The sequence below is a fragment of the Geobacillus sp. PLS 41 genome (assembly GCF_056494105.1).
The window spans coordinates 1,265,852-1,496,537 of record NZ_CM151395.1; the positions used below are offsets into that span (position 1 = coordinate 1,265,852).

Annotated in this window: 205 protein-coding genes, 5 pseudogenes, 1 riboswitch and 6 other annotated features (1 of these 217 only partly in view); of the genes and pseudogenes, 182 read left to right on the forward strand and 28 right to left on the reverse strand. The window is 54.0% G+C overall.

What is annotated here, in order from left to right; genetic code table 11:
• Nucleotide 1: 1 nt before the first annotated feature.
• From murC to ccpA, 6 genes are all read left to right on the forward strand, one after another.
• Nucleotides 2-1,306, forward strand: coding sequence for a UDP-N-acetylmuramate--L-alanine ligase (gene murC / locus ACVX3G_RS06305; protein WP_011232289.1), 1,305 nt, complete (start codon nucleotides 2-4; stop codon nucleotides 1,304-1,306).
• 146 nt (nucleotides 1,307-1,452) lie between these two features.
• The gene (locus tag ACVX3G_RS06310; RefSeq protein ID WP_011232288.1) at nucleotides 1,453-1,866 is read left to right on the forward strand and encodes a DUF948 domain-containing protein; all 414 of its coding nucleotides are present in this window, start codon (nucleotides 1,453-1,455) and stop codon (nucleotides 1,864-1,866) included.
• Nucleotides 1,867-1,881: 15 nt separating this feature from the next.
• Nucleotides 1,882-2,277, forward strand: coding sequence for a hypothetical protein (locus tag ACVX3G_RS06315; RefSeq protein WP_011232287.1), 396 nt, complete (start codon nucleotides 1,882-1,884; stop codon nucleotides 2,275-2,277).
• 5 nt (nucleotides 2,278-2,282) lie between these two features.
• Nucleotides 2,283-2,612: a bacillithiol system redox-active protein YtxJ gene (ytxJ, locus tag ACVX3G_RS06320; RefSeq protein WP_011232286.1), complete on the forward strand. Its 330-nt coding sequence runs from the start codon at nucleotides 2,283-2,285 to the stop codon at nucleotides 2,610-2,612.
• A gap of 211 nt (nucleotides 2,613-2,823) precedes the next feature.
• A complete protein-coding gene (locus ACVX3G_RS06325) occupies nucleotides 2,824-3,906 on the forward strand; it encodes a bifunctional 3-deoxy-7-phosphoheptulonate synthase/chorismate mutase (RefSeq protein WP_025039243.1) in 1,083 nt (360 codons plus the stop codon).
• Between the two features lie 202 nt (nucleotides 3,907-4,108).
• On the forward strand, nucleotides 4,109-5,101 hold the full coding sequence (gene ccpA, locus ACVX3G_RS06330) for a catabolite control protein A (RefSeq protein ID WP_023633315.1): 993 nt from the start codon (nucleotides 4,109-4,111) through the stop codon (nucleotides 5,099-5,101).
• A gap of 163 nt (nucleotides 5,102-5,264) precedes the next feature.
• Here the strand turns inward: ccpA and ACVX3G_RS06335 are convergent, their stop codons facing one another.
• From ACVX3G_RS06335 to ACVX3G_RS06345, 3 genes are all read right to left on the reverse strand, one after another.
• Complete coding sequence (locus ACVX3G_RS06335) at nucleotides 5,265-6,434, reverse strand: acetoin utilization protein AcuC (protein ID WP_011232283.1); 1,170 nt, start codon at nucleotides 6,432-6,434, stop codon at nucleotides 5,265-5,267.
• The gene (locus tag ACVX3G_RS06340; RefSeq protein ID WP_021322104.1) at nucleotides 6,431-7,075 is read right to left on the reverse strand and encodes an acetoin utilization AcuB family protein; all 645 of its coding nucleotides are present in this window, start codon (nucleotides 7,073-7,075) and stop codon (nucleotides 6,431-6,433) included. Before ACVX3G_RS06340 ends, ACVX3G_RS06335 begins: the two co-directional genes overlap by 4 nt.
• Nucleotides 7,076-7,167: 92 nt before the next feature.
• Complete coding sequence (locus ACVX3G_RS06345) at nucleotides 7,168-7,800, reverse strand: GNAT family N-acetyltransferase (protein ID WP_011232281.1); 633 nt, start codon at nucleotides 7,798-7,800, stop codon at nucleotides 7,168-7,170.
• Between the two features lie 174 nt (nucleotides 7,801-7,974).
• On the opposite strand from ACVX3G_RS06345, the gene acsA reads away from it, so the two are divergent.
• The gene (acsA, locus tag ACVX3G_RS06350) at nucleotides 7,975-9,690 is read left to right on the forward strand and encodes an acetate--CoA ligase (RefSeq protein WP_011232280.1); all 1,716 of its coding nucleotides are present in this window, start codon (nucleotides 7,975-7,977) and stop codon (nucleotides 9,688-9,690) included.
• A 355-nt stretch (nucleotides 9,691-10,045) separates the two neighbouring features.
• On the opposite strand, the gene ACVX3G_RS06355 is transcribed toward acsA, so the two are convergent.
• Entirely contained in the window at nucleotides 10,046-12,796 is a 2,751-nt protein-coding gene (locus ACVX3G_RS06355; RefSeq protein ID WP_033845333.1) for a transglycosylase domain-containing protein, read from the reverse strand.
• 155 nt (nucleotides 12,797-12,951) lie between these two features.
• Nucleotides 12,952-13,176 (forward strand) — a binding site (T-box leader).
• 50 nt (nucleotides 13,177-13,226) lie between these two features.
• On the opposite strand from ACVX3G_RS06355, the gene tyrS reads away from it, so the two are divergent.
• Complete coding sequence (gene tyrS / locus ACVX3G_RS06360) at nucleotides 13,227-14,486, forward strand: tyrosine--tRNA ligase (protein WP_015375638.1); 1,260 nt, start codon at nucleotides 13,227-13,229, stop codon at nucleotides 14,484-14,486.
• 46 nt (nucleotides 14,487-14,532) lie between these two features.
• On the opposite strand, the gene rpsD is transcribed toward tyrS, so the two are convergent.
• Together rpsD and ACVX3G_RS06370 are read right to left on the reverse strand one after the other, a co-directional pair.
• A complete protein-coding gene (gene rpsD / locus ACVX3G_RS06365) occupies nucleotides 14,533-15,135 on the reverse strand; it encodes a 30S ribosomal protein S4 (protein WP_011232276.1) in 603 nt (200 codons plus the stop codon).
• 383 nt (nucleotides 15,136-15,518) lie between these two features.
• Nucleotides 15,519-16,883 (reverse strand): ISLre2 family transposase, encoded by a 1,365-nt coding sequence (locus tag ACVX3G_RS06370; RefSeq protein WP_014194571.1) that lies wholly within the window; start codon nucleotides 16,881-16,883, stop codon nucleotides 15,519-15,521.
• Between the two features lie 70 nt (nucleotides 16,884-16,953).
• Here ACVX3G_RS06370 and ACVX3G_RS06375 point away from each other — a divergent pair, with 70 nt between their 5' ends.
• Both ACVX3G_RS06375 and ACVX3G_RS06380 read left to right on the forward strand, forming a co-directional pair.
• A complete protein-coding gene (locus ACVX3G_RS06375) occupies nucleotides 16,954-17,214 on the forward strand; it encodes a hypothetical protein (protein ID WP_479454598.1) in 261 nt (86 codons plus the stop codon).
• Nucleotides 17,162-19,021, forward strand: coding sequence for a sensor domain-containing diguanylate cyclase (locus ACVX3G_RS06380; protein WP_479454599.1), 1,860 nt, complete (start codon nucleotides 17,162-17,164; stop codon nucleotides 19,019-19,021). The genes ACVX3G_RS06375 and ACVX3G_RS06380 overlap by 53 nt, the downstream gene beginning before the upstream one ends.
• 55 nt (nucleotides 19,022-19,076) lie before the next feature.
• Here ACVX3G_RS06380 and ACVX3G_RS06385 read toward each other — a convergent pair whose 3' ends face one another.
• On the reverse strand, nucleotides 19,077-19,553 hold the full coding sequence (locus ACVX3G_RS06385) for a GAF domain-containing protein (RefSeq protein WP_011232274.1): 477 nt from the start codon (nucleotides 19,551-19,553) through the stop codon (nucleotides 19,077-19,079).
• Between the two features lie 92 nt (nucleotides 19,554-19,645).
• A complete protein-coding gene (gene hisJ / locus ACVX3G_RS06390; RefSeq protein ID WP_011232273.1) occupies nucleotides 19,646-20,470 on the reverse strand; it encodes a histidinol-phosphatase HisJ in 825 nt (274 codons plus the stop codon).
• A gap of 195 nt (nucleotides 20,471-20,665) precedes the next feature.
• On the opposite strand from hisJ, the gene ezrA reads away from it, so the two are divergent.
• The 5 genes and pseudogenes from ezrA to mbcS all read left to right on the forward strand — a co-directional run bounded on the left by ezrA (nucleotide 20,666) and on the right by mbcS (nucleotide 27,119).
• Nucleotides 20,666-22,369: a septation ring formation regulator EzrA gene (ezrA, locus tag ACVX3G_RS06395; protein ID WP_011232272.1), complete on the forward strand. Its 1,704-nt coding sequence runs from the start codon at nucleotides 20,666-20,668 to the stop codon at nucleotides 22,367-22,369.
• Nucleotides 22,370-22,747: 378 nt separating this feature from the next.
• Nucleotides 22,748-23,894, forward strand: a pseudogene (locus ACVX3G_RS06400) (cysteine desulfurase family protein).
• A 4-nt stretch (nucleotides 23,895-23,898) separates the two neighbouring features.
• Nucleotides 23,899-25,104 (forward strand): tRNA uracil 4-sulfurtransferase ThiI, encoded by a 1,206-nt coding sequence (gene thiI, locus ACVX3G_RS06405; protein ID WP_033025998.1) that lies wholly within the window; start codon nucleotides 23,899-23,901, stop codon nucleotides 25,102-25,104.
• 81 nt (nucleotides 25,105-25,185) lie between these two features.
• Nucleotides 25,186-25,389 carry an alpha/beta-type small acid-soluble spore protein gene (locus ACVX3G_RS06410; RefSeq protein WP_011232268.1) on the forward strand — a complete coding sequence of 68 codons (204 nt, stop codon included), beginning with the start codon at nucleotides 25,186-25,188 and terminating at the stop codon, nucleotides 25,387-25,389.
• Between the two features lie 137 nt (nucleotides 25,390-25,526).
• Entirely contained in the window at nucleotides 25,527-27,119 is a 1,593-nt protein-coding gene (gene mbcS / locus ACVX3G_RS06415) for an acyl-CoA synthetase MbcS (protein ID WP_014196554.1), read from the forward strand.
• 163 nt (nucleotides 27,120-27,282) lie between these two features.
• On the opposite strand, the gene ACVX3G_RS06420 is transcribed toward mbcS, so the two are convergent.
• The gene (locus tag ACVX3G_RS06420) at nucleotides 27,283-28,086 is read right to left on the reverse strand and encodes an NAD kinase (RefSeq protein WP_011232266.1); all 804 of its coding nucleotides are present in this window, start codon (nucleotides 28,084-28,086) and stop codon (nucleotides 27,283-27,285) included.
• A 109-nt stretch (nucleotides 28,087-28,195) separates the two neighbouring features.
• Here ACVX3G_RS06420 and sppA point away from each other — a divergent pair, with 109 nt between their 5' ends.
• From sppA to ACVX3G_RS06540, 24 genes are all read left to right on the forward strand, one after another.
• Nucleotides 28,196-29,203 carry a signal peptide peptidase SppA gene (sppA, locus tag ACVX3G_RS06425; protein ID WP_014196553.1) on the forward strand — a complete coding sequence of 336 codons (1,008 nt, stop codon included), beginning with the start codon at nucleotides 28,196-28,198 and terminating at the stop codon, nucleotides 29,201-29,203.
• Between the two features lie 12 nt (nucleotides 29,204-29,215).
• Nucleotides 29,216-29,686 (forward strand): RDD family protein, encoded by a 471-nt coding sequence (locus tag ACVX3G_RS06430; RefSeq protein WP_013524344.1) that lies wholly within the window; start codon nucleotides 29,216-29,218, stop codon nucleotides 29,684-29,686.
• Nucleotides 29,687-29,795: 109 nt separating this feature from the next.
• Complete coding sequence (locus ACVX3G_RS06435; protein WP_014196552.1) at nucleotides 29,796-30,485, forward strand: DUF2953 domain-containing protein; 690 nt, start codon at nucleotides 29,796-29,798, stop codon at nucleotides 30,483-30,485.
• An 11-nt stretch (nucleotides 30,486-30,496) separates the two neighbouring features.
• A complete protein-coding gene (gene ytfJ / locus ACVX3G_RS06440) occupies nucleotides 30,497-30,961 on the forward strand; it encodes a GerW family sporulation protein (protein ID WP_013144472.1) in 465 nt (154 codons plus the stop codon).
• A gap of 124 nt (nucleotides 30,962-31,085) precedes the next feature.
• The gene (tpx, locus tag ACVX3G_RS06445; RefSeq protein ID WP_011232261.1) at nucleotides 31,086-31,586 is read left to right on the forward strand and encodes a thiol peroxidase; all 501 of its coding nucleotides are present in this window, start codon (nucleotides 31,086-31,088) and stop codon (nucleotides 31,584-31,586) included.
• 119 nt (nucleotides 31,587-31,705) lie between these two features.
• Nucleotides 31,706-32,695, forward strand: a complete 990-nt coding sequence (locus tag ACVX3G_RS06450; protein WP_014196551.1) for a class I SAM-dependent methyltransferase — start codon at nucleotides 31,706-31,708, stop codon at nucleotides 32,693-32,695.
• A gap of 378 nt (nucleotides 32,696-33,073) precedes the next feature.
• Nucleotides 33,074-34,264 carry an acetate kinase gene (locus ACVX3G_RS06455; RefSeq protein WP_011232259.1) on the forward strand — a complete coding sequence of 397 codons (1,191 nt, stop codon included), beginning with the start codon at nucleotides 33,074-33,076 and terminating at the stop codon, nucleotides 34,262-34,264.
• 232 nt (nucleotides 34,265-34,496) lie between these two features.
• On the forward strand, nucleotides 34,497-35,009 hold the full coding sequence (locus tag ACVX3G_RS06460; RefSeq protein WP_011232258.1) for a hypothetical protein: 513 nt from the start codon (nucleotides 34,497-34,499) through the stop codon (nucleotides 35,007-35,009).
• Nucleotides 35,010-35,145: 136 nt separating this feature from the next.
• Nucleotides 35,146-35,496: an SCP2 sterol-binding domain-containing protein gene (locus ACVX3G_RS06465; RefSeq protein WP_011232257.1), complete on the forward strand. Its 351-nt coding sequence runs from the start codon at nucleotides 35,146-35,148 to the stop codon at nucleotides 35,494-35,496.
• A 135-nt stretch (nucleotides 35,497-35,631) separates the two neighbouring features.
• Nucleotides 35,632-37,167 carry a long-chain-fatty-acid--CoA ligase gene (locus tag ACVX3G_RS06470; RefSeq protein WP_011232256.1) on the forward strand — a complete coding sequence of 512 codons (1,536 nt, stop codon included), beginning with the start codon at nucleotides 35,632-35,634 and terminating at the stop codon, nucleotides 37,165-37,167.
• Between the two features lie 20 nt (nucleotides 37,168-37,187).
• Nucleotides 37,188-38,330, forward strand: coding sequence for an acyl-CoA dehydrogenase family protein (locus tag ACVX3G_RS06475; protein WP_014196548.1), 1,143 nt, complete (start codon nucleotides 37,188-37,190; stop codon nucleotides 38,328-38,330).
• Nucleotides 38,327-39,541 carry an acyl-CoA dehydrogenase family protein gene (locus ACVX3G_RS06480; protein ID WP_011232254.1) on the forward strand — a complete coding sequence of 405 codons (1,215 nt, stop codon included), beginning with the start codon at nucleotides 38,327-38,329 and terminating at the stop codon, nucleotides 39,539-39,541. The genes ACVX3G_RS06475 and ACVX3G_RS06480 overlap by 4 nt, the downstream gene beginning before the upstream one ends.
• A 97-nt stretch (nucleotides 39,542-39,638) precedes the next feature.
• Nucleotides 39,639-40,430: an enoyl-CoA hydratase/isomerase family protein gene (locus ACVX3G_RS06485; protein ID WP_011232253.1), complete on the forward strand. Its 792-nt coding sequence runs from the start codon at nucleotides 39,639-39,641 to the stop codon at nucleotides 40,428-40,430.
• 15 nt (nucleotides 40,431-40,445) lie between these two features.
• Nucleotides 40,446-41,288 (forward strand): SDR family NAD(P)-dependent oxidoreductase, encoded by an 843-nt coding sequence (locus tag ACVX3G_RS06490; protein WP_011232252.1) that lies wholly within the window; start codon nucleotides 40,446-40,448, stop codon nucleotides 41,286-41,288.
• A gap of 114 nt (nucleotides 41,289-41,402) precedes the next feature.
• Nucleotides 41,403-42,545: a thiolase family protein gene (locus ACVX3G_RS06495; protein WP_011232251.1), complete on the forward strand. Its 1,143-nt coding sequence runs from the start codon at nucleotides 41,403-41,405 to the stop codon at nucleotides 42,543-42,545.
• A gap of 20 nt (nucleotides 42,546-42,565) precedes the next feature.
• Nucleotides 42,566-44,311 carry an ABC1 kinase family protein gene (locus ACVX3G_RS06500; protein WP_014196547.1) on the forward strand — a complete coding sequence of 582 codons (1,746 nt, stop codon included), beginning with the start codon at nucleotides 42,566-42,568 and terminating at the stop codon, nucleotides 44,309-44,311.
• A 16-nt stretch (nucleotides 44,312-44,327) separates the two neighbouring features.
• Nucleotides 44,328-44,654: a hypothetical protein gene (locus tag ACVX3G_RS06505; RefSeq protein ID WP_011232249.1), complete on the forward strand. Its 327-nt coding sequence runs from the start codon at nucleotides 44,328-44,330 to the stop codon at nucleotides 44,652-44,654.
• A gap of 27 nt (nucleotides 44,655-44,681) precedes the next feature.
• Entirely contained in the window at nucleotides 44,682-45,788 is a 1,107-nt protein-coding gene (locus ACVX3G_RS06510) for a Zn-dependent alcohol dehydrogenase (protein ID WP_011232248.1), read from the forward strand.
• 172 nt (nucleotides 45,789-45,960) lie between these two features.
• Complete coding sequence (locus ACVX3G_RS06515; RefSeq protein WP_025039285.1) at nucleotides 45,961-46,389, forward strand: hypothetical protein; 429 nt, start codon at nucleotides 45,961-45,963, stop codon at nucleotides 46,387-46,389.
• 58 nt (nucleotides 46,390-46,447) lie between these two features.
• Nucleotides 46,448-47,938, forward strand: a complete 1,491-nt coding sequence (locus tag ACVX3G_RS06520) for an aldehyde dehydrogenase family protein (protein WP_014196545.1) — start codon at nucleotides 46,448-46,450, stop codon at nucleotides 47,936-47,938.
• Nucleotides 47,939-48,049: 111 nt separating this feature from the next.
• Nucleotides 48,050-48,958 carry a R2-like ligand-binding oxidase gene (locus ACVX3G_RS06525; RefSeq protein WP_011232245.1) on the forward strand — a complete coding sequence of 303 codons (909 nt, stop codon included), beginning with the start codon at nucleotides 48,050-48,052 and terminating at the stop codon, nucleotides 48,956-48,958.
• Nucleotides 48,959-49,183: 225 nt separating this feature from the next.
• Nucleotides 49,184-49,789, forward strand: coding sequence for a DUF6230 family protein (locus ACVX3G_RS06530; RefSeq protein ID WP_011232244.1), 606 nt, complete (start codon nucleotides 49,184-49,186; stop codon nucleotides 49,787-49,789).
• Between the two features lie 217 nt (nucleotides 49,790-50,006).
• On the forward strand, nucleotides 50,007-51,149 hold the full coding sequence (locus tag ACVX3G_RS06535; RefSeq protein WP_020278084.1) for a DUF6114 domain-containing protein: 1,143 nt from the start codon (nucleotides 50,007-50,009) through the stop codon (nucleotides 51,147-51,149).
• Nucleotides 51,150-51,161: 12 nt separating this feature from the next.
• Nucleotides 51,162-52,310 carry a hypothetical protein gene (locus ACVX3G_RS06540; RefSeq protein WP_011232242.1) on the forward strand — a complete coding sequence of 383 codons (1,149 nt, stop codon included), beginning with the start codon at nucleotides 51,162-51,164 and terminating at the stop codon, nucleotides 52,308-52,310.
• Between the two features lie 204 nt (nucleotides 52,311-52,514).
• Here ACVX3G_RS06540 and ACVX3G_RS06545 read toward each other — a convergent pair whose 3' ends face one another.
• Nucleotides 52,515-54,017: a response regulator transcription factor gene (locus ACVX3G_RS06545; RefSeq protein WP_011232241.1), complete on the reverse strand. Its 1,503-nt coding sequence runs from the start codon at nucleotides 54,015-54,017 to the stop codon at nucleotides 52,515-52,517.
• A 307-nt stretch (nucleotides 54,018-54,324) separates the two neighbouring features.
• Between ACVX3G_RS06545 and ACVX3G_RS06550 the strand changes: the two genes are divergently transcribed.
• The 6 genes from ACVX3G_RS06550 to ACVX3G_RS06575 all read left to right on the forward strand — a co-directional run bounded on the left by ACVX3G_RS06550 (nucleotide 54,325) and on the right by ACVX3G_RS06575 (nucleotide 61,285).
• On the forward strand, nucleotides 54,325-54,858 hold the full coding sequence (locus ACVX3G_RS06550; protein ID WP_011232240.1) for a MogA/MoaB family molybdenum cofactor biosynthesis protein: 534 nt from the start codon (nucleotides 54,325-54,327) through the stop codon (nucleotides 54,856-54,858).
• Between the two features lie 628 nt (nucleotides 54,859-55,486).
• On the forward strand, nucleotides 55,487-56,548 hold the full coding sequence (locus ACVX3G_RS06555; protein ID WP_014196543.1) for a threonine aldolase family protein: 1,062 nt from the start codon (nucleotides 55,487-55,489) through the stop codon (nucleotides 56,546-56,548).
• Nucleotides 56,538-57,740, forward strand: coding sequence for an MFS transporter (locus tag ACVX3G_RS06560; RefSeq protein ID WP_011232237.1), 1,203 nt, complete (start codon nucleotides 56,538-56,540; stop codon nucleotides 57,738-57,740). Before ACVX3G_RS06555 ends, ACVX3G_RS06560 begins: the two co-directional genes overlap by 11 nt.
• A complete protein-coding gene (locus ACVX3G_RS06565) occupies nucleotides 57,737-58,966 on the forward strand; it encodes an ATP-grasp domain-containing protein (RefSeq protein ID WP_014196542.1) in 1,230 nt (409 codons plus the stop codon). Before ACVX3G_RS06560 ends, ACVX3G_RS06565 begins: the two co-directional genes overlap by 4 nt.
• Nucleotides 58,959-60,155 carry an ATP-grasp domain-containing protein gene (locus ACVX3G_RS06570; protein ID WP_011232235.1) on the forward strand — a complete coding sequence of 399 codons (1,197 nt, stop codon included), beginning with the start codon at nucleotides 58,959-58,961 and terminating at the stop codon, nucleotides 60,153-60,155. The genes ACVX3G_RS06565 and ACVX3G_RS06570 overlap by 8 nt, the downstream gene beginning before the upstream one ends.
• Nucleotides 60,156-60,193: 38 nt before the next feature.
• Nucleotides 60,194-61,285 carry an ArsR/SmtB family transcription factor gene (locus tag ACVX3G_RS06575; protein ID WP_020278087.1) on the forward strand — a complete coding sequence of 364 codons (1,092 nt, stop codon included), beginning with the start codon at nucleotides 60,194-60,196 and terminating at the stop codon, nucleotides 61,283-61,285.
• A 43-nt stretch (nucleotides 61,286-61,328) separates the two neighbouring features.
• Here ACVX3G_RS06575 and ACVX3G_RS06580 read toward each other — a convergent pair whose 3' ends face one another.
• Together ACVX3G_RS06580 and ACVX3G_RS06585 are read right to left on the reverse strand one after the other, a co-directional pair.
• A complete protein-coding gene (locus tag ACVX3G_RS06580) occupies nucleotides 61,329-62,987 on the reverse strand; it encodes an acetate--CoA ligase (protein ID WP_014196540.1) in 1,659 nt (552 codons plus the stop codon).
• Nucleotides 62,988-63,290: 303 nt separating this feature from the next.
• Nucleotides 63,291-63,641: a hypothetical protein gene (locus ACVX3G_RS06585; protein ID WP_014196539.1), complete on the reverse strand. Its 351-nt coding sequence runs from the start codon at nucleotides 63,639-63,641 to the stop codon at nucleotides 63,291-63,293.
• A gap of 180 nt (nucleotides 63,642-63,821) precedes the next feature.
• On the opposite strand from ACVX3G_RS06585, the gene ACVX3G_RS06590 reads away from it, so the two are divergent.
• Nucleotides 63,822-65,042, forward strand: a complete 1,221-nt coding sequence (locus ACVX3G_RS06590) for an argininosuccinate synthase (protein ID WP_014196538.1) — start codon at nucleotides 63,822-63,824, stop codon at nucleotides 65,040-65,042.
• Between the two features lie 62 nt (nucleotides 65,043-65,104).
• On the forward strand, nucleotides 65,105-66,484 hold the full coding sequence (argH, locus tag ACVX3G_RS06595) for an argininosuccinate lyase (RefSeq protein ID WP_025039129.1): 1,380 nt from the start codon (nucleotides 65,105-65,107) through the stop codon (nucleotides 66,482-66,484).
• 86 nt (nucleotides 66,485-66,570) lie between these two features.
• On the opposite strand, the gene ACVX3G_RS06600 is transcribed toward argH, so the two are convergent.
• Nucleotides 66,571-67,017, reverse strand: a complete 447-nt coding sequence (locus tag ACVX3G_RS06600; RefSeq protein ID WP_014196536.1) for a universal stress protein — start codon at nucleotides 67,015-67,017, stop codon at nucleotides 66,571-66,573.
• A gap of 112 nt (nucleotides 67,018-67,129) precedes the next feature.
• Here ACVX3G_RS06600 and ACVX3G_RS06605 point away from each other — a divergent pair, with 112 nt between their 5' ends.
• From ACVX3G_RS06605 to ald, 3 genes are all read left to right on the forward strand, one after another.
• Nucleotides 67,130-67,270 (forward strand): hypothetical protein, encoded by a 141-nt coding sequence (locus ACVX3G_RS06605; RefSeq protein ID WP_011232228.1) that lies wholly within the window; start codon nucleotides 67,130-67,132, stop codon nucleotides 67,268-67,270.
• A gap of 96 nt (nucleotides 67,271-67,366) precedes the next feature.
• Nucleotides 67,367-68,131: an SDR family oxidoreductase gene (locus ACVX3G_RS06610; RefSeq protein ID WP_013144502.1), complete on the forward strand. Its 765-nt coding sequence runs from the start codon at nucleotides 67,367-67,369 to the stop codon at nucleotides 68,129-68,131.
• Nucleotides 68,132-68,220: 89 nt separating this feature from the next.
• On the forward strand, nucleotides 68,221-69,339 hold the full coding sequence (ald, locus tag ACVX3G_RS06615) for an alanine dehydrogenase (RefSeq protein ID WP_025039130.1): 1,119 nt from the start codon (nucleotides 68,221-68,223) through the stop codon (nucleotides 69,337-69,339).
• A gap of 325 nt (nucleotides 69,340-69,664) precedes the next feature.
• On the opposite strand, the gene ACVX3G_RS06620 is transcribed toward ald, so the two are convergent.
• Nucleotides 69,665-70,759: a M24 family metallopeptidase gene (locus ACVX3G_RS06620; protein ID WP_025039131.1), complete on the reverse strand. Its 1,095-nt coding sequence runs from the start codon at nucleotides 70,757-70,759 to the stop codon at nucleotides 69,665-69,667.
• A gap of 139 nt (nucleotides 70,760-70,898) precedes the next feature.
• Between ACVX3G_RS06620 and ACVX3G_RS06625 the strand changes: the two genes are divergently transcribed.
• The gene (locus tag ACVX3G_RS06625) at nucleotides 70,899-71,579 is read left to right on the forward strand and encodes a metal-dependent hydrolase (RefSeq protein ID WP_021322125.1); all 681 of its coding nucleotides are present in this window, start codon (nucleotides 70,899-70,901) and stop codon (nucleotides 71,577-71,579) included.
• Nucleotides 71,580-71,695: 116 nt separating this feature from the next.
• Complete coding sequence (locus ACVX3G_RS06630; protein WP_011232223.1) at nucleotides 71,696-73,003, forward strand: CBS domain-containing protein; 1,308 nt, start codon at nucleotides 71,696-71,698, stop codon at nucleotides 73,001-73,003.
• Between the two features lie 84 nt (nucleotides 73,004-73,087).
• On the opposite strand, the gene ACVX3G_RS06635 is transcribed toward ACVX3G_RS06630, so the two are convergent.
• A complete protein-coding gene (locus ACVX3G_RS06635; RefSeq protein ID WP_011232222.1) occupies nucleotides 73,088-73,396 on the reverse strand; it encodes a YtpI family protein in 309 nt (102 codons plus the stop codon).
• Between the two features lie 100 nt (nucleotides 73,397-73,496).
• Here ACVX3G_RS06635 and ACVX3G_RS06640 point away from each other — a divergent pair, with 100 nt between their 5' ends.
• Nucleotides 73,497-74,444, forward strand: coding sequence for a DHH family phosphoesterase (locus tag ACVX3G_RS06640; protein ID WP_011232221.1), 948 nt, complete (start codon nucleotides 73,497-73,499; stop codon nucleotides 74,442-74,444).
• A gap of 152 nt (nucleotides 74,445-74,596) precedes the next feature.
• Here the strand turns inward: ACVX3G_RS06640 and ytrI are convergent, their stop codons facing one another.
• Together ytrI and ytrH are read right to left on the reverse strand one after the other, a co-directional pair.
• Complete coding sequence (ytrI, locus tag ACVX3G_RS06645) at nucleotides 74,597-75,100, reverse strand: sporulation membrane protein YtrI (protein ID WP_014196532.1); 504 nt, start codon at nucleotides 75,098-75,100, stop codon at nucleotides 74,597-74,599.
• Complete coding sequence (gene ytrH, locus ACVX3G_RS06650; protein WP_011232219.1) at nucleotides 75,097-75,438, reverse strand: sporulation membrane protein YtrH; 342 nt, start codon at nucleotides 75,436-75,438, stop codon at nucleotides 75,097-75,099. Before ytrH ends, ytrI begins: the two co-directional genes overlap by 4 nt.
• 115 nt (nucleotides 75,439-75,553) lie before the next feature.
• On the opposite strand from ytrH, the gene dnaE reads away from it, so the two are divergent.
• The 6 genes from dnaE to pyk all read left to right on the forward strand — a co-directional run bounded on the left by dnaE (nucleotide 75,554) and on the right by pyk (nucleotide 84,376).
• Complete coding sequence (dnaE, locus tag ACVX3G_RS06655; RefSeq protein WP_014196531.1) at nucleotides 75,554-78,829, forward strand: DNA polymerase III subunit alpha; 3,276 nt, start codon at nucleotides 75,554-75,556, stop codon at nucleotides 78,827-78,829.
• Nucleotides 78,830-78,888: 59 nt separating this feature from the next.
• A complete protein-coding gene (locus ACVX3G_RS06660) occupies nucleotides 78,889-79,572 on the forward strand; it encodes a FadR/GntR family transcriptional regulator (protein WP_014196530.1) in 684 nt (227 codons plus the stop codon).
• A gap of 39 nt (nucleotides 79,573-79,611) precedes the next feature.
• Complete coding sequence (gene accD, locus ACVX3G_RS06665; RefSeq protein ID WP_014196529.1) at nucleotides 79,612-80,484, forward strand: acetyl-CoA carboxylase, carboxyltransferase subunit beta; 873 nt, start codon at nucleotides 79,612-79,614, stop codon at nucleotides 80,482-80,484.
• Nucleotides 80,469-81,446, forward strand: coding sequence for an acetyl-CoA carboxylase carboxyl transferase subunit alpha (gene accA / locus ACVX3G_RS06670; protein WP_011232215.1), 978 nt, complete (start codon nucleotides 80,469-80,471; stop codon nucleotides 81,444-81,446). The genes accD and accA overlap by 16 nt, the downstream gene beginning before the upstream one ends.
• A 179-nt stretch (nucleotides 81,447-81,625) precedes the next feature.
• On the forward strand, nucleotides 81,626-82,585 hold the full coding sequence (gene pfkA / locus ACVX3G_RS06675; RefSeq protein ID WP_011232214.1) for a 6-phosphofructokinase: 960 nt from the start codon (nucleotides 81,626-81,628) through the stop codon (nucleotides 82,583-82,585).
• Between the two features lie 27 nt (nucleotides 82,586-82,612).
• Complete coding sequence (gene pyk, locus ACVX3G_RS06680) at nucleotides 82,613-84,376, forward strand: pyruvate kinase (protein ID WP_014196527.1); 1,764 nt, start codon at nucleotides 82,613-82,615, stop codon at nucleotides 84,374-84,376.
• Nucleotides 84,377-84,518: 142 nt separating this feature from the next.
• Here pyk and ytvI read toward each other — a convergent pair whose 3' ends face one another.
• The gene (gene ytvI / locus ACVX3G_RS06685; RefSeq protein WP_020278095.1) at nucleotides 84,519-85,637 is read right to left on the reverse strand and encodes a sporulation integral membrane protein YtvI; all 1,119 of its coding nucleotides are present in this window, start codon (nucleotides 85,635-85,637) and stop codon (nucleotides 84,519-84,521) included.
• A 93-nt stretch (nucleotides 85,638-85,730) separates the two neighbouring features.
• Here ytvI and ACVX3G_RS06690 point away from each other — a divergent pair, with 93 nt between their 5' ends.
• From ACVX3G_RS06690 to ACVX3G_RS06805, 24 genes and pseudogenes are all read left to right on the forward strand, one after another.
• Nucleotides 85,731-86,186, forward strand: a complete 456-nt coding sequence (locus ACVX3G_RS06690) for a DUF441 domain-containing protein (protein WP_011232211.1) — start codon at nucleotides 85,731-85,733, stop codon at nucleotides 86,184-86,186.
• A gap of 293 nt (nucleotides 86,187-86,479) precedes the next feature.
• Nucleotides 86,480-87,598, forward strand: a complete 1,119-nt coding sequence (citZ, locus tag ACVX3G_RS06695; protein WP_033012296.1) for a citrate synthase — start codon at nucleotides 86,480-86,482, stop codon at nucleotides 87,596-87,598.
• Nucleotides 87,599-87,670: 72 nt separating this feature from the next.
• Nucleotides 87,671-88,942, forward strand: coding sequence for an NADP-dependent isocitrate dehydrogenase (gene icd / locus ACVX3G_RS06700; protein ID WP_011232209.1), 1,272 nt, complete (start codon nucleotides 87,671-87,673; stop codon nucleotides 88,940-88,942).
• Nucleotides 88,943-88,968: 26 nt separating this feature from the next.
• Nucleotides 88,969-89,907, forward strand: a complete 939-nt coding sequence (gene mdh / locus ACVX3G_RS06705) for a malate dehydrogenase (protein ID WP_014196524.1) — start codon at nucleotides 88,969-88,971, stop codon at nucleotides 89,905-89,907.
• Nucleotides 89,908-89,991: 84 nt separating this feature from the next.
• Nucleotides 89,992-90,459 (forward strand): MaoC/PaaZ C-terminal domain-containing protein, encoded by a 468-nt coding sequence (locus tag ACVX3G_RS06710; RefSeq protein ID WP_011232207.1) that lies wholly within the window; start codon nucleotides 89,992-89,994, stop codon nucleotides 90,457-90,459.
• A 208-nt stretch (nucleotides 90,460-90,667) separates the two neighbouring features.
• Nucleotides 90,668-91,375, forward strand: coding sequence for a response regulator transcription factor (locus tag ACVX3G_RS06715; RefSeq protein WP_014196523.1), 708 nt, complete (start codon nucleotides 90,668-90,670; stop codon nucleotides 91,373-91,375).
• Nucleotides 91,368-93,116, forward strand: coding sequence for a two-component system histidine kinase PnpS (pnpS, locus tag ACVX3G_RS06720; RefSeq protein ID WP_014196522.1), 1,749 nt, complete (start codon nucleotides 91,368-91,370; stop codon nucleotides 93,114-93,116). Before ACVX3G_RS06715 ends, pnpS begins: the two co-directional genes overlap by 8 nt.
• Nucleotides 93,117-93,269: 153 nt before the next feature.
• The gene (gene polA, locus ACVX3G_RS06725) at nucleotides 93,270-95,906 is read left to right on the forward strand and encodes a DNA polymerase I (protein ID WP_020278097.1); all 2,637 of its coding nucleotides are present in this window, start codon (nucleotides 93,270-93,272) and stop codon (nucleotides 95,904-95,906) included.
• 465 nt (nucleotides 95,907-96,371) lie between these two features.
• The gene (mutM, locus tag ACVX3G_RS06730; protein WP_025039134.1) at nucleotides 96,372-97,196 is read left to right on the forward strand and encodes a DNA-formamidopyrimidine glycosylase; all 825 of its coding nucleotides are present in this window, start codon (nucleotides 96,372-96,374) and stop codon (nucleotides 97,194-97,196) included.
• A gap of 27 nt (nucleotides 97,197-97,223) precedes the next feature.
• Nucleotides 97,224-97,829, forward strand: coding sequence for a dephospho-CoA kinase (coaE, locus tag ACVX3G_RS06735; RefSeq protein WP_014196518.1), 606 nt, complete (start codon nucleotides 97,224-97,226; stop codon nucleotides 97,827-97,829).
• Between the two features lie 116 nt (nucleotides 97,830-97,945).
• Entirely contained in the window at nucleotides 97,946-98,974 is a 1,029-nt protein-coding gene (locus ACVX3G_RS06740; protein ID WP_014196517.1) for a glyceraldehyde-3-phosphate dehydrogenase, read from the forward strand.
• 314 nt (nucleotides 98,975-99,288) lie between these two features.
• A complete protein-coding gene (speD, locus tag ACVX3G_RS06745; protein WP_011232199.1) occupies nucleotides 99,289-99,663 on the forward strand; it encodes an adenosylmethionine decarboxylase in 375 nt (124 codons plus the stop codon).
• 123 nt (nucleotides 99,664-99,786) lie between these two features.
• Complete coding sequence (locus tag ACVX3G_RS06750) at nucleotides 99,787-100,185, forward strand: aminotransferase class IV (protein WP_014196515.1); 399 nt, start codon at nucleotides 99,787-99,789, stop codon at nucleotides 100,183-100,185.
• Nucleotides 100,186-100,252: 67 nt separating this feature from the next.
• Entirely contained in the window at nucleotides 100,253-100,714 is a 462-nt protein-coding gene (gene nrdR / locus ACVX3G_RS06755; RefSeq protein ID WP_013144522.1) for a transcriptional regulator NrdR, read from the forward strand.
• 104 nt (nucleotides 100,715-100,818) lie between these two features.
• Nucleotides 100,819-102,203 (forward strand): annotated as a pseudogene (locus tag ACVX3G_RS06760) (replication initiation and membrane attachment family protein).
• A gap of 11 nt (nucleotides 102,204-102,214) precedes the next feature.
• Entirely contained in the window at nucleotides 102,215-103,156 is a 942-nt protein-coding gene (dnaI, locus tag ACVX3G_RS06765; protein ID WP_013144524.1) for a primosomal protein DnaI, read from the forward strand.
• A gap of 333 nt (nucleotides 103,157-103,489) precedes the next feature.
• Nucleotides 103,490-104,366: pseudogene (gene ytxC / locus ACVX3G_RS06770) on the forward strand (putative sporulation protein YtxC).
• A 45-nt stretch (nucleotides 104,367-104,411) separates the two neighbouring features.
• Nucleotides 104,412-104,642: a binding site (T-box leader), on the forward strand.
• A gap of 59 nt (nucleotides 104,643-104,701) precedes the next feature.
• Nucleotides 104,702-106,660: a threonine--tRNA ligase gene (gene thrS, locus ACVX3G_RS06775; RefSeq protein WP_014196511.1), complete on the forward strand. Its 1,959-nt coding sequence runs from the start codon at nucleotides 104,702-104,704 to the stop codon at nucleotides 106,658-106,660.
• A 226-nt stretch (nucleotides 106,661-106,886) separates the two neighbouring features.
• Nucleotides 106,887-107,020, forward strand: a sequence feature (ribosomal protein L20 leader region).
• A 56-nt stretch (nucleotides 107,021-107,076) separates the two neighbouring features.
• Nucleotides 107,077-107,598: a translation initiation factor IF-3 gene (gene infC, locus ACVX3G_RS06780; RefSeq protein WP_074044349.1), complete on the forward strand. Its 522-nt coding sequence runs from the start codon at nucleotides 107,077-107,079 to the stop codon at nucleotides 107,596-107,598.
• 13 nt (nucleotides 107,599-107,611) lie between these two features.
• Entirely contained in the window at nucleotides 107,612-107,812 is a 201-nt protein-coding gene (gene rpmI, locus ACVX3G_RS06785) for a 50S ribosomal protein L35 (protein WP_011232191.1), read from the forward strand.
• Between the two features lie 25 nt (nucleotides 107,813-107,837).
• On the forward strand, nucleotides 107,838-108,197 hold the full coding sequence (rplT, locus tag ACVX3G_RS06790; protein ID WP_011232190.1) for a 50S ribosomal protein L20: 360 nt from the start codon (nucleotides 107,838-107,840) through the stop codon (nucleotides 108,195-108,197).
• A 57-nt stretch (nucleotides 108,198-108,254) separates the two neighbouring features.
• A complete protein-coding gene (locus ACVX3G_RS06795; protein ID WP_014196509.1) occupies nucleotides 108,255-108,506 on the forward strand; it encodes a DUF1294 domain-containing protein in 252 nt (83 codons plus the stop codon).
• Nucleotides 108,507-108,924: 418 nt separating this feature from the next.
• Nucleotides 108,925-109,410, forward strand: coding sequence for a dUTP diphosphatase (locus ACVX3G_RS06800; protein WP_025039320.1), 486 nt, complete (start codon nucleotides 108,925-108,927; stop codon nucleotides 109,408-109,410).
• 92 nt (nucleotides 109,411-109,502) lie between these two features.
• Complete coding sequence (locus ACVX3G_RS06805; RefSeq protein WP_011232187.1) at nucleotides 109,503-110,591, forward strand: M42 family metallopeptidase; 1,089 nt, start codon at nucleotides 109,503-109,505, stop codon at nucleotides 110,589-110,591.
• Nucleotides 110,592-110,619: 28 nt separating this feature from the next.
• Here ACVX3G_RS06805 and sspI read toward each other — a convergent pair whose 3' ends face one another.
• On the reverse strand, nucleotides 110,620-110,829 hold the full coding sequence (sspI, locus tag ACVX3G_RS06810) for a small acid-soluble spore protein SspI (RefSeq protein WP_013524294.1): 210 nt from the start codon (nucleotides 110,827-110,829) through the stop codon (nucleotides 110,620-110,622).
• 127 nt (nucleotides 110,830-110,956) lie between these two features.
• Between sspI and ACVX3G_RS06815 the strand changes: the two are divergent.
• The 6 genes and pseudogenes from ACVX3G_RS06815 (at nucleotide 110,957) to pheT (ending at nucleotide 117,378) form a co-directional block, all read left to right on the forward strand.
• A pseudogene (locus ACVX3G_RS06815) lies at nucleotides 110,957-111,700 on the forward strand (HI0074 family nucleotidyltransferase substrate-binding subunit).
• Nucleotides 111,701-111,828: 128 nt separating this feature from the next.
• Nucleotides 111,829-112,353, forward strand: a complete 525-nt coding sequence (msrA, locus tag ACVX3G_RS06820) for a peptide-methionine (S)-S-oxide reductase MsrA (RefSeq protein ID WP_013144533.1) — start codon at nucleotides 111,829-111,831, stop codon at nucleotides 112,351-112,353.
• Nucleotides 112,350-113,105 (forward strand): TrmH family RNA methyltransferase, encoded by a 756-nt coding sequence (locus tag ACVX3G_RS06825; protein ID WP_014196504.1) that lies wholly within the window; start codon nucleotides 112,350-112,352, stop codon nucleotides 113,103-113,105. The genes msrA and ACVX3G_RS06825 overlap by 4 nt, the downstream gene beginning before the upstream one ends.
• 40 nt (nucleotides 113,106-113,145) lie before the next feature.
• A complete protein-coding gene (locus tag ACVX3G_RS06830) occupies nucleotides 113,146-113,517 on the forward strand; it encodes a hypothetical protein (RefSeq protein WP_011232182.1) in 372 nt (123 codons plus the stop codon).
• A 55-nt stretch (nucleotides 113,518-113,572) separates the two neighbouring features.
• Nucleotides 113,573-113,808 (forward strand) — a binding site (T-box leader).
• Between the two features lie 99 nt (nucleotides 113,809-113,907).
• Entirely contained in the window at nucleotides 113,908-114,942 is a 1,035-nt protein-coding gene (pheS, locus tag ACVX3G_RS06835; RefSeq protein ID WP_014196503.1) for a phenylalanine--tRNA ligase subunit alpha, read from the forward strand.
• 21 nt (nucleotides 114,943-114,963) lie between these two features.
• The gene (gene pheT / locus ACVX3G_RS06840; protein ID WP_014196502.1) at nucleotides 114,964-117,378 is read left to right on the forward strand and encodes a phenylalanine--tRNA ligase subunit beta; all 2,415 of its coding nucleotides are present in this window, start codon (nucleotides 114,964-114,966) and stop codon (nucleotides 117,376-117,378) included.
• 303 nt (nucleotides 117,379-117,681) lie between these two features.
• On the opposite strand, the gene ACVX3G_RS06845 is transcribed toward pheT, so the two are convergent.
• Nucleotides 117,682-118,605 (reverse strand): helix-turn-helix transcriptional regulator, encoded by a 924-nt coding sequence (locus ACVX3G_RS06845; protein ID WP_033012297.1) that lies wholly within the window; start codon nucleotides 118,603-118,605, stop codon nucleotides 117,682-117,684.
• 136 nt (nucleotides 118,606-118,741) lie between these two features.
• Between ACVX3G_RS06845 and modA the strand changes: the two genes are divergently transcribed.
• The 3 genes from modA (at nucleotide 118,742) to crcB (ending at nucleotide 120,670) form a co-directional block, all read left to right on the forward strand.
• Nucleotides 118,742-119,533: a molybdate ABC transporter substrate-binding protein gene (modA, locus tag ACVX3G_RS06850; RefSeq protein ID WP_014196499.1), complete on the forward strand. Its 792-nt coding sequence runs from the start codon at nucleotides 118,742-118,744 to the stop codon at nucleotides 119,531-119,533.
• Nucleotides 119,534-119,683: 150 nt separating this feature from the next.
• Nucleotides 119,684-119,746, forward strand: a riboswitch (Fluoride riboswitch).
• A 184-nt stretch (nucleotides 119,747-119,930) separates the two neighbouring features.
• Entirely contained in the window at nucleotides 119,931-120,320 is a 390-nt protein-coding gene (locus tag ACVX3G_RS06855; protein ID WP_014196497.1) for a fluoride efflux transporter FluC, read from the forward strand.
• Entirely contained in the window at nucleotides 120,320-120,670 is a 351-nt protein-coding gene (gene crcB, locus ACVX3G_RS06860) for a fluoride efflux transporter CrcB (protein ID WP_011232176.1), read from the forward strand. The genes ACVX3G_RS06855 and crcB overlap by 1 nt, the downstream gene beginning before the upstream one ends.
• A 311-nt stretch (nucleotides 120,671-120,981) precedes the next feature.
• On the opposite strand, the gene ACVX3G_RS06865 is transcribed toward crcB, so the two are convergent.
• Nucleotides 120,982-122,262 (reverse strand): alkaline phosphatase, encoded by a 1,281-nt coding sequence (locus ACVX3G_RS06865; protein WP_014196496.1) that lies wholly within the window; start codon nucleotides 122,260-122,262, stop codon nucleotides 120,982-120,984.
• Between the two features lie 277 nt (nucleotides 122,263-122,539).
• Here ACVX3G_RS06865 and ACVX3G_RS06870 point away from each other — a divergent pair, with 277 nt between their 5' ends.
• The 3 genes from ACVX3G_RS06870 to ACVX3G_RS06880 all read left to right on the forward strand — a co-directional run bounded on the left by ACVX3G_RS06870 (nucleotide 122,540) and on the right by ACVX3G_RS06880 (nucleotide 127,065).
• Nucleotides 122,540-122,992 carry a MarR family winged helix-turn-helix transcriptional regulator gene (locus ACVX3G_RS06870; RefSeq protein WP_011232174.1) on the forward strand — a complete coding sequence of 151 codons (453 nt, stop codon included), beginning with the start codon at nucleotides 122,540-122,542 and terminating at the stop codon, nucleotides 122,990-122,992.
• Nucleotides 122,989-126,153, forward strand: coding sequence for an MMPL family transporter (locus tag ACVX3G_RS06875; protein ID WP_033012298.1), 3,165 nt, complete (start codon nucleotides 122,989-122,991; stop codon nucleotides 126,151-126,153). The genes ACVX3G_RS06870 and ACVX3G_RS06875 overlap by 4 nt, the downstream gene beginning before the upstream one ends.
• A gap of 246 nt (nucleotides 126,154-126,399) precedes the next feature.
• Nucleotides 126,400-127,065 carry a type 1 glutamine amidotransferase domain-containing protein gene (locus tag ACVX3G_RS06880; RefSeq protein WP_014196493.1) on the forward strand — a complete coding sequence of 222 codons (666 nt, stop codon included), beginning with the start codon at nucleotides 126,400-126,402 and terminating at the stop codon, nucleotides 127,063-127,065.
• 620 nt (nucleotides 127,066-127,685) lie between these two features.
• Here the strand turns inward: ACVX3G_RS06880 and rnhC are convergent.
• Complete coding sequence (gene rnhC / locus ACVX3G_RS06885) at nucleotides 127,686-128,615, reverse strand: ribonuclease HIII (protein WP_014196492.1); 930 nt, start codon at nucleotides 128,613-128,615, stop codon at nucleotides 127,686-127,688.
• A gap of 111 nt (nucleotides 128,616-128,726) precedes the next feature.
• On the opposite strand from rnhC, the gene zapA reads away from it, so the two are divergent.
• The 27 genes from zapA to uvrC all read left to right on the forward strand — a co-directional run bounded on the left by zapA (nucleotide 128,727) and on the right by uvrC (nucleotide 156,750).
• Nucleotides 128,727-129,002, forward strand: a complete 276-nt coding sequence (gene zapA, locus ACVX3G_RS06890) for a cell division protein ZapA (RefSeq protein ID WP_014196491.1) — start codon at nucleotides 128,727-128,729, stop codon at nucleotides 129,000-129,002.
• The gene (locus ACVX3G_RS06895) at nucleotides 128,995-129,534 is read left to right on the forward strand and encodes a CvpA family protein (RefSeq protein WP_014196490.1); all 540 of its coding nucleotides are present in this window, start codon (nucleotides 128,995-128,997) and stop codon (nucleotides 129,532-129,534) included. Before zapA ends, ACVX3G_RS06895 begins: the two co-directional genes overlap by 8 nt.
• Before the next feature lie 42 nt (nucleotides 129,535-129,576).
• Nucleotides 129,577-131,301 (forward strand): DNA polymerase/3'-5' exonuclease PolX, encoded by a 1,725-nt coding sequence (gene polX / locus ACVX3G_RS06900; RefSeq protein ID WP_033012299.1) that lies wholly within the window; start codon nucleotides 129,577-129,579, stop codon nucleotides 131,299-131,301.
• A 20-nt stretch (nucleotides 131,302-131,321) separates the two neighbouring features.
• On the forward strand, nucleotides 131,322-133,676 hold the full coding sequence (locus ACVX3G_RS06905; RefSeq protein ID WP_014196488.1) for an endonuclease MutS2: 2,355 nt from the start codon (nucleotides 131,322-131,324) through the stop codon (nucleotides 133,674-133,676).
• Between the two features lie 14 nt (nucleotides 133,677-133,690).
• Nucleotides 133,691-134,098 carry a DUF350 domain-containing protein gene (locus ACVX3G_RS06910; RefSeq protein ID WP_015375560.1) on the forward strand — a complete coding sequence of 136 codons (408 nt, stop codon included), beginning with the start codon at nucleotides 133,691-133,693 and terminating at the stop codon, nucleotides 134,096-134,098.
• Nucleotides 134,099-134,111: 13 nt separating this feature from the next.
• Nucleotides 134,112-134,276: a hypothetical protein gene (locus tag ACVX3G_RS06915; RefSeq protein ID WP_011232165.1), complete on the forward strand. Its 165-nt coding sequence runs from the start codon at nucleotides 134,112-134,114 to the stop codon at nucleotides 134,274-134,276.
• An 84-nt stretch (nucleotides 134,277-134,360) separates the two neighbouring features.
• Complete coding sequence (locus tag ACVX3G_RS06920; RefSeq protein WP_033012301.1) at nucleotides 134,361-136,061, forward strand: long-chain-fatty-acid--CoA ligase; 1,701 nt, start codon at nucleotides 134,361-134,363, stop codon at nucleotides 136,059-136,061.
• Nucleotides 136,062-136,125: 64 nt separating this feature from the next.
• Nucleotides 136,126-136,713 carry a TetR/AcrR family transcriptional regulator gene (locus tag ACVX3G_RS06925; protein WP_011232163.1) on the forward strand — a complete coding sequence of 196 codons (588 nt, stop codon included), beginning with the start codon at nucleotides 136,126-136,128 and terminating at the stop codon, nucleotides 136,711-136,713.
• A gap of 25 nt (nucleotides 136,714-136,738) precedes the next feature.
• Nucleotides 136,739-137,512, forward strand: a complete 774-nt coding sequence (locus ACVX3G_RS06930; RefSeq protein WP_011232162.1) for an enoyl-CoA hydratase — start codon at nucleotides 136,739-136,741, stop codon at nucleotides 137,510-137,512.
• A 65-nt stretch (nucleotides 137,513-137,577) separates the two neighbouring features.
• On the forward strand, nucleotides 137,578-138,354 hold the full coding sequence (locus ACVX3G_RS06935) for an electron transfer flavoprotein subunit beta/FixA family protein (RefSeq protein ID WP_033012308.1): 777 nt from the start codon (nucleotides 137,578-137,580) through the stop codon (nucleotides 138,352-138,354).
• A gap of 65 nt (nucleotides 138,355-138,419) precedes the next feature.
• Nucleotides 138,420-139,397: an electron transfer flavoprotein subunit alpha/FixB family protein gene (locus tag ACVX3G_RS06940; protein WP_011232160.1), complete on the forward strand. Its 978-nt coding sequence runs from the start codon at nucleotides 138,420-138,422 to the stop codon at nucleotides 139,395-139,397.
• 151 nt (nucleotides 139,398-139,548) lie between these two features.
• Nucleotides 139,549-139,863, forward strand: a complete 315-nt coding sequence (gene trxA / locus ACVX3G_RS06945; protein WP_014196485.1) for a thioredoxin — start codon at nucleotides 139,549-139,551, stop codon at nucleotides 139,861-139,863.
• 247 nt (nucleotides 139,864-140,110) lie between these two features.
• Nucleotides 140,111-141,109 (forward strand): sulfonate ABC transporter substrate-binding protein, encoded by a 999-nt coding sequence (locus tag ACVX3G_RS06950; protein WP_014196483.1) that lies wholly within the window; start codon nucleotides 140,111-140,113, stop codon nucleotides 141,107-141,109.
• Nucleotides 141,110-141,259: 150 nt separating this feature from the next.
• Complete coding sequence (gene ssuC, locus ACVX3G_RS06955) at nucleotides 141,260-142,045, forward strand: aliphatic sulfonate ABC transporter permease SsuC (protein WP_014196482.1); 786 nt, start codon at nucleotides 141,260-141,262, stop codon at nucleotides 142,043-142,045.
• Between the two features lie 34 nt (nucleotides 142,046-142,079).
• Nucleotides 142,080-142,862, forward strand: coding sequence for an ATP-binding cassette domain-containing protein (locus ACVX3G_RS06960; RefSeq protein WP_014196481.1), 783 nt, complete (start codon nucleotides 142,080-142,082; stop codon nucleotides 142,860-142,862).
• Nucleotides 142,863-142,865: 3 nt separating this feature from the next.
• On the forward strand, nucleotides 142,866-143,852 hold the full coding sequence (locus ACVX3G_RS06965) for an aliphatic sulfonate ABC transporter substrate-binding protein (protein ID WP_014196480.1): 987 nt from the start codon (nucleotides 142,866-142,868) through the stop codon (nucleotides 143,850-143,852).
• A 157-nt stretch (nucleotides 143,853-144,009) separates the two neighbouring features.
• The gene (ssuE, locus tag ACVX3G_RS06970) at nucleotides 144,010-144,552 is read left to right on the forward strand and encodes an NADPH-dependent FMN reductase (protein ID WP_014196479.1); all 543 of its coding nucleotides are present in this window, start codon (nucleotides 144,010-144,012) and stop codon (nucleotides 144,550-144,552) included.
• A 12-nt stretch (nucleotides 144,553-144,564) separates the two neighbouring features.
• Nucleotides 144,565-145,686, forward strand: coding sequence for an FMNH2-dependent alkanesulfonate monooxygenase (ssuD, locus tag ACVX3G_RS06975; RefSeq protein WP_020278119.1), 1,122 nt, complete (start codon nucleotides 144,565-144,567; stop codon nucleotides 145,684-145,686).
• 141 nt (nucleotides 145,687-145,827) lie between these two features.
• Nucleotides 145,828-147,033 carry a hypothetical protein gene (locus ACVX3G_RS06980; protein WP_020278120.1) on the forward strand — a complete coding sequence of 402 codons (1,206 nt, stop codon included), beginning with the start codon at nucleotides 145,828-145,830 and terminating at the stop codon, nucleotides 147,031-147,033.
• 307 nt (nucleotides 147,034-147,340) lie between these two features.
• Nucleotides 147,341-148,285 (forward strand): NAD-dependent epimerase/dehydratase family protein, encoded by a 945-nt coding sequence (locus tag ACVX3G_RS06985; RefSeq protein ID WP_020278121.1) that lies wholly within the window; start codon nucleotides 147,341-147,343, stop codon nucleotides 148,283-148,285.
• Entirely contained in the window at nucleotides 148,275-149,207 is a 933-nt protein-coding gene (locus tag ACVX3G_RS06990) for a lysylphosphatidylglycerol synthase transmembrane domain-containing protein (protein ID WP_020278122.1), read from the forward strand. The genes ACVX3G_RS06985 and ACVX3G_RS06990 overlap by 11 nt, the downstream gene beginning before the upstream one ends.
• Nucleotides 149,204-150,703: an alkaline phosphatase family protein gene (locus ACVX3G_RS06995; protein WP_020278123.1), complete on the forward strand. Its 1,500-nt coding sequence runs from the start codon at nucleotides 149,204-149,206 to the stop codon at nucleotides 150,701-150,703. Before ACVX3G_RS06990 ends, ACVX3G_RS06995 begins: the two co-directional genes overlap by 4 nt.
• A complete protein-coding gene (locus tag ACVX3G_RS07000; RefSeq protein ID WP_011232153.1) occupies nucleotides 150,660-151,421 on the forward strand; it encodes a glycosyltransferase family 2 protein in 762 nt (253 codons plus the stop codon). Before ACVX3G_RS06995 ends, ACVX3G_RS07000 begins: the two co-directional genes overlap by 44 nt.
• Nucleotides 151,422-151,764: 343 nt before the next feature.
• Nucleotides 151,765-152,526, forward strand: coding sequence for a hypothetical protein (locus ACVX3G_RS07005; protein ID WP_011232152.1), 762 nt, complete (start codon nucleotides 151,765-151,767; stop codon nucleotides 152,524-152,526).
• A 25-nt stretch (nucleotides 152,527-152,551) separates the two neighbouring features.
• The gene (locus ACVX3G_RS07010; RefSeq protein WP_014196469.1) at nucleotides 152,552-153,478 is read left to right on the forward strand and encodes an FTR1 family iron permease; all 927 of its coding nucleotides are present in this window, start codon (nucleotides 152,552-152,554) and stop codon (nucleotides 153,476-153,478) included.
• A 47-nt stretch (nucleotides 153,479-153,525) separates the two neighbouring features.
• Nucleotides 153,526-154,971 (forward strand): hypothetical protein, encoded by a 1,446-nt coding sequence (locus tag ACVX3G_RS07015; protein WP_011232150.1) that lies wholly within the window; start codon nucleotides 153,526-153,528, stop codon nucleotides 154,969-154,971.
• 6 nt (nucleotides 154,972-154,977) lie between these two features.
• Nucleotides 154,978-156,750, forward strand: a complete 1,773-nt coding sequence (uvrC, locus tag ACVX3G_RS07020) for an excinuclease ABC subunit UvrC (protein WP_011232149.1) — start codon at nucleotides 154,978-154,980, stop codon at nucleotides 156,748-156,750.
• Between the two features lie 48 nt (nucleotides 156,751-156,798).
• Here uvrC and ACVX3G_RS07025 read toward each other — a convergent pair whose 3' ends face one another.
• Complete coding sequence (locus ACVX3G_RS07025) at nucleotides 156,799-157,251, reverse strand: YslB family protein (RefSeq protein WP_013144566.1); 453 nt, start codon at nucleotides 157,249-157,251, stop codon at nucleotides 156,799-156,801.
• A 244-nt stretch (nucleotides 157,252-157,495) separates the two neighbouring features.
• On the opposite strand from ACVX3G_RS07025, the gene ACVX3G_RS07030 reads away from it, so the two are divergent.
• The 24 genes from ACVX3G_RS07030 (at nucleotide 157,496) to yihA (ending at nucleotide 184,976) form a co-directional block, all read left to right on the forward strand.
• The gene (locus ACVX3G_RS07030) at nucleotides 157,496-158,104 is read left to right on the forward strand and encodes a succinate dehydrogenase cytochrome b558 subunit (protein WP_011232147.1); all 609 of its coding nucleotides are present in this window, start codon (nucleotides 157,496-157,498) and stop codon (nucleotides 158,102-158,104) included.
• Nucleotides 158,105-158,273: 169 nt separating this feature from the next.
• Nucleotides 158,274-160,031 carry a succinate dehydrogenase flavoprotein subunit gene (gene sdhA / locus ACVX3G_RS07035; protein ID WP_011232146.1) on the forward strand — a complete coding sequence of 586 codons (1,758 nt, stop codon included), beginning with the start codon at nucleotides 158,274-158,276 and terminating at the stop codon, nucleotides 160,029-160,031.
• Between the two features lies 1 nt (nucleotide 160,032).
• Nucleotides 160,033-160,794, forward strand: a complete 762-nt coding sequence (gene sdhB, locus ACVX3G_RS07040) for a succinate dehydrogenase iron-sulfur subunit (protein WP_011232145.1) — start codon at nucleotides 160,033-160,035, stop codon at nucleotides 160,792-160,794.
• Nucleotides 160,795-161,027: 233 nt separating this feature from the next.
• A complete protein-coding gene (locus ACVX3G_RS07045) occupies nucleotides 161,028-161,252 on the forward strand; it encodes a helix-turn-helix domain-containing protein (protein WP_008881129.1) in 225 nt (74 codons plus the stop codon).
• 208 nt (nucleotides 161,253-161,460) lie between these two features.
• Nucleotides 161,461-161,904 (forward strand): MarR family winged helix-turn-helix transcriptional regulator, encoded by a 444-nt coding sequence (locus ACVX3G_RS07050; RefSeq protein WP_014196465.1) that lies wholly within the window; start codon nucleotides 161,461-161,463, stop codon nucleotides 161,902-161,904.
• A gap of 9 nt (nucleotides 161,905-161,913) precedes the next feature.
• Nucleotides 161,914-162,708 (forward strand): glutamate racemase, encoded by a 795-nt coding sequence (gene racE / locus ACVX3G_RS07055; RefSeq protein WP_011232143.1) that lies wholly within the window; start codon nucleotides 161,914-161,916, stop codon nucleotides 162,706-162,708.
• Nucleotides 162,709-162,813: 105 nt separating this feature from the next.
• Nucleotides 162,814-163,887: a GerMN domain-containing protein gene (locus ACVX3G_RS07060; protein ID WP_020278127.1), complete on the forward strand. Its 1,074-nt coding sequence runs from the start codon at nucleotides 162,814-162,816 to the stop codon at nucleotides 163,885-163,887.
• Nucleotides 163,888-164,038: 151 nt separating this feature from the next.
• The gene (gene rph / locus ACVX3G_RS07065; protein WP_011232141.1) at nucleotides 164,039-164,809 is read left to right on the forward strand and encodes a ribonuclease PH; all 771 of its coding nucleotides are present in this window, start codon (nucleotides 164,039-164,041) and stop codon (nucleotides 164,807-164,809) included.
• Nucleotides 164,806-165,420 carry an XTP/dITP diphosphatase gene (locus ACVX3G_RS07070; protein ID WP_025038958.1) on the forward strand — a complete coding sequence of 205 codons (615 nt, stop codon included), beginning with the start codon at nucleotides 164,806-164,808 and terminating at the stop codon, nucleotides 165,418-165,420. Before rph ends, ACVX3G_RS07070 begins: the two co-directional genes overlap by 4 nt.
• Entirely contained in the window at nucleotides 165,417-165,923 is a 507-nt protein-coding gene (locus tag ACVX3G_RS07075) for a metallophosphoesterase family protein (protein WP_020278130.1), read from the forward strand. Before ACVX3G_RS07070 ends, ACVX3G_RS07075 begins: the two co-directional genes overlap by 4 nt.
• A 512-nt stretch (nucleotides 165,924-166,435) precedes the next feature.
• Entirely contained in the window at nucleotides 166,436-167,335 is a 900-nt protein-coding gene (gene ilvE, locus ACVX3G_RS07080; RefSeq protein ID WP_011232138.1) for a branched-chain-amino-acid transaminase, read from the forward strand.
• 22 nt (nucleotides 167,336-167,357) lie between these two features.
• Nucleotides 167,358-167,624 (forward strand) — a binding site (T-box leader).
• 70 nt (nucleotides 167,625-167,694) lie between these two features.
• A complete protein-coding gene (gene ilvB, locus ACVX3G_RS07085; protein ID WP_033004993.1) occupies nucleotides 167,695-169,434 on the forward strand; it encodes an acetolactate synthase large subunit in 1,740 nt (579 codons plus the stop codon).
• On the forward strand, nucleotides 169,413-169,931 hold the full coding sequence (gene ilvN, locus ACVX3G_RS07090; protein WP_013144574.1) for an acetolactate synthase small subunit: 519 nt from the start codon (nucleotides 169,413-169,415) through the stop codon (nucleotides 169,929-169,931). The genes ilvB and ilvN overlap by 22 nt, the downstream gene beginning before the upstream one ends.
• A 121-nt stretch (nucleotides 169,932-170,052) precedes the next feature.
• A complete protein-coding gene (gene ilvC / locus ACVX3G_RS07095; protein WP_011232135.1) occupies nucleotides 170,053-171,078 on the forward strand; it encodes a ketol-acid reductoisomerase in 1,026 nt (341 codons plus the stop codon).
• Nucleotides 171,065-172,612: a 2-isopropylmalate synthase gene (locus ACVX3G_RS07100; RefSeq protein ID WP_011232134.1), complete on the forward strand. Its 1,548-nt coding sequence runs from the start codon at nucleotides 171,065-171,067 to the stop codon at nucleotides 172,610-172,612. Before ilvC ends, ACVX3G_RS07100 begins: the two co-directional genes overlap by 14 nt.
• A 16-nt stretch (nucleotides 172,613-172,628) precedes the next feature.
• On the forward strand, nucleotides 172,629-173,744 hold the full coding sequence (gene leuB / locus ACVX3G_RS07105; RefSeq protein WP_020278134.1) for a 3-isopropylmalate dehydrogenase: 1,116 nt from the start codon (nucleotides 172,629-172,631) through the stop codon (nucleotides 173,742-173,744).
• Between the two features lie 20 nt (nucleotides 173,745-173,764).
• Nucleotides 173,765-175,180 carry a 3-isopropylmalate dehydratase large subunit gene (leuC, locus tag ACVX3G_RS07110; RefSeq protein ID WP_020754257.1) on the forward strand — a complete coding sequence of 472 codons (1,416 nt, stop codon included), beginning with the start codon at nucleotides 173,765-173,767 and terminating at the stop codon, nucleotides 175,178-175,180.
• A gap of 96 nt (nucleotides 175,181-175,276) precedes the next feature.
• A complete protein-coding gene (gene leuD, locus ACVX3G_RS07115; RefSeq protein WP_011232131.1) occupies nucleotides 175,277-175,870 on the forward strand; it encodes a 3-isopropylmalate dehydratase small subunit in 594 nt (197 codons plus the stop codon).
• Nucleotides 175,871-176,074: 204 nt separating this feature from the next.
• Nucleotides 176,075-177,055 carry a tetratricopeptide repeat protein gene (locus ACVX3G_RS07120; protein ID WP_479454600.1) on the forward strand — a complete coding sequence of 327 codons (981 nt, stop codon included), beginning with the start codon at nucleotides 176,075-176,077 and terminating at the stop codon, nucleotides 177,053-177,055.
• Nucleotides 177,056-177,219: 164 nt separating this feature from the next.
• Entirely contained in the window at nucleotides 177,220-178,506 is a 1,287-nt protein-coding gene (gene tig, locus ACVX3G_RS07125; RefSeq protein ID WP_020278137.1) for a trigger factor, read from the forward strand.
• Between the two features lie 230 nt (nucleotides 178,507-178,736).
• Complete coding sequence (gene clpX, locus ACVX3G_RS07130; protein WP_011232128.1) at nucleotides 178,737-180,002, forward strand: ATP-dependent protease ATP-binding subunit ClpX; 1,266 nt, start codon at nucleotides 178,737-178,739, stop codon at nucleotides 180,000-180,002.
• A gap of 143 nt (nucleotides 180,003-180,145) precedes the next feature.
• Nucleotides 180,146-181,819, forward strand: coding sequence for an ATP-dependent protease LonB (gene lonB, locus ACVX3G_RS07135; RefSeq protein WP_014196454.1), 1,674 nt, complete (start codon nucleotides 180,146-180,148; stop codon nucleotides 181,817-181,819).
• 230 nt (nucleotides 181,820-182,049) lie between these two features.
• A complete protein-coding gene (lon, locus tag ACVX3G_RS07140) occupies nucleotides 182,050-184,392 on the forward strand; it encodes an endopeptidase La (RefSeq protein ID WP_014196453.1) in 2,343 nt (780 codons plus the stop codon).
• Nucleotides 184,389-184,976: a ribosome biogenesis GTP-binding protein YihA/YsxC gene (gene yihA / locus ACVX3G_RS07145; RefSeq protein WP_014196452.1), complete on the forward strand. Its 588-nt coding sequence runs from the start codon at nucleotides 184,389-184,391 to the stop codon at nucleotides 184,974-184,976. Before lon ends, yihA begins: the two co-directional genes overlap by 4 nt.
• 41 nt (nucleotides 184,977-185,017) lie before the next feature.
• On the opposite strand, the gene ACVX3G_RS07150 is transcribed toward yihA, so the two are convergent.
• A complete protein-coding gene (locus ACVX3G_RS07150) occupies nucleotides 185,018-185,503 on the reverse strand; it encodes a LiaI-LiaF-like domain-containing protein (protein WP_013144583.1) in 486 nt (161 codons plus the stop codon).
• A 166-nt stretch (nucleotides 185,504-185,669) separates the two neighbouring features.
• On the opposite strand from ACVX3G_RS07150, the gene hemA reads away from it, so the two are divergent.
• The 8 genes from hemA (at nucleotide 185,670) to ysxE (ending at nucleotide 194,106) form a co-directional block, all read left to right on the forward strand.
• The gene (gene hemA / locus ACVX3G_RS07155; RefSeq protein ID WP_011232123.1) at nucleotides 185,670-187,034 is read left to right on the forward strand and encodes a glutamyl-tRNA reductase; all 1,365 of its coding nucleotides are present in this window, start codon (nucleotides 185,670-185,672) and stop codon (nucleotides 187,032-187,034) included.
• 10 nt (nucleotides 187,035-187,044) lie between these two features.
• A complete protein-coding gene (gene ccsA, locus ACVX3G_RS07160) occupies nucleotides 187,045-187,863 on the forward strand; it encodes a cytochrome c biogenesis protein (protein WP_014196451.1) in 819 nt (272 codons plus the stop codon).
• A 15-nt stretch (nucleotides 187,864-187,878) separates the two neighbouring features.
• Nucleotides 187,879-188,808: a hydroxymethylbilane synthase gene (hemC, locus tag ACVX3G_RS07165; protein ID WP_014196450.1), complete on the forward strand. Its 930-nt coding sequence runs from the start codon at nucleotides 187,879-187,881 to the stop codon at nucleotides 188,806-188,808.
• Entirely contained in the window at nucleotides 188,808-189,578 is a 771-nt protein-coding gene (locus tag ACVX3G_RS07170; RefSeq protein ID WP_011232120.1) for a uroporphyrinogen-III synthase, read from the forward strand. Before hemC ends, ACVX3G_RS07170 begins: the two co-directional genes overlap by 1 nt.
• On the forward strand, nucleotides 189,579-190,553 hold the full coding sequence (gene hemB, locus ACVX3G_RS07175; RefSeq protein WP_020278140.1) for a porphobilinogen synthase: 975 nt from the start codon (nucleotides 189,579-189,581) through the stop codon (nucleotides 190,551-190,553). It begins immediately after the preceding gene.
• A gap of 16 nt (nucleotides 190,554-190,569) precedes the next feature.
• Nucleotides 190,570-191,859 carry a glutamate-1-semialdehyde 2,1-aminomutase gene (gene hemL / locus ACVX3G_RS07180; RefSeq protein WP_011232118.1) on the forward strand — a complete coding sequence of 430 codons (1,290 nt, stop codon included), beginning with the start codon at nucleotides 190,570-190,572 and terminating at the stop codon, nucleotides 191,857-191,859.
• A gap of 118 nt (nucleotides 191,860-191,977) precedes the next feature.
• Nucleotides 191,978-193,030, forward strand: a complete 1,053-nt coding sequence (gene spoVID / locus ACVX3G_RS07185) for a stage VI sporulation protein D (protein ID WP_020278141.1) — start codon at nucleotides 191,978-191,980, stop codon at nucleotides 193,028-193,030.
• Between the two features lie 44 nt (nucleotides 193,031-193,074).
• Nucleotides 193,075-194,106 (forward strand): spore coat protein YsxE, encoded by a 1,032-nt coding sequence (gene ysxE / locus ACVX3G_RS07190; protein WP_020278142.1) that lies wholly within the window; start codon nucleotides 193,075-193,077, stop codon nucleotides 194,104-194,106.
• Between the two features lie 38 nt (nucleotides 194,107-194,144).
• On the opposite strand, the gene ACVX3G_RS07195 is transcribed toward ysxE, so the two are convergent.
• Nucleotides 194,145-194,333 carry a hypothetical protein gene (locus ACVX3G_RS07195; RefSeq protein ID WP_011232115.1) on the reverse strand — a complete coding sequence of 63 codons (189 nt, stop codon included), beginning with the start codon at nucleotides 194,331-194,333 and terminating at the stop codon, nucleotides 194,145-194,147.
• A 139-nt stretch (nucleotides 194,334-194,472) separates the two neighbouring features.
• Nucleotides 194,473-194,708, forward strand: a binding site (T-box leader).
• 100 nt (nucleotides 194,709-194,808) lie between these two features.
• Here ACVX3G_RS07195 and ACVX3G_RS07200 point away from each other — a divergent pair.
• The 5 genes from ACVX3G_RS07200 to ltrA (ACVX3G_RS07220) all read left to right on the forward strand — a co-directional run bounded on the left by ACVX3G_RS07200 (nucleotide 194,809) and on the right by ltrA (ACVX3G_RS07220) (nucleotide 205,675).
• Nucleotides 194,809-197,451, forward strand: coding sequence for a valine--tRNA ligase (locus ACVX3G_RS07200; RefSeq protein WP_033012302.1), 2,643 nt, complete (start codon nucleotides 194,809-194,811; stop codon nucleotides 197,449-197,451).
• Between the two features lie 619 nt (nucleotides 197,452-198,070).
• Nucleotides 198,071-199,330, forward strand: a complete 1,260-nt coding sequence (ltrA, locus tag ACVX3G_RS07205; RefSeq protein ID WP_011230853.1) for a group II intron reverse transcriptase/maturase — start codon at nucleotides 198,071-198,073, stop codon at nucleotides 199,328-199,330.
• A 225-nt stretch (nucleotides 199,331-199,555) separates the two neighbouring features.
• Nucleotides 199,556-200,905: a bifunctional folylpolyglutamate synthase/dihydrofolate synthase gene (locus ACVX3G_RS07210; RefSeq protein WP_033845344.1), complete on the forward strand. Its 1,350-nt coding sequence runs from the start codon at nucleotides 199,556-199,558 to the stop codon at nucleotides 200,903-200,905.
• A gap of 29 nt (nucleotides 200,906-200,934) precedes the next feature.
• Nucleotides 200,935-203,817, forward strand: a complete 2,883-nt coding sequence (locus tag ACVX3G_RS07215) for a VWA domain-containing protein (RefSeq protein ID WP_033845345.1) — start codon at nucleotides 200,935-200,937, stop codon at nucleotides 203,815-203,817.
• Nucleotides 203,818-204,415: 598 nt separating this feature from the next.
• Complete coding sequence (gene ltrA, locus ACVX3G_RS07220) at nucleotides 204,416-205,675, forward strand: group II intron reverse transcriptase/maturase (protein WP_011230853.1); 1,260 nt, start codon at nucleotides 204,416-204,418, stop codon at nucleotides 205,673-205,675.
• A 95-nt stretch (nucleotides 205,676-205,770) separates the two neighbouring features.
• Here ltrA (ACVX3G_RS07220) and ACVX3G_RS07225 read toward each other — a convergent pair whose 3' ends face one another.
• From ACVX3G_RS07225 to ACVX3G_RS07235, 3 genes are read right to left on the reverse strand one after another with little or no spacing between them, the layout of a single operon-like run.
• A complete protein-coding gene (locus ACVX3G_RS07225; protein WP_025038970.1) occupies nucleotides 205,771-207,492 on the reverse strand; it encodes a hypothetical protein in 1,722 nt (573 codons plus the stop codon).
• Between the two features lie 11 nt (nucleotides 207,493-207,503).
• The gene (locus ACVX3G_RS07230) at nucleotides 207,504-208,073 is read right to left on the reverse strand and encodes a PilW family protein (RefSeq protein ID WP_021321852.1); all 570 of its coding nucleotides are present in this window, start codon (nucleotides 208,071-208,073) and stop codon (nucleotides 207,504-207,506) included.
• Nucleotides 208,057-208,689, reverse strand: a complete 633-nt coding sequence (locus ACVX3G_RS07235; protein WP_021321853.1) for a type IV pilus modification PilV family protein — start codon at nucleotides 208,687-208,689, stop codon at nucleotides 208,057-208,059. Before ACVX3G_RS07235 ends, ACVX3G_RS07230 begins: the two co-directional genes overlap by 17 nt.
• Nucleotides 208,690-208,804: 115 nt before the next feature.
• Here ACVX3G_RS07235 and ACVX3G_RS07240 point away from each other — a divergent pair, with 115 nt between their 5' ends.
• The 23 genes and pseudogenes from ACVX3G_RS07240 to ACVX3G_RS07350 all read left to right on the forward strand — a co-directional run.
• On the forward strand, nucleotides 208,805-210,256 hold the full coding sequence (locus ACVX3G_RS07240) for a hypothetical protein (RefSeq protein WP_011232108.1): 1,452 nt from the start codon (nucleotides 208,805-208,807) through the stop codon (nucleotides 210,254-210,256).
• 10 nt (nucleotides 210,257-210,266) lie between these two features.
• Nucleotides 210,267-211,037, forward strand: coding sequence for a PRC-barrel domain-containing protein (locus tag ACVX3G_RS07245; protein WP_011232107.1), 771 nt, complete (start codon nucleotides 210,267-210,269; stop codon nucleotides 211,035-211,037).
• Between the two features lie 17 nt (nucleotides 211,038-211,054).
• Entirely contained in the window at nucleotides 211,055-212,395 is a 1,341-nt protein-coding gene (locus ACVX3G_RS07250) for a VanW family protein (RefSeq protein ID WP_021321854.1), read from the forward strand.
• The gene (locus ACVX3G_RS07255) at nucleotides 212,392-214,056 is read left to right on the forward strand and encodes a GspE/PulE family protein (protein WP_011232105.1); all 1,665 of its coding nucleotides are present in this window, start codon (nucleotides 212,392-212,394) and stop codon (nucleotides 214,054-214,056) included. Before ACVX3G_RS07250 ends, ACVX3G_RS07255 begins: the two co-directional genes overlap by 4 nt.
• A gap of 12 nt (nucleotides 214,057-214,068) precedes the next feature.
• Nucleotides 214,069-215,124 (forward strand): type IV pilus twitching motility protein PilT, encoded by a 1,056-nt coding sequence (locus ACVX3G_RS07260; RefSeq protein WP_011232104.1) that lies wholly within the window; start codon nucleotides 214,069-214,071, stop codon nucleotides 215,122-215,124.
• Nucleotides 215,111-216,322, forward strand: a complete 1,212-nt coding sequence (locus ACVX3G_RS07265) for a type II secretion system F family protein (protein ID WP_479454601.1) — start codon at nucleotides 215,111-215,113, stop codon at nucleotides 216,320-216,322. Before ACVX3G_RS07260 ends, ACVX3G_RS07265 begins: the two co-directional genes overlap by 14 nt.
• A gap of 95 nt (nucleotides 216,323-216,417) precedes the next feature.
• Nucleotides 216,418-216,822: a prepilin-type N-terminal cleavage/methylation domain-containing protein gene (locus ACVX3G_RS07270; RefSeq protein WP_033845347.1), complete on the forward strand. Its 405-nt coding sequence runs from the start codon at nucleotides 216,418-216,420 to the stop codon at nucleotides 216,820-216,822.
• A 63-nt stretch (nucleotides 216,823-216,885) separates the two neighbouring features.
• Nucleotides 216,886-217,647, forward strand: coding sequence for a prepilin peptidase (locus tag ACVX3G_RS07275; protein WP_033845349.1), 762 nt, complete (start codon nucleotides 216,886-216,888; stop codon nucleotides 217,645-217,647).
• Between the two features lie 27 nt (nucleotides 217,648-217,674).
• On the forward strand, nucleotides 217,675-218,607 hold the full coding sequence (pilM, locus tag ACVX3G_RS07280; protein ID WP_033845350.1) for a type IV pilus biogenesis protein PilM: 933 nt from the start codon (nucleotides 217,675-217,677) through the stop codon (nucleotides 218,605-218,607).
• The gene (locus tag ACVX3G_RS07285) at nucleotides 218,597-219,172 is read left to right on the forward strand and encodes a hypothetical protein (protein ID WP_033845351.1); all 576 of its coding nucleotides are present in this window, start codon (nucleotides 218,597-218,599) and stop codon (nucleotides 219,170-219,172) included. Before pilM ends, ACVX3G_RS07285 begins: the two co-directional genes overlap by 11 nt.
• On the forward strand, nucleotides 219,169-219,876 hold the full coding sequence (locus tag ACVX3G_RS07290) for a hypothetical protein (protein WP_033010596.1): 708 nt from the start codon (nucleotides 219,169-219,171) through the stop codon (nucleotides 219,874-219,876). Before ACVX3G_RS07285 ends, ACVX3G_RS07290 begins: the two co-directional genes overlap by 4 nt.
• A 21-nt stretch (nucleotides 219,877-219,897) precedes the next feature.
• Complete coding sequence (locus ACVX3G_RS07295; RefSeq protein ID WP_033845352.1) at nucleotides 219,898-220,359, forward strand: type II secretion system protein; 462 nt, start codon at nucleotides 219,898-219,900, stop codon at nucleotides 220,357-220,359.
• Between the two features lie 116 nt (nucleotides 220,360-220,475).
• On the forward strand, nucleotides 220,476-221,591 hold the full coding sequence (locus tag ACVX3G_RS07300) for a hypothetical protein (protein WP_033845353.1): 1,116 nt from the start codon (nucleotides 220,476-220,478) through the stop codon (nucleotides 221,589-221,591).
• Nucleotides 221,592-222,137: 546 nt separating this feature from the next.
• Entirely contained in the window at nucleotides 222,138-223,502 is a 1,365-nt protein-coding gene (locus ACVX3G_RS07305) for an ISLre2 family transposase (RefSeq protein ID WP_014194571.1), read from the forward strand.
• Between the two features lie 241 nt (nucleotides 223,503-223,743).
• Nucleotides 223,744-224,319 carry a Maf family protein gene (locus ACVX3G_RS07310; protein WP_015375502.1) on the forward strand — a complete coding sequence of 192 codons (576 nt, stop codon included), beginning with the start codon at nucleotides 223,744-223,746 and terminating at the stop codon, nucleotides 224,317-224,319.
• A gap of 133 nt (nucleotides 224,320-224,452) precedes the next feature.
• The gene (gene radC, locus ACVX3G_RS07315) at nucleotides 224,453-225,133 is read left to right on the forward strand and encodes a RadC family protein (RefSeq protein WP_015375501.1); all 681 of its coding nucleotides are present in this window, start codon (nucleotides 224,453-224,455) and stop codon (nucleotides 225,131-225,133) included.
• Nucleotides 225,134-225,290: 157 nt separating this feature from the next.
• On the forward strand, nucleotides 225,291-226,313 hold the full coding sequence (locus ACVX3G_RS07320) for a rod shape-determining protein (protein ID WP_011232093.1): 1,023 nt from the start codon (nucleotides 225,291-225,293) through the stop codon (nucleotides 226,311-226,313).
• 19 nt (nucleotides 226,314-226,332) lie between these two features.
• On the forward strand, nucleotides 226,333-227,199 hold the full coding sequence (gene mreC, locus ACVX3G_RS07325) for a rod shape-determining protein MreC (RefSeq protein ID WP_020278405.1): 867 nt from the start codon (nucleotides 226,333-226,335) through the stop codon (nucleotides 227,197-227,199).
• Nucleotides 227,196-227,714 (forward strand): rod shape-determining protein MreD, encoded by a 519-nt coding sequence (mreD, locus tag ACVX3G_RS07330; RefSeq protein WP_011232091.1) that lies wholly within the window; start codon nucleotides 227,196-227,198, stop codon nucleotides 227,712-227,714. The genes mreC and mreD overlap by 4 nt, the downstream gene beginning before the upstream one ends.
• 40 nt (nucleotides 227,715-227,754) lie before the next feature.
• The gene (gene minC, locus ACVX3G_RS07335; RefSeq protein ID WP_013144614.1) at nucleotides 227,755-228,447 is read left to right on the forward strand and encodes a septum site-determining protein MinC; all 693 of its coding nucleotides are present in this window, start codon (nucleotides 227,755-227,757) and stop codon (nucleotides 228,445-228,447) included.
• A 2-nt stretch (nucleotides 228,448-228,449) separates the two neighbouring features.
• Nucleotides 228,450-229,256, forward strand: a complete 807-nt coding sequence (gene minD, locus ACVX3G_RS07340) for a septum site-determining protein MinD (RefSeq protein WP_014196423.1) — start codon at nucleotides 228,450-228,452, stop codon at nucleotides 229,254-229,256.
• Between the two features lie 259 nt (nucleotides 229,257-229,515).
• A pseudogene (locus tag ACVX3G_RS07345) lies at nucleotides 229,516-230,284 on the forward strand (peptidoglycan DD-metalloendopeptidase family protein).
• Nucleotides 230,277-230,686, forward strand: partial view of a site-2 protease family protein gene (locus ACVX3G_RS07350; RefSeq protein ID WP_021321861.1) — the 5' portion only. Its footprint extends 451 nt past the window's final position; the window shows 410 of its 861 coding nt (coding positions 1-410); it begins with the start codon at nucleotides 230,277-230,279; the stop codon falls past the right edge of the window. The pseudogene ACVX3G_RS07345 and the gene ACVX3G_RS07350 overlap by 8 nt, the downstream one beginning before the upstream one ends.

Sequence of the window (230,686 nt, forward strand, 5' to 3'; positions counted from 1 at the left end):
GATGACAGCTTACCATTTTGTAGGCATTAAAGGCACGGGGATGAGCGCGCTCGCGCAAGTGCTTCATGACCTTGGCTATACGGTGCAAGGGTCGGATGTAGAGAAATGGTTTTTCACGCAAAAGGCGCTTGAAGAGCGGGGAATCCCGGTGCTGCCTTTTTCGAAAGACAATATTCGTCCAGGTTATACGGTCATTGCCGGCAACGCATTTCCGGATACGCATGAGGAAATCGAGGCGGCCCGTCAGCTTGGTGTGCCTGTCATTCGTTACCATCGCTTTTTAGGCCAGCTGGCAGGCAAGTTTACGAGCATCGCGGTGACCGGTTCGCATGGAAAGACGACGACGACGGGGTTGCTTGCCCATGTGATGCAAGGAGCCCATCCAACGTCCTATTTGATCGGAGACGGCACGGGAAAAGGAGAGCCAGGGAGCAAATACTTTGTGTTTGAAGCGTGCGAATACCGCCGGCACTTCCTTTCCTACTTTCCAGATTATGCGATCATGACAAATATTGACTTTGATCACCCGGATTATTTTGCCAATGTCGACGATGTGTTTTCCGCTTTCCAGCAAATGGCGAATCAAGTGAAAAAAGCGATCGTCGCCTGCGGGGATGATCCGTATTTGCCGAACATTCAGGCGAAAGTGCCGATTTTGTTTTATGGATTCGGCGAAGAAAACGATTTTCAGGCGCGCAATATCGTCAAGACGACGGAAGGGATGGCGTTTGATGTGTTCGTGCGCAACACATTTTTCGCTTCGTTTGCCATTCCGCGCTTCGGCACTCATAACGTATTGAATGCTCTCGCCGTGATCGCCCTCTGCCACTACGAAGGGGTGGATGCGGGCACGATCGCCAAGCGGCTGCAAACGTTCCAAGGCGTGAAGCGCCGCTTCAGTGAAAAAACGGTCGGGCGCCAAGTGCTGATCGATGATTACGCGCATCATCCACGCGAAATTACGGCGACATTGGAGGCGGCAAGGCAAAAATATCCGGGGCGCGAAGTGGTGGCGATTTTTCAGCCGCATACGTATACGCGGACGCAGACGTTTTTGCGCGAGTTTGCCGAAAGTTTGCTGCAAGCGGACCACGTGTATTTGTGCGACATTTTCGGCTCGGCGCGCGAACATGAGGGCAAGCTGACGATCCGTGATTTGCAGGCGCAAATTCCGCGTTCCCAGCTGCTTGAGGAACAAAACGTAGCCGTGTTGAAGCAGCATCAAGACGCGGTGTTGGTGTTCATGGGCGCCGGCGACATTCAAAAGTTTCAACAAGCGTACGAACGGGCCGTTCTTTCCGCCTGACGGCCGACAGGGAACGGGCTGTGATGAAGATGGCCCGTTTTTTCCTGTTTCAAAAAGGAAGCCGTCTTTTCTATGTCGAAGTTTGAAAGCGGGAAAAGATGGGTACAAAGGGAATGAAACGTTCGAATGGGCAAGGAGGGAATCGGGTGGAATGGCTTTTGTATGGAAGCGTGGCGCTCATCGCGCTTGCTTTTTTGCTGCTTGTTGTTTACATAGCCAGGACGCTCATCGTTTTGCAGGAAACGCTGCGCCGGCTGACGGCGGCGATCGACCATGCCGATGAGCAAGTGCAAACGGTGGCGAAAGAAGTTCGTGAACTTCTCCATACGGCCAACGGCATCGCCAGCGATGTGCAAAAAAAAGTAGAAACGCTAAATGGCGCAATCGAAGCGGTCGGAGAGATCGGCGGCACGATTCGTTCGCTCAACCGCGCGCTTCGGCAGGCGGCTGCCGGTTTGTCGGCGCGGGCGGGCCTGGGGCAAGGAAAATGGGGCAAGGCGTTGCGCTGGACAAATGTTTTGCTCGATTTACGGGAAAAATGGAGAAAAAACAATCGTTAAAGGAGGGTGTATCGAATGGCGAAAAATAACGGTGGATTTTTGCTTGGCGCGCTGGTCGGCGGCATCGCCGGCGCGGCTGCTGCGTTGTTTTTGACGAGCGAAAAAGGGCGGAAATGGCTGGCCGAGTGGAGCAACGATGAAACGTGGGAGCCGGTGAAAACAACGGCTGTCGAATGGTTGGAAACGGCGAAAGAGAAAACGAAGGAAATCGCCAACTTCATCCCGTTGAAATCCACGACGGCGCCAGCCGGCGGGGAAAACGATGGAGAGGAAGCCAAGGAGGCGACGATTCCGATTCCGCCATCCGCCGGGCCAGCCGACCGGGAAACGCTGCAAAAGCTGCTTGAGGAAGCCGAGGCGGCGCTTGATGACGCCGAGCAAAGCATCACGTCGCGAAAAGAAACGGAGTGAAGGCGATGGGAATGGAGAAGCTGGAGACGATCGAACAGTTTGACCGCGTCATGAAGGAAACGGAGCGTTTTTTGTTCGTCAAGCATAGCCTCACCTGCCCGATCAGTCAAGCGGCGTTTGGCGAATGCGAGAAGTTCGCCGCAGACCATCCAGAGCTGGCGGTGTATTGCCTGTACGTCCAAGAGGCGCGGCCGCTCTCCAACTATATCGCCGAAACGACCGGGGTGAAACACGAGTCGCCGCAAGTGCTGCTGTTTGAAAACGGCCGCGTCGTCTGGCATGCGTCCCATTGGGCCATTACGTATGGCGCGCTCTCGGAGCATGTCGGCGCTTGACCGTCCGCCTTTACTGCGGGCGGTTTTTTGCACACTTTTTACTTTATCGCTTAAAAGCGTTTAATCAAAAAAGCATTTTTTTCGTGACAACGATAGCTCCATCGATTATAATAAACACTAATTAAACGACTTCGCTCTCCAAGACGGGGGCGCCGCTTGCCGGCAAGCGGCGAAAACAATGCACTACACTTGGCGAAAGGATGAGAAAAGCATGAGCAATGAGAGATTAGACGAACTGCGGGCGCGAGTCGATGAGATCAACTTGCAGCTGTTGAAACTGATCAATGAACGGGGGCGGCTCGTTCAGGAGATCGGAAAAATTAAAGAAGCGCAAGGGACGCACCGCTACGATCCGGTGCGCGAACGGAAAATGTTGGATCTCATTTCCGAGCATAACGATGGGCCGTTTGAAACATCGACGCTGCAGCACATTTTCAAGGAAATTTTTAAAGCAGCGCTCGAGCTGCAGGAAGACGACCACCGCAAGGCGCTCCTTGTCTCGCGGAAAAAGCATCCGGAAAACACGATTGTTGAAGTGAAAGGCGAGCGAATCGGCGACGGCAACCAATATTTCGTCATGGGCCCGTGCGCTGTGGAAAGCTATGAACAAGTCGCTGTGGTGGCGGAGGCCGTGAAAAAACAAGGGATCAAGCTGCTGCGCGGCGGCGCCTACAAACCGCGCACGTCGCCGTACGATTTCCAAGGGCTCGGCGTGGAAGGGCTGAAAATTTTGAAACGGATCGCCGATGAGTTTGATTTGGCGGTCATCAGTGAAATCGTCACCCCGGCGGACATTGAAATCGCCTTGGACTATATTGACGTCATCCAAATCGGCGCGCGCAACATGCAAAACTTTGAGCTGCTTAAGGCAGCCGGCCAAGTGAACAAGCCGATTTTGCTGAAGCGCGGCTTGGCGGCGACGATTGAAGAATTCATCAACGCCGCTGAGTACATCATGTCACAAGGAAACGGGCAGATCATTTTGTGCGAGCGCGGCATCCGTACGTACGAGCGGGCGACGCGCAACACGCTCGACATTTCGGCTGTGCCGATTTTGAAGAAAGAAACGCACTTGCCGGTGTTCGTCGATGTCACCCACTCAACGGGGCGGCGCGATCTGCTCATCCCGTGCGCCAAAGCGGCCTTGGCGATCGGCGCCGACGGCGTCATGGCCGAAGTGCATCCGGACCCGGCCGTCGCCTTGTCCGATTCCGCCCAGCAAATGGACATCGCCCAATTCAACGAGTTTATGGAAGAAGTGCGCGCGTTCCAACGTCAGTTTGTTCAGGCGTAAGACGATCCCCTCGGTTGTTGCCCGAGGGGATTTTTTGATGAGATGGCGAGTGTTGGGGCAAACTACCCGTGAACGGTTTGTGAACAAACCGGCAAAATGGTTGCGATTTCGTTGCGAGTTGGCGATAATGTATCGTATGATAGTTGTACATACATTCGGAATTTGACCGGTTATCGGATCGAGCGAAAAGGAGTGAAACAACATGACGGTAACGATTTATGATGTGGCGCGGGAGGCGAACGTCTCGATGGCGACCGTCTCGCGCGTCGTCAATGGCAACCCGAACGTCAAACCGTCGACGAGAAAAAAAGTGCTTGAGGCCATCGAACGGCTCGGCTACCGCCCGAACGCCGTGGCGCGGGGGCTCGCCAGCAAAAAAACGACGACGGTCGGAGTGATCATCCCGGATATTTCGAGCATTTTCTTCGCCGAACTGGCGCGCGGCATTGAGGACATCGCCACGATGTACAAGTACAACATCATTTTGAGCAACTCCGACCAAAACAAAGAAAAAGAGCTGCATTTGCTCAACACGATGCTCGCCAAGCAAGTGGACGGCCTGTTGTTTATGGGCGGGACGATCACCGATGAGCACGTCGCCGAATTTCAAAAGTCGTCGGTGCCGATCGTGCTTGCGGCGACGATGGGACCGAACGAGATTCCCTCGGTCAACATCGACTATGAGCAGGCGGCGTTTGAAGCCGTGACGTATTTGCTGGAAAAAGGAAACCGCCGCATTGTCTATGTGACCGGTCCGACCGATGACCCGATCAACCAGCGGAAGTTGGCGGGGTACCGACGCGCGCTTGAAGAACACGGCGCGCCGTATGAGGAAGAGCTCGTCATTGAGGGCGACAACTCGTACGACTCCGGCTTGGAGGCGTATGAGAAAATCACAGAGCTTGCCGAACGGCCGACGGCGGTGTTTGCTGGCACGGACGAAATGGCGCTCGGCATCATCCACAGCGCCCAAGACCACGGGGTGCGCGTGCCGGATGAACTGGAAGTCGTCGGTTTTGACAACACGCGATTGGCGACGATGGTGCGGCCGCGGCTGACGACCGTCGTGCAGCCGATGTACGACATCGGGGCGGTGGCGATGCGGCTCTTGACGAAGTATATGAACAAAGAGCCAGTGGACCACCATATCGTTGTCTTGCCGCACCGGCTTGAAGTGCGGGAGTCGACGAAATGAAAAAAGCTGGCCTCAACACGGGGGCCAGCTTCTTGCTTGCTTTGCTCCATTTCTTTTTTGACAGCTGCAATCGCCTTGCAGTCGGCCCGTTTTTCGGTGAAAACGGAAGTTGACTAGGAAAACAGGACGTAGAAATCCATTGTTTTCTTTAAATGAAAAAAAATCAAGTCCCCGCCCGGCGTTGACTGCGAATGAAATACAACGCCTTTTCCACCGTTTGCGCATTTTTTTCGCTGATCTCCGCCTTGCGCGGGATCGGGGGATACAAGTCATCCGGGTCGTCCCACTCAAGCGGAAGCGCGACGGGTGAAAGCGGTTGCCAACGTTCGCGCCACTCATCCGGCAGCGGGCCGGACACATCGGCTTGTCCCGTCATCTCGAGCCAAAGGAGCGCCCATGCCCGCGGCACGACGCGCCAGATGTCATAGCCGCCGCCGCCGACGGCGATCCAGCGTCCGCCGCAATATTCATGCGCGATTTCGTGCGCGAGTTTCGGAATGGCGCGGTAGGTTTTCATCGTCACCGACAAATGGGTGAGCGGATCGTAATAGTGGGCGTCGACGCCGTTTTGCGTCACGATGACGTCCGGGCGGAAAAAGTCGGCGATTTCCCGAAGCGCGGTCGTATAGGCGGCGATCCATGATTCGTCTTCCGTGAACGCATCAACGGGAATGTTGAACGAATAGCCGTAGCCCGCGCCTAAGCCGCGCTCGTTGACATTTCCGGTCCCTGGGAACAAATAGCGCCCCGTTTCATGAATGGAAAACGTGCAAACGTTCGGATCGTCGTAAAACGCCCATTGCACCCCGTCGCCGTGGTGGGCGTCCGTGTCGACGTACAACACGCGCAGTCCGTATTTCTCCCTGATGTATTGAATGGCGACCGCGCTGTCGTTGTAGACGCAAAAGCCGGATGCTTTGCCGCGGAAGCCGTGGTGCAGACCGCCGCCAAGGTTGAGCGCATGCTCGGCCGCTCCGGAAAGAACCGCGTCGACGGCGGTGAGGGTGCTGCCGACCAAAAGAGCGCTCGCTTCGTGCATGTTTGGGAAAATCGGCGTATCCTCGGTGCCAAGGCCGTAGTTTTGCGCCGCCGCTTCCGACAGCTCGCCGCGCCCGGCCGCTTTCACCGCCTCGATGTAGGAGCGGTCGTGAATGAGCGCCAGCTCGTCATCGGTCGCCATGCGCGGGGCGACGATCTGGCGGTCTTCGAGCGCGCCGAGCGTGCAAAGCAAGTCGTATGTCATTTTGACCCGCAGCTGGTTGAACGGATGGTCGTCATGAAATTTGTACTGAAGAAATTGCTCGCTATAGACGAATGCGCAGTTTCGGCTCATGACGTAACCCCCGGCAAGTTCGGCCATAGCACGTGATAGCCGGCGTTTTGCAAATCGCGGATCAATGGAAGCGGATTCATCGTCTGCACGCGGAAAACTAAAATTTTCTCATTCGGATCCGGAGCTGGATACACCAAGACGCTGGCGATGTTCACATGGCGCTCGCTGATGATGGCCGCCGCTTTGCTTAACATGCCGGTTTCGTTCGGCACTTTGATCTCGATTTGCGACCCCGGCTGGTGAACGCCGGTCAATTCAATGAACGTGCGGAGCAAATCCGTTTGCGTGATGATGCCGACGAGTTTCCTGTGATTGACGATCGGCAGACAGCCGATTCGGTGTTCGTAAAAGAGCGCCGCCACCTCCTCGACGAAATCGAGCGGATGGCCGACGATGAGGTCGGTTTTCATAATCGTGCTGACCGGTTTTTGCAAGTCTTCAAGATGTTCATGAAGATGGAAAATGGACGGGCTCGCGTCGCGCAAATCTTGGCTCGTCACAAGCCCCAGAAGACGTCCTTCCTCGTCGACGACCGGCAGATGGCGGATGCGGTGATGTCTTAGCAGCTGCAGCGCTTCGGCGATTGTATTGGTGGCGCGAAGCGTGATAACCGGTGCTTTCATCACTTGTTCGACAAGCATCGTTCTCCTCTCCCCTTTGTGCGTGGCATTTTATGCGCGCCGCCCGCAACCGGCAAGGCGGGCGCAAACGTCCGGACAGCTGAGAATTTCAGCTAGTACATATAGCGGTTCATAAACCGAAGCCGGTCGAACCGTTGAATCGATTCGGCGTCGACCCGTTTGCCAATGCGGACCATGAGGCAGTTCGCCGGATGGGAGCAAATTTCCGGGTCGTCGGTCGCATACCAGACGAGCCCGCCGGCGTTCATCATTTTCTCCATCACTTTTCGGTACTCCCATACGTTCAGCCCCGTGCCTTTTAGATCCCAATGCCAATAATACTCCGTTGTAATGATGATATAGTCTTCCATGGCGTCGTCCATCATCGAGACGATCAATAAATTTTTTCCGACGCCAAACCCGCGGAACTCCGGAATGACTTCAATGGCGCCAAGCTCGAGCAAATTTTCCATGTTCCCTTCCGACCAACGTTCGAGAGGATCAGGATACAAAAACGTCACATACCCGACAATCACCTCGCCGCGGCGGGCGATGATGATCCGCCCTTCCGGCAGCTTGGCGATTTCGATCAACGCTTTGTGTTGTTTGGCAGGCGGGCGGAAGGAAGTGAGGTCATGGTGGAATTCATAGCTGGCCAACGCTTCCGGCGTCACCGGCCCTTCGATGAGGAGCGTTCCTTTCGGGGTTTTCAGCTCTTTGGCGTTATACGTTTTTTTATGTTCCATTCGTCCACCACCTGAATTGGTCGTTCTGCTTCCATTATACATAAAAACGGCGCCGGCTGGTGCGGTTCAAAAAAATTTCAAAAAAGTGGGGACGAGGAATATTTTAAAAATTGAGAAATGGTTTTCAATCGATTATAATAGAAATGTAATCACTTACATAAGGGGGATCGGAGAATGAACACAGAACGGCTTCCTGTCATACAAGGGGACTACAATTTGAAAAACTACGAAGAAACATATAAACAGTTTCAATGGTCGGAAGTGGAGAAAGAGTTTTCTTGGCATGAAACGGGCCGAGTCAACATGGCGTATGAGGCGATCGACCGCCATGCTGAGTCGTTCCGTAAAAATAAAGTGGCGCTCTATTACCGCGACGCGGTGCGGAACGAGAAATATACGTTCAAAGAAATGAAAGAGATGTCCAATAAGGTGGCGAACGTCTTAAAACAGGCGGCGGACATTCAGAAGGGCGACCGTGTGTTCGTGTTCATGCCGCGTTCTCCGGAACTGTACTTTGCGGTGCTTGGGATCATTAAAACCGGCGCCATCGTCGGGCCGTTGTTTGAGGCGTTCATGGAAGGAGCGGTGCGCGACCGTCTTGAAGACAGCGGGGCGAAGGCGATCATTACGACGCCGGAGCTTCTGCCGCGCGTGCCGGTCGGCGATTTGCCGGAGTTGAAGTACGTCTTTTTGGTCGGCGACGGCATTGTCGAGGAAGGGCCGTACATCGATTTGAAAAAGCGGATGAATGAGGCAAGCAAGCATTTCGACATCGAATGGGTCGACCGCCAAGACGGCTTGATTTTGCATTACACATCCGGTTCGACCGGCAAGCCGAAAGGCGTTTTGCACGTCCATAACGCGATGATTCAGCACTATCAAACGGCGAAATGGGTGCTCGACTTAAAAGAAGACGACATTTACTGGTGCACGGCTGACCCGGGGTGGGTGACCGGGACGTCGTACGGCATCTTCGGCCCGTGGCTGTGCGGAGCGTCAAGCGTCATCGTCGGCGGCCGCTTCAGCCCGGATGCTTGGTATCAAACGATCCAAGATTTCGGCGTCACCGTCTGGTACAGCGCGCCGACGGCGTTCCGCATGCTGATGGGCGCCGGCGATGAAGTCGTGAAAAAATATGATTTAAGCTCGCTCCGCCACATTTTGAGCGTCGGCGAGCCGCTCAACCCGGAAGTCATCCGCTGGGGGATGAAAGTGTTCGGCCGCCGCATCCATGATACGTGGTGGATGACGGAAACAGGCGGGCATCTCATTTGCAACTACCCGTGCATGGAAATCAAGCCGGGATCGATGGGGAAACCGATTCCGGGCGTTGAGGCGGCGATCATTGATGACCAAGGAAACGTCTTGCCGCCGTACCGGATGGGCAACTTGGCCATCAAAAAAGGCTGGCCGTCGATGATGAAAACGATTTGGAACAACCCGCAAAAATATGAATCATACTTTATCGGCGACTGGTACGTATCCGGCGATTCGGCCTACATGGATGAAGACGGCTACTTCTGGTTCCAAGGCCGTGTTGACGATGTCATCAACACATCCGGCGAACGCGTTGGGCCGTTTGAAGTCGAAAGCAAGCTCGTCGAGCATCCGGCCGTTGCCGAAGCCGGCGTCATCGGAAAGCCGGATCCGGTGCGCGGGGAAATCATCAAAGCGTTCATCGCGCTTCGCGAAGGGTACGAGCCGTCCGAGGAGCTGAAAGAAGACATCCGCCAATTTGTGAAAAAAGGGCTTGCCGCTCATGCCGCGCCGCGTGAGATCGAGTTCCGCGACAAACTGCCGAAAACGCGGAGCGGGAAAATCATGCGCCGCGTCCTAAAGGCGTGGGAGCTCAACTTGCCGACCGGCGATTTGTCGACGATGGAAGACTGATGAGCGAAAAGCGTCTGGAACATCCGCTGTTCCAGGCGCTGTTGTTCTTTTCAGGCTGGGGCCGAAGCGGGGCGGCTGCAAAGACGGTGATGGAACGGAAAACGCGGCCAACAGCGTGATTTCTCCATTTGAAAAACTTGATACATGCCCGTTTCCTCTTCGCTTAAGAACCATCCATTTGGCGAAAATCGTTGTGCTTTCCCCATCTTCACCAAACAAGAAGGGGTGTCCCAACAAGGATCGGGACACCCTCTTTTCGATCACCATATATACGCGCCAACTCTTTATTCAAAACGAATGGCATCTTCTAAAGAAAGCCAATCAAAGAAAGACAATCTTTTGGGTCAGCTCCTTGTCACTCTACGTCACCCGACGGCGGGGGAGAAGACGGCTCGCCGCTCTTTTGACGACCGGAATTGGGCGGCGAGGCGGACGGCAGCGAAACGAGGTTCGACGGCGCCGATTCCTGTCCGGCGATGTCCACAGCAGTGACGCAGTACGCGGCGCCCGGCTGCAGCGGCGAAAACGAGGCTGCCTCGTCCGCTTTAACAGCGGCGGCGAGGCGTCGTTCCCCCGTTTCGTTCACTAGATAGACGCGGTAGCCGATGACATCCGGCTCGTTATGGCGATTCCAGACGAGCTTGCCCCCTGCAAGCCGAGCGGCGGGTGGAGCCGGTGGACGGCCGTTTTCCTTTAATGTGGAGACGAGCGATGCATCGCCCGCCTGCCCTTCGCCGTTGATCCCCCAATCGGCGAGAAGCTTCGGATTCACGATCACTTCGCGAGTGACAAACTCTTCCGGCGTCGTCTCAAGCGCCACATAGCGGCGTCCGCCGATGACGACGACCCGGCTTTCCATCACTTCCTCGCCGCTTCCTTCCCGCGGTGCAAACTTCGTATTGTACAGATCGTAGCGGACGAGCCCGGCTTTTTCGCACGCGGCCGACGGGCTGAAGCCGCTCGCGGCGCAGTAAGCGCGGCGGACGATGCCGCCTGGCATGAGAAACCGCTTCGGCGGAGCGATGAGCTTCGGGTTTTCTTGATAGGCAGCATTGATCAACCGCGCCCATAACAGCTGGGTGCGCTGGCTGTAGGAAAGCCCTTTGTAGCGGGACTCAAGCGGCGCCGGCCGGTCATAGCCGATCCAAACGCCGAACGTGACGTTCGGATTGACGGCGATAAACCACGAATCGCGCTTGTCTTGCGATGTGCCGGTTTTTCCCGCCCAATCGGCGGAAAAGGTCAAGTAGCGCGGCACCGACGAGGCCGTTCCGCCGTGAAGCACATCGCGCATCATATCGATCATCAAGTACGACGTTTGCGGCGAAAACACCGGGACGGGTTTGCTTTGATGTTTGTAAACGATCTTTCCGTTTTTGTCCACAATCTTCTCAATCATGTAAGCGTCCACGAACGATCCGTAATTGGCGAACGTCGCATAGGCGTTGACGTTTTCCTCGACCGTGACGCCAATGTGCGTCCCGCCGATCGCCAAAGCTGGATTGGCCTCTTCTTGTTTGGCGACGCTCGTGACCCCCATTTTATGCAAATAGTCGATCGGATGGCGGGATCGAATTCTCATATACGTCCGAACAGCCGGAATGTTGAACGATTGCTGCAAGGCATAGCGCGCCGTGACGAGCCCGTGCGTTTTTCCGTCCGCGTTTTTCGGTGTATACGAACCGATCGAAAGCGGCAAGTCGGGAATGATCGTCGCCGGCTGGATGACGCCCATCTCCATCGCCGGCGCGTATACTAAGAGCGGTTTCATCGTTGACCCGTTGGACCGGTGCGCCTGGGTGGCGTGGTTCAACTGCTCGCGCCCATAATCGCGGCCGCCGACGAAGCTGATGATTTTTCCCGTTTTGTTTTCGATGAGCATCGCCCCGACTTCGACCGGTTGGCGATGGGGGATCATTTTTCCTGTTTTCTTGTCTTTGGTGTAATACACATTGTCGCTTCCGTAATACGGGTAGCGGGCGGCGATGCGCTGCATTTGTTCATAAATCTTTTTGTCGATCGTCGTATAAATCCGATATCCGCCTTGGCGCAACGCTTTTTCCGCCTCGCCGAGGTAGCGGCGGAAACGAGCGGGGTCGCGCTTCACCTCTTCCGGCTTATAGCCGTCGCGCTTGGCGAACGTCTCGGCGAGCACCTCTTTCGCCCGCCGCTCAATCTCCATCGTCAAAAACGGATATTGTTCAAACGGCGACGGCTTCGGGGCGGCGAAATGCTTCGCCACATCATAGGAAAGCGCTTCCTTATACTGTTTTTCCGAGATGTAGCCGGCCCGTTTCATCCGGTACAGCACCGTTTTCATCCGTTTCAATCCCGCCGAGAGATCCGATTTGACGCTGCCGTCAGCGGCAAACGGGGTGTAGACGAACGGGTTTTGCGGCAGTCCGGCCAAAAACGCCGCTTGAGCGAGATTCAACTCTTTGGCGTTGACGCCAAAGACGCCTTGGGCCGCGGCTTGGATGCCGGCGATGTTGCGCCCTGAAGAATTGCGGCCGAACGGAACGACGTTTAAATACGCCTCTAAAATGTCTTCTTTGGAAAAAAATTTCTCCAGACGAAGTGAAAGCAGCATTTCTTTCGCCTTCCGCTCAAACGACACCTCGTTCGTCAACATCTGGTTTTTGACGAGCTGCTGCGTAAGCGTGCTCCCGCCGCTTTTGACCGGCGAGTTGGTCAGCTCTTGAAACACGGCGCGGATGACGGCCTTCGGAACGACGCCGTCGTGTTCATAAAAATGTTCGTCTTCGGTCGCGATGATCGCCTGCACGACGTATGGCGACACCTCGGAAAGAGGCACCGCCTCGCGGTCAAGGTCGGACCGGAACCGGCCTAAATATACGCCGTTGGCAAAGTACATGTGGCTCGTTTCGCCGTAATGGTAAATCTCCTTTTTCATCTCGTCGGGCGAGGGAACGGGCATATCTTTGACCAAAAAGGCAAAATAGCCGGCGCCGGCGCCGATGGCAAAGCAGACAAGGCAGAGTGCGGCGATGAGCAAAATTAAGATGACGTTCCAAACCACATCGTATGTAAGGGAAAAATAATGCCACGCTTTTTCAAGAGAAATGGAAAGTTGGTTTCGCTTCATGCCAGCCCCCCTATGCGGCAAGTCATTATATATCAGTATACCATAGGAAGGGGAGGCATTGTGGAATTTTGCTGATTTTTCGCTGTTTGTGCGAAAAGCGTTAGGGTTGACAGCGAGCGCATCGCTATGGTAATAAGAATGTATATATTTCATATGAGAAAGCGATGATGGGAACAAGTAGCGGCTGCCTCCCTGGTGCAGAGAGCTGGCGGACGGTGCGAGCCAGTCCACAGGCAGGCGTGAATTACCTCCCTGAGCAGCGATGGCGAACGTTTTTGGCACCTAGTAGCCATCCGCCGGCCGGCGCCGTTATCCAAATGAGTGAGAAAGCACCATGCTTTCTAAGTAGGGTGGTACCGCGACGAACACTCGCCCCTTCATCACGGGCGGGTGTTTTCTTTTGCATGACATTTATAGAGAGGTGAAGGACATGGATTTGCTTGCGGAATTGCAATGGCGCGGGCTCGTCAACCAAACGACGGATGAAGACGGGTTGCGCAAGCTGTTGAATGAGGAGCGGGTGACGCTCTACTGCGGGTTTGACCCGACGGCGGACAGTTTGCATATCGGCAACTTGGCCGCCATTTTGACGCTGCGCCGCTTCCAGCAGGCGGGGCACCGGCCGATCGCCCTAGTCGGCGGAGCGACGGGGTTGATCGGCGACCCGAGCGGGAAAAAAAGCGAGCGCACGCTCAATGCCAAAGAAACCGTCGAGGCATGGAGCGCGCGTATTAAAGAACAGCTCGGCCGCTTTTTAGATTTTGAAGCGGACGGCAATCCGGCGAAAATCAAAAACAACTACGACTGGATCGGGCCGCTGGATGTCATTACGTTTTTGCGCGACGTCGGCAAGCATTTCAGCGTCAACTACATGATGGCGAAAGAGTCGGTTCAATCGCGCATCGAGACGGGCATTTCATTTACCGAGTTCAGCTATATGATGCTGCAGGCATACGATTTTCTCCGCCTGTACGAGACGGAAGGATGCCGCCTGCAAATCGGCGGGAGCGACCAATGGGGCAACATCACGGCAGGGCTTGAGCTTATTCGCAAAACGAAAGGCGAGGCGCGGGCGTTTGGCTTGACGATCCCGCTTGTGACGAAAGCGGACGGCACGAAATTCGGGAAAACGGAAAGCGGCACGATTTGGCTCGACAAAGAGAAAACGTCGCCGTACGAGTTTTACCAGTTTTGGATCAACACCGATGACCGCGATGTGATCCGTTACTTGAAGTACTTTACGTTCCTGTCGAAAGAGGAAATCGAAGCGCTTGAACAAGAGCTTCGTGAGGCCCCAGAGAAGCGGGCGGCCCAAAAGGCGCTTGCTGAGGAAGTGACAAAGCTCGTGCACGGCGAAGAGGCGCTCAGGCAAGCGATTCGCATTTCTGAAGCGCTCTTTAGCGGCGACATTGCCAATTTGACAGCGGCGGAAATTGAGCAAGGGTTCAAAGATGTGCCGTCATTCGTTCATGAAGGAGGCGACGTTCCGCTTGTCGAGCTGCTCGTTTCTGCCGGCATTTCGCCATCGAAGCGACAAGCGCGCGAAGACATCCAAAACGGCGCCATTTACGTCAACGGCGAGCGCCTTCAAGACGTCGGCGCCATATTAACGGCTGAACACCGCCTTGAGGGGCGGTTTACGGTCATCCGCCGCGGGAAGAAAAAGTATTATTTGATTCGCTACGCCTAAGAAAAAAGATCCGAAATGCCGATGCATTTCGGATCTTTTTTGCGCCTTAACGCGAGTAGAACTCGACGATGAGCGCTTCGTTGATTTCCGCCGGCAGTTCGGAACGCTCCGGCAAGCGGGTGTACGTCCCTTCCATTTTTTCCGGATTGAACGTCAAGTAATCTGGAATGTAGTTGTTCGCTTCGAGCGCTTCTTTAATCACTTGCAAGTTGCGCGATTTTTCGCGAACGGCGATCGTTTGTCCCGGTTTGACGCGGTACGACGGGATGTTGACGCGGCTGCCGTCGACCAAAATGTGGCCGTGCGTCACGAGCTGGCGGGCTTGACGGCGCGTGCGGGCCAACCCTAAGCGATAGACGAGGTTGTCTAGGCGCGATTCTAACAAAATCATGAAGTTTTCGCCGTGTTTGCCCGGCATTTTGCCTGCTTCTTCAAACGTTTTGCGGAATTGGCGTTCGTTCACGCCGTACATATGGCGCAGCTTTTGTTTTTCTTGCAGCTGCAAGCCATATTCCGACAATTTCCGCCGTTGCCCCGGACCATGTTGGCCAGGCGGATACGGACGTTTTTGCAATTCTTTCCCCGTGCCGCTCAACGAGATGCCAAGGCGGCGGGAAATTTTCCACATTGGGCCAGTATAACGAGCCATTCGTTGCTCCTCCTTACGCTTTTATTCCCGTAAAATAAAAGCAGATGTGCGCCAACAATTATGGCCATTTTGTTTTCATGCATCCTCGCTCTCGCAGCTAAGAGTTACACGATGCACCTCGGCGGGTCGAGGAACAAAATGAACCATAAAGGTGGGCACAAAGGCTGCTATATTTTACACAAAGGCTATTATATGATTTTTAGAGGATAAAGTCAACATTTTGTTTCCCTTCGAGTCAGTCAAGACTTTGTGGAGAACATTTTTTCGGTTCACTACGGGTGTTGTCAATCACTAGTTAGCGAACCATTTTCAGGAATTGATATCGTAAGCGCTTTCGGACTCTCATCCCTCATCTTGAGGCGATGATACGATATTCCATTTTTTTACACCCAACCACCATCCCGGAGCGCCGACAACGCTTGATGGATCGGCGTCCCGGATGACCGCTGCAGACACGGTAGATTCTGACGCACCACATCTGCCCATAACCGTCCGGCCTTCCGTTTGGCCTGTTCGATCCGCTTGGACTTTGTTGAGGCCGAGACGGCCGACTGGGGCTCTTGCTCCTCCCACCGTCCCTTTCTCCACCCGATCCCGTCGATTCGGGCTGCCATCGCCCTCAGAAACGCCCGAAGCCCTTGGTCTTTCCAGCTGCGGCGGGATTTCACCCGATGCGCAAACCGGCTCATCACGCTCTCGGCGTGGCCCATCGGACGCATGCCGGTCGTCTCCACCCCTTGCTCCGACAGCCACTCCCGATAGTCCCGGATGCATCCCGGCATCGACTCGATCCGGCGGATCATGGCAGCCATCTGCTTCTCTTTCGCTTCGTCCTCCAACGTGCCGACCGCGCTGTTCAGCTCCACGAGAAGCCCCTCTTCGTCTTGTTTCGCCAGCTTCTTCCGCACCTCCCGCCAACGCGAATGGCCGGACAGACACTGACGCAACTCCCGCGCCACATGAAATCGATCCAGCTGAAAGCACGCCCGCTTCCCAAAATACTCCCGGCAGGCCGTGATCCACGACGCCGCGTCGCCGTTGATGATCAAAAGGTCCCGGCACGGATCATAGGCATATTCGTTCATCAGCCACTCTTCAAACCGTTCCCACACGTCTCCCTCCCCTTCATGGAGGTAGTGGCGCCGGTTCACGAGCTCAAGCTGCGAACCGTTTCGTTTCCATCCCTCGTGAATCGCCAGGATTTTCTCTTCTTTCGCCCGTTTCCCTTTCCCCTGGCGGGAAATGAACAGCCCATCCGCCTCCACAAACAGCACTCGGCCGTGCCGTTGGGAAACAGGGTGGTGCAGCGAGACAGGGGCCTCCAGCACCAGTTGGCGAATCGCCTCGTGGCTTAGGACCGCATACCCCACGATCGACTCCAACGTACGGGCCGCTTTGCGGTAGGAAGAGCACTCTACGGCCAACTCGACCGCCGTTTCCTCGAGGCAAGGGCTGATCGACTGCGCTCCATCAAAGCCCAGTTCGGCATCCAGCAAGAAGGTATACGCCCCCGCCTGCCGATCATAGTAGTAGTTCCGTCGAAACGTCACTTCTCCAAACAGCGTTTGGATCGTGGTCGGCCGTTTGTCTTTCAGCTGATACCGGCGCTTGTCCCGCGCTTCCGCCAGTTGTTGATCAATCTCCTCCAAAAGGGCCGCCAACAAGACAGCGAACACCTTTTGAAGAGTTCTGACTAATTGTTCCTCCAGCTCTTTTAATAAAGGCCATTCTGTGGTAAGATGTTTCATGGACTCTCTCCCTCCTGTTTTCGGTTGATGTTGACAATCACCATCATAGCAGGGAGAGAGTCCTTTTTGCATGACATTTGCTTTTTTCTACCGCGCTTCGCTTGGTGGCCCCGACGAGCGTCGCGAACAAAAGTTCGCAACCCTCGTCGGGGATCATTTCGGAATGTCACCCACAAATATTTTACTCACACTTTCCCTTCTTCTCTATTTGTATGATATAATAAAAGATGCAATTTTTAGAAAAAATTTGTCATCCCATTCTCTCATTTGGAATGATGATGCCGGTTTGGGTGGAAAAGGCGATGAACAAGGAAGAAATGAAGCGGTATGAATCATTTAAACAAAAATTTTTCCACTGGTTTTTAGCGTTTCAGGACGATGGGCCGTTTTCGGCGGCGGCGGGCGAGTTGCTCGCGCTGCTAAAAGAAGAGCTGGCGCTCGAGCAAGCCGTTTTTTATTTGTACGACCCGGTGCGGGCTGCCTTTTATCCGGAAGCGGCCGCGGTTGGGACGCCGGACGCTGGGCCGATCGCGGCTGATGGAGAGCGGAAAGTCGCTGTTGTCGATGCCGGTGGGCCGCATATGGCGGCCCGGCTCTTTTTCATGCTTTCCGATGAGACGCCGGCGATGGTCGAGCTGATGTATCGAAAAGATGGCGGTTTTGACGAGCGGTTGTTGTGGGAGATCCGGACGGATTTGGCGCGATTGTTTCGGAAACTTAGCGCGGTGCTGCAAGGAGAGGGCGAAGAGAAACGGTATGGACAGCTGCATCACTTTGCCGCAAAAATTCATTCCTCGATGCATATCGATGTTGTGCTTGAAGAAATTATCCGCACGCTGCAAAACGTCTATCCATCATTCACCTACCACCTTCTGTTGTCGCATGACAACCATCTGCGCGGAAATTTGCCAATTAAAACGCTTGTATTGGATGAAAGGGAAAAACAGACGGCGGCGTTGCGGGCGTTTTTGACTGGACAAGTGCAATGCGAGGAGATGGAGGCGCCGCCGCGCTCGGTGCTGTACGCCCCGATTAAAGGGGTGCAGGCGGTGTATGGGGTGATTGAAATTATCGCCCCATACGCTGCGCCATTTCCAAAACGAGAGATTCATTTTATTTCGCTGCTGGCGAGCACGGCTGGAAGCGCGCTTGAGAACGCCAAGTTGTATGAACAGTCGCGCCGGCTTGTCGCCGATTTGCAGCTGATCAACGACACAATGCGCCAATTGAACGCCCGGCCGCGGCTTCATGAAGCCATTGAGTACATGGTATCGCAAATCCAACAATCGTTCGGCGCGGATGAAGTCGGTTTTTTCTTGTTTGCCGACGGCAAGCGGGAGCTTTTGCCAGGCAGCACGCCGTTTTTTTTCGACCATCGGTCCGAGCCCTATATCGAATGGGTGGAAAAGCGGCGCCAAAGCGGAAATGACATTTTATTTGCCGGTGATGTATGCGTGTCCGCTTTCGGTTCGTTTCGTTCCATCATGGCGGCGCCGATGCAGCAAAACAAGGAAACGAAGGGACTGTGCATTGCGCTCGCCAGCGAGCCATACCGATTTACGTTTGAGATGTTTAAGCTCTTGGAATCCCTCGTTCAACATTCAACGCTGGCGTTTATGAACGCGATGCTGCGCGAAGAGCTCGAGAAGATGGTAGTCACCGATTATTTGACAAAGCTGCATACGCGCCGTTACTTGGACGAGGTGATCCAAACATCCATGGGATCCGATGCATCCGGGGCGCTCATTTTGTTTGACATTGACAACTTTAAGCAAATCAACGATGTGTACGGCCATCAAACGGGCGATGGGGTGCTCGTCCAAGTGGCTGAGACGGTGCGCGCCAACATTCGCGATGGCGATGTGGCGGCGCGTTGGGGCGGGGAAGAGCTGGCGGTGTATTTGCCGAAAGTGCCGCTGTCTGACTCCATTTCGATTGCCCGCCGCATCACAGAAAAAGTCAGAGAACAAACGATTCCGACGGTGACCGTTTCGTGCGGCGTGTCATGGTGGGAGCGCCAAGGCTGCGAGGATGCAAAACAGCTGTTCAAACGAGCCGACGCCGCGCTTTATATGGCAAAAGAGACGGGAAAAAACTGCATTTTTGTGCACGATGACTGTCATTTGTATAAGGTGTAAAAAAAAGGAATCCGAGCAAGCGGATTCCTTCTTCGCGCTTGGTGCGCTTTTTTCGTCAGGCGGAAATGAGCACGCTGGCAAACTGCTCCAAGTAGCGGCGGTCGATGTCATCGAAGCGGTTTTTCACCGGGCTGTCGATGTCAAGAACGCCGATGACTCGGTCGTCTTTGATGAGCGGCACGACGATTTCCGATTGAGACGCCGCATCGCAGGCGATATGGCCCGGGAATTGGTGAACGTCTGGAACGACCACCGTCCGCCGTTTGGCGGCCGCCGTGCCGCACACCCCTTTGCCGAACGGAATGCGCACGCATGCCGGCAAGCCTTGGAACGGGCCAAGCACAAGCTCCTCGCCGTCTGCGAGATAAAAACCGACCCAATTGATGTCGGTGAAAAACTGGTTGAGCAAGGCGGCTGCGTTCGCCAAGTTGGCGATGAAGTTGGGTTCCCCGGAAATGAGCGATTTCAGCTGTTCGATGACGAGCGCGTAATTTTCTTCGCGTGTTCCGTTGTAAGCCATGGGACGAAACATAGAACTAGCCTCCTTTTTCATCATGGTTGGAGCAGGACTCTGGCCTCAACATCCAGCAGGATGCAAGCAGGGAAATGGCTGATTCGCCTATTTTATGACGGCTGCGGGCGGTTGTCAACCGAAAGCGCCTCGCGGTCCATCCTCTCCCGTCCTTGGTGCAAGTCGGCGGCGCGATGGGCGTCGGATCCGTAGACGATTGGGATGCCCCGCCGCCGCGCCTCGGCGATCACGCCGCCCGGCGGATACGGCTCAAGGCAGAGCGGTTTGGCGGCGCCGGCGCCGTTGTAGTCCAATTCATAGCCGAACTGCTTGATGTCATCGAGAATGGCAACAATCCACTCATCCATTGGTTCCAAGCATGGGAAACGGCGTTGGAACTTGCGCACAAGCGTCATATGGCCGATGCGTCTCGGTTTGTAGCGGCCAAGCTCCGTGCGGATCGATTGCAGCACCGTTTCGTAGTAGGCGCGGTGGACGCGTTCGACCGATCCGAACAAGCGGACGATGTCGGCGAACATATCTTCGCTGTAATCAAGGCATACATATTGCCCTTCGTGGGCCAAAAAGTGAACCGATAAAATGCTGTCGTCAAGCAGCGGGCCGACCTCGTCGAGCAGGCGGGTTGTTTCTTCCTCAAAGCCAGGAATAAAATCGACTTCGAGCCCGACACGGATGGCAATGTCGTTTCGGTAGCGGGCTTTCACCTCAGCGACGGCGTGCAAATAGCGCTCAAGCTGGCTAAGCTTCATCGAACAGTCCTGGTTGGGCGTTGGATCGATAAACCGCTCAGGAAGCGGGGCATGCTCCGTAAAGGAAATGTCGGTATAGCCCAGTTCGATCGCGCGCTCTACATAGGCCTCAAGCGGATCTTGGCTTCCGTGCGGACAAAACGGCGTATGAATATGCCCGTCGCGCATGATCGATTTTCCTCCTTTCTTCCTTATGTATCATAGCAAAAATAGTGAAGATTCTTGTAAAAAAAATAAAAATTTTGGTCAAAAAATGTCGTTAACATGGTATCATAAAAACATTGAAAAACATATATTTTTGCCTTCTCCGCTATTTTCGTTTGTTCGATAGAAGTAGCTTGAATGCAAGGAGGGCATCAGCGGATGGGAATGGCATGGATCGTTCTGCTCCTCGGAGCGGGGGCAATCATATATAATCATGTGTACCGGAAGCGGATGTACCGGGAAATCGATCGGCTCGAGGAATGGAAAATCAACTTGATGAACCGGCCGGTGCCGGATGAGCTGGCGAAAGTGAAACAGCTGAATATGACAGGGGAGACGGAGCAGCTGTTTGAACGATGGCGCCAGCAATGGGACGACATTGTGGCAGTGAAGCTGCCGAATGTGGAAGAACAGCTGTTTGACGCGGAGCGGCTGCTTGACAAATACCGCTACCGGCAGGCGCGCCGGCTGCTTGGGCAGATCGCCGACGGATTGCGTCGTCTTGAGGAAGAAGTGCATGAAATCATTCATGAAGTGAATGAGTTGATCGGCAGCGAGGAACAAAGCCGGGCGGAGATCGAGGAGCTGCGTGCGGCTCACCGGGAAGCGAAAAAGGCGCTGCTTGCTTACCGTTATACGTTCGGTTCGGCTGCCGACTTGCTTGACGTCCGTTTAACGGAAGCGGAAAAGCAGTTTCAGCGGTTTGCCGAATTGACGGAAGCCGGCAACTATTTGGCGGCGCGCGATGTGGTTCTGACACTGAAGGAAGAGCTCGGCCGGCTCACAGCCATGATGGAAGAAATTCCCAAACTTCTTGGCGAATGCCAAACGTCGTTGCCAGCTCAGCTCGCTGAGTTGGCTGATGGCTATCGAGAGATGGAAGAGCGCGGATACATCCTTGACCATTTGCACATGGAGCGCACGCTTCAGGAAAAACGGGAAAAAATCGAGCAATGTCTGGCCATGATCCATGAGCTGCGCATCGAAGAAGCGAAGCAGATTGTCGCTGAGCTGAAAGAAGAGATCGACGCGCTCTACGATTTGCTCGAAAACGAAGTGCTCGCGCATCAATATGTGCAAACGGAAATGCCGCGCCTCAGCGGCATGCTTCAGGAGCTCGCCGCCGAGGCGAAGGAAACCGAGGCCGAGGCGCTGTTCGTCCAGCAAAGCTACCATTTGGCGCCAAGCGACCTCGAAAAGTACCGGAGCATCGAAAAGCAGCTGCACCAGTTGCAAAAGCGGTTTTTTCTCATTCAAGACCGCGTTGCCGAGGCGAAAACAGCGTATTCGCTCCTGAAAGAGGAGCTTGAGCAGCTTGTGTCCCAAATCGACCTCATGAAGGAAGAGCATGAACAGTTTCGAACGATGCTGCAGACGCTGCGCAAAGACGAATTGATCGCCCGCGAAAAGCTTGACGGCATGAGAAAAACATTGGCCGAGGCGCTCCGCCTTGTGCAAAAAAGCCGGCTGCCGGGGTTGCCTGAACCGTATGCGCTTGAATTGGCGGAAGCGAGACGCAGCTTGCAAGCCGTTGCCGCGCGTCTTGAAGAAAAGCCGCTTGACATGCCGGCGGTCGACCAAGCGTTGGAGGAGGCGAAAGCGGCTGTGGAACGGTTGTATGAGCGGACGGTGGAAATGATCGAACAGGCGACGCTGGCGGAGCGGACGATTCAATACGGCAACCGCTACCGCCGCCGCTATCCAGCGGTCCGCAAAGGGCTGGAAGAAGCCGAATTTTTATTTCGCCATTATGATTATGAGGAGGCGCTCCGGCAGGCGGTGGCGGCTGTTGAAGAAGTCGAGCCGGGCGCGTTTGACCGTGTGCAGAAATTATGGCAGGAGGATAACAGCCGCGAACAGTGATAAACCACCCGATCACGAGTATTGATTATCCATTATTTTACCTAAAAAACACAGAATCATATGGCTGAACACAAGCTTTTCTGCCTCTTCCCTCGAACAAGAACGCCGCCCGGAATATCTTGAATGAGGGGCTTCGTTTGCTGTCTTCGTAAGGCAGCCAAACCGTGGGACGCACGGGGATGGCTTGGCTGACAGCCTGCCGTGGGGCGGGTGTTCCCAAGAATCTCCCACCTCTAAGCGCAGGTGGGAGATTGTTCAATGGGTTTTTGGTGAATAATGTAAATGACGGTGTGTTTTCGTTGTCGATTGGCGCCTGTTTTGGTTAAGATGGACGATGTACAGCGATATTTTGCCGACAATGAGCGGAGGATGGAAGCGATGATTTATCTTGACAACAGTGCGACGACCAAACCATTTCCCGAGGTGATCGATTCGTTCGTCGCCGTCGCAACGAACTATTTTGCCAATCCGTCGTCGCTCCATGGGCTGGGCATGAAGGCGGAGCGGCTTTTGGCGCAGGCGCGTGAACAAATCGCCGCCATGCTGCGCGTTAAGCCGAACGAAATCGTTTTTACCTCCGGCGGAACGGAGGCGAACAATTTCGCCATCAAAGGGGTCGCCTGGCAATATCAGCGGCGCGGCCGGCATATCATTACGACGAAAATCGAGCATCCGTCTGTCGCTGAACCGTGCCGCCAGCTTGAGGAGCTTGGTTTTGAGGTGACGTACTTGCCGGTCGACCGCGAAGGAAGGGTATCGGTTGAGCAAGTGGAACGCGCGCTGCGCGACGATACGATTCTCGTGTCGGTCATGCACGTCAATAACGAAGTTGGCACGGTGCAGCCGATCGAAGAAATCGGCGCCCTCTTGTCCCGCTATCCGAAAACATTGTTTCACGTCGATCGGGTGCAAGGGATCAGCAAAGTGCCGCTCGACTTGAAGCAAGCCGGTGTCGATTTATGCACGATATCGGCGCATAAATTTCACGGATTGCGCGGCGCCGGCTTGCTTTACGTCCGTGAAGGCGTCCGCTTGGCGCCGTTGATTGCCGGCGGCGGGCAGGAGCGGCAGCTTCGGTCCGGAACGGAAAATGTCGCCGCCATCGTCGCGATGGCGAAGGCGCTTCGCTTGGCGCTCGAGCGCTACGAGCGGGACATCGGCCGGCTTCAAGCATTGAAAGACGAGTGGCTTGAAGCGCTCTTGGCGATTCCAGACATCGAGATCAACACGCCGCGCGATGGCGCCGCTCCTCATATCATCAACTTTTCGTTAAAGCGCGGCGTGAAGCCGGAAGTGTTTGTTCACGAACTGGAAAAAAGAGGAATCTACGTTTCGACGACGTCAGCCTGTTCATCGAAAAAAAAAGGCGCCGAGCAAGACGCTTTTGGCCATGGGGCTTGGTGAAGACCGAGCCGAGCGCGGCATTCGCATCAGCTTGTCGTTTGACAACAGCCGGGAAGAAATCGCGCCGGCGGTGGCAGCGATCAAGCAGGCGATCAAAACATTAAGCGAGGTAACGGAATAAGATGATGAACTATGACCGCATTTTGATCCGCTACGGAGAAATGACGACGAAAGGAAAAAATCGGAACATCTTCGTCCGGCGTCTTAAAAACAACATTGCCCGCAAACTGCAGGCGTTCGAGCGGATTCAGATTGAATATATGCGCGACCGAATGTACATTTTATTAAACGGCGAGCCGCATGAACCGATCATCGAAAAGCTGAAAACCGTTTTTGGCATTCATTCGTTCAGCCTGGCGATGAAGTGCGAAAACGATCTGGACGCCATTAAGGAAACGGCGCTCGCCGCCGTCCGCCAGCTCCCATACAAAGGAAAAACGTTTAAAGTGAGCGCCCGCCGCGTCGATAAGCAGTTTCCGTATCGAAGCGACGAGCTGAACTACGAGGTGGGGGCGCACATTTTGCGGCAGACGGACGGGCTTAGGGTCAACGTGCGCGAGCCGGATATTGACGTGCGCATTGAAGTGCGCCAAGACGGGACATATGTCACGTGCCGCGACATTTTCGGCGCCGGCGGCCTGCCGGTCGGAACGAGCGGCAAGGCGATGCTCATGCTCTCCGGCGGCATCGACAGCCCGGTTGCTGGTTATTTGGCGATGAAGCGCGGTTTGGAAATCGAGGCCGTCCACTTTTTCAGCCCGCCGTTTACAAGCGAACGGGCGAAGCAAAAAGTGATTGACCTCGTGCGCAAGTTGACGACATACGGCGGGAGAATCAAGCTTCACATCGTGCCGTTTACGGAAGTGCAGCAAGCCATTTATCAAGGAGTTCCGAACGAGTACTCGCTCATTTCCACTCGGCGGGCGATGCTTAGGATCACCGACGCGCTGCGCCGCCGCCAGCGGGCGTTGGCGATTGTCACAGGCGAAAGCCTCGGCCAAGTGGCGAGCCAGACGCTAGAAAGCATGTACGTGATCAATGAGGTGACCAACACTCCAATTTTGCGTCCGCTTGTTTCCATGGATAAGATGGAAATTATCGAGATTGCTAAACGAATCGATACTCACGATATTTCCATTCTTCCGTATGAAGACTGTTGCACCATTTTTACGCCAAGAGCGCCGAAAACGAAGCCGAAAAAAGAAAAAGTGCTCCATTATGAGAGCCAGCTCGACCTCGCTCCGCTTCTGGAAAAGGCAGTCAATGACACAGAAACGCTCGTCATTGATGAAGAAACAGGGCAGGGCGATGAGTTTGCCGAGCTGTTTTGAATCTCAAAATTTACCAAAAAGCATCGCTGCATATCGCCATCTGTTTTCACACATTCTATAGGTACAAGGAGGTGAAAACAGATGGCACGCAACAACAGCAATCAACTGCTTGTTCCGGGTGCGCAACAAGCGCTGGAGCAAATGAAATATGAGATCGCTCAAGAATTTGGCGTGAACTTAGGCGCTGACACGACTTCGCGCGCCAACGGTTCGGTCGGCGGCGAGATCACGAAACGTCTCGTAGCCATGGCGCAGCAACAATTGGGCGGCGCACGCCAATTCTAATTTCATAATGATGGCTTACGCGGCGGGGGCATTCCCCGCCGCTTTCATATGAGAAAAACGGTATTCAAAATAGAACGACTATTTTGTATAATAGAGATGCCGACCAAGGCGAAACAAGACAGAGGGGGAGAGGAACGATGAGGCGGGAAGACTTGATTGCTCCCGAGCGCTACAATTTAACATCGGAAATGGAACGGCATGCGGCCGCCGACCCGGACCGGATCGCGTTGAAATGGGAGAGCGAGCAAGGCGAAACGAAAGAGATTACATACGGCCGCTTGATGGCGCGCGCCAACCAAATTGGAAACGCTTTCTTATCACATGGGCTCGAAAAAGGCGATAAAGTGCTCGTCATGATGCCGCGCCTCATTGAAACATACGAAGTGTATATAGGGGCGCTCAAAGCCGGGCTTGTCGTCATCCCAAGCTCGGAGATGCTGCGGACAAAGGATTTGCAATATCGGCTCGTCCATAGCGAAGCGAAGGCGGTTGTCGCTTATGCGCCGTATACGGACGAATTTGCGCCGATTGACGGCATCGAACGTTTGACGAAGTTCGTCATCGGGGAACCCCGGGACGGATGGATTCCGCTTGAAGACGCCATGGCCAAAGAGAGCGAAACGCTTGAGGCGGCGGATACCTCGCGCGATGATATGGCGTTTTTGTCGTACACATCCGGCACGACCGGCAATCCGAAAGGGGTCGTCCATTGCCATGGTTGGGCGTACGCCCACTTGCGCACGGCTGCGAAAAACTGGCTGTGCATTGAAGAAGGAGACCTCGTTTGGGCGACGGCCGGACCGGGATGGCAAAAATGGATTTGGAGCCCGTTTTTATCGGTGCTCGGCTCGGGGGCGACCGGTTTCGTCTACTACGGCCGCTTTGAGCCGGAAACATATTTGCAGCTATTGGAAAAATACAACATCAATGTGCTGTGCTGCACGCCGACCGAGTATCGTTTGATGGCGAAAGTGCCGGACATCGGCCGCTATCATCTATCTCATTTGCACAGCGCCGTGTCCGCCGGAGAGCCGCTCAACCGCGAAGTGATCGACACGTTTGCCAAGCATTTCGGCGTCGAAGTGCGCGACGGCTACGGCCAGACAGAAAACACGCTGCTTGTCGGCGTCATGAAAGGAATGCCCATCAAGCCGGGTTCGATGGGGAAACCGACGCCAGGCAACCGCGTCGAAATTATCGATGAAAACGGCGAGCCGTGCCCGCCCGGACAAGTCGGCGACATCGCCGTCCATATCGAGACGCCGGCGCTGTTTAAGTATTATTACAAAGATCCGGAGCGGACAGCGATGCAGTTCCGCGGCGACTACTACATTACGGGAGACAAAGCGCGCAAAGACGAAGACGGCTATTTCTGGTTTGAAGGCCGCGGGGATGACATCATCATCAGCGCCGGCTATACGATCGGCCCGTTTGAAGTCGAAGACGCGCTTGTCAAGCACCCAGCCGTAAAAGAGTGCGCCGTCGTCGCCAGTCCGGATGAAGTGCGCGGCCATGTTGTCAAAGCGTTTGTCGTGCTGCGCGACGGGGTCGACAAAGACGATTCGTCTCTGATTCCGGCCCTGCAAGAACATGTGAAACAGTTGACGGCGCCGTACAAATACCCGCGCAAAATCGAGTTTGTCGACGATTTGCCGAAAACGGCGTCCGGAAAAATCCGCCGCGTCGAGCTGCGCGAGCGGGAAGCCCGCCTTGTCGGCCGGTCGTCGTAAGTAGAAAGAGCCGGTTGAGCTGGCCGTTGCCAGAAGCGGAGCGATGTCCGCGCGGCGACCAAACAAGAGGGTGTCTCGTTGCGAGACACCCTCTTGCCGCATGCGCGTCGAACGGATTCGCCATTTTAGATCCGGTGTTTCGCCGGGAGAACAGACACACGCTTCACAAAAAGACGCGTTTCACTTTATCCCAGAACGAATTGTCTTTTAGGCGCACCGTTTTGACCACCCGGTCGCTTAAACGAATGTCAATCCGCTCAATATGCTGGATGCTGAGCGCTTCATTGTCGAGGCCGATGATCGGAAAATGGCTTGTTTCTTCCGACATTTTCAGCGTCAACGTCCGCGAGCCGCTCAAAATGAACGGCGAGCCGAGCGTCCGATAGCGGTTGCTGTTGAGCGAGGCGAGTTCGCTCACTTGAAAGCACGGCAAGAGCGGATCGACGACCGCTCCGTGCACCGATTTATTGTAGCCGGTGCTGCCGGTCGGCGTCGAAACGATGATGCCGTCGCCGCGGAACGTCTCGAAATGCAAGTCGTCGATGAAAACGTCGATCGCCATCGTTTTAATGATTTGCGAGCGGATCGAACATTCGTTTAAGCAGAAAAACGAAGCCGCGCCGTCGATCGTCACTTCGATGATTGGGTAGCGCCGCACTTCGAGTTTCCAATTTTTCGCCGCTTCCACCATATGATCGATGTCGTCAATATGGAAATCGCAGTAAAACCCGCGCGCCGGCAAGACGGACACGCCGACGTACAAACGGTCAGGAAGAAATCCCGTCTGCCGCACCGCCTGCAAAAACGCGCCGTCATCCCCGATGCTGACGATGATGTTCGCTTCCCGATAGTCGTCGACGACAACAAACGGACCGCGCTCTGCCAGCTCAATGAGCGGCTTCACCCGTTCGATGAGCTTGTCGTCGCGCTTATAAAAAAAATAAAGACGGTTGCGTTCCATATCCATGTTTTGCGTCCTCCCGATGGCATCATCTAATCAATCGATGTACAATGAATATTGTACCACGTTTGCCAGGATTCTAAAAATATGGGCAGCCGATGCAGGGGGGAAGACGATGAATCGAAAACGATGGACCGCGTTGGCCATCGCCGCCGCCTTGTTTGTGATCTCGGTGCTTGTTCAAGCGGTTGGCGTTCTTTTGTCCGACAAGGCCGGCGGCTGGTCGGAAAGCTGGCTGGCGCTCATGGAGTCGCCATTTAGCGAAGAAGTCATCGCCGAGGGCGACCCGTTGAAAAAAATCGCTGTGTTGGAAGTGAACGGAGTTATTCAAGATGCGGGGGAAGCGGAGTCGCTTCTTTCCTCATCACAGTACAACCACCAAACGTTTTTGCAAATGATCAAACAGGCGAAAGAGGATCAAGACGTCAAAGCGATCATCTTGCGCATCAATTCGCCGGGCGGCGGTGTCGCGGAAAGCGCGGAAATTTACGATCAGCTGATGAAGCTGAAAAAGAAGACGAACAAGCCGATTTACGTATCGATGGGGGCCATGGCCGCCTCGGGCGGTTACTATATCGCTGCGGCCGGCGATAAAATTTTCGCCAGCCCGGAGACGATCACCGGCTCCATTGGCGTCATCATGCAAAGCGTCAACTATGAAGGGCTGGCAAAGAAGTACGGCGTGGAGCTTGTCACGATCAAAAGCGGGCCGTACAAAGACATCATGAATCCGGCGCGCAAAATGACCGAAGCGGAACGGGAGATTTTGCAGCGGCTGATCAATGATTCGTATGATGCGTTTGTTGATGTGGTAGCCAAAGGGAGAAAGCTGCCGGAAGACACGGTGCGCAAGCTGGCGGACGGCCGCATTTATGACGGGCGACAGGCGAAGGCGCTCCGCCTTGTCGACGAGTTCGGCTACTTGGATGACGCGATCGCTGCGCTCAAAAAAGAGCATCATTTAACCGGCGCTCAAGTCGTAAAATACGTGAACGATGCGCCGTGGAGCTCTCTCTTTGAGATGGTGTCGAACCGGATGAAGCCGGACAGCGAGGCGGCCGGGCTCATCCGCCTGTTGTCGCGCCCATCCTCGCCGCGGCTTATGTATTTATACGCCGAATAAAGGAGTGGAAACATGACGGACATGCAAATAACGGCGACGCTGGCGGATCATCTCCCGCCGGCAGAGCGCCCCCTCTGCTACGGCGGCTTTTGGCTTCGTTTTTGGGCGTATTGCCTTGATGTCATTGTTGTCTCAAGCCTCAACCGGCTCATCGTTTGGCCGCTTTTTCGCCTGTTCGATTGGCCGCTTGCGCAGGACGGTTTGTTCGCGCCAGCGGCGGTCGCGGCCGCCGTCGTCTTTTACGCCTATTTCGTGTTGATGACGAAAGCGTTTGGGCAGACGCTTGGCAAAATGGTGTTCGGCTTAAAAGTGGTCGATGAGCGCGGCGAGCCGCTCACCTGGCTGACCGTGTTGTTTCGCGAAGTCGTCGGCAAATTCATCGCGAAAAAATTGCTGTTCATCGGTTTTTTGTTTGTTGCGTTTTCCGAAAAGAAAAAAGGGATGCATGACCAGTTCGCGGATACGATCGTCGTCCGCGAGTAACAATTCGCCTGCATCAAGAACAGAACGTCAACCAATGTCCGCCTGCCGAAACGGCAGGTTTATTTTTTTTCCAGATGGCGACAATGTATGATGAAAGGGAGGGCGGACATTGAAAGCAGTCATCGCGGTCATCGCAACGGTTGTTCTTTTGCTTCTTCTCGTCGCCTGGATGAAAGTATCGGTGACGGTCGTGTTTCGCCATGTGAAAGACGACGATGAATGCAAAATCGTGGTGCGCACGCTGTTTGGCCTCCTCCGCTATACTGTCCGCATTCCGCTCATCAAGCTGGACATGGATCCGAATGCGCCGGGAGTGGCGTTTCTCCAGAAAAAAGGAGTGGAGGGAACGCGCGGGAAGGAGGAAAAGAAAGGGAAATTGACCCTAAAAAAAATCGCTGACCTGTTTCGACAGCTGAAACGGTTTCTCGAGCAAGTCGTCGACTTGCATGAAATTATGAAACAATTTTATCGCCACGTGACGATTACGAAATGGGAGTGGAAAACGAGAATCGGCACCGGCGACGCCGCGTCAACCGGCTTGCTCGTGGGGCTTGGCTGGTCGCTGAAATACATGATCATCGGCGCGGCGAGCCGCTATATGAACATGAAAACAACTCCGGCTGTCGCCATCGTTCCGGCCTACGATCGGGCCGCTTCGGAAACGGTGTTTTTATGTATGATTCAGTTTCGAATCGGGCATGCTATGGTAGCAGGATTGCGAGTGGTCAAACATTGGCGCGGACGGCGGCTGCCAAAGCGAAACCCATTGGCGGCCAAGCAGGCAAATGAAGGCTACTAGGAGGAATGACGATGACGAACCATCCGATTCAAGGGCTGATGACAACAGCGATGGAAAACTTAAAACAAATGATCGACGTCAATACGATTATCGGCGACCCGGTGGAGACGCCTGACGGCAGTGTCATTTTGACCGTTTCGAAAGTCGGGTTTGGCTTTGCCGCCGGCGGCAGCGAGTTTATGCTTGACGGTCAACAAAATGGCCACCAAGGGGCGCAAGCCGACGGGAACGGGCAGGCCCAAGGGAACGGACATCCGTTTGGCGGCGGCAGCGGCGGCGGCGTCTCGATTACGCCGATTGCGTTTCTCGTCGTCAACTCATCCGGGGTGAAGCTGCTCCATTTGGATGAAAGCACGCACTTATACGAAAAAATTCTCGATGTCGCGCCGCAGGCGTTTGAGAAGATTCAGGCGATGCTGAAGAAAAACAAGAAAGACGGCGCCGCAGGCCAAAAAGCAGACGACTTTGACATTTAGCCGGACCGTTGGCGTCCGGCCTTTTGTTTGTCTGCTGTCATGAACGGACAAAATCGTTGAAAAATTCCGTTCCGCGTTTTAGTATGGAAGTAGTACATATTTTTTCTAAAGGGGGAGAGAACCCATGGCCTATGTGACGTTTAAAGGGCAGCCGGTGACGCTTGTCGGCAACGAAGTGAAAGTCGGCGACAAAGCGCCGGATTTCACCGTGCTTGATCAAAACTTGCAGGAAGTGACGCTCGCGGATACGAAAGGGCACGTCCGCCTGATCAGCGTCGTTCCGTCGCTCGACACCGGAGTTTGCGACGCGCAAACGCGCCGGTTTAACGAGGAAGCGGCAAAGCTCGACAATGTGAAAGTGTTGACGATCAGCGTCGATTTGCCGTTTGCGCAAAAGCGGTGGTGCGGCGCCGCCGGCATTGAGAACGTTCAAGTGTTGTCCGACCATCGCGATGTTTCGTTCGGACAAGCATACGGCGTCTTGATCAAAGAACTGCGCCTGCTTGCCCGCGCCGTGTTTGTCATCGACAGCAATGACACAGTGACGTATGTCGAATACGTGCCGGAAGTGACGAACCATCCGAACTACGAAGCGGCGATTGAAGCGGCGAAAGCGGCGAAATAATGAAAAGGCCCCGACCCGTTCGGGGCCTTTTCGTTCCTATCGGCGCTTTTCTTGCGGCGCGAGGCGGACGGTCGTACAATATACAGAAGGGACGTTGGCAGAAAGGTGGGGACGTACAGATGATGACGCCAGTCGAACGGTTGTTCACGGTATTCGATGAAACGGCCCAACTTTTGCAAGAAGAATTGCAATGCACGTATTTAGAAGCCGTCGCGGAGACGGGGGAGAATTTGTTCCACGGCGACGTGCTGCAAAGCGAAGTGAGCGAGCTGAACGCGAAACGGCTGAAAAAGCAGTATCGCGAACTGATGCTGGAACGGTTTCAAAACGAAGAAATCCGCAAGGCGTTTCAGCTTGCGGTGTTAAAAGGGATGCGCAAGCATGTCCAGCCGCACCACCAAATGACTCCGGATGCGGTCAGTTTGTTTTTGGCGTATTTGGTCCGCGAGTTTACGCGCTCGCATTTGGCGCTTAAGATCCTCGACCCGGCCGTCGGCACGGCGAATTTATTGACGGCGGTGTTAAACGGCCTTCGAGGAAAACAGGCCAACAGCTACGGCAGCGATGTCGATGATCTGCTTGTCAAATTGGCGTACGTCAACGCGAACTTGCAAAAGCATCCGGTGCAGCTGTTTAACCAAGACAGCCTAAGGCCGCTGTTTGTTGAGCCGGTTGACGTCGTCGTCTGCGATCTGCCGGTCGGCTATTACCCGGATGACGACAATGCCGCCCGCTTCGCCTTAAAAGCGAAGGAAGGCCGGTCGTATGCCCATCATTTGTTCATCGAGCAAAGCTTGCGCTATACGAAAGAGGGCGGCTACTTGTTTTTCCTCATCCCGAATATGTTGTTCTCGAGCCCGCAGGCGGGGCAGCTGAACGAATTTTTAAAAGAGGCGGCCATTGTCCAAGGAGTCTTGCAGCTGCCGCTGTCGATGTTTAAAAACGATCAGGCGGCAAAAAGCGTGTTGATTTTGCAAAAGAAAGGGCCGAACGTCAAAAAGCCAAAACACGTGCTGCTTGTCGAGCTGCCGCGGTTTTCCAACAAATCGGCGATGCAGGCGATGATGGCGAAAATCGACGCCTGGATCACCGAGGAAAAAGAATGTTGACGAAAGGGTGTCCCAAACGCAACGGGACGCCCTTTTTGATCACCGTATAGGCCGTCAAGCCCCTTCACAAAACGAGAGGTTGCATCTTCCTCCCCTTGCGCTCACGCGTGGAAGTGGGGGTCTTCTCGGCTCAAGATGATAAATGTTGCTCTTTTCTTCATCGAAGAATCGCTGTTTTTCACCGACCTTTTCGGTCAGCTCCGTTTTCATTTTTCACAACATAAAAACTTTTTCTTGCAACCGGTTGCGAAACAAAGCCGCGCTTGAAACGCGAAAACGGGAGGCATACAATGAAAAAGGCATAGTGAAACAGCGCCCAATCGCGCACACTAACGGTAAGCGCGAGCGGATTTTGGCAAAAAAGGAGCTGTGTTTTCGATGGCGAAAGTGCTAGCCATTAATGCGGGAAGTTCCTCGTTGAAATTCCAGCTGTTTGAGATGCCGGCAGAAACGGTGTTGACCAAAGGGGTCGTCGAACGGATTGGCTTTGACGACGCGATTTTCACCATTGTCGTAAACGGTGAAAAACATCAAGAAGTGACGGCGATTCCGGATCATGCCGCGGCCGTTAAAATGCTGCTTGATAAGCTCATTCGCTACGGCATTATCCGTTCGTTTGACGAAATTGACGGCATCGGGCACCGCGTCGTCCACGGCGGGGAGAAGTTCAGTGATTCGGTGCTCATCACCGAGGACGTCATCAAGCAAATTGAAGAAGTGTCCGAGCTCGCCCCGCTCCATAACCCGGCCAACCTCGTCGGCATTCGGGCGTTTCAGGAAGTGCTGCCGGACGTGCCGGCCGTGGCGGTGTTTGACACGGCGTTCCACCAGACGATGCCGGAACAGTCGTTTTTATACAGCTTGCCATATGAGTATTACACGAAATTCGGCATCCGCAAGTACGGATTCCACGGCACGTCGCACAAATACGTCACCCAGCGGGCGGCGGAGCTTCTCGGCCGACCGATCGAACAGCTGCGCCTCATCTCGTGCCATTTAGGCAACGGGGCGAGCATCGCGGCGGTTGAGGGCGGCAAGTCGATCGACACGTCCATGGGCTTTACGCCATTAGCCGGCGTGGCGATGGGAACGCGCTCCGGCAACATCGACCCGGCGCTCATCCCGTACATTATGGAAAAAACGGGAATGACTGCGGATGAAGTGATTGAAGTGCTGAACAAAAAGAGCGGCATGCTCGGTCTGTCCGGCATCTCGAGCGATTTGCGCGACTTGGAAAAAGCGGCCGCCGAAGGAAATGAGCGCGCGGAACTGGCACTTGAAGTGTTTGCGAACCGCATTCATAAGTACATCGGCTCGTATGCGGCGCGCATGTGCGGAGTCGATGCCATCATCTTCACCGCCGGCATCGGCGAGAACAGCGAAGTCGTGCGGGCGAAAGTGTTGCGCGGCCTCGAGTTTATGGGAGTTTACTGGGATCCCATCCTAAACAAAGTGCGCGGCAAGGAAGCGTTCATCAGCTATCCGCACTCGCCGGTCAAAGTGCTCGTCATCCCGACCAATGAAGAGTTGATGATCGCCCGCGACGTCATGCGGTTGGCGAATTTGTAAGCGGATTGTAATAAAAAGAATCGTTGCAGCCATTTTGGCCAAAACGGCTGCCCCAAACAAACGGGGCAGCCATTTTTTTGTTTTGCCGCTTTGGTGCGCTTGATTCTTGTTTCAACAACTCCGGACGGAGATGTCTTGCGTTTTTCGTCTCCCCGGCAATCATCGGAATTGCCGGCGGCGTTGTTTCACGCCAAAATGAGAGTGCATACTCGGTTGAAGGGAGTGAACGGATATGGCATTGTTTCGTGATGATGCTCATGTGTATCGGGTGATTGGCGAGTTTATGCAAATTCCGTCGCGCCCAAGGACGGAATTTGAGCTGCGCAGCTGGTGGGAGCGGCATCCAGCGTATAAGGAATACGGCAACGAGGTGGAGCAAATCAATCGGATTGGAGAACAAATCCGCCGTTCCCGCGCCGCGTTCGTCTTTTATTTGACCGATCCGGAGGCGGTCATCAGCATCGATGCGAGGCGGCCGGAAACCGGTGAAAACTACGCCATTTATTTCGGGCAGGCAATCGATGCGCCTGATGTCGCCATCAAGACGACCGGCGATATCGCCCACCAATTTTGGGGCGGCAACATCAACGTTCCATTGGCGCTCATGACCGGAAAAATGAAGGCAAAAGGATCGAAAGCGAAGGCGTTGCAGCTGTTGCCGCGCATCGTGCCGGCGTTTCCGCTTTATCGGCGCTATTTGGAACTGATCGATGAGCGCGCGCTTCTCCATGCTTTAAAGGCGTAAAAACATCGGGGAGCGCCGCGAGGGAGGAAAGAAAGTTCCGACGATTTTCGGGATAGGACATGAAACGGAAACGCGATATAGTAAAAGTACAAAATGAAATTTCAGACAGTTCTAAATTTTTAAGGAGGCCATGAAGATGACGACGGTAAGAGACATTTTCCAACTGATCGATTCGCAATTGAGGGAAGACCCATCCCGCGCCGATGGGATTGTCGCGGTGTACCAGTTTAACTTAAGCGGGTCTGATGCGGGGGTGTACCAAGTCGTCCTTCGCCCAGACGCTGGATTTGTCATTGAAGGGGAGCAAGAAACGCCTGATTGCACGCTCAGCATGGACAGCGAGGATTTTAAAAAAATGGTGGACGGCGAGCTCAACGGAACGGAAGCGTTTATGAGCGGGCGGCTTCGCATTGACGGGGACATGGGGCTGGCGCTGCGGCTCCAAGAAGTGCTGTCCGCCTACAACAGCGCCAATCAAAACCAATAAGCACAACAAGAAAGCCGGCCGGCATGTTTTTCCGTGCATTGACAACAGCGCCGACCGTCAGAAGGAAGGAGACGAAAGGCGGCGGGCTTGGCCTTTTTCGCAGGCCCGCCTAATTTGGTTAAAGGAGACGGGGGAATGGATTTACGAACGGTTTGGACGAAAAATATCGAGCGGTTCGGTCCTTATCCGGCACTGATTTTTGAAGGAAACGAATATACGAACGTGGACTGCGACGCCCGTTCGTCCCAGCTGGCTCATGCGTTGATTGAACTTGGGGTCAAGCCGGGCGACCGCGTTGTTGTAACGATGCCGAACAGCCCGGAAGTAGTAGTCGCCTTCAGCGGCGTCTTGAAAGCAGGAGCGGTTGTCGTGCCGGTGTTGCCGCTGTTGCAGACGCAGGAGCTCCATTACATTTTTAAAGACTGCGAACCGAAAGTTGTGCTGACGGCGGAAATGCTGTGGGCGAAAGCGAAAGAGGCCGCCAATGGCTTGCCGGCGCCTCCGATGATGTTTACGATTGACGATCCTCATTCACCGCGCTCTCTGCGAACAAGAATGGAGCAAGCTCCTGCCAGCATGCCGCTGGCGGCAGTCACCGAAAATGCCCCTGCCGCCTTGCTTTACACATCGGGAACGACCGGCCATCCGAAAGGGGTCGTGCTGACGCACCGCAATTTGTATGCCAACGCGGAAGCAGCGGCCGAGATGGCGAAGCGGCTGCCTACCGAATATGACCGCGTCGGTCTTGGCGTGCTGCCGATCTCCCATGCGTTCGGTTTTACGATGATGAACGTCGCGCTGTTATTGGGCGACAAGATCGTCCTCCTGCCGTATTTCGAGCCGAAAAAAGTGCTGGAGACAATCGAACGGCATCGAGTGACGCATACGGCGATGGTGCCAGCGATGTTCCATGCGTTGTGCTATTGCCCCGAGGCGGACCGCTATGACACATCCAGTTTGGTCGCGTGCGTGTCCGGCTCGGCTTCGTTGCCGCCGTCGCTCGCTTGGCAGTTTCAACGCAAGTTCAATTGCCTGATTTTGGAGGGATACGGACTGTCCGAGGCGGCGCCGATTGTGACGGCGACCGATCCGACGAAGCCGATCAAGCCGGGGTCGGTCGGGCTTCCGTTGCCTGGCGTGCAAGTGGCTGTCGTCGATGAACACGGCAACCGCCTGCCGCCGAACGAAGTCGGAGAACTGATTGTTTCCGGCCCGAACGTTTTCCAAGGCTACTACGGAAAAGACGAAGAGACGCGCCAAGCGCTGCGCGACGGCTGGCTGTATACCGGCGATATGGCGCGCATCGATGAAGACGGGTACGTGTTTATCGTCGACCGGAAAAAAGATGTCATCATTCGCGGCGGATTCAACATTTATCCGCGCGATATCGAGGAACTGCTTATGTCCCATCCGGATGTGCTTGAAGCCGGCGTTGTCGGCGTCCCTTCGCCGAAAATGGGGGAAGAAGTCGCCGCATATGTCGTCGTCCGACGTGGGTCCCAAGTGACCGAAGAGGAGCTGATCGAGTTTTGCCAAAAGCGGGTGGCGAAATACAAAAGCCCGCGCTTTTTGAAAAAGGTCGGCTACCTGCCGAAAAACATCATCGGCAAAATCGACAAAAAGAAGCTGCGTGAATGGGCCAGCGAGTTTATTCCCGCTGTCCAATCATAATGGAAAAGGAGAGGGACAAGGTGATTTCGTTTCAACCGACTGAAGAAGAACAGGCGTTTTTTCAAGTCGCCCGCAGCCTTGCCGTCGAGAAAATTCGGCCGGCCGCGAGAGAATGTGAGAAACGCCGGACCGTTTCGGCTGACTTGAGTGACCGGGTGGATGAGCTCGGCTTGTCGGCGCTCGAGCTCCCGGAATCGTGGGGAGGCTTGGAACTGCCCCTTCTGTCGCAAGCGCTCATTTGGCAAGGGCTCAGCTATGGCGATTTAGGCGTCATTCAAGGGCTTCCGGGGGCGCAAGAGGCGTCTTCCCTCTTTCGTCTGTCTTCCGAGCACCGCGTGTGGCACCGGTACCGGGAGATGGCGAAAGGCGGATGGCCGACTGTCTCCTGGATCGACGAAGCGGAACAAAAAGAACCGCTGAAGGAAGCGATTCGCGTGCGCCGGCGCGGCAGCGGATATATTGTGGACGGGGTGTCGTCTCCAGTCCGCTTGGCGTCGAAAGCCGACTGGGCGGTCATCGCCGCTAGGGACGAAGAAGAGGAAACGGTATTGCTCGCCTTTGATGAGCGAGTATGGGAGATCGAAGAAGGAGACATAAGGCTTGGGCTGCTTGCTGCCGGCATCGCTCGCCTTCGGTTTGCGGAAGTGTACGCCGGTCCGGAACAACTCGTTGCCCGCGGACCGGAAGCGGACGCATTGCTCAACCGCGTGCGCGCCCGAAACCAAGTCATCGAAGCGGCGAAGGAAGTCGGCTTGATGGAGGCGGCGCTTGATTACACCATTGAATACACTGCGGGAAGAAAGGCGTTCGGACAAGAGATCGCCAAGTTCCAAGGGGTGTCATTTACGATCGCAGAGATGGCGTTCGAATGCCGCGGGGCGAAACTGCTTGTATGGCAAGCGGCCGCTGCGGTTGACCAAGGGGATGAACAGGCGGGCGGCTACGCCTGGAGGGCGTTGTCGCGGGCTCATCGTTCCCTGCGCTATGTCACCGATCAGGCCGTGCAAATGCTCGGCGGGCACGGGTACGTGCAAGAATATCCAGCCGAAAAATGGATGCGCGACGCCGAAGCGCAAGTGATGCTGTACGGCCGGGAAACGGACTGGCTCATCCGCCGCGGCGAACAGCTGCTGGGCAAACGGAAAGAGAGGGTGGCGCCATGATTTCCTTTGAATTCTCACCGCAGCAAAAACAAATCAAAGAACTCGTTCATTGGTTTGCTAAACATGAAGTGCGCCCGATCGCGCTGGAGGCCGACCGGCTCGGGCGGGTGCCGGACGAATGGCTGCAAAAAGTCAACAAAATGGGCATCCAGCTGAATGCGTCTTCGTTTGGCGGAGGGCGTCCGCCGTCTCATGCGGAAGGAAAGAAAGAGAAAAAAGAGCGCGAAGGCAACCGCGTGGCCGTCATCGCCGCTGAGGAGCTCGCGTGGGGATGCCCAGGCATCGCCCTTTCCCTTCCCGGCCCTGGCCTTGGCGGGCCGCCGATTCAATCGAGCGGCACGCCGGAGCAGAAACGGCGGTTTTTGTCCATTTTCACGAAGGAGGAGCCGCGCTGGGGAGCTTACGCCTTGACGGAACCGGAAGCCGGCTCGGACGCGTCCGGCATCCGCACGACGGCGAAAAAAGTGGACGGCGGCTATGTATTAAACGGGCAAAAAATTTTCATCACCAACGGCGCCCGCGCTTCTTGGGTCGTCGTGTTCGCCACGGTTGATCCGAAGTTGGGCCGCGCCGGGCACCGGGCGTTTGTCGTCGAAAAAGGGACGCCGGGATTTGTCGCGACCCGCACCGTCCATAAGATGGGTTTGCGCGCCAATGAAACGGCGGAGCTCTTGTTTGAAGACTGCTTTGTTCCTGATGAAAATTTGCTTGGCGGTGAAGAGTTGTATAGCGCAAATGCGAATAAACCGTCCGGTTTCCAAGTGGCGATGAAAACATTTGACAGCACGAGGCCGATCGTCGCGGCCATGGCCGTCGGCATCGCCCGCGCCGCCTATGAATATACGCTTGACATCGTTCGCAGCGAGTACCCGAAACAAGGACGGTTGTACTATGAAGCAGCCGCCCTGCTTGCCGAGGCGGAGCAAGAGATTGACGCTGCTCGCCTGTTGACGTGGGAAGCGGCGTGGAAAGCCGACATTGGCGAGCCGAATGCGATGGAAGCGGCCGTCTGCAAAGCAGTCGCCGGTAAAATGGCGCTTCATGTCTGCGCTATGTGCCTTGAACTGCTCGGTCCCGTTGGCCTTGGCGGACATTTGGTCGAGAAATTGTACCGCGATGTGAAAGTGTTTGATATTTTTGAAGGCACGCAGCAAATCCAGCGCCTTGTCACAGCAAGACGGTTGTATGCGCCATACGGCGTGCACGTATAGAAGAGCGAGGCGGCGACCCAAACATCTCCGCTCGCGGTGGAGAGCGATGATCATTTGTGAAGTTTGCCGGTTCGATTGAACGAAAGGGGGAATTCCGATGCCTTATGAAACGTTGCGCATAGAGCGGCGAAACAAAGGAGTCGCTTGGGTGATGATCCACAACCCGCCGGCGAACGCCATTAGCGAGCGATTAATGGAAGAATTGGAGAAAGCGGCCGATGAATTGGAAGCCGACCGCGGAGTGCGCGTTGTCGTCATCGCGTCGGCCCATCCGAAAACGTTTCTCGCCGGCGCTGATTTAAAGGACATGATTCAGCGAGGAACCCAGTTTGCCGGCAATGAAGCGGGCATCGCCGAACAAAGCGCCCGCATGCAGCGCTGTTTCGACCGCTTCGCGACGATGCCGAAGCCGGTCATCGCGGCCATCAACGGCTATGCGCTCGGCGGCGGCTGTGAATTGGCCCTGGCGTGCGATTTCCGCATCATGGGCGGCGGCAAAATCGGCCTGACAGAAGTCTCGCTCGGCCTCATTCCCGGCGCGGGCGGCACGCAGCGGTTGACGCGCCTCGTCGGGCGGGCGAAAGCGACGGAACTCATTTTTCTTGCCAGACGGCTTGACCCGCAAGAAGCGCTCGAACTCGGCCTTGTTCATCGCGTCACGCCCCCGGAGCGGTTGGAAGAAGAGGCGTCGGCGTTTGCCGAGCAACTGTCAGAAGGGGCCGTGCGGGCGATGGGGCTCGCCAAGCGGGCCATCTATGCGGCCGAAGGGCTTCCAGAAGACGGATTTGGCATCGAAGCGGCGTCATTTGCGGCAACGTTTAAGACAGGAGAGCCGGCGATTGGGCTGGCGGCGTTTTTCCAAAAGAAACAACCGCAATTTTTACGTTAAACGGAGGGATCACCGATGTCGTCATGGGCGGAACTGCTGAAAGGAAAAGTGGCGGTCGTCACCGGCGCCTCACGCGGCCTCGGGCGCGCGGATGCCTTGGCGCTTGCCGAAGCGGGAGCGGATGTCGTCATTACCGATATTTTGCTCGAATCGGATGAAGAAAGCAAACAGACGGCGCAAAAATATGGGCCGCTCTCACAAGTGATGCAGAGTACAAAAGTGGTGTACGCCGAAAAGACAGCGGAAGACATTCGCGCCATGGGGCGGCGGGCGCTGGCTCTCAAAATGGACGTCACCGACCGCGAGCAAGTGAAAGAAGTGTTTGCCCGCGTCAAGGAAGAGTTTGGTTCCATTGACATTCTCGTCAACAACGCCGGCACGCTCGACCACGTTTCGCAAATCGAAAAGCAAAACGATGAGTTTTGGGAGCGCGATTTGCGGGTGAACCTGACCGGCACGTACAACTGTACAAAAGCGGTATGGCCGTATATGAAAGAGCAAGGATGGGGGCGGATCATCAACATGTCGTCCGTCGCCGGGACGCTTGGCGGCTTTGGCCAAGCGAGCTATTCGGCCACGAAAGGAGCGGTGTTGAGCTTTACGAAAAGCATGGCGCTTGAGGGGGCGCGCTACGGCATCACCGTCAACGCCATCGTGCCGGGCATCATCAATACAGAAGCGTTCCGCATGGGCAATCCGAAAATGAACGAGCGGATGATCCAGCGCACGGCGTTCCGCCGCCCGGGCGAACCGGAAGACGTCGCCAACGCCATCGTGTTCCTTTGTTCCGATAAAGCGAAGTACATCACGGGGATTGGGTTGAATGTTTCAGGCGGCATCGAATTGTTTACGTTCTGATGAATAAGCGGCCCGCTTTGGAATGTGGCGATTTGAACATAGGAAGAGAGGCCTGCGGCGGCTCTAGCCGCGCAGGAAAACGGTTCGATTTTGATACGGAACAGGAGGAGCGGCATGAGGGAAGTGGTGATTGTTGACGCCGTGCGCACGGCGATCGGCAAGAAAAAAGGGGCGCTCTCAAGCGTCCATCCGGTCGATTTGCTTGTTCCGGTGCTGCGGGCGCTTGTCGACCGAAATGGGCTGGATGCCGGCCTGGTGGAAGATGTCATCGTCGGCTGTGTGACGATGACCGGAGAGCAAGGGGGCAACATCGCCCGCCAAGCGGTGCTCGCCGCCGGATTTCCGGTCGGAGTGCCGGCGTTTTCCTTAAACCGGATGTGCGGCTCGAGTCAGCAGGCCATCCATAACGCGGCGCAAGCGATTTTGGCTGGCGACATCGACATCGCCATCGCCGCCGGGGTCGAAAGCATGACGCGCGTTCCGATGGGAAGCGACATGGGGCGGTTCAGCCGCCAGCTGACAAGTCGGTACAACATCGTGCCGCAAGGGATTTCTGCGGAGATGATCGCGAAAAAATGGGGATTGTCGCGGGAAGAGCTTGATGCGTTTTCCTTGCAAAGCCATGAAAAAGCGGCGGCGGCAACCGACCGCGGGATGTTTGAGCGGGAAATCATTCCGCTTGACGTGCCGGGCGAGGAGGGGACGGTGTCCTTCACCCGCGACGAAGGGATTCGGCGCGACACCTCGCTCGAAAAGTTAGCAGCGTTAACGCCATCATTTCAGCCAAAAGGCGGTGTCATCACGGCCGGCAACTCAAGCCAAGTGAGCGACGGAGCGGCCGGCGTGCTGCTCATGTCGGCAGAAAAAGCCCGGCAGCTCGGTTTGCGACCGAGAGCCCGCATCGTCGCCCGCGCGGTCGTCGGCGAAGATCCGATTCTGATGCTCACGGGCGTCATCCCGGCCACGCGCCGCGTGCTCGAAAAAACGGGACTGCGCCTTGAGCAAATCGATGTCATCGAAATCAATGAAGCGTTCGCTTCGGTCGTCAAAGCATGGGAGCGGGAGCTCGAGCCGGATATGGCAAAAGTCAATCCGCGCGGCGGGGCGATCGCCCTCGGACACCCGCTCGGCGCGAGCGGCGCCCGGCTGATGACAACGCTGCTCCATGAGCTTGAGGACATGGACGGGAAATACGGATTGCAAGTGATGTGCATCGGCTTTGGCATGGCGACAGCCACGATCATCGAGCGGCTGTAAGCAGAAAGGAGGAAAGCGGGTTGCACGCATCACTCGAAACGGCCAAGCCAAAACCAGCGCGCGACTTTGCGGCCATTGGCGCTGCCATTGAAGAGGAGCTGGCTGCCATTACGGCGGGAAAACGGCGGCGGAAAATCATCGCTGTGCTTGTCAAAAACGGGCTTGGCATGGTGCTGGGCGACGCCATTGCCCGCAAGCTGCGAGGGAACGAGGGAGACAAACAATATTTGCACCATATCGGCCGGAGGCTGCGCCTAGCGTTTGAGGAGCTCGGCCCGACGTTCATCAAGCTCGGGCAGGTGCTTGTCACAAGGCAAGACTTATTGCCAGAGCCGATTACGCTTGAGCTGGAGAAATTGCTTGACCGGGTGCCGCCCATTGAGTTTGCCAAAATCGAATACATTTTGGAGCGGGAGCTGCCTGACGGCTTGGAGACGTTTGAATGGATTGAGGAGGAGCCGCTTGGCTCGGCGTCGCTCGCTCAAGTGTACAAAGCGAAACTTAAAGACGGGCCGGTTGTCGCGGTCAAAGTCGTGCGCCCGACGGTCGAAAAACTGTTTCAAACCGATATCGCCATCATTAAAAAAATGGCCGCCCGCCTGCAAAAGCGGCTGCCGCCTGAACTGCAGGCCGCCCTTGACCTCGGGGGGCTCGTGCAAGATTATTACAGCAGCGCCATGGATGAGCTGGACATGACGGAAGAAGCAAGAAAAATGCAAGAAATGAAGCAAAAGTACGAAAGGAGGGCTGAACATGTCACGGTTCCGCACGTGTATGAAGCGACGAAAAGCGTCTTGATCATGGAATACATTGACGGCTGGCTCATTAAAGACTTCCCTGTCGATTTTCTCACCTTCGAAGAGCGGGTCAACATCATGATCGATCTTGTCCATCATTACGTGCAAACGATGCTCGACGGCCATTATCATGCGGATGCCCACGGTTCCAACATTATGATTGACAAGCGGACGAAAAAGGCGGTCATCATCGACTGGGGGATGACCGGGCGGATGGACAGCGTGATGGCGCAAATTTTGATGCGTGTCATTTTGCACATCCAGCTCAACCAGGCGGAAGACGCCGCCGAAGTGTTTATGGAACTGATGTCGCCCACCATTTACACCGATGTTGTCAAATTGAAAGATGAACTGCGGACGTTGACGTTAAACTATGTGTCCGCCCATCAAGGGAGCAGCCGCTACAACTACGGCCGCCTCGTCCTTGAAGCGACGGCGATCGGGCTCCGCAACTACTGCAAAGTCCCGAACGGCTTGGCGCTTTGGGCGAAAGGATTTTCCGCCACCGAAGGGACGGCGCGCTGGATTTGCCCGGAAATTTCGTACGGCGAAGTCGTTGAGGCGTATGAAATTCCAATTTTAAAAAGCATCCTCGGAAAGCGCTTTAATTTTCGCGCCAACGCGAGTCTTGTCGCTGAAACGGCGGAAATGATCGCCACCTTCCCGCGCCGGTTCAACAAAGTGTTGGAGACGATGGCCGAAAACAAATGGCGCATGACCGTGCAAGTCCAAACCGACCCGGTGACGCGCAATACGCTCAACCAAATCGCCAACCGTTTGGCGCTTTCCCTCATCGCGTTTGCCATCATTATGGCCACCGGGTTTATTGTCGCCAGCATCCCAGGCGGAACGTTTCTCGGCATGGAGAAAACGACGATCGCCAACATCGGGTTGGCCGTTTCTGTCATCTTGGTCGTTTCCCTTGGCTGGCGGCTGTTCCGGACGCGCAAACAGCGGCCGCGATTTTAAAGAGGGAGGAAGGAACATGCGCGAGGAACAAGAAGAGCTGACGATGTCAAAGCGCATCGAAGCGTTTTACCGGCAAAGCGGCGGGCCGGGAAGCCCGACGATCCGGCGGTTGCTCGATAAGCATTTGCTGTATGGGAAAGACCACGGCCTGCCGGGGAAAAAGGAAGAGTTTGAGGATGTCATCCGCGATGTGTTTTTGCAAGACCATTCGACCCGGCCGCTCGTCATCGGCCTTTTCAAGCTGAAAGAAACGCTCAAGCAGGAATGGGACGCCTATTTGGATGCATTGCGGGGCCGCGGCATCCGTGAAGAGGAAGCGGATATGGCCGGCAAGCGGGCGTAATGGGCGGATGGAAAAGGAGGGAACGACATGGCAAAAGCCGCAGTATTGCACCGCTACGGGGAGCCGCTGTCAATCGAAGAACTGGATTTGGCAAGCCCCAAGCGCGGGGAGGTCAAAGTGAAAATGAAAGCGGCGGGCCTTTGCCATAGCGATTGGCATGTGGTTCAAGGGCAATTGCCGCTCCCGCTTCCCATTGTGCTCGGCCACGAAGGAGCGGGCATTGTCGAGGAAGTCGGGGAAGGGGTGACAAGTGTCAAACAAGGCGACCATGTGGTGCTCAATTGGGTGCCGTCATGCGGGACGTGCAGCTATTGCCGCACCGGGCGGCCCGATCTATGCGAGGAGGCGGCTCGGCTGATGGCGACCGGCACGCTGCCGGATGGGACGACGCGCTTTTCGCTGCATGGAAAACCCGTCTATCAATTTTTAACCGCCGGCGCGTTCAGCGAGTACACCATCGTGCCGGAGCAGGCAGCCATCCCGATTCGCCGTGATGTGCCGTTTGAGTTGGCGGCATTGATCAGCTGCAGCGTCATGACCGGGGTGGGCGCCGCCATTCATACAGCGCAAGTGCGCCCGGGCAGCACAGTCGCTGTGATTGGCGCCGGCGGCGTCGGCTTCAACATCATCCAAGGAGCGGCGCTCGCCGGGGCCAAACAAATTATCGCCGTCGACATTGTCGAGGAAAAATTGGCGATGACGAAAACGTTCGGGGCGACGCACACCGTAAACGCCCGCGAGGACGATGCCGTCAGCGCCGTGCTCGACTTGACCGACGGCATCGGCGTCGACTATGCGTTTGAAGCGATCGGCCGCCCGGAGACGATGGCCGACGCATACAACATGACGCGAAAAGCGGGAACGACGGTCATCGTCGGCATCGCCGCGCCGCATGAAGCGGTGGAGATCAACGCCTTTTCGCTGCCGTCCCAATCCAAAGCGTTGACCGGTTCTTGGCTTGGCCAAGGCAATCCGCCGATTGACTACCCGAAGCTGCTTGATTTGTACGCGGCGGGCAAGCTGAAGCTCGAACCGCTCATCAGCGCCGTCTATTCGCTCGATCAAATCAACGACGGATTCGCCGCCTTAAAGAGCGGGCAAAACATTCGCGGCATCATTCGCTTTGAAGAATGAGACGACAAGCCGCCCCGCGTGCGTTTGGGTGAACAAACAAGAGAAGCCGTTGGGCGGTCGGAAAGAGGGCGTTCCATCTGCCCTTGGACGAAAACGGGAAGGCCGGTGTTTGGGCGGGCAAACAAGGGGATCGAAAAAAACGTGGAACGATCGAGACGAGAGGGGGATTGACATGCCGGTGTTTCAAAGCGAGCAGGAGCTGTATGACGTTCTCGGCCGCTTTTTTGAACGCGTGGCCGAAACGGAAGAGTCAAAAGAATTGATTGCGGCGACGGAGCTAGGACCTGGATATGACGCGTTTGTCCAATACATTTTCCATAAGCCGGAAGCGAAAATTACGTGGACGCATGAAAATGGGAAATTGAAAATTGTCTGCGGCGAAACAGCGCTGCGCCCGGAGCTCATTTTTGAGCAGACGGCGGATGTCGGGCATAAGTTTTGGCTTGGGAAGCTCGACTTGCAGCAGGCGCTCGCCCGCCAGCAAATCAAAGTGCAAGGCCCGCTTGTGAACGCCTTGAAAGTATTGCCGCAGCTTGACGCCATTTACCCGGCGTACCGCGACTATTTGCAGGAAATCGGGCGGAGCGATTTATTGCCGTAGCTTGGTTTCAAGATCCGATCAATCGGGAACGTGGAGCGATGGAAAGGAGGAGATGACAATGATTTCGGCGCAAACGACGGAAGCCGATTTATGGATTGATGGAGAATGGCGGCCGGCTGCCAGCGGCGAACGGTTTGACGTCATCGACCCGGCGACGGGCGAAGTGACGGCCCGCGTCGCCAACGCTGGCGAGGACGATGTTGACGCGGCGGTCGCCATCGCCGAAGAGGCGTTTTCGGATCGGCGCTGGCTGGCCATTTCCCCGCTTGAGCGCGGACGCATCTTGCGCCGCATCGCTGAACTGATCCGCCAGCATCATTGCGAGCTGGCGCAGCTCATGACGCGGGAAAACGGCATGCCGATCAATCTAGCGTTGTTTATTGAAATTCCGCTCGCCGCCGACTGCTTCGACTTTTTCGCCTCGCTTGTCGTCAAGCCGCAAGGGGAGGTGCTGCCGTTTTCCGTCGCCGGCTCGGCGCCGGATTATATGGCGTGGACGATGAAGGAGCCGATCGGGGTGGCTGGGCTCATCACCCCGTGGAACTTTCCGCTTTTGATGCCGACGTGGAAAATCGCCCCAGCGCTGGCGGCGGGCTGTACGATGGTGGTAAAACCGGCGCCGGAAACGCCGCTGACGGCGTTGAAGCTTGCTGAGATTTGCCATGAGGCCGGCGTGCCGGAAGGCGTCATCAACGTCCTGCCTGGACTCGATGAGGCCGGAAAAGCGCTCGTCCGCCATCCGCGCGTGCCGAAAATCGCCTTTACCGGCGAAACGGAAACCGGGCGCCACATCTTGCAGGCGGCCGCTCCCCACATTAAGCGGGTGACGCTCGAGCTTGGCGGCAAGTCGCCGAACATCATCTTTGCCGATGCCGATCTCGAACAGGCGGCGAAAAGCGCGCTGTTTGGCGTGTTCTACAACTCCGGGCAAGTATGCCAAGCGGGAAGCCGCATTTTAGTGGAGCGGACGGTGTACGAACCGTTTGTCGAGCGGTTGGCTGAGCGGGCGAAAAAGCTGAAAGTCGGCCCCGGGACGAACCCGCGCAGCGACCTTGGCCCCGTCATCAGCCGGGAGCAATACGAGAAAGTGTTGCGCTACATTGAGATCGGCAAGCAGGAAGGAGCGCGGCTTGCGGCCGGGGGAAGGGCTTTGGACGGGGGTGGCGGCGGCTATTTCATCGAACCGACGGTGTTTGCCGATGTATCGCCATCGATGCGTATCGCCTGTGAAGAAATTTTCGGCCCGGTGGCGGCAGTCATTCCGTTTGCCGATGAGGAAGAAGCCGTCCGCATCGCCAACGGGACGATGTACGGCTTGGCGGCCGCCGTGTGGACGAACGACATCAAGCGGGCGCTCCGTCTTGCCCGGCGGGTGAAAAGCGGAACGGTGTGGCTCAACACGTACCAAGTGCTGTCACCGACCGCGCCGTTTGGCGGGTACAAGCAAAGCGGACTCGGGAGAGAGCTTGGTATGCAGGCGCTTGATGCTTATCTCGAGACGAAAACGGTTATTTGCGACTTGAATGACCGGCCGATGACGTTGTTTTAACAGGCGGGGAAGGCGCTCTTTTGTGGAGGGAACACGTGCCTCCTTTCAGAGGACATTCGGTGAAAGATGAACCGATTCCAGCGCAGCGGAACGATAGAAGGAGGGAATAGGATGGTCCATCATGACGGTTTTCAAACGGTGAAAGCGACGATCGATTGGGAACATCCGATGTTTAAGTTGTATGAAAAAGCGAAACGAAACGGGAAATGGAATCCGGCTGACATCGACTTCAGCCAAGATCAGAAAGATTTTGCCAGCTTGACGAGCGAAGAAAAAATTTCCGCGCTCCCGCTTGTCGCCGGTTTCTCCGCCGGCGAAGAGGCGGTGACGCTCGACATTTTGCCGATGGCGCACGCCCTCGCGCGCCAAGGGCGTCTGGAGGATGTCTTGTTTTTGACGACGTTTATGCACGACGAGGCGAAACACGTCGAGATGTTCTCCCGCTGGCAGCAAGCTGTCGGCATCGGACAAATGGACTTGTCCGTCTTCCATAACGACCATTACAAACGCATCTTTTACGAAGCGCTGCCGGAAGCGATGAACCGGCTGTATGCCGACGATTCGCCGGAAGCGGTCATCCGCGCCGCCACCGTCTACAACATGATCGTCGAAGGGACGCTCGCCGAATCAGGCTATTACACGTTCCGGCAAATTTACAAAAAAGCCGGGCTGTTCCCGGGCCTTTTGCAAGGAATCGATTACTTGAACATGGACGAAGGGCGGCACATTCAGTTCGGCATCTACACGATCCAGCGGATCGTCAACGAAGACGAGCGGTATTACGAACTGTTTATCCGATACATGGATGAATTATGGCCGCACGTCATCGGCTATGTCGACTACTTGACCGAGCTCGGCAAACGCCAGCAGCAGCTCGCCCGCACGTATGCGCTTGAGATCGACTATGATTTGCTTCGCCATTATGTCATCAAACAGTTCAACCTCCGCAAAAAGCAAATCAGCCGCACGAAGCGCGTCGATGTCGTTGAGGGGCTTGAAAAAACGGCTGCTGAGTCATGAACGAACGGGCGGGCTCTGCCCGCCTGCATGTAAAAAAGCGGGAAAGAAAATATTTTCACAAACACCTTTGTGGCTGAGCGTGAAAAGAGCTGCAAGGAGGCGCGGTGATGGCAGCATGACGGCAAGCTCTGCTGCTGCCTTCAAGGGGAGCAAGGTATTTATTTTGGGGGGAATAGGGATGAATCAAAGCTTGTCGGATGAAGGCACACAAAGGGGGAATGAAAAATGGGGAGCTTGTTTGCGGTCAATCCGAAACGATTTGCGATTGCGGGGGGAGCTGGGTTCCTCGCCGTCATCGCCTTGGTTGCCATGCTTCTTCTGTCGGGAACGGCGTTTGCGGCGTTTCCGCTTTCAGGAGTCGGGGGATTTACGATCAGCGCTGATAAAATTACGGGAACCGGGTTTAAACTGTATCCCGCCATCGGTGAAACCGAACAAAGAGGGGCTTGGGGACAGGCCGCCGTCGACTTGGCGTCGGCGAACATCACCAATTTGGTGCTGACGAAAAACATCAACACCGAATCGGCGCTTGGCGCTTACGGCATTAAAAGCATTGACGTTGTCGTCACTGGCGGCAATGTGAGCGGGCAAAATTTAAAATTGCGCGTCACCGGCATTCAAGCGGACAGCACATCATTTGCCGGCTTGGAAACGCAAGAGCATAAAACCGACAATCCGCTCAATGTCATCGATTTGAGCGCGCCAAGCTTGACTCTTGACAAACCGAGCTTGAACACGCATTACATGTCGGCTGGGTCGATCACGATTCCAAGCATGAAGCTGAAAGTGATCGCCAACATGAAAGACGGAAGCCGTGTCGGCGATTTTTAATTCGGTCTGATCATCATTTAGATGGGAGAGGTTCATCTCCTATTCCTCCCAAAATGAATCGGATGGTCTGGCATCTTGTTTCCTTCTGTCAAGGACTGCGTCAACCGTTGAGTCAGAGGGGTGACGAAAAGAGGAAGGGATGGCGGAGTGTTCAGCTTGCCCGCCGCCGTCACTCGCCAAATGGAAAGATGAAAAACGGATAAAGGGAGGCAAGACTATGAGAAAAACGTTCGAGATGGTGCAAATCGCGGTCATTGGTGCGCTCACGGGGGCGTTTATTGGCGGAATCGTGCTCCAAGGAGGGATGGATGGAGCGCTGTGGGGGGGATCGGCGCTGGCGGCTATTCTTGCGGCGCTCGTTTGGCCGCTTCTCGACCGCCCAACTGCTTTGATGCGAGCAAAATATGGAGCGGCGGCTTTTTTGCCCGGCATGCTTGTTGGCGGGAGTCAATGGCTGTCGATCGGGGTTGTTGGGGCAGCGGTGGGAGGGGCGGCGAGCAGCGTGCTGGCTGCTTTTTTTGTCTCGCGTCTCATCATGCGCCACGAAGAGCAGGGCCGTTATATTCGCACACGTTTTCATTATGTCTGGCTGTTTTCTGGCGGATCTCTCGCGACGTTTTTCGCTTTAAACGCCTTGTTTGTCGCTGAGAGGGCGGCGCCGTGGCAAACATGGGCGCGATCGATTCCGATGGCCGTTCAATCATCTATCGTTCTTGCCTTCGTGTTGCTTGGATATATGATTTGCATCGGCTGGAAAAAGAGAAAGACCGAGACATGGCGGCAAGCGCGGTCGGCTGCCCGTCGGGCGGGGGGAGCGCTGCTGGTTGGAGGGCTGCTGCTTATCGCCGCCGCTTCGATGTTCCATTACGACTTTTTGTCTGTTCACGATGCAGCCCGCTTTGTGGGGCCGCTGTTGTCGTATGCCTTAGGCTGGATACTGCCGTGCGCCGTCGGGTTTTTGTTTGCCGCCAACCGACATCGTCCTGTGTTAGGATCGGTGCTCGTAATGATTGGTGCAATATTCGTCTTGATCGTCGGCATCAGTGTGTTTCCGATGTTGCTGCTTCCCGGAAGCGGGCTCATGTGGGCTGGGCTGGTGACGGGGCTGGTCATGATCGTTTTGGCTATTTTAAGCATGATCAAACCGCAAAGCCATGTCACCATCGGTAGCTTTCTTATTCTCGCTTCCATTCTGTCTTTCGTTGGTGCGGCAGGAGGCTTGATCATCGGAGGAATCATCGGGCTTTTAGGAGGAGCGCTTGTAGTCGGATGGAGCGGGAAGCAGACAGAAAAACAAGAGGGCCATTCTTCACCCCCCGCCTCGCCGCTCCCGCCGCATTCGCCAACAATGACAGGGTAAAGGAGGAACTGAATGAAATCCTTCAAATGGCTGAAACCGTCGCTTCTTGCATTGATGCTTCTTCTCTGCCTGCCGCTTGGCGGTTCGCGTTCGCTCGCCGCAGGGGAGGAACAAGGATTTGTCATTCATGCTGATAAAGTCGTCGGCATCTTCGATTTGGGGGGCATCATTCTTGGGTCGCCGAAAGTGATCGTCGGCAAGCTTCCAATTGCCTTCATCCAAGCGGACATCAGCGGATTGTCAATGGAACGAGCCATCGACACGCCGCAAGGAACAATCGTGCTGTCGATTCGATCGGAAGGAACGGCGAGCGCTACTTGGATGAAGCTTGATGTGACGAAATTGAAGTTCGGGGGCCTTTGCTTGGATGGATTTCCGCTTAAGCAGTGTTTGAGGGACGTCACATTGGTGGCGACGAAGATGACGGCCTCCCGCCTCTCCATCCCTGGCATGTCGCTGTCGGCTTCATCTTCTGGCGCCGCTTTGGCGCCAGCGGAGCAAAGCGCGCTTGAACAAACCGATCTCGCGCAAGAAGCGGAACGGCTCGTCTGGCAGCTGGATGAACAAAAGCAAGGCGACAACAGCGCCGCCCGCATGGTCGAGACGCTGCAAGCAGACGTCCCGGCGTTGGCAAAGCGCGTCAAGGCTAGAGCAGCTGAATGGCAGGCGTTCGCCGAAAAGCTGGACGCTGTTTCGGCTTCCCTCCAACAGCTTGAGCAAGTCATGGCGGGCGGACGAACAGCTGAAAGCGTAGAAAGAGCACAATATGAAGAAATCACGGTTCGCCTGCAGGAGTGGAACGAAATGATCGATCAACAAACGGCTGCCCTTCGACAAGATATCGAGAAATGGAAAGAACAAGACGCTCTATGGAAGAACGCAGTTTCGTATGCAACAGAAACGTTGAAGCTTGGAGAACAATCAAAAGCGATGAATCTTCTTTCGGCTTTGCGTTCGTCGCTTGATAGCGTCAAACAACAACTTGACAAGCTGGAAACGGATGAAGCAGTTTGGCGCAAAACGGCGAACGAGCTTGAACAGCGGCTGAATGCAGTGGCTGAATGGTTGAAGTCCAAACCGGCTGCCGAAGCGAACAGCACGGATGGACGTTCTCAGCCCCCGCTTCCTTCGCCGGGAGCAGATGAGGAAGGAAAACGGTAAAGACATAGAAGGTTGGTAATGATAGAAAAGAAATGCTCTTCTTGAACTGCAAAACGATACAACGCTTTTTTCATCTCAAAGCGACAAGTTCGCGCAATGGTGGTTTTTTCACCGACCTTATAGGAAACGAGGGGCAAGGCGTTTGGCTCCTTGCCCTGTTGGTGTAGACCGATTTCAGCAAGAAGCGCTCATGCCGCCGCTGTGTTAAATGATTCCGTCGCGAATCGCTTTGACGATGGCTTCTGTCCTGTTTTTGGCGTTCATTTTTTGCAAAATGGCGGACACGTAATCGCGCACCGTGTATTCGCTCAAATGAAGCCGTTTCGCCGCTTCGTACGTCGATGCTCCTTCGGCGACGAGCTTCAGCACTTCGATTTCCCGCGGCGATAAATGCGGCGTCGGCTGAACGAGATCGGAACGCCCTCCGCTGCATTTGGCCAAAATCTCCCCCGCGCTTTGTCCGAATTTCATCACTGCCGTGTAAAGATCATTGGACAATTGAAAGGACGTCTTCGGCCCGCAATCCAAAATGGCGGCGCCGATAAGCCGATTTTCCGACGGCGCGTAAATGGGAGCGATGACGATCGATTCCAGTTGAAACTGCTTGACGTATTTCATCGGCAATCCTTGCGCCGCATGGCGGACATAAATGGGCGGCACGTTCGTCATCTGGCGGCCGAGCAGCTGCAGCCGTTGGATGTATTGCTTAATGAACGGAAGGCTGTCGATGTGTTCGTGAATGCTTTTGATGTCATGATTGTCCAGCTGATAGCCGTACAGTCCGAATCCGCTTTCATGAGTGCTTGAATAGGCGAACAGGGCACATCGTTCAAATGGCAAGTAAGCGACAAATCCGGTTGAAATGTACTCGATCGCTTCGTTCAGCGATTTGGCCCGCATAATCCATTGGTCAAACAACAAGACGGCGTCTTTCCAAAGCTGCTGCTCTTTTGTGCGGATGGCAGCCTTCCGGGCGGCATGAAACTGTTCGAGGGTGTGAAGAAGAAACGGGGTGACGAGCCGATCTTCCCCTTCCGCGCAAACGAGCAACAGATCGCCCCCCCATGGGAGCGGAATCAATCGCGTTCCACTCGCATCGATGCAGGAAAGAATACGTTCACATAAAGCGAAAATCGTTTCTCCATACATCGGTTCTTCTGTGAGCGCATCGGCCGCGCTTCCATGCCATTTGGCGACGATGAATCCGCCATCAGCTGTCCTTGCCAGCTGGGCGATCCATGCGATCGGCAGTTGCTTGGATGAAACGATTTGCGAAAGAAACTGCTCAAAATCGAATTCGGGGCAGCCAGACGCATTGACGGACTCAAGAAGTTTGGAAAAAACGTACTGAACGGCTTGATGAACGCGAAATTCTACAACACCGTCCGATTGGATGGCTTCGTGAACCGCGTTTTCCATCATCGATAAAATGGAGGTGAACTGGTTGGGCGACAGCTCGCCGTTTCGTTTTTCCCACTCGCGGCGAAATGACGCCAGCCATTCATCGATATCATTCATAGGATCAAGCCATTGCGAAGAGAACACGTCAACGGCAAGCCGCAAAGGATGGGCGGCAGCGTGCTGCTTGTCCTCTAGCTCGACGCATTTGTCCAGCCAAGCGGAGAAAATGTCGTCGCGGTGCTTCCGAATCATCTCCCATCCTTCTTTCAAAATGGCTTCTAATCGGATTGACAAGCGCAAGTCCATTCGTTTTCCCTCCTTAAGTTTTTTTCTTGTTTTTGTCCAACCGATATCATTGCTTCCGTTTCGGGTATCGATCGTTCCATACAATTGGGCGTCATGGGCGTCGGATGTTGGTTGATGCCGGGAGAGAAAAACGAGTGCAAAGATGTTGGGAACAAGAGAAACCGGTTGCGGAAAGTCCTATGATCATCGTGGTGATATATATTAATAATATTATAACAATTCTGCCTATTATGATACAAATGGTTTGCGAACCGTATTTGCGTTGTGTACGATAAGAGATAAAGAAACGAAAGGGGATCATAAACGGATGAGCACGACCGAACATAAACAAGAAGCCCCCAAAACCGTCCGTTGCAAAGTCATCACCGTCAGCGACACGAGAACGGAGGAAACCGACCAAAGCGGCCGGCTGATGATCGAGCTGCTCACGGAAGCCGGGCATGAGGTCGTCGGCTATGAGATCGTGAAAGACGAAGCGGACGCCATTCGCGAGGCAGTGCTTGACGGCTGCCGCCGCCTTGATGTTGATGCGGTGCTCACGAACGGCGGCACCGGCATCGCCAAGCGCGACGTGACGATCGAAACGGTCGGTGCGCTGCTTGAGAAAGAACTCGTCGGCTTTGGCGAGCTGTTCCGCTTCCTAAGCTACACCGAAGACATCGGCCCGGCCGCCATGCTGTCGCGCGCCGTCGCCGGCGTGGCAATGGACACCGCCGTCTTTTGCACTCCCGGCTCCACCGGCGCTGTGCGCCTCGCGATGACGAAGCTCATTTTGCCGGAGTTGGGGCATGTGGTGAGAGAGATTCGGAAGGATAGGGAGAAGCAGCGAAAGACGCTTTGACGAAAGGAGAGGATGAGCGGAAATGGGGGGGGCTGACCTAAAAGGTTGTTTTTTCTTAAACAAAACACAACACATCGTTTCTTCAAGATTGTTTTACGCCTACATATAGTTAAGAAAGGGTGTCCCGATCCTTTTGGGACACCCTCCTCTTTGTTTTTTTGTATATTTTACCAAATGGAAGAAAATCCCGATTCTGTTCACCCCTGATTTGCGCCACCAAGGACAATTGCTTGTCCCTAGCGGCTTTTTTGAGAAGATTGTGGGCAGCACAAATCAGCCCTTTTCACTCGTCAAGCCTTGATTGACTTTTCCCTTTCTTGATTGCGCAGGATGAACCGCTGGATTTTTCCGCTCGGCGTTTTCGGCAGTTCGGCGACAAATTCGACTTCGTGTCCTTATGCATCCTACGATTTAGCTTCTTTACAAAGACAGCAAATATTCATCTAATTACCATTTGTCCTCACGTGTAGAGGTTGGAGATTTTCTCAAAACCCCCTGTGTTTTGGTGAAGAGCCGAACACATCTTTTTTATTAATGTTGACAAAAAAATAAATTAATAGTAACATTAATTACGTAATTACGTAATTACGTAATTACGTAATTACGTAATTTTAGGGAGGTGCATTCGATGATTGATTTGAGAAGCGATACATTGACCTTGCCTACAGAGGAAATGAGAAATGTTATTGCCAATGCCTTGGTAGGTGATGATTGTTATGGAGAGGACAGCAGTGTTATTGAATTGGAAGAATATTGCAAACAATTGTTTCATGTGGAGGATGCTCTGTTTGTTCCGACAGGTACAATGGCTAATCAATTGGCTATAAAGTCACAAGTAACGGAAGGGAATGAAGTGATTACAGAAACAAACTATCATATAAACTTTTACGAAAGTGCTTCGATTGCCATGTTAAGTAGAGTCGTTTTGCATACATGCAGAACAGCCGATGGGATCCTAAGAGTCGAACATGTTGAGGAGTTAATTCATTCTAAACCTAGAGGTCCTTTTTACGCTCACCCTCAATTAGTTTCCATTGAGAACACCATTAATTATTATCAAGGGAAAATATTCCCTCTGAAAGTAATTGAGCAACTATATGGGTTTACGAGAGAGAAGAATATATCTTTACATATGGATGGAGCAAGGTTGTTTAATGCACACGTAGCAACGAACATTCCATTAAGGGACTATGCAAAATTTGTGGATTCACTTAGTGTATGTTTTGCAAAAGGACTTGGTGCTCCATTTGGGTCGATGCTTATGGGAAGAAAAGAAGTGATCAGCAAAGCTAGGATTTACAGAAAACAATTTGGAGCCGGGTTTCATCAAATAGGTATGTATGCAGCTGCGGCACTGCATGCTTTAAAACATCATATATCCCATTTGCGTACAGACCATCTGCTTACTAAAAAATTAGCAATGATGTTATCGAAAATAGATGGGCTGTATGTTGATCCTCATGCTGTTGAAACAAATATGATCTTTTTTCATGTGAATAACTTTCATATAAGTTCATTTGAGTTTGTCGATAGGTGCAAGAAAAAAGGCTTGCTTTTATTTCCTTGGTTACCTGATGAAGTAAGGATTGTGGTTAGTAGAAATGTTAATGAAAAAGATATAGATGAAGCAGCTAATATTATTGAAGCAGTATGCAAAGAGTTGACGAGAGGGGTCATGTATGTTTCTTAAGGTTAATGAGGGAATTTTGACGTTTGGCATCAGGGTTTTCAATTCCGTTGGTTTTTTTGTGTATGTTCCGTTGCTTTCTTTATGGCTAGTTAAAATGAAAGATCTGGATATTACGGAAACCAGTTTGGCAGTGGCGGCATTTACGTTTGTATCAAAGGCGGGTAATGTGCTGGTTGGGGGGGTTGTCAACAAGTTTGGGATCAAAAACAGTCTTATCGTTGGTCTATGGGGATCCGCTTTGTTGCTAACAATATTAACGATCATTCATTCTTATACATTGATATTCGTGATCGTGTTGCTATTGGGGATATCGATCTCGCTTTACAATGTAAGTTTGAAAACACATATTTCCTTATTAGAGGAAAATGAGAGGCTGCAGGCTTTTGCGTTATTAAACATCGCTGTCAACGTCGGTGCTTCTATTGGGCCTTTTCTAGGTGGATGGTTATTGGACTGGAATTCTTTTGGTATCATCATTGCGGCGATTGTTTGTTATGTTTTGGCCGGGGGGGTTTCGTTGCTATTACCTCGCATCACCATTGAGGATGCAGAGAAGGGAATCAATATCGTACAATTCGTTAAAAACAGCAGATCGGACCCGCATTTCTTTATCTTTATAAGATTTATTGCTTTTTCAGGGTTATTTTGGTTTTTGTACACACAACTATTTACAACTTTTCCTGTTGTCGTTTCTCAACATTTTTCTGGAAAAACGATAGGGTTGTTTTTTACGGTGAATGCGATGACGATTATTGTTCTTCAAGGTTTCTATCCAAAAATACAGCCGAAATGGAAAATGGAGTATTGGTACGCGCTGGCCTTAATGCTCATCACTGCATCTTATTTCTTGCTATGGATTTCACATCATTTTTGGATCATCTTTGTTAGCGTGATCTTGTTCAGCATGGCTGAAATCATTTGGGTTCCTACGATTGATCATCAGATTGTAGAAAAAAAGGGGATGTTAAGCTCTTCATGGGCCTTCGGAATATCAGGGGTGCTTTGGGGAATGTGGGAGTCTATCGGTGGATTCGTTGGTTTGAATTTATATCAGTACGTTGGACATCAAACCTTTTTCTATTTGACCATGATAGGCATTGTGATTTTTATTGGCTATATGTTTCAGCTGCCATATAGAAAAATGTCTTTCTTCACGAATAAAAATCAAGTAGAGAGAAAGGACTGGCGATGATGCACTTGTTATTTGTCGAGACGAATACAACAGGTACCGGTACGAAGGCGATGAAAATCGCTAAACAACTAGGTTATAAAATCCATTTTTGGACGATGGACTTAGAACAATACAACGCAATGACAGATGACCATCCGCTGAACTTCGCTGATCAAGTCGTCATCATCAATACGTATGATACGGATCGAATGAAAGAAGAACTGGCACGCTCTGAGGTGAAATTTGCCGGAATCCTCGCTTTTGATGATTATCACTTGATTCCAGTTGCTGAATTAGCGAGTTATTTGGGAGTGAGGAGTCACGATATCGAAGCATTGAAAAGGGCCCGTTATAAACATATAACGAGAACTTATCTAGAAAGTCAACATTTTAGAGAGTTTTTGCAACCTGCTTTCCATATCATCCATCATCCTGACGAAATCATAAATTTGGAGATCTCGTTTCCCTGTGTCATCAAACCTGTAGATGATAGTGGAAGTAATGGGGTGACGATTTGTCAAAATCGTCGTGATTTAGAACTGTCCCTGCGCCACGAATGGCAAAGACAGCGTAATGAACGCGGATATGAACTGGCAAGGAAATGGCTGATTGAAGAATGGATTGAAGGACAAGAATTTTCAGCCGAGATGTTATACACAGTTGATGGATGGAAATTAATATCCGTTACGAAAAAAGAAACGTACGGTCCTCATGCCGTTGAATGTGGACATGTAACGGGTCCGAAACTAAATCCTTTTTCCGGTTTAGAAGAAAGATGCAAAAAACTGCTGGACCTATTGGGATTAAACTATGGAGCGGCGCACATAGAATTTTTTGTTCGCGGAAACAACTTATATTTGGTTGAAGTCAATCCTAGACTGGCTGGTGACTGCATCCCCGAATTAGTAGAATTCGCTGCAGGGGTGGATATGGTTAGGCATGTTGTTTTACAATCAATCGGGACATATGAAGAGGTAACGATCACTAGACAACGCTATGCCGCCATTAAGTTTATCCTGCCTGTTGAGCAGGGGATATATCAAACGGTTAGGGGAATGGAGGAAGCGCAAAAAGTAGCTGGAGTAAAAAGAATAAGTATAGGGAAGTTGCCGTTTAAGGCGAATGGAATTAAAAGCAGCTACCAAAGGTTAGGGTTTGTCATGGCAGAAGGCGATAGTATGGAAAACGCGATCTCCTCGACACAAGAGGCGATGGATCGATTGGAATGGGGGATTGTACATGAATAAATACATTGTTATTTTAGGGGCAAGCCGTTATGGAGCGGAAGCAGCATTTCAATGTGGACTCAAACCCATTATTGTCGCGGATCGGTACTCAAGCATTGATAAGGAAATAGCGCAGTTGGCCGAAGTTGTATTTTATGTTCGTGACATTGCAGAGAAAACAGAGGTGTTTTGTACTGTTGAGAAAATCATGAGTTTATATCAAACAGTGGAGCTCGTCGTAAGCTTTACAGAATTAGGGCTAGAGACGGCTGCTTATATTAGTGAAAGGTTGCAATTGCCAACGAATTCGCTCGAAACGGTCGTGAATACGAGGAATAAAGGATTGATGCGCCAGATTTTGCGGAAGGATCCGGAATTACGATTAGACGTTGTGAGTGGCAAGGTATCTGTTCTTCCTAAACAGTTTCCATATTCAAGACCGGCCATCATCAAGCCGCTTGACGGATTTGGAAGCAAAGAGGTTGATTATATTTCCAATCAACAGGAGTGGGAAAAATGGTTAAAGAGAAATCAAGATCATCCTCACGAGTGGATCTTGGAGCCGTATATTAAAGGCCCGGAATATAGTGTGGAGACGGTATCTTGGAGAGGAACCCATTTCATTTTAGGAATAACCGAAAAACAAACAACCGGAAAACCTCACTTTATAGAGACTGGGCATATTGTGCCGGCGAGACTGGAACAACAGAAAGTCAAACGAATCGAACAAGTGGTGATGAAAGCGTTGCATTTGTTGAATGTCCAATATGGACCGGGGCATATTGAGATTAAATGGGATGTGGAAGAAGATAGACCAGTGGTGATTGAAATGCATACGAGACCGGGGGGGGATTTTATCCCTTATTTACATCAATTAGCGTCTGGTTTCAACCAGTATGAGTTAGGAATTTTATCTTATATGAACCAAATGCCGCCCGATGTAAAACCGATTTATAAAAAAGCAAGCCTTGTCAAGTTCTTTATGTTTCCAGAGGGCATGTTGCGACAAATCTCTCTTGACACAGAAGTCAATCGAGAATATATCCGAGATTGGGCCATCTACTATCAAGTAGGGGATCATATAAAGAAAACGGTGGACTCTTATACGCGCTCCGGTCATGTGATTGTTTGTTCGTCGACAGTTGAAGAATGCCAGCGGTTATGCGACAATTTTGTTGATCAGTTGAAGTATCAAATTGTTCATGAATAAAAACAGAAAGTATGGGATGTCGAATGGCTGTATACACAATGGAAGAAGTGAACCATTATTGTAAAGTAGAACTATCCACCTCTTCTTTATTTGAAATGATGGCGTGTTTAAGGAAGTGTTACATTTCATCGGGAAAAATGGATGGTGAACCTCATTTCCCGGTTGCTCGTTTTGAGCAGTTTTTTCGGGAACATGAATCGTTGCTGAAAAAATTTTACGGTCGGTATGAGTATGGGGCACAGCTCGCAGAATTTTTGGTCGATTTGCCTGCTCCTCATACCTTTTCTCAACTCATGGCATATATCGACCGTGTGTCCCAGTATGAGTTTTTGTATTATTTATTCGGTCGTTACTTGTCTGAAAAGGAGATCGAGATTTGTCTAACGCAAACCGCTTCCCCGTTTGATGAAATTCGCTCGAAAATCACGTCGTTGGGCGGATTTGTGAATGCCGAACAGCTTGAATTCGCGCAGAACTATGAGCAATATTTGCAGGAACTGACCTATCTTTGGGAACATTTTTATCAGCAATGCTACGTCCATATTGAGCCAATCCTGTCCCCTCTTTGGGATCAGGCGAATGAGCGATTGAGAGCGGAACTCAACCAGTCGGGGATTGAGAAAATGGTTCGAAAACTATTGTACGATTACCCAATCCCAGAACAGTTTCCGACGAAAGAGACGAAGTTGATCAAACTGTATCCCTCGTATTTTGTGTCACCGAAATTTATTTTGGTTTGGGGGCTCGGTGAACTTCATATTATTTATGATATAAGGCATTATATAAACGGGAAAGAGCTTTCCTTGAGCGGAAATCGGATGGAGATCCGATATGATGAGGAGCAGATTCAGTATGTTGCCGATATTGCCAAATCATTGTCTGAAATCGTTCGGATGAAAATATTGTCATTTATTGCGAATGAAGAAAACATGAAGTCGCAGGAGATGGCCGATCAGTTAAATATTACGGTTGCTACCGTTTCACGGCATTTAAATCTCCTGAAGCAATCCAATCTGATCATTGAGCGGAAAGAAAACGGTTATCACCTCTATGAGATCAACGAAAAGGAAGTGAAGAACTATTGCTCCGTTTTAAAGAAGATCTTGGGCATCGGAAACGATGAGCCATAACGGCCAAGAGGATGCTCCGTTGCCGGGGCATCCTCTTTATGGGTTAGGCTTTTTTCTGCTTTTCCCTTTCTTGATTGCGCAGGATGAACCGCTGGATTTTTCCGCTTGGCGTTTTCGGCAGTTCGGCGACAAATTCGACTTCGCGCGGGTATTCATGCTTGGATAAGCGCGTTTTGACGAACAAGGACAGCTCGTCGGCCAGCTCGTCCGACGGCGCAAAGCCTTCTCTGAGCACGACAAACGCTTTGACGATTTCCCCTTTGACGGGATCCGGCTTCCCGACGGCGGCTGCTTCGACGACAGCCGGATGCTCAAGGAGGCAGCTTTCGATTTCGAAAGGCCCGATGCGGTAGCCGGCGCTCGAGATGATGTCGTCCGCCCGTCCTTGGAACCAGAAATACCCGTCTTCGTCTTTTGTCGCCAAATCGCCGGTCAAAAACCACTTGCCGACGAGCCGCTCGGCGGTTTTTTCAGGGTCTTTCCAATACCCCTTAAAGACGTTCGGGATCGAGTCGGTGTTAAAGGCAATTTGTCCGACCTCGCCGTCGGCGACTGGGGTTCCATTCTCATCGAGCAGGGCCACGTCAAAGCCCGGCAGCGGCCATCCCATCGAGCCTGGCCGGATTTCCATCTCGGCGGCGTTGAAGTTTCCGATCAGCATCAACGTTTCCGACAAGCCATAATGGTCGTGGATCGTAACGCCCACGTGCTCTTGGAAAAAGCGGATGACTTCCGGATTGAGCGGTTCGCCCGCTGAGCTCATGGCGCGCACGTTCAGTTGATAGCGGCGAATGACGTCCGCGCCGGCCGCCGCCATCGCCCGATACGCGGTCGGGGCGTACGCGAAATTGGTCACCCGGTATTTTTCCATCAAGGAATAGCACGTTTCCGGCTTAAACGGCCCTTCGTAAAAGACGATCGGCACGCCAAAGGCCATCGGCGCAAAGGTGCAAAAGACGAGCCCGTACGCCCAGCCCGGATCCGCCCCGCCGAAAAAGACATCGTCATCGCGCAGGCCAATCGCATAGCGCATATACGGATAAATGTTGATGAGCACGTTGTGCGGCCACATGGCGCCTTTTGGCATCCCGGTCGAGCCGGACGTATACTGAATCGCGAGCAGATCGTCGACCGTCGTTTCTTCGATCGAGTGCTCAGTCGGTATCGATGAAAGCGTTTCCCAAAATGGCTGGTCTTGATCATGAGACGATCCGTCAATGACAAAAATGTGCTCCAATGTCGGCATGTTGTCCCGCGGCGGCAGTTTGGCGCGCTGTTCCTTGTTCGTCAAGAGGACTTTCGCCTCGGAATGATTGATGCGATATTCAATCGCCTGCGGGCCAAACGCGGTAAAGAGCGGCACATACACGGCGCCGACTTTCCAAGCCGCCAAAATGTAGACGACAAGGGCCGGGTTTTTCGGCATCAGCGCGCAGACGCGATCCCCTTTTTTCACGCCCAGCTTGCGGAACACGTTCGCCATTTGGTTCGACCAATCGCGCAATTGCCGATAGGTGATCGTTTTTTGCTCTCCTAAAGCGTTTTCATAAAACAGCGCAATGCGGTTCGGATCCTCGGCATACCGGTCGCATACTTCGTGGGCGGCGTTGAACCGGCTGCGCGGATCGCCGTCGTAGTGGGCGAATGCCTGATCCCAAGAAAACGATTGAATGATAGAAGCGGGTGATAGATGGTTGGCCATGTCTGATCCCTCCGTTGTGTGAAAAGGAGTCAAATCAATAATAATTGAAATAAAAATAAAATTCAATATATTTTTGGCGGATAATAAATGGAAATCGTTTGAGAAAGGGGATAGAATGAAAAAAGAGGAGCTCTCCAGCTTGAGTGCTCCTCTTCAATCGCCAAGAAAGCTTTCGTTTGCGACAGCGTATCCTTTGTCATCGCAACGGAATCCGCCGCATCAATCCTCGATCTTCTCGTCAAAATTGTTGCGGCCGCATGGTTTGTCTGCCGTCTTCAAAAAGGGGACAAGCGGCATCGGCGCTCATTTGTTATGGGGTGTTATGGTTTTTCGACCCGCTTTTTTCCGTGTCGGCGATGAAACGGATGGAGCAATGCGATACCAAATCCATAAATCGTTGACGATCGAAGCGAGCTCGGCGATGTCAGCATTGAGCTGGCACGAGCGCGCAAAATCCGCTTCTTGGCCGAGCGCGTCTTGTTTTTCGTTGATTTCCCGCTCCAGTTCGGCGATGCGGTCGGGGATCAAGCCGCGGATCGTTTCCCATTCCAGTAAAATCGCCTCTTGTTCGTTTGGGCTGTAGTCCTCCCAAGGCTTGTCCAGATGCGGCAGGCGGATGCCGAGCCGTTTGTCGTCGATGAAGATGCCGTTCATTCTTGCCGCCTCCTTTTTTTCTATTATACGAAACATTTCCGCATATCGGTGAGGAATTTTTATTCTTTTTGTTGAATAAGTATTGAAAAATCACGGGAAAGCTGATAAAGTGATAATGTATTAAATTTGAATATTTATTTATGTTTAAGTATATTTATGTGACAGGAGAGGAGAACGACCATGGCAAATCCGAAATTGGTGCTGGCATACTCTGGCGGTTTAGATACATCAGTCGCGATCAAGTGGCTCCAGGAGCGCGGATATGATGTGATCGCGTGCTGCTTGGACCTTGGCGAAGGGAAAGACCTCGATTTCGTGAAAGAAAAAGCGCTCAAAGTCGGCGCGATGAAATCGTACGTGATCGACGTCAAAGACGAGTTTGCGAACGAGTATGCACTCATCGCCTTGCAGGCGAACGCGTTGTACGAAGGGAAATATCCGCTCGTTTCGGCGCTGTCGCGTCCGCTCATCGCGAAAAAACTCGTTGAAATCGCCGAGCTTGAAGGCGCGGTGGCGGTGGCCCACGGCTGCACGGGGAAAGGGAACGACCAAGTGCGCTTTGAAGTGTCGATCAAAGCGCTCAATCCAGATTTGGACGTGATCGCCCCGGTGCGCGAGTGGAGCTGGTCGCGCGAGGAAGAAATCGAATACGCGAAACAGCACGGCATTCCAATTCCGGTTGACCTTGACAGCCCGTTTTCCATCGACCAAAACTTGTGGGGACGAAGCAACGAGTGCGGCATTTTGGAAGACCCATGGGCGGCGCCGCCGGAAGAGGCGTATGAGCTGACGGCTTCGCTTGAGAACGCGCCGGATGTGCCGGATGTCATCGAGATCGGCTTTGAACAAGGCGTGCCGGTGACGTTAAACGGGAAGGCGTATCCGCTTGCGCAATTGATTTTGGAGCTGAATGCGTTGGCCGGCAAGCATGGCGTCGGCCGCATCGACCACGTCGAAAACCGCCTTGTCGGCATCAAGTCGCGCGAAGTGTACGAATGCCCGGGGGCGATCACGCTCATTAAAGCGCATAAAGAGCTCGAAGACTTGACATTGGTGAGAGAAGTCGCCCATTTCAAACCGATCATCGAACAAAAAATCGCCGAAGTCATTTACAACGGTCTTTGGTTCTCACCGCTGAAAGACGCGTTGGTCGCGTTTTTGAAAGAAACGCAGAAAAACGTCACCGGCGTCGTGCGCGTGAAGCTGTTTAAAGGCCATGCGATCGTCGAAGGGCGCAAATCGCCGTTCTCGCTCTATGATGAAAAATTGGCAACATACACGTCCGAAGATGAATTTGACCATCAAGCGGCGGTCGGATTCATTTCGCTGTACGGCCTGCCGACGAAAGTCAACAGCATCGTGAACAAGCAAAACAAGGCGTCGGTGCCGACCGGCCAATGAAGGAAAATGAAGGGAACTTCATGAAAGGAAGGAGGAAGTCGCATTCCTCTGCGGCGAGATTCGTGAAAAAGCTTTGGGGCGGACGGTTTACGAAAACAGCGGAAGAATGGGTCGACGAGTTTGGCGCGTCGATCCCATTCGACCAAGAGCTCGTTGAAGAAGACATTGAAGGCAGCCTTGCCCATGTGACGATGCTTGGCGAATGCGGCATCCTGCCTGAAGGCGATGTAGAGCAGATCAAAGGCGGGCTCATCCGCCTGTTGGAAAAGGCGAAGCAAGGGGAGCTCGAATTTTCCATTGCCTACGAGGACATTCATTTAAACATTGAAAAAATGCTCATCGACGACATCGGACCGGTCGGCGGCAAGCTGCACACTGGACGGAGCCGGAACGACCAAGTGGCGACCGATATGCATCTATACTTGCGCAAGCGGGTTGAAGAGATTCTCGGCCTCATCCGCGGGCTGCAGCGGGCGCTTGTCGCTCAAGCCGAAAAGCATGTCGAAACGATCATGCCCGGATATACGCATTTGCAGCGGGCGCAACCGATTTCGTTCGCCCACCATCTGCTGGCTTATTTTTGGATGCTCGAGCGCGACTATGAGCGGTTTTCCGAGTCGCAAAAGCGCATCAACCGCTCGCCGCTCGGCGCCGGGGCGCTCGCCGGGACGACGTTTCCGATCGACCGGCATCGGACGGCGGAGCTTTTGGGCTTTGCCGATATTTACGAAAACAGCCTCGATGCGGTGAGCGACCGCGACTTCATCATCGAGTTTTTAAGCAACAGTTCAATGCTCATGATGCACCTGTCGCGGTTGGCCGAGGAGTTGATTCTTTGGTCAAGCCAAGAGTTCCAGTTCATTGAGCTGGATGATGCGTTTGCGACCGGCAGCAGCATCATGCCGCAAAAGAAAAACCCGGACATGGCCGAACTCATCCGCGGCAAAACCGGCCGCGTGTACGGCCACTTGATGGCGCTCCTCACGGTGATGAAAGGGCTGCCGCTTGCTTACAATAAAGATATGCAAGAAGATAAAGAAGGCATGTTTGATACAGTAAAGACGGTCATTGGGTCGCTGAAAATTTTCACCGGTATGATTGAGACGATGAACGTGCGCACGGACGTGATGGAGCGGGCGACGAAGCAGGACTTTTCCAACGCGACCGAGCTTGCCGATTACTTGGCGGCAAAAGGCATGCCGTTCCGCGAGGCGCATGAGGTCGTCGGCAAGCTCGTGCTGCTTTGCATTGAGAAAGGCGTCTTTTTGGCCGACTTGCCGCTTGACGTGTATAAGGAGGCGTCGCCGCTCTTTGACGCAGACATTTATGACGCCTTGAACCCGCGCACGGCCGTCAACCGCCGCAACAGCGCCGGCGGCACCGGTTTTGCCGAAGTGCGGGCGGCGCTTGAAAAAGCGAAAGAAAAGCTAAACACCCCGTAACGGCGGGGTGTTCTTTTTTGACCGTCACATGTTTTCGCATCGGACAAGGAAGTTTTTCGGTCCATCTGCTTCATGTGACGAAGACATTATTCTTTCGGCGTCCTTACAACGAGCACATCGCATTTCGCATGGCGGACGATGTTTTCGGAAACGCTGCCGATCAAGAGCCGTTCGACAGCGTTTAAACCGGTCGCCCCGCAAACGATGAGATCGGCTTTGTATTTCGGAGCGACGTCTTTGGCGATTTTCACTTTCGGCGAGCCGAATTCGACCGCGATGTCCACATCGTCGAGCCCGGCGGCGATGGCTTCGTTTTTATACCGTTCCAGAAGTTCGTTCGCATATTGCTCCGACCGTTCGGCGAGGGCGTAATCGTGCGCTTCAACGGTCGTAAAGCCGCGCAAGTCAATGATGTGGGTCAAAATGAGTTTCGCTCCGTTGCGCTTGGCGATTTGAACCGCTTTTTTGAACGCCCATTCCGCCTCCTTCGAGCCATCGACAGCGACGACGATCGTTTGGTAGGTCATGGTCATGTTCTCCCCTCCCTTTGGTGAAAAATGCTATCTCTATATATGGTATACCCATCGCCCTTTGACGAGAAACTAGGCCATATATTGAGATTTTGTGAACAGGGGAGGAAGAGCAATGGAAAAGCGGTATAACGACTGGCAGTACGATGAGGAGGAAGTGCGGACGATCACCGAGCAAATTACCGAGTCGTATGAAAGCGGCATTGTTGACGAGGATGAATCGTATTACGACCCGCGCCGCGAAGTCGGCGAATAGCCATAGCGCCTGCGCGTTATGGTTATTTTTTTGTATTCGCTCCGGTTTGTAGTAAAGTAAAAATGAGACAGCAAATCGCGACGAGGAGGGAGAAGGGTGCGGCACGCCTTGATTACGGCCGGAGCGAAAGGATTGGGGAGAAAAGTGACCGAGCTGCTGCTTGATAAAGGCTACTCGGTGACGGTGAACTACCGGAGCGATGAACAGGCGGTGCGCTCGCTTGCCGAGAAGTACCGCGGCGCCGCTGACCGCCTCCAGTTTGTGCAGGGAGATGTGACGGACAAAAACGATTTAGCGGCGCTTGTGGACGCCGCCATGGAGCGGTTTGGCCGCATTGACTGCCTCATCAACAATGCAGGGCCGTACATTTTTGAGCGGAAAAAGCTGGCCGATTATACGGAAGACGAATGGTACGAAATGATTGAAGGCAATTTGAGCTCGGTCTTCCATTTAGTGAGGCGGACGATCCCGATTATGCGAAAACAACGGTTTGGCCGCATCATTACGTACGGATTTCAAGGAGCGGCGGATGCCCCGGGCTGGGTGCACCGTTCGGCGTTCGGCGCGGCGAAAGTCGGGCTTGTATCGCTGACGAAAACGATCGCCCTGGAAGAGGCGGAATATGGCATTACCGCCAATATGGTGTGCCCAGGCAATATTGTCGGCGCCATGAAAGAGGCGGGGATCGCCGACGCCCGCGCCAGGCGGGATGCGGAAACGCCGGTCGGACGCCCGGGGACTGGCGAAGATATCGCCCGCGTGATCGCGTTTTTATGCGAGGACGACTCGGATTTCATCACCGGCGCCGTCATTGACGTCACCGGCGGAGCGAACGTCATTTACCGCCACCTTTTCCGTTGAGAACAGCGCCTCCTCCTTTTTTCGTTTGCTTTTGCGCGAAACGGGGCACAATAAAAGAAGAAGCGGGAAGGAAAAAGGAGGAAAAAGTGATGAAGATCGGCATTCCAAAAGAAATCAAAAACAATGAAAACCGCGTCGCCATCACTCCGGCAGGCGTGATGACGCTCGTCAAAGCGGGGCATGACGTGTATGTGGAGACGGAAGCCGGCGCTGGGTCGGGGTTTTCTGACGCTGAATATGAAAAAGCCGGGGCAGTGATCGTGACGAAAGCGGAAGATGCCTGGGCGGCGGAGATGGTGTTGAAAGTGAAAGAACCGCTGGCTGAGGAGTTCCGCTATTTTCGCCCCGGATTGATTTTGTTTACGTATTTGCATTTAGCCGCGGCCGAAGCGCTCACGAAAGCGCTCGTCGAGCAAAAAGTGGTCGGCATCGCTTACGAGACGGTGCAGCTTGCGAACGGCTCGCTGCCGCTGTTGACGCCGATGAGTGAAGTCGCCGGCCGCATGTCGGTGCAAGTCGGCGCCCAGTTTCTCGAGAAGCCGCACGGCGGGAAAGGCATTTTGCTTGGCGGCGTGCCCGGGGTGCGGCGCGGCAAAGTGACGATCATCGGCGGCGGCACAGCGGGGACGAACGCGGCGAAAATCGCGGTCGGCCTCGGGGCGGACGTGACGATTTTGGACATTAACGCCGAGCGGCTGCGCGAGCTCGATGATTTGTTCGGCGACCAAGTGACGACGTTGATGTCCAACTCGTATCATATCGCCGAGTGCGTGCGCGAATCCGATTTGGTCGTCGGCGCCGTCTTGATCCCGGGGGCGAAAGCGCCGAAGCTTGTGACGGAAGAGATGGTGCGCTCGATGACGCCAGGCTCGGTGTTGGTCGACGTCGCCATTGACCAAGGCGGCATTTTTGAAACGACCGACCGCGTCACGACGCACGACGATCCGACATACGTCAAGCACGGCGTCGTCCATTACGCCGTCGCGAACATGCCGGGCGCGGTGCCGCGCACGTCGACATTCGCGCTTACGAACGTCACGATCCCATACGCCTTGCAAATCGCCAACAAAGGCTACCGCGCCGCGTGCTTGGATAACCCGGCGCTGTTAAAAGGGATCAACACGCTCGACGGGCATATCGTGTACGAAGCGGTCGCGGCGGCGCACAACATGCCGTATACGGATGTTCATTCGTTGCTGCAGGGATGAAATCATGAAGATGGAGCCGCCTTGATGGCGATGAGAAAACAAAGCTGTCCGAATCGGCTTGGGGATCGGGCCGGTGGACAGCTTTTGCCAATGGCCTCTCTCGGTGAACTACCCACCACCTACGCTTCGCTTAGAGATGGGGGCTTCAAGCGACTTGTGTGTGTTCGCCGAACGGTAAGCCACACACAAGAACCCTTTACGCTTCCCTTCGTTCCGAAGGTGTCCGTTCTAGCCATATTCTATCCTATTCGTTGGCTGACGCCAACCGAGATTCATCTCCCACTTTCACTTCGTTTCAAAGTGGGAGACTTCTTTCGGAAAGATGTTAAACAATGATCAACTCCTTCGAAAACGACGTCAATACCTCAACCCCATGATCCGTGACCGCGACGTCGTCTTCAATGCGCACGCCGCCGATGGATGGGACGTAAATGCCTGGTTCGATTGTAAACACCATGCCGGGGGCGAGCGGTTCGTTGTTGGCGCCATGAAGCGATGGGTATTCGTGGATCTCGATCCCTAAGCCGTGCCCGACGCGGTGGGTGAAATAGTCTCCGTAGCCGGCTTGTTCGATGACGTTTCGGGCGGCGCGGTCGATCTTCTTCATCGCGGTTTGCGGGCGGCAGGCGTCGATCGCCGCCTGCTGGGCGCGCCGAACGGTATCGTAAATGAGCCGCTGTTCGTCGCTTGCCGTCTGACAGACGACGGTGCGGGTAATGTCGGAGCAATACCCATCGACGATGACGCCCAAATCGAACAGCACGAAATCGCCTGGTGCGACCGCCGCCGTTCCCGGCACGCCGTGCGGATCGGCTGATTTTGCGCCCGTGAGCACGGTCGTGGGAAACGACATCCCTTCAACGCCGAGTTTTTTCAGCTCATATTCAATAAGGGCGACAAGTTCGAGCTCTGTCACGCCCGGGCGGATGGCCGAGACGCCGATTTCGATCGCTTTGTCGGCCAGTTTTGCCGCCTGGCGCAACACCTTCATTTCCTGCTCATCCTTGATCAGGCGAAGCTGGCGCAGCTTTTCTTCGGCGTCGTGCCACTTGGCGTTTGGAAACAATGCCGAGAGACGCTCGAAACGGGCGAACGACAAATCGTTTTTCTCAACGGCAATCGAGACGGCCTTGATGCCGCGCGCTTCGAGATGGCGGCGGATCTCGTTCCACGGGTCAGTGCTGTCGTCGTAGCCGATCACCGTATACCCAAAGCCGCTCCGGCGGGCGCGCGGCGCTTCCATTTGCGGACAGACGAGCGCGGGCTCGCTGTCAGGGAAAACCAAAAGCGCCAGCAGCCGCTCGTGCGGGTCGCACCGAAATCCGCTCAAATAAAAGACGTTGGCGCTTGACGTGATGAAGGCGAATGAACTATGTTGTTGTTGAAGCCAAGAGGAAAATGCTTGCAGCCGTTGGTTCATCGTTCCCTTCCTTCCTTTTTTCGTGATCGTCCATTTTGAGCGTATCAAGAAACGGGCCGTTTGTAAATGGACAGGCGGGAAAAGAAGGGAATGGATGGGCGGCGGCGAATCATGTGTAGTGGAAAGGAGAGATGTGACGATGAAAATCAGCTACCATGGCCATTCGGTCGTCCGCATTGAGACGAACGGAAAAACGATTTTGATCGACCCGTTCATCACCGGCAATACGACGACCGATTTGAACGCGGCGGATGTGAAAGCGGATGTCATTTTGTTGACGCACGGGCACGGGGATCATGTCGGCGATACGGTTGAAATCGCCAAGCGGAACAACGCCCTTGTCGTGGCCACATTTGAGCTGGCGACGTATTTAAGCTGGCAAGGCGTCGAGACGTTTGGCATGAACATCGGCGGGGCGCGCGAATTTGACTTTGGCACGGTCAAGTTCACGCAGGCGTTCCACAGCTCCGGGTTTGTGACGGACGACAAGCAAATCATTTATTTAGGCATGCCGACCGGCATTTTGTTCACGGCCGAAGGCAAAACGATCTACCATGCCGGCGACACTGGGCTGTTTTCCGACATGAAGCTGATCGGCGAGCGCCATAACATCGATGTCGCCTTTTTGCCGATTGGGGACAGCTTCACGATGGGGCCGGAAGACGCGGCGGTCGCCGCCGAGTGGCTCGGGGCGAAACTCGTCGTGCCGATCCATTACAACACGTTCCCGCCGATCGCCCAAGACCCCGAGCGGTTCGTCTCGCTCCTCCCGCCGGGCGTCGGCCGCGCGTTGAAACCGGGGGAAAGCATCGAGCTGTAACAGAGGCGCCCTTCCCGCTTCGGGAAGGGCGCTTTCTGATGGCCGGCGCGACCGTTGAATCCCCGCCGCTGCGCCCTGTATAATGGAGGTAACAATGCGTAAAGGGTGAAGAACCGTTGGCGACAAAACACGAGCAAATTTTGGAATACATCCACCGGCTGCCGATCGGCGAGAAAATTTCTGTCCGGCAGATCGCCAAGGAAATGGGCGTAAGCGAAGGGACGGCGTACCGGGCGATCAAGGACGCCGAGAACAAAGGGTATGTGAGCACGATTGAACGCGTCGGCACGATCCGGATTGAGAAGAAACGGAAGGAAAACATTGAGAAGCTTACGTACGCCGAGGTTGTCAACATTGTGGACGGCCAAGTGCTTGGCGGACGTGAAGGGTTGCATAAGACGCTCAACCGTTTTGTCATCGGCGCAATGCAGCTGGAGGCGATGATGCGCTATACGGGCGCAGGGGATTTGCTTATCGTCGGCAACCGGACGAAGGCGCACGAGCTGGCGCTTCAGGCGGGGGCGGCCGTGCTCATCACCGGCGGGTTTGACACGGCCGACCACGTGAAAAAGCTCGCCGATGAGCGGCAGCTGCCGATCATTTCGACGAGCTATGACACGTTTACGGTCGCGACGATGATCAACCGGGCGATTTACGACCAGCTCATCAAAAAAGAAATTGTGTTGGTCGAGGATATTCTCATTCCGCTTGACAAAACAGCGTACTTGCGCGTCCATGATCCGATTGAGCGGTGGTATGCGTTGAACAAAGAGACGCGCCATAGCCGGTTCCCGGTCGTCGATGATGAGCTGAAAGTGCAAGGGGTTGTGACGGCAAAAGACGTGCTGGATGTCGACCGGCAGCTGCCGATCGAAAAGGTGATGACGAAGCAGCCGATTACGGTGAACGGAAAAACGTCAGTGGCGTTTGCTTCTCATATTATGGTATGGGAAGGAATTGAGCTTCTCCCGGTGGTGGATGACTATAACCGGCTGCAAGGGATCATCAGCCGCCAAGACGTGTTAAAAGCGCTGCAAATGGCGCAGCGCCAGCCGCAAGTCGGGGAGACGATCGATGATCTCATCACCGCCCAGTTTCGTGAGTCAGGCGACAAAGAAACGCTGTTTCGCTGCACGATCACGCCGCAGATGACGAACTATTTAGGGACGCTCTCGTACGGCGTGTTTACGACGATCGTCACCGAAGCGGCGGCGCGCATGCTTCGCGCGTACAAACGCGGCGATTTGGTGATGGAAAATATCACGATTTACTTCATCAAGCCGGTGCAAATCGACAGCACGGTCGACGTGCGGGCAAAGCTTTTAGAGCTCGGGCGCAAGTTCGGGAAAGTGGATGTCGAAGTGTATAACGAAGGCGATCTTGTCGGCAAAGCGATGATGATGTGCCAGCTGATCGACCGATAAACGGTAAAGGAAAAAAAGGATGTCCACTTCCTTATGGGAACATCCTTTTCCTTTATCGTTGACCGGCGCATACGCCAAACGGCATTACCCTTGTTTTGCCGCTTCCTTTGCCTCTTCGACCGCCTGCGGCAGATAGCAGCGGTAGGCGCGGTAGCCGGCCCAAACGCTCCCGAAGCCTAAGGCGATAAAAATGGCGCAGATGATATAGGTCACGGTTGTCTGATACAAAAACAATTGGTTGATCCCGAACAAGGCAACGAACAGTCCAAGCGCCATGCTCGATTTCGCTGAGAGAAAGCGGCGTTCCATCGGGCGCTGGGAGCGGACGTAGCGGATTTTATAATAGACGTAAAACGAAAAGGAAAATATAATGAAAATAACCAAGGCTGGCATGGTTGGGTCCCTCCGTTGTTCATTTCTTTTTTCATTGTACATAGAAGCAGGGAAAAATGCCAGCGGTTGAATATGACAGGTGACTAAAGGGGAAGAACGAATGAAACCGGTTCATCAACAAATTCTTGATGCGATTCGTGAATTTGACACGATCATCATCCACCGCCATGTTCGCCCGGACCCGGACGCGTACGGGTCGCAAGGCGGGTTGGCGGCGTTGCTTCGGGCGTCGTTTCCGGAAAAACGAGTGTATGCGGTGGGGACCGATGACCCATCGTTATCATTTTTACGACAAATGGATGTCATTGACGATGCCGTTTATGAACAGGCGCTTGTGATCGTCTGCGATACAGCCAATGAGGAGCGGATTTGCGACAGCCGCTATCGGCTCGGGCGAAAGCTCATTAAAATTGACCATCACCCGAACGACACGCCGTATGGCGACATTATGTGGGTCGATACCGCCGCCAGTTCGACAAGCGAGATGATTTATGAGTTTTATTTGGCGGGGAAAGAGGAAGGGTTGACGATGACCGCTGAGGCGGCGCGTCTCATTTACGCCGGCATTGTCGGCGATACGGGCCGCTTTTTGTTTCCGCGCACAAGTGAAAAAACGTTCCGCTACGCTGGGGAGCTCATTTCGTACGGTTTTTCGCTGACGGAATTGTACGACGGATTGTATCGGACGAGCTTGCCGCTCGCCCGCTTAAGCGGTTATGTGTTGTCGAACTTTATGATCGAGGAAGGGGTGGCGGCTGTGAAAATGCCGCGGGCGCTGCTTGGGGAATACGGCGTCACCCCGCTTGAGGCGTCGCAACTCGTCAGTTTGCTCGGCAATATTGACGGCATTGTCGCCTGGGTGTTTTTCATTGAGGAAGAACGGGAAATCCGCGTCCGCTTCCGTTCCAAAGGGCCGGTCATCAATGTGGTCGCCAAACGCTACGGCGGCGGCGGCCATCCGCTCGCAGCCGGTGCGTCCATTGCTTCTTGGGAGGAAGCGGATCGCGTGATTGAAGACGTAAAAGCGGTTTGCCGGGCTGAGCGGTGACGGAAACGGGTGGTTTTAAAAAGTTGTTGTTTCAAATGAAGCGTCATGTTGATAGGAGAAGGCGTCCCGAAGGCTTTCGGGACACCCTCTTTTCCCGCAAGACGCGCTTGTTTGGCACTCCACCGCGGCGGAATGGGGCGGCAAGGCGCGCTCTACGGAAGCGGCGTCAGTTTCACTTCGACGGCCAACAAGGTAAAGATCGTGAGTGTGTGAAGTTCAAGCCGGTATGTCTTCTCGTGGATCGTATACGTTTTGTTTTCAATTGCCCGCTCAATCAGTTCGCGGCTGTTGTACACCGTTTCGATGTCTTTCGCAATCAAATGGGACAAATCTTCTTTGACGCTGTCTTCAATGCGAAACGTCGTGTATGAATCAAGTTTATATTGCTCGGCGTTGGCGAGATGGACGGAAACGTCCTGCACGGTCAGCTTTTTTTTCATTTCCTTATTGTAATGAATATAGTCTTCCTGCCAAATGCGAATTTCGTTTTGCAAATCGGCGATCTGTTCGTTGAGCTCATTGACGTGTTGCACTTGTTTTTCCTGCAAGACGCCGAAAATATACAAAAAGACAAACCAACTGATGAGCGCTCCGATCGCCGCGCCGGCGAAAAAGCGCTGCCATGACGGGTATTGGTAATACGGAGGAATTCTCATGGCGAAATGTGCTCCTGCGTCAGCCACGTGATGATCGCCACTCCGGTCTGTGCTCCGCCCATGGCGGACAAAATGAGCAAAAATTGCCGCACGATGTCTTTCGTTTCCCCTAAAAACAGCCCTCGCTCAACGACGTAAAACGTGTCAAACGTCCCGCCGATGGCGGCGACGACCGCCCAAATGCGCAAATCGCCGGCAAATCGGTACATGGCCGTCAGCGGCTGGCCGCCGCTCAAAAACGCGCCGAGCGCGCCGATGATGGCGCCGCCAAGCAGCACGCCGACGGCGATAAAATAGCTTTGAATAAACGCCGGCAAGAAGGCCGCTTTTTCGTTCATGCGTTTCCCCGCCCTTTCTTTCTCTCTTATCTATGTATATCAATAGGGTGGACGGAGTATGTAGCCGAAAGAAAAGTTTTCGCCCGTCAAGCGCACGGATGAGGGAGGGATGGTCATGATGTTCGTCCACTTGCATGTGTTGAGCGGATACAGTTTGTTTCAAAGTGCAGCGGCGGTGGAGGCGCTTGCAGCGAGGGCGAAACAGCTCGGCTATCAAGCGCTCGCGCTCACGGACCGGAATGTGTTGTATGGCGCTATTCCGTTTTACCGGGAATGCAAGCAGAACGGCATTCGCCCGATTATCGGCGTGACGGCTGATGTCGCTCTTTCTGGGGAGGAAGCGTTCCCGCTCGTGCTGTTGGCCGCCAATGAAGAGGGGTATCGCCATTTGCTTGAAATCAGCACCATGATACAAATGGGGGAAACAAAGCATATGGAGGAAGCCGCTCTTGTACGCTTAAGCGGCGGCATCATCGCCATCACTCCCGGAAGCGAGGGACGCGTCGAGTCGCTTGTGGCCGCCGGCGAATGGGAGCGGGCGAAAGAGGCGCTTGGCCGCTATCATCAGCTGTTTCCAGGACGGCTGTATGTCGCCGTTCAGCGCGGCGAGCAAACGCGAGCCCCATATGAAGCCGGGTTGTTGCAGCTGGTGGAGGAAACCGGCGTCCCGATCGTGGCGACGAACGACGTCCGTTACGTGGAGCGCAGCGATGCCGTGGCGTGGCGTTGCTTGCAGGCCATCGGCCGCGGCGCGCTGCTCGCTGACATTGAGGACGATAACGGCCGCTATTTGGCGGGGCCAGAGGAGATGGCGCGCCGGTTTGCGGACTTGCCGGAGGCGCTCGAGAACAGCCTGGCGATCGCCGATCAATGCGAGCTGCAAATCGAGTTTGGCGGCTGGCGGCTGCCGGCGTATCCCGTTCCGGACGGAGAGACGGCCGACAGTTATTTGCGCCGCTTATCGGAACAAGGGCTCGCCCGACGCGTGCCGTCGGCCGATGAGCGCTACTGGCGTCGGCTTTCGCATGAGCTGGATGTGATTCAGTCGCTTCATTTCAGCGACTATTTTTTGATCGTCGCCGATGTGCTCGCCTACGCCCGCCGGCGCGGCATCTTAACCGGCCCGGGCCGCGGTTCGGCGGCCGGGTCGCTTGTCGCCTACGCATTGTCGATCACCGATGTCGATCCGATCAAGTATGGGCTTTTGTTTGAACGGTTTTTAAATCCGGAGCGGGCGTCGGTGCCGGATATTGACTTGGATTTTCCTGATGACCGGCGCGAAGAAGTGATTCGCTATGTGGCGGATAAATACGGGCGCGACCGCGTTGCGCAAATCATTACGTTCGGTACGTTCGGCGCCAAAGCGGCGCTGCGCGAGACGGCCAAAGCGCTTGGCGTCCCTGGGCGGGAGGCGGAACAGGTCGCGGCGCTGCTGCCGAGCAAACAAAGTGTGACGCTCCGCCAATGGCATGCCGAGTCCGCCGCTTTTCGGCGCGCGGTGGCAGCGGTTCCGCAAGGGAGAGAGTGGCTGGCTGTTGCGCAAAAACTGGAAGGGCTGCCGCGCCATACGTCGATCCACGCTGCTGGTGTCATCATCAGCCCGGAGCCGCTCGTTCGCTTCGTGCCGCTGCAGCCAAGCCATGGCGAATGGCCGCTGACGCAATACGCGATGGGGGCGCTTGAAGCGCTTGGATTGCTGAAAATTGATTTTCTCGGTTTGCGCACGCTCACGTTGATCGAGCAGATCGTGCGTTTGATCGAGCGGCAGACAGGAAAGCCGTTTGACATCCGCACGTTGCCGCTCAATGATGAAAAAACGTACGCGCTGCTTGGCGCTGGAGATACAAACGGCATTTTTCAGCTGGAATCAAGCGGGATGAAGCGCGTGCTCGCCGAGCTGCGGCCGTCGCAATTGGAAGATGTCGTCGCCGTCAATGCCTTGTATCGGCCAGGGCCGATGCAAATGATCCCCGTTTACATCCGGCGCAAGCGCGGGGAAGAGCCGGTGTCCTATGCCCATCCTGATCTTGAGACGATTTTGGCGCCCACATACGGGGTGTTGATCTACCAGGAGCAAATTATGCAAATCGCCGCCCGGCTTGCCGGATTTTCGCTCGGACAAGCGGACGTGCTTCGCCGGGCGGTGGCGAAAAAAGAGAAAGCGCTGCTTGCTGAGCAGCGTCAGGCGTTTGTCGCCGGCTGCGTGGCGAACGGCTATCCGAAAGCAGTCGCCGAGGAACTGTACCGACACATCGTCCGCTTTGCCGATTACGGCTTCAACCGAAGCCACGCGGTCAGCTATGCGATGTTGTCGTATGCGATGGCGTATATGAAAGCTCATTACCCGCTTTGTTTTTATGCGGTCATGCTCACCAATGCTTCCGGCGACCGAGAAAAAGCGGCGGTATACTATTGGGAGGCGACGCGAAAAGGGATCAACGTCCTTTTGCCGTCGGTCAACAAAAGCGGTTTTCGCTCTTCCGTGGAGGGGAGCGCCATTCGCCTTGGGCTCGCGATGGTGAAGCAAGTCGGCTCGGCGGCGAAGCTGATTGTCGAGGAGCGGAAAGCGAACGGACCGTTTGCCGACTTCTTTGATTTCGCTGCTCGCCTGCTGCCAAAAGGGCTCGGGCGCCCGGCGCTCGAGGCGCTCATTTCCGTTGGGGCGTTTGACGAGTTCGGTGCAGATCGGGCTTCGCTTCTTGCCAGCATTGACATTGCGATCGAACATGCGCAATGGGTTCAGGCGCTGCAAGCCGGAGGGCTGTCGTTAAAACCGAAATATGCTGCCGCACATTCGTGGCCTTTGTCCGAACGGCGGCGGCGGGAAGCGGAGTTTCTTGGCTTCGCCGTCACCCCGCATCCGGCGGCGGTGTGCCGCCCGTTGCTGCAAGCGGCGGGGGCGGTGTGTGTTGCCGATGTACAAGGTCCGTCAACTGTAGTCGGGGGAGCGGTCGTCCGCATACGGAAAACGAGAACAAAGCAGGGTGAAGAAATGGCGTTTTTCACCGTCGGCGATGAGAGCGGGGAATTGGAGGCGGTGGCGTTTCCGAACGTTTACCGCCGCGCGGCGGACATATTGAAAGAAGGGCAGTTTGTATTGCTTGCCGGAACGATTGAGGTGCGCGGCGGACGGCGTCAGCTCATCATCCGCCGGGCCGAACGCTTGACGGCGTCGGCGTTGTATATCGACGCCAGCCGCCAAGACAAGGCGCGTCTTGCCGCGCTGAAGCCGCTGTTGGAACGACACCAAGGCCGCACTCCGGTGTATTTGTACGATGAAGCGAAGCGAAAGCTTCTCCGTCTTCCCGAGCGGTATGCGGCCGATCTCACCGCCCCGCTTGTCGATGAACTGCTTTCCTTGTTCAGCTTCGGACGCGTGGTCGTCAAGTAAATCGCTCTTTACTATTTCATTATTTTGTTATATCGTATAACCATTAGGTGGTCAGACCAGTGGATGAAGCGAAGGAGAGGGGTCATTGTATCAAAGAGGAGAACGTGTATGCCGAGACGTTAAAACATATCCGCCGCATGATGGCGGAAGACAACTTAGCCCCTGGCGACAAGCTGCCGTCGGAGCGCGAGCTGGCCGAACGGCTCGGCGTCGGGCGTTCATCGGTGCGCGAGGCGTTGCGGGCGCTTGAATTTCTCGGCTTGATTGAAACGCGGCGCGGCGAGGGGAGGTATAGGCGTGAGGTCGGCAGCCACCAGCTGATCGACCTGTTGGCGATGTTTTTGTTGGAAAACGAACGGGCGAAGGCCGATTTGGCGGAAACAAAATGGCTCATCGAGCGCCTGTTGCTTGCCCTTGCGTGTCGGCGCCGGAGCGCGGAGGACGTAGACGAGTTGAAAAAAATCGTTCGTCAAAAACCGATTGATTTCGCGCGGTTTTTCGAGACGGTGGTGGAAGCAGCTGGCAATGTTTTGCTCGCCCGCATTTGGCGGGTGCTGTCGGGGTTTGCCGCTTCATTTGCGCCCGAGCCGCCCCTTGCCGACGCCGGTTATGAACAGTTGCTTGCCGCTTTGGAAAGGCAAGATCCGGCGGAGACTGTCGCCGTTTGGGAGGCGCAACGGCCTTCGCCGTTGTCGAAACAGGCCGGACATCGTTTGACAAACAATGATGTCCATTTTCGATAAAGTAGTAGAGAGGCGAAAACGCAAAGGAGGGGCTCCCTCGTGTGGAAAGACTTGTTTGTGAAAAAGAAAAAGTATGCACCGCTGCCTTCAGAACAAGCGAGGCATGAAGTGCCGGAAGGCGTGATGACGAAATGTCCGCAATGCAAGAAAATTATGTATACAAAAGAGTTGATCAAAAATTTGCGCGTTTGCCTAAGCTGCGGCTACCATCATCCGATGCCGGCGCGTGAACGGATTGCAAGCCTTCTTGATGACGGCAGCTTCCGCGAGTATGACGCCGATATGATCTCGGTCAATCCGCTCGGCTTTCCGGGCTACATCGAAAAACTGGAAGAAGACCGGCGCAAGTCAGGGCTGAACGAGGCGGTCGTCACCGGCGAAGGGGCGCTTGACGGCCATCCGCTCGTCATTGCTGTCATGGATTCATCGTTTCGCATGGGCAGCATGGGCTCGGTCGTCGGCGAAAAAATCACCCGCGCCGTCGAACGGGCGCACAAACAGCAGATGCCGTTTCTCATTTTCACCGCTTCCGGCGGCGCCCGCATGCAGGAAGGGGTGTTGAGCCTCATGCAAATGGCGAAAACAAGCGCGGCGCTCAAACGGTTCAGCAACGACGGCGGCTTGTTCATCTCCGTCATGACCCACCCGACGACCGGCGGTGTATCGGCGAGTTTCGCCTCGCTTGGGGATTATAACTTTGCCGAGCCGGGGGCGCTCATTGGTTTTGCCGGCCGCCGCGTCATCGAGCAGACGGTGCGCGAAGAGCTGCCGAACGATTTCCAGACGGCGGAGTTTTTGCTGAAGCACGGGCAGCTTGATGCCGTCATTCACCGCCACGAGCTGAAAGAAACGCTTGCGGTCGTCTTGGATCTTCATCAAAAAGGAGGGGAAGAGGGATGGTGGCGGAATTAGAATTCGAAAAGCCGCTTGTCGAGCTGCGCCGCAAAATTCAAGAGTTGAAAGAGTTCATGAAAACGGCGGACGTCGATTTATCGGCGGAAATCGAAAAGCTTGAGGCGCGCCTCGCCAAGCTGGAAAACGAGATTTATGCGAATTTGACGCCGTGGGACCGCGTGCAAATCGCCCGCCACCCGCAGCGGCCGACGACGCTCGATTACATCGAGCGGTTGTTTACGAACTTTCTTGAGTGCCACGGCGACCGCTGCTTTGGCGATGACGAGGCGATCGTCGGCGGCATCGCCAAATACGACGGACTCCCCGTGACGGTCATCGGTCATCAGCGCGGCAAAGATACGAAAGAAAACTTGCGCCGCAACTTTGGCATGCCGCATCCGGAAGGATACCGGAAGGCGTTGCGGCTCATGAAGCAGGCAGAAAAGTTTTCGCGGCCGATCATCTGCTTTATCGACACGAAAGGCGCCTACCCGGGCAAAGCGGCCGAAGAGCGCGGGCAAAGCGAGGCGATCGCCCGCAACTTGTTTGAAATGGCTGGGCTCACGGTGCCTGTCGTCTGCATCGTCATCGGAGAGGGCGGAAGCGGCGGGGCGCTTGCCCTTGGCGTCGGCAATCATATCCATATGCTTGAAAACTCGACGTACTCGGTCATCTCGCCGGAAGGGGCGGCGGCGATTTTGTGGAAAGACGCCTCATTGGCGCAGCGGGCGGCGGAAACGATGAAAATCACCGCTCATGACTTAAAGGCGCTCGGCGTCATCGATGAAATCATTCCAGAAGTCAAAGGCGGCGCTCATCGCAACGCCGACGAGCAGGCAAAAGAAATTGACCGCGTGCTGCGCCGTTCGCTCAAACAGCTGTTGGCGCTTGACGGCGAAGAGCTCGTCCGGCAGCGCTATGAAAAATTTAAACAAATGGGCCAAGTGTCGTTTTTGCCGGAAACGATTCGGGCAAGATAAGGAAAAAGCTGTCTCCGTCGTGGGACAGCTTTGTTCTATCGTGAAAAAATCCACTTTTGTAAGCCGTTTCAGCGATCGCTTCTATATTGTGTTCCGCTGTTGTTCATGGTACATTAGGGATGTTCAAGAAGACGTATGAGGTCGGACGTGTGCAATTCGATGCAAACGAGGTGGAAATGATGAAACGGATTGGTGTGTTGACAAGCGGCGGCGACTCGCCGGGCATGAATGCGGCCATTCGCGCTGTCGTCCGCAAAGCGATTTACCATGGGGTGGAAGTGTACGGAATCTACCACGGGTATGCCGGGTTGATCGCCGGCAATATCAAAAAACTGGAAGTCGGGGACGTCGGGGACATCATCCATCGCGGCGGCACCATCCTTTATACCGCGCGCTGCCCGGAGTTTAAGACGGAAGAAGGACAGAAAAAGGGGATCGAGCAGCTGAAAAAGCACGGCATTGAAGGGCTGGTCGTCATCGGCGGCGACGGGTCGTATCAAGGGGCGAAAAAATTGACGGAGCACGGCTTCCCGTGCGTCGGCGTGCCCGGGACGATCGACAACGACATTCCAGGCACCGATTTTACGATCGGTTTTGACACCGCGCTCAATACGGTCATTGACGCCATTGACAAAATCCGCGACACGGCGACGTCGCATGAGCGGACGTACGTCGTCGAAGTGATGGGCCGCCATGCCGGCGATATTGCGCTATGGTCGGGGCTTGCCGGAGGGGCGGAGACGATTTTGATTCCGGAAGCGGACTACGACATGGACGACATCATCGCTCGCTTGAAGCGCGGCCATGAACGCGGCAAAAAACACAGCATCATCATCGTCGCCGAGGGAGTCGGCAGCGGCGTCGACTTCGGCCGGCAAATTCAAGAGGCGACCGGCTTTGAGACGCGCGTGACGGTGCTTGGCCACGTGCAGCGCGGCGGATCGCCGACGGCGTTTGACCGCGTGTTAGCGAGCCGCCTCGGCGCCCGTGCGGTCGAGCTGCTCCTTGAAGGCAAAGGCGGCCGCTGCGTTGGCATTCAAAACAACCAAATCGTTGACCATGACATTGCCGAAGCGTTGGCGAAAACACATACGGTCGATCAGCGGATGTATACATTGTCGAAAGAGCTGTCGATTTAATTCCCGAGGGGAAAGGAAGAAGAAGTGATGAAGCGGAAAACGAAAATCGTCTGTACGATCGGGCCGGCAAGCGAGAGCGTAGACAAGCTCGTGCAATTGATCGAAGCGGGGATGAACGTGGCGCGCCTCAACTTTTCGCACGGAGATCATGAGGAACACGGGCGGCGCATCGCCAACATTCGCGAGGCGGCGAGGCGGACGGGCCAAACGGTCGCCATTTTGCTCGATACGAAAGGCCCGGAAATCCGCACGCACAATATGGAGAACGGCGCCGTCGAACTGAAGGAAGGGGCAAAGCTCATCATTTCGATGAGCGAAGTGCTCGGCACGCCGGAAAAAATTTCTGTCACCTATCCGGGGCTGATCGATGATGTGTCCGTTGGTTCGAAAATTTTGCTGGACGACGGGTTGATCGGCCTTGAAGTCAACGCGGTCGACAAGCAAGCTGGAGAAATTGTCACGACCGTCTTAAACAGCGGTGTGCTCAAAAACAAAAAAGGGGTCAATGTCCCCGGCGTGCGTGTCAATTTGCCGGGCATCACCGAGAAGGACCGAGCCGATATTTTATTTGGCATCCGCCAAGGCATCGACTTCATCGCCGCCTCGTTTGTGCGACGGGCGTCTGATGTGCTCGAAATCCGCGAGCTGCTCGAGGCGAATGACGCCTTACATATCCAAATTATCGCGAAAATTGAAAATGAAGAAGGCGTCGCCAACATCGATGAAATTTTGGAAGCCGCCGATGGCCTCATGGTGGCGCGCGGCGACCTTGGCGTTGAGATTCCGGCTGAGGAAGTGCCTCTCATTCAAAAAATGCTCATTAAAAAGTGCAACATGCTTGGCAAACCGGTCATCACGGCGACGCAAATGCTCGACTCGATGCAGCGCAATCCGCGGCCGACGCGGGCTGAGGCGAGCGATGTCGCCAACGCCATTTTTGACGGCACCGACGCCGTCATGCTTTCCGGAGAAACCGCAGCCGGCCAGTATCCGGTCGAAGCGGTAAGGACGATGCACCAAATCGCGCTCCGCACCGAGCAGGCGTTGGAGCATCGCGACATTTTGTCCCAGCGCACGAAAGAGAGCCGAACGACGATCACCGATGCCATCGGCCAATCGGTCGCCCACACAGCGCTCAATTTGGATGTCGCGGCGATCGTGACGCCGACGGTGAGCGGAAAAACGCCGCAGATGGTGGCGAAATACCGCCCGAAAGCCCCGATCATCGCGGTGACATCAAACGAAGCGGTCTCGCGGCGGCTGGCGCTCATTTGGGGCGTGTATACGAAAGAAGCACCGCATGTCAATACAACCGATGAAATGCTCGATGTGGCGGTCGACGCAGCAGTGCGCTCCGGCTTGGTGAAGCACGGCGACTTGGTCGTCATCACGGCCGGCGTGCCGGTCGGCGAAACGGGATCGACGAACTTAATGAAAGTGCACGTCATCAGCGACTTGCTTGCCAAAGGGCAAGGCATCGGCCGCAAGTCGGCATTCGGCAAGGCGGTCGTCGCCAAAACGGCAGAAGAGGCGTGCCGAAAAATGGTAGAGGGCGGCATTTTAGTCACCATCAGCACCGATGCCGATATGATGCCGGCGATCGAAAAAGCGGCGGCGATCATCACCGAGGAAGGCGGGTTGACGAGCCATGCGGCGGTCGTCGGCTTAAGCCTTGGCATTCCGGTCGTCGTCGGGGTGGAAAATGCCACAAGCTTGTTTAAAGATGGGCAAGAGATCACGGTCGATGGCGGCTTTGGCGCCGTCTACCGCGGCCATGCGAGCGTGTTGTAACGGACGTTGCAGCAAAACAGGGTGTCCCAAAAGCAGCGGGACACCCTTTCGCATCGTCCTATATACCCATTAAACATCTTTGTGAAACGAAAGATTGTATTCCTATTATAGAAAGCCGAGCTTTTGAGACAGCTCCCTTCGATTACGTGGCCGGCTTGCCGATAATAAAGCGCCAAAGATCACGAAAAACATTGGCGCTATGGAGCGTGCGGATGATGACAAGCGCGACGGGGCCGGCAATCAAGCCGAGAAAGCCGAGCAGTTTGAAGCCGACGAACAAGGCGATGAGCGTCGCGAGCGGATCGAGGCCGATCGTTGAAGAAAGCACTTTCGGCTCCATGATTTGCCGTTGGACGAGGACGACGACATACAGCACGCCCAATCCGATGGCAAACGGAATGTCGCCGCTAGCCATGGTGTAAATGATCCAAGGAACAAATACAATCCCCGTTCCCAAATATGGCAAAAGATCGACGAACCCGATGATCAATGCGATCGTAATGGCGTAATCGACGCGCAAAATAAGCAAGCCGATCAACACGATGACCGTCGTAATCGAAATGAGCGTCGCCTGCGCTTTGATAAAGCCAAACAGCGCCCGCTTTAAATCAAGAAACACCGTTTTTCCGCTTGTGCGGGCTTTCGTCGGCAGCCATTGCTGCGCCATGCGCATCAGACGGTGCCAGTCTTTGCTGATGAAAAACGTCGCCAACAGCGAAAAAATAAACACGGTCGCGGCATTCGGCAGCCAGGCGAGAAGCTGCGGAATGTTTTGCAGGATGCTCTGGACAAATTCACCAACCGTCGTCCCAATTTTTTTTCCGACGGCTTGAATGTTTTGCATAATCGTATCCTGTTGGGTGGCGCTTAAACTTTTAAACATCCCGGCCAAATCTTTGTAAATCGGGATGATTTGGTCGGCGACGAACGTCTCCATGTACGTGATCAATGCTTGAAATTTTTCCGGCACGACGCGGGCTAAATATTGCGTTCCCGAAACGATTTCGGCAACAAGAAGCGTGACCAAGCCGGCGACCGCGGCAAACAACATGATGAGCGTGACGCTGACCGCGAGCCAGCGCGGCATTTTCGCTTTCCGCTCCAAAGCATCGACGAGCGGGTTGATGATCATCGCGATGAAAAAGGCGATGATGAACGGATACGTCACCGTCGCGATGTAGTACATAGCGATGGCGCCGAGCGCGACAGCGGCGATGACAAGAAAAAAGCGCAAAAAGCGATCAACATAAACTCGGGACAATGTTTCACCTCCAACGACGTTCCATATTGATATATTACACGTTTTCTTACGGGGAAGCAAAAAGACAAGTTTCATAGGAAAGGACGGACGACCGTGAACGAACCGGTGTTGTTTTTATTGTTGTTGCTTGCGCTCGGCTTTCTTGCGAAAAACAAGTCGCTTATTGTCGCCATCGTTGTGCTGTTGGCCATCAAACTTGTCGGCTTGGATCAAAAAGTGCTGCCGATCATTCAGTCCAAAGGGATCAACTGGGGAGTGACGGTCATTACGATCGCCGTGCTCGCTCCCATCGCTTCTGGGGAGATCGGCTTTCGGCAGCTTGTCGGCTCTCTGCAGTCGTTGTCGGCCTGGGTGGCGCTCGCATCTGGCATTTTTGTCGCCTTGATCGCCAAAAATGGAGTAACGCTCCTTGCCAATGACCCGCATATGACCGCCGCGCTTGCATTCGGCACCATCCTCGCGGTTTCGCTGTTTCATGGGGTGGCGGTTGGTCCATTGATCGGCGCTGGCATTGCCTATACGGTCATCAAAATGGTAGAATATTTTTGATCATCAGGCGGTGTGTGGGATCCTCCGTTTTGAGATGAATCGATTTCCATTTTATTCCTGATCATCATTTCTTTTGACGTGTGACAGCTGACAAAAGTCTGATAATTGTTTATAATAATAAACGTGAGTGAGTTTTCGGCCAAGCATTGTGCAGCTGTTGCGACGGGGCGGTTGTCGTCGGCGTCATGTAAGCACTTTCGCGCGCGCGTTTGTTTTTGCCTCCATTTCGAGCAAGCGCTCATCGGCCATCGGTCGTTATGGCCGGAACTTATGAAGAGAAGGGGAGATTGAACATGACAGTAACCCGTGGGTTAGAGGGAGTTGTGGCCACAACTTCAAGCATCAGTTCGATCATCGATGACACGTTGACGTATGTCGGTTATGACATTGACGATTTAGCCGAAAACGCTTCCTTCGAAGAAGTCGTTTATTTGCTTTGGCATCGCGAACTGCCGACGAAAGAGCAGCTTGAGGAATTAAAGAAACAGTTGGCGGAAAACGCTGAAATTCCAAATGAAATCATTGAACACTTCAAGCTGTATCCGATTGACAAGGTGCATCCGATGGCGGCTTTGCGCACCGCGGTATCGCTTCTCGGCTTGTATGACGAAGAGGCGGATGTGATGACGAAAGAGGCGAATTATCGGAAAGCCATTCGCCTGCAGGCGAAAATCCCGACGATTGTCACCGCCTTCGCCCGCGTGCGCAAAGGGTTGGAACCGGTTGCGCCGCGCAAAGATTTGAGCTTTGCTGCCAATTTCTTGTACATGCTGACCGGCAAAGAACCAGACGACATCGCCACGGAAGCGTTCAACAAGGCGCTCGTGCTGCATGCCGACCACGAGTTGAACGCGTCGACGTTCACGGCGCGCGTCTGCGTAGCCACGCTGTCCGATATTTATTCCGGCATCACGGCGGCGATCGGAGCCTTGAAAGGGCCGCTTCACGGCGGGGCGAACGAAGCGGTGATGAAAATGTTGACGGAAATCGGCACGGTCGACAACGTCGAGCCATACATCCGCAGAAAGCTCGCCAACAAAGAAAAAATTATGGGCTTTGGCCATCGCGTTTACCGAAAAGGCGACCCGCGCGCCAAACATTTGAAAAAAATGTCGGAAAAACTGACGAAGCTCGTCGGCGAGCCGCATTGGTATGAAATGTCGACAAAGATTGAAGAAATCGTCACATTGGAAAAAGCGCTGCCGCCGAACGTTGACTTTTATTCCGCCTCGGTTTACCATTGTTTAGGAATCGATCATGATTTGTTTACGCCGATTTTTGCCGTCAGCCGCACCTCGGGATGGTTGGCTCACATCTTGGAACAATACGACAACAACCGTCTCATCCGTCCGCGCGCTGAGTACACCGGCCCAGGCAAGCGGGCGTACGTGCCGATCGACGAGCGCGGCTAAAACAAGTGGACAAGGCGGTGAAGGCGCGCCTTCACGCCTTTTTATAAAAAAACTGCATTGGGGGTTTTGCTCGTGACGCAAGGAGAAAAAATTACAGTCCAAAATGGTGTGCTCAACGTTCCGAACAACCCGATCATTCCGTTCATCGAGGGGGATGGAACCGGCCCGGACATTTGGGCGGCCGCTTCGCGCGTGCTCGAAGCAGCGGTGGAAAAAGCGTACAAAGGTGAGAAAAAAATCGTCTGGAAGGAAGTGCTCGCTGGTGAAAAAGCGTACAAGCTGACGGGCAGCTGGCTTCCGGATGAAACGCTTGAGACGATCCGCGAATACATAATCGCCATTAAAGGGCCGTTGACGACGCCGGTCGGCGGCGGCATCCGCTCGCTGAACGTAGCGCTCCGCCAAGAGCTCGACCTGTTTGTCTGCTTGCGCCCGGTTCGCTACTTCCCAGGCGTTCCGTCGCCGGTGAAACGCCCGGAAGACACCGATATGGTCATTTTCCGGGAAAACACGGAAGACATCTACGCTGGCATTGAATATGCCAAAGGCACGCCGGAAGTGAAAAAAGTCATCGACTTTTTGCAAAACGAAATGGGCGTGCGCAAAATCCGCTTCCCGGAAACGTCCGGCATCGGCATTAAACCGATTTCCGAACAAGGGACGAAACGGCTTGTGCGCGCGGCGATCAACTACGCGATCGAACACGGCCGCAAGTCGGTGACGCTCGTTCATAAAGGAAACATTATGAAATTCACCGAAGGCGCGTTTAAAAACTGGGGTTATGAATTGGCGGAGGAAGAATTCGCCGACAAAGTGTTCACGTGGGCGCAATACGACCGAATCGTTGAAACGGAAGGCAAGGAAGCGGCGAACAAAGCGCTTGCTGATGCGGAAGCGTCCGGCAAAATCATTATCAAAGATGTCATCGCCGACATCTTCCTGCAACAAATTTTGACGCGTCCGCGCGAATTTGACGTCATCGCGACGATGAACTTAAACGGCGACTACATTTCCGACGCGCTGGCCGCTCAAGTCGGCGGCATCGGCATCGCGCCGGGGGCCAACATCAACTACGAAACCGGCCACGCGATTTTCGAAGCGACGCACGGCACGGCGCCGAAATACGCAGGGCTTGACAAAGTCAACCCGTCGTCCGTCATTCTCTCGGGCGTCATGATGTTTGAGCATCTTGGTTGGAACGAAGCAGCGAAATTGATCATCAAAGCGATGGAGAAAACCATCGCCGCGAAAATCGTCACGTATGACTTCGCCCGCCTGATGGAAGGGGCGACGGAAGTGAAATGCTCCGAATTTGCTGATGCGCTCATCCGCAATATGGACTAACCTTTGAAGGAAAGGGATGGCAAACGATGGCGATGAAACGGAAAAAAATCTCGGTGATCGGCGCCGGATTCACGGGGGCGACGACGGCGTTCCTTTTGGCGCAAAAAGAGCTCGGCGACGTCGTGTTGGTCGATATTCCGCAGCTTGAGAACCCAACGAAAGGGAAGGCGCTCGATATGCTCGAGGCAAGCCCGGTGCTCGGCTTTGACGCGAATATCATCGGCACATCGGATTACGCTGACACAGCCGATTCCGACATCGTCGTCATCACAGCAGGCATCGCCCGCAAGCCGGGCATGAGCCGCGACGATTTGGTGACGACGAACCAAAAAATTATGAAGCAAGTGACGAAGGAAGTCGTCAAGTACTCGCCGAACTGCTACATCATCGTCTTGACGAACCCGGTCGATGCGATGACGTATACGGTCTTTAAGGAATCCGGATTCCCGAAAAACCGCGTCATCGGCCAGTCGGGAGTCTTGGATACGGCGCGCTTCCGCACGTTCGTCGCCGAGGAGCTGAACATTTCGGTAAAAGATGTCACTGGGTTTGTTTTAGGCGGCCATGGCGATGACATGGTGCCGCTCGTCCGCTACTCGTACGCCGGCGGCATTCCGCTCGAAAAACTCATTCCGAAAGATCGTTTGGACGCCATCGTTGAGCGGACGCGCAAAGGCGGCGGTGAAATCGTCAACCTGCTCGGCAACGGCAGCGCCTACTACGCACCGGCCGCCTCGCTTGTCGAAATGGTCGAAGCGATTTTGAAAGACCAGCGCCGCATTTTGCCGGCGATCGCCTACCTTGAAGGCGAATACGGCTATGAAGGCATTTATTTGGGCGTGCTGACGATCCTCGGCGGCAACGGCATCGAGAAAGTGATCGAGCTCGAGCTGACCGAAGAGGAAAAAGCGGCGCTCGCCAAATCCGTCGAATCCGTTAAAAATGTCATGCGCATGCTGGAATAGCGGCGAGGCAAAAATTCGGGCATTGCCCCGGATTTTTGCCCACAGTCAATGAAAGCGCTTTCTAGACAACGAAGGGGTGGGAACATGTTGAAAAAACGAAAGCTCGGGAGACGGATCGGGGAAATTCAAGCGGGGGAAAAGCTCGTGTTCCAAGCCGCCATCGAAGACAAAGACTTGCTTCTTTATCTTGGGCTGACGGATGATGCCAATCCGCTCTATATCCAGCATGATTATGCTTCACAGACGCCGTTTGGAAAACCGGTCGTGCCGCCGGTCATGTTGACGGGGATGATCACTTCCGCGGTCTCCAAATATTTGCCGGGCCCGGGCAGCTACATTACGCGGCAGGATCTTCGCTTTCTCCGCCCAGTTTATCATTATGAAACGCTCGAATTTTTGCTCGAAGTCGCCGATGTCGATGAGGCGGGCCATTGCGTGACGTTGTCCGTCATGGCGACGCGCGGTGCGGAGACGGTGCTTGACGGAACGCTGTCTGTCTGCCCGCCGCATACGTTGCCGCGCCTAGACGGGCGGGTGCTCGAGAACTTTTGACCTCATGTTGAAAGCAGTCCCCCACTTCGAAACAAAGGGGGAGTTTCATGCCGCTTTCCGCCAAAGGAAGCCAGCCAAACGCGAGGGGCAGTTTTCCGAGGGCAACCTGTCCGCAGGAAAACGCCCTTTTTTCTTTTTTTTGTCCGAATCAAGGCGTCAATTGTGGTATCATAAAGGCAGAAACCATTGGACGGGATGGAGGAGCGGCATGGGACGAAAAATTTTAGTTGTCGATGACGAACAGCCGATTGTGACTCTGTTGTCGTACAATTTGGAGAAAGCCGGATTTCACGTCGTGACCGCTCACGATGGCGAAGAGGCGCTCGTGAAAGTAGCGTCCGAGCAGCCGGCGCTCATTATTTTGGACTTGATGCTGCCGAAGCTTGACGGCGTTGATGTGTGCAAGCGGCTTCGCCAGCAGCAAATCATGACGCCGATTTTAATGTTGACGGCTCGCGATGATGAATTTGACAAAGTGCTTGGTCTTGAGCTTGGCGCCGACGACTATATGACAAAGCCGTTCAGCCCGCGCGAAGTCATTGCCCGCGTCAAGGCGATTTTGCGCCGCACGGAGATCGTTCAGCCGGCGGCTGAATCGAGCGAGCGGCTTGTTGTTGGCGATCTGGAAATTTTTCCGGAACGCTATGAAGCAACGATCGACGGCAAGCCGCTTGAGCTGACGCCGAAAGAGTTTGAGTTGCTCCTTTATTTGGCTCGCCATAAAGGGCGGGTGTTGACGCGCGACCAGCTGCTCAGCGCCGTGTGGAACTACGAGTTTGCCGGCGATACACGCATTGTCGACGTCCATATCAGCCACTTGCGCGAGAAGATCGAAACCGATACGAAAAAACCGATGTACATTAAAACGGTGCGCGGCCTTGGCTACAAGTTGGAGGAACCGAAGCGGCATGAATAGCTTCCGCACCCGCCTTTTGTTTTGGCTCGTGACGCTCATCGCCACGGTGTTGATCGCCCTCGGGCTTTTGCTCGGGCAATTGCTGAAAGATTTTTACGCCGAGACGATGAACAAACGGATGGAAAAAGAGGCCCAAGCGCTTGCGATTTTGCTTGAAAATGAACCGCTCGAGCAAATCCGCGCCGATTTGCAGGAAATGGGGAATGAGCTGTCGTCCCGCATCACCGTGCTCGATAAAGAAGAACGGGTGCGGTTTGACAGCGGTCGCGTCGCAGCGATCAGCGACAAAGACCATGAGCGCATCGTCCGCGCGATTTTGCGCAAAAAGCAGTTTCCCCGCTTTTCCGTGATTGAAAAAACAAACGACGTCTATTACTACATCGTCCCGTACGAGCGCGGTGAACGGAGCGGGTACGTCGTTTTAAGCACACCGACGAGCTCACTCCAAAAAGTAAACGAGCAAATTTGGGGCGTGCTCACGAGCAGCCTCGGGATGGCGCTCGTTGTCATCATCGCCCTCGTCTGGAAAATCGCCAATCAATATATGAAGCCGATTGAAGAAGCGACGAAAGTGGCGTTTGAGCTGGAAAAAGGCAATTACGCCGCCCGTGTGCCCGATGGTGAATATAACGAGGCCGGGATGCTTGTGCGCTCGATCAACCGGCTGGCCCGCCATTTGCAGGAGATGAGCAGGGCGCGGGAAATTCAGACCGATCGGCTTCACACGCTCATTGAAAACGTCGGCAGCGGTCTGTTGTTTATTGACCACCGCGGACATATTTCTCTCATCAATCGGGCGTTCCAGACTCAGTTTCATCTCGATCCGTCGGATTGTTTGTACCGTCCGTACGCCGATGTGCTGCCGCACCGCGACATCGTCCGGTTTATCGATGATATTTTCATCACCGAGACGACGATGCGCCGGCATATGCGGCTGACGATTGGCATCGAGCGGAAACATTTCGATGTATACGGGGCTCCCATCATTGGCACGAACGCCGAATGGAAAGGGATTGTCGTCGTGTTTCACGACATTACGGAGCTGAAGCGTCTTGAGCAAATCCGCAAAGACTTTGTCGCCAACGTTTCGCACGAATTGAAAACGCCGGTGACGTCCATCAAAGGATTCGCCGAAACGCTATTGGATGGCGCTATGAAGGATGAAGCGGCGCTCGAACATTTTTTGACCATCATCTTAAAAGAAAGCGAACGGCTGCAAACGCTCGTTGAGGAACTGTTGGACTTGTCGAAAATCGAGCAGCACGGATTTCAGCTGCAACTCGAAGACGTGGATATCGCTCAAGTCATCGCCGAAGCGGCTGCTGTGTTTCGCCAAAAAGCGGCGGAAAAACAAATTGATTTGCATATCGAATCGCCATCCGGGCTTGTCATCCGTGGTGACAGAAATCGGATGAAGCAAATTTTGCTGAACTTGCTCGCCAACGCCATCACGTATACGCCGGAGCACGGACGGGTCGCTGTCGAGGCGGAAGAGACGAAGAAAGAAGTGCTGATCCATGTGAAAGACACCGGAATCGGCATTGAGGAAAAAGAAATCCCGCGCATTTTTGAGCGTTTTTACCGCGTCGACAAGGCGCGCAGCCGCGATTCCGGCGGAACGGGGTTGGGCCTGGCGATTGTGAAACATTTGGTTGAGGCTCACCATGGATATATTACCGTAGCGAGCAAAGTGGGGCGCGGCACCGTGTTCACGATCCATTTTCCAAAGCCGGGGCGGTAGCCGGCTTCTTTTTATCATCTCCAACTGAGAAGCCTGCCATTTTTCAGCGTGAGCGTAAGCACGGGATGAATCGGCGCCTCCCATCATGGTGGGAGAGCGTTCAAGGCAAGCCGCAGGCATGGTACAATAGGACAAGGAAGCATCCGAGGAGGGATGAGATTGAAAAAAAAGCTTGTTTTAATCGACGGCAGCAGCGTGGCGTACCGCGCCTTTTTCGCCTTGCCGCTTTTGCATAACGACAAAGGCATCCATACGAACGCCGTCTACGGGTTTACGATGATGTTGAATAAAATTTTGGCGGAAGAAGAGCCAACTCATATGCTTGTCGCGTTTGACGCCGGGAAAACGACGTTCCGGCATGAAGCGTTTCAAGAGTATAAAGGTGGGCGCCAGCAGACGCCACCGGAGCTGTCGGAGCAGTTTCCGCTGTTGCGCGAGCTGCTGAGGGCGTATCGCATCCCCGCCTATGAACTCGAGAACTACGAAGCGGACGATATTATCGGAACGCTTGCCGCCCGCGCTGAGCAGGAAGGGTTTGAGGTGAAAGTCATTTCCGGCGACCGCGATCTGACCCAGCTCGCCTCCCCCCATGTGACGGTGGACATTACGAAAAAAGGGATTACCGATATCGAACCGTACACGCCGGAGACGGTCCGCGAAAAATACGGCTTAACTCCGGAACAAATCGTTGATTTGAAAGGATTGATGGGCGACAAATCGGACAACATTCCCGGAGTGCCGGGCATCGGGGAAAAGACGGCGGTCAAGCTGCTCAAGCAATTCGGCACGGTCGAAAACGTGCTTGCCTCCATTGACGAGATCAAAGGCGAAAAGTTGAAAGAAACGCTGCGCCAACACCGGGAGATGGCGCTGTTAAGCAAAAAGCTCGCCGCCATTCGCCGCGACGCCCCGGTCGAGCTCTCGCTTGATGACATCGTCTATCAAGGGGAAGACCGGGAGAAAGTGGTCGCTTTATTTAAAGAGCTTGGGTTTCAATCGTTTTTAGAGAAAATGGAATCGCCGTCATCAGAAGAGGAAAAACCGCTTGCCAAGATGGCATTTACGCTTGCTGACCGCGTGACGGAGGAGATGCTTGCCGACAAGGCGGCGCTTGTCGTTGAAGTGGTCGAGGAAAATTATCATGATGCGCCGATCGTCGGCATCGCTGTGGTCAACGAACATGGACGGTTTTTCCTGCGCCCGGAGACGGCGCTTGCCGATCCGCAGTTTGTCGCCTGGCTTGGTGATGAAACGAAGAAAAAAAGCATGTTTGACTCAAAGCGCGCGGCAGTCGCCTTGAAATGGAAAGGAATTGAGCTATGCGGCGTTTCCTTTGATTTATTGCTGGCCGCCTATTTGCTTGATCCGGCGCAAGGTGTTGATGATGTGGCTGCCGCAGCAAAAATGAAGCAATACGAAGCGGTGCGCCCGGATGAAGCGGTGTATGGCAAAGGGGCGAAGCGGGCCGTGCCGGATGAGCCAGTGCTCGCCGAGCATCTCGTCCGCAAGGCGGCGGCGATTTGGGCGCTCGAACGGCCGTTTTTGGATGAGCTGCGCCGCAACGAACAAGATCGGTTGCTCGTCGAGCTCGAGCAGCCGTTGTCTTCGATTTTGGCGGAAATGGAATTTGCCGGAGTGAAAGTGGATACGAAGCGGCTCGAACAGATGGGCGAAGAGCTCGCCGAGCAGCTGCGCACGGTCGAGCAGCGCATTTATGAGCTCGCCGGCCAAGAATTCAACATCAATTCACCGAAACAGCTCGGCGTCATTTTATTTGAAAAACTGCAGCTGCCCGTCTTGAAAAAAACGAAAACCGGCTACTCCACTTCGGCGGATGTGCTTGAAAAACTTGCGCCTTATCACGAGATCGTGGAAAACATTTTGCATTACCGCCAGCTTGGCAAGTTGCAGTCGACGTATATTGAAGGATTGCTGAAAGTCGTGCGACCCGATACAAAGAAGGTGCATACGATTTTCAATCAGGCGTTGACGCAAACCGGACGGCTCAGCTCGACGGAGCCGAACTTGCAAAACATTCCGATTCGGCTTGAGGAAGGACGGAAAATCCGCCAAGCGTTCGTGCCGTCGGAGTCTGATTGGCTCATTTTCGCTGCCGACTACTCGCAAATTGAGTTGCGCGTCCTCGCCCATATTGCGGAAGATGACAATTTAATGGAAGCGTTCCGCCGCGATTTGGATATCCATACGAAAACAGCGATGGACATTTTCCAAGTGAGCGAGGACGAAGTGACGCCCAACATGCGCCGTCAGGCGAAGGCGGTCAACTTTGGGATCGTTTACGGGATCAGTGATTACGGCTTGGCGCAAAACTTAAATATTTCACGCAAAGAGGCCGCTGAATTCATCGAGCGCTACTTCGAAAGCTTCCCTGGCGTGAAGCGGTATATGGAAAACATTGTGCAAGAAGCAAAACAGAAAGGGTATGTGACGACGCTGCTGCATCGGCGCCGCTATTTGCCGGATATCACGAGCCGCAACTTCAACGTCCGCAGCTTTGCTGAACGGATGGCGATGAACACGCCGATTCAAGGGAGCGCCGCTGACATTATTAAAAAGGCGATGATCGATCTGAACGCCAGACTGAAGGAAGAGCGGCTGCAAGCGCGCCTTTTGCTACAGGTGCATGACGAGCTCATTTTGGAGGCGCCGAAAGAAGAGATGGAGCGGCTGTGCCGGCTCGTTCCGGAAGTGATGGAGCAAGCGGTCACACTTCGCGTGCCGCTCAAAGTCGATTACCATTATGGCTCGACGTGGTATGACGCGAAATAAAAAGGAGTCTTGGTGTGGATCGCCGGCACCCCTAAAAGGCCGGTGATTTAAGGGGAAATACTGCTCTCCAACAGTGTTTCTCAAATTGAAAAACCTTGCAACACCATCACTTCATTCCTTGTGATTTCTCATAAATCAAGCGAATCCATTGTTTTTCATCAGCCTTCTAAGAAGGCCTGTGATGGAATGAAAAAGCAGTTTCACAACGACTCTTCTCCAGTTGAGAAGCCTTGGGACATCGAGTCGTCCTTCTCAACCAACATGACCGATTTTGCGAAAATCAGCGTTTCTCACCGGCCTTCTAGGCAGAATCTTTCGGTGCGACGATTCTCGGCTGCAACTCGATGAATTGGAGCGAAACAGCTGCCGCCCCATGGAGAATCTTTCTCTCGGCGGATGAACCGGCGTCAATGCGAAAGCGTCGGCGGGAACGATGCAGGAAAACGGAGGAAAGGGGGGATCGCCATGCCGGAATTGCCGGAGGTGGAAACGATCCGTCGTACGCTTTTGCCGCTTATTGTCGGAAAAACGATTGAGGATGTGCGCATCTTTTGGCCGAACATCATCCGCCATCCGCGAGACCCCGAGGAGTTTGCGGCAAGAATGATCGGACAGACGGTGCGTGGTTTGGAACGGAGAGGGAAGTTTTTGAAATTCCTGCTCGACCGCGATGCACTCATTTCCCATTTGCGCATGGAAGGGCGCTACGCCGTTGCTTCTGCCCTCGAGCCGCTCGAACCGCATACGCACGTCGTGTTTTGCTTCACGGACGGCAGCGAACTCCGTTACCGCGACGTGCGCAAGTTCGGAACGATGCACGTTTATGCCAAAGAAGAAGCTGACCGTCGGCCGCCGCTTGCTGAGCTTGGGCCGGAGCCGCTTTCCCCGGCGTTTTCCCCAGCTGTATTGGCGGAGCGGGCGGTGAAAACGAAACGGTCGGTCAAAGCGTTGCTCCTTGATCAGACGGTCGTGGCTGGGTTTGGCAATATTTATGTCGACGAATCGCTGTTTCGCGCCGGCATTCTTCCCGGCCGGCCGGCCGCCTCTCTCTCCAGCAAAGAGATCGAGCGCCTGCATGAGGAAATGGTGGCGACGATCGGCGAGGCGGTCATGAAAGGGGGAAGCACGGTGCGCACGTACGTGAACACGCAAGGGGAAGCGGGTGCGTTTCAGCATAGCTTGTTCGTCTACGGACGCAAAGGAGAGCCATGCAAACGATGCGGCACGCCGATTGAAAAAACGGTCGTCGCCGGCCGCGGCACGCATTATTGCCCGCGCTGCCAGCGCTAGGCGGCGTGTAAAAAGGAGAGAGGTTCCATGACGTTGACGATCGGATTGACCGGCGGGATCGCCAGCGGCAAAAGCACGGTGAGCGCGATGATGCGCGAGCTCGGCCTTCCGGTCATTGATGCTGACGAAGCGGCGCGCGCCGTCGTCCGACCGGGGGAAGACGCCTACCGTCAGATTGTCGCCGCCTTCGGTCCGGGCATTTTGCAGACAAATGGAGAGATCGATCGGGCGAAACTCGGGGCGATCGTGTTCAACGACGAAGAAGAACGGAAAAAGCTAAACGCCATCGTTCACCCGGCGGTGCGTCAGAAAATGCTCGCGGAGAAAGAAGCGCTCGTCCGTTCCGGGGCGAAAACGGTCGTATTGGACATTCCGCTTTTATTTGAAAGCGGATTGACATCCTGGGTCGATAAAGTACTTGTCGTGTATGTTGACGATGACATCCAGCTTCGCCGGCTGATGGAGCGGAACGGGTTCACTGAGGAAGAAGCGCGCGCCCGCATTCGCGCTCAATGGCCGCTGGCGGAAAAAATGAAGCGGGCCGACGCGGTCATCAACAATAACGGAACGAGGGAAGAGACACGCCGTCAGCTGTTGGCTATTTTGAAACAATGGGACGCCTTGGAAAAATAGGCGTCTTTTTTGTTCGCTTTCAGTCATTTTGTTCTCCACATTTCCTAAAAATATGATATACTATTTATACAAATATAAGAAAATAGTATAACATATATGAGAGGAGAACAAAGTGAATGAAGGCGAAAGTGGCGATTAACGGTTTCGGACGAATCGGACGGATGGTGTTCCGGCGCGCCATCAATTCCTCTGACCTCGACATTGTGGCGGTGAACGCCAGCTATCCGCCGGAAACGTTAGCCCATTTAGTGAAATATGACTCAAACCACGGCAAATTTGACGGTGAGGTCATCGCCTTGGAAGACGGCCTGCTCGTCAACGGCAAAAAAGTGAGGCTGTTAAACTCGCGCGACCCGAAACAGCTGCCGTGGAAAGAGCTTGATATCGATATTGTGATTGAAGCGACCGGAAAATTCAACGACCGCGAAAAGGCGAGCCTTCACCTTGAGGCAGGGGCGAAGCGCGTCATTTTAACCGCCCCGGGCAAAAATGAAGATGTGACGATCGTTGTTGGCGTCAACGAGCATATGCTTGACATCGACCGCCATTTCATCATTTCGAACGCCTCGTGTACGACAAACTGTTTGGCTCCGGTCGTCAAAGTGCTCGATGAAGCGTTTGGGATTGAAAACGGCCTGATGACGACGGTTCACGCGTATACGAACGACCAAAAAAACATCGATAACCCGCATAAAGATTTGCGCCGCGCCCGCTCATGCGCGCAGTCGATCATCCCGACGACAACGGGAGCGGCGAAAGCGCTTGGCCTAGTGCTGCCGCATTTAAAAGGGAAGCTTCATGGCATGGCGCTCCGCGTCCCGACGCCGAACGTCTCGCTCGTCGACTTGGTCGTCGACTTGAAGCGCGATGTGACGGTTGATGAGGTGAACGAGGCGCTGATCCGCGCTGCCGACGGCCCATTGAAAGGCATCTTGGATTTCACGATGGAGCCGCTTGTCTCGATCGATTTCAATACGAATCCGCATTCTGCGATTATCGACGGCCTGTCGACGATGGTGATGGAAGGGCGAAAAGTGAAAGTGCTCGCTTGGTATGACAATGAATGGGGCTATTCGTGCCGCGTCGTTGATTTAGCCCATCTTGTCGCGGCCAAAATGAATGAGCGTCTCAGCGTCAATGCGTAACAGCGGTTCGATGTGAAGCGCGCCGCCTGCGCTATGGCTTTTGCGATCCGCACAAACGGATCGGGCCACGGTGCGGGCGTGGGCGCTTTTTCTCTTTTTTATGCAAAAAAATTAAAAAAGCCTGTTGCAAAAACCCCCTAAACAAAGTATACTATGTCTCGTGAACTTCTTAACGGCAAGGGTAATGTGACTACTTAAAGGGTTAGGACCTCTTAGGACTAACTTTCCCCCGTGGTAGTTATACATGCCATTTTGCAACTCACCTTCTGTTTTTTTATTAGTTTGAGAAAATTGGTTAAAGGGGGATTCTTTTCATGGACACGATGGGTCGTCACGTTATCTCGGAACTTTGGGGATGCGACTTTGACAAACTGAATGATATTGATTTTATTGAAAAAACGTTCGTTGACGCCGCGTTAAAGTCGGGAGCGGAGATTCGCGAAGTGGCGTTCCATAAATTCGCTCCGCAAGGCGTAAGCGGGGTCGTCATTATTTCGGAATCGCATTTGACGATTCACACGTTTCCCGAACACGGCTATGCGAGCATTGATGTGTATACATGCGGCCATTTAGACCCGACGATTGCCGCCGATTACATTGCCGAAATGCTGGGCGCGCAAACGCGGGAAACGATTGAACTTCCGCGCGGCATGCGCCCGATCGAAGTGAAAAAGGCGCAGGCGCTGTAATTGGATAATGATAAACCGAAAGGAGCGTAAGCGAAACGCTCCTTTTTTTGCGCCCTCGGCGGTACAACAGCGGCGAAAATCATGGTATGATGGAAGAAAAAGAATGACTAGGGAGACGTGGCAATGAGCATGTGGAAAACACTCAAATACGCCTTCACAAACCATTGTGAAACGCGGGAAAATCATGAAGATGAAGAGCTAAGAAGCCATTATTACAAAGCGACGAACCGCGCCGTCATCGATGCGGTCAAGGAGCTGCTCTCGTCGCTGCCCGGCGCCGAGCTCGTTTCTGTTTCCGAAGAGCGCGGCGAAATTTGTGCGCAAACAAAGCGCGGCAAAAAGTTGTTCATCGTCGCTACCGTCATTTCCGTGCGGCCGTTTGAAACGGCGGTCGACTTTTCCGCGACGACGGAGACGAAGCTATTGCCGTTTGATTTTGGGCATAGCCGGGCGGTCATTCTCGATTTGTATCGGAAGCTCGACGCCCGCCTGCCCTATATCGGTTCCGGACTGAACAGCTAACTATATCTTGTCTGCTTTCGTCCATTCCGGTATGATAGAAAATAAGAAGATCAACGGAGTGGATGTTATGCGATGTCCTTCATGCCATCATCAAGGCACGCGCGTGCTTGACTCGCGCCCGGTTGAAGAGGGTCGTTCGATCCGCCGCCGGCGGGAGTGCGAACAGTGCCATTATCGGTTTACGACGTTTGAGCGGATCGAGGAGCCGCCGCTGATTGTTGTGAAAAAAGAGGGAACGCGCGAAGAATTCAGCCGGGAGAAAATTTTGCGCGGCTTGATCAAAGCGTGCGAGAAGCGGCCGGTGGCGCTCGAGGAGCTTGAAAAAGTGACGCAGGAAATTGAGCGCGAACTGCGCAATCAAGGCGTCTCGGAAGTGAAAAGCGAAACGATCGGCGAAATGGTGATGGAGCGCCTGTCACACATCGATGAGGTCGCCTATGTCCGCTTCGCTTCCGTCTATCGGCAGTTTAAAGATATTAATGTGTTCATTGAAGAACTGAAAGAGCTGATCAAAAAAGGGCAACGGTAAAAAGGGCTTTGGCGTTAGGCGGCAAGCCCTTTTTTCAACGTCTTTTCGGCAGGAAAGGGGAGAGCCGGTTTGAAACGAATACGGCGGAATGGAAGGTCGGAGCGATGCAGCACCATTGGAAAGAGCTGATTGCTGTCGACCGTTATACCGTGCAAAGCCGTGGGGTGTTGCAAGAGGTGGACCGTAAAGTGCTGACGCTGCTTTACCAGCCGCTCATCGGCTGCCGGGCGTTGGCGCTTTATATGACGCTTTGGGGGAGCTTGAGCTGCTTGACGGCCAGGAAGCGACCCATCATCGGCTTATGGCGCTCATGCAGTGCGGACTGCCGGACATTTACAGCGAACGGTTGAAACTCGAAGGAATCGGGCTGCTCGACACATACGTCCACGCTCCAGAGGCGGATGAACCGAAGCTGTTTCTTTATGAGCTGCGTCCGCCGCTGGCGCCAGACCAGTTTTTCCGCGACGAGATGTTGAGCGTTTTTTTGCACCGGCAAGTCGGCCGCCACTTGTTTATCCAGCTGAGCAACTTTTTTGCCCGTCCTTCCATTGATGAAACGAAATTCACCCAGGTGACGCGGTCGTTTTCCGACGTGTTTTCGGCCGTGCCCGCTGAACAAATCGTCGCCGGCCTCAGCGAAGAAGCCGGGCCCGAGCTGCTTGAAGGGAAGGATCACATCAGGCGGGATGAGGCGTCGTATGTGCTCGATGATGATGTATTCGACTTTGAGCTGTTTTTTGCCGGCCTGTCCAAGCAGCTTGTGCCGCGCCGGGCTGTGACAGCGAAAGTGAAGGAAGCGATTAAAAAGCTGGCGTTTTTATACGGCATTCCGCCGCTTGAGATGCAAAAACTGGTCCTTGGCGTCATCGATCCGGCCTATCATATCGATATTGACGCGTTGCGCCGGGCGGCGCGCGAATGGTATGAGCTCGAACATGGCGGTGTCGAGCCGCGCCTCGTCGAACGAGTGCAGCCGCTCGCCTACCGGACGATGGAAAACATCGAACCGCGCACAAAAGAGGAGCAACTAATGAAACAGCTGGAAACAATTTCCCCGCGCCAGCTGCTGAAAGAGATTTCAGGCGGCGCTGAGCCGTCGCTTGCTGATTTGCAGTTGATCGAAGACATTATGTTCCAGCAGCAGCTGCTCCCCGGAGTTGTCAACGTGCTCATTTATTATGTCATGCTCCGGACGAATATGAAGCTGTCGAAAAAATACGTAGAAAAAATCGCCAGCCATTGGGCGCGCAAAAAGGTGAAAACCGTGAAGGAAGCAATGGAACTGGCGAAAGAAGAGGCGAAAACATACCAAAACTGGGCGAACGAAAAGGAAAAAGGGACGCGGACGGTGCGCAAAGTCGTGCGCACGGAAATCGTCCCGGACTGGCTGAACATGGATTACAGCCAGCCGGATGATGATGATTTTGACGTCGAACAGGCGCGCAAAGAGCTTGAGGAACGGCTGAAAAAATACCGTGATGAATCATAGAGGGAAAAGCCATGGAACGAGTAAACCACCTGTTGCAGCGGTTGCTTGGCAATCAACGGTTTAAACAACGCTACGAACAAATGAAACGCTACATTTTGGAGCATCCGGACGTGCAGCCGTTTTTGCGGGCGCACGAACGGCAATTGTCGGCCGATGCGGTTGACCGCAGCTTGATGAAGCTGTATGAGTTCATCGAGCAGCACGGGAATTGCCGCCAATGTCCGGGCCTTGAGCGATGCAACAACATGCTGCCGGGGTACCATCCAAATTTGGTGGTCAACGGTGGAAGGATCGACGTTGAGTACGACCGCTGCCCCAAAAAAGTGCAGCATGACGAGCGAAAACGGCAAGAGTCGCTCATTCAAAGCATGTTCATGCCGCGCGAAATCTTGCGTGCTTCGCTCTCTGACGTCGATCTCAATGACGATGGGCGGATCAAAGCGATCCGATTTGCCGAGCGGTTTGTGGCGGAATACGAGCCAGGGAAAAAAATGAAAGGCTTGTATTTGCACGGATCGTTTGGGGTGGGCAAAACGTATTTGCTCGCCGCGATCGCCAACGAGCTGGCGAAGCGAAACGTTTCGTCGCTGATCGTCTACGTGCCCGAGCTGTTTCGTGAGATGAAACATTCGCTTCAAGACCAGACGATGAACGAAAAGCTTGATTATATCAAAAAAGTGCCGGTGCTGATGCTCGATGACCTTGGGGCGGAGGCGATGTCAAGCTGGGTGCGCGATGATGTATTTGGCCCGATCTTGCAATACCGGATGTTTGAAAACTTGCCGACGTTTTTCACGTCGAACTTTGATATGCAGCAGCTCGCCCATCATTTGACGTATTCGCAGCGCGGCGAAGAAGAGAAGGTGAAGGCGGCGCGCATTATGGAGCGAATCCGCTATTTGGCCTATCCGATTGAAATCACTGGACCGAACCGCCGTGAGCAAAATATATAAAGGCGATTTGAAACGTTGCCGTTTGCACAGGCATGTTGATTAACCCATAAAAACTAGTTGAGCAGGTTCTGTTTCTAGCTTTTCTGCCGTAGTCGGCAAGCGGTTCGTTTGCCGACTGGGGCTGACCCAAAAGGGTAATTTCCCTTAAACAAAACACAACATATTTGTTTTATGCCTGTATACGGTAATAAGAAAGGGTGTCCCGATCCTTTTGGGGCACCCTCTCCTCGAACAATGAACGCCGCTAAGCTTTGTGGTTTTTTAGTCTAAACAGCCCGTTGTCCCCATATATATAAACCAAGCATTCCTTTCGGGCTAAAGGGGGGACAGCGGGTGATCGAAATCCATTTTGACGAGGCAAGCGAAGCGGAAAAAATTGGTTGGGCTGCTAGATCACCGGCAACCGGATGACGGTCCGCTGTTTCATGCCGCTTATGACGGGAACAAAACCGTGGCGGTTTACATACAGGGCGAGGAGAAGCGTGTGCTTGAGGAGCATATCATCCCAGCGATGACGGCGTTTATGCAGGAGGTGATGGAAGACCGGCTGCTGCTATCCATCATTGCCAATGTTTTTTATTTCCGCGACGTCGAAGAACAGCAGCAAATTTTGGCCCTCGCTCATTCGTTTTTGGACGGCGAGCGGAGCGATTACCGGAAAAGCGCGGCGTTTGCCGCCTCGCGCACCGTGATGTTGCGCGACGCTTTTGCCTCCTTTTTGCGCGACGGCTTGTCATTTTCGTTTTCTTCGTTCGTTACGTTCCGGTTAAAGCCGTATATGGAGCGCCTCCAACATTATGTCGAGCTGGCGATTGATGAATACAAGCTGGAGCAGGAGTATCAAAATTTTGTGCAAATGCTGCGCGACTGCCTGGCTGGCCGGACGCCGCAATGGCCGCGCCTGTATTTGGTGCACGATCCGCCGCACTTCGTATTTTACGACAGCGAGCGGCGGGAGCTGTCGGCGGCGGAAGTGAGACAGTTGATCGACCGCCATCTCGTCTTCAGCCAGCCGATGTATATTGATGCATCGGTGCTCGCTCCGCTTGTCTCGCTCGCTCCGGCGGAAATTGAGCTGTACACCGATCATCCGGATGACGGCATGGTGCAGACACTGCAAAACGTGTTTCAAGAACGGCTGATCGTCTGCCGCCGCGCCGATTTTTCCCGCTTGTTTGCCGCCAACGCTGGAAATGGGGGAGAAGCTTGATTTTTCCTGCTGTTTTCGCTATAATGTCGTCATGAATATGGATGAATACAAGCGATGACGAGGACATGGGTGCATTTTTACGGTTTCCAGAGAGGGAAGGCAGCGGCTGGAACCTTCCTAACACGAAAAATGCGCTTACCCCCTCAGAGCTGCGGCAGCGAACGCAACGCCCAGTAGTTGCCGCCGGTGGACGACCGTTATTCTTGTTGAGCCATGGCATGGCGAGGCGTTGCCATGGGAAGAAGGGTGGAACCACGATGAAAACTCGTCCCTTTAGGAGGGAGGAGTTTTTTTATTTTTCCATTTTCATCATCATGACAAAGGAGTGATTGCCAATGCCAGACGTCATTCGCATCACGTTCCCAGATGGGGCGGAAAAGGAGTTTCCGAAGGGGACGACGACGGAAGACATCGCTGCCTCGATCAGCCCGGGGCTGAAGAAAAAAGCGATCGCCGGCAAACTGAACGGCCGGTTCGTTGATTTGCGCACGCCGCTTCACGAAGATGGCGAGCTTGTCATCATTACCCAAGACATGCCGGAGGCGCTTGACATTTTGCGCCATAGCACCGCCCACTTAATGGCGCAGGCGATCAAGCGGCTGTATGGCAACGTCAAGCTCGGCGTCGGTCCGGTCATTGAAAACGGCTTTTACTATGATATCGACATGGAGCATAAGCTGACGCCAGACGACCTCCCGAAAATCGAAGCGGAAATGCGCAAGATTGTCAAAGAAAATTTGGACATCGTCCGCAAAGAAGTGAGCCGCGAAGAAGCCATCCGGCTGTATGAAGAAATCGGCGATGAGTTGAAGCTCGAGTTGATCGCCGATATTCCGGAAGGCGAGCCGATTTCGATTTATGAGCAAGGCGAGTTTTTCGACCTTTGCCGCGGCGTGCACGTGCCGTCGACTGGAAAAATCAAAGAGTTCAAGCTGCTCAGCATCTCGGGGGCCTACTGGCGCGGCGACAGCAACAACAAAATGCTGCAGCGCATCTACGGCACGGCCTTTTTCAAAAAGGAAGACTTGGATCGTTATTTGCGCCTGCTTGAAGAAGCGAAAGAGCGCGATCACCGCAAATTAGGCAAAGAGCTTGAGCTGTTTACGACATCGCAACAAGTCGGACAAGGCTTGCCGCTATGGCTGCCGAAAGGAGCGACGATCCGCCGCATTATCGAACGGTACATCGTCGACAAAGAAGTGGCGCTCGGATACGATCATGTCTACACACCGGTGCTCGGCAGCGTCGAGCTGTACAAGACATCGGGCCATTGGGACCATTACAAAGAAAACATGTTCCCGCCGATGGAGATGGACAACGAAGAACTTGTGCTTCGTCCGATGAACTGCCCGCACCATATGATGATTTACAAAAGCAAGCTGCACAGCTACCGCGAGCTGCCGATCCGCATCGCCGAGCTCGGCACGATGCACCGCTATGAAATGTCTGGAGCGCTTACCGGCCTGCAGCGCGTCCGCGGCATGACGCTCAACGACGCCCACATTTTCGTGCGCCCGGACCAAATCAAAGACGAGTTCAAGCGCGTCGTCAACTTGATTTTGGAAGTCTATAAGGATTTCGGCATTGAGGAATACTCGTTCCGCTTGTCTTACCGCGATCCGCATGACAAAGAAAAATATTACGATGACGATGAAATGTGGGAAAAAGCCCAACGCATGCTGCGGGAAGCCATGGACGAGCTCGGCCTCGACTACTACGAAGCGGAAGGGGAAGCGGCGTTTTACGGGCCGAAGCTCGATGTGCAAGTGCGCACGGCGCTTGGCAAAGACGAGACGCTCTCGACGGTGCAGCTTGACTTCCTGTTGCCCGAGCGCTTTGATTTGACGTACATTGGCGAGGATGGGAAGCCGCATCGTCCGGTCGTCATCCATCGCGGCGTCGTCTCGACGATGGAGCGGTTTGTCGCGTTCCTCATCGAGGAGTATAAAGGTGCGTTTCCGACATGGCTCGCCCCGGTTCAAGTCAAAGTGATCCCCGTGTCGCCGGAGGCGCACCTCGATTACGCGTATGACGTGCAGCGGACGTTGAAAGAACGCGGCTTCCGCGTCGAAGTCGACGAGCGCGACGAAAAAATCGGCTATAAAATCCGCGAAGCGCAAATGCAAAAAATCCCGTACATGCTCGTTGTCGGCGATAAAGAAGTGTCTGAGCGAGCGGTCAACGTCCGCCGCTATGGCGAAAAAGAAAGCCAGACGATGGGGCTTGACGAGTTTATGGCCTTGCTCGCTGACGATGTGCGGGAAAAACGGACAAGATTAGGGAAAGCGCAATAAACCGTTGACAGGCGACATAAACGTTCAAGCGCCACAAGGAAGCAACGGTGGCGATGGCCCATGTCATGGGCGGTTTTTCAAAGAAATGGCGGCGTGAACAAGATTTTCTCTTGCCAATTGAATGTTGATCCGCTATAATAAAAGGCGTTGTGTTTATCAAGATCCGCTCCTTGACATGCCATCGCCAAGGTGGTATAGTGTATAAAGTGGAATGATGGCTTGTTTGTAACAAAAGCAGAAGCACCCCGCTTCTCACCTGACCGACGCCAAGACGGCTGTTGGCAGGTTGTTACGGTTCGTCAATGCGAGTGTAAGGACGTACTGCGCGGGTGCTTTGTGCATCTGCGCTTTTTTTTGGCTGGAAGTGGGGCTCTGCTGGCAAACAAGCCAGTCGGAAAAAACCTTGGAGGTGGCTCATTATTAGCAAAGATTTTATTATCAACGAACAAATTCGTGCCCGTGAAGTGCGCTTGATCGACCAAAACGGCGAACAGCTTGGCATCAAGTCGAAGCAGGAGGCGCTTGAGATTGCGGCAAGACGCAACTTGGATCTTGTGCTTGTCGCGCCGAACGCCAAACCGCCCGTTTGCCGCATCATGGACTACGGCAAATTTCGCTTCGAGCAGCAGAAGAAAGAGAAAGAAGCGCGCAAAAAACAAAAAGTGATCAACGTCAAAGAGGTGCGCCTCAGCCCGACGATCGAGGAGCATGACTTCAACACGAAGCTGCGCAATGCGCGCAAGTTTTTGGAAAAAGGCGATAAAGTGAAGGCGACGATCCGCTTTAAAGGTCGGGCGATCACCCATAAAGAAATTGGGCAGCGCGTCCTTGACCGCTTCTCGGAAGCGTGCGCCGACATTGCCGTTGTCGAAACGGCGCCGAAAATGGACGGGCGCAACATGTTTTTAGTGCTCGCACCGAAAAACGACAACAAGTAAGGAGGAACCTGCGATGCCAAAAATGAAAACTCACCGCGGCTCGGCGAAACGGTTCAAAAAAACGGCCAGCGGCAAATTAAAACGCGGCCACGCGTACACGAGCCACTTGTTTGCCAATAAAACGAAAAAACAAAAGCGTCATCTCCGCAAAGCGACGCTTGTCTCGCCTGGCGATTTCAAACGCATCCGCCAAATGCTTGACAACTTGAAATAACGACCGACTATAGGAGGGAACGATTATGCCACGCGTAAAAGGTGGACCAGTGACGCGCAGACGTCGCAAAAAAGTGTTAAAACTCGCAAAAGGCTATTTCGGCGCGAAACACGCATTATATAGAGTCGCGAACCAACAAGTGATGAAATCGCTCATGTATGCGTATCGCGACCGCCGTCAACGGAAGCGCGACTTCCGCAAACTGTGGATTGTCCGCATCAACGCAGCGGCTCGCCAAAATGGCTTGTCCTACAGCCGTTTGATGCACGGCTTGAAGCTGGCCGGCGTGGAAGTGAACCGGAAAATGCTCGCCGACTTGGCGGTGAACGACCAAGCCGCGTTCGCCCAACTCGCCGACTTGGCGAAAGCGAATTTGAATAAATAACAACGATGGCCATCCTTGATCAGGGTGGCCATTTTCTTATCAAGGAAAGGGATCGATATGGTACAATACGGGATAGCGATCAATCTTCTCGCTTTTTTCGTGATGGGGGTCGACAAATACAAGGCGAAGCGCCGCCGCTTTCGCACCGCCGAGCGGACGCTTTGGCTGCTGGCGTTTGCGGGCGGGGCCATCGGTGCGGCAGCTGGAATGTACACGTTTCGCCATAAAACGCGCCATCGGGCTTTTGGCTATGGCTTGCCGCTGTTGGCAGCGGTGGAGCTGTTTCTCTATTGGCGATGGATGAGGTAGAAAGGGGAGGAGAGAGTCAACTACTCCCACTTAGCTAACGCTTGAAGTGGGGGCTTGCAACTCCCCAGAAGTGCAAACGGACTTCGTCCTCCTTCCTTGACTTGGGGTTGCATCAGGGGGCAGGTTGACGACTACCCAACGACGCAGGTCATGCCTGCATCGTTACCGATTCTCTCGGTGTGTCTGTTGGCAGTACTTGGCTTCCACACACAACAGACGGACCTACGCTCGATGTTTTACGGTTACAACGTTTCCTGTAACCAACTCCATACATCGAGTAGCAGTTATTGGAGTGCCTTTATTGAACGGTTTTCTCCACGCCTTTATTATATCATACACAAAAGAAAGGGGGAACGCGCATTCCTCTCCCACTTACTCCCTTTGGTCGTTGAAGTGGGAGTCTCCTGCGCGAAATAGGATGAATTGGCCTTTGCTTTACGATATGCAGCGCATGTTGGATGAGCGGATTGAAACAGAGCACGGCCTTATGCATGAGGACTTGTTCAATCGGAAAATGCTTGCGTTTCTCGTCGAACTTGGGGAGCTGGCCAATGAGACGCGCTGTTTTAAATTTTGGAGCGTGAAACCGTCGGCGCCGGCGGAACGGGTGCTGGAGGAATATGTCGACGGTTTGCATTTTTTGCTGTCGCTCGGGCTGGATTGCGGGCTGTTTTATGAAAGCCGGGAGCTTCCGGCTGTCGAGCGGCCGCTTGTTGAGCAGTTTTTGGCCATCTTTCGCGCCGCCGAGCGGTTCGGGGAGACGAGAGCGCGAGGGGAATATGATGCGCTGTTTGCGGAGTATTGGCGGCTTGGCGTGGCGCTCGGTTTTTCTTCCGACGACATCGAGGCGGCGTATCGGCGGAAAAATGAAGTGAACCACAAGCGGCAAAACGAGCGCTACTGATCTTTTTTCGGGTGGCGAATGATTCATTTTGCCAATCGTCAGCCTTTTCAAGTATAATAAAAAAGTGGACAAAACCGGAAAGGGGTGCCAAGATGGCGAAGTTGGACGAAACGTTGACGATGCTGAAAGCGCTGACCGATGCGAAAGGCGTCCCGGGCAATGAGCGGGAAGCGCGCGATGTGATGAAGACATACATAGCTCCGTATGCGGATGAAGTGACAACGGATGGCCTCGGCAGCTTGATCGCCAAAAAAGAAGGGAAATCGGGCGGGCCGAAAGTGATGATCGCCGGCCATTTGGATGAAGTCGGCTTTATGGTGACGCAAATCGACGACAAAGGATTCATCCGCTTCCAAACGCTCGGCGGCTGGTGGAGCCAAGTGATGCTCGCCCAGCGCGTGACGATCGTGACGAAAAAAGGCGACATCACCGGCGTCATCGGTTCGAAGCCGCCGCACATTCTGCCGCCGGAGGCGCGCAAAAAACCGGTGGAAATCAAAGATATGTTCATCGACATCGGCGCGACAAGCCGCGAGGAAGCGATGGAGTGGGGCGTCCGCCCGGGCGATATGATCGTGCCGTATTTTGAATTTACGGTATTGAACAATGAAAAAATGCTGCTCGCGAAAGCATGGGACAACCGGATCGGCTGTGCGGTCGCCATCGATGTGCTCAAGCAGCTGAAAGGCGTCGACCATCCAAACACGGTATACGGCGTCGGCACGGTGCAGGAAGAAGTCGGCTTGCGCGGCGCGCGCACGGCCGCCCAATTCATTCAGCCAGATATCGCGTTTGCTGTTGACGTCGGCATTGCCGGCGACACGCCGGGGGTGTCGGAAAAAGAAGCGATGGGCAAACTCGGCGCCGGCCCGCACATCGTCTTGTACGACGCAACGATGGTGTCGCACCGCGGCTTGCGCGAATTTGTCATCGAAGTGGCGGAAGAGCTCAACATTCCGTACCATTTTGATGCCATGCCAGGCGGCGGTACGGACGCGGGAGCGATTCACTTAACCGGCATCGGCGTTCCGTCGCTCACGATTGCCATCCCGACGCGCTACATCCACTCGCACGCCGCCATTTTGCACCGCGACGACTACGAAAACACGGTCAAGCTGCTTGTTGAGGTGATCAAACGGCTTGACGCCGACAAAGTGAAACAACTGACGTTTGACGAATAAAAACACCGGCCGATTCGGCCGGTGTTCGTCATTGTTTAACCGCCTGCTCGAGTGTTGTGAGCATCATGTCTTTTTGCTGCTCATTGGCATGCGTCCAAATGGCTTCAAAGAGGACACCGAGGCCGGGCAAATATTTTTCCTCGCCTCGTTGGATCGCATCTTCGATCGTATGTTCCAGCTGCTCTTTCGAGTTGTTGGCGACGTTGTGCATAATGGCTTCCCGCAAGTTCAAATCCATTTGTCTCACCTCGTTGGCCGTATTGTACACCGTTATCGTTTGCCAATGGCGGCGGATTTATACATGGAGCGGCTCTCGTATATGGTATAATAGAGGAAAAACTAGACCGAAATGAGTGATGGCGACGATGGACGAGAAACCGCTCTATGGATTGGAACGAACGGTATTTCGCCAACTGCTCCATCTATTTTCCCGTTATGCTGATGTCATTGAAAAAGTCATTTTGTTCGGCTCAAGAGCACGAGGCGATTACAAGGAAGGATCGGATATCGATTTGGCGATCCAATTTCGAAAACCGTGAGGCCCGCTGTACCTCCTGCAATCGGACTTGGATGAACTTCCGATCATTTATCCGATCGATGTTGTTGATTACAATCAAATTCACAACGAACAGCTAAAAATGAATATTGACCAAGAAGGAAAGACGATTTTTCAAACGAACGAGCACGGGAAGGTGATGGTCACAATGAGCCGGCTGATGGATCGATTTTACGATTTCGAACGGGCGCTCTCCAAACTCCGGCAAAGTGCCGCAAGAGACGCCCAAACGGATGACCTTGTTGTTGATGCGACCATTCAACGCTTTGAATTCACGTACGAACTAGCATGGAAATGGATGAAACTTTATTTGGAGCATCAGGGATACGCTGAAGTGACGAGTCCGAGGAAAACGATTCGCGAGGCGTTTCGGGAAGGGTTGATTCAAGACGGAGAGACATGGCTTCGCATGCTCGAAGACCGCAACCGGACGTCCCATACGTATGATGAAGAAACTGCCATGGACATGTATGAACGCATTCGCACCCACTATATCCCGCTGTTTGACCGCTTGCTTGACGAAATGAAACAACGGCTTGACTCGGCGACATGAGCGGCCGGCGTGCGGAACGGAACGCGCTTGGCTTTGTGAAGGAACTTGACTTTGGTCGTGAAAGATGACAACGGCACACATTTTGCTATAATCAAAGGAAGAAACTTGACGCATGAGGTGACGACACAATGGAGAAAGCGACATTCGCCGGCGGCTGCTTTTGGTGCATGGTGACGCCGTTTGAGGAGCTCGATGGCATTTACGGCATCGTCTCCGGCTATACAGGGGGACATGTGGAAAATCCAACATACGAGCAAGTGAAAACCGGCACGACCGGCCACTACGAAGCGGTGCAAATCACCTTCGACCCGGACGTCTTTCCGTATGAGCGGCTCTTGGAGCTGTATTGGTGCCAAATCGACCCGACCGATGACGGCGGCCAGTTTCACGACCGCGGGCCGCAATACCGGACGGCGATTTTTTACCATAACGAAAAACAGCGCCAGCTTGCCGAGCAGTCAAAGCGGGCGCTCGAGGAAAGCGGGCGCTTCTCCAAGCCGATCGTGACGAAAATTTTGCCGGCCACCACGTTTTATCCGGCGGAAGAGTACCATCAAAACTATCATAAGAAAAATCCGGAACATTACAAGCAAGATCGAGCCGCCTCGGGGCGTGACGAATTTATCGCCAAACATTGGGGGACGAAGCGGTGAAGCGGATCGAATCGCCGAAAAATGCGCGCGTCAAACAATGGAAAAAGCTGCTGACCAAAAAAGGGCGCGATGAGACCGGATTGTTTTTGCTTGAAGGGTTTCATCTTGTCGAAGAGGCCATAAAAAGCAACGCGCCCCTTGTCGAGCTGATCGTTGATGAGCGGACGGCCGTCCCGCCCGGCTGGAACGTCACAGGTGTCCCGGTTACGATCGTGACCGAAGCGGTGATGAGGGCGATCAGCAGCACGGAGACGCCGCAAGGCATCGCCGCGGTGTGCCGACAGCTGTCGACCGAGCTTGAAGGCGTGAAGACCGCCTTGCTCATTGACGCCGTGCAAGACCCGGGCAATCTCGGGACGATGATTCGCACCGCCGATGCCGCCGGGATCGATGCTGTCATCCTTGGCGAAGGGTGCGCCGATGTGTACAATCCGAAAGTGGTGCGGGCGACGCAAGGGTCGCTGTTTCATCTTCCGGTTGTCAAAGGCGATCTGGCACAATGGATCGCGCGTTTCAAGGAGCAGGGCATTCCGGTGTACGGCACCGCCTTGGAGAACGCCGTCGATTACCGCACCGTTCCACAATCGTCTTCGTTCGCCTTGCTCGTCGGCAATGAAGGAAGCGGCGTCCGACCCGACCTGCTGCGCCTAACGACAGAGAACGTGTACATCCCGATTTACGGCCGCGCCGAGTCGCTGAACGTCGCCGTTGCGGCCGGAATTTTGCTTTATTCCTTGCAGGCGGTGCGGTAAAATAGAATCGAAAATCAATAGGACAAGGGAGCGGAGACAGATGGATGGCGAACTGCGGGCGTTATTGAACGCTGTGCTCGAGCGTCTTGATGTTCAAGGGGCCTACATCGAACAAATGCGCATGGATATCGTCAAGCTGCAAGGAAGCGTGAAACAACTCGAAGACAAAGTCGATCGCCTTCAAAGTGATGTGGACGCCATGAAAAAAGACATGGACGCCATGAAAAAAGACATGGATGCCATGAAAAAAGACATGGATGCCATGAAAAAGGACATGTTGGGGGTCAAAAAAGATGTCGCCGCGCTCAAGGAAGGGCAAGTGCGGCAGGAAAAAATTATGGAGCGCCTTGCCATCCGCTCGATTGAACAGGAAGCGGAAATCGATGAGCTGCGCAAAGAAATTTCGGCCTGACCTTGCCTTTGCCCACTCATTTGCGTATAATGAATAGCGACAATTTCCCATACGGACAACAACGATGACGGAGAAAAGTAGCTTGCTGTTCGCCATCCAGGGAGAAAACGCCATAGACTGGGAGCGTTTTTATGGCCGACGCAAGTGAAGTTCACCTCCTGAGTTGACACCGGGACCATCCCGACGAGGGATGTAAAGGTGTTCCGGCTTTCGGCCGTTATCGCAATGAAGTGAACAGCACGCTTATGCTGTTAACAAGGGTGGTACCGCGAGCAACAACTCGTCCCTTACCGGGGCGGGTTTTTTTTATCATCTTAAACCGAGAAGCCCCCCGCTTCTACGCGTGAGCGTAAGTGGGAGGGCGTTCAACTGAAATGAGGAGGGATTGATGTGAAAGAACGGCTGTACGAGCTGAAACGCCAGGCGCTCGAACAAATCGGCCAAGCCCGCGACTTAAAAGCGCTGAACGACGTGCGCGTCGCCTATTTAGGCAAAAAAGGGCCGATCACCGAAGTGCTGCGCGGCATGGGGGCATTGCCGCCGGAAGAGCGCCCGAAAATCGGCGCGCTTGCCAATGAAGTGAGAACGGCGATCCAGCAGGCGCTGGAAGCGAAACAAGCGAAACTGGAACAGGAGGAAGTGGAGCGGAAGCTGGCTGCCGAGGCGATTGATGTGACGCTGCCGGGCCGGCCTGTGAGTCTTGGCAACCCGCATCCGCTGACGCGTGTCATTGAAGAAATTGAAGACTTGTTTATCGGCATGGGCTATACGGTCGCCGAAGGGCCGGAAGTGGAGACCGACTATTACAACTTTGAGGCGCTCAACTTGCCGAAAGGACATCCGGCCCGCGATATGCAAGATTCGTTTTACATCACGGAAGAGATTTTGCTTCGCACCCATACGTCGCCGATGCAGGCGCGGACGATGGAAAAGCACCGCGGGCGCGGCCCAGTGAAAATCATTTGCCCGGGCAAAGTGTATCGCCGCGACACCGATGATGCGACGCATTCGCACCAGTTTACGCAAATTGAAGGATTGGTTGTTGACCGGAACATCCGGATGAGCGATTTGAAAGGGACGCTGCGCGAATTTGCCCGCAAGCTGTTCGGGGAAGGGCGCGACATTCGCTTCCGGCCGAGCTTTTTCCCGTTCACGGAACCATCGGTCGAAGTCGATGTGTCCTGCTTCCGCTGCGAAGGGCGGGGCTGTGGCGTCTGCAAAGGCACCGGTTGGATCGAAATTTTAGGAGCCGGCATGGTGCATCCGAACGTGCTTGAGATGGCCGGTTTTGATTCGAAAACGTACACCGGCTTTGCGTTCGGCATGGGGCCGGAGCGGATCGCGATGCTGAAGTATGGCATTGATGACATCCGCCATTTCTATCAAAACGATCTACGTTTCTTGCGGCAATTTTTGCGTGTGTAACAGAAAAAGGAGGAGTTGGGAATGCTCGTTTCTTACCGTTGGCTAGGGGAATACGTCGATTTGACGGGCATCACCGCCAAAGAGCTCGCGGAGCGGATTACGAAAAGCGGCATTGAAGTCGAGCGGGTCGAAGCGCTTGACCGGGGAATGAAAGGAGTCGTCATCGGTCATGTGCTCGAGTGCGAGCCGCACCCGAACGCGGATAAACTGCGGAAATGCCTTGTCGACTTGGGAGAGGACGAACCCGTGCAAATCATTTGCGGCGCCCCGAACGTCGCCAAAGGGCAAAAAGTCGCCGTCGCCAAAGTCGGGGCGGTGCTGCCGGGCAATTTCAAAATCAAACGGGCGAAGCTGCGCGGGGAAGAATCGAACGGTATGATTTGTTCGCTCCAAGAGCTTGGCGTCGAAACGAAAGTCGTGCCGAAAGAATACGCGGACGGCATTTTCGTCTTTCCAAGCGACGCGCCGATCGGCGCCGATGCCATCGAGTGGCTCGGCTTGCATGACGAAGTGCTTGAACTGTCCTTGACGCCCAACCGCGCCGATTGTTTAAGCATGATCGGCGTCGCCTATGAAGTCGCCGCCATTCTCGGCCGCGATGTAAAACTGCCGGAAGCGGCGGTCAAGGAAAACAGCGAACATGTCCATGAATACATTTCCGTGCGCGTTGAGGCGCCGGAAGACAATCCGCTGTACGCCGGGCGGATTGTGAAAAACGTCCGGATCGGCCCGTCGCCTCTTTGGATGCAAGCGCGTTTGATGGCGGCCGGCATTCGCCCGCACAACAACGTCGTCGACATTACGAACTACATTTTGCTTGAGTACGGCCAGCCGCTTCATGCGTTTGACTACGACCGCCTCGGTTCGAAGGAGATTGTCGTCCGCCGTGCAAAAGCGGGCGAAACGATCATCACCCTTGATGATGTCGAGCGGAAGCTGACGGAAGAACATCTCGTCATCACCAACGGCCGCGAGCCGGTCGCCTTAGCCGGCGTGATGGGCGGGGCGAATTCGGAAGTGCGCGACGACACGACGACCGTGTTCATTGAAGCGGCGTACTTTACAAGCCCGGTCATCCGCCAAGCGGTGAAAGACCACGGGCTGCGCAGCGAGGCGAGCACCCGATTTGAAAAAGGGATCGATCCAGCGCGGACGAAAGAAGCGCTCGAGCGCGCCGCGGCGTTGATGTCGGAATACGCCGGCGGCGAGGTCGTCGGCGGCATCGTCGAAGCGAGCGTGTGGCGCCAAGACTCAGTGGTGGTGACGGTCACGCTCGAACGCATCAACGGCGTCCTCGGCACGGCAATGTCGAAAGAGGAAGTGGCCGCGATTCTTTCGAACTTGCAATTTCCGTTTACGGAAGACAACGGAACGTTCACGATCCACGTCCCGTCGCGTCGGCGCGACATTGCAATTGAAGAAGATATCATTGAAGAAGTCGCCCGTTTGTACGGCTACGACCGCCTGCCGGCGACGCTGCCGGTGGCCGAGGCGAAACCGGGCGGACTCACGCCGTACCAGGCGAAGCGCCGCCGCGTCCGCCGCTATTTGGAAGGAGCCGGCTTGTTCCAAGCGATCACGTATTCGTTGACGAGCCCGGACAAAGCGACGCGCTTTGCGCTTGAGACGGCCGAACCGATCCGCTTGGCGCTGCCGATGAGCGAAGAGCGGAGCGTTCTTCGACAAAGCTTGATTCCGCATCTGCTCGAAGCGGCGAGCTACAACCGCGCCCGCCAAGTCGAGAACGTCGCCTTGTACGAAATCGGCTCTGTCTACTTGTCCAAAGGAGAACACGTCCAACCGGCGGAAAACGAGCGGCTTGCCGGCGTTCTCACCGGCTTATGGCACGCCCATTTGTGGCAAGGCGAGAAAAAAGCGGCTGATTTTTACGTCGCCAAAGGCGTTCTTGACGGGTTGTTCGACTTGCTTGGGATGTCCAAGCGCATCGCGTACCGCCCGGCGAAACGCGCCGATTTGCATCCCGGACGGACGGCGGACATTGTGTTTGACGGCCGGGTCATCGGCTTTGTCGGCCAGCTCCATCCAGCCGTGCAAAAAGAGTACGATTTAAAAGAAACGTACGTCTTCGAGCTCGCCTTGGCCGAGCTGTTGAACGCCGAAAGTGAAGCGATCCGCTACGAGCCGATTCCGCGATTCCCGTCCGTCGTGCGCGACATTGCCTTGGTCGTCGACGAAAACGTCGAAGCTGGCGCCCTCAAGCAAGCGATCGAAGAAGCCGGGAAACCGCTTGTCAAAGACGTCTCCCTCTTTGACGTCTACAAAGGCGACCGCCTGCCGGACGGGAAAAAATCGCTCGCCTTCTCGCTCCGCTACTACGATCCGGAGCGGACGCTCACGGATGAAGAAGTCGCCGCCGTCCACGAGCGGGTGCTCGCCGCGGTCGAGAAACAATTTGGCGCGGTGCTGCGCGGGTAAAACGAAAAGCTGTTCCAAAAAGCGACTCGCTTTTGGAACAGCTTTTTTTGGATGGATGGCATAGAATCGGAGCAAGGAAATAGGATTTGGAAGGTTCCGCTGAATCATCGCCTGATGTCCAAAACATGCATATAGATGCCATTTGAAGCTTTAAGATTCGTCGCTTTTCCTAAGCATTGGATCGACTGCCAAGACGTGATGGAGGCAAGCCTTGGCAGTCGAAAAAATGGACAAGCGGCTTTTCCGTTAAGGAGATGGTAAACGTTTTCGTTGCGTCGATACAGATGCGGTTGTGCTGCCCTGTCAGCCGCGTTCGGCGATGATTTGCCCGGTTTGCGACACATCGTATCCGCCAAGCGCTTCGAGTTCGGTGCGGAACGAATCGGAGCGAAGCACGTTCAAGACGGCGGCGATGAGCGGTTCGTTCTCCCGCGTCCGCAGCATGACGACATCATACTGCTCTTTCATCAGCGGAATGAACTCGACGCCGGCCATTCGCGCCACTTTTTCCGTGCCGATGCCGACATCAGCGAGACCCGCCGCCACCGCGGAGGCGACGCTCAAATGGCTTGTCTCCTCACGCTCATAGCCGCGAATAGCGGACGGTGACAGCCCATGCAGGCGCAGCTGTTCATCCAAGAGCACACGCACCCCCGCTCCTTTTTCCCGGTTGACGATCACGACGTCGCTCCTTCCTAAGTCGCTCCACGTTTGAATGCCGCGCGGATTGCCTTTTTGCACGTAAAACCCGATCGGCCTGCGCATCAAGTTCACCATGATGTACGCATGGCCTGTCAACAGCTTTTCAACATAGGGACGGTTGTACTCACCCGTTTGCCCGTCAAACAAATGCACGCTGACGATGTCACATTGCCCTTTGTATAGAGCGATCAATCCGTTGAGGCTGCTCGTATAGGTGCGAAGCGATTGATAAGGGCCGCCTTTCTCGAGATGGACGCCAAGCAAATCGAGTGCCATATCTTGACCGCTGATGATGGTGGGGCGAAAAGCGGTTTCGGTCGGCCGTGAAACGGCGGGGGAAACGGTGCTTGCCTCCCCTTTTTGCCCGGCGATGTACCGCTTGAGATCATCCGCGGTGATCCGCATTTGCCGCCCAACGCGAAAGGCGGGCAGCTTCCCTTTTTTCACTAAATCATACACCGTTAGTTTTGACACCTTTAATAAGGAAGCGATTTCTTCAATCGTGTATGACTGCGGCTCCGGCATCATGCAATCCTCCTTTCTTCCATTGTAGCGCAAAGAAAGGGAGGTGAAAAAATTTTTTCTTTCATAACTATTTATCATTATTTATAATTAGATATCATTACATATAAAAATCTAAATGGAGATAAGGGGGATGTAGATGCGAAAAATGGCATGGCTTGTCGCGGTGGTCTTGTTGTTCGGCTTGTATGGCTGCGACAGCGGTTCGAAAGAGGGGGCTGGGCAAACGAAATCGGCGGACAAAGTGGAGCTCACTATCTCCGCCGCGGCCAGTCTGCAAGAAGCGCTGGAAGAAGCGAAAACGGCGTTTGAACGAAAGCACCCGAACATCCGCATCCAATATAATTTTGGCGCGTCGGGCGCCTTGCAAAAACAAATTTCCGAAGGGGCGCCGGTCGATCTCTTTTTCTCCGCGGCTGCCGAGCCATTTGAGGAACTGAAAAAGGAAGGGCTGATCGATTCCAAACACGAAAAAACCGTGCTCGCCAACGAGCTGGTGCTCATCGTTCCGAAACAAGGAGAAGAGGCGATTCAGTCGCTCGATGACATCACCCGCGCCAAACGGATCGCCATCGGCATCCCCGAATCGGTGCCGGCCGGTATGTACGCGAAACAAACATTGGAGAAGGCGGGGCTGTGGGAGCAGGTGAAAGCGAAGCTTGTTTACGCGAAAGACGTTCGTCAAGTGCTGACGTACGTGGAAACCGGCAACGTCGACGCCGGATTTGTGTACCGGACGGACGCGCTCGCCTCGGAGAACGTCAATATCGTCGCTGCAGTGCCAAGCGGCATGCACGACCCGATCGTCTATCCGCTTGGTGTCGTCAAGACGAGCAAACATCTCAAGGAGGCGCAACAGTTTTACTCGTATTTGACAAGCGGTCCAGCGCTGCAAATGTTCGAAGAGCACGGATTTCGCCGCGCCCGCTAGAAGACTGGTGGGCGAGTAAAAATACCGCTGAATCCTGTCTTTTCTCAACTAGAGAAGCCTAGCACAATCAGCCTTCTTTTTTGGCAAAATGCCGCCTGTTTGCTGTCCTTCACATGGGAAGGGGACATATGGTAAAATAACAAACAAGAAAACGTTATAGGCGATGGAGTTCGCCATAACCGCCGGCTTCCGGCTGATGACTCCTGCTGCAAATGAAAGCGGCAGGAGTCTGTTTATTTTACGAAGGAGCCGTGGCCGCGAAGCGCACCCTAGGTCTGTAAGATATCCACAAAACTGAAAAAGGATGTAAGAGATTTTGTCGAAAAATATTTTTTGGACACCCCTGAGGGGCCGAAAAGCCTTGATAAATCAACATTTCTAGAGGGAGGGATGGTTATTGGTCTATCTCGCTGTCGGCATCGCCGGCATGATCGGCACGCTTGTCCGCTATGGCCTCGGTTTGGTTGTTCCCGCCGCCGCCGTCGGCGGCTTTCCGCTCGGGACGCTTTTCATCAACTGGACAGGCTCGTTTTTGCTCAGCTGGTTCACCGTGATGTTCACCCGCCGCCCCGCGTGGCCGCCATGGCTGAAAACAGCCGTAACGACCGGGTTCGTCGGTTCGTATACGACGTTTTCGACGCTTAGCGTTGAATGTGTGGAATTGATGGAACAAGGGCGCTTTGGCATGGCGGCCGTTTATATCGCTGCCAGCCTGTTTGGCGGGTTGCTCGCCTCATGGGCTGGATATGCCGCCGCTCAACCGGAACGGAAGGAAGGGATTGGATAATGTACGCACCGCTGTTTGTGGCGATCGGCGGTTTTTTCGGCGCCATGGCCCGCTATCTCGTCAGCCGCTGGGCGGCTCGGCGTTCGCCGCGTTTTCCGCTCGGGACGCTCATTGTCAACTTGCTTGGGTCCTTCTTGCTCGGCTGGCTCGCCGGAAGCGGCGCCGCCGATGCCGCAAAACTGCTTGTTGGCACGGGCTTTATGGGCGCGTTCACCACGTTTTCGACCTTAAAATGGGAAAGCGTGCAAATGATGCAGCAACGCCAATGGGCGAAGGTTGTCGTTTATTTGGCGGCTACGTATTTGTGTGGCGTTTGGCTCGCGTGGCTTGGCTATCACGTGGGGCGGTGACCGCAGCGCCGAAAAACAAGCATTGTTTCTTAATTAGTTGATTGTGAAAAAGAACGTTCTTGGCTTGCTTTTAGAGGGCTGGTGATTGAATGAAAAATGTGAATCAACAACAGTGTTTTTCAATTTGATAAGCCTTGTAAAATCTGTTTTTCTCTTTGATCAAAAATGACCGATTTGCAGGAATGATTGTTTTTTCATCGCCCTTCTAGGCAATCAGTATGGATGAATGGATAGAAAAATCTTCCCCGCAAACGATTCGTTCGCGGGGAAACGGAGATCGATGAAGGACAACGTTCGAAACACGGATGGCGTTATCTTCTGCTTTTTCCAAACAATAATTGTTCGAGAATGTCATGAATGCGCGTATTTTCATAAATGCCGGTGAATCGCTCCGCTCCCGGGCCCATGGCAGTCAGCGGCACATCGGCGGCGGTGTGGCCTGTTGTCGTCCAGTCGAGGGCGAACGTTTGCGTAGAGCGGGCAATTGGAAACGGACCGTCTTCGCCGGAGATCGTTTTGCCGTCTCCCGACTCATCCGTGCCGCCCGGCGTTTCGATCGTCAAGCCGCCGCATTCATGGTCAGCGAGCACGAGGACGAGCGTATCCCGATGGCGCTTGGCGTACTGTTTCGCTACGGCGACCGCTTCGTCAAGCTGCTGGCCCGCTTTGATCATGAGCGATCCGTTGTTTTCATGGCTCATTTCATCAATGGCTTCTTCTTCGACAACGAGGAAAAAGCCCTTTTTATTTTGCGACAGCACGTCAAGCGCTTTTTTTGTCATATCGGGCAGCGGCACAACGGGATTGTACACATCTCCTTCTCCTTCGGGGCGCTGCTGGAACATTTCTTCGTTGGCAAACAGTCCAAGCAGCTTGCGGCCGGACGCTTGTTTCAGCTCATCGGCGGTGCGGACGTACGTGTAGCCGAGCTGCTTGGCGCGTTCAACCAAGTTTCCTTGCGTGCCTTTGCTTGCTTCTTCCGGATCTTCGGCTGGATGGTCGGGGTAATAGCCAGGATTTCCAGCAGGATACCAGTAATCTTCCCCGCCGCCCAAAATGACATCCACTTTCGTTTGTTCGATGTATTGCTTGGCGATGTCGCTTTGGGCAGAGCGATTGGCGGTGTGGGCGGCAAACGCAGCCGGCGTGGCGTCCGTCACTTGGGCGGTCGTGACAAGCCCTGTTGCCTTGCCGGCTTTTTTTGCTTGTTCCAAAATCGTTTCCACTGGTTTTCCTTGCAGATCAACAGAGATGGCGCCGTTGTACGTTTTCACGCCTGAGGCGATCGCGGTCGCCGCCGCAGCGGAGTCGGTGATGAATGACTTCGAGTCGGCGGAGTTCGTATGGACAAGCCCGCTGTATGGCATATCGTCCATCTCCAATTCTCCAGCGATCCCTTTTGTGGCAAGGCGAATGGCGTTGCGATGCGCTGTGCCCATGCCGTCGCCGACAAAAAGGACGACATTTTTCACCTCAGACGGCTTCGATTGTTTCGCTGGGGCGGCCCATGCATCTTGTCCGGCTTGATGCAGCGCCAGTCCGGCGCTCAGCACGGCGATGAGCAAAGCCGTGCGGCGTTTCGATTGGAACATCGTTCTCCTCTCCCTTTTCAGATGATTTTGTCATCTTTATCGTACAAGCTGGATGTTAAGTGTTCGTGAATGCCATGTAATCGTTTTGAAAACATTTCCTTATTATTCGAATGGGGCGACAGAATGGGTTCTCTTTTGCCAACATTCCTCGTTGACTTTTTCTTTTTTCCTTGGTATCGTTACTAATAGTTCAACAGTTGAACTAAATGGACAAATGCCGCCGTGCAAGAGAGCATCTGGTTGATTGTGCAATCATGAAACAAACGGAGGTGAATCAATGCCGGGACGAAACATCGATGAGTGGATTGACCGCTATTTGTCCGTGTCGTTTCTCGTGATGAAACGCGGAGCGGCGCTTGTCAAAGGCAGTCTTTGCGAAGAGATGACGCACGATCAATATTATTTGCTTCGCTACATCCGCAGGCGGGGGGCGTGCACGTCAACGGAGCTCGCTGCGATGTTTGGCGTGAACAAAAGCGCGGTGACGGCGATGACAAATCGCCTCGTCGACAAAGGCTGGCTACGCCGCGACCGTGACGAGAACGACCGGCGCGTCATCGTCTTATCGCTGACGGAGCAGGGGGAAGCATGGGTAGAGGAAATGGACCGCAGCGTCTATCGGCTCGTCGAAGAAGTGATCGCCCGCTTTCCAGAGGAGGAGATCGAAACGTTCATCCGTACGTATGAACGGTTGGCCCGCGTGCTGCAGGAGGTGGAAGAAGCGAAATGAGGGCGATGATCAAAGGAAGATGGTTTGTGCTTGCGGCGTGGATCATCATGGCGGCGGTGCTTGTGATGACCGCGCCGAACATGGGCGAGCTTGTCAGGGAAAAAGGGCAGCTGAGCGTGCCGGACGGCTACTCATCGTCATTGGCGGCAAAATTGATCAAAGAGGCAAACGGCCAGGAAAACAAACAAAATGAACGATCCGCGGTGCTTGTCTTTTACCAAAAAGGCGGGCTGACGGCGGACGATAAAAAAGAGATTGAACGGGCGGTAAACGCGCTCGAAAAGAAAAAAGAGGAACTTCATGTCACGAACATCGTCTCGCCGTTTGCCAGCCGGGAGTTGGAAAAAGAACTCATCTCCAAAGATGGAACGACGATGCTCATTTCCGTCAGCATCGACCCGGCCGGGCGGACGGCGAAGCAATTGACCGACGCCCTGTATAAAGCGGTCGATGGCGTCAAGGTCGAGCATTATTTCACCGGCGGCTGGATGATCGATGAAGATGTCGTGACGAGCTCGCAGGAAGGCGTGAAGAAAACGGAAGGGATCACGGTCGTCTTTATTTTAATTGTGTTGCTCGCCGTGTTCCGCTCGCCGGTGGCGCCGCTCATTCCGCTGCTCGCGGTCGGGGCGACGTATGTCGTCTCGCAGTCGGTCGTTGCGTTTTTAGTAGATAAAGTGAATTTCCCGCTGTCGACGTTCACGCAAACGTTTTTAGTCGCGGTGTTGTTTGGCATTGGGACCGACTATTGCATTTTGTTGCTGAGCCGGTTTAAAGAAGAACTGGCGAAACGCGGCGATCGGGTGGAAGCGATCGTCGCCACGTACCGGACGGCTGGGAAAACGGTGGCCGCAAGCGGCATTGCCGTCATGATCGGCTTTGCGGCGATCGGTTTGTCGACGTTTAAGCTGTACCAATCGGCGGCGGCCGTCGCCGTTGGGGTAGCGGTGCTGCTTTTGGCGCTCGTGACGCTTGTGCCGTTTTTCATGGCCGTGCTTGGCGAGAAGCTGTTTTGGCCGGTGCGGGGGAAGCTCGAGCATGGGCAAAGCCGGCTTTGGCTCGCGGCTGGCCGATTTGCGTTCGCCCGTCCGCTTTTGGCGCTGGCGATTGTCGCCGTCGTGACCGTGCCGGTGTTGGCGACGTATGATGGCAAACTGTCGTTTGATTCCATGGAAGAGATCGGCGATCATTATCGTTCCGTCAAAGCGTTTGACATCATTGCCGATCATTTCAATCCGGGAGATGCCATGCCGACGCAGGTGGTATTGAAAAGCAAAGAGCCGCTTGATTCGGAAGAAGGGCTGGCGTTGATTGAGAAAATGAGCCGTGAGATCGAAAAAGTTGATGGCGTGGCGAGCGTCCGCTCGGCGACGCGTCCGACGGGAGAGCCGATTCAGGAGCTGTATGTCACCGAACAGGCGAAACAGCTGAAAAGCGGCCTTGGCGCCGGCAAAGAGGGCATTGAGAAAATCGGCTCCGGCCTTGAGGCGGCAAGCCAAAAGTTGTCCTCGTCCGCTCCGCAGCTGAAGCAGGCGTCATCCGGCGTCGGCCAGCTCGTCTCCGGAACGGAGCGGCTTGAAGACGGCCTGCGCCAGCTGCAAACCGGTCTCAGTCAAATTGAACAAGGGGTGCGCCGGGGAGCAATGGGCGCCGGTGAGCTGAAAAACGGCTTAGTGACGCTTCGCGACAATGCAAAAAAGCTGCAGGAAGGCGCCACGCAGCTGCTTGACGGCTACAAGCAGGCGGAACAAGGACTGTCGGCGCTAAGCGGCCAGTACCGGCAAATCGAAGCGGGATTAAAAGCTGTCGCCGCTCAGCTTGCCGCCGTGCAGACGATGCTCGGGCAAGTCGAACAGTCGCATCCGGAACTCCGTCAAGATGGGCAATACCAACAAGCAAAAATGACGGTTGCCGCCTTGTCCGGCCAGACGAAACAAATGGCGGACGGCCTCACGCAATTGAACGGGGCGCTTGAGCAGGCGCGCGCCGGTTTGGCGAAAGCGAACGAATCGTTCGCCCAACTCGCGGCTGGTCAAGCGGCGGTCAACGGCGGCTTGGATCAAGTCATTGCCGGGCTTAGTGAGCTCGAAGCCGGATTGACGAAAGCGGCCGACGGCCAGAAACAGGCGGTTGACAAATTGCCGCAATTCTCCCGAGGGCTTGAGCAAGTGAACGGCGGCCAGCGCCAATTGCTTGAGCATTTCTCCGCGCTTGGCGGCCAGCTCGGCCAGCTTGTAAATGGCTTGGACCAAAGCGCGTCCGGCCTTCAAAAAGTGGCGGACGGCCTCGGAACGGCGGAAACGTATTTAGCCGATTTGTCATCGGCCCCGGAGAAAGAAATGGCCGGCTGGCACATGCCGAAAGAGGCGCGCGAAAGCAAAGACTTTGCGCAGGCGAAAGACGCGTATATGTCGAAAGACCGCCACATCGTGACGTTCGACGTCGTTTTAAAAGAAAATCCGTATTCAACATCGGCGCTCGGCCGCATCGATGACATTCGCGCCGCGGCCGAACGGGCAGTGAAAGGAACGAAGTGGGAAGACGCGACGATCGCTGTCGGCGGCGTCACCAGCACGTACGCCGATTTGCAGGCGATTTCGAACGCCGACTATCGGCATACCGCGGTGCTTATGCTCATTGGCATCGCCATCGTGTTGGCGGTGCTGCTCCGTTCGCTGATCATGCCGCTTTATTTGATCTTGTCGCTCGTGTTGACGTATTACACGTCGATGGCCGTCACCGAGCTCATTTTCGTCAACGGCCTTGGCTATGCCGGCTTGAACTGGGCGGTGTCGTTCTTCGCCTTTGTGCTGCTTTTGGCGCTCGGCATCGACTACAGCATCTTCCTGATGGATCGGTTCAACGAATACCGCGGCCGGCCGGTGAAGGAAGCGATGCTGTCGGCGATGGGCCATATGGGGACGGTCATCATCTCGGCCGCCGTCATTTTAGGCGGAACGTTCGCCGCGATGTATCCGTCCGGCGTCTTGTCGCTTTTGCAAATTGCGACGATTGTGCTGACAGGGCTCCTGCTTTACGCCCTCGTCGTCCTGCCGCTTTTCGTCCCGGTCATGGTCCGCACGTTCGGCCGCGCGAACTGGTGGCCGTTTCGGCAACCGGTGAGTGAAGCGGACGGACTGGAACAACAAAAAATTAGTTGAGAAGGCGGGCCATCGCCGCTTCCCGAGATCTAGGAAGCGGCGTTCTTTTTTTAGGGAGAACGGAAAGGATGTCGTCCTTCTAATCGAGAGAATATATGTTCTATTCGTGTTGCTTGATCATCTTCCAGTGATTCATTCCCCTCAATCATGATTCTATTTCACGAGCATATTTTTTCCGTTTTTGCCCAATGTAAAGGTATGATGAGTGATAGAGAACATTCCAGAACCTAAAGGAGGAATGACGCCATGACGAAACGAGTGCTCATGGTGGTGACGAACCATACGACGATCACCGACGACCATAAAACCGGGCTTTGGCTTGAAGAGTTTGCCGTGCCGTATTTGGTGTTTAAAGAAAAAGGGTATGACGTGAAAGTGGCGAGCATTCAAGGCGGTGATGTGCCGCTTGACCCGCGCAGCATCAATGAAAAAGACCCGTCTTGGGCGGAGGCGGAAGCAGTGCTGAAGAACACAACACGTTTAAGCAAGGACGATGCACACGGGTTTGACGCCATTTTCCTTCCCGGTGGACACGGGACGATGTTCGATTTTCCCGACAATGAAACGCTGCAATACGTCTTGCAGCAGTTTGCCGAAGACGGGCGCATCATCGCCGCTGTCTGCCACGGTCCGTCAGGGCTGGTGAACGCCACATACAAAGACGGTACGCCGATTGTGAAAGGAAAAACGATCACGTCGTTTACAGACGAAGAAGAACGCGAAGTCGGGCTTGACGTCCATATGCCGTTTTTGTTGGAGTCCACCTTGCGCCTGCGCGGGGCGAATTTCGTCCGCGGCGAGAAGTGGACCGATTTCTCGGTGCGCGACGGCAACTTGATCACTGGGCAAAACCCGCAATCAAGCCGAAGCACGGCGGAGAAAGTCGTCGCCGCGCTGGAAGAACTGGCGTGAGCGATATCAGCTGAACTTGTGACAAGACGCTGCTTTTTTGGCGCGTCTTGTTTTTTTGGCACGATTTTCTGGCCGTTGTCCGGAAATGAATCCCGGTCAGTCAAGAGTTTGTGGAGAACTCTTTTCGGTTCACCACGTATGTTGTCGCCCACCAGTTAGCAAACCATTTTTATGTATTGATATCGTAAGCGTTTTTGGACTTTCATCTGTCATGGTAAGGTAGTGAAGCTGCAATCGATTTTTTACACCAAAACAAAATTCCGAAGAACTGACAGTGCTTAATGGGGCGGCATCCCGGACGACTGATGAAGATAAGGGATATTTTGACGTACCGTATCGGGATTACAATTCATTCACGTTCTGCTGGAATGGATTATTTTGTACGAGCAACGGAAAAATCGAAGGCCATCGATGGCGCGGCAGAATAGGCCGTCTAATGATCCCGGCTCACTAGGCTGGGTGGGGACAGCCTTTTGGTTGTTTGCGGATGAAAAGCCATTTTCTTCATAACGTAAAACGAAACATGTGGAAAGGATGGGAAACGGTGTCGTTCAGTTACTACGGGTCGACCTGTGCAACGGAGCCAACGCTGCCGTTTCCCATGGATGTGATTGAAACAATTACCGGTGCTTGGCGATGTCAAGCGCCTTTTTCGTATTGGCAAAATGAAGCTTGGCGCACGTCTCGAGCATCTCTTCCCCTCGCTCGCGGATGATCCGGGCCGCGGCTTCGTCAACGATGGCGCCGGCGCCTTTCGGGAGCAAAAGGCCGACGGTGCGGGATAATCGCTCCATCTCTTCTAAAAACACATAGCGGGCGATGATCGAGGCGGCGGCGACTGATACGTGGACACTTTCCGCCTTGGGAAGGCAGTGCACCCGCTCGCGGATAATGCGATCTTCATCGGAAAGGTAACGGAAATACGAATCCCGTTTTAAAAATTCGTCGATGATGATTGCTTCTGGTTCGGCGGGCGCGATGGCGTCAACGAGTTTCACGAGCGTCCGGTTGTGAAGGAGCGCTTTCATTTTCGTCTGCGGCATGCCGCTTCGCTGCCAGCGGTTGTATTCGGCATTGTCCAACACGGTGACCGCATGCGGCACGGTTTCCATGATGGCGGGGGCGATCCGTTTGATTGCCTCATCGTTCAATTGTTTCGAATCTTTCACGCCAAGCGCCGCGATTTTGGCGATATGCGGCCGATCCACGTAGGCGGCGGCGACGACGATCGGGCCGAAATAATCGCCGGTGCCGACTTCATCGGAACCGATGGCGGAAAGAGACCCGAGTTGATGAGCTGCCAAAGCGGACGGCTGGTGGTCAGCTGTTTCGTTTGAGGCGCTCGCCCCTGATATCCATTTCGCTGCTTCTTGCTCCGCCGCTTTCCCTTGAAACAGCACTTTGCCTGAGCGGTAGGCGGTGATCACGACATCCGGGCGTTTGACGGCAAACAACGCTCCAGCCGGAAGCCGGTCGGACAAGGCGCCTTCATAGTGGGCGCGCAAAGCGTCAAGCAGCTGTTGGTCGGCTTGAATCACATAGTTTGACAACGTTCGATCGCTCCTTTATCTTCTCTATCGTTGCTGTGTGTCGCTTCTTTCCATTATACCAGCGTTCATGATATGATAAACAGTAGGATTTGGCGAAATGGGGGAGAAAGCTTGACAGAACAGCCAAAAACGCGAGTGAGCGTCCGCATCTATGGACAAGACTACACGATCGTCGGCGCGGAAAGCCCGGCCCACATCCGGCTCGTGGCGGCGTTCGTTGATGATAAAATGCATGAATTCAGCGAGAAAAATCCGCTCCTTGATGTGCCGAAGCTGGCCGTGTTGACAGCCGTCAACATCGCCAGTGAGTATCTCAAACTGAAAGAACAATATCAACGGCTGGCGGAACAGCTGAAACAGGAAAAGGACGGGAAACAGGATGATTGATGTCGTGCTGCTGTTTGTCCTGTTGATGGGGGCGATGATCGGGCTGAAGCGCGGCTTTATCCTTCAATTCATTCATATGGCCGGGTTTCTGATCGCCTTTTTCGTCGCCTATCGCTATTATGAACGGTTTGTGCCGACATTGCGCCTTTGGATTCCGTATCCGACGTTCGGAGACCCGGAGACGATGAAGCTGCTGTTTCAGAGCACGCATTTGGACGATGCCTATTATCGGGCGATTTCCTTTGCGCTTTTGTTTTTTGCTGTGAAAATCGTCCTGCAAATCATCGGCTCGATGCTTGATTTCGTCGCCCAGTTGCCGCTCTTGCGAAGCGTCAACCGTCTGGCGGGGGCGGCGCTCGGGTTTGCGGAAGTGTATTTGCTCGTCTTTTTGCTGTTGTATATCGGGGCGCTCGTGCCGATTGACAGCGTGCAGGAGCAGCTGCAGCGTTCGCTTATGGCGACCGTGATTGTGAAACATACGCCGGTGTTGTCGGACATGCTTAATCATTGGTGGATTCATGGCCGCGTCTGACCGGGCGCGGCCGCGGTTTTGCGGGAAAGGGAGGAAATGGGGATGAGCGTCCATAAAAAAGAGGTCATCCGCCTGCTTGAAACGATCGCACTGTATATGGAGATCAAAGGAGAAAATCCATTTAAGGTCAACGCCTTCCGCAAAGCGGCGAACGCCTTGGAAACGGATGAGCGGAGCCTCGCGGAAATCGGCGACTTCACCGCCATTCCCGGCATCGGCAAAAGCACAGCGGCGATCATCACCGAGTTTGTCGAAACCGGTTCATCATCGGTGCTCGAGGAATTAAAGCGCGATATTCCGGAAACGCTTCTTTCCTTGCTTAAGATCCCGGGGCTTGGCGGCAAAAAAATCGCCAAGCTGCATCAAGAGCTTGGCATTGTCGATATGGATGGATTGAAAGAAGCGTGTCTGGCGGGAAAAGTGCGGGAGCTTCCCGGTTTCGGCGCGAAAACGGAGGAAAAGTTGTTGGCGGCGATTGAGGAGGCGGGCAAACGCCCTGAGCGGCTGCCGCTCGCTCGGGTGCTCGCCGCCGCGGCGGATGTGGAACGCCAGCTTTCTTGTTTGGATAGCGTCATCCGCTTCTCGCGGGCCGGCAGTTTGCGTCGCGTAAACGAAACGGTGAAAGATTTGGATTATGTCATCGCCACCGACCGTCCGGCTGCGGTGCGCGACGGGCTTCTTCGTTTTGAGCGTGTCCGTGAGGTCATCGCTGCTGGGGAGACAAAAGTGTCGCTTCTGCTTCGCTATGACGACGATGTGGCCGTCGACTTCCGGCTGGTCAGTGGGGCGCAGTTTGCGACCGCGCTCCATCATTTCACCGGATCGAAGGAGCATAACGTGCGCATGCGCCAGCTCGCCAAAGAGCGCGGGGAGAAAATCAGCGAATACGGCGTGGAAGACGAAGCGACCGGCAAGGTGAAAACGTTCCCGGATGAAGCGGCGTTTTACGCCCATTTCGGGCTGCCGCACATTCCCCCGGAGCTGCGTGAAGACGGCACGGAAATCGAGCGCTATTCGGACCGATATCCGCTTGTCCGCCTTGAAGACATTCAAGGCGATTTGCATATGCATTCGGCATGGAGCGACGGGGCGTGTTCGCTTGAGGAGCTCGTTGAGGCGTGCCGCCGCCGCGGCTATCGGTATATGGCCATCACCGACCATTCGCAATTTTTGAAAGTCGCCAACGGTTTGACGCCGGATCGATTGCGGCGCCAGCGCGAGGAAATCGAACGGCTGAACGCGCGCTATTCGGATTTTACCATCCTCGCCGGCATTGAGATGGATATTTTGCCGGACGGGACGCTCGATTACGATGATGACGTGCTCAAGGAGCTGGATTTTGTCATCGCCGCCATTCACTCTGCGTTCAAACAGCCGCGCGAGGCGATCATGAAGCGGCTCGAGGCGGCGCTTCGCAATCCGTACGTCGATGTTATCGCCCATCCGACCGGAAGGCTCATCGGCCAGCGCGGCGGTTATGACGTCGATCTCGAGCGGCTCATGGAACTCGCGGCCGAGACGAACACGGTGCTTGAGTTAAACGCCAACCCGAGCCGTCTCGATTTGTCGGCAGCTTACGTGAAAAAAGCCGAGGAAGCGGGGGCGTATATTGCCATTAACACGGACGCCCACCATTTGGACATGCTTGATGATATGGCTATTGGCGTGGCGACGGCAAGGAAAGGCTGGATCAAGAACGAAACGGTCATCAACACATGGCCGCTTGACAAGCTGCGGCAGTTTTTGCGCGACAAACGAACGAAATGAATGAGCTGGGGGTCAGATACGTGCAACGAAAAGTGCTTCACACCTTGGAGTTCGATAAAGTGAAAGAGCAGTTGGCTGAGCATGCGTCCTCGCCGCTCGGTTTGGAAAAAATCGAGGCGCTCATGCCGTCATCCGATTTGGAGGAGGTGGCCGCTTGGCTTGAGGAAACGGATGAAGCGGCCGCTGTTTTGCGACTTGCTGGCTATGCGCCGCTTGACGGAGTTGTCAACATTCGCCCTCATTTGAAACGGGCGGCGATCGGCGGCGTGCTCAGTCCGCAAGAACTCGTGGAAACGGCATCCACCTTGACCGCAAGCCGGCAGATGAAACGGCTGATTATGGATCTGCATGAAGAGCAGGGGGGATTGGATCGTCTGTCCATTTATGCCGATGAGCTCGTGGAGGTGCCGGCGCTTGAGCATGACATTCGCCGCTCGATCGACGATCATGGCGAGGTATTGGATGCCGCAAGCGACCGCCTCCGTTCGCTCCGCGGGCAAATTCGGTCAGTGGAAACGCGCATCCGCGAGAAGCTTGAGAGCATCATTCGCTCGCCGTCGGCGCAAAAGCGGCTGTCGGACGCCATCATTACGATCCGCAACGACCGCTATGTCATTCCGGTGAAACAAGAGTATCGCAGTGCCTATGGCGGCATCGTCCACGACCAGTCGGCGTCCGGGGCGACGCTGTTTATCGAGCCGCAGGCGGTCGTCGAGTTGAACAACGCACTCCGCGAAGCGCGGGCGAAAGAAAAGCAAGAAATCGAACGCATTTTGCGCGAACTGTCGGCAAAAGTCGCTGAGCAGGCTGAACCGCTTGCGCGGGCGGTTGAGTCGCTTGCGGCGCTCGATTTTGCGTTTGCCAAGGCGAAATACGCCCGCCGGCTGCAAGCCGCGAAGCCAGCGGTCAATAACCGAGGCTATCTTCGCTTTGTGCAGGCCCGCCATCCGCTGCTTGATCAAGAAAAGGCGGTGCCGAATGACATTGAACTCGGCGGCGATTATACGACGATCGTCATAACAGGCCCAAACACCGGCGGGAAAACGGTGACGTTGAAAACGGTCGGCTTGTTGACATTAATGGCGCAAGCGGGGCTGTTTATCCCGGCGGCCGACGGATCGGAAGCGGCGGTGTTCCGCGCAGTGTACGCGGATATCGGCGACGAGCAGTCGATCGAACAAAGCTTGAGCACGTTCTCGTCCCATATGGTCAATATTGTCGACATTTTGCGCCATGTCGATGGCCAAAGCCTTGTGCTGTTTGATGAGCTCGGAGCGGGCACCGACCCGCAGGAAGGGGCGGCGCTTGCCATCGCCATCTTGGATGAAGTGCACGGGCGCGGGGCGCGGACGGTGGCGACGACGCATTATCCCGAATTGAAAGCGTACGGCTACAACCGCCCCGGGGTGGTGAACGCGAGCGTTGAATTTGACACCGAAACGCTCCGTCCGACGTATAAACTATTGATCGGCATTCCCGGCCGCAGCAACGCCTTTGATATTTCGCGCCGCCTTGGGCTTGATGAACGCATCATCGAGCGGGCGAAAGCGCAAGTGAGCGCGGAAAGCCATAACGTCGAAAACATGATCGCGTCGCTTGAACGGAGCAAAAAGCAAGCGGAGGAAGAGGAAGCGCGGGCGCGCGCGGCGCTGGAGGAGGCTGAGCGTCTGCGCGCCGAATGGGAACAAAAATGGGAAGAGCTCGAAGAAGAAAAAGCGGAGCGGCTGGCGGAAGCAACGCAAAAAGCAGCCGACATCATCCGCGCCGCGGAACGCGAAGCCGAGCGGATCATTCAAGAGCTGCGCCGCTTGCAAAAAGAAAAGCAGGCGGAAGTGAAAGAGCATGAGCTCGTCGAGGCGAAAAAGCGGCTCGCTGCCGCTATGCCGAAAGTGGAGAAGCGGAAAAAGGCGAAAAAGGCTGCTTCACGCCATGTGTTCCAGCCGGGTGATGAAGTGAAGGTGACGAGCCTCAACCAAAAAGGCTATTTGATCGAAAAAGTGTCGGACGACGAATGGCAAGTGCAGCTCGGCATTTTAAAAATGAAAATCCGTGAACGCGATTTGGAGTATATCGGCAGCGCGCCGGCGAAAGAAGTGACGCCGATTGCGACCGTGAAAGGCAAGGACGCCCATGTGAGCCTCGAGCTTGACTTGCGCGGCGAACGGTACGAAGACGCTCTCCTTCGGCTTGAGAAGTACTTGGATGATGCTGTGCTCGCCGGCTATGCGCGCGTTTCGATCATCCACGGCAAAGGGACGGGCGCGCTCCGCCAAGGAGTACAGCAGTTTTTAAAGCAGCATCGGGCGGTGAAAAGCTTCCGGTTCGGAGAGGCGAATGAAGGCGGCACCGGGGTGACGATCGTGGAACTGAAATGATGGGGGCGATGGCAATGGCGTCGTTTTGGGAGCACGACATGGTGAAAACGGCGGCCAATTTCAGCGTCGCCGTGTTGTGCATCGTCGTCTTTTTAGCCGTATTTGAATTGGTGACGAAGTACAAAAACTGGGAAGAGATTCGCAAAGGCAATGTGGCGGTGGCGATGGCAACCGGCGGGAAAATTTTCGGCATCGCCAACATTTTTCGCTATGCACTCGCCCGCCATGAGTCGCTGCCGTCGATGATTGGCTGGGGGCTGTACGGGTTTTTGCTTCTGCTCGCCGCGTACTTTATTTACGAATTTTTGACGCCGAAATTCAATATTGATGACGAAATTGCCAATGACAACCGGGCCGTCGGCTTGATTTCCATGGTGATTTCCGTCGGCTTGTCGTTTGTCATCGGCGAAGGCATTCAGTAAAGGGGAACAACGAATGAACGCAGTAGTGAAATGGTTGTTGATTGCGGTCGGGCTGTTTTTGATCGCCGGCATCGTCTATATGGCCGTGCGCAACCGATCGGTCGATGTGCTGGCGAAAATCTTGTTTGTCATCTGCGCGTGCTTTTTCTTCGTTGGTTTGGTGTACTGGTTTTGGTAACGCTCGGTTCAAGCCCGGCGTTCTTTTTTTTTTGATGAAAAATTAGAAAAAGTAAAATAAAATAGAAGCAAGGGGGGATTGCATATGGAAAAACCGTGGCTCGCTCACTACCCGCCGGAGATTCCGCATACGCTCGACTATCCAAAGAAAACGCTTTCCGACTATTTGCGGGAGACGGCGGAACAATTCGGAGACCATGAGGCGATCGACTTTTTCGGAAAGACGATGACGTTTCGCGAGCTGTACGAGCAAGCATTGACATTCGCGCATTATTTGCGGACGATCGGATTGAAAAAAGGGGATCGGGTGGCGATTATGCTGCCGAACTGCCCGCAGGCGGTCATCAGCTACTACGGGACGCTCCTAGCCGGCGGCATCGTCGTGCAGACGAACCCGCTTTACACCGAGTATGAGCTTGAATACCAGCTGAACGACAGCGGCGCCTCGGTGCTCGTGACGATGGATCTTCTGTATCCAAAGGCGGAAAAGGTGAAAGGGAGGACGCCGGTCAAACATTGGATTGTCACGAGAATGCAAGAGTATTTGCCCACGGTGAAGAAATGGCTGTATCCGCTTGTGCAGCGGAAGCAAAACATGCCCATCGTCCGCATCGAGGAAAGCGAAACCGTTCATATGTTCCGCACGATCGTCAGTCAGAAGGAAACCGCTCCGATCGGGGTGGACATCGATCCGGTGGAAGATGTGGCGCTGCTGCAATATACAGGCGGCACGACGGGACATCCGAAAGCGGCCATGTTGACGCATCGCAACTTGATCGCCAATACGCTCATGTGCGCCCATTGGGTGTATAAATGCGAAAAAGGAAAAGAAACGGTGCTCGGTGTGCTTCCGTTTTTCCACGTGTACGGCATGACGACGGTGATGAATTTGTCCGTGATGATGGCGAGTAAAATGGTGTTGCTCCCGCGCTTTGATGTCAAGCAAACATTAAAAGCAATCGAGCGCACCCGGCCGACGATGTTCCCAGGCGCGCCGACGATGTACATCGCTTTGTTGAACCATCCGGATTTGCCGAAATATGATTTATCCTCGATCAACGTCTGCATCAGCGGCTCCGCTCCGCTGCCGGTCGAGGTGCAGGAGCAGTTTGAACGGGCGACGGGCGGAAAGTTGATTGAAGGCTATGGGTTAACCGAGGCGTCCCCTGTCACCCACAGCAACTTCCTTTGGGACGGGGAGCGGGTGAAAGGAAGCATCGGCGTTCCGTGGCCGGATACGGACGCGAAAATCATTTCCTTGGAAACGGGTGAGGAAGCAAAGCCGGGAGAGCGTGGAGAACTCGTCGTGCGCGGGCCGCAAGTGATGAAAGGCTACTGGAATCGTCCGGAAGAGACCGAGCAAGTGCTGCGCGACGGATGGCTGTATACAGGTGACATTGGATATATGGATGAGCGTGGGTATTTTTATATCGTCGACCGCAAGAAAGATGTCATTATCGCCGGCGGTTACAACATTTACCCGCGCGAAGTCGAAGAAGCGCTGTACGAGCACCCGAAAGTGCAGGAAGCGGCCGTGATCGGCGTTCCGGATCCGTACCGCGGCGAGACGGTGAAAGCGTTCGTCGTGTTAAAGCCGGGGGAGATGTGCAGCGAACAGGAGCTTGACGCGTTTATGCGCCAGCGCCTGGCTGCTTACAAAGTGCCGCGCATCTACGAGTTCCGCAGCGAATTGCCGAAGACGGCGGTCGGCAAAATTTTGCGCCGCGTGTTGGTGGAAGAGGAGAAAAAGAAGCTTGACAAATCGGCAGAATTGCCCGTAAAATGAAAATATGAATGATGGTTCATTCATTTGGCGGATGGAAAGTGAGATGAGAAAAGGAGAATCCATATTGCGGAGGGAAAAGCCGAAATTTAAGCAAATCATTGACGCTGCCGTCGTCGTCATCGCCGAGCACGGCTACCATCAAGCACAGGTGTCGAAAATCGCCAAGCAGGCCGGTGTCGCCGACGGCACGATCTACCTTTATTTTAAAAACAAAGAGGATATTTTAATTTCGCTTTTTCAGGAAAAGATGGGGGCGTTCATCGAGAAAATTGAACAAGAGACAGAAGGAATTTCAAGCCCCCTAGAGAAATTGTATGTATTGGTGAAAACTCATTTTTCCGCCCTCGCCGCTGATCCGCATATGGCGGTCGTGACGCAGCTTGAGCTGCGCCAGTCGAACAAAGAGCTGCGCCATCGCATCAATGAGGTGCTGAAAGGATATTTGCGGCTCATCGACCGCATCATCATGGAGGGGATGGAAAAAGGGGAGTTTCGCCAAGATTTAGACGTCCGGCTCACTCGGCAAATGATCTTTGGCACCCTGGATGAAACGGTGACGACGTGGGTGATGAACGAGCAAAAGTATGACTTGGCCGCCCTCGCCGATCCGGTGTACGAACTGCTCGTCAAAGGGTGCGCCGCCGGACGTTAGGAAAGGCAGAAAGGGGAGAGGCTTCATGGACTTTTTTCGTTTGGCGAAAGAGGAGTTCGTCGCCGTCGTGACGTTTTCGCGGCCGCCGGCGAACGCCCTTTCATCAGCGGTTTTGAAAGAGCTTTCAACCGTGTTGGACGAGCTCGAGACCGACCCGGACGTGCGCGTCGTGTTGCTTCATGGCGAAGGAAGATTTTTCTCAGCCGGCGCCGATATTAAAGAATTCACGTCCATCGCTTCCGTCGAGGAGGCATCCGGCTTGTCGCGCAACGGCCAACTCGTGATGGAGCGGATCGAACGCTTTTCCAAACCAGTCATTGCGGCAATTCACGGCGCCGCATTAGGCGGTGGGTTGGAGCTGGCTATGAGCTGCCACATTCGTGTGGTGGCGGAAAACGCCAAACTCGGCCTTCCGGAGCTGCAGCTTGGCATCATCCCTGGATTTGCTGGCACGCAGCGGCTTGTGCGCTACGTCGGCTTTGGCAAAGCGGCGGAAATGATGTGGACGAGCGAGCCGATCACCGGACTCGAAGCGGTTGAATGGGGGCTTGCCAACAAGGCGGTGCCGGAAGAGCGGCTTCTTGATGAAGCAAAAGCGTTGGCGAAAAAGATCGCCGCCAAAAGTCCGCTTTCCGTCCGTGCGACGATTGAACTGCTCAACGCCGCGAAGGAAAAATCGTTTGCCGAGGCAGTGCGCGAGGAAGCGGAATGGTTTGGCCGCGTGTTTGTATCCGAGGATGCAAAAGAAGGCGTGCAGGCGTTTTTGGAAAAACGGCCGCCTGTCTTTAAAGGGAAATGATCCCTGTAAATATCTGAATGTTGGAACATGAAACAATGTTCGACCAAACCGAGGAGGGGAACGACATGAACATTTTTGTGTTGATGAAACGGACGTTTGACACAGAGGAAAAAATTTCCATCGTCAACAGCAAGATCAACGAGGAAGGTGCAGAATTCATCATCAACCCGTACGACGAATACGCCATTGAAGAAGCGATTCAAGTGCGCGACAAACACGGCGGCGAAGTGACGGTCGTCACCGTCGGCAGCGAGGAAGCGGAAAAAGAGCTGCGCACGGCGCTCGCCATGGGCTGCGATAAAGCGGTGCTCATCAACATTGACGATGATGTCGAAGAACAAGACCAATATACGACGGCGAAAGTGCTCGCTGAATACTTAAAAGACAAAAACCCGGACTTGATTTTAGCCGGCAACGTCGCCATTGACGGCGGTTCCGGGCAAGTCGGCCCGCGCGTTGCGGAATTGCTCGGCATTCCGTATGTGACGACGATCACGAAGCTCGACATTGCCGACGGCGGCAAAGTGACCGTTGTGCGCGACGTCGAGGGGGATGAGGAAATCATCGAAACGTCGCTGCCGCTCCTTGTCACCGCTCAACAAGGGCTGAATGAACCGCGCTATCCGTCGTTGCCTGGGATCATGAAAGCGAAAAAGAAACCGCTTGAGGAGCTGGAGCTTGACGATTTGGACCTCGAGGAAGATGATGTTGAAGCGAAAACAAAAACGATCGAAGTGTTCTTGCCGCCGAAGCGCGAAGCGGGCAAAATTTTGCAAGGCGAGATCGCCGATCAAGTGAAGGAACTCGTTCAGCTGCTCCGCTCCGAAGCGAAAGTGGTATAAGCGGAAACCGCTGTCGGCGTTCGGATGAAGCACAACGGGGAATCAAAGGATAGGGGGACTGAAACATGGCACGTAAAGTATTGACCTTAGCAGAAGTGCGGGATGGATCGCTGCGGAACGTTTCGTTTGAAGCCATTGCAGCGGCCAAAACGATCGCCGAAGGCGGGGAAGTCGTCTCGGTGCTCGTCGGCGACCAAGTGCAGGCGCATGCGAACGAACTCATTTACCGCGGTGCGGACCGCGTCGTCGTCATCGAACATCCGAATTTGAAATTTTATACATCAGATGGCTATTCGCAAGCGTTAAAAGCCGTGATTGACAAAGAGCAGCCGGAAGGCATCGTCTTCGGCCATACGGCGCTCGGCAAAGACTTGTCGCCGAAATTGGCCATCAAGCTCGACGCCGGCCTCGTTTCCGACGTCGTCGCCGTCGAAGAGGCAGGCGGCAACATCGTCTTTACCCGTCCGATCTACTCCGGCAAAGCGTTTGAAAAGAAAATCGTGACAAGCGGCATCATCTTTGCGACGGTGCGTCCGAACAACATCGCGCCTCTTGAGCGCGACGAGTCGCGCACAGGCAGCGTGGAAGCGCTCGCCGTCGAGATTAAAGACTTGCGCGCAATTGTCAAAGAAGTCGTCCGCAAAACGGCGGAAGGCGTCGACTTGACCGAGGCGAAAGTGATCGTCGCCGGCGGCCGCGGCGTCAAAAGCGCCGAAGGCTTCAAGCCGCTCAAAGAGCTCGCCGAAGTGTTGGGCGGCGCGGTCGGCGCTTCGCGCGGGGCGTGCGATGCCGGCTATTGCGACTACTCGCTGCAAATCGGGCAAACGGGGAAAGTCGTCACGCCGGACCTTTACATCGCTTGCGGCATTTCAGGCGCCATCCAGCATTTAGCGGGGATGTCCAACTCGAAAGTCATCGTCGCCATTAACAAAGACCCGGAAGCCAACATCTTTAAAGTCGCGGACTACGGCATTGTCGGCGATTTGTTCGAAGTCGTTCCGCTCCTCACCGAAGAGTTCAAAAAACTGAAAGTGCATTCGTAATGAACAACACGGGCGGCTGCAGCCGTCCGTTTTTTGATGGATAAATTCCGCGGCAAAAGCGAATAGTAGAAACGAAGCAAAACATTCGCGCCGACATGCATTCCATGGTATACTTTGCTTGCAGCATTCAAGAAGATGGGAGGGAATCCATATGGCGATTGTCAACGCCACTGACCAAACGTTCGCCGCAGAAACGAAAGACGGCCTCACGCTCGTTGACTTTTGGGCGCCATGGTGCGGACCGTGCCGCATGATCGCTCCGGTGCTGGAAGAGCTTGACCGCGAAATGGGCGACAAAGTGAAAATCGTCAAAGTGAATGTCGATGAAAACCAGGAAACAGCGTCGAAGTTCGGCGTCATGAGCATCCCGACGCTGCTCGTGTTCAAAAACGGCGAACTTGTCGATAAAGCGATCGGCTATCAGCCGAAAGAGGCGCTTGCTCAGCTTGTCGGCAAACATGTGTAGTGATGGCATAGGAAAAATCCAGAGGCCTCTTCCTCTGGATTTTTATTTTTTGTTGAAAAATGGTTGACAGATGGCAGATAATTCTTTATATTTATAACCAACAATTCCTAGTGGTTAAGTTTGTTTTACACCTATTATTCATACTTTTCCTGTCTATTTAGTCATAATTAAGAAGGAGATCAAGAATGACGATCACGTACGTGTGTGAAAGCATTGCAAGAAATGAGCAAAGGAGGAAAAAGCGATCATGAAAAACAAAGTATTCTGGAAAACATTGGGCGGAATGTTAGCAGTCACTTTATGGCTGGCGATGGCATCTGGATGCGGAATACATAACGAGCCTGCGAACGCCAAATCATCGTCATCCTCTCCGCCATCTAGCAAAGTCATCCGCATCGGCTATCAAAAATACGGGACACTCAACATGTTAAAAGCGCGTGGTGACTTGGAAAAACGGCTGAAAAAATTAGGCTACACCGTACAATGGGCGTTATTTCCGGGAGGTCCTCAACTGTTGGAAGCGATGAATGCCGGAAGCCTCGATTTTGGCCATACCGGTGAAGCGCCGCCGGTATTTGCTCAAGCGGCTGGTACACCGCTCTTGTATGTAGCGACGTCACCTCCCAATCCTGTGTCCGAGGCCATTTTAGTCAAAAAGGACTCGTCCATTCAGACAGTGGCGGATTTGAAAGGGAAAAAGGTGGCGTTAAACAAAGGATCGAATGTCCATTATTTGCTTGTGCAGGTGCTCAAAAAAGCGGGATTGACACTTTCTGACATTCAGCCGGTCTATTTGCCACCAGCCGATGCTCGCGCTGCATTTGAGCAGGGGAGCGTTGATGCGTGGGCCATTTGGGACCCGTTTTACGCCGCCGCTGAAAAGGGAGGAAAGGCTCGAGTGCTCGCTGACGGCCAAGGATTGGTAGCGAACCGTGAGTTTTTCTTCGCTTCGCGTTCGTTTGCGCAAAATCATGCCGATGTCGTGCATGTCATCTTAGAGGAGCTGAAGAAAGTCGACCAGTGGGCAAACCGCGATCCGAAAGGAGTGGCAAAGTTTTTGGCGCCGGAACTCGGCATTGATGAAGCGGCGCTTGAAGTCGCATCCAAACGCCGGACATATGGCTTGGAACCGATCACAAACGAGGTCATCACCCAGCAGCAAACGATTGCAGATCAATTTCGCCAGCTAGGGTTGTTGCCAAAGAAAATCGATGTAAACGAAGCGGTTTGGCGTGAAGCCAAATGAAGCGGAGACGGAATGGGAAGGGAAAACGGGGGGTGATTCGTGACAAAAAGTCATCGGCTGGCTTCGTTCGCAGCGTCATCCGTCAACAAGGACGCAGGACGGCGGCAGCTTGGATGAGAAACCACACTAGGAATGCGGAGGGGGAACGCGATGAAATCGTCGAGATGGACAGAATGGACTTGGGGGAAGGCGGTGCCATGGGTGTTGCCTGTTGCTCTGCTTGTGGCATGGCAAGCGGCTGTAGAAGCTGGTTGGTTGTCTTCGCGGGTGCTGCCGGCACCGACCGATGTGATCGCTGCTGCTTGGAATCTCGCATCAAAAGGAGAGCTATGGCAGCATTTGTCCATTAGTTTCTGGCGAGCTCTGACTGGATTTGCGATCGGGGGATCAATCGGATTTCTGCTCGGCTTGCTCAACGGGGTGTTTCGTCCGGCGGAACGTTGGTTGGATACATCGATTCAGATGATTCGAAATATTCCGCATTTAGCGATGATTCCACTCGTCATTTTATGGTTTGGCATCGGGGAGGAGGCGAAAGTATTTCTTGTTGCGCTAGGTGTGCTGTTTCCGATGTATGTCAACACATTGCATGGCATCCGCAATGTCGATGCTGGTTTGCTTGAAATGGGGCGCGTCTATGGACTTGGACCATGGCAGCTTTTTTGGCGCATTTGGCTGCCGGGCGCGTTATCGTCGATTTTGGTCGGGCTGCGCTATGCGCTGGGCATTATGTGGTTGACGCTCATCGTCGCGGAAACGATCGCTGCTGACCGCGGCATCGGGTATTTGGCCATGAATGCACGTGAATTTATGCAAACAGATGTCGTTGTGTTCAGTATTTTGCTTTACGCGCTGTTTGGCAAGCTCGCAGACAGCATTGCCCGTTTTTTGGAAAAACGTTGGCTTCGCTGGAATGTCAACTATCAAAATCGGTAACTGACATAAACGGAGTGGGAAAGGAGAGCGAGAGATGGAAACAGGACGAGGAGCAGAGCTCGTATTTGCGCAAGTGGCCAAACAGTTTGGCGATCAACAAGTGTTGCGCCGCATTGATTTAACGGTCAAACCGGGGGAGTTTATCGCCATTATTGGTCGCAGCGGCTGCGGAAAAAGCACACTATTGCGCTTGGCTGCTGGATTGGAGACGCCGACTTCCGGCATGATTCAGCTGGATGGACAGTTGCTTCATGGGTTGAATACAGCAGCTCGCGTCATGTTTCAAGACGCTCGTCTGTTGCCATGGCGGCGCGTCATCGACAATGTCGGCCTCGGCTTGAAAGGTGACTGGAAAGAACAAGCAATCACAGTGCTCGAACAAGTCGGTTTGGCAGACCGCGCGAATGATTGGCCATCGGTGTTATCCGGCGGCCAGCGTCAACGGGTGGCGCTCGCCCGCGCATTGATCAGCCGTCCACAGTTGTTATTGCTTGATGAACCGCTCGGTGCGCTTGACGCGTTAACGAGAATTGAAATGCAGCGGCTGATCGAACGATTATGGAGGGAACAACGCTTTACGGCTTTGTTGGTCACGCATGATGTTGATGAAGCAGTGATGTTGGCGGACCGCGTCGTGCTCATTGAGGACGGGGAATGCGCGCTTGATTTGCCTGTGCGCTTGCCGCGGCCGCGTCAGCGCGGCGATGCGGCGTTTGCTGATTTGGTCGATACGATTTTGCGCCGCATTTTAAGCGCAGAATCTGATGAGAAAGTCATCGCCGCGTCTTCGATGAGTGAAAAAAGGAGGGCGCTATAGACAGTGAAAAGAAGGCTCCTTTTGTTTTCGGTGTTGAGTGCATTCCTGTTGTTGGCAGCTTGCGGCCAAGAACGTTCTGCTTCCTTGTCTTCTCCTAAACAGTCGGCATCGACGGATTCTTGGCCGAAAGAATTGCACGTTGGCTTTCAAAAATCATCATTTTCTCTCTTTTTGAAAGAGAAGGGGTACTTGGAAAAACAATTGCAAAAGCATGGCGTTCAAGTAAAATGGTTTGAATTCCAATCCGGTCCCCCCCTTCTTGAAGCGTTGAATGCAGGACAGATTGACATCGGCTATGTCGGAGGAGCGCCCGCTGTGTTGGCGCAGGCCAATCCGGATTCACAGTTGGTGTATCTTGCCTATGAACCGGAAGTCGCGCGGGCGATCATCGTGCCGAAAACATCGTCGATTCATACGGTGGCGGATTTGAAGGGCAAAAAAGTGGCTTTCGGCAAAGGGTCAAGCGCCCATTATACGTTATTGACGGCGTTGGAGACAGCTGGATTGACACTCAACGACATTACCCCCGTGTATTTGCAACCGTCTGAAGCGCGAACTGCGTTTGAGCGAGGTGATGTTGACGCTTGGGTCATTTGGGATCCGTTCTTGGCTGATGCCGAAGTGAACGGCGGGGCGCGCATTTTGATTGATGCGAAAGGACTTCCAAAACAATATGGATTTATCGTGGGGCGGAATGAGTATGTGAAACAGTATGCCAATGTAGCTCAGACTGTCATTGCACAGCTGAACAAAGTCCATCAAGAAATTCACTCTTCTCCAGATGAAGCCGCCAAACTATTGGCCAAAGAAACGAAAATTGGCGAAGAAATTTGGAAACGGACGTTGAGCCGAAGAGGATATGGTGTGTTTCCGCTGACGAAGGAGGTGATCGACGCCCAGCAGCGCATTGCAGATCGTTTTTATGAAGCCGGGTTGATCTCAAAACGGGTCAAAGCGAAAGATGCTGTGGTCGTCATAAAGGAACAATAAAGTAATCCAGTAACATTAACAGTTCATGAATACAAGCCGTTCTACTGAACATGACGGGGCGTTGTAAAAGCCGGATCCCCTTGAACAACGCCCGCCAAAGGGGCAAAAGGGATGTCAAGGACGACGGGGGCAAAAAAAGAATGTGGGAGGGAAACAAATGACAACGGTGGCCATTATTTCTGGAAGCCCGTCGCACACCTCGAAAACGAATCGGGTGGCTGAATGGGTGAGCGAGCAATTGCAACAGCTCGGCCACACGGTGCATTTCATCCGATTGCGCGATTTGCCGGCTGAAGATCTGCTTTATGCTCATTCATCGAGTGAGCCGATCGCCGAAACACATGATTGGATCCGCCAGTCGAGAGCGGTCATTGCGTTAAGTCCAGTGTATAAAGGGAGTTACACCGGCATTTTAAAAGCGTATTTGGATTTGCTTCCGGAAAAGGCGTTTGCAGGGAAGCTGGTTGTGCCGATTGTCACGGGGGGAACCATTGCTCATCTGTTGGCTCTCGAATACGCGCTCAAACCGATTTTCTCCATTTTGGGCGCGCGGGAAATCTTGCATGGCGTCTTTATTTTGGATTGGACGTTGGGGCATGATGACGAAGGTCGCCTTGTGCTTTCTGACGATTTGTTGTCGCGGATGGAAGAGGTCTTTCAATCCATTTCCTGTGCAACCGAAAAAACCGTGATTGGATAAGGAGGAAAAAAGATGGAGTTGCTTTGGTTTATCCCTTCTCATGGCGACGGCCGATATTTAGGGACGACAAAAGGTGGTCGCTCCCCAGAATACAGCTATTTCAAACAAGTCGCCCAAGCAGCCGACCGCTTAGGATATACGGGCGTGCTCATTCCAACCGGCAAATCGTGCGAAGATCCTTGGCTGCTCGCTTCGGCATTGGCGGCTGAAACCGACCGTTTGCGCTTTCTTGTCGCTGTCCGTCCCGGATTGATGACGCCGACGTTGGCTGCCCGCATGGCTTCCACATTCGATCGGATTTCCGATGGCCGGCTGCTCGTGAATGTCGTCGCCGGTGGCGATCCCGTTGAGCTGGCAGGGGATGGGTTGTTTTTGTCCCATGACGAAAGATATGAGGCAACGGACGAGTTTTTGACGATTTGGCGTCGATTGCTTGCAGGAGAAGAAGTGACGTTGAGTGGAAAACATGTGTCGGTCAAGGGAGCCAAACTGCTATTTCCAGCGGTGCAAAAGCCGTATCCGCCCATCTTTTTTGGCGGATCGTCGGATGCCGGCCAACGGGTTGCGGCGCGCCATGCGGATGTGTATTTAACCTGGGGCGAGCCTCCTGAACAGGTGAAAGACAAAATCGAACGGGTAAGGGAGCTTGCTCGTCAAGAAGGCAGAAAAATCGAATTTGGCGTTCGTCTCCATATTATCGTTCGTGAGACGGAAAAAGAAGCATGGGAAGCGGCAGAGCGATTGATTCGCTATGTCGATGACCGGACGATTGAAGAGGCGCAACGGGTATTTGCTCGTTACGATTCGGTGGGACAGCAACGGATGCGACAGCTGCACGGCGGAAAGCGGGATTCGTTGGAGATCAGTCCAAATCTATGGGCTGGGGTAGGATTGGTGCGCGGGGGTGCGGGCACGGCTCTCGTCGGCGATCCGGAAACCGTGGCCGAGCGTCTTCGCGAGTATGAGCAGCTGGGCATCCGCTACTTCATTTTGTCCGGCTACCCGCATCTGGAAGAGGCGTATCGAGTGGCGGAGCTGTTATTCCCGTTGTTGCACTTGAACACTCCTTCCTCTTCCTCCATTCAGGGAGAGGTTGTGGGCCACGAATTTTTCCCTAATGTGATTAAAGTTTGATTGATTGCGAAAGAGAGGACCGGCAACGAGGGAGTCCTCTCTTTTTCATCATGTGTTGACATTGAAATTCATTTTCTCTTATAATCTTATTGTATTGATATTGATTATCATTTTTTGGATGTGTGAACGGGGGGATACATAATGTCATTGAAATGGAAGTGGCTCGCCGTGTTTGCCGCCGCGGCGTTGGCGCTTGGCGCGTGCGGCCAGAGCAAACAGACGGCGGGAACAGAAAAAGAAAGCAGCAACCAAACGGCTGTGGAAAAACAAGAAAAGCCGAAAGAGGAAGAGAAGACGGAGAACGAGAAGGAAGAAGCGGAAGTCGATTATGCGGGAGCGTTCAGCGAAGCGCTCGCGGAGCTTGAGAAGGCGAAGCAAGGCGGGGCGGTCGACTTCGGCAAAGTGGAGAGCATCTACAAAGAAAAGCTGCAGCCGCTTGTACAAAAACGTGACGCGGAATTTGAAGATACGCTTGACCAACATATTACCAACGCACTGGCCGCCGGCAAAGACGGGTCGCTTGAGCCGTTGGTTGTCAAGCAAATTTTTGACAAGCTGATGCAAAAAGTGTTTTACACGACGATCAAGCATGAGTTTACCGAAGCAGAAGAACATTGGGCCAATAAGGAAGAAGTAAAGGAAGAGCTTGAGGAAGCCAAAACCTTTTACGCGATTTTGCAGTCGACCGTGGAAAAGCGCGATGCGGCTTACGGAACGAAGTTGGTTGACGCGATCAACGGGGCGTTTGCCCAAATGGAGCAAGCGGTCCAAAACGATGATGCGCTCTCATTTGCCCTCGGCAAGCAAGTCGTGGACAAAACATTGATGAAAACATTCTATTTAGCGAGCGGAGCGCTGCCGCACGGCTATGCGGCGAAGGCGGCGGCTGCGGCCAAGGAAAACGCCGAAGAAGCCAAAGTGGAGCAGGCGGAAGGCTGGGCGTTTTATCAGTCCGTCTATCCGTATATGAAACGGCATGCCGCGGAGGAGGCGGACTACATTTTGAAACAGTTTGACCTGCAAACCGATGTCAAAACGCTCGATCCGAAAGCGGTGAACCATGCGTTCGTGCGCGGATGGGCGAAAGTGGCGCTTCACGAATATGAAGAAAGCAAAGAAAATTGGGGGCAAGACAAGTCGGTGATCACCGCCTTAGAAGGCGCGCTCTTTATTAACATGATCGAACAGGATATCAAAACGCTGCTTGGCGACAAAGCATACACCGACTTGAACGAACAGGCGACACGTTACCTAGAGGCGGCAAAGGCAAAAAACAAAGCTGAGGGTGACAAATGGCTGCCGCAAATTGAAGCCGCCCTGCAACAAGTGATTGAAAAAGCGAAATAACCTAGCAAACAAGGGGATGACCCAAAAGGGTAATTTTCCTTAACAAAGCACAACATATTGTTTCTTAATGATTGTTTTATACCTATAAAAGGGTGTCCCGATCCTTTTGGGACACCCTCTTGTATGACGAAGGAGGCAGCGGATTTGATGTCGGCAGAGTGCTCGATGGTGGATGTCAGGCAGCTTGTGTGCCTTCAGGGCAGCCGTCTGTCCGGAAACGTTTGGTTTTTTTCATGGCGCCGCGACTTTTCCGAGCGGCTGTGGTAAGATGCTGATGGATAGTCCATTTTGTAATGGGGTGAAACCGTTGAAAATTGTTGTCACTGGAGGAGCCGGATTTATTGGCAGTCATTTGGCCGCTCGTCTGCATGAACAAGGTCATGAAGTGGCAGCGATCGATTGTTTTCATCCGTACTATCCTGTTGAGCGGAAGGAGCGGCAGTTTCACGCGCTCACCGGCGGCCGGGTGCCGCTTGTCCGCTTGGATTTGCTTGATGGGGAGCGAACGAAAAGGTGGCTGGCCGAGTTTCGCCCCGATGTCGTCTACCATTTGGCGGCGCTGCCGGGCGTGCCGTATTCGTTGGCGCATCCGCTCGCTTACATCGATTATGACATTAAGGCGACGGTGAACGTTTTGGCGGCGGCGGGGGAAGCGGGGGTGGCGCATGTGCTGTTTGCCTCATCGTCATCGGTGTACGGCGACCGCGGCAATGTCCCACTCCGGGAAGAGATGGCTGACGGCCGCGTCGTTTCGCCGTATGCGGCGGCGAAATACGGAGCGGAATCGTTTTGTCATGCCTATGCCCATTTGTATGGCTACCAAATGACGATTTTTCGCTATTTCACCGTTTACGGGCCGTGGGGTCGTCCGGATATGGCGATCGGCACGTTTTTGCGCCGATTGCTGGCGGGCGAGGAGATTGTCGTATATGGCAAAGGAACGGCGCGTGATTATACGTACATCGATGATATTGTGGAGGGCATGATCGCAGCACTTCACCGCAGCGGTGGGCGAAGCGAAGTGTTCAACTTGGGCGCCGGGGCGCCCGTCACCATGGAGCAGCTGCTCGCTGAGTTGCGGAAGCACTTTCCCGATCTGAAAATCGTGCACGCGCCGGAGCGGAAAGGCGATGTGAAAGCGACATGGGCGGACATCACGAAGGCGGAGCGGGCGTTTGGTTACAAGCCGAAGGTGGCGTTTGCCGAAGGGCTCGCCCGCACGGTGGCGTGGGCGCGCGAATATGAGCGGTAAACCGGCGGCTAAAGCGGCGTTGCAAGCAGCTGGGCTCGCGCTTCTTTTCTTTTCCGCTTGGTTGACATACCGCTGCTTTGACGGCCGGCAGATGCTCCATCATCTATCCAGGCTAGTCAGCCGCCCGATCGAGATGGCTGCCGCTGCTTTCGTATATGGCTTGTCGTTTTGGCTGCGGGCGTGGGCGTGGAAGCGATATGTCGGAAAGCCAATCGCCTTCTCTGTTTATTGGCGTGCCGTGCTGCTTAGTTTGTTTGTTAACCATCTAGCCCCAGTGAAAATCGGTGATGCTGTGCGTATGGCTTTGCTTGCCCGCCAGCCCGGTGTTTCAGCCAGCGAGGCCATTGAATCGGTGGCGGTGATGCGGCTCCTTGATATGGCGGTGCTTGGTGGATTGACTGTCATCGGGATGTATGCGTATATGCATTACATTCCCCACATTTCTCTCTTGGCAGCGGCCGTTGCGGCCGGGTTCGTGCTGACCGTGATCGTGTTTCGCCGTCCGCTCCGCCTCGATCGGTTATGGCGGCGATGGCGGAGCGTATTTCACGGCTGGAGCGGCGCGGCGATGGTCGGGGCGGTGGCGGCGAGCTGGCTGTGCGAGGCGGCAGTCATAGGTGTGATCGCCAAAGCGGTCGGTATACCGCTTTCTTTTGGACAGGCGGTGTGGGCAAACAGCGCGACCGTTTCCGGACAAATTGCCCAAATCGCTCCCGGTGGACTCGGAACGTATGAGGCGGTGATGGGGTTTGCCTTAACTACGGTTGGTGCACCGTGGGATGTGGCGTATATGGCCGCGGTGTTGACACATGCCTTTAAATTTCTGTTTTCTTACGCCGCTGGTGCCGCGGTATTGTGGTTTTGGCGGTCCGACTGGCAGGCGGTGCGGAGCGTATGGAGAAAGGAAAGGGAGAGGCGATGAAAGAAGCATCACGATTCGAAAAAATCGCGGCGCGCTGCTGGAATTTGCTGAATGAAGGAAAGCCGTTCACGCCGATTTTTGTCGTGGGAACGATGAGCATCTACCATGCCGCTGATCTTATGGGCGGCCATGCATGGACATGGCTGATTGGCCTGACGGCGGTGCTGCCGTTGTTTGTTGTCTATTATGTGTACGATTATCCACTGTTTTTGCGCAATTATTTATGGATCCCTTATGTCGTGTTTCTCATCGTTTGGTCGTTCGCTGATGCGTCGTTGTTGTTGTTGGCGTCGGGGCTTTACTTTTTCTTTACCGTCTTTTTTTGGGGGACGCTGTATTACCATTTGCGCATCGGCACGTCGTGGTGGAATTTCACCCGCTTTTGGAAGCTGGTGCTGAAAAACAGCGATTCGACCAGCGGCAACGCCCAAGAGCAGCTGCCAAAATGTTTTCTTCTTTTGTCCGTATGGGAATACGCTTCGCAGCAGATCGATCAAGGAGCGGCTTTGGCGCCGCTGTGCGGGGCGCTTTGGCTGTTTGCCGCTGGGGTGTGGCTGTTTTCATGGATTTTGCATCGGAATTTGTTCGACTGGCAGCCGGAGATCATTCCGACTTATACGAACAATGTGCCGAGTCCCACCGCGCCGGTCAGTGACAAAGTGTATGTCATCGTGATTGATGGGATGCGCAAAGACCGGTTTGAAGCGGCCAACGCCCCGTTTTTAAAGCGGCTGCGCGCGCAAGGGACGGAATTTGCGCAAATGGAAACCGTCTATCCGGCGCGCACGGTCGTCTGCTTCACCTCGATGCTGACGGGGACGTATCCGTTTGAGCACGGCATTCGCTCGAATATGGTATGGAAGCTCGGAGCGAAAGTGGAAACGATCTTCGACTCGCTCCGCAAAGTAGGGAAAACAGGCCGCTTGCTTGGCATCGCTCATTTGGTCGATTCGTTCGGCGACGATGTCGAAACGGTGACGGCTGTCATGCCGAACGACCTCGCCGACCGTTATATCATCGAGCGGGCGAAACGCATTGTGGAAGAGCAGCACCCGGACTTGCTTGTCGTGCAATTGATCGCCACCGACCAGACCGGCCATAGCCGCGGTGTGCTGTATGACGAGTATATCGAAAAAATTGAAGAAGCCGACGCGTTGATCGCGGAGTTTGTCGGCTGGCTTGAGGAACGGGGCGAGCTCGAGCGCGCGACATTGATTGTCTGCGCCGACCATGGCCAAGCGGATGGCATCGGCGGCCACGGCCACCTCGATGAAGGGGAGCGGTATGTGCCGTTTTTTCTATACGGCCCGGCGATTGAGGCAGGAAAACGAGTCGATGAGAAAAAAAGCCTCGTTTCGCTGGCGCCGACGATCGCCTATTTGCTCGGCGCGCCGTATCCGAGCCATAGCCGTGGTCCGGTTTTGATCGAGGCGATGAGAAAGGAGGAGAGCGATGAAGAAGCAGCGCGTCATCGTCTTTTTGCCGGCGCACAATGAAGAAGAAGCGATTGGAGATGTCATCCGCCGCATTCCGCGTCATTTTCATCCCGATGTAGAGGTCAGCGTCTTGGTCATTGATGATGGATCGACGGACCGAACGGCCGAAGTAGCGAAAGAAGCGGGGGCCGATATCATTTGCCGCCTGCCGGAAAACCGCGGCCTCGGTGCGGCGGTGCGGCGAGGGCTTGAAGAGTGTGTCCGTCTTGGCGCGGATATCGGCGTGATGATCGATGCTGACAACGAATATCCGCCGGAACAAATTCCTGACCTTTTAGCGCCGATTTTCACCGGTGAAGCGGACTATACGATCGGCTCGCGCTTCCTTGGCACGATTCGCGGCATGAAATGGCATCGCCGCCTTGGGAATTATTTGTTCACTTGGCTGCAGTCGCTTCTTCTAGGACAGCGGCTGTATGACGGACAGTCGGGGATGCGCGCCTTTTCGCGCCACGCGATGGAGGAGGCGGAAATCATCCACGATTACAACTACGCCCAAGTGCTGACGCTCAACTTGGTGCGCAAAGGGTTTCGCTTGAAAGAAGTGCCGATCCGCTATCAAGTGCGGACGACGGGCCGTTCGTTCATCAAATTCACCGCCTATATGACCGCGGTCATCCCGGCCATCTGGAAGGAAATGCGCCGCCCGGTGAAAAAGGTGGCCGTCGATCGAGAAGGGCATGGGCGCTCCCAAGAGCGGGCGCGCCATTGCTCGTAAGGCAGTTCGCGCTTAGAAGGCAGGCGAAAAACTGCATTCACGCGCCAATCGGCGGCATTTTCATCAGAAAAGAAAGCTGATTCTGCGAAGTTTCTCTAATTGAGAAATAGATGGAATCAGCAGTATTTTGCACTAAATCATCAGCCTTTTAGAAGGCGGGTGATGTCATAAGACATGCGGATCTACTTCTCAACTTGAGGAATCCTGTTTTTCTCTCTAATCGCGAACGATGGATTGAGGAAGATGATCGTTTTTTCACCAGCCTTTTCGACGATGGATGATTTTTTATTGACAATAAGTATGATAATGATTATCATTGATCTTGATGGAGGGAGAAGGGAACGTGAAATCGTTTCGTTTCTTTTTTTACATAGCAGTGATCATTATTCTCAATCTCATTCCGCTGAAAGCGTTCGCCTATTCGTATGGAGACCCGAACAAAGAGGCGGTTGCTGAGGCGTATAAAGAGATGAAAGAAAAGTTGAACGAGCAGCCGCCGAACTTTGCTGCAGCGAAGGAAATTTTCGAAACCGTAAAAGAAGAAATCGACATGCATATGGGACCTGAGCCGTCCAAGGCGGTGCTTGCGGCCATCGAAGCGAAGGACCGTCAAACGGTGATCAAGGACATGGAAAACATTTTAGTGCTCAATATCGCTCGCCGTTTGGACAATATTGAGGCAAACTTTGATCAGTACGACACGAGCAAGCGGCTGTTGGCGAAGGCGTTTGCGACGTATGAAGCGCTGTCGCCGGTCATCCAAGGGAAAGACCCTGCACTTGATAAACAGCTGCGCACCGAGTTTGACAAGGCGCTTCAGTCGCTTGGCAACCCGGGGCTGTTCGGTGTCGGCGAGAAAAAATCGGATATCAACGTGTTTAAGAAAAGCAAAGAGACGATTTTAACAACGCTGCAGAAGCAATTCGGCCTGAAAAGCCTAAAAGTCGGCCATTTTTCGGAAAACGCTGCAGAAAAGCCGGATGCAGTGCAAAAGAAAGAGTGGACCGATTTGTCTAAAGTAAAAAACTGGATTCCGCTCGTTGTCATCGTTATTGTGGTTCTCGGCGCGGCTCTCATTTATGTGCGGCGTCGGAAACGGGCTTAGTCCAAATATAAGGGGAGGCGGAGACATGGAAGTCCAAGCGCTGCTCATTACGTTTCGTGAAGCGCTGGAAGCGCTGCTGATCGTCGGCATCATTACATCGTATTTGAAACGTGTCGATCACCGCGAATACACGAAGTACGTATGGCTTGGTGCTGGTTTGGCCGTGTTGGCGAGCATCGGGGCGGCCATTTTGTTTCAAGTCGTGTTCACGGGATTTGCCGCGATGGGCAGTGAAATCTACTTAAAAATCGGCATCATGATCGTCTCCGCGTTGCTCTTGACGCAGATGGTGTTTTGGATGGCCGAGCATAGCCGGGACATGAAACAAAACGTTGAAGGGAAAATGGACCAGTTTATTACCGCCGGCAATGTCGCCGGCATGGTCATTCACTCGTTTTTAGTCGTGCTGCGCGAAGGAGTGGAAACCGTTTTTTTCTTCGCTGCCATCACGCACGGCAACATCGGCGCGGCCATACAAGGCTGGGGAGCGGCGACAGGCATTGCCATTGCCGCTTTGGTCAGCTACTTCTTCTTTAAAGGAACGATGCGCATTCCGCTGAAAGCATTCTTTAAAGTAACCGGAGCTTTTATCGTCTTGATCGCCGCTGGCCTGCTCGTGCAAGCCATTTCGATGATGCAGGACATTGGGCTCATCGGCAGCGTCATGCCGCATGTATATGATTTGACATGGCTGCTTCCAGAACATCCGATTGACTACGAACATTACGTGCGCGATCATGGCGTCGCCCCCGTCTTTTCCGGCGAAGTCGGCGTCTTTTTAAAAGCGTTGTTTGGCTATTCAGCGATGCCGTCGCTTGAAGAAGTGATCGCCTATATCGGCTACTTCGCCGTCGTGTATTTGCTGGTGACGAGCCGCCGCGGTCAAAAGAGCGCTGTGGTCGAGAAACCGGCGATTGCCGCTTTGGAGGAAAAAGCAAAAAACGTCATGTAACGTACAAGGCCGCTGCGCCTTGTACTTTTTCTTTGGAGGGGAACACGGTGAACAAACGGTTCGGCGACCGCTTTTGGATTGGCTTTGGTGTCGGAACGGCCTCTTTGTTGGTTGGCGCCTGTTTGTATTGGGCGAGCCCGTATGCGGCCACATGGGATGAAGTCGATTTTGCCTTGGCGCTTAGGCGCTATGATGTGTTAGCCATGCAGCCGCATTTCCCAGGCTATCCGTATTTCGTCCTCGGGGGCATGGCGGTGCACGCTTTCATTGCCAATCCGGCCAAAGCGCTTTCGATCTTGAATGTGCTCGTGTTGTTTTCCGCCGCCTTTCCCATCGTTTTGCTGCTTGCTCGGCATATGCCGCGTCCAGCGGCGTTATGGGCGGCGCTTTCGGTGCTTTCTTCAAGCTATGTGCTTCTTGCCTCCGCCCGACCGATGTCAGACGGTGCGGCGCTCGGCGTGCTTTGGTGGTACATCTGGGCCGTGGAATGGGCGCGGCGGCGAATGGCATGGACCGCGCAGCTGCTGCCGATGGCGTTATTCAGCATCCTCATGGGGGGTCGCCTATCGTACATCCCCTTTGCCTCGGCGTTATTGTTGCTTTGGCATGAAGACTGGAAAACGCACCGCCGCCTCGGCCGCGTGGCGGCATCGCTGTTGGCGGCGGCCGCCTTTCAATTTGTTTGGGTGGCAGCGGTCGCGGCGACGGAAGGCGGCCTTTGGCCGTTTTTCAAGCTTGGCTTTGCGTTTGTTGTCGGTCATTTCAGCGACTGGGGGGGAACGGCGGCGGCGAGCCCTCTTCCATTTTGGGAGCGGGTGTGCCGCTTTGTCCTTGACAACTTTCTTTGGACCGGCATGGCCAGCCGAAATGCTTGGCTGCTGGCTGCCTATGCAGTGGTCGGCGCCATCGCCTGGCGCGCGGGGCGGTTGGGGCTTCCGCGCCCGCTTGTCGTTTCCGCGTTGCTGTATGCTTTGTGGGCGCTTTTCGGACAAAACATTGACAAGCCGCGTCATCTCCTTCCGCTCGTTCACATTGCGCTCGTTTTCGTGTGGGGGCGGCTGCTGGCCGCGCCCCGGACATGGCGGTTTGTTCTTGCCGCGGCAGTGGTGATGCTGCAGTCTACAATCGGCATCGGGCTGTTGCGCGAGCAGGCAAAGACGCCGCCAGCAGTGTATCAGCTTGCGGACGATTTGCGTGACAAACGGCAGCCGTTTGTGGTATATACGTGGGAAGAGACGCGCGTCCTAGACTATTTGAACGTGCCCTTTCCACATAAAGACGTGCTCCATTTTTCCTTCTTTTTGCAAGACAAAGAAAACTACCGCCATGCTGCGATATATATGACCAATCACGTTGTCCAAGGGTTCGAGGCTCAAGGGATCGATGTTTCCTGCCATGTGCGCAAAATGAAAACGTATCGTTCCAGTTTGCTTGCTGATCCGGTGTATGGGACGATTACGCTGTACGAATGGGTTGATGGAGCAGTGAGGTGATGGCCAATGAACGAGCGGCTGAAAGAAAAATTGGCTGTGCTGCCGGAGCAGCCGGGCTGCTATTTGATGAAAGACAAACACGGAACGGTCATTTACGTCGGCAAAGCGAAGTCGCTGAAAGCGCGCGTCCGCTCGTATTTTACCGGGACGCATGACGGCAAGACGCAGCGGCTTGTTGAGGAGATCGCTGATTTCGAATACATCGTCACCTCGTCAAACGCCGAGGCGCTCATTTTGGAGATGAATTTGATCAAAAAGCATGATCCGAAATACAACGTCATGCTGAAAGATGATAAAAGCTACCCGTTTATTAAAATCACCGCAGAAAAGCATCCGCGCCTGCTTATCACCCGCAAAGTGAAAAAAGACGGCGGCAAATATTTCGGCCCGTATCCAAACGTGCAGGCGGCGAACGAAACGAAAAAGCTGCTCGACCGCTTATATCCGCTCCGCAAATGTTCGACGCTGCCTTCGCGCGCCTGTTTGTATTACCATATGGGCCAATGCCTCGCCCCGTGCGTCCACCCGGTGTCGGACGAACAAAATAAGGCGATGGTTGAACAAATCGTCCGCTTTTTAAACGGCGGGTATGAAGACGTGAAGCGGGAGTTGGCCGAGAAAATGCACGAGGCGGCGGAAACGCTCGAGTTTGAACGGGCGAAAGAATACCGCGATCAAATCGCGGCGATTGAGATGACGATGGAAAAGCAAAAAATGATGCTCAACGACTTCATCGACCGCGATGTATTCGGCTATGCGTACGACAAAGGCTGGATGTGCGTGCAAGTGTTTTTCCTTCGCCAAGGGAAGCTGATTGAGCGCGACGTGTCGATCTTCCCGCTTTACCAAGACCCGGATGAGGAAATGCTTACGTTTTTGGGTCAGTTTTATGCGAAAGCGCATCATTTGAAGCCAAAAGAAGTCGTCCTCCCGTCCGACATTGACGGCGAGCTCGCCCGCGAATTGCTCGGCGTTGCCGTCGTCCAGCCGAAAAAAGGGAAGAAAAAAGAGCTTGTTGAGCTGGCGAGCAAAAACGCGGCCATTGCTCTGAAAGAAAAATTTTATTTCATCGAGCGGGACGAAGAACGGACGATCAAAGCAGTCGAACGTCTCGGAGAGCGTCTTGGCATTCCGGCGCCGCGCCGCATCGAGGCGTTTGACAACTCGAACATTTACGGGGCCGATCCGGTCTCGGCGCTCGTCGTTTTCCTCGATGGCAAGCCGGCGAAAAAAGAATACCGGAAATATAAGGTGAAAACGGTCGCAGGCCCGAACGATTATGAAACGATGCGCGAAGTCGTGCGCCGCCGCTATACGCGCGTGTTGAAAGAAGGATTGCCGCTTCCCGATTTGATCATCATCGACGGCGGCAAAGGCCACTTGTCGGCGGTGCGGGATGTGCTCGAAAACGAACTTGGACTGGATGTGCCGCTGGCTGGATTGGCGAAAGACGAAAAACATCGCACATCAGAGCTTTTGGCCGGCGACCCGCCGGATGTCGTGCCGCTTGACCGGCAAAGCCAAGAGTTTTATTTATTGCAGCGCATCCAGGATGAAGTGCATCGGTTTGCCGTTATGTTTCACCGAAAGACGCGGCAGAAAACGATGTTCCATTCCGTGCTTGATGACATCCCCGGCGTCGGGGAAAAGCGGAAAAAAGCACTCTTGAATTATTTCGGCTCTGTGAAAAAGATGAAAGAGGCGACGGTGGAAGAGTTGCAGCGGGCGAACATTCCGCGAGCGGTGGCGGAGAAAATCTATGAAAAACTGCATGAATAATGGCTGAACGGGCGCCCGTTTTGCGAGCGGGCGCCCGTTGCCTACATTTCATTCGATCGCCTGCTTCCGATCCCATTTCACCAAAATGCGCGCTTTGCCGTCCCGCTTTGGCGGCAGTTCGACCGCTTCGGTGACGAACCGCTTTTGTTGTTCGATTTGCTGGGCGAGAAATCCAGCCTCAAGCTGGAACGAGCAGCTGCCATACAAGGAAAAGCGGGCGGCGATGATGGGGCCTGACAGCTCGATATATAGTTCGTCGTTTCGCTCTTCGCCGGTTGATAGCTCCCCCCAGCCCGCCCGTTCAAAAAATACGGCGACGTCATCGAGCGTTCCGAGCGGGTAGCGCCGTGCCAGCTGTTTGCCGGCCCAGTACAGCAGCGAAGCGGCATCTTTGCCAAGCAGCTCGGGAAGAAGCGAATGGCGAAGCAGCTCAGCCCCGAATGCGGAAAGCGCAATCGACCCAAACATTTGATATTGATCCTCTAATGGTGGCTGTTTCATCGTTTTCCCCTCTTTCTATCCATTTCCCCATTATAGCTGAATTGCTGCCGGAGTGCATCCTCTTTCCTAAGGTGGCGCAACTATGAGAATGTTTGAACATTTTGTGGCAGTGTTTTCTTGACGCTTGTACAATGTGGGAGTACAATGAATGTGACAAAGCGAATAAGGGAATGGAAGGCGTTTTCGTTTCCGCATGGCGAGCGAGAGGGACATATTTTTTATTCAATTGAAGGGGGTTTACATAATGGCAGGGAATCGCGAGTTTTACTATCGCCGGCTCCATTCGCTGCTGGGGGTTGTTCCCGTCGGCATCTTTTTAGTGCAGCACTTGGTCGTCAACCATTTTGCGACCCGTGGGCCGGAAGCGTTTAACCGGGCGGCGGCGTTTATGGAAAACTTGCCGTTCCGCTATTTTCTTGAAATTTTTGTTATTTTCCTTCCATTGTTGTTCCACGCTGTATACGGCATTTATATCGCGTTTACAGCCAAATTCAACACTCGCCAGTACGGCTATTTTCGCAACTGGATGTTCATGCTTCAGCGGATCACCGGCATCATTACATTGATTTTTGTCGTCTGGCATGTGTATGAAACGCGGGTGCAAGCCGCATTCGGCGCCGAAGTGAACTACGATATGATGGCCAACATTGTCGACAATCCGTTTATGCTCGGATTTTATATTGTTGGAATCTTGTCCACGGTCTTTCACTTCGCCAACGGCTTATGGTCGTTCTGCGTCAGCTGGGGGTTGACGGTGTCCCCTCGTTCGCAGCAAGTATTTACGTACATTACGATGATCATTTTCATCGCGCTTTCCATTGTCGGCATTCGCGCCATCTTAGCGTTTGCGTAAGACAAGCGTTCCATTCTTAGGGAATGATTCGACGATGAACTGCTGCGTTGGCTCGTGACAGATCGCGTCTTAGCCGTTCGCCGAACGATCGCTTGGTCGATGGCGGGCCGGCAAGGCAAAACGTGCGGCATGCAAGCAAAAGCAGCAATCTATTAGGGAGTGAGTAGCTATGAAAAAAGGGAAAATCATCGTTGTTGGCGGTGGGCTGGCCGGTTTGATGGCCACGATTAAAATCGCCGAAGCAGGAGTGCCTGTCGAACTGTTTTCGCTCGTTCCGGTAAAGCGTTCTCACTCCGTCTGTGCCCAAGGCGGCATTAACGGAGCGGTCAACACGAAAGGGGAAGGCGACTCGCCGTGGGAGCATTTTGACGACACCGTCTATGGCGGGGACTTCTTGGCGAACCAGCCTCCGGTCAAAGCGATGTGTGAAGCGGCGCCGGGGATTATTTACATGCTCGATCGGATGGGCGTCATGTTCAACCGGACGCCGGAAGGGTTGCTTGATTTCCGTCGTTTCGGGGGGACGCAGCATCACCGGACCGCCTATGCTGGAGCCACGACTGGCCAACAAATTTTGTATGCACTTGATGAACAGGTGCGCCGCCATGAAGTGGCCGGGCTCGTCACGAAGTACGAGCATTGGGAGTTTTTAGGCGTCGTTTTGGATGACGAGCAAATCTGCCGCGGCATCGTCGCACAAGATTTGCGGTCCATGGAAATCAAAGCGTTTCCAGCCGATGCCGTCATTTTGGCGACCGGCGGCCCGGGGATCATTTTTGGGAAATCGACGAACTCGGTCATCAACACTGGTTCAGCGGCTTCGATCGCCTATCAGCAAGGCGTTTACTACGCGAACGGCGAGTTCATCCAAATTCACCCGACCGCCATTCCGGGCGATGACAAGCTCCGCCTTATGAGCGAATCGGCGCGCGGGGAAGGCGGACGCATTTGGACGTATAAAGACGGGAAACCGTGGTACTTCCTTGAGGAAAAATATCCGGCTTACGGAAACTTGGTGCCGCGCGACATCGCCGCACGGGAAATTTTCCACGTCTGCGTCGATTTGAAGCTCGGCATCAACGGCGAAAACATGGTGTATTTGGATTTGTCACATAAAGATCCGAAAGAGTTGGATGTTAAGCTCGGCGGCATTATCGAAATTTACGAGAAGTTCATGGGCGAAGACCCGCGCAAAGTGCCGATGAAGGTGTTCCCGGCCGTTCACTACTCGATGGGCGGCTTATGGGTCGACTATGACCAAATGACGAACATCAAAGGGTTGTTTGCTGCCGGCGAGTGCGACTATTCGATTCACGGCGCGAACCGCCTCGGGGCAAACTCGCTTCTGTCGGCGATTTACGGCGGAATGGTCGCCGGCCCGAACGCCGTCCGCTACATCCGCGGCCTCGAGAAATCGGCGGATGCGATGCCGTCGACGTTATACGACAGCTATGTGAAACGGGAGCAGGAAAAATGGGAGAACATTTTGGCGATGGACGGCACGGAAAACGCCTATGTGCTGCATAAAGAGCTCGGTGAATGGATGACGGCGAACGTGACGATCGTCCGCTACAACGACCGGTTGCTGAAGACGGATGAGAAAATTCAAGAGCTGATGGAGCGGTACAAAAACATCAGCGTCACCGACACGTCGAGATGGAGCAACCAAGGAGCGACGTTTATCCGCCAGCTGTACAACATGCTGCAGCTCGCCCGCGTCATTACGCTTGGCGCTTACCATCGCAATGAAAGCCGTGGGGCGCACTACAAGCCGGAGTTTCCGGAGCGCAATGACGAAGAGTGGCTGAAAACGACGATGGCCCGCTACACGCCAGATGGTCCGGCGTTCCATTATGAAGACGTTGACGTCTCGTTGATTAAACCGCGCAAGCGCGACTACAGCAAAAAGAAAGAGGAAGTGAAGTAAGATGAGCGAGAACAAAACGGTTCGTTTGATCATCACGCGCCAAGATCGTCCGGATTCCGCGCCGTATGAAGAAGAGTTTGTCATTCCGTACCGCCCGAACATGAACGTCATTTCGGCGCTCATGGAAATTCGTCGCAATCCAGTCAACGCCAAAGGGGAAAAAACGACGCCGGTCGCTTGGGAAATGAACTGTCTGGAAGAAGTATGCGGAGCCTGTTCGATGGTCATTAACGGCAAACCGCGCCAGGCGTGCGCCGCGCTCATTGACAAACTCGAGCAGCCGATCCGCCTTGAGCCGATGCGCACATTCCCTGTCATCCGCGACTTGGTCATCGATCGGAGCCGGATGTTTGACGCGTTGAAGCGAGTGAAAGCATGGATTCCGATCGACGGAACGTACGACTTGGGTCCGGGGCCGCGCATGCCAGAGCGGAAGCGGCAATGGGCGTACGAGCTGTCAAAATGCATGACATGCGGCGTCTGCCTCGAAGCGTGCCCGAACGTCAACAGCAAGTCGAACTTTATCGGCCCGGCGCCGCTGTCGCAAGTGCGGCTGTTTAACGCCCACCCGACCGGGGCGATGCATAAAGCCGAACGGCTGCGGGCGATTATGGGCGACGGCGGACTGGCCAACTGCGGCAACTCGCAAAACTGCGTGCAATCGTGCCCGAAGGGCATTCCGTTGACGACATCGATCGCGGCGTTAAACCGCGAAACGACGATTCAAATGTTCCGCGATTTCTTTGGCAGCGACGAAGTGTAGCGGCAGAATCAAAATCCCCTTCATTCGAATAGACATGAGGGGGATTTTTTGTTTTTCTGGACAAGCGGCAGCCAACCGTCTCCGGCGAACCGAAAGATGAAGAAAAAAAAGACCCATTTTTCTATTAGATAAGCAAATTTTCGTCACCGCCGCTCTTGCTCTCACATACGATATGGCGAGGAAATACCCATCCGGCAGTTCGGGCCCATTGAGAGCAAGGAGGGTTACAACCGTTGAAGGACAAATCGTTTCAATCGAAGCCGCTTTTGACAAAAAGAGAAAAAGAAGTCTTCGAATTGCTCGTGCAAGACAAGACGACGAAAGAGATCGCCAAAGAGCTGTTTATCAGCGAGAAAACGGTCCGCAACCATATTTCGAATGCGATGCAAAAGCTTGGGGTCAAGGGGCGCTCGCAAGCTGTCATTGAATTGCTTCGAATGGGCGAACTTGAACTATAAACGATGCCGGCTTTCCTTGTTGGACAGCCGGCTGTTATGTTCCCTTGCGGCCGGACGAGGCTTGGCGCCCGTCCGGCCTTCGTCCGCGGCGGCCGCCGCATTTTTTTGTTGATTATCTTTGCCGGTGTTGTAAAATGAAAAGTAAGAATAGCTGTCGGCGCAAGCCGCCGTTTGAGGCTGGCCGCGGAAACGATCAAGGAGAGATGGTATGCCGTCTGCGATGAATGAAAGAACGGTCGCCGAGTTGGAAAAATTGCTTCGCTATATCGCCGCAAATTTGAAACAGCGCGGCCGTGAAATTTTAACCAACTATCCGATCACCCCACCGCAATTTGTCGCCCTGCAGTGGCTGCTTGAAGAAGGGGACTTGACGGTCGGCGAGTTATCGAACAAAATGTATTTGGCGTGCAGCACGACGACCGACTTGGTCGACCGCATGGAGCGGAACGGACTTGTCGCCAGAGTCCGCGATGAACACGACCGCCGCGTCGTCCGCATTCGCCTTCTTGAAAAAGGGGAGCGCATTATCGAAGAAGTGATTGAGAAACGCCAGCGCGATCTAGCGAGCGTGCTTGAAAGCTTTTCAGACGAGGAAATCGTCGTCTTTGAGCGTTGTTTGCGCAAATTGCATCAAGAAATGACGAAAGAATGAGGCGATCACTTGGAAAGAGCAATTGGTGTCATTGACTCAGGAGTCGGCGGTTTGACCGTCGCCAAAGAAATTATGAGGCAGCTGCCGAAAGAACAAATTATTTACTTAGGCGACACCGCCCGTTGCCCGTACGGGCCGCGGCCGGTGGAAGAAGTCCGTCGATTTACGTGGCAAATGATTGATTACTTGCGGCAATATCCCTTGAAAATGCTTGTTATCGCCTGCAACACCGCGACGGCGGTCGCGCTTGACGACGTGCGGGCGAAGCTTGACATTCCTGTGCTTGGCGTTATTCATCCCGGCGCTCGCGCCGCCCTGAAAGCGACTAGGCGCGGGCACATCGGCGTCATCGGCACGATTGGCACGATCCGAAGCCGGGCGTATGAAAAGGCGCTTCAATCAATCAATCCGCGCGTCCAAGTCGAGAGCTTGGCCTGTCCGAAATTCGTTCCGCTGGTGGAAAGCGGCGACTTTGAAGGGCAGGAGGCGATGGCGATCGTCGCCGAATCTCTCGCTCCGCTCCGACCGCTGCCGATCGATGTGCTGATTTTAGGCTGCACGCATTATCCGTTGCTCGCGCCGCTCATTCGCACGTATATGGGCAAACGCGTGAAGCTCATTTGCTCAGGCGGTGAGACAGCTCGTGAAGTGAGCGCGATTTTGCATCACAGCCAGCTCCTTTACACCGGCGAGCGCGAACCGGAGCATTTGTTTTTCACGACTGGGCCGAAAGAGCTGTTTGAAAAGATTTCCGGGAAGTGGTTTGGCAAGCCGATCGGCACGGTCGAAGCGATTCGGCTGTAACCAACAAATCCTTTAGCGTCCATGCGCTAAAGGATTTTTTTTATTCTATTTTGGAAAACGGCTCGTATACATAGTAGTACAAACTACGAGTAGGAGGGAACGTCAATGAAACGGACGACTCACATATGGGCGGCGCCGCTGCTCGCCTCGCTGTTGTTGCTTGGCGGCTGCGGTTTGTTTGGGCGAGATGAGGCGGTGAAGGAGATTGATCCGCCGCAAGAGACGAGTTATGTCAAAGACGGCCAAGCGCTTCAGGAAGCGACGGAAAGCCAAAAGGAAGGGAAGGAGAAAGCGAAGGCCACCGAGACGGTGAAAAGAGAGCTGTACTTGATTGACAAAAACGGCTTTGTCGTGCCGCAAACAGTGGAATTGCCGAAAACGCAGGCCGTGGCGAAACAAGTACTCGAATATTTGGTTGAAGACGGACCTGTGTCAGAAATGTTGCCGAACGGCTTCCGCGCGGTCATTCCGGCCGGAACGACGGTGCTTGGCACAAAATTGGAAAAAGACGGAACGTTGATCGCCGACTTTTCTCCGGAATTTAAAAACTATAAGCCGGAGGACGAAAAACGAATTTTGCAGTCCATTACGTGGACGTTGACGCAATTTGACAATATCAAGCGCGTCAAAATCCGCATCAACGGTTACGATCAAAACGTGATGCCGGTCAATAAAACACCGATTCAAGATGGGGTAAGCCGCGCCGACGGCATCAATATGGAAGCGAGCGGCGTGCCAGACATTACGAATACGCATCCAGTCACCGTTTATTTTGTCGCCCAACAAGGGAACAGCACATACTATGTGCCGGTGACACGGCGTGTGTCCAATAAGGAGAAAGATGATATTGCCGCGGCCGTCAACGAACTGATTCAAGGACCAGAGCAAGGGAGCGGGCTTGTCGGCGTCTTTCAGCCGGACGCGAAGCTTGTCGATGCCCCGAAATATGAGGATGGCAAAGTGACGCTCAACTTTAACGAAGGCATTTATGGAAGCAACAAGAAAAATGTCATTTCCGACGTCGTGTTGAATTCCCTCGTTTTGTCGCTCACTGAGCAAAAAGGAGTCGAAAGCGTGGCGATCACAGTCAATGGCAAAGCCAATCTTGTCACGGAAGACGGCAAGCCGCTCACCAAACCGGTCGCTCGGCCGCAAAACGTCAATACCGGGACATTTTAACCGGTTGGTGCTGACAGGCTGGAAACGAATAGGACGTTATGGTATAACAAAGAGGTGGAAACGTATTCCGCCTCTTTCTTTTTTTCGCTAGGTGGAAAGAAATGCGGCGTCTGGCATTCCGTTGAAGATGGAGAAAAGGAGGACTCAGTTGATGAGAGCGGACGGACGAAGCAGTTGCGAGCTGCGCCCTGTACATATACACCCGCATTACATGAAGCACGCTGAAGGGTCGGTGCTCATTGAAGTCGGCGACACGAAAGTCATTTGCACGGCGACGGTCGAAGAGAAAGTGCCGTCGTTTATGCGCGGCGGCGGCAAAGGATGGATTACGGCCGAATATGGGATGCTGCCGCGGGCGACAGAGCAGCGGAATGTGAGGGAAGCGAGCAAAGGAAAAGTGTCGGGGCGGACGATGGAAATTCAGCGCTTAATCGGCCGTGCGCTTCGCTCGGTTGTTGATCTTGAACAGCTTGGTGAGCGGACCATTTGGATCGATTGCGACGTCATTCAGGCGGATGGCGGAACGCGGACGGCGTCGATCACCGGTGCGTATGTGGCGCTTGTGTTGGCGCTTGCCAAACTGGTGGAAGAAGGGAGGCTCGAGGCGCTTCCGATCCGCGATTTTCTCGCCGCTACCTCGGTCGGCATCGATCCGGAGCATGGGGTGATTCTTGATTTAGATTACAACGAGGATGCGCGGGCGAAAGTGGATATGAACGTCGTCATGACCGGAGCCGGTCAATTTGTTGAGATTCAAGGGACCGGAGAGGAAGCGGTTTTTTCACGCGCCGAGCTCGATGAATTGCTTGAAGCGGCGCAAATAGGCATCGAGCAGCTCATCGCCGTTCAGCGCCGCGCATTGGGCGAGTGGGCGGCGCGCATCGGCGAAAAAAAAGAAGCGGCAGAGGAGGACACAGAGTGAAGGAGATTGTCATCGCGACCAAAAACGCTGGCAAAGTGCGCGAGTTCGCCGCTTTGTTTGCCAAGCGGGGCGTCGAAGTGAAATCGTTGCTTGACTTTCCGGACGCTCCGGATGTCGCAGAAACGGGAAGCACGTTTGCGGAAAATGCCGTGCTCAAAGCAGAAGCGGCGTCGCGGCGTCTAAAGCGGCCGGTGATCGCCGATGATTCCGGGCTCGTGGTCGATGCGCTCGGCGGCCGGCCGGGCGTTCATTCGGCCCGTTATGCCGGGGAAGATAAAAACGATGCACGCAACATCGCCAAGCTGCTTCGCGAGCTTGACGGGGTGCCGATGGAGCAGCGCACGGCTCGTTTTCATTGCGCGCTCGCCGTCGCGATCCCAGGGCGGCCGACCGCCGTTGTCGAAGCGACATGCGATGGTTATATCGCCGAAGTGCCGCGTGGGGAGGGGGGCTTTGGCTATGATCCAATCTTTTACCTTCCGGAGCGGGGAAAAACGATGGCGGAGCTTGCGCCGGAGGAAAAAAATCAAATCAGTCATCGCGCCAAGGCGCTGACGAAGCTCGATGAGCAGTGGGAGGAGATCGTCGGTGGAAAGGGGCGGACGGAATGAAGGCGGTGATTGTGAGCGACAGCCATGGGCTGACTGCCGAACTTGCTGAAATTGTCAACCGTCATCGCCATGAAGCGGATTTGTTTATCCATTGCGGTGACTCGGAGTTGGAGGTGGGGGCGGACGAGATCGCCCCGTTTGCCGTCGTGCGCGGCAACTGCGATTTCGCCGCGTTTCCTGCTGAGCGCATCGAAGAGGCAGGCGGCGTTCGGTTGTTTGTCACCCACGGCCATTTATACGGGGTGAAAACGTCGCTTTTGCGTTTATCCTATCGCGCACAAGAAACAGGGGCTCACGTCGTTTGTTTCGGCCACTCGCATTTGGCCGGTGCTGAACAAATCGATGGGTTGCTGTTCATCAATCCCGGCAGCATCGCCTTGCCGCGGGGAAGAAAAGAAAAAACGTACGCGGTGCTGACGGTCGACAGCGGACGGGCGCACGTCCAGTTTTATGAAGTGGATGGACAGCCTATTCTCAAAATGGAACAAACGTTTTCTATCTAAGCCGGCAAAACCGCCGGCTTTTTCACGGTAAGCAAGGCCGCTTCAACAGGTTCGCTTTCAAAATGGAAGTGCCATATAGCGTGTTTGGAAAGGGGGCCTGTGTTTGGGCCGCCTTTTTTCGTTTTGGGGAGATGAAGTGGAAAAAGGCGCATCGTTTTGATTCGTCATTTTCATGTCCGAGTGAGAAGCGAACGTTGCTTACGGATCTTTTCTATCAGAAAAATGAGCGCGCCTTGAGCCCGTTATGTTCATATCGAATGAGGAGCGAACTGCGCTCAAGGGCGTTTTCTATGAGCCGCCAAGAAAGAAAAAATTTTTTGAATCGGCAAAACCTTGATTCTATCATAATGTAAGCGCATTCAAATAGTTTGACCAATCGGAATTTTCGAAAAACGTTATTGACGGCACAAAGGTTTCGGATTATTATAATTTTCAAATAAGAGAAACGACTCAATACAATGATCAAGCCGTTCAAAGCAACTGCTGACTGATCAAGGAAGAGGGGAACCGAAGTGGGCGAACAATGGATCTTTTTAAACGGAGAATTTGTGACAAAAGAAAACGCCAAAATTTCCGTGTATGACCATGGATTTTTGTATGGCGACGGGGTATTTGAAGGCATTCGCGTCTATAGCGGCAACGTATTCCGCCTCGAAGAACATATAGATCGGCTATACAATTCAGCGAAGTCGATTTTGCTCGACATTCCGTACACGAAGGAAGAAATGATTGGCCACGTGCTCGAAACGATCCGCCGCAACGGCTATCAAGATGCATACATCCGCCTGGTCGTTTCGCGCGGGGTCGGCGATTTAGGACTGGATCCGTACAAATGCAAAACGCCGCAAATCGTGATTATCGTCGAGCCGCTCGCGCTCTTCCCGAAACATTTATATGAAACCGGCATCGAAGTGGTGACAGTGGCGACGCGCCGCAACCGCTCTGATGTGCTGAGCCCGAAAGTCAAATCGCTCAACTACCTAAACAATGTGCTTGTCAAAATCGAGGCGCATTTGGCGAACGTAAGCGAAGCGCTGATCTTAAACGATCAAGGCTATGTCGCGGAAGGTTCGGGAGACAATGTTTTCATCATCAAAAACGGCGTCATTTACACACCGCCTGGGTATGTCGGGGCGCTTGAAGGCATTACGCGTCAAGCGATCATCGAAATCGCGGAGGATCTCGGCTATACGGTGAAAGAGGAGCCGTTTACCCGCCATGATGTCTATGTCGCGGATGAAGTGTTTTTGACGGGGACGGCGGCCGAAGTCATTTCGGTCATTAAAGTCGATGGCCGGACGATCGGCGACGGGACGCCGGGACCGCATACCAAGCGGTTGCTTGAAGAATTTCGCCGCCGCGTGGTCGTCGAAGGAGTAAAGGTGTATCCGACGAACGCCAATGTCGGTTGATCGTCCATGACAAGTGGATAGCGAAAAAGCGTTGACGAGGATAAGTAGTCAGCGGGGTCAACATCCACAGAGAGCCGGGGGAGCTGCGAACCGGTGATGTTGCCGCTTGATGAACTCACCTCTGAGCGCCAGCCTGAACGCCGGACGGCTAGTAGGGCTGGACGAGTGGAGACGCGCGCTTCACTCGTTACCAAAATGAGCGGCCGGCTTCGGCTGGCCGCTCCTGAGGCGGCCGTCACGGCCGTGAAGAAGGGTGGTACCGCGGAAAGGAAACCTTTTCGCCCCTTTGGCTGGAAATGACAGCCATCGTGGGCGGAAAGGTTTTTTATATGGATGACAAATCACAGGGAGGATCGACGATGACAAAAATGAAAGTCGAGGAACAAGAAAAAGCGAGGACGAAGGCGAGAATGAGCGGGTCGCTGATGCTCATTGAAGCGCTCAAGGAAGAAAAAGTCGAAGTCATCTTCGGCTATCCGGGGGGGGCGGTGCTCCCGCTGTATGACGAGTTGTATAAAGCCGGCGTGTTCCACGTGCTGACGCGGCATGAGCAAGGGGCCATCCATGCGGCGGAAGGATATGCGCGCATTTCTGGAAAACCGGGGGTCGTCATCGCCACCTCCGGCCCGGGAGCGACCAACATCGTCACCGGGTTGACCGACGCGATGATGGATTCGCTGCCGCTCGTCGTCTTTACCGGGCAAGTGGCGACAAGCGTCATCGGTTCGGATGCGTTTCAGGAGGCGGACGTTGTCGGCATTACGATGCCGATTACGAAACACAACTACCAAGTGCGCGACATCAGCGAGCTGCCGAGAATCATTAAAGAGGCGTTTCACATCGCGACGACCGGGCGCCCCGGACCGGTGTTGATCGATATTCCAAAAGACATTACGACGGCCGAAGGGGAGTTTGATTACGATCAAGACGTTCATTTGCCTGGCTATCAGCCGACGACGCAGCCGAACCATTGGCAAATCCGCCGGCTTGTCGAGGCGGTCAGCCAATCAAAGCGGCCGGTCATTTTAGCCGGCGCTGGCGTCTTGCACGCCAATGCGTCCAATGAATTGCGGCAATACGCCGAACAGCAAAACATTCCGGTCATTCATACGCTCCTTGGCCTTGGCGGTTTCCCGGCAGACCATCCGCTTTTCTTGGGGATGGCGGGCATGCACGGGACGTACACGGCGAACATGGCGCTCTATGAGTGCGATTTGCTTATCAACATCGGCGCCCGTTTTGACGACCGGGTCACCGGCAACTTGAAATACTTCGCGCCAAAGGCGACTGTCGCTCATATCGACATCGACCCGGCGGAAATCGGCAAAAACGTGCCGACCAAAATTCCGATTGTCAGCGACGCCAAAGCGGCGCTGCAGGAACTGATCGCCCAGCAAGGCAAACCGGCTGACAACGCGGCGTGGCTCGAACAGCTCAATGAGTGGAAGCGGCGCTTCCCGCTCCATTACGAGCCGGAAGCCGGGACGATCAAGCCGCAAAAGCTTGTCGAAATGATTTACGAATTGACAAATGGCGAAGCGATCGTCACAACGGACGTCGGCCAGCACCAAATGTGGGCGGCGCAATATTACAAGTTCAATCGACCGCACCGGTGGGTGACGTCCGGGGGGCTCGGCACGATGGGCTTCGGGCTTCCGGCAGCGATCGGCGCCCAGCTCGCCGACCGGAGCGCTACGGTCGTTTCGATCGTCGGCGACGGCGGCTTCCAAATGACGTTCCAAGAACTGTCGGTCATTCAAGAGCTGGGGTTGCCAATTAAAATCGTCATCGTCAACAACCAGGCGCTCGGCATGGTGCGGCAATGGCAGGAGCTGTTTTACGAAAAACGGTACTCCCATTCGCTCATCCCGAATCAGCCGGATTTTGTAAAACTCGCTGAAGCATACGGCATACCGGGGCTGCGGGCGAAGACGGAGGCGGAAGCAGCTGAAGTGTTAAAACAAGCGTTTGCGATGGATGGGCCGGTGCTGCTTGATTTCCATGTCCGCGCCGACGAGAACGTGTATCCGATGGTGGCGCCCGGCAAAGGGCTTCATGAAATGGTGGGGGTGAAAGCGTGCGAAGAATTATCACGATGACGGTCAACAACCGCCCGGGCGTGTTAAACCGCATTACCGGGCTGTTTACGAAGCGGCATTACAATATCGAAAGCATTACGGTCGGGCATACGGAAATCGAGGGCGTTTCGCGGATGACGTTCGTCGTCAACGTTGACGATGAACGGACGGCGGAGCAAATCATTAAGCAGCTGAACAAGCAGATTGATGTGTTGAAGGTGAATGACATCACCGACCAAGCGATCGTCGCCCGCGAGCTGGCGCTCATTAAAGTTGCCGCTCCTCCGGCGGTCCGCCAGGAAATTTACACGCTCATCGAGCCGTTCCGCGCCTCGATCGTCGACGTAAGCAAAGACAGCCTCGTCATTCAAGTGACCGGCGAGCCGGAGAAAGTCGAGGCGTTGATTGAACTATTGCGCCCGTACGGCATTAAGGAAGTGGCGCGCACGGGAACAACCGCGTTCACCCGCGGGGCGCAAAAAGCGACCACGAACCAGAAAACGGCGTTTATCATTTAACGGCCACTGTCTCCGTTGCAACGATCGTTGTCAAAACATTGTCGATACGAATAACCGCGCCTGTGCGCAATGAGGGCGCATGGCGGCCCATTTACACTACACGACAAAGGAGAGGGTAATCATGGCAAAAGTCTACTATAACGGGGATGCAAACGAACAATATTTGCAAGGGAAAACGGTCGCGATCATCGGCTACGGCTCACAAGGCCACGCCCATGCGCAAAACTTGCGCGACAGCGGCGTCCGCGTCATCGTCGGGCTGCGAAAAGGAAAATCGTGGGAGCAAGCAGAGCAAGACGGGTTTGAGGTGTATTCCGTCCGCGAAGCGGCGAAGCAGGCTGATATCGTCATGGTGCTGTTGCCGGATGAGAAGCAGCCGGCCGTGTACAAAGAGGAAATCGAGCCGGAACTCGAGCCAGGCAATGCGCTTGTGTTTGCGCACGGCTTTAACATCCATTTCAGCCAAATCGTCCCGCCGAATCATGTTGACGTCTTCTTGGTTGCGCCGAAAGGCCCAGGCCATCTCGTGCGGCGCACATATACGGAAGGAGCGGGCGTGCCGGCGCTCATCGCCGTCTACCAAGATGTGACCGGACACGCGAGAGAAACGGCGCTCGCCTACGCGAAAGCGATCGGCGCTGCTCGAGCTGGGGTGTTGGAGACGACGTTCAAAGAAGAAACGGAAACCGACTTGTTCGGTGAACAAGCGGTGCTGTGCGGTGGGCTGACGGCGCTCATCAAAGCCGGGTTTGAAACGCTCGTTGAAGCCGGGTATCAGCCGGAAGTCGCCTATTTTGAGTGTTTGCATGAGATGAAGCTCATCGTCGATCTCCTTTACGAAGGCGGTTTGTCGTGGATGCGCTATTCGATTTCCGATACGGCGCAATGGGGCGACTTTATCACCGGCCCGCGCATTATTAACGACGCTGTGAAAGCGGAAATGAAAAAGGTGCTCGATGACATTCAAACGGGCAAATTCGCGAAGAGCTGGATTTTGGAAAACCAAGCGAACCGTCCGGAGTTCAACGCCATCAACCGGCGTGAGAATGAGCATTTGATTGAGATTGTCGGACGCGAACTGCGAAGCATGATGCCGTTTGTGAAGGCAAAACAAGTCGAGGCGGTGGTGCCAGGTGCGAAAAATTAAGTTTTTTGATACCACATTGCGTGACGGGGAACAATCTGCTGGTGTGAACTTGAATTTGCAAGAAAAGTTGGAAATTGCCCGTCAGCTTGAACGGCTGCGGGTTGACATCATCGAGGCGGGTTTCCCCGCCTCATCGAAAGGCGATTTTGAGGCGGTCAAACAAATCGCCGAAACGGTGAGAACATGCTCGGTCACCGGGCTGTCGCGCTCGGTCCGAAGCGATATTGATGCGGCGTGGGAGGCGTTAAAAGGCGGCGCGGAGCCGCGGCTCCACCTATTCATCGCCACCTCGCCGATCCATATGGTGCATAAATTGCGGATGACGCCGGAACAAGTGATTGAAGCGGCGGTTGAGGCGGTGAAATACGCGAAGCGCTTTTTCCCGATCGTCCAATGGTCGGCGGAAGATGCGTGCCGAAGCGAGTTGCCGTTTTTGGCGAAAATCGTCGCCGAAGTGATCAAAGCCGGCGCCTCGGTGATCAACATTCCGGATACGGTCGGCTATATTACGCCGAAAGAATACGGGGAAATTTTCCTCTATTTGCAAAACAATGTTCCGAATATTGAAAATGTTTCACTCTCCGCTCATTGTCATGATGACTTGGGCATGGCGGTGGTGAACTCGCTATCGGCCATTGAACATGGAGCGACGCAGGTCGAGTGCACGATCAACGGCATCGGCGAGCGGGCCGGCAATGCGGCGCTTGAGGAAATCGCTGTCGCCCTTCACATCCGCAAAGACTACTATCAAGTGGAAACGCGCCTCAATTTGCAGGAAATTAAGCGCACAAGCAATCTTGTCAGCAAGCTGACCGGGGTCGTCGTTCCACCCAACAAAGCGGTCGTCGGCAAAAATGCGTTTGCGCATGAATCGGGCATCCATCAAGACGGCGTCTTAAAAGAAAAAACGACATACGAAATCATTTCGCCGGAGCTCGTCGGCGTGCCGTCGAATTCGATGGTGCTCGGCAAACATTCCGGCCGCCATGCGCTTCGCAACCGGGTCGAGGAGCTCGGCTACACGTTGTCCGATGAAGAAATCAATCAGCTGTTTGTCCGTTTTAAAGAATTGGCGGACAAAAAGAAGGACATTACCGATGATGATTTAATCGCGTTGATTTTCGAAGAGAAGTTCGACCACTTTAAAGATTTTTACCAATTGTCTTCCATCCAAGTGCAATACGGGACGAATCAAATTCCGACAGCGGTCGTTGTACTGAAAGACGGGAAGGGGAATGAAATCCAAGAAGCGGCGACCGGCGCCGGCAGCGTCGAGGCGCTGTACAATACATTGGAACGTTGCTTCCAAACGCCGGTGACGCTGCTTGACTACCGGATCGAATCGGTCGGCGGCGGCCGCGATGCGTTGGCCCAAGTGTTCGTCAAAGTGCGCGCCCATGACATCGAGACGAGCGGGCGCGGCACTGCACAAGACGTGTTGGAAGCATCGGCGAAAGCGTACATCAACGCCATCAACCGTGTGTTTATGATCGAAGCGATGCGCGGCGAAAACGAGAAAGTGGCAACACCATAAAACGGGGGGATTCAGAATGGGAAACTATCGGATTGCCGTCTTGCCAGGGGATGGCATCGGCAAAGAAGTGACGTCCGGAGCGGTCGAGGTATTGAAAGCGGTCGGCATCCGGTTTGGCCACGAGTTTACGTTTGAATATGGATTGATCGGTGGAGCGGCGATCGATGAGGCGGGGACGCCGCTCCCCGAGGAAACGCTCCGCCTTTGCCGAGAAAGCGATGCGGTGCTGCTTGGGGCGGTCGGCGGTCCGAAGTGGGATGACAACCCTCCGCATTTGCGCCCGGAAAAAGGATTGCTTGCCATTCGCAAGCAGCTCGACTTATATGCCAACTTGCGGCCGGTTGTTTGCTATGACAGTTTGGTTTCCGCTTCGCCGTTAAAACCGGATCTCGTGCAAGACGTCGATTTTGTCATCGTCCGCGAGCTGACCGGCGGCATTTACTTCGGCCAGCCGAGCGGCCGCGTCGTCGAAAACGGCGAAGAAAAAGCAGTGGACACCTTGTTATATAAAAAAGAAGAAATTGAGCGGATCGTCCGCATGGCGTTTATACTCGCACGCGGGCGGAAGAAAAAAGTGACTTCGGTCGACAAGGCGAACGTCCTTTCGTCAAGCCGTCTATGGCGGGAAGTGGCCGAAGAGGTGGCGAAGCAGTTTCCGGACGTCACGCTTGAGCATATGCTTGTTGACAATGCCGCGATGCAGCTCATCCGCGCGCCGAAGCAGTTTGATGTCATTGTGACAGAAAACATGTTTGGCGACATTTTAAGCGATGAAGCCTCCATGTTGTCCGGTTCGCTCGGGATGCTGCCGTCAGCCAGCTTATCCGCTTCCGGTCCGAGCTTGTATGAGCCGGTGCACGGTTCAGCGCCTGATATCGCCGGCATGAACAAAGCCAATCCGATTGCGGCGATTTTGTCAGCCGCGATGATGCTTCGCCTGTCGTTCGGGCTCACCGCGGAAGCGGAGGCGGTAGAGCACGCGGTGCGGCAGGCGCTCGATCAAGGTTTGCGCACTGCCGACTTGGCGCCAAGCGGCGGCCGCATCGTATCAACGAACGAAATGGTCGAAGAAATCAAAACAGCGGTGCTGGATTATACGGCCATTGCTCAAATTATGACCGTTTATGCCTAAGACGTGCGAGGTGAAAGCCAATGAAGCCGAAAACGATCATCGATAAAATTTGGGAAAACCACGTCGTCTACCGTGAGGAGGGCAAACCGGATTTATTGTACATCGATTTGCACTTAGTGCATGAAGTGACCTCGCCGCAAGCGTTTGAAGGGTTGCGGCAAAAAGGACGGAAGGTGCGGCGGCCGGATTTGACCTTTGCGACGATGGACCATAACGTGCCAACCGTTAACCGATTTGTGATTACCGACGAAGTGGCGCGCAACCAAATCGCTGCGCTTGAGCGCAACTGCCGCGAGTTCGGCATTCCGCTCGCCGACCTAAACAGCGAAGAGCAAGGAATCGTTCACGTCATCGGCCCAGAGCTCGGGTTGACCCAGCCGGGAAAAACGATCGTTTGCGGCGACAGCCATACGTCGACGCACGGGGCGTTTGGCGCCTTGGCGTTTGGCATCGGCACGAGCGAAGTCGAGCATGTATTGGCGACGCAAACGCTTTGGCAGCATAAGCCGAAAACGCTGCAAATCTGCATCAACGGCCGCCTCGGCAAAGGAGTGACCGCCAAAGACGTCATCTTGGCCATTATCGGCCGCTATGGCGTTGGCGTCGGCACCGGTTATATTATCGAATTTACAGGGGAAGCGATCCGACGCATGTCGATGGAAGAGCGAATGACGATTTGCAACATGTCGATTGAAGCTGGGGCGAGAGCCGGCCTCATCAGCCCGGATGAAACGACGTTTGCCTATTTGCGCGGCCGCAAATATGCGCCAAAAGGCGAGGAGTTTGACAAGGCGGTGGAACGGTGGCGGGCGTTAGCCAGCGATGAGGGGGCAAAATACGATAAAACGATTGAAATCGATGCGTCGACGATCGCTCCGATGGTGACGTGGGGGACGAACCCCGCGATGAGCACTTCCGTCGATGGCGTCGTGCCGCATCCCGAGCAATTTGAAAGCAAAACAGAGCAAAACGCGGTGCGCCGGGCGCTTGAGTACATGGGGCTTAGACCGGGCACGCCGATTACGGATATTCCGGTGCAGCACGTCTTCATCGGTTCGTGCACCAACTCACGCCTCAGCGATTTGCGCGCGGCGGCGAGCATCGTGAAAGGGAAAAAAGTGGCTCCGGGTGTACGGGCGCTCGTCGTGCCTGGATCGCAGCAAGTGAAAAAACAAGCCGAGGCGGAAGGGTTGGCGCAAATTTTCATCGACGCCGGTTTTGAATGGCGCGACTCCGGCTGCAGCGCCTGTTTGGGCATGAACCCGGACATCATTCCGGAAGGCGAGCACTGTGCGTCAACGTCGAATCGCAACTTTGAAGGGCGGCAAGGAAAAGGGGCGCGCACGCATCTCGTCAGCCCGGTGATGGCCGCGGCGGCTGCGATTTACGGACATTTTGTCGATGTGCGCCAGCTTGAAGCCGAGCCGGTCTGTTAAATTGACGATCGTGATGGCAAAAGAGGCGGCGCGGCATCCTAGGAAGCCGAGCTCCTTTGCCATCAGTGACATCCATAACGGAAGGGGGAAAGGACGATGAAGCCGTTTACGATCCATCGCGGAAAAACCGCCGGCATCGATCGTGCGAATATTGATACCGATCAAATCATTCCAAAGCAGTTTTTGAAACGGATTGAACGCACTGGCTTTGGCCAGTTTCTCTTTTACGATTGGCGGTATTTGAGCGACGGCACGCCAAATCCGGAGTTTGAGCTCAACCGCCCGGAAAACGAAGGGGCGACGATTTTAGTCGCCGATGAAAACTTCGGCTGCGGCTCATCGCGCGAACATGCGCCGTGGGCGCTGCAAGATTACGGATTCCGCGTCATCATTGCCCCATCGTTTGCCGATATTTTTTACAACAACTGCTTAAAAAATGGGCTGTTGCCGATCCGGCTGGATAAAGAGGATGTCCGCTACTTGCTGCGCCAAAGCGAGCGCGCAGACTATGAACTGACGGTTTCGCTTGAAGAACAGCGGGTATTTGACGATGAAGGATTTTCGCGTCCGTTTGACATCGACCCGTATCGAAAACAGCTGTTGCTAAAAGGATGGGACGAAATTGATTTGACGTTTGTGTACGAAGCGCATATCGCCGCCTACGAACGACGGCATTGTCCACGGCCGTAAGCGCCATGTGTTCCGGGCGGCAAGGAGAGATGGGTTGCTCTGCCAATCGGCGGGAGCAGCCTTTTTCGCGTTTGACGGCGTCTGCGTCCAGAGGCCGGCTGCTTTTCGGCAAACAAGCGGCTTGTGTTACCCAGCAAGACGCGGGTTGTTTCGCGAGGGAAAACTTGTTACACTGATGGTAAATGCAAATGGGAGCGGGCGAAGATGGCTGGGAAAAAAGGAAAAATCATCATGTTTCCGCAAACAAAAGAACGGCTTATGGAAGAGGCGTTTGCTGCGCTCGAGGCGAAGCGATATAAAGAAGCGCTCCGCTTTTTGTGCGCCGCCGAACAGCTTGGCGACCACAGCTTTCCGGTTCGGCTTGGGCTGGCTGTCTGTTGCTATGAGCTTGGGGAATATGATGAGGCGGAGCGGCGTCTTGCCGGTTTGCTTGACGAGCAACCGGGCAACGGTGAACTGTTGCAAATGTATATTGCCATATTGTTGCAAACGAATCGATACAGCAAGGCCGAAACCGTGATCCGCCACGCCTTGCGCCGTTCGTCGCTATCCGTTTCGCTGCGCGAACAGCTTCACCAGCTGCTTCGATTCAGTGAAAAAATGAATGCCCGCACGCTTCCGCCCGCGGAGTGGAAGCGGGTGAGACGGCTGCTTGAGTCCGGGGACATTGCTGAGCAGCTGCAACTGATTAAACAACTGGAAAAAGAAGACATCGATCCGGTGCTGCCGTTGCTCAAGCAATATTTACGCGCACCGGAAAAAAGCCCGATGGCGAAAACGATGCTTCTTCGCCTGTTGACAGGGAAGCGAGTCAATGAAACGGTGACGGTTGAAAAATTTGGCCGTTGCATGGAGGTCGTCCCGTCAGCGTTGGACGAACAGACGGAAACGGCATTTGCTTCCGAACTGCTGGGCCGGCTTGAGCAGCAGCTCGCGGCGGAAAGCCCGAGCTTATACGAAACGGCGGCGGAAATTTGGCTTCGCTATGCATATGTGTTGTATCCGTTTCCGCCGGAGCCGGCGGATGCAGCGGCCTGGCTTGCTGCTCTCCATTGGATGGCGAGCCGGTTTTTAGGCTTGGATGCTGACGCGGCCGCCTTGGCCGACCGCTACGGTGTGGAGGCGGCGGAGATGGCAAGGCTTTGCCAAAAACTATATGAAATAGAGGAACTTTCCTCCCTCTAATGGCTCGTTCTCTGTTGAAACATGGCTGTTGTATGGTATAATATAATGGCTGTGCTATGTATCTGTTTTCGCATACTTGTCTACATAATCGGGCATCATAAAAAGATCTGGACAAGCGGAGTGCGCTATGGTCCGAGCAATGATTTCAGGTGGAGGGAACAAGGATGTCAGTCAAATGGGAAAAGCTTGAAGGGAACGAAGGCGTATTGACCGTTGAGGTCGACGCCGAGAAAGTGAACAAAGGCTTGGACGCCGCGTTTAAAAAAGTGGTGAAAAACATCACGCTTCCGGGCTTCCGCAAGGGGAAAGTGCCGCGCGTTCTGTTTGAAAAACGCTTCGGCGTCGAAGCGCTCTATCAAGATGCGCTCGACATTTTGCTGCCAGAGGCGTATGCCAAAGCCGTCGAAGAGGCAGGCATCGAACCGGTGTCAATGCCGGAGATTGACATTGAGCAATTGGAAAAAGGCAAAAGCTTAATTTTCAAAGCGAAAGTGACCGTAAAGCCGGAAGTGAAGCTCGGTCAATACAAAGGGCTTGAAGTGGAAAAAATGGATACAACCGTGACGGACGAAGATGTCGAAAACGAACTGAAACGCCTGCAAGAAGATTACGCTGAACTTGTCGTGAAAGAAGACGGGACAGTGGAAAACGGTGATACGGTCGTCATCGATTTCGAAGGATTTGTCGACGGCGAGCCGTTTGAAGGCGGCAAGGCGGAGAACTATTCGCTTGAAATCGGCTCTGGAACGTTCATTCCGGGATTTGAAGAACAGCTTGTCGGCATGAAAGCCGGCGAGGAAAAAGAAATCCAAGTCACATTCCCGGATGAATACCACGCGAAGCAATTGGCCGGCAAACCGGCGACGTTTAAAGTGCAAGTGCATGAAGTGAAAGCGAAACAGCTGCCGGCGCTTGACGATGAGTTTGCCAAAGACGTCGATGAAGAAGTCGAAACGCTTGACGAACTGAAGGCGAAAATTCGCGCCCGTTTGGAAGAGGCGAAAAAGAACGAGGCGGAGACTGCCTTGCGCAATGCGGTTGTCGAAAAAGCGGCAGCCAACGCCGAAATGGATATTCCGGAGGTTATGATCAAAAACGAAACCGACCGGATGCTTCGCGAATTTGACCAACGCCTGCAAATGCAAGGTCTGAACTTGCAGTTGTATTACCAATTCTCCGGCCAAGATGAAGCGTCGTTGCGCGAGCAAATGAAAGAAGATGCCGAAAAACGGGTGCGCGCGGCGTTGACGCTTGAAGCGATCGCGAAGGCCGAAAACATTGAAGTAACCGACGAGGAAGTAAACAAAGAGCTCGAAAAAATGGCGGAAGCCTACAAGCTGAGCGTGGACAAGCTGAAAGAGCTGCTCGGCAGCTTAGATGGCGTCAAAGAAGATTTGAAATGGCGGAAAACAGTCGATTTTCTTGTAGAGCACAGCAAGGTTGCGGCATAATATATCTTAAGGAAAGAACAAGGCGCGAGACGTTCGTGCCTTGTTCTTTATCCACAACAATGGCGCCTGAGCGGCAATTTTCAAACTTTTCTAAACAGATAACAGTTTTTTCATTCGCTTTTTCAGGAACATTTATGGTAAAATAGCGAATACATACGTTTTTACGACATAAGAGATGGCGGAAATGGATACATAAGCAGGCGCGATTTCGTTGGCAAGGGGTGAATGATATGTTTAAATTCAATGATGAAAAAGGGCAGTTGAAATGCTCGTTCTGCGGCAAAACACAGGATCAAGTGCGAAAGCTCGTTGCCGGTCCGGGGGTTTACATTTGCGACGAGTGCATTGAGCTATGCACGGAAATTGTTGAAGAGGAGCTCGGCAATGAAGAGGAATTTGAATTTAAAGACGTGCCGAAACCGTTGGAAATTCGGGAAATTCTAGATGAGTACGTCATCGGTCAAGATGAGGCGAAAAAATCGCTCGCCGTTGCTGTTTACAATCATTATAAACGGATCAATTCCGGCAGCAAAATCGATGATGTCGAGCTGTCGAAAAGCAACATTTTAATGATCGGGCCGACCGGGAGCGGGAAAACGCTGCTGGCGCAAACATTGGCGCGCATTTTGAACGTGCCGTTTGCCATCGCCGATGCCACCTCGCTTACAGAGGCCGGCTATGTTGGCGAAGACGTCGAAAACATTTTGTTAAAGCTCATCCAAGCGGCGGATTATGACGTCGAACGGGCGGAAAAAGGCATTATTTACATCGATGAAATTGACAAAATCGCCCGCAAATCGGAAAACCCTTCCATCACTCGCGACGTATCCGGCGAAGGGGTGCAACAGGCGCTGTTGAAAATTTTAGAAGGCACCATTGCCAGCGTTCCGCCGCAGGGCGGCCGCAAACATCCGCATCAAGAATTCATTCAAATCGATACGACGAACATTTTGTTCATTTGCGGCGGGGCGTTTGACGGCATTGAGCCGATCATCAAGCGCCGCCTTGGCAAAAAAGTGATCGGGTTTGGCGCGGAAATGAACCAGACGGATGTCGACGAGAAAAACTTGTTGTCGAAAGTGCTGCCGGAAGACTTGCTCAAATTCGGACTGATTCCGGAGTTCATCGGCCGTCTGCCGGTCATTACGACGCTCGAGCCGCTCGACGAACAGGCGTTGATCGACATTTTGACGAAACCGAAAAATGCCATTGTCAAGCAATACCAAAAAATGCTTGAGCTTGACGGCGTTGAGCTCGAGTTTGAAGAAGCGGCGCTCCGTGAAATCGCGAAAAAAGCGATTGAGCGGAAAACGGGCGCGCGCGGCCTTCGCTCGATCATCGAAGGCATTATGCTCGATGTGATGTTTGAGCTGCCGTCGCGCGAAGATGTGCAAAAGTGCATCATCACGCTCGACACGGTGCGCGGCACAAAGCCGCCGACGCTGATCCGTCATGATGGCACCGTCATCGAGCTGGAACGGAAAACATCTGCCTGAGGGGAAAACCGCCTTTTTTCGGCGGTTTCTTTTTTTGCCGCCCATGCCCTGGGCGCCGGTCGGCGCTTTTTTTGTTTATTCCCGCCAGTTCGCGGAGATACTATCATACTACATACCATCTAAAGGCAGGAGGATATCGGGGCATGGATTGGACGAACATCGTACTGGTCATCCAGCTGTTTTTCGGGGTCATCATCGGCCTTTATTTTTGGAATTTGCTAAGAGGGCAACGTGTGCAAAAAGTTTCGATTGATAAAGAGTCGCGCAAAGAGATGGAACAGCTCCGCAAGCTGCGTTCGATTTCGCTCACCGAGCCGCTGGCGGAAAAAGTGCGGCCGAAAAGTTTTGACGACATCGTCGGTCAGGAAGACGGCATCAAGGCGTTAAAAGCCGCTTTATGCGGCCCCAACCCGCAACATGTCATCATTTACGGGCCGCCCGGCGTCGGCAAGACGGCAGCTGCTCGGCTCGTGCTTGAGGAAGCGAAAAAAAATCCGCTCTCCCCGTTTAAGAAAAATGCGGTGTTCGTGGAGCTTGACGCGACGACGGCGCGCTTTGACGAGCGCGGCATCGCCGACCCCCTCATCGGCTCGGTGCACGACCCGATTTACCAGGGGGCCGGGGCGATGGGGCAAGCCGGCATTCCCCAGCCGAAGCAAGGGGCGGTGACGAACGCCCACGGGGGCGTTTTATTCATCGACGAAATCGGCGAGCTTCATCCGATCCAAATGAACAAGTTGTTGAAAGTGCTTGAGGACCGGAAAGTATTTTTTGAAAGCGCCTATTACAGCAAAGAAAATCCGCAAATCCCAAGCCATATTCACGATATTTTCCAAAATGGACTGCCGGCTGATTTCCGTCTTGTCGGGGCGACGACGCGCACGCCGAACGAAATTCCTCCGGCCATTCGCTCTCGCTGCCTGGAAGTATTTTTCCGTGAGTTGGACCAAGATGAAATCGCCCTCATCGCGAAAAAGGCGGCGGAAAAAATCCGCTTGAACGTGTCAGAAAGCGGCATTCGCCTCCTTGCCGCCTATGCGCGCAACGGGCGGGAGGCGGTCAACATGATGCAAATTGCCGCTGGCCTAGCCATCACGGAAAACCGAGAACACATTTTGGACAAAGATATTGAATGGGTCATTCAATCGAGCCAAATGACTCCGCGCTATGAGAAGAAAATCGCTTCCGCTCCGGCGGTCGGCGTCGTCAATGGCCTTGCCGTGTACGGCCCGAACACCGGCGCGCTGTTGGAAATTGAGGTGACCGCTTTGCCGGCCAAAGGGAAAGGGTCGATCAATGTCACCGGCATTGTCGAGGAGGAAAGCATCGGCAGTGCAGAAAAATCGGTGCGGCGCAAAAGCATGGCGCGCGGCTCGGCGGAAAACGTCATTACGGTGTTGCGGGCGATGGGCGTGCCAGCGGACCGCTACGACATTCATGTCAACTTTCCGGGCGGGGTGCCGGTTGACGGCCCGTCAGCCGGGGTGGCGATTGCCGTCGGCATTTATTCCGCCATCTACCAGCTGCCAGTCGATCATACGGTCGCGATGACCGGAGAAATCAGCATCCGTGGCTGCGTGAAACCGGTCGGCGGCGTGTTCGCCAAAATCAAAGCGGCCAAACAAGCCGGGGCGAAAAAAGTCATCATCCCGATTGAGAATATGCAATCGTTGCTAGGCGAAGTCAGCGGCATTCAAATCATCGCCGTCCGCCGCCTCGAGGAAGTGCTCGTCCATGTGTTCGGCGAAGAGGCGCTCCGCCGAGGCCCCGCGCTGCTGCCAGCGGCTATGGACCGCTCGGAGAAAAAGCTCGTCTAGCCAAAGGAAACGGCGGCAAGGCGAACGGTTGGCAACGAAAGCGGGCGGTCCGCTCGCAACCGAGTCGGGCGGTTCGCCCGGCCTCTCTTTTATGTACGGCTTCGGCGCAAGCGGATCGTCGCTGAAGTCGGTTTTTCTTTGCCTGCAGACGGAGCGCCGCGCGCTTTTTCGTTCGTCAAATTTTACAAACCCTGCTGCCGTACTATACAATAAACGAATAGAAGCGAGAGATGGAGGTGTTCGGCGTGAACGGAAAGAAAAAGGAGACGGTCGTTCCGCTTTTGCCGCTGCGTGGGCTGCTCGTGTTTCCGACGATGGTGCTCCATTTGGATGTCGGGCGCGAGAAATCGGTCAAAGCGCTCGAACAAGCCATGGTTGAGGATCATATGATTTTGCTGACGTCGCAAAAAGACGTTGCCATCGACGAACCGGACATGGATGACTTATATAAAATGGGAACGATCGCGCGCGTCAAGCAACTTCTAAAACTCCCGAACGGCACGTTCCGCGTGCTTGTCGAAGGCGTCGCTCGGGCGCTCATTACGGAAGTGATCAGCGAGGAGCCGTACTTTCTCGTCAAAGTCGAAAAGTTTGCTGATCGGGCGGCGAAAGATTTAGAAGATGAGGCGCTCAAGCGGACGATGCTTGAATATTTCGAGCAGTACATAAACTTGTCCAAGCGGCTGTCGGTCGACATTTACGCCTCGATCGTCGACATCGATGAGCCGGGGCGAATGGCGGACATCATCGCCTCGCACTTGCCGCTTAAGCTTGAGGAAAAGCAGCGCATTTTAGAAACGATCGACGTGAAAGAGCGCCTCAATAAAATCATCCAAATTTTGCACAACGAAAAAGAAGTGCTCCAGCTTGAGAAAAAGATCAGCGCCCGCGTCAAGCAGTCGATGGAGCGGACGCAAAAAGAGTATTATTTGCGCGAGCAAATGAAGGCGATTCAAAAAGAGCTTGGCGAAAAAGAAGGAAAAACGGGCGAAGTCGAGGAGCTGAAAGAAAAAATCGAGGCGGCCGGCATGCCGGAGCATGTGAAACAAACGGCATTGAAAGAGCTTGACCGCTATGAAAAAATTCCGGCGACCTCAGCGGAAAGCGCAGTCATTCGCAACTACCTCGATTGGCTCATCGCCTTGCCGTGGTCGAAAGAAACGGAAGACATCCACGACATTAAGCGGGCGGAAGCGATTTTAAACGAGGAGCATTACGGGCTCGATAAAGTGAAAGAACGGGTGCTTGAATTTTTATCCGTCAAGCAGCTGACGAAATCGTTAAAAGGTCCGATTCTTTGCCTCGCCGGACCGCCGGGGGTCGGCAAAACGTCGCTCGCCCGCTCGATCGCCAAAGCGCTCGGCCGCCGCTTCGTCCGCGTTTCGCTCGGCGGCGTCCGCGACGAATCGGAAATTCGCGGCCATCGCCGCACGTATGTCGGCGCCATGCCGGGACGCATTATCCAGGGGATGAAAAAAGCAGGCACGATCAACCCCGTCTTCTTGCTTGATGAAATCGACAAAATGTCGAGCGATTTCCGCGGCGATCCATCGGCGGCCATGCTGGAGGTGCTGGATCCAGAGCAAAATCATACGTTCAGCGACCATTACATTGAAGAGCCGTACGATCTATCGAAAGTCATGTTTATCGCCACGGCCAACCATTTGGCGGCGATTCCGCAGCCGCTCTTGGACCGGATGGAAGTGATCCACATACCAGGCTACACAGAAGTGGAGAAGCTGCATATCGCCAAGCGGCATTTGCTGCCGAAACAAATCACCGAGCACGGGCTGAAAAAGGCGGCGTTGCAAATTCGCGATGACGCGATGCTCGATATCATCCGCCATTATACGCGCGAAGCCGGGGTGCGGGAGCTTGAGCGGCAGCTCGCCGCTATCTGCCGAAAAGCGGCCCGCCTCATCGTTTCCGGCGAGAAAAAGCGGGTTGTGATCACAGAAAACAATCTTGAGGAATTTTTAGGGAAGCGAAAATACCGCTACGGCCGAGCGGAGGCGGAAGACCAAGTTGGCGTGGCGACCGGGCTGGCGTATACGGCGTTTGGCGGCGATACGCTCGCCATCGAAGTGTCGCTCGCGCCAGGCAATGGGAAACTCGTGCTGACCGGCAAGCTCGGCGATGTCATGAAAGAATCAGCGCAAGCGGCGTTCAGCTACGTGCGGTCGCGCGCCGAGGAGCTCGGCATCGACCCGAAATTTCACGAAACGTACGACATCCATATTCACGTTCCGGAAGGAGCGGTGCCGAAAGACGGGCCATCGGCCGGCATTACGATTGCGACCGCACTCATTTCCGCTTTGACGGGCAAGCCGGTGAGCCGCTTTGTCGGCATGACCGGGGAAATTACGCTGCGCGGCCGCGTTCTTGCGATCGGCGGCTTAAAAGAGAAAACGTTAAGCGCCCATCGTGCCGGATTGAAAACCGTCATTTTGCCGAAAGACAATGAAAAAGATTTGGCTGACATTCCGGAAACGGTGAAGCGCGACTTGCGCTTTGTGCTCGTCTCCCATCTCGATGAGGTGCTGCCGCACGCGCTGGTGGGGTGGAAGCGATGAATGTGAAGAAAGCAGAGCTTGTGACCAGTGCCGTCAAGCCGGAACAATATCCGGACGGCGGACGGCCAGAGGTGGCGCTCGCCGGCCGTTCGAACGTCGGCAAATCATCATTCATCAACAAAATGATCAACCGGAAAAACTTGGCGCGCACCTCCTCAAAGCCAGGTAAAACGCAAACGTTGAATTTTTATTTGATTAACGACTCGTTTTACTTTGTGGACGTGCCAGGTTATGGTTTCGCCCGCGTGTCGAAGCAGGAGCGGCAAAAATGGGGGAAAATGATGGAGACGTACTTTACGACGCGCGAGGTGCTGAAGGCGGCGGTCCTGCTCGTTGATTTGCGCCATCCGCCGACGAAAGACGATGTGATGATGTACGAGTTTTTGAAACATTACGAGATCCCGGTGATCGTCATCGCGACGAAAGCGGATAAAGTGCCGCGCGGCAAGCATCAAAAACACGCGAAAATCGCGCGCGAGACGCTGCGGATGGCTGACGGCGACCCGCTCATTTTGTTTTCCGCCGAGACCGGACAAGGGAAAGACGAAGCATGGGCGGCGCTTTTGCCGTTTGTGGCCTCATGACGAAAACACCAGCGATTCCGCTGGTGTTTTCACTTCCAAGGCTATTTTCGCCTAGTCCATAATATATAGACGCCGATGGCGATGAGTCCGAGCGGCCAAAACTTCCAGACAGAGGAAAGTCCGGCTTGGACGAGGTGAAAGAACGGCTGGCCGCGCCCGGAAAACGTCAGCACGACAGCGAGAAGCAAGAAAAGCACGCCAAAGCCGGCCCCGCCTTTTTGTTTGCGGCTGCTGGCGAAAAAAGCGAGCGCGATGAGGAAAAAAAACATGTTCACGCCGCGGGGCCAGGCCGAAAATGCACTCGCAAGGAGCAACTCAACGCCAAATCCGAGTAAAAGAAAGCCGGGGAAAAGGTAAGCATATTCACGCGCTGAATGCGCCTGGCCAAGCAAAGCCGCGCCGCAAATGGCAAGCAAGGCCGGCCACCCTTGGAAGAAATGGAAAAGGGGGGATTCCATCTGTCCGGCGAGAAAATACAGTCCGAGGCCAATGAATAAGATGCCGGCGAATACCGTTCGGGTTTTCATGATCGTCGCGTCCTCCGTTTCCCTTTTGGACATGTTTATGATAGAATGATCACTGTCTACAGTTTAGCATAGCTTTGAAGGCATGTTCACAATTTTTTCAAACCAGAACGATGGACGGTTGTGATATAATGATAAAAGGGATTCGGTCAATAAGGGGGTTGGCATCGTGCAAATCGTAGTCGTTGGCGTCGACTATAAAACCGCCCCTGTAGAAATCCGCGAAAAGCTCGCGTTTGCGGAAGCGGAACTCGGTGCGGCGATGAAACAGCTCGCCAAGCAAAAAAGCGTGCTCGAAAATGTGATCGTCTCGACGTGCAACCGGACGGAAGTTTATGCAGTGGTTGATCAACTGCATACCGGCCGTTACTATATGAAAGCATTTTTAGCCGAATGGTTTGGCGTCAAAGTGGAAGCGATTGCTCCGTATTTGCGTGTGCTTGAAGGAGAGGCGGCCATCAAGCATTTGTTCCGCGTGGCGGCCGGCCTTGATTCGATGGTGCTTGGGGAAACGCAAATTTTAGGGCAAGTGAAAGACAGCTATTTGCTCGCTCAAGAGGTCGGGACGAGCGGCACGATTTTCAATCATCTGTTCAAGCAGGCGGTGACCTTTGCGAAGCGCGCCCACTCGGAAACGGGCATCGGCGCGCACGCTGTATCGGTCAGCTATGCGGCGGTTGAGCTGGCGAAGAAAATTTTCGGCCGCCTTGCCGGCAAGCACGTCTTGATTATCGGGGCCGGCAAAATGGGGACGCTGGCGGCGCAAAACTTGTACGGCAGCGGCGTCGGGAAGGTGACGGTTGTCAATCGGACGCTTGAAAAAGCGAAACAGCTTGCTAAGCAGTTTGCCGGCGAAGCGAAGCCGCTCGGCGAATTGTCATGCGCTTTGCTGGAAGCGGATATCGTCATCAGCTCGACGGGAGCCAAAGGCTATATTTTGACGAAGGAAATGGTGGCGCCGCTTGAGAAAATGCGCAAAGGCCGCCCGCTCTTTATGGTTGACATCGCGGTGCCGCGCGATTTGGATCCGGCGTTGGCTGATTTGGAAACGGTGTTTTTGTACGACATTGACGATTTGCAAGATGTGGTGGCGGCCAACTTGGCGGAACGGCAAAAGGCAGCGGCTCGCATTGAAACGATGATCGAAGCGGAACTTATGGCGTTCAGCCAATGGCTGCAGACGCTCGGCGTCGTGCCAGTCATTGCCGCATTGCGCGAAAAGGCGCTGGCCATTCAAGCAGAAACGATGAAAAGTTTGGAGCGGAAACTGCCGCATTTGTCGGAGCGCGACTGGAAAGTGTTGAATAAGCATACGAAAAGCATTATTAACCAGCTGCTCCGCGATCCGATTTTGCAGGCGAAGGAACTCGCCGCCGGCCCGAATGCCGAGGAGGCGCTTTTGCTGTTTATGAAAATTTTCAATATCGAAGATGCGGTGAAAGCCGAGCGGCATATAGAGCAGGCGAAATCCGTGCAATGCGATGAACAAGACGCGGAAGCGGTCCGTGCCGCCCGCCCATCATGGCAGCTGTAAGGTGGGATGGATGGTGGCGCTGTTGTATGAGTTGTCCATTTTGCTTTACATCGCTTCGATCCTATTCTATTTCATCGATTTTTTGCAACAAAACCGGAAGGCGAACGACATCGCCTTCTGGTTGCTTTCTATTGTGTGGCTTTTGCAGACAGTGACGTTTGTTTCTCGCATCATGGAGACGAAGCGCTTTCCGATTTTAACGATGTCGGAAGGGCTTTATTTTTACGCTTGGCTGCTCATTACGCTGTCGCTCGTCATCAATCGGCTGCTGCGCGTCGATTTCATCGTCTTTTTTACGAACGTGCTTGCTTTTTTTATTTTGGCCATTCATACGTTTGCACCGTCTTCGCAGTCGCCGGCTGTTGCGGAGCGGCTCGTCTCGGAGCTGCTGGCCATCCACATCACCCTTTCGCTCGGAGCGTATGCGGCGTTTACGCTGTCGTTTCTGTTTTCGGTGCTTTACATGTTGCAGTACAGTTTGCTGAAAAAGAAAAAGTGGGGGGCGCGCCTTTGGCGCATGGCGGATTTGTCGCGGCTTGATTTTTTGTCGTATGTTTTAAATGCGCTCGGCTTGCCTATGTTGTTATTAGGGCTCATTCTTGGCGTGATTTGGGCGTACATTCAAATCGACCATTTCCATTGGTATGATGCGAAAGTGCTCGGGTCGTTTGTCGTTCTTCTCGTCTATGGCGTCTATTTTTACAAGCGAGCCGTCCGGCAGATGCAAGGGAAGGCGATCGCGCTATGGAATATCGGTTCGTTTTTATTTTTGCTTGTCAACTTTTTCTTGTTTGGCAGTTTGTCAAAATTTCATTTTTGGTATTCGTAATCGAGGTGAAACGAGATGCGGAACATTGTCGTTGGCTCGCGGCGCAGCAAGCTTGCCTTGACCCAGACGAAGTGGGTGATCAACGAATTGAAACAGCTTGGGGCGCCGTTTACGTTTGAAGTGAAAGAAATCGTCACGAAAGGAGATCGGGTGCTTGATGTTACGCTCTCGAAAGTCGGGGGCAAAGGGTTGTTTGTGAAAGAGATTGAGCATGAATTGCTCGCCGGCGGCATCGATATGGCGGTCCATAGCATGAAAGATATGCCGGCTGTGCTGCCCGAAGGTTTAGTGATCGGTGCGGTTCCGCGCCGCGAAGATGCACGCGATGTGCTTGTCAGCAAAGGAAACCGGATGCTCTCCGACTTGCCGCCTGGGTCGGTCATTGGCACGAGCAGCTTGCGCCGTTCAGCGCAGCTGCTTGCCTATCGCCCGGATTTGACGATCAAATGGATTCGCGGCAATATTGACACAAGGTTGGCGAAGCTCGAAAGCGAAGAGTACGATGCGATCGTGCTGGCGGCGGCGGGTCTTGCGCGCATGGGTTGGGGCGATGACGTCATCAGCGACTATCTTCCTTTTGATGTCTGTGTTCCGGCGGTCGGCCAAGGGGCGCTGGCGGTCGAATGCCGGGAGGATGATGACGAATTGCGCCAATGGCTCAGCCGGTTAAACGACGAGCAAACCGAGCGGGCTGTTCGGGCGGAGCGCGCCTTTTTGCAGCAAATGGAAGGAGGCTGTCAAGTGCCGATTGCCGGCTACGCGGAAGTGAAGGAGGGGACGGTGCGTCTTACCGCGCTTGTCGCCTCCCCGGATGGCAAAGAAATGTATAAAGAAATCGTCACTGGCGCCGATCCGGAAGCGGTCGGCCGACAGGCGGCTGCCATCTTGAGCGAACAAGGGGCAAAAGCGCTGATCGAGCGGGTGAAAAAGGAGCTGGGCGACTGATGGCCAATCGCGCCCTAGCCGGCAAGACGGTACTTGTCACTCGTGACAAAAGGCAGGCGGCATCGTTTTCCGCCAAGCTGCGCGCCGTTGGCGCCGTGCCGATCGAAATCCCGCTCATAGCCATCCGCCCGGCGGCTGCGCCGGAAGCCATCGCCGCGCTCGCCGGACGGCTCGGGGAATACCGCTGGCTCGTGTTGACGAGCGTGAACGCGGTCCGCTTCTTTTTTCCGCACGTTTCGTTGCCGCGGCCGCTGCCGAATGTCGCCGTCGTCGGGCGGAAGACGGCGGCCGCGCTCGTTGAGTACGGTGTTTCACCGGCGCTCGTACCGGATGATTTCACCGCTGAACGGCTTGCCGCCATGCTTGCACCGCGCGTAAAACAAGGCGACCGGGTGCTGTTTGTCAAAGGTGATTTGGCAAGCCCGACGCTGCCTGAGGCGTTAAGGAAGGCAGGCGCAGCGGTCGATGAGTTTACGGTTTATCAAACGGTGCCAGACCTAAGCGGTCGAGAACCATTGTTGGCGTTGCTGCGCGAACGGAAACTAGATGCGATTACGTTGATGAGCCCATCGGCGGTTCATAGCCTTGCCCGCCTTCTTGGCGAGGAAGCGTCCGCGCTTCTCTCCGGCGTCGCTGTCGCCTGCATCGGGCCGGTGACAAAAAAGGCGGCGGAGCGGGAAGGAATCACCGTACATATTTGTCCAGCTGATTACACGACGGATGGTATAATCAAAGCGATGGAACAATATTTTTCCATGGAGGGACGATGAATGGCACTGTCATTTGACCGCCATCGCCGTTTGCGGCAAACGGCTGCGATTCGGGCGATGGTGCGTGAGACGCATCTTCGCGTCGAGGATCTCATTTATCCGCTGTTTGTGGTCGAGGGAAGCGGCATTAAGCGGGAAGTGCCGTCGATGCCAGGGGTTTACCATTTATCGCTTGACCGTTTATCTGAGGAAGTGGACGACATCGCCAAGCTTGGCATTCCCGCCGTCATGGTGTTTGGCGTGCCAAATGAAAAAGATGAAGTCGGTTCGCAGGCGTATTGCGAAACAGGGATTGTTCAGCGGGCGATCCGCCAAATCAAAGCTGAACACAAAGGTCTAGTCGTCATTGCGGATACGTGTTTATGTGAATATACGAGCCACGGCCATTGCGGCGTCGTCGAAAACGAGCGCGTGCTGAACGACCCGTCGCTCGAGCTCCTCACCAAAACGGCGGTGAGCCAAGCGCAAGCCGGCGCCGACATCATCGCGCCGTCGAACATGATGGACGGCTTTGTCGCCGCCATTCGCCGTGGGCTTGATGAAGCAGGGTTTGAGTATGTTCCGATCATGTCGTATGCAATCAAATACGCTTCGGCGTTTTACGGCCCGTTCCGTGATGCCGCCGACAGCGCGCCGCAGTTTGGCGACCGGAAGACGTACCAAATGGATCCGGCCAACCGCCTTGAGGCGTTTCGCGAGGCGGAGTCGGATGTCAAAGAAGGCGCTGATTTCTTGATGGTGAAGCCAGCGCTTGCCTACATGGATATTATCCGCGACGTCAAAAACCGTTTTCCGCTTCCGCTTGTCGCCTATAACGTGAGCGGCGAGTATGCGATGGTCAAAGCGGCGGCGCAAAACGGCTGGATCGATGAGAAGTCGGTCGTCATGGAAATGTTGACAGGGATGAAACGGGCGGGCGCGGATTTGATCATTACGTATTTTGCCAAAGATGTCGCCCGCTGGCTGGCTGAATAGAGAGGAGGGCGGAAGCATGCGAAGCTACGAACGGTCAAAAACCGCTTACGAAGAAGCGGTGAAATTGATGCCGGGCGGGGTGAACAGCCCGGTGCGCGCCTTCAAGTCGGTCGGGATGACGCCGATTTTCATGGCGCGCGGCCAAGGAGCGAAAATTTACGATATTGACGGCAATGAGTACATTGATTACGTACTGTCATGGGGTCCGCTCATTTTAGGGCATGCCAACCCGCAGGTCGTGGAAGCGTTGAAGCGCGTGGCGGAACAAGGCACAAGCTTTGGCGCTCCGACATTGCTTGAAAATGAGCTCGCCAAGCTCGTGATTGAGCGGGTGCCGTCGGTGGAAATCGTGCGGATGGTCAATTCCGGTACGGAGGCGACGATGAGCGCCCTCCGCTTAGCGCGCGGCTACACGAAGCGCAACAAAATCATGAAATTCGAAGGCAGCTACCACGGCCACGGCGATTCGCTGCTCATTAAAGCCGGCTCCGGCGTGGCGACGCTCGGCCTGCCGGACAGCCCGGGCGTGCCGGAATCGGTCGCCCAGCATACCATCACGGTGCCGTACAACGATTTGGACAGCGTCCGCTATGCGTTTGAGCGGTTTGGCGAAGACATCGCCGCGGTGATCGTCGAACCGGTCGCCGGCAATATGGGCGTCGTTCCACCAGTGCCTGGCTTTTTGGAAGGGCTGCGCGAGGTGACGAAACAATACGGAGCCTTATTGATTTTCGACGAGGTCATGACCGGGTTCCGCGTCGATTACCACTGCGCCCAAGGGTATTATGGCATTGAGCCGGATTTGACGTGCCTTGGCAAAGTGATCGGCGGCGGCTTGCCGGTCGGGGCGTACGGGGGCAAAGCCGAGATCATGGAGCTTGTCGCGCCGAGCGGGCCGGTGTACCAAGCCGGCACGCTCTCCGGCAATCCGCTCGCCATGACGGCCGGGTACGAGACGCTCCGCCAGCTGACGCCGGAAACGTACGAAGAGCTTGGCCGCAAAGCGGCGCGCCTTGCGGATGGGCTTCATCAGGCAGCAGAGAAATACGACATCCCGCATACGATCAACCGCGCTGGGTCGATGATCGGCTTTTTCTTCACGAACGAGCCGGTGGTCAACTACGAGACAGCGAAAACGTCCGACTTGGAGCTGTTTGCCGCCTATTATCGGGAAATGGCGAATGAAGGCATTTTCCTGCCGCCGTCGCAATTTGAAGGGCTGTTTTTGTCGACGGCGCACAGTGATGATGATATTGAATATACGATTGCCGCTGCTGAGCGGGTGTTTGCCCGTCTGCGCGGATAAGGAAAGGGGCTGCCGACCGTCGGCAGCCCAATTTTTTATCATACCGCCTCGTTTCCGTTCATACAATGGATAATGTCATAGAAACCATTTGCCAAAGGGACGGAAGGAGGAGGCCCGGTTGGAGCAATCGTATTTGCGTTTTTCATTGGAAGAATCGGTCTGGTTTAAAAGAGGACAGGAAGTCGCCGAGTTTTTATCCATTTCTCTTGATCCGGTCATTTCCGTCGATGAGTACGACCAATATATTACGATCCGCGGCGCGCTTGAGTTGAGCGGCGAATTCCGCCAAGCGGGCGAAGAGCAGGCTGAAGCGGATGACGACGTGTTTGAGCTGGCTGGTTATCGGTTCATTCAGCACATTTCGGTGCGCGAAGACGGGATCAGCGAACTGTCGCACCGCTTTCCAATCGATATTACGATTCCAAAAAACCGCATTCGTTCCCTTGAGGATGTGTACGTGACGGTTGAATCGTTTGATTATGATTTGGATGAAAACGGAAGATTGCTGATCACTGCCGACATTTCGATCAGCGGCATCAGTGAAGCGCCGCTTGACGATGATTTGCCGGACGATGAGGAGGACGATGAGCCGCTGTTTGCCCCGTTTGAATCAATCGCCCGCAAGGAAGCGGCCGGTGAGGAAGCGTTTGCTTCCGTGGATGATCTCACCGATGAGGCGGATGAACAGCCGGCTTTTGCCGCCGACGAAACGACGGTTTCCGTCATGGAGCCGGCCGCCATGCGTCATGAAGAAACGGAGGCTGAGGAAGAAGAGGAGGCCAAAGAGCCGTTTTTGCCGATTGAGACGGAAACGAAGGCGGTCAGCGCACAGACGGAGGAAGACATCGCTTCGCTGCTGCCGCCAACTGAGGCGAAGGTATCGATCGGGGCGGCGAAAAAGGCGGTTGAGGAAGAAGAAGAAGAAACGAAAACAAAAAGCGAAAATGCGCTTTACTTGACGAAACTGTTTGCGAAAAGCGAGGAGAAAGAGTTTACGAAACTGAAAATTTGCATCGTCCAGCAAGGAGATTCATTGGACAAGATTGCCGAACGGTATGATGTGACCGTCTCACAGCTTTTGCGCGCCAATGATTTGGAAAGCCCAGATGACGTGCACGAGGGGCAGCTTTTGTATATTCCGGCCATGGCGGGAAGCCGTCCTTTCTCATGAAAGGGACGCTTTCCGTTTCTTTTGCCGATAAGGGGGCGTAACAAATGGCCGCACAGGCTGACCGATATGATGCTGTGCTCGCCCAGTACGGTCTTCGTCCAGTGCGCATGGAGCAGCGAGGCAAAGCCGTCAAGGTATACACGAACCGCGGCGTTTTCGCTTTAAAGCCGCTTGAAAGCGAGCAAGAAGCCGCCGCCGTTTGGCAGTCTCTTCAGCATGGCGGCCCCCGTTGTCTCCCGCTTTACCTGACGCGGCGGCGGTCGCTGTTTGCCACAGAAGGCGGCCGTCTTTATTATTTGCAAGCATGGCATGACGGCGAATCAAAGGTGGAGAAGGATGCGGTGGACGCCTTTTTTCGCGAGCTCGCCCGCCTCCATCGCGCCACCGTCCGTACGATCGAGGTGAGTGAGGAAGAGGCGGCGGCGTACCGAAAGCAAAAAAAGGACGAATGGCAACGGGCGCGGATGGTTTGGGAAGAACGGATTGAGCGGTACGAAGCGGCGTGGTACATGTCTCCGTTTCAGCTCCAATGCTGCACCTATTTTCATGAGGTGATGCGCGCGTACTCGTTCGCTGAAGAACGGCTCGATGTGTGGGAAGAGACGCTCAAAGAGACGAAGCAATGGCGCATCGCCTGGGTGCACGGCAAAGCGCGCCTCTCCCACTATATCCCGCCGTATTGGATCAGTTGGGAGCGGGCGCATTGGAATTCGCCGCTCTTTGATGTGATCGCCGCGCTCCGTTTTCACGTACAGACAATGCCGCCGCTTGGGCGCGAGTGGCTTGAAGGGATGGGGGAGTACGAGAAGGAGCTGCCGCTGTCCGACGGGGAGCGGGCGTTTTTATACAGCCATTTGGCGGAGCCGCGTGGGTTTGTCCGCTGTTTGGAGCGGTATGAGGCCGCTTCGCGAAACGAGCGGAACGAACGGGAATATGTGGCCGCGTTGCAGCGTCGTTATTTGGCGTTCAAAAATATGGAGGCGCTCGTTATGCACCTTGTCCAACGCGACGCCGCGCGGCAGCAGGAAGAAGCGGTGGACAACGAACCGCCGGCGGATGAAAGCAGCAATGGTTAAATCGATTTTGAATCCAGCCCAAACAAAATGGCGTCCCACTAAATCCATTCCAGATGGAGCGCCACGGCAATGAAAACGAAGATGGCCAATAAAATGACATCAAACGTCGTTGGCAGAAAAATAGTGCGGATCGCTTGAAAAATGGTGAGCGGGATGATCACTTGGGCGCAGACGGCGCGCACTTGCCTCAGCCAAGGCGGCCATGAATACGGGTTGAATCGCCGCATCGGTGTTCCCTCCTTCCCGGGTTTACTATACAATATGAAACAACAAAATGTTTGTCACCAACCGCCGGCCAATGGAATAAATAAATAAAAACTTGGCAAAGATGATGGACAATGGTAGTATAATAATCGAATCATGACGACAAAAGCGAAGACGGGGAAGAGTACAGCGGTCCGCGCCTGCAGAGAGGGAAATCAGAAGCTGCGAGATTTCCTAGGATGACGGCTGCTGGAAGGTCGCCCTTGAGCTGCTTCTTTGAAAGGCGCTGCTGCCGAGTAGAGGAAGCCGGCATCATGCCGTTATGCCAATGAAGCGCTTAAGCCTTTGGGCTTAAGAAAAAAGGTGGTACCGCGAAAGCAGCTCCTTTCGTCCTTTTGGGATGAAAGGGGCTTTTTTGCTTGCCGGCTGTGCGGCATTGCTTAGTGGGAAGCCGCCGTCGGCCGCATTGTCCATCATGTTGAAGGAGGGAAATGAAACATGGCACAGCACGAAGTGTCGATGCCGCCCAAATACGACCACCGCGCGGTCGAAGCGGGGCGCTACGAATGGTGGCTGAAAGGAAAATTTTTTGAAGCGACCGGTGATCCGAACAAACGACCGTTTACGATCGTCATTCCACCGCCCAACGTCACCGGCAAACTGCATCTGGGGCACGCGTGGGATACGACGCTGCAAGACATCATTACGCGCATGAAACGGATGCAAGGGTATGACGTTTTGTGGCTTCCGGGAATGGATCACGCCGGCATCGCCACCCAGGCGAAAGTGGAAGAGAAGCTGCGCCAGCAAGGGCTGTCGCGCTATGATTTAGGCCGGGAAAAATTTTTAGAAGAAACGTGGAAGTGGAAGGAAGAATACGCCGGCCATATTCGCAGCCAATGGGCGAAGTTAGGGCTTGGCCTCGATTACACGCGCGAGCGGTTCACGCTCGATGAAGGGCTCTCAAAAGCGGTGCGCGAAGTGTTCGTCTCGCTCTACCGGAAAGGGCTTATTTACCGCGGCGAGTACATCATCAACTGGGACCCGGTGACGAAAACCGCTTTGTCGGACATTGAGGTTGTTTATAAAGAAGTGAAAGGCGCGCTCTACCATTTGCGCTATCCGCTCGCCGACGGCTCCGGCTGCATTGAAGTGGCGACGACCCGTCCGGAAACGATGCTCGGCGATACGGCCGTCGCTGTGCACCCCGATGACGAGCGGTACAAGCACTTGATCGGCAAAATGGTGAAACTGCCGATCGTTGGCCGCGAAATACCGATCATTGCCGACGAATATGTCGATATGGAGTTCGGCTCCGGAGCGGTCAAAATTACGCCGGCGCACGACCCGAACGATTTTGAAATCGGCAACCGCCACAATTTGCCGCGCATTCTTGTCATGAACGAAGACGGCACGATGAATGAAAACGCCATGCAATACCAGGGGCTTGACCGGTTTGAATGCCGGAAGCAAATCGTCCGCGATTTGCAAGAACAAGGCGTCCTCTTTAAAATCGAGGAGCACGTGCACTCAGTCGGTCATAGCGAACGGAGCGGCGCGGTCGTTGAGCCGTATTTGTCGACGCAATGGTTTGTGAAAATGAAGCCGCTCGCCGAAGCCGCCATCAAGCTGCAGCAAACGGACGAAAAAGTGCAGTTCGTGCCGGACCGGTTTGAAAAAACGTATTTGCATTGGCTTGAAAACATCCGCGACTGGTGCATTTCGCGCCAGCTTTGGTGGGGGCATCGCATCCCGGCATGGTACCATAAAGAAACGGGCGAAATTTACGTTGACCATGAGCCGCCGAAAGACATCGAAAACTGGGAGCAAGACCCAGATGTGCTCGACACATGGTTCAGCTCGGCGCTCTGGCCGTTCTCGACAATGGGCTGGCCGGATACCGACTCGCCGGATTACAAGCGCTACTACCCGACTGATGTGCTTGTCACCGGCTATGACATCATTTTCTTCTGGGTGTCGCGCATGATTTTCCAAGGGCTTGAATTCACCGGAAAGCGTCCGTTCAAAGACGTGCTCATCCACGGCCTCGTCCGCGACGCCCAAGGGCGGAAAATGAGCAAATCGCTCGGCAACGGCGTCGATCCGATGGATGTGATCGATCAGTACGGCGTCGATGCGCTCCGCTATTTCTTGGCGACCGGCAGCTCGCCGGGGCAAGACTTGCGCTTCAGCACCGAAAAAGTCGAAGCGACGTGGAATTTTGCCAACAAAATTTGGAACGCCTCGCGCTTTGCCTTGATGAACATGGGCGGCATGACGTACGAGGAGCTTGATTTGAGCGGCGAAAAAACGGTCGCCGACCATTGGATTTTAACGCGTCTCAACGAAACGATCGATACGGTGACGAAGCTCGCTGAGAAATACGAATTCGGCGAAGCGGGGCGTACGCTGTACAACTTTATTTGGGACGACTTGTGCGACTGGTATATCGAAATGGCAAAGCTGCCGCTGTACGGTGATGACGAGGCGGCGAAAAAGACGACACGTTCGGTGTTGGCGTATGTGCTCGACAACACGATGCGCCTGCTTCACCCGTTCATGCCGTTCATTACCGAGGAAATTTGGCAAAACTTGCCGCATGAAGGCGAATCGATCACCGTCGCTCCGTGGCCGCAAGTGCGCCCTGAGCTGTCGAACGAAGAAGCCGCGGAAGAAATGCGGATGCTCGTCGACATCATCCGCGCCGTCCGCAACGTCCGCGCCGAAGTGAACACGCCGCCGAGCAAGCCGATTGCGCTCTATATTAAGGTGAAAGATGAACAAGTGCGGGCGGCGCTCATGAAAAACCGCGCCTATCTTGAGCGGTTCTGCAACCCGAGCGAGCTCTTGATCGATACAAACGTTCCCGCGCCGGACAAAGCGATGACGGCGGTCGTCACCGGCGCCGAGCTCATCATGCCGCTTGAAGGATTGATCAATATTGAGGAGGAAATTAAGCGGCTTGAAAAAGAGCTTGACAAATGGAACAAAGAAGTCGAGCGCGTCGAAAAGAAACTGGCGAACGAAGGATTTTTGGCGAAAGCGCCGGCTCATGTCGTCGAAGAAGAGCGGCGCAAGCGGCAAGATTACATGGAAAAACGCGAAGCCGTCAAGGCGCGCCTCGCCGAGCTCAAACGGTAGACAAACGATCTAGCTGTTGATTATGATGAAGACGAATCCGCTTTCCTGTGGATTCGTCTTTTTCGAGTGCGCCCGGCATGGGTGCAGTCTATAGGGTGAAAGTCCCGAACTGCGAAGGCAGAAGTAGCAGTTAGCTTAACGCAAGGGTGTCTGCGGCGACGCAGAATCTGAAGGAAGCGGGCGGCAAACTTCCGGTCTGAGGAACACGAACTTCATAGGAGGCTGGGTATCATTGGGTGAGTTTGCACGACAAAACGAAGCCCTTTCTGCCGAAGGTGATACCGAGTAAATGAAGCAGATGGATGGAAGGAAAGACTGCACTCTTACCCGGGGAGGTCTGTCCGGGAAGCCAAGTGCGCTTGGCAACCGTTGGAGCGATCCAACGCTGAACGGACAGAAGTCAGCAGAGGTCATAGTACCCGTCTAGCTTAGATAGAAGGGGAAGGACCGAACCATGAAGGAGAACGGCCACTAGGCGTTCATCTTCTTTGATGAAGCAGATAACCCGAAAGGGCCTGCTTGAGGGGGGAAATGGTGAAGTCCATGGGGAACCTCAAGAGGGTGGAGAAGAAGATGGCACAAATAGAACGGACCGTTCACGTAGAGAGGAAGAATCGGAATGTGGATGAAACAGGTAATGTCACGGGAGAATCTCCTGCGAGCACTCAAACAAGTGGAAAAGAATAAAGGGTCCCATGGAACCGATGGAATGTCCGTCAAAGACCTGCGAAGACACCTCGTGGAACATTGGGACGCGATACGGCACGCTTTAGAAGAAGGGACCTACGAACCTTGCCCGGTCCGACGGGTCGAAATCCCGAAACCGAACGGAGGAGTCAGGTTACTAGGAATCCCGACCGTGACAGACCGGTTCATCCAACAGGCCATCGCCCAAGTGCTCACGCCGATCTTTGACCCATCCTTTTCGGAACACAGCTACGGGTTTCGTCCCGGTCGAAGAGGACACGACGCGGTGAAAAAGGCGAAGCAGTATATTCAGGAAGGATATACATGGGTGGTAGATATCGACTTGGAAAAGTTCTTTGATCGAGTCAACCATGACAAACTGATGGGGATATTAGCGAAACGAATTCCAGACAAAATCCTCCTAAAGTTGATACGGAAGTATCTACAGGCAGGGGTCATGATCAACGGGGTGGTCATGGAAACACAAGAGGGGACTCCACAAGGAGGGCCGCTCAGTCCACTCCTGTCCAACATTCTCCTGGATGAGCTGGACAAAGAATTGGAAAAACGAGGGCACAAGTTTGTACGGTATGCGGATGACTGCAATATCTACGTAAGGACGAAGAAGGCCGGGGAACGGGTGATGAAATCGATCACGGCATTCATCGAAAAGAAACTCCGGCTGAAAGTCAACGAAACCAAATCGGCAGTGGATCGTCCGTGGAGGAGAAAATTCCTCGGTTTTAGCTTCACCCCAAGTAAGGAGCCAAAAATCCGAATTGCAAAGGAAAGCATTCGGCGCATGAAGCAAAGGATACGCACCATGACGAGCCGATCGAAACCGATTCCCATGCCCGAACGAATCGAACAGCTCAATCAATACATTCTGGGATGGTGTGGATACTTTTCGCTAGCAGAGACCCCAAGTGTGTTCAAAGAACTAGATGGATGGATTCGACGAAGGCTGCGCATGTGCCAATGGAAAGAGTGGAAACTTCCGAGAACCAGAGTCCGAAAACTGCAAAGTTTAGGAGTGCCCAAGCAGAAAGCATATGAATGGGGAAACACTCGGAAGAAATATTGGAGAGTGGCCGCCAGTCCCATCCTGCATAAAGCCCTTGGCAACTCCTATTGGGAGAGCCAAGGGCTGAAGAGTCTTTATCAACGATATGAATCTCTGCGTCAGACTTAATGGAACCGCCGTATACCGAACGGTACGTACGGTGGTGTGAGAGGACGAGGGTTAGTCACCCTCTCCTACTCGATTGGATCATGATGGAAGGTTTGTCATATTCTGAGAAGAGGTTTGTTGTCAACATATACTCGCTTTCACCAGGCTTCTCGATGTGTGGCGCATCTGCCGCATGAAGCCGGCAGGGGGCGGCAAGACACCAATGGAAAAAGGAGGATGATGGACATGGTTCGAACGTATGAAGAAGCGGTCGCTTGGATTCACGGGCGGCTGCGGCTTGGCATAAAACCGGGATTGAAACGGATGGAATGGATGATGGAAAAACTTGGCCACCCGGAACGCCGCGTCCGCGCCGTCCATATCGGGGGAACGAACGGCAAAGGGTCAACGGTCGCCTATTTGCGCTCCATTTTGCAGGCGGCGGGCTATTCGGTCGGCACGTTCACCTCGCCGTATGTCGAGCAGTTTAACGAACGAATCAGCATAAACGGCCAACCGATTCGCGATGAAGAGCTCGTAGAGCTCGTGCAAACGATCAAACCGCTTGCGGACGAATTGGAACAGACGGAACTTGGCGGACCGACCGAGTTTGAAGTGATCACGGCGATGATGTTGTATTATTTCGGCAAACAAAACATCCAAGACATCGTGCTCATTGAAGTCGGGCTCGGCGGCCGCTTGGACTCAACCAACATCATTTATCCGCTCCTTTCCGTCATTACGAACGTCAGCTACGATCATATGAACATTTTAGGCGATACGCTTGGGCAAATCGCCGCGGAGAAAGCCGGAATCATCAAATCGGGCGTGCCGCTTGTGACGGCGGTGAAGGAACCGGAGGCGTGGGAAGTGATCGCCAAAACGGCGGCGGAGCGGAAGGCGAAAACATATCGTCTCGGCGTTGATTTTACTGTAACAGACTGGAAAACGATCGCCGAAGGAGAGCAGTTTTCCCTCGCCACGCCGTTTGCCGAATACCGCGATTTGCGCATTCAAATGCCCGGCGCCCATCAAGTCGACAATGCGGCGGTGGCGGTGATGGCGGCAGAATTGTTGCGCCTTGGCTATTCGTTTTTAATCGAGCCGGAGCATATCGCCGATGGGCTGGCCACTGCTGCTTGGCCCGGCCGGTTTGAGCGGGTGAGCGGCAATCCGCTCATCATTCTCGACGGCGCCCATAACGAAGCCGGCATTCGCGCCCTTGTCGAGACGGTGCGCGCTCATTATCCCGACAAGCGCGTCCATGTCTTGTTCGCCGCGCTGACAGACAAGCCGCTTGAACGAATGATCCGGCCGCTTGACGAGCTGGCTGAGACGATCACGTTTACGACGTTTGATTTTCCGCGCGCGGCGGCGGCGGAACAGTTGTATGCTCTTTCATCCCATCGGCATAAGGCGACTGTTCATCGTTGGAAGAAGTGGATCGGTGAGCAGAAAACACGTTTGTCCGCTCAAGAAATGTTGCTGATTACGGGGTCTTTATACTTTATTTCCGAAGTGAAAAAAAGCTTGTGTAAGAAAAATTTGCTATCAACAACGTCTATGAAATGGTATAATGAAGATAAAGAAAAATAGGTAATTTGTCATGAAACGGGGAGAGGAACATGAGGAAAAGGAGGTTTTTCCAAGCTCTTACAGCGTCGGTCTGGGCATTTTTGCTCATGTTTTGCACAGGTGGGAAGGAGGTTGCCGTTCAAGCCGCTTCTTCCTCTCTGCCATCGCTTCAATTGCAGTTTTCTTCGTCACAATCAGAGTACGCCAAGCCGCCAAACGGCGATGCCCAAGGCCGGCTCGATGTGACGCTCGTTCCACAAGGCGCTGTTTCAGGAATCATCCGCCCGCCGATCGATGTCGTGTTTGTCATGGACGTGTCGGGATCGATGACGACAACGAAGTTGCAAAGCGCCAAATCCGCTCTGCAAGCGGCGGTCAACTACTTTAAGTCCAATTACAACCAAAATGACCGCTTTGCTCTTATTCCGTTTTCCGATGGAGTGCGGGAAGCAAGTGTGGTTCCGTTTGGGAAGTACTCGAATGTTGCAAGTCAGCTTGATGCCATTCTCAATACCGGCAACAGCTTGACCGCCGGCGGCGGAACGAACTATTCGGCTGCTTTGTCTCTTGCTAAATCGTATTTCACGGATCCAACGAGGAAAAAGTATATCATTTTCTTAACCGATGGCATGCCGACGGTGTTGAATACAGTCGATACGATTACGTATCGGGAGGTCAAGCAGAATTTTTGGGGTGGATATTCCTATACAAGGAATAGAGTAACCGATTCTCTTTCGGTCACATACGAATTGTACAGCGATGGACGGACTGCCGGAATCCGTTTTACCGACAACAAAGGATATTCTCGCCGATTTTACAGCGACGGCCAAGATTATGTTAATGGATGGCGGGTGTCTTGGGATAACGGCTATTCGTTCACTTACAGCAGCATCGAAGGGAAAATCCGAGCCGATGCCACAGCGGTGGCGAAAACGCTCGGGATGAACAATATCACCCTTTACTCAATCGGCTTCGGCGACAATGATGAAGTCGATATGGACTATTTACGGTCGCTTTCAGCGACTGCCGGCGGCGAGGCGCGGCAAGGAACGACGCAAAATTTGACCGCTTTGTTCCAACAGTTTTCCCAGCTTGCCACCACGCCAGCGATCACAGGAACGATCCGCATCCCGCTTTCGTCGTTTGGCGGCAATGTCGCCGTTGCGGAAAACGGCCAAGTATGGCTGGATGAAAACAAGCAAAACGCGTATATTTCGTTTTCCATCCCATACCAAGTTGGTCAAGGCACTCCGGCGCCGGTGACGATTCCGATTCCCGTGTCATTTAAAGCAAAAGGGATATATACGTTCACTGCTGAACTGACGTATCGGGATGTGTATGGCCAACCACAGCCGGTTGTGACGAAAACGGTGACCGTCACGGTCAAAGACGAAGCGCCGCCGTCGTTTACTGGAACGGTGAAGCTGCAAGGGCTGACCAATGATGTCACAAGCTTAATCAAACGGGGGGCAACCGATGGCGACGACAACCGCTTCCGTGCCACGTATTCGTTGTCGCTTGTCGGGTATGTCGGCAATGCGACCGGGACGATCAGCAATGTGAGCATTGTCCAAGAACTGCCCGATGGCATCTCCGTTGTTCCCGATGGCAAAGTCACAACCTATGTGGAGAATGGCAAGCGTTATGCCAAATGGTCTTTCACCAATCAAACGTTCGACTACAGCCAGCTCAACAAACTGACGCTCTCGGCGCAATGGGTGATGCAGGCTGATTTTGCCATGAACAGTGTTCAATTGCCGCCAGCTTTGGTGACATTCACCGACAGCCGTTATGGTACCAAAACATCGACGCTCGTTCCGCCGGCGGAACGAATCGGCATGACAGTTCGCTTGGATGATTTCCCCAACTTTTACTATGAGGGCGATCAGAGTGGTTCTATAAACAAATGGCAATTCTCTTCTGCTTCGTCTACCAATGTTGGGAGAGCCGCACCCCCAAATTTTGGATTGTTGACGTTGCCTGTCAAAGCGATGCAGTATGACCCAAATGATGACGGCGTGCTGCTTGTCACCTATCGCAATGATGAAACGGTGCGCATATATTTGAAGCCGCGTTTGTCGATCACTGCATCAAATGGCGAAGTAGAAAGCGGCGCGACGGTGACGGAAGCGCCGACTGTCAAAATGGTGGGGCTTGTCGCTGGCGAAGGGGTGAAGTACGAGTACCAAGTCGTACGAAATGGCGTGGTTTCAGACTGGCAGCCGCTCGCTTCGCCGTATATGATTTCCATTTCCGATGACGGTGAGTATACTGTCGCGGTGCGTTCGGCTGGGGGGCTGACGCGCGGTGACGGAACGACGAAGGTAGCGTTCCGTTATAAGAAATTAATCCGCCGCTTAGTGCTTGGCGATTACGACCCGATGATGAACGTCGGTAAGGAGCAACGCATCCCAGTGGCGATAGAGCCCGCCGATGCGACGAACAAAACGCTTGCGTGGACATCAAGCGACCCGAGTGTCGCATCCGTAGACCAAAACGGCATGGTGACAGCGCGAAAGCCTGGAACGGTGACGATCACCGTCCGCGCGACAGACGGAGGAAATGCGTCAGAGACGGCAACGATTCGTGTGATTGATCCGTACGTACCGCTTACAGGCATGGCGTTCCTCAATCCAATTCTATACATGAATGTCGGCGATGATCCACTCGAAGTGGCGTCAGAACTCCGTTTCATTCCGGAAAATGCAACGGACACGGCGCTTCGCTCTGTTGCAACGTCTGACGATCGGTTTGTCAAGGTGGTTCAAGAAAACGGGAAATGGTATTTGCAACCGGTTGATGTCGGATATGCCACCATCACGGCGACAGCCGAGGTGAAAGCGCTGGATGGCCGGGATATTCAAGCTGAGGCGACCGTCATTGTCCGATCGCCTTCCACCAACCAAAATGGCGGGAACGGCGGCAAATGGTAGCCATGAATAAAGCGCGGCCTCCCTTTCGGGAGCGCCGCTTTCCGTGTGCGCCCGGCATGGGTGCAGTCTATAGGGTGAAAGTCCCGAACTGCGAAGGCAGAAGTAGCAGTTAGCTTAACGCAAGGGTGTCTGCGGCGACGCAGAATCTGAAGGAAGCGGGCGGCAAACTTCCGGTCTGAGGAACACGAACTTCATAGGAGGCTGGGTATCATTGGGTGAGTTTGCACGACAAAACGAAGCCCTTTCTGCCGAAGGTGATACCGAGTAAATGAAGCAGATGGATGGAAGGAAAGACTGCACTCTTACCCGGGGAGGTCTGTCCGGGAAGCCAAGTGCGCTTGGCAACCGTTGGAGCGATCCAACGCTGAACGGACAGAAGTCAGCAGAGGTCATAGTACCCGTCTAGCTTAGATAGAAGGGGAAGGACCGAACCATGAAGGAGAACGGCCACTAGGCGTTCATCTTCTTTGATGAAGCAGATAACCCGAAAGGGCCTGCTTGAGGGGGGAAATGGTGAAGTCCATGGGGAACCTCAAGAGGGTGGAGAAGAAGATGGCACAAATAGAACGGACCGTTCACGTAGAGAGGAAGAATCGGAATGTGGATGAAACAGGTAATGTCACGAGAGAATCTCCTGCGAGCACTCAAACAAGTGGAAAAGAATAAAGGGTCCCATGGAACCGATGGAATGTCCGTCAAAGACCTGCGAAGACACCTCGTGGAACATTGGGACGCGATACGGCACGCTTTAGAAGAAGGGACCTACGAACCTTGCCCGGTCCGACGGGTCGAAATCCCGAAACCGAACGGAGGAGTCAGGTTACTAGGAATCCCGACCGTGACAGACCGGTTCATCCAACAGGCCATCGCCCAAGTGCTCACGCCGATCTTTGACCCATCCTTTTCGGAACACAGCTACGGGTTTCGTCCCGGTCGAAGAGGACACGACGCGGTGAAAAAGGCGAAGCAGTATATTCAGGAAGGATATACATGGGTGGTAGATATCGACTTGGAAAAGTTCTTTGATCGAGTCAACCATGACAAACTGATGGGGATATTAGCGAAACGAATTCCAGACAAAATCCTCCTAAAGTTGATACGGAAGTATCTACAGGCAGGGGTCATGATCAACGGGGTGGTCATGGAAACACAAGAGGGGACTCCACAAGGAGGGCCGCTCAGTCCACTCCTGTCCAACATTCTCCTGGATGAGCTGGACAAAGAATTGGAAAAACGAGGGCACAAGTTTGTACGGTATGCGGATGACTGCAATATCTACGTAAGGACGAAGAAGGCCGGGGAACGGGTGATGAAATCGATCACGGCATTCATCGAAAAGAAACTCCGGCTGAAAGTCAACGAAACCAAATCGGCAGTGGATCGTCCGTGGAGGAGAAAATTCCTCGGTTTTAGCTTCACCCCAAGTAAGGAGCCAAAAATCCGAATTGCAAAGGAAAGCATTCGGCGCATGAAGCAAAGGATACGCACCATGACGAGCCGATCGAAACCGATTCCCATGCCCGAACGAATCGAACAGCTCAATCAATACATTCTGGGATGGTGTGGATACTTTTCGCTAGCAGAGACCCCAAGTGTGTTCAAAGAACTAGATGGATGGATTCGACGAAGGCTGCGCATGTGCCAATGGAAAGAGTGGAAACTTCCGAGAACCAGAGTCCGAAAACTGCAAAGTTTAGGAGTGCCCAAGCAGAAAGCATATGAATGGGGAAACACTCGGAAGAAATATTGGAGAGTGGCCGCCAGTCCCATCCTGCATAAAGCCCTTGGCAACTCCTATTGGGAGAGCCAAGGGCTGAAGAGTCTTTATCAACGATATGAATCTCTGCGTCAGACTTAATGGAACCGCCGTATACCGAACGGTACGTACGGTGGTGTGAGAGGACGAGGGTTAGTCACCCTCTCCTACTCGATTTTGAATCAAAAATGCCTCCTTCATTCTACTTCCAATCGGTCGACCACGAGCGAAATGCGATTGACAAAAGGAAGTCCTGTCCCTTGTTCAACAAGCATTTCAGGACGATAGCGGACGACGAGGCGTGAGGATAACGGATCACTTCCTGGCGTAAACCGGTCCGGTTCTCCGTTTTCCCCATTGACTTGACCGCGGAATGCGTTGACGACAAGCCCTTTGATGTCTGTGTCTGGAGCTGTTGCTCTGTTTCCGCGGGCGAACAGCCCGCCTTCGATATACAAGTAGGATCCAACGGCATAAATCGTGGCGCTGCTGTCTGTGTAAAAGTATCCTTTCAAATTCGGTGTCGGAATGGTTGGGTTATTGAATTCATTAATACGGGAAATATCGAGCGGACCTTTCGACAGCAACACAACACCTTTGTTGTTTAGCGCCCGTTCGATCCGGCTTTGGTAAATTTTCGTGCTCCCGGTGACGTAGATGCTTGCGTCAAGCCGCAAGTTGCCTGTCAAAGTTAAATCACCGAGGACGATAAAATTTCCGCGTACGCTGACAAATGTACTGGGATTTGTCGGCCCATCAAGGCGAAGATCGCCGTTGACAATGAGCCATTGGTTGACTCCGCTGTTCTGAATATCGACATCTCCTCTCAAAACGCTGTTTCCATCGAGGTAGAGCGGTTTGGTTTTGGACTGCTCTTTGATCACTTCTTCAAGCGTTTTACGTGGATCGTTTGGATCCGGTTGATTCGATTGGATCGAGGTCCATTGATTGGACAACTCTGCCACTAACGTGTGAAGTTGGCTATTTTTGTCCCCGGCTTCTTGAATGGATTCCATTCGCTCAATGTAATCGGATGACGGGGGCAAAATTCCCGATGCTTGCAACAGTTTGTCGGCCACAGTAAGGTCAAAATCGACATCGATAAAATCTTCGTTTTCTTGCCTGATGGTTGGCGCCGGTTCTGGCACATCCGTCGGCCAACGAGGCGCCCAATTGGTCTTCATGCGAAAACGGCCTTGTGATGCTTCCCAGCAACCGGTCGTTTGCCCGCATGCATTCAATTGTCCGTCGTTTGTATACCAAATCGAGGAAGAGGATAAAAGCGGCATGCCGGCGTTAGACGAATTGACGGTCAGCTGTCCGTTTGCCTTCACATAGTTGGTCGCGTTGCTGGCATAGGCGTTTTGCCCTGTGTATACATTCCCGTTTTCGACATAAACCCCGCCGTTGAGGACCACTGTTTCCTTTGAGCCAAGCGCATATTTCAAAAAGCTTGGCGTATTGGTCACAAAGACGAGCCGCTTGACGGTTCGCGTCCGATGGCCGTCATTGAACGTTTTCGTTAAACGAAGGGCGCGAAGAAACACTTGGTTTTTGGGAATATCATATTGCTCGCTTTCATCTTCCATGATCACCCCGTAGCGGTCGCGCAGGCGGCCGGCGATCGTGTCTTCTCCAGGAGACGAGCTGCCAAGCCCGAGAAACTGATCCCATTGGTCAGGCGCAAAAATACGATGGCGGACCAAAAAATTTGGATCCGATAACTCTGCTTTCAGATCGGCGACCGCCTCGTTGACATCCGTCTTCGCCTCATGCAGCGATTGTACGTCATCCACGCGCACGGTGGTGAATTGGGCGTGCTCGACGGCGGTGGTGACAATGGTTAGACCTAGCAATAAAAAGACGGTGATGACCAACAATGTTGTAATCAAACTATATCCTCGCTGATCTCGGCGCATAGGGCCTCCCCCTAAAAACCGAATTCCGTCTGTAAAGTGAAAGGTTTTATTGAAAGCATCCCGTTGTTATTCCCATCTTTGATCGTTAAGATGATGGTGATAACCCCACTTCGGCAAATTTCTCCGTCTCTGCGCGCGCAACGGAACGAAAAGGAGGAAGAATCGTCCAGCAAAAGGCGTGTGGATGTAATCGCTTCCCCGTCCATCATCAGTTTTCCGTCTTTAATCGAAATGATTCGATGGACCGATTGCGCCGCGGTTTCGCGGGAAACAAGACCGACTTGGTTGTTCGTTTTGAATTGCTCGTTTTTGACAAACGACAGTTGACTAAGCGTTTTGTTTTCTTGGCTCCGATCGGCTTCAAGGCCGTCCGGCGAGAACATGTACAAGGCATTCATGATGCGTGCCACCGCGTAATCCGCCTCGCTCCGCAATTCACTTTCAATGCCGATGTGCTGATAAACGCGAATGCCCGCTAGAAAAACAGTATAGATGGCGCCAATGATCAACATGGAAATGGAAATGGCGGCCAACAGCTCGACAAGCGTCATCCCATCTTGGGTGTTAACGGATCGTCTCATCGGTCACCACTCCTTCCACCCATGTGATGTCGCCGTTTCGTTCTCCCCAACGGACAACGGCGTACAGTTTCGCCATGTAGGTGCCGGCTTCGGAGGAGATCATGTTGTTTCGTTCACGACGGATCTCTTCTTTGAGCCGCTCCGGCAATGACGCAAATTCAGAGGAGGTGAGGAATCCGTCCCATCCTTCTTGATCGCAGCGGATGATGTACACCGTTGTTTCGTATTGAACATCATTGATTGTTGGGGCGAGCTGGGCGGTGCATGATTGTTGAGAGCTTATCGTTTCGCCCTGATTTCCGCTTGGAAACAATAAAGAGGACAAGGCTTCATGGCTGCAGCTGTTTTTCTCTACTTTAAGAAATGAAAGATTGTTCTCTGTCATGTAATTCGATAAGGAAGAAAAGAGAACATTTTTTTCAAAGTACGCCATCGTTCCACGCGCCACGTTGATGGCCACCGTTCGTCGTTCGTTATCGGCTGTATACGTCATAGCGTGGGTGAAAAAGGAAAACAAGCCGATCGCCACCGCAGACAACAGCGTGATGGACAACAATGTCTCGATAAGGGTGAACCCTAAAGTGCGTCGGCAGGAAAAAAAATTCTTGTCCGTCATTGATCACAACCTTCTTTCAAAATATGTAACTTTATTATACAATAAGTAAGAGTCGAATGTTGCAGATTTTTAGTATAAAAGAGGTCTTTTGTCATAGAAGAAACGGGGGGGCATGATGAAAGAGGCGCTCATGTATGCCGGTGCTTTTGTCGTGGCGCTGCTGCTGATTTGGCTTCTTCCGCTTGGCTTCAGCCGGCTTGGGGGGCTTACAGCGGTTGTTATGGCGCTGTTGGCTGCGCTTTTGGCCGAATTTGCTAGTTCGATCATTCCGCTTTGGCAGGCCGGGCTTCTTGTTCTTTTGTTGTTGGCGGCTGCATCGTATTTGCTTGACCGCCGATTTGGCGCTGCTCTTTACCGCGCCGGGGCTTCTCGTGAATCAAGTTTTGTAAAAGAAGAAAAAGAGGAGCGGTCGGCGCCGGAATCTTTGGCTTCTGTCCCTGTTTTGCCAAAGGCGCCGTTGCCGTCGATCCAGTTTGATCAAGCGCCGCCCCTTTCTGAACCTAATGAATCATCATCGATAGAGCAGACAGCAGAACGGTCGGAAGAAGTGAACCATTCTCCCGCTGACTTGTTGATGGAGGCAGCGGCAGAAACTGTTCCACCGTGGGAGCAAGCGGAAGAAATCGTTGGAGCGTCCGAACCGCTGCGGCGTGTTTCCGATTGGTTGGATCAGTGGCCGGGCGCTGTGACGCCGGACCTTGAGACAGCGGTGCTTGATGAAGTGTCAAAAGAGAGCGGAAATGAAGGATCGCAAGCCGATGAGCCGGTTCTGAATGCAGCAGAAATCGTTAAGGGTGAGAGCCGCGGCGAGAATGAATGGGATGCATGGATGAGCATGGATGATCGTTTCTCAGAGCGCGTGGAAGGCGGAGAATACGAGTTCTCTTCAACGGACAGCGTCAAACGGGAGCACGGAGGCGTCTTTTTCGAGGCGGCCGTGGCTCCGGATGAGGATGGATTTGCCGGAATCCATGACATCTGGCATCATAAAGAAGGACAACGCGTGGAGGCGGAAAGCTTCGAGGACGATGGCGTGATGTTTGCTGATGGCCTTGAGATTGGACATGATCAAGACAGCGGTGCGGTCGATTGGATGGATCGGCTCGTGGATGATGCCGTTTCGTTGAGATCAGCTGCTGAAGCGATGGTCAGCGAAAAAACAGCGGACGCTTCCGAGCAGCAAGAGGAACAAAAGGCGGATTCCGAAGAGAATCCTCAATATGAAGAATGCGTCGAGGCGGCAGATGAGCCGTTTGCTGAAGAACCAATGCATTTGGTTGCTTCGGAAAAAGCGCAAATGGCGGCAGCGGAATTGATGCTGAGCCGCCGCCGTTTGACGGCCGATGCGTATGAACAATGCCTGCATCAATGTTTGCAAGCCCCGCTTTCCGATCGCGATTACTACGTATTCGCCCGCCTGCTGTTGGAGCATTATGCACTGGAACAAAATGGCCAACAGCTTCGTGCGTGGGTTGACCAGCTCGAGCGACGTTTTTCAAACTATCCAGCTATCGCGGCTGAACTGGCACTCTGGCGGGAAATCGCCGCTACATTAGCAAATGGTTGAGGTGAAGAGGATGAAAGCGAGCGCGCAAATCATCGGATTGCCGATCATCAGCATTGCGGATGGGATGCAAATCGGCGCCGTGAAAAGCTTTGTCATTAATCCTGATAAAGGTTCCATCGATTTTTTGACTGTCGAGCAAGAAGATGTGCAACTCAGTTTAAAAGCGATTCCGTTTAAAAAAATCGTCGGAATCGGCGAATTCGCCGTTACGGTGGCAAGCAGCCATGATGTCATTGATTTGGCGGAAATTCCGATTGCCAACCAGCTTGTCAACAAGCAAATCCGCATCAAAAATACAAAAGCCATCACGCGCAAAGGACAGCTTTTGGGGGAAGTCCATGAGTTTTTCCTAAACGAAGAGACAGGGGATATTATCGGCATCTCCCTTCGCCTTGAAAGTGGAGAAGCGGTGTTGCCATCCGCCCAAGTGTTGACTTATGGAAAGGATATATTGATCGTCAGCGACGACGCTTCGGGAGCTCTCCTTTCCGATGCGTCGATGCTCATTCAAAAGAATGAAAAAGAAACAGAGGCCAGCAACATTCCTGAACAGATCCAAGCTATGTCGGAGACAGCGGAAAATGTCGAAGCGCTTGAATCGCTCCGTGAAAAGCAAGTGGCGCTTCTTGCGGGGAAACGGGTGACCAAGGATATTTATGATTTGAACGGCGAACTTCTGTTTCCAGCGGGAACGACGCTTCGCGAAGAAGATGTGAGAAAAGCGCAAGAGGCGGGTCCAAGCGTCATTGTTGATGTGTCGATGAACATCGAAGCTGAGTGAAAAAGGGGGAGCTCGAGGTGAGAGCGGCTTCCATAGGAAAACTGTTTATCGTGATGGCGGTTTGCACCGTTTATTTCCTCACCTTTGCCCGCTTGGGCGTTTTGGCTTATGAGTCGTTTGGCCCTGATCAAGACCGCTATCGCTCCGGGACGTACGTCGGGCCGATTTCGCTTGCTGGGATGACGAGAGCGGAAGCCCAACAGGCGGTGGCAGACAAGGTGAGCGACTGGCGATCGACAGCTTCGATTTCGGTCAGCTATCAAGAAAAGAAAGCCGAGCTGCCGGCTGACATCTTTACATTTCGCTTGTCGGAAAGCACAAAAAACGTGGTCAACGGCCGTTCCTCGCCGCTTCTTGTGTTGGCTGACATGAGCGCTTGCATGGAAACCGTTGAACGCCTTCTCCCGCCGGCGGCAGTCCCCGCCTTGGATCTCAAAGCGTTGGAAGCGGATTTGGAGGCGGCGGCGTCCCAGCTTGCCGTTCCGAACAAGCCGCTCGACTTGGCCCATTATCTTCCCTCTTCCGGGAAGGGGCAGACGGTCGTGAGTGAAGCGGCTGTTGCCATTCGCGATCAAAGTCTCTCCCGTTTTCTTGCTTCGGAACGCCGTGTCGTCCTCCGCTCCAATCAATTGGTCTCGTTGCGCGCCGTGATTCAGCAGGCTGGTGGCGGGCTGTCGAATCAGGCTGTCGACGCATTGGCATCAGCGGTGTATCGTGCTGTGCTGTCGACGAATTTTTTGTTGATGGAACGGTATGCGGGAAGTTCGCTTCCAGATGGCATTCCTCCGGGATTTGAGGCCAAGGTGGATGACAAACGCGATTTACAATGGTTGAATCCGAACTCGACGGACTATACGCTCATTCTTCGCTACGATGGCCGCCAAGTGAAAGCGTTAGTGTACGGTTGGCCGTTTGCGTATCAATATATCGTGCGCACGAGCGGGCTAGAGCGGATCGAACCGCGCAAAATCATTCAATACGATGCCCGGTTGGCGCCGGATGAAACCGTGACGAAACAAGTCGGCCGTTCTGGATTGCTTGTAAAAGTCGAACGCGAAGTGCGCGATGGCTCCCGGCTGATCCGCAAAGAGACGGTGAGCGAGGATTTTTACCCTCCGACGTATGCGGTTGAGGTAAGAGGGCTTGAAGTCCCAGAATCTTCATCCAATACAACGGGGGAAGGAAGCGAAACGCCATCTTCACCGTCTGATGCAACGAATAGCGGTCAGACTGAAGCGGAAAGCGGTCAAGAGAAATCAGAAGTCCAAAACGGCGAAGGGCAAAGCGGCAGCGACCAGACCAACGCAGCCCCTTCAACCGAATCGAAGCAAAGCGGGGAAAGCGGGGGAAGCCGATGAACAAAAAACGTGAGCGGAAACGCCTCGGTGATTTGTTGGTGGAAGCGGGGCTGATTACGGAAGAACAGCTGGCTGAAGCGTTGCGTGAGAAAACGCCTGGGCAAAAGCTTGGCGATGCGTTGCTGCAGCGAGGTTACATCACAGAGCAGCAGCTCATTGAGGCGCTTGAGTTTCAGCTCGGCATTCCTCATGTCAGCTTGTATCGCTACCCGATTGATCCGAAAGCGACGAGCCTAGTGCCAAAAGAGTTTGCTCGCCGCCATCTGATCATGCCCCTTAAGGTGGAAGACGATCGATTGCTCGTTGCAATGGCTGATCCAATGGATTTTTTTGCTATTGATGATTTGCGCTTGTCAACGGGGTTTCAGATCGAAACAGCGATCGCTTCAAAGGATGATATTTTGCGGGCGATCAATAAATATTATGACATGGACGAATCGTTTGATGATTTGCTGCCAGCGCCGCCGACGGAGATGCGCGAAGACGGGCGGACGGCCGAGGACGATTCCCCGATTGTTCGCCTAGTGAACCAAATTTTGCAGCTTGCTGTCGAACAGCGGGCAAGCGATATTCATATCGATCCGCAGGAGACAAAAGTGCTCATCCGTTATCGAATTGACGGCTTGCTTCGAACGGAGAGGGCGCTGCCGAAACATATGCAAAGCATGTTGACGGCGAGGATCAAAATTTTGGCCAACATGGACATCACCGAGCATCGTGTGCCGCAAGACGGGCGGATCAAAATGAACATCGATTTTCATCCCGTTGATTTGCGCGTGTCGACATTGCCGACGGTGTATGGGGAGAAAATCGTGATGCGCGTCCTCGATTTGGGTGCGGCGTTAAACGATATTCATAAACTTGGCTTCAACCCGGTCAATTTAGATCGGTTCATCCGTTTGATCGAGCGTCCGAACGGCATCATTTTGATCACCGGGCCGACCGGTTCGGGGAAATCGTCGACGCTTTACGCGGCGCTCAATCATTTAAACAGCGAACATGTCAACATCATTACGATCGAAGATCCGGTTGAATATCAGATCGAAGGCGTCAACCAAATTCAAGTCAACCCGAATGTCGGCTTAACGTTTGCCCAAGGGCTTCGCTCGATTTTGCGCCAAGACCCGAACATCATCATGGTCGGGGAGATTCGCGACCGCGAGACGGCGGAAGTGGCGATCCGCGCCTCACTCACCGGGCATTTAGTGTTAAGCACGCTCCATACGAACGATGCGTTAAGCACGATCACCCGCCTGATCGATATGGGGATTGAGCCGTTTTTAGTGGCCACATCGCTCGCTGGCGTTGTCTCGCAGCGGCTTGTGCGCCGCATCTGCCGCGACTGCCAGGAGGTGTATGAGCCGACGAAGCGGGAGCGGGACATTTTCGCCCGTCGGGGCATCGACATCCGCCAACTCGTCCGTGGCCGCGGCTGCCCGACGTGCAATATGACCGGTTACCGCGGGAGACTCGCGATCCACGAATTGCTTGTCATGACGGACGAGATGCGCCGCGTCATTTTAAACAATGAGCCGTTTTCGAAGTTGCGGGAACTCGCCATTCAAAACAAAATGATCTTTTTGCTCGATGACGGGCTGTTGAAAGTGAAGCAAGGGTTGACGACGCTTGAAGAAGTGCTGAAAGTGGCCATTTTGCATTGATGGGTGAGACGGATGAAGGAAAAGCTTGAGGCGTTGTTGCGTGCGGCTTTTGAATACCGTGCGTCTGACGTACATTTGACGGTCGGGGCGCCGCCGATTTTTCGGGTGAATGGGGAACTGAAGGCGTATGGGCAAGAACGGCTGAACCCGGAGGACACGGAACAAATGGCGAAAGCCATCATTCCGCCGCCGCTTTGGCAGCAGTTTCAAGAAACGGGGGAGCTTGATTTTTCGTACGGTATTGCGGGTGTCTCCCGCTTCCGGATCAATGTGTTTAAGCAGCGGTCGTGCGTGTCGCTTGCCGTGCGCCTCATCCCGCCGCGCATTCCGACATTAGAAGAGCTCGGCTTGCCAAGCGTGTTAAAGCGCATCGCGGAAAAGCCGCACGGGCTTGTGCTTGTCACCGGGCCGACCGGCAGCGGCAAATCGACCACATTGGCGGCGATGATCGACTACATGAACAAAACGATGTCCAGACATATCATTACGCTGGAAGATCCGATTGAATATTTGCATCAGCACGGAAAATCGATCATCGACCAGCGGGAAGTTGGCTTTGACACGAACAGTTTTGCCGCCGGATTGCGCGCTGCGCTTCGTCAAGATCCGGATGTGATTTTAGTCGGGGAAATGCGCGATTTGGAAACGATCCAAACCGCGATCACTGCCGCGGAAACGGGTCATTTAGTGCTTGGCACCCTTCATACGGCGAGCGCCCCAGCGGCGATCGAACGGATGATTGACGTCTTTCCGTCAGCCCAGCAGGCGCAAATTCGGCTGCAGCTCGCTTCCGTCCTTGTTGCCGTCATGGCCCAACGTTTATTTCCCGACGGTCGGAAGAGAGGACGGACGGCGGCTATGGAAATTTTAATCAACAATGCCGCAGTGGCCAATTTGATCCGCAATGAAAAAGAGCATCAAATCATCAATATTATGCAGACGGGCCGCAGTGTGGGCATGCAGACGATGGAAATGAGCGTCAGGGAGCTTGTGGCCGCTGGCCGTATTGATCCATTGGCCGCGGAAGCGTATTTGACAAGGGAGCGTGGAGCGGATGGCGCAATTTAAGTATAAGGGGCGCGACCGAAGCGGACGGAAAAAATCCGGGACGATTGCCGCAAACTCCCGCCGTGAGGCTGTCCTGAAATTGAGGGAGAAAGGCATTCGCCCCATTGTGATCGCCGAGGTGCCGTCATCTGTTTGGAACAAAGAAATTTCCATAGGACGAGCCGTCAAGCTGCAGCACTTCGTCGTCTTTTTGCGCCAGTTCGCAACGCTTGTGCGCGCCGGGGTGACGATCGTTGATTCGATCCGCATTTTGGCGGAGCAAACGGAAAGCAAAGCGCTTGCTCGTGCACTCGACGATATGGAACAGCATCTCCGAGAAGGGAATCCGCTTTCTGCCGCAGCCGCAAAGCATCCCCGCATTTTCCCGCCATTGTTTGTCAATATGGTGCGCGCCGGTGAAGCGAGCGGGACGCTTGACGAAACGCTCGACCGGCTTGCCGACCATTTTGAAAAAGTGCATCGAACAAGGCAAAAAATCGTCTCGGCGCTTGCCTATCCAGTGGCTGTCGCCATCATCGCCGTTGCGGTTGTCATCTTTTTGCTTGTCTCGGTCGTGCCGACGTTTGTCGACATGTTTGCCGATTTTCACGCCGAATTGCCGGCGATCACAAAGTTTGTGCTGAAAGCGAGCGCATTTATGCAGCATTATTGGTGGATGATAACGTTGCTGGCGATCGGGGTGTTCCTTTTGTTCACCGCGCTGCGCCGGCAAAAGCGCACGAAATATTATTTGGACTATGCGGCCATGCGGCTGCCCATTTTCGGAACCCTTGTCCAAAAAGCGGCATTGGCGCGCGTCACGAGGACATTGAGCTCACTCGTGTCAAGCTCCGTGCCGATTTTAGAGGCGCTGTCCATTTCCGAGCGCGTCGTAGAAAATGAAGTGATCGCGTCCGTCCTTGATGAAGCGCGAACCGCTCTTGAGCGCGGCCAGTCGCTCGCCGAGCCGCTCCGCCGCCATTGGGCGTTTCCGCCGCTCGTGGCGCAAATGATCACGATCGGCGAGCAAACCGGTTCGCTTGACGCCATGCTTGGCAAAGTCGCCGACTTTTACGAAGCGGAAGTCGACGCCGGCACCGATCGCCTCAAGTCGCTCATCGAGCCGCTGATGATTGTGCTGCTTGCCGGCGTCGTGGGGACGATCGTCACCTCCATCATCGTCCCGATGTACGACATCTTTAATCACATTCAACAATAATTTATATTAAGAATATCTTCCTATTTTTTGGACTATATTGTAGAATAATAGGGAAATCGTGCTAAAACATTAAAAAAGAAAGGGAGAGGAAAGTGATGTTGAAACGCATCATCAAAAACGAGCGCGGCTTGACGCTCATCGAACTGCTCGCCGTCATCGTCATTTTAGGGATCGTCGCGGCGATTGCGATTCCGGCGATTGGGGGGTTGATTAACAAGTCAAAAGATGACGCCAAAATTGCTGAAGGAATTCAAATTATCAATGCAGCGAAATTGTATATGACGGCCAATACTCCAGCAAACTTTCCGCATACTTTAAGCAAAACGGAATTAGATTCTTATTTAGACAATGTCAAAGACCAAGATTATGAGGTTGAGGTCAGCAAAGACGGTGTAAACGGAAAGTATTCTTATGTATTAAAAAAACATGACGCTAACACCGTGCTGAATGATGCTGAATTGACAGAAGAAGAATTGCAAAATAAAAAAAGTGACAAATAGTAATCAACAAGAAAGAGTAATAATAACACGGGTAATTTAGAATAAATTATCGGGGCTCTTGTAATGGCAAGTGACGTTGGAGTATATGTATATATTGCTTTAGTAGGATTGCTCCTCGCCTCCTTTTTCAACGTCGTCGGGCTGCGGGTGCCGGCCGGAGAGTCAATCATCAGGCCGCGGTCGCATTGCCCGGCGTGCGGACGGACGCTATCGGCTGGGGAGCTCATCCCGGTTGTTTCGTATGTCGCGCAAAAAGGAAGATGCAAAGGGTGCGGGGGGCGCATCTCCCCCCTTTACCCGGCGATGGAATTGGCCACCGCTGCCTTGTTTACGGCCGCGCCGATGTGGATCGGCTGGGGCGGACGGCTGATTGTGGCGTGGACGCTCATCAGCTTGTTGGCCATCATCGTTGTGTCTGATCTTCGTTATATGCTCATTCCTGACCGGGTGCTTTTGGTGTTTGCCGGTTTGTTTTTGATGGAGCGGCTTGTGATCCCGTTTTTGCCGTGGGTCGATATGCTCCTTGGGGCGGCGGTCGGATTTTCGCTTTTATGGCTGATTGCCGTTTTGTCCAATGGCGGGATGGGGGGCGGCGATGTGAAGCTGTTTGCGGTTTTGGGAATGGTGCTTGGCTGGAAAATGGTGTTGCTCGCCTTTTTTTTGGCGACGTTGTATGGAACGATCATCGGGCTGATTGGCATGGCGCTGGGGCGCGTGCGGCGCGGCAAGCCGATGCCGTTTGCGCCGGCGATTGCGCTCGGGTCATTGACGGCGCTGTTTTTCGGTGATCAGCTTGTCGATGCGTATATGGATCTTTTTGTGTAAGGATGGGAAGAAAGGGGGCGAACGAGAATGGCGTTATGGTGGGGAAAGTCCAAATATGTGAACATCGTCGTAAAAGATCATGCCATTCGCTATGTGGAAGTCAAGCTAGGGCATCCGCCTGAAGTGAAACGATGGGGCGAACGGGCATTGCCAGTAGGGGTTGTTCGCGACGGCCGCATCGTCGATGGGGAAACATTGGCCATGATTTTGGACGAATGCGTGGAGGAATGGAAAATAGACGGCCATCGCGCGCGCTTTGTCGTCCCTGATCCATTCGTCATGATCCGCAGTTTGCCCCTTCCTTCTCATTTGTCGGATGAAGAAATTCGCGGCTATTTATTTCTGGAGCTTGGTGAATCGATTCCGCTTCCGTTCGCCGATCCGGTGTTTGACTACGTCGTGGCCGAGAGAACAAACGAGGTGCTGAACGTGCTGTTGTTTGCCGCGCCGGAAGAGGCGGTGTCGGAATACGCGGCGCTTTTGGAAGAAGCCGATTTGCGCCCGGTGGCCGCGGATGTATCGCCGCTTTGCGCTTATCGTCCGTTTTATGCGGCGGGACAAGCTGCGCCGGACGATCATATTTTGCTTGTGCAGTTTGACGAATCCGCCGTGAATTTGAGCGTGTTTCATCGTCATTTGCCGTTGTTTATGCGCCATTTGCCGCTTGAAGCCTATCGTGACCGGACGGCGGCGATTGTGGATCCGTTCGTCGATGTGTATAAGGAAATGGAACGGATCATGAGCTTTTATTCGTTTTCCCTCCAACAAGGCAAACAGTCCATCACACGCCTGTTTCTCGCCGGCGATCATCCAGAGTTGGGCCATGTGTTCACGGCTTTGACAGAGCGGCTTGAAGTGCCTGTAGAACGGCTCAGCGCGTCTCTTGATCCGCTGCCGGACCGCTTTCATCTCGCCTGGGGATTGGCGTTGAAAGAAGGAAGGGCTGACGATGATCGCTGAAATCAATTTATTGCCGAAAAAAGAAACGAGGCAGCCGATCCGTCTCGTTTTGTTGTTCGGGGCGGCGCTGCTTCTCCTAGCCGGTTCGGTGCTGTATTGGTTGATCGATCGTGGGGATCATCGCCAGGCCATGTTGGAGGCGGAATTAAAAAAAGTGCGAGCGGAGCAAGATGTACTGGCGGCGAAAATGAAAAATATAGACGAACAGAAGGAGCAAGAAGAGCTGGCGAAGGCGGTGAAATGGGCGGAACGCTATCCGCTGAAATCAGTGCCGTTGCTGCGGGCATTGACAAAGCAGCTTCCCGAACGCGGATTCATGATGAATGTGACGTACTCGGATCAGACAAAGATGACCATGGTGGTGCAGTTTGATGCGCCGGAAGAGGCGGCCTATTATTTGGATCGATTAGAAAAAGTGAGAATGGTGAAAAACGTCAAACTGGTCAATGTGGCGGCCAATAGCGAGACGAGTGGCGAACCGGAAGATCATCAAGTCGTGCCAAGATATATGGCGCAATATGAGCTGGAGCTGCAACAGGCTGATGGGGAGGGAAAAAAATCATGAGCCGCTTTGGCAAATGGCCGCTTCTTGTTGCGGCAATGGCTGCGGTCACCGCGCTTTTGTTTGCGGCCGCCTATTCATGGCTGGTCATGCCTCGCTACAGCCAGCTCGAGCAGATGGAGCAAACGGTGCAAAGCGAGAAAAAGGTGCTCGCCGCTTTGAAGCAAAAGCTGCCTCCTTCTTCAGAGGAAACAGCACAAACCGTTGCTTCATTGCAAAAAAAAGTCCCTGTCCATCCGCTTACGGACCAGTTGTTGCTCTTGTTTCAGAAAGCGGAATATATCGCTGACAGCCAGCTGGTGAGCGTCAATTTTTCTGATGAAGGAGCAGCATCTTCACAGCAGAACGACAGTGGAACGAACAACGGAAGCGAAGGAAATCGAGCGGTTTCTCCGTCAAGCAGCATTCAATCCATCACCGCCCAACTGACCGTGCAGTCGCCTTCCTATTATCAGCTTGAACGGTTTTTAGAGGTGTTGGAGCAGTCGGAGCGCATCGTGGCGATTGAAGGGTTGACCGTCACTGGGCCTCCGGAGCTGATGTCCATCGCTGATGAAGTCCAACCGTTGACGTATTCGGTGACCGTTCGTGCGTTTTATGCTCCGAAGCTTGAGAAATGGAAACAGTTGTCTCCCGTTCGCGATGTCCCTCCGCCAAGCGGCAAAGACAATCCGCTCGTGGAAATGGCGCCGTCTTCGGGCCGGTAGCGGGGATGGTGGAAGTCCGATATGCTCATTCGCATGAAGCGGGGGATGACCCTCATTGAGCTTTTGGCTGTGTTGGTGATCATCGGCATTGTGGCGATGATCGTCGGTCTTGCCATGTGGACGGTGATCGACCGTGCGCGCGAGCGGGCGTTTGTTTCCAATGCGTATGGACTATATGAAGCGGCGCGGCTGTATGTCGGCGCGGAAAAAGTGGAGTTTTTGCCAGCCCGTTCTTCTGCCATATTGTTGTATGGCGAATTGGTGGGCAACGGTTTGTTGGATCCAATCGAAGATCCGTTTACCGGAAATGTATTGCCGCCGGAAACAAATCCATCGTACGTGCTTGCCACGAAGCGGGAAGACGGCGGGATCGATTACGCCGTTTGCTTGAAAGGCGAGACAAAGCAGCTTTGCACCTATGAGGGGCGCGAGCAGCCGATTCCTGTCGAAGCGCTGGGGACCGAGGCGATTCGCAACCGTTGATGTCGGAAAATGAAGAACAGAAGCGGGGACAAGACGACAAATGTCTTGTTCTTTTTTTTTCCGTTTGTGATAAGATAGGCGAAAGAAATCGAAGCAGGAAGAAGGACGGTGGCCAAATGGACAAGCAGCGCATGCGCATTATGGTGAATATCAACGGCAAGCCCCGCCCATTTACCGTGGAGCGTTCGTCGGAAGGACGGCCGTCCGAGGAGTCGGGTGGATATCCGGTGGACAGCCATCTAGGGAAAGGACAGCGAGCCAAAAACGAGGCGGATGACAGCCGCCAAGTGAGCGCGTTTCAAGAAGGCGGGCTATCCGCAGGCAAGCCATCAACAGGCCTGTGGTTTACGGAGGATGGGCAAGTTCGAGAAGATGTTGAAACGACGGGTTGGGAAGAGGCGGCCGCCCTTGAGGCGGATGAACGGGTCATTTCCGTTTCCGAGGCGATGCAACAAAAGAAAAGCGCCAGACGTCGGACATGGCGGCTGCCGGCTCAAGCCAAGTCGCTGCTCGCCGCCGCGTTGGTCGCTGCGTTGGTCGGTATGGCGTTTGGCATGACGGTGCTGCGCATCATTCCGAAGGAAAAATCTGCTTCGTCGCCGGCATCTGAAGCGATGACGGAATTGACAAAGCCTGAAACAGCGGCGGGCGAAGAAGGAAGAGAAAGCGTCGTACGAGCGCCGTTTTCCATTGCGGTCATTCAAGCTGGCGTCTATTCGAATGCGGCGGCGGCCAAGCAGGCGTCCGAATCGATCAAAACAGCAGGCGTGCCGGTCGTCGTCGCGGGGCAAAAACCGGCAGCGCTCTATATCGCCGTCGGCGCGGATAAGGAAACGTTGCGGGCGGTCAACGACCAATACCGCCAAAGGGTGCCAAGCACGTATGTCAAAGAGCTGTCGTTTGCCGCCGAAGCGGCGGCGCGCCGGTCGGAGGCCATCCAAAAAGGGGAGGTTTTGTATGAAAACATGGCAGCGGTCTCCGCGGCTTTGCTTGGCGGCAGGAAAGCAGGAGAAGATGACTGGCAGGCGCTCCAAAAGGCGTATGACGCGTTAGAAAAAAGCAACGCTTCAAGCGACAAAACAGTCGGTCGGTATGTTGAAGCGCTGAAGCAGGCGTATGTCGCCCTTGCCGCATACAAAGAGCGACGGGATGAAGCGCTGTTGGCCAAAGCCCAGCAACAGCTGCTCGAGGCGCTCGCCGCTTATATCGAATTGGTGCCGCTAGGGAGCTAGAAGCCCCGTTTTTTTTTGCCTATTGCATATATAAAGAATTTCCGATTTTTCGTTTCTATATTTATCTCCATACAAGTCGACTATGATATAACGTGGCGAGTGATCGGCTGGATGTAAAACAAAATTTCAACTTATATAGAATAGATGGCAACGAAAACGTTTCACATATCCTTGACGGAAAAGCCGTTTGTCCATTTTTCGACTGTCGAAGGCAAGCCTGTGGCTTGGAAGACCGAACAACCACCCGCTTCACAGACCCATACATGGGTCTGAAAGCGGCGTTGTTCGGTCGCCCGACAGTCGATCAAATGCCTAGTAAAATTTGCAAATGTTCATGCTTCAAATTGCATCTATAGTGTGAGTAAAATATTTGTGGGTGACATTCCGAAATGATCCCCGACGAGGGTTGCGAACTTTTGTTCGCGACGCTCGTCGGGGCCACCAAGCGAAGCGCGGTAGAAAAAAGCAAATGTCATGCAAAAAGGACTCTCTCCCTGCTATGATGGTGATTGTCAACATCAACCGAAAACAGGAGGGAGAGAGTCCATGAAACATCTTACCACAGAATGGCCTTTATTAAAAGAGCTGGAGGAACAATTAGTCAGAACTCTTCAAAAGGTGTTCGCTGTCTTGTTGGCGGCCCTTTTGGAGGAGATTGATCAACAACTGGCGGAAGCGCGGGACAAGCGCCGGTATCAGCTGAAAGACAAACGGCCGACCACGATCCAAACGCTGTTTGGAGAAGTGACGTTTCGACGGAACTACTACTATGATCGGCAGGCGGGGGCGTATACCTTCTTGCTGGATGCCGAACTGGGCTTTGATGGAGCGCAGTCGATCAGCCCTTGCCTCGAGGAAACGGCGGTCGAGTTGGCCGTAGAGTGCTCTTCCTACCGCAAAGCGGCCCGTACGTTGGAGTCGATCGTGGGGTATGCGGTCCTAAGCCACGAGGCGATTCGCCAACTGGTGCTGGAGGCCCCTGTCTCGCTGCACCACCCTGTTTCCCAACGGCACGGCCGAGTGCTGTTTGTGGAGGCGGATGGGCTGTTCATTTCCCGCCAGGGGAAAGGGAAACGGGCGAAAGAAGAGAAAATCCTGGCGATTCACGAGGGATGGAAACGAAACGGTTCGCAGCTTGAGCTCGTGAACCGGCGCCACTACCTCCATGAAGGGGAGGGAGACGTGTGGGAACGGTTTGAAGAGTGGCTGATGAACGAATATGCCTATGATCCGTGCCGGGACCTTTTGATCATCAACGGCGACGCGGCGTCGTGGATCACGGCCTGCCGGGAGTATTTTGGGAAGCGGGCGTGCTTTCAGCTGGATCGATTTCATGTGGCGCGGGAGTTGCGTCAGTGTCTGTCCGGCCATTCGCGTTGGCGGGAGGTGCGGAAGAAGCTGGCGAAACAAGACGAAGAGGGGCTTCTCGTGGAGCTGAACAGCGCGGTCGGCACGTTGGAGGACGAAGCGAAAGAGAAGCAGATGGCTGCCATGATCCGCCGGATCGAGTCGATGCCGGGATGCATCCGGGACTATCGGGAGTGGCTGTCGGAGCAAGGGGTGGAGACGACCGGCATGCGTCCGATGGGCCACGCCGAGAGCGTGATGAGCCGGTTTGCGCATCGGGTGAAATCCCGCCGCAGCTGGAAAGACCAAGGGCTTCGGGCGTTTCTGAGGGCGATGGCAGCCCGAATCGACGGGATCGGGTGGAGAAAGGGACGGTGGGAGGAGCAAGAGCCCCAGTCGGCCGTCTCGGCCTCAACAAAGTCCAAGCGGATCGAACAGGCCAAACGGAAGGCCGGACGGTTATGGGCAGATGTGGTGCGTCAGAATCTACCGTGTCTGCAGCGGTCATCCGGGACGCCGATCCATCAAGCGTTGTCGGCGCTCCGGGATGGTGGTTGGGTGTAAAAAAATGGAATATCGTATCATCGCCTCAAGATGAGGGATGAGAGTCCGAAAGCGCTTACGATATCAATTCCTGAAAATGGTTCGCTAACTAGTGATTGACAACACCCGTAGTGAACCGAAAAAATGTTCTCCACAAAGTCTTGACTGACTCGCATCTATACAGAAAATTGCCTTTCACCGCAAAATTTGCTACGATACAAGTGAATCTTCCGAACCGAAACGAGCGAAAGGAGAATGAGCGATGCCTCCACGGTTCGTGCTTGCATCCCGCTCCCCTCGACGAAGGCAGATCCTCGAGCTGGCCGGCTGGCCGTTTGATGTGCAGGAAAGCCATGCCGATGAGACGATTCCCCCCGGAACGCCCCCTGATGAAGCGGTTCAACTTCTTGCCCGCCGGAAAGTGGAGGCGGTGATGTCCTCTTTTCCCGACGCGTATGTTCTTGGCGCTGATACGATCGTTGTGTGCGATGGCCGCTTGTTAGGGAAGCCGCGCACGGAAGAAGAAGCATTCGCCATGCTGCGTCAGTTGTCCGGGCGGACGCATGACGTATGGACCGGTGTCGCCATCGCACTCCCTCAAGGGTCCATCACCTCGTTTGCGGAAAAAACAGCGGTGACGTTTTGGGAGCTCGATGACGAGGAAATCGCCGCCTATATTGCGACCGGGGAGCCGATGGACAAGGCGGGGGCGTATGGCATCCAAGGCCGCGCTGCCCTGTTTGTCAAACGGATCGAAGGCGACTATTTGACGGTCGTCGGCCTGCCGCTGTCGCGGACGGTGAGGGAATTGCGCCGGCTCGGGTGGCCGCCGGCATAGATCAAAGCAAAAGCGGCCGCCGTCTGGCGCTTTTTGGCAAAAGAACGCCCCCGCAAACGGATTCTGCTGTCGTACCGAGGGGCGGTTCAAGCCTCTCCATCTGATGAAGCAAAAGAAAAAAAGGGGGAGTATGATGGCGTGGATGATCCGCGATGTGCCGAAAGACAGCCGGCCGCGTGAACGGCTGCTGTCATCAGGGCCAGAAAGTTTATCCGACCATGAACTGATCGCCATTTTGTTGCGCACGGGCACGAAGGAGGAGTCGGTCGTGCAGCTCGCCCAGCGTCTCCTTCGCCATTTTGAGGGGCTGAGACCGCTCAAAGACGCAACGGTCGAAGAAATGACGAACATCAAAGGGATCGGGCCGACGAAAGCCGTGCAAATTTTGGCGGCGTTGGAGCTCGGCCGACGCATCCACCAGTCCGGCTGCGCCGACCGCTATGTGATTCGCTGCCCGGAAGACGGAGCGAAATACGTCATGGAAGATATGCGCTTTTTATCGCAAGAACATTTTGTCGCCATTTATTTAAATACGAAAAATCAAGTCATCTACCGCAAAACGGTGTTCATCGGCAGTTTAAACGCCTCGATTGTCCATCCGCGCGAAGTGTTTAAAGAGGCGATCAAACGTTCCGCCGCCTCCGTCATTTGTGTGCATAACCACCCTTCTGGCGATCCGACTCCAAGCCGCGAAGACATCGATGTGACGAAACGGCTCGCGGAATGCGGCCGCATCATCGGCATCGAGCTCTTGGATCACCTCATCATCGGCGATCAAAAATTCGTCAGTTTGAAAGAAAAAGGCTACGTCTAGCGGTTCTCATTTTTTGTCGAATCAGTTATAATATCAACTATGGGTTTTTCCGAATCCGTTCGGGCGGTGTTGTACAATTTATAAATGACTTGACATCCGATCCATGTTGTCAATAGAAAATCATATGCATTTCGTTTCGGAAAGGAAGATCGATCATATGTTTGGAATTGGGACGAAAGATCTCGGGATTGATTTAGGAACAGCGAATACGCTCGTTTATGTGAAGGGAAAAGGGATCGTTTTGCGCGAGCCGTCGGTTGTCGCCATTCAGCGCGACACGAAGCAAATCGTCGCCGTCGGCAATGAAGCGAAAAACATGATCGGGCGCACGCCGGGCAACATCGTGGCGCTTCGTCCGATGAAAGACGGCGTCATCGCCGATTATGAAACGACGGCGACGATGATGAAATATTTCATTCGCAAGGCCGTCAAAACGAAAGGGTTGTTTGCCAGCAAGCCGTATGTGATGGTATGCGTGCCGTACGGCATCACGGCCGTAGAGGAGCGCGCGGTCATCGATGCGACGCGCCAGGCTGGAGCACGCGATGCCTATACGATTGAAGAACCATTTGCGGCCGCGATCGGCGCCAATTTGCCGGTGTGGGAGCCGACCGGGAGCATGGTCGTCGACATCGGCGGCGGTACGACTGAAGTGGCCGTGATTTCGCTCGGCGGCATCGTGACGAGCCAGTCGATTCGCATCGCCGGCGATGAAATGGATGAGGCGATCATTCAATACATCCGAAAAACGTACAATTTGATGATCGGAGAACGGACGGCGGAGGCGATTAAAGTCGAGATCGGCTCAGCCGGAAATCCGGAAGGAATCGGAAACATGGAAATTCGCGGCCGCGACTTGCTCACTGGGCTGCCAAAAACGATCGAAATCAGCGCCGAAGAAGTGGCTGAGGCGCTGCACGATACGGTCTATGCGATCGTCGAGTCGGTGAAAAACACGCTCGAAAAAACACCGCCGGAGCTAGCGGCTGACATTATGGACCGCGGCATCGTGCTGACAGGCGGCGGCGCTTTGTTGCGCAACTTGGACAAGGTCATCAGCAAAGAGACGGACATGCCGGTCATCGTCGCGGAAAATCCGCTTGATTGCGTGGCCATTGGCACCGGGAAAGCGCTCGACCACATCGACTTGTTTAAAAACAAGGCGAGAGACCATCGCTGACGGTAAGAAGGTGTGACGCATGCCACAGCTTTTTGGGAATAAGCGTCTCATTTTTTTGCTCGTCAGCATCGTCATCCTTGTCATGTTGATCGGCTTTTCCCTGCGCAGCCGCGAAGAATTGACGTGGCCGGAGCAGTTTGTAAAAGATACGGTCGGTTTTGTTCAGCTTCTGTTTGGGAAGCCCGCCCAGCAAGTCGCGGGCTTCTTTGAAAATGTGAGCGATCTTCGCCGTACATATAAGGAAAACGAACTGCTGAAGGCAAGACTTGAGGAATATGCGGCGCTTGAGACCGAGGTCGAGGCGCTGCGGCAAGAAAACGAACGGCTGCGCGCGTTGCTCGATAAAAAAGAGAGCTTGCGTGATTTTGTTTCGATTCAGGCGACGGTGATCGGGCGGAACCCGGATCGTTGGCGGGAAACGATCATCATCAACAAAGGCGAGCAACACGGCGTGAAAAAAGATATGGCCGTCATCACCCCTGCGGGGCTTGTCGGCAAGGTGCAGCACGCTTCCCAATTTACGTCCACTGTGCAGCTGTTAAGCGCGCTTGACCAAAACAACCGCATTTCCGCTTATATCCAAGGAAAGGAAAACGTGTTTGGGTTGATCGAAGGCTACGATGAGAAGCGGCGCGAGTTGCTGCTCGGAGAAATTCCGATTGACGCCAAAGTGGAAAAAAGGCAAAAAGTGTTGACTTCCGGCCTTGGCGGCGTGTTTCCGAAAGGGCTGCCGATCGGTGAGGTGACTGAAGTCAAGCCGGACCAATACGGATTGACGAAAGTCGTCTATGTCAAGCCGTTTGCCAACTTGTATGATATTGACGACGTCATGATTGTGAAACGAACCATCGATGCAGCACTGCAGGAAAAGGAGGAGGCAAAGTGAACAAGTGGCGTCTCCCTTTCCTTGCGGTGTTATGTTTTGTGAGTGAGAGCCTTTTTGTTGATATATGGCCAAAAGGCGACTTGTATGTCCACTATTTTTTTGTTCCCCGGTTTTTTCTTGTTTTTCTCGTGTTCACAGCGATGCATTTCGGCGGGACGCGGGCGATGGGGTACGGGTTTATCTTCGGGTTTCTGTATGACTGCGTCTACACAGAGCTGCTCGGTGTTTATGCGTTTGCCTATACGCTTATCGCCTACTTGGCGGGCAAAGCGATGAAATGGTTCCACCAAAACTGGTTCGTTGCATCGCTCTTGTCGCTGCTTTCCATTATGCTGCTTGACAGTTATGTCTACGGCATCCAGCTGTTGATCGGGCGGACCGATTGGTCGTTTTCTGTTTTTTGGGACCGCCGTCTATGGCCGACGCTGCTTCTGAACGTCGCGTTTTTGCTCGTCTTTTCGTACCCGCTCGAACGGCGATTGGCAAAAATTCGCCGGTTTGAGCAGGAAGAATAAAAGAGGAAAAACGGCCCGTTTTGTAGAATTATTCGTTGGGGTGAACGTTGTGGCGAAACAAAAGCAGCAGTACGTGACGATTAAAGGGACGAAAGATGGGCTGACGCTGCATCTCGATGACCGCTGCTCGTATGACGATTTATTGAAAGAAATCGAGGAGCGGCTTGTCAAACAAGCTGGCGTCGCGCCAGACAGCCCCCTTGTCTCTGTTCATCTGAAAATTGGGAACCGCTATTTGACGCCTGCCCAAGAGGAAGAGGTGCGTGCGCTCATCCGCCGTTCAAAAAATTTGGTCGTCGATTCGATCGAAAGCAATGTCATGTCGAAAGCAGAAGCGATAGAATGGATGAGAAAAACGGAAATTGTGCCCGTTTCGCGCATTGTCCGTTCGGGACAAGTGCTTCATGTCGAAGGGGATTTGCTGCTGATCGGCGACGTGAACCCTGGCGGAACGGTCATTGCCGGAGGCAACATTTTCATCCTCGGCGCCTTGCGCGGCATCGCCCATGCCGGGTATGCCGGCAATAAACAGGCGATCATCGCTGCATCGGTCATGAAACCGATGCAGCTGCGCATCGGCGACATCATGAGCCGAGCGCCCGATTCGAAAACGGATGAAGGAAATGAAATGGAATGCGCCTATATTGATGAGCATAACCAAATTGTTGTCGACCGCCTTCAGCTGCTTATGCATTTGCGGCCGAATTTGACGCGCTTAGAAAGGAGAATGTGACCGTGGGAGAAGCGATCGTCATCACTTCCGGAAAAGGCGGCGTCGGCAAAACGACGACGACCGCGAACCTTGGGACGGCCCTCGCCATTCTAGGGAAGCGGGTGTGCCTTGTCGACACCGACATCGGGCTGCGCAACCTCGATGTCGTGCTTGGGCTTGAGAACCGAATTATTTATGATTTGGTCGATGTCGTGGAGGGGCGTTGCACAGTGCAAAAAGCGCTTGTGAAAGACAAGCGGTTCGATAACCATTTGTATTTGTTGCCGGCCGCGCAAACGAGCGATAAGTCGGCGGTCAACCCCGCGCAAATGAAACAGCTCATTGAGGAGCTGAAACAGGAATACGATTATGTGCTCATCGACTGTCCGGCTGGAATCGAACAAGGCTATCGCAACGCTGTCGCCGGCGCGGACGAAGCGATCGTCGTCACGACGCCGGAAGTGTCGGCGGTCCGCGACGCCGACCGCATCATCGGCTTGCTTGAAGCGGAGGAGCACGTCAAACCGCCGCGCCTCATCATCAACCGCATTCGCAGCCATATGGTGAAAAACGGCGATATGTTGGATGTCGACGAAATCATCTCGCATTTATCGATCGAGTTGCTCGGCATTATCGCCGACGATGAAAACGTGATCAAAGCGTCGAACCGCGGCGAGCCGATTGTGCTGGACCCAAACAGCAAAGCGTCGATCGCCTTCCGCAACATCGCCCGCCGCATCCTCGGCGAGTCGGTGCCGCTGCCGCCGCTAGAGGAAGAGGAGAAGGGGCTGTTTTCAAAGATTCGGAAAATATTTAGTTTGAAATCATGAAGTTGGCGCAAGAAGGCCGTTGAATGGGCCTTCTTTTTTTATTCATATTGTTGTGCCGTTTGGAATTCCTGATCTGTAACAACGGAAGCAGATGGTATCGATCGGTTGCGGCGCTCAGCCGAAACGTTGGTGTGAAACCGTTTGAGGGATTTGTTCGCGGACGTGTTCGGCGAGGCGCGGCGAAAAACGCTCGTTCATATTCCATGAGGTTGTCTCATAAATTAGTACAAACGTTGTTGGAAAGGTGGAGGGGGGACGTATGGATCGACGCGTCCGTGAGATGAAAAAACGCATTGAAAAACGAAGAAGGGAACGTCAATATAAGGGGCAGGTTCCAAAAGAATCTAGATGGAGCGCCGCTGATGAGGAGCGGTACGGGCTGCCGGTCGTCACGTATGACCGCTATTCGTTTGAATCCGCTCCCCATCCGTTGTTCCGCAAAGAATGGTTTTTATTCAAAACACTCATCGCTGCCTGTCTCGTGCTCGTGACGGCCATTTTGTTCCGGCATCCGTCCGCTTCCCTCGAGCCGGCGCGGCAGTTTATTGTCCGGACGATGGAAACCGAGTTTCAGTTTGCGGCCGTCTCAGCCTGGTATGAAAAAACGTTCGGTGAGCCGCTCGCTTTTTTTGCCCCGAAAAAAGGAAGAAAAGGTGAAAACGGCTTCATCCTATGCAGTGCCGGCTTCTGGACGGATTCTCGAAAGTTTTGAAAAAAACGGGGAGGGTGTGACGATCGAAACCGAGAATGGAGCCAAAGTGGAGGCGATGAAAGAAGGGATTGTCACCTTTGCCGGTACGAAAGACCGTCTCGGCAAAACGGTCATCATCCAACATGCGGACGGCACGGAGACGTGGTATGGACGTTTGGGGGCCATTTCGGTGAAATTGTATGATTTTGTAGAAATGGGGCAGGAAGTTGGCACGGCCGAGGCGAGCGAGGCAAATAAACAGAAAGGGCTGTTTTATTTTGCGATTAAACAAGGTGATGAATTTATCGATCCGATTCAGGTGATTTCCTTTGAATAAGTATATGGCGCTGCTCGGGAAGCTGCACGTCCACCCGCTGTTATGGCTGATCGGCGGCATCGCGGTGCTTACCGCCCATTTCAAGCAGCTTTGCCTGTTGTTTTTCATCGTCCTCGTTCATGAGCTCGGCCATGCGGCGGCAGCCGCGTTTTTCTCTTGGCGGGTGAAGCGGATTTTGCTGCTGCCGTTCGGCGGAGTGGCGGAAGTCGAAGAGCACGGCAACCGGCCGTTTGGCGAGGAGTGGATCGTGACGCTCGCCGGGCCGGCCCAGCATCTGTGGCTCACAGCGGCGGCGTTTTTTTTGTGGAAGGCCGGCATGATGGATGGCGGGAGCTGGGAGCTCTTTTTTCGCTACAATGCGGCCATTTTCGCTTTGAACTTGCTGCCGATCTGGCCGCTGGA

Excerpts from the sequence above, each read along its gene's own strand:
- murC (WP_011232289.1), top strand. The coding sequence starts at position 2 with ATGACAGCTTACCATTTTGTAGGCATTAAAGGCACGGGGATGAGCGCG.
- ACVX3G_RS06315 (WP_011232287.1), top strand. The coding sequence starts at position 1,882 with ATGGCGAAAAATAACGGTGGATTTTTGCTTGGCGCGCTGGTCGGCGGC.
- ytxJ (WP_011232286.1), top strand. The coding sequence starts at position 2,283 with ATGGGAATGGAGAAGCTGGAGACGATCGAACAGTTTGACCGCGTCATG.
- ACVX3G_RS06325 (WP_025039243.1), top strand. The coding sequence starts at position 2,824 with ATGAGCAATGAGAGATTAGACGAACTGCGGGCGCGAGTCGATGAGATC.
- ccpA (WP_023633315.1), top strand. The coding sequence starts at position 4,109 with ATGACGGTAACGATTTATGATGTGGCGCGGGAGGCGAACGTCTCGATG.
- ACVX3G_RS06335 (WP_011232283.1), bottom strand. The coding sequence starts at position 6,434 with ATGAGCCGAAACTGCGCATTCGTCTATAGCGAGCAATTTCTTCAGTAC.
- ACVX3G_RS06340 (WP_021322104.1), bottom strand. The coding sequence starts at position 7,075 with ATGCTTGTCGAACAAGTGATGAAAGCACCGGTTATCACGCTTCGCGCC.
- ACVX3G_RS06345 (WP_011232281.1), bottom strand. The coding sequence starts at position 7,800 with ATGGAACATAAAAAAACGTATAACGCCAAAGAGCTGAAAACCCCGAAA.
- acsA (WP_011232280.1), top strand. The coding sequence starts at position 7,975 with ATGAACACAGAACGGCTTCCTGTCATACAAGGGGACTACAATTTGAAA.
- ACVX3G_RS06355 (WP_033845333.1), bottom strand. The coding sequence starts at position 12,796 with ATGAAGCGAAACCAACTTTCCATTTCTCTTGAAAAAGCGTGGCATTAT.
- tyrS (WP_015375638.1), top strand. The coding sequence starts at position 13,227 with ATGGATTTGCTTGCGGAATTGCAATGGCGCGGGCTCGTCAACCAAACG.
- rpsD (WP_011232276.1), bottom strand. The coding sequence starts at position 15,135 with ATGGCTCGTTATACTGGCCCAATGTGGAAAATTTCCCGCCGCCTTGGC.
- ACVX3G_RS06370 (WP_014194571.1), bottom strand. The coding sequence starts at position 16,883 with ATGAAACATCTTACCACAGAATGGCCTTTATTAAAAGAGCTGGAGGAA.
- ACVX3G_RS06375 (WP_479454598.1), top strand. The coding sequence starts at position 16,954 with ATGACATTTGCTTTTTTCTACCGCGCTTCGCTTGGTGGCCCCGACGAG.
- ACVX3G_RS06380 (WP_479454599.1), top strand. The coding sequence starts at position 17,162 with ATGCCGGTTTGGGTGGAAAAGGCGATGAACAAGGAAGAAATGAAGCGG.
- ACVX3G_RS06385 (WP_011232274.1), bottom strand. The coding sequence starts at position 19,553 with ATGTTTCGTCCCATGGCTTACAACGGAACACGCGAAGAAAATTACGCG.
- hisJ (WP_011232273.1), bottom strand. The coding sequence starts at position 20,470 with ATGCGCGACGGGCATATTCATACGCCGTTTTGTCCGCACGGAAGCCAA.
- ezrA (WP_011232272.1), top strand. The coding sequence starts at position 20,666 with ATGGGAATGGCATGGATCGTTCTGCTCCTCGGAGCGGGGGCAATCATA.
- thiI (WP_033025998.1), top strand. The coding sequence starts at position 23,899 with ATGAACTATGACCGCATTTTGATCCGCTACGGAGAAATGACGACGAAA.
- ACVX3G_RS06410 (WP_011232268.1), top strand. The coding sequence starts at position 25,186 with ATGGCACGCAACAACAGCAATCAACTGCTTGTTCCGGGTGCGCAACAA.
- mbcS (WP_014196554.1), top strand. The coding sequence starts at position 25,527 with ATGAGGCGGGAAGACTTGATTGCTCCCGAGCGCTACAATTTAACATCG.
- ACVX3G_RS06420 (WP_011232266.1), bottom strand. The coding sequence starts at position 28,086 with ATGGATATGGAACGCAACCGTCTTTATTTTTTTTATAAGCGCGACGAC.
- sppA (WP_014196553.1), top strand. The coding sequence starts at position 28,196 with ATGAATCGAAAACGATGGACCGCGTTGGCCATCGCCGCCGCCTTGTTT.
- ACVX3G_RS06430 (WP_013524344.1), top strand. The coding sequence starts at position 29,216 with ATGACGGACATGCAAATAACGGCGACGCTGGCGGATCATCTCCCGCCG.
- ytfJ (WP_013144472.1), top strand. The coding sequence starts at position 30,497 with ATGACGAACCATCCGATTCAAGGGCTGATGACAACAGCGATGGAAAAC.
- tpx (WP_011232261.1), top strand. The coding sequence starts at position 31,086 with ATGGCCTATGTGACGTTTAAAGGGCAGCCGGTGACGCTTGTCGGCAAC.
- ACVX3G_RS06450 (WP_014196551.1), top strand. The coding sequence starts at position 31,706 with ATGATGACGCCAGTCGAACGGTTGTTCACGGTATTCGATGAAACGGCC.
- ACVX3G_RS06455 (WP_011232259.1), top strand. The coding sequence starts at position 33,074 with ATGGCGAAAGTGCTAGCCATTAATGCGGGAAGTTCCTCGTTGAAATTC.
- ACVX3G_RS06460 (WP_011232258.1), top strand. The coding sequence starts at position 34,497 with ATGGCATTGTTTCGTGATGATGCTCATGTGTATCGGGTGATTGGCGAG.
- ACVX3G_RS06465 (WP_011232257.1), top strand. The coding sequence starts at position 35,146 with ATGACGACGGTAAGAGACATTTTCCAACTGATCGATTCGCAATTGAGG.
- ACVX3G_RS06470 (WP_011232256.1), top strand. The coding sequence starts at position 35,632 with ATGGATTTACGAACGGTTTGGACGAAAAATATCGAGCGGTTCGGTCCT.
- ACVX3G_RS06480 (WP_011232254.1), top strand. The coding sequence starts at position 38,327 with ATGATTTCCTTTGAATTCTCACCGCAGCAAAAACAAATCAAAGAACTC.
- ACVX3G_RS06485 (WP_011232253.1), top strand. The coding sequence starts at position 39,639 with ATGCCTTATGAAACGTTGCGCATAGAGCGGCGAAACAAAGGAGTCGCT.
- ACVX3G_RS06490 (WP_011232252.1), top strand. The coding sequence starts at position 40,446 with ATGTCGTCATGGGCGGAACTGCTGAAAGGAAAAGTGGCGGTCGTCACC.
- ACVX3G_RS06495 (WP_011232251.1), top strand. The coding sequence starts at position 41,403 with ATGAGGGAAGTGGTGATTGTTGACGCCGTGCGCACGGCGATCGGCAAG.
- ACVX3G_RS06505 (WP_011232249.1), top strand. The coding sequence starts at position 44,328 with ATGCGCGAGGAACAAGAAGAGCTGACGATGTCAAAGCGCATCGAAGCG.
- ACVX3G_RS06510 (WP_011232248.1), top strand. The coding sequence starts at position 44,682 with ATGGCAAAAGCCGCAGTATTGCACCGCTACGGGGAGCCGCTGTCAATC.
- ACVX3G_RS06515 (WP_025039285.1), top strand. The coding sequence starts at position 45,961 with ATGCCGGTGTTTCAAAGCGAGCAGGAGCTGTATGACGTTCTCGGCCGC.
- ACVX3G_RS06520 (WP_014196545.1), top strand. The coding sequence starts at position 46,448 with ATGATTTCGGCGCAAACGACGGAAGCCGATTTATGGATTGATGGAGAA.
- ACVX3G_RS06525 (WP_011232245.1), top strand. The coding sequence starts at position 48,050 with ATGGTCCATCATGACGGTTTTCAAACGGTGAAAGCGACGATCGATTGG.
- ACVX3G_RS06530 (WP_011232244.1), top strand. The coding sequence starts at position 49,184 with ATGGGGAGCTTGTTTGCGGTCAATCCGAAACGATTTGCGATTGCGGGG.
- ACVX3G_RS06535 (WP_020278084.1), top strand. The coding sequence starts at position 50,007 with ATGAGAAAAACGTTCGAGATGGTGCAAATCGCGGTCATTGGTGCGCTC.
- ACVX3G_RS06540 (WP_011232242.1), top strand. The coding sequence starts at position 51,162 with ATGAAATCCTTCAAATGGCTGAAACCGTCGCTTCTTGCATTGATGCTT.
- ACVX3G_RS06545 (WP_011232241.1), bottom strand. The coding sequence starts at position 54,017 with ATGGACTTGCGCTTGTCAATCCGATTAGAAGCCATTTTGAAAGAAGGA.
- ACVX3G_RS06550 (WP_011232240.1), top strand. The coding sequence starts at position 54,325 with ATGAGCACGACCGAACATAAACAAGAAGCCCCCAAAACCGTCCGTTGC.
- ACVX3G_RS06555 (WP_014196543.1), top strand. The coding sequence starts at position 55,487 with ATGATTGATTTGAGAAGCGATACATTGACCTTGCCTACAGAGGAAATG.
- ACVX3G_RS06560 (WP_011232237.1), top strand. The coding sequence starts at position 56,538 with ATGTTTCTTAAGGTTAATGAGGGAATTTTGACGTTTGGCATCAGGGTT.
- ACVX3G_RS06565 (WP_014196542.1), top strand. The coding sequence starts at position 57,737 with ATGATGCACTTGTTATTTGTCGAGACGAATACAACAGGTACCGGTACG.
- ACVX3G_RS06570 (WP_011232235.1), top strand. The coding sequence starts at position 58,959 with ATGAATAAATACATTGTTATTTTAGGGGCAAGCCGTTATGGAGCGGAA.
- ACVX3G_RS06575 (WP_020278087.1), top strand. The coding sequence starts at position 60,194 with ATGGAAGAAGTGAACCATTATTGTAAAGTAGAACTATCCACCTCTTCT.
- ACVX3G_RS06580 (WP_014196540.1), bottom strand. The coding sequence starts at position 62,987 with ATGGCCAACCATCTATCACCCGCTTCTATCATTCAATCGTTTTCTTGG.
- ACVX3G_RS06585 (WP_014196539.1), bottom strand. The coding sequence starts at position 63,641 with ATGAACGGCATCTTCATCGACGACAAACGGCTCGGCATCCGCCTGCCG.
- ACVX3G_RS06590 (WP_014196538.1), top strand. The coding sequence starts at position 63,822 with ATGGCAAATCCGAAATTGGTGCTGGCATACTCTGGCGGTTTAGATACA.
- ACVX3G_RS06600 (WP_014196536.1), bottom strand. The coding sequence starts at position 67,017 with ATGACCATGACCTACCAAACGATCGTCGTCGCTGTCGATGGCTCGAAG.
- ACVX3G_RS06605 (WP_011232228.1), top strand. The coding sequence starts at position 67,130 with ATGGAAAAGCGGTATAACGACTGGCAGTACGATGAGGAGGAAGTGCGG.
- ald (WP_025039130.1), top strand. The coding sequence starts at position 68,221 with ATGAAGATCGGCATTCCAAAAGAAATCAAAAACAATGAAAACCGCGTC.
- ACVX3G_RS06620 (WP_025039131.1), bottom strand. The coding sequence starts at position 70,759 with ATGAACCAACGGCTGCAAGCATTTTCCTCTTGGCTTCAACAACAACAT.
- ACVX3G_RS06625 (WP_021322125.1), top strand. The coding sequence starts at position 70,899 with ATGAAAATCAGCTACCATGGCCATTCGGTCGTCCGCATTGAGACGAAC.
- ACVX3G_RS06635 (WP_011232222.1), bottom strand. The coding sequence starts at position 73,396 with ATGCCAGCCTTGGTTATTTTCATTATATTTTCCTTTTCGTTTTACGTC.
- ACVX3G_RS06640 (WP_011232221.1), top strand. The coding sequence starts at position 73,497 with ATGAAACCGGTTCATCAACAAATTCTTGATGCGATTCGTGAATTTGAC.
- ytrI (WP_014196532.1), bottom strand. The coding sequence starts at position 75,100 with ATGAGAATTCCTCCGTATTACCAATACCCGTCATGGCAGCGCTTTTTC.
- ytrH (WP_011232219.1), bottom strand. The coding sequence starts at position 75,438 with ATGAACGAAAAAGCGGCCTTCTTGCCGGCGTTTATTCAAAGCTATTTT.
- dnaE (WP_014196531.1), top strand. The coding sequence starts at position 75,554 with ATGATGTTCGTCCACTTGCATGTGTTGAGCGGATACAGTTTGTTTCAA.
- accA (WP_011232215.1), top strand. The coding sequence starts at position 80,469 with ATGGTGGCGGAATTAGAATTCGAAAAGCCGCTTGTCGAGCTGCGCCGC.
- pfkA (WP_011232214.1), top strand. The coding sequence starts at position 81,626 with ATGAAACGGATTGGTGTGTTGACAAGCGGCGGCGACTCGCCGGGCATG.
- pyk (WP_014196527.1), top strand. The coding sequence starts at position 82,613 with ATGAAGCGGAAAACGAAAATCGTCTGTACGATCGGGCCGGCAAGCGAG.
- citZ (WP_033012296.1), top strand. The coding sequence starts at position 86,480 with ATGACAGTAACCCGTGGGTTAGAGGGAGTTGTGGCCACAACTTCAAGC.
- mdh (WP_014196524.1), top strand. The coding sequence starts at position 88,969 with ATGGCGATGAAACGGAAAAAAATCTCGGTGATCGGCGCCGGATTCACG.
- ACVX3G_RS06710 (WP_011232207.1), top strand. The coding sequence starts at position 89,992 with ATGTTGAAAAAACGAAAGCTCGGGAGACGGATCGGGGAAATTCAAGCG.
- ACVX3G_RS06715 (WP_014196523.1), top strand. The coding sequence starts at position 90,668 with ATGGGACGAAAAATTTTAGTTGTCGATGACGAACAGCCGATTGTGACT.
- pnpS (WP_014196522.1), top strand. The coding sequence starts at position 91,368 with ATGAATAGCTTCCGCACCCGCCTTTTGTTTTGGCTCGTGACGCTCATC.
- polA (WP_020278097.1), top strand. The coding sequence starts at position 93,270 with ATGAGATTGAAAAAAAAGCTTGTTTTAATCGACGGCAGCAGCGTGGCG.
- mutM (WP_025039134.1), top strand. The coding sequence starts at position 96,372 with ATGCCGGAATTGCCGGAGGTGGAAACGATCCGTCGTACGCTTTTGCCG.
- coaE (WP_014196518.1), top strand. The coding sequence starts at position 97,224 with ATGACGTTGACGATCGGATTGACCGGCGGGATCGCCAGCGGCAAAAGC.
- ACVX3G_RS06740 (WP_014196517.1), top strand. The coding sequence starts at position 97,946 with ATGAAGGCGAAAGTGGCGATTAACGGTTTCGGACGAATCGGACGGATG.
- speD (WP_011232199.1), top strand. The coding sequence starts at position 99,289 with ATGGACACGATGGGTCGTCACGTTATCTCGGAACTTTGGGGATGCGAC.
- ACVX3G_RS06750 (WP_014196515.1), top strand. The coding sequence starts at position 99,787 with ATGAGCATGTGGAAAACACTCAAATACGCCTTCACAAACCATTGTGAA.
- nrdR (WP_013144522.1), top strand. The coding sequence starts at position 100,253 with ATGCGATGTCCTTCATGCCATCATCAAGGCACGCGCGTGCTTGACTCG.
- dnaI (WP_013144524.1), top strand. The coding sequence starts at position 102,215 with ATGGAACGAGTAAACCACCTGTTGCAGCGGTTGCTTGGCAATCAACGG.
- thrS (WP_014196511.1), top strand. The coding sequence starts at position 104,702 with ATGCCAGACGTCATTCGCATCACGTTCCCAGATGGGGCGGAAAAGGAG.
- rpmI (WP_011232191.1), top strand. The coding sequence starts at position 107,612 with ATGCCAAAAATGAAAACTCACCGCGGCTCGGCGAAACGGTTCAAAAAA.
- rplT (WP_011232190.1), top strand. The coding sequence starts at position 107,838 with ATGCCACGCGTAAAAGGTGGACCAGTGACGCGCAGACGTCGCAAAAAA.
- ACVX3G_RS06795 (WP_014196509.1), top strand. The coding sequence starts at position 108,255 with ATGGTACAATACGGGATAGCGATCAATCTTCTCGCTTTTTTCGTGATG.
- ACVX3G_RS06800 (WP_025039320.1), top strand. The coding sequence starts at position 108,925 with ATGAATTGGCCTTTGCTTTACGATATGCAGCGCATGTTGGATGAGCGG.
- ACVX3G_RS06805 (WP_011232187.1), top strand. The coding sequence starts at position 109,503 with ATGGCGAAGTTGGACGAAACGTTGACGATGCTGAAAGCGCTGACCGAT.
- sspI (WP_013524294.1), bottom strand. The coding sequence starts at position 110,829 with ATGGATTTGAACTTGCGGGAAGCCATTATGCACAACGTCGCCAACAAC.
- msrA (WP_013144533.1), top strand. The coding sequence starts at position 111,829 with ATGGAGAAAGCGACATTCGCCGGCGGCTGCTTTTGGTGCATGGTGACG.
- ACVX3G_RS06830 (WP_011232182.1), top strand. The coding sequence starts at position 113,146 with ATGGATGGCGAACTGCGGGCGTTATTGAACGCTGTGCTCGAGCGTCTT.
- pheT (WP_014196502.1), top strand. The coding sequence starts at position 114,964 with ATGCTCGTTTCTTACCGTTGGCTAGGGGAATACGTCGATTTGACGGGC.
- ACVX3G_RS06845 (WP_033012297.1), bottom strand. The coding sequence starts at position 118,605 with ATGCCGGAGCCGCAGTCATACACGATTGAAGAAATCGCTTCCTTATTA.
- modA (WP_014196499.1), top strand. The coding sequence starts at position 118,742 with ATGCGAAAAATGGCATGGCTTGTCGCGGTGGTCTTGTTGTTCGGCTTG.
- crcB (WP_011232176.1), top strand. The coding sequence starts at position 120,320 with ATGTACGCACCGCTGTTTGTGGCGATCGGCGGTTTTTTCGGCGCCATG.
- ACVX3G_RS06865 (WP_014196496.1), bottom strand. The coding sequence starts at position 122,262 with ATGTTCCAATCGAAACGCCGCACGGCTTTGCTCATCGCCGTGCTGAGC.
- ACVX3G_RS06870 (WP_011232174.1), top strand. The coding sequence starts at position 122,540 with ATGCCGGGACGAAACATCGATGAGTGGATTGACCGCTATTTGTCCGTG.
- ACVX3G_RS06875 (WP_033012298.1), top strand. The coding sequence starts at position 122,989 with ATGAGGGCGATGATCAAAGGAAGATGGTTTGTGCTTGCGGCGTGGATC.
- ACVX3G_RS06880 (WP_014196493.1), top strand. The coding sequence starts at position 126,400 with ATGACGAAACGAGTGCTCATGGTGGTGACGAACCATACGACGATCACC.
- ACVX3G_RS06895 (WP_014196490.1), top strand. The coding sequence starts at position 128,995 with ATGATTGATGTCGTGCTGCTGTTTGTCCTGTTGATGGGGGCGATGATC.
- polX (WP_033012299.1), top strand. The coding sequence starts at position 129,577 with ATGAGCGTCCATAAAAAAGAGGTCATCCGCCTGCTTGAAACGATCGCA.
- ACVX3G_RS06910 (WP_015375560.1), top strand. The coding sequence starts at position 133,691 with ATGGCGTCGTTTTGGGAGCACGACATGGTGAAAACGGCGGCCAATTTC.
- ACVX3G_RS06915 (WP_011232165.1), top strand. The coding sequence starts at position 134,112 with ATGAACGCAGTAGTGAAATGGTTGTTGATTGCGGTCGGGCTGTTTTTG.
- ACVX3G_RS06920 (WP_033012301.1), top strand. The coding sequence starts at position 134,361 with ATGGAAAAACCGTGGCTCGCTCACTACCCGCCGGAGATTCCGCATACG.
- ACVX3G_RS06930 (WP_011232162.1), top strand. The coding sequence starts at position 136,739 with ATGGACTTTTTTCGTTTGGCGAAAGAGGAGTTCGTCGCCGTCGTGACG.
- ACVX3G_RS06935 (WP_033012308.1), top strand. The coding sequence starts at position 137,578 with ATGAACATTTTTGTGTTGATGAAACGGACGTTTGACACAGAGGAAAAA.
- ACVX3G_RS06940 (WP_011232160.1), top strand. The coding sequence starts at position 138,420 with ATGGCACGTAAAGTATTGACCTTAGCAGAAGTGCGGGATGGATCGCTG.
- trxA (WP_014196485.1), top strand. The coding sequence starts at position 139,549 with ATGGCGATTGTCAACGCCACTGACCAAACGTTCGCCGCAGAAACGAAA.
- ACVX3G_RS06950 (WP_014196483.1), top strand. The coding sequence starts at position 140,111 with ATGAAAAACAAAGTATTCTGGAAAACATTGGGCGGAATGTTAGCAGTC.
- ssuC (WP_014196482.1), top strand. The coding sequence starts at position 141,260 with ATGAAATCGTCGAGATGGACAGAATGGACTTGGGGGAAGGCGGTGCCA.
- ACVX3G_RS06960 (WP_014196481.1), top strand. The coding sequence starts at position 142,080 with ATGGAAACAGGACGAGGAGCAGAGCTCGTATTTGCGCAAGTGGCCAAA.
- ssuE (WP_014196479.1), top strand. The coding sequence starts at position 144,010 with ATGACAACGGTGGCCATTATTTCTGGAAGCCCGTCGCACACCTCGAAA.
- ssuD (WP_020278119.1), top strand. The coding sequence starts at position 144,565 with ATGGAGTTGCTTTGGTTTATCCCTTCTCATGGCGACGGCCGATATTTA.
- ACVX3G_RS06980 (WP_020278120.1), top strand. The coding sequence starts at position 145,828 with ATGTCATTGAAATGGAAGTGGCTCGCCGTGTTTGCCGCCGCGGCGTTG.
- ACVX3G_RS06990 (WP_020278122.1), top strand. The coding sequence starts at position 148,275 with ATGAGCGGTAAACCGGCGGCTAAAGCGGCGTTGCAAGCAGCTGGGCTC.
- ACVX3G_RS06995 (WP_020278123.1), top strand. The coding sequence starts at position 149,204 with ATGAAAGAAGCATCACGATTCGAAAAAATCGCGGCGCGCTGCTGGAAT.
- ACVX3G_RS07000 (WP_011232153.1), top strand. The coding sequence starts at position 150,660 with ATGAAGAAGCAGCGCGTCATCGTCTTTTTGCCGGCGCACAATGAAGAA.
- ACVX3G_RS07010 (WP_014196469.1), top strand. The coding sequence starts at position 152,552 with ATGGAAGTCCAAGCGCTGCTCATTACGTTTCGTGAAGCGCTGGAAGCG.
- uvrC (WP_011232149.1), top strand. The coding sequence starts at position 154,978 with ATGAACGAGCGGCTGAAAGAAAAATTGGCTGTGCTGCCGGAGCAGCCG.
- ACVX3G_RS07025 (WP_013144566.1), bottom strand. The coding sequence starts at position 157,251 with ATGAAACAGCCACCATTAGAGGATCAATATCAAATGTTTGGGTCGATT.
- ACVX3G_RS07030 (WP_011232147.1), top strand. The coding sequence starts at position 157,496 with ATGGCAGGGAATCGCGAGTTTTACTATCGCCGGCTCCATTCGCTGCTG.
- sdhA (WP_011232146.1), top strand. The coding sequence starts at position 158,274 with ATGAAAAAAGGGAAAATCATCGTTGTTGGCGGTGGGCTGGCCGGTTTG.
- sdhB (WP_011232145.1), top strand. The coding sequence starts at position 160,033 with ATGAGCGAGAACAAAACGGTTCGTTTGATCATCACGCGCCAAGATCGT.
- ACVX3G_RS07050 (WP_014196465.1), top strand. The coding sequence starts at position 161,461 with ATGCCGTCTGCGATGAATGAAAGAACGGTCGCCGAGTTGGAAAAATTG.
- ACVX3G_RS07060 (WP_020278127.1), top strand. The coding sequence starts at position 162,814 with ATGAAACGGACGACTCACATATGGGCGGCGCCGCTGCTCGCCTCGCTG.
- rph (WP_011232141.1), top strand. The coding sequence starts at position 164,039 with ATGAGAGCGGACGGACGAAGCAGTTGCGAGCTGCGCCCTGTACATATA.
- ACVX3G_RS07075 (WP_020278130.1), top strand. The coding sequence starts at position 165,417 with ATGAAGGCGGTGATTGTGAGCGACAGCCATGGGCTGACTGCCGAACTT.
- ilvB (WP_033004993.1), top strand. The coding sequence starts at position 167,695 with ATGACAAAAATGAAAGTCGAGGAACAAGAAAAAGCGAGGACGAAGGCG.
- ilvC (WP_011232135.1), top strand. The coding sequence starts at position 170,053 with ATGGCAAAAGTCTACTATAACGGGGATGCAAACGAACAATATTTGCAA.
- leuB (WP_020278134.1), top strand. The coding sequence starts at position 172,629 with ATGGGAAACTATCGGATTGCCGTCTTGCCAGGGGATGGCATCGGCAAA.
- leuC (WP_020754257.1), top strand. The coding sequence starts at position 173,765 with ATGAAGCCGAAAACGATCATCGATAAAATTTGGGAAAACCACGTCGTC.
- leuD (WP_011232131.1), top strand. The coding sequence starts at position 175,277 with ATGAAGCCGTTTACGATCCATCGCGGAAAAACCGCCGGCATCGATCGT.
- ACVX3G_RS07120 (WP_479454600.1), top strand. The coding sequence starts at position 176,075 with ATGGCTGGGAAAAAAGGAAAAATCATCATGTTTCCGCAAACAAAAGAA.
- tig (WP_020278137.1), top strand. The coding sequence starts at position 177,220 with ATGTCAGTCAAATGGGAAAAGCTTGAAGGGAACGAAGGCGTATTGACC.
- clpX (WP_011232128.1), top strand. The coding sequence starts at position 178,737 with ATGTTTAAATTCAATGATGAAAAAGGGCAGTTGAAATGCTCGTTCTGC.
- lonB (WP_014196454.1), top strand. The coding sequence starts at position 180,146 with ATGGATTGGACGAACATCGTACTGGTCATCCAGCTGTTTTTCGGGGTC.
- lon (WP_014196453.1), top strand. The coding sequence starts at position 182,050 with ATGGAGGTGTTCGGCGTGAACGGAAAGAAAAAGGAGACGGTCGTTCCG.
- yihA (WP_014196452.1), top strand. The coding sequence starts at position 184,389 with ATGAATGTGAAGAAAGCAGAGCTTGTGACCAGTGCCGTCAAGCCGGAA.
- ACVX3G_RS07150 (WP_013144583.1), bottom strand. The coding sequence starts at position 185,503 with ATGAAAACCCGAACGGTATTCGCCGGCATCTTATTCATTGGCCTCGGA.
- ccsA (WP_014196451.1), top strand. The coding sequence starts at position 187,045 with ATGGTGGCGCTGTTGTATGAGTTGTCCATTTTGCTTTACATCGCTTCG.
- hemC (WP_014196450.1), top strand. The coding sequence starts at position 187,879 with ATGCGGAACATTGTCGTTGGCTCGCGGCGCAGCAAGCTTGCCTTGACC.
- ACVX3G_RS07170 (WP_011232120.1), top strand. The coding sequence starts at position 188,808 with ATGGCCAATCGCGCCCTAGCCGGCAAGACGGTACTTGTCACTCGTGAC.
- hemB (WP_020278140.1), top strand. The coding sequence starts at position 189,579 with ATGGCACTGTCATTTGACCGCCATCGCCGTTTGCGGCAAACGGCTGCG.
- hemL (WP_011232118.1), top strand. The coding sequence starts at position 190,570 with ATGCGAAGCTACGAACGGTCAAAAACCGCTTACGAAGAAGCGGTGAAA.
- ysxE (WP_020278142.1), top strand. The coding sequence starts at position 193,075 with ATGGCCGCACAGGCTGACCGATATGATGCTGTGCTCGCCCAGTACGGT.
- ACVX3G_RS07195 (WP_011232115.1), bottom strand. The coding sequence starts at position 194,333 with ATGCGGCGATTCAACCCGTATTCATGGCCGCCTTGGCTGAGGCAAGTG.
- ACVX3G_RS07200 (WP_033012302.1), top strand. The coding sequence starts at position 194,809 with ATGGCACAGCACGAAGTGTCGATGCCGCCCAAATACGACCACCGCGCG.
- ltrA (WP_011230853.1), top strand. The coding sequence starts at position 198,071 with ATGTGGATGAAACAGGTAATGTCACGGGAGAATCTCCTGCGAGCACTC.
- ACVX3G_RS07210 (WP_033845344.1), top strand. The coding sequence starts at position 199,556 with ATGGTTCGAACGTATGAAGAAGCGGTCGCTTGGATTCACGGGCGGCTG.
- ACVX3G_RS07215 (WP_033845345.1), top strand. The coding sequence starts at position 200,935 with ATGAGGAAAAGGAGGTTTTTCCAAGCTCTTACAGCGTCGGTCTGGGCA.
- ltrA (WP_011230853.1), top strand. The coding sequence starts at position 204,416 with ATGTGGATGAAACAGGTAATGTCACGAGAGAATCTCCTGCGAGCACTC.
- ACVX3G_RS07225 (WP_025038970.1), bottom strand. The coding sequence starts at position 207,492 with ATGCGCCGAGATCAGCGAGGATATAGTTTGATTACAACATTGTTGGTC.
- ACVX3G_RS07230 (WP_021321852.1), bottom strand. The coding sequence starts at position 208,073 with ATGAGACGATCCGTTAACACCCAAGATGGGATGACGCTTGTCGAGCTG.
- ACVX3G_RS07235 (WP_021321853.1), bottom strand. The coding sequence starts at position 208,689 with ATGACGGACAAGAATTTTTTTTCCTGCCGACGCACTTTAGGGTTCACC.
- ACVX3G_RS07240 (WP_011232108.1), top strand. The coding sequence starts at position 208,805 with ATGAAAGAGGCGCTCATGTATGCCGGTGCTTTTGTCGTGGCGCTGCTG.
- ACVX3G_RS07245 (WP_011232107.1), top strand. The coding sequence starts at position 210,267 with ATGAAAGCGAGCGCGCAAATCATCGGATTGCCGATCATCAGCATTGCG.
- ACVX3G_RS07255 (WP_011232105.1), top strand. The coding sequence starts at position 212,392 with ATGAACAAAAAACGTGAGCGGAAACGCCTCGGTGATTTGTTGGTGGAA.
- ACVX3G_RS07260 (WP_011232104.1), top strand. The coding sequence starts at position 214,069 with ATGAAGGAAAAGCTTGAGGCGTTGTTGCGTGCGGCTTTTGAATACCGT.
- ACVX3G_RS07265 (WP_479454601.1), top strand. The coding sequence starts at position 215,111 with ATGGCGCAATTTAAGTATAAGGGGCGCGACCGAAGCGGACGGAAAAAA.
- ACVX3G_RS07270 (WP_033845347.1), top strand. The coding sequence starts at position 216,418 with ATGTTGAAACGCATCATCAAAAACGAGCGCGGCTTGACGCTCATCGAA.
- ACVX3G_RS07275 (WP_033845349.1), top strand. The coding sequence starts at position 216,886 with ATGGCAAGTGACGTTGGAGTATATGTATATATTGCTTTAGTAGGATTG.
- pilM (WP_033845350.1), top strand. The coding sequence starts at position 217,675 with ATGGCGTTATGGTGGGGAAAGTCCAAATATGTGAACATCGTCGTAAAA.
- ACVX3G_RS07285 (WP_033845351.1), top strand. The coding sequence starts at position 218,597 with ATGATCGCTGAAATCAATTTATTGCCGAAAAAAGAAACGAGGCAGCCG.
- ACVX3G_RS07290 (WP_033010596.1), top strand. The coding sequence starts at position 219,169 with ATGAGCCGCTTTGGCAAATGGCCGCTTCTTGTTGCGGCAATGGCTGCG.
- ACVX3G_RS07295 (WP_033845352.1), top strand. The coding sequence starts at position 219,898 with ATGCTCATTCGCATGAAGCGGGGGATGACCCTCATTGAGCTTTTGGCT.
- ACVX3G_RS07300 (WP_033845353.1), top strand. The coding sequence starts at position 220,476 with ATGGACAAGCAGCGCATGCGCATTATGGTGAATATCAACGGCAAGCCC.
- ACVX3G_RS07305 (WP_014194571.1), top strand. The coding sequence starts at position 222,138 with ATGAAACATCTTACCACAGAATGGCCTTTATTAAAAGAGCTGGAGGAA.
- ACVX3G_RS07310 (WP_015375502.1), top strand. The coding sequence starts at position 223,744 with ATGCCTCCACGGTTCGTGCTTGCATCCCGCTCCCCTCGACGAAGGCAG.
- radC (WP_015375501.1), top strand. The coding sequence starts at position 224,453 with ATGGCGTGGATGATCCGCGATGTGCCGAAAGACAGCCGGCCGCGTGAA.
- ACVX3G_RS07320 (WP_011232093.1), top strand. The coding sequence starts at position 225,291 with ATGTTTGGAATTGGGACGAAAGATCTCGGGATTGATTTAGGAACAGCG.
- mreC (WP_020278405.1), top strand. The coding sequence starts at position 226,333 with ATGCCACAGCTTTTTGGGAATAAGCGTCTCATTTTTTTGCTCGTCAGC.